This is a genomic window from Flavobacterium sp. AK-301 (assembly GCF_058310215.1).
Genome location: NZ_JBZEES010000002.1, coordinates 57,672 through 288,357 on the forward strand (window position 1 = coordinate 57,672; position 230,686 = coordinate 288,357).

Consider the following 230,686-nt stretch of genomic DNA (forward strand, 5'->3'; position numbering starts at 1 on the left):
TCGAGATAACCTACGGTTCGGTCGCCGATCGGTTCATGATCGGTATCGGTCCAGTAGACCCGTTGTATTTTCGGACTTCCTGTTAATGGTTTGATCGTAAGACTTGCGATTTCTTTTGTTCCTGAAGCCGTGGTGTATTGTGCTTCGAGCAGATAGGTTTTTCCCATGGCAGGCTGGTTAAACCTAAAAGAACCTTCGTCTTTGTATAATTTGAAGCCTTCATTATTACTCAGTTTCCAGCGTACGGCTTCTTTTGGCGGGATAACAATTGTATTTTGTGTATTGGGTACAGCATATTTATCGGTAAAGGAATCCTGCAGCGAATAATAATAGCGTGTTCCTATTAAGGGGGTTTGATTTCCAACGATTATTTTCATAGGTAGATAGTATTTTAATTAATCGACTTCTTGTATTTCGGGATTAAAATTTTTCAGATCTCCAAAAGGATAAATATGTGCCAAAATGGTATCGTCTGCATTATTCAGATTGTTTTGTGTGATCTCTGATACTTGTCCGTGATCCTGTATGATAATGCAGTTCGGTCCTCCAACGGTACAACCGGCTGTACTGGTTTCTATAAGGGGTTTACCACCATGTATAAGTGTAATTTTTTCATAGAAATCACTCCATTTTGTAACGTTTATTATACAGGACTTATAACCGGAACCCACAGGCTGTAGTTTACAATTGCCAAAGGTATTTTTTTCAAAGGTTGGTCCAATGTCTTTTGTGCTTGCGCAGCGTTTGTATTCTGCTTTAGAATCATTGATATACACTTTATCTTGTGTTTTTACTTTTAGAATATCGGTTTGTGGTGTTTCGCTGAATTTACAACGGCAAACGGCACCCTGAACGACATAGTGTTTCTCCGGCATAGTTTTATTTTTAAATAGTTGACTTAAATATTGTTTAGGAATGACCAGAAACCTTTTATTCTGACGGTACTGTTGTAATACTGCTGTATTTTTTGAGCTGTTTGGGTACAGATTTTTTTATTTTTATTCATTGCTATTTAGTATTTAAAGGAATGTGTATCTAAAGTTTTTATATAAAAATGTTATTTATTCTGGCAATTTAACTATAAACAAACAAACAGTTGTATTTTTTTACCGTTTATTTGTTTTTTACTAAAAAAGCTTTAATTATTAATAAATAATCATTCTTAATAAAGGGTATTGTGAGTTAAATCATTGAATGCCAGTTGTTAAAAAGTGTTTTTGTGTCTAACCTATATTTATATAAAGATTAAAATACCTTTTTATCTTTATATATTTGTTATATTTGACTCTGAATAAATAAATATTTTTTTTTAAATCATATGATATTCTATCATATTGTTAATTTTTTATATTATTTTATGTATTATAAGATAATATGAGTTATATTAATGTTATTTTAGTTTTTTTTTGTTTAATAAAAAAATATCTTATTTATTTGTGGTCTGAAAATAAATTAGAATCTATTATTTAGGAATAAATGAATTCAGAATTAAAACAATCTCACAAAATATTATTTTTAAACACGCTCGCTTTTACCATTTGTTTTGCCTGTTGGACACTGAATGGAGTGCTTATAACCTATCTGACAGATAAGGGTATTTTTGATTTTTCGGTTGTTGAAACAGGTTGGTTACTGGGTATTCCGATCCTGACCGGATCAATCATGAGATTACCGGTTGGTATCATGACTGATAAATATGGCGGAAAAATAATATTTTCCGGTTTACTGTTACTTTGTTCTGTTCCTCTGTTTTTATTCTATTTTGCTGAATCCTTTTGGATGTTTGCTGTACTGAGTTTTCTGTTTGGTATGGTTGGAACCGGTTTTGCAGTAGGAATTGGGTATACTTCCGTATGGTATCCAAAAGAATGGCAGGGAAGAGCCCTGGGGATTTTTGGAATGGGTAATGCAGGAGCTGCTATCACTACTTTTTTGGGACCTAGTATTTTAAATTATTTTTCAGAAAGTAATCCCGAGAACGGATGGAAAATGTTACCGATAATTTACGGAATAACATTAGTAATTATAGGATTATTATTTCTGCTCTTTGCTGAGAACAAAAAACCGGAAAGTAATAATAAATCACTAATGAGTTTATTAAGTCCGTTAAAAAGTGGACGTGTCTGGCGCTTTGGATTGTACTATCTGCTGGTATTCGGATTTTTTGTCGCTTTTTCACAATGGCTGGTACCGTATTTTATGAATGTATATCAGACTTCTCTTGTTGTAGCAGGTGTATTTGCTTCTTTATTCAGTTTACCGTCAGGAGTAATCAGAGCTTTTGGGGGTTATTTATCCGATAAGTTCGGAGCTAGAAAAGTAATGTACTGGGTATTGGGCACCTCTACTGTATTTAGTTTTTTGCTGATGTTTCCAAAAATGGAGATTTATACAACGGGTCTGGGTGTTGCAGCAACCAAAGACGGAGTAGTTTCTAAAGTTACTCCTAATACTATTCTGATTGATAATAAAGAATATACGGTAAATGAGAAACCGGATATAGATGAAGATAAAGCTCATTTTTTACCCACGAAGGCTTCCTGGCAGGAAATCATAGTAAAAGAGAATCAGAATATTTCTAAAAAAGAAGTACTGGCAAAGGGGATTACCCAAATTAAATTTGAAGCTAATGTGTGGGTTTATCTTGTATTAGTAGTATTGATCGGAATCTCATGGGGGATTGGTAAAGCCGCTATTTATAAACATATTCCGGAATATTTCCCTAATGAGGTAGGGGTTGTGGGAGGAATGGTAGGTCTGATAGGTGGTTTGGGAGGATTTATTGGTCCTATTATTTTTGGGTATTTACTGAATTATACCGGATTATGGACCAGTTCGTGGATTTTTATTTTTATCACCTCTATTATTTGTCTGATCTGTATGCATCGTACGATTATAAAAATGTTAAGAGATAAAATGCCGGAAATTTCAAAAGATATTGAACGTAAATAAATTTAAATATATATATGTCAACTTGGCTAAAAGAATGGAATCCTGAAGACACTAATTTTTGGGAATCAAAAGGGAAAAAAATTGCATGGAGAACCCTTATTATAACAACTATTTCATTAACTATTTCATTCTCTACATGGTATGTAATGAGTGGAATAGTGACTAAAATGCCCGGTATAGGTTTTAACTTTACAGAGCATGAATTATTCTGGCTGGCTTCCTTACCCGGATTAGCTGCCGGAACGTTAAGAATTATACATACTTTTCTGATTCCGATTTACGGTACGCGACATACAATAACGGTTTCTACCTTAATTAAGCTGATTCCTATCATTGGATTAACCTTTGCTATAATGAATCCGACAACCCCTTTTTGGGTTTTTGCTGTATTGGCGTTTACGACAGGTTTTGGTGGTGGGGATTTCTCTTCATTTATGCCTTCTACGAATTTATTTTTTCCGGCTCGTTTAAAGGGTACTGCTTTAGGAATTCAGGCAGGGATAGGGAATTTTGGTGTGAGTATTGCACAGTTTATGACTCCGGTATTAATTGGTGTTGCAATATGCGGAGCACCTCAGATATTTTCTAAGGTAAATCCTGTAACCAATAAAGTAGTAGAATCAGAGGTATATCTGCAAAGTGCTTTTTTATGGTATATCCCTCTTATTGTTATCATGACTGTTGTATGCTGGTTTGGTTTAAAAAGTATTCCTGTAAAAGCTTCATTTAGAGAACAATTAGATATATTCAAAGACAAGCATACCTGGTTTTGTACCGTTACTTATTTTATGACCTTTGGAACATTTTCCGGTTTGGCTGCTGCTTTTCCAATGATGATTAGTGCTCTTTATGGTGGTTTTGAAGATGCTCCTGATCCTTTAAAATATGCTTTTTACGGACCTCTAGTTGGTTCTGCCAGTAGAATTATATTTGGGTTTGTTGCAGACAAAACAGGAGGAGCTATTTTAACTACTATAACAGGGTTCGGTTTAATAGGTTGTACAATCGCTTTAATAGCAATGGGACTGGTTGCCCCTGTTTCAATGGATCAGTTTCCTATGTTTATTGGGGTAATGATGTTGATATTCTTTTTTACAGGAATTGGAAATGCAGCTACTTTTAGACAGTATCCCATTGTTTTTCAACACAATCCAAGACAGGCAGCAGGAGTAATCGGATGGACGGCGGCTATTGCAGCATACGGTCCTTTTATTTTCTCAATGATTATTAGTGTTGTTCTTAATATCTCTAAAAGCTCCGGAGTAAAAAGTGCTAATGCTTTCTTCTGGGGATTATTAGTATTTCTGTTTATTGCAACGGCAGTAAACTGGTATTATTATCAAAGAAAAGGCTGTGAAAGACCTAGTTAATAAAAAGAATTAAAAATAATAAATTATGTTTAAATTATTTCAGACCCTTAACAGACCTGCGTTTATAAGAGCAACTTTAGTTTCTGTTTTTACTATAATTTTAGTATTTATAGGTTCCAGAGATTTGCAGAATTTTGATGCAGCTTTAATTGCGTATCTGTTCGGGTCAATATTTGCTATTTTCGGAATTGTGTATCGTTATTCTATCTGGTTACAGCGTCCACCTACAAAAATGTACTGGAAACGTTCCCGACAGTTCTTTTTTAGTAATCATTTTATTCAGTATTTTAAAAGGTCAGCACTATTATTTCTGAAAAATATTTTATTTCAGCGGTTTATTGCTCCAAGAAGTACAAAAAGATGGATAGGGCATTTCTTATTAGCTACTGGTTGTATGCTGGCATTTGCCATAACTTTTCCTTTAACTTTTGGATGGATACATTTTACATTAGAGAACGGTTCTATGACCACTTATGAAGCCCATATGTTTGGTTTTAAAATGATGAATTTTGAACTGGGATCTTTTATAAGTTTTGTAATTTTTCATGCTTTGGTTTGGTGTTCCGTTTTGGTAACAATCGGTTCTGTTATGATGATGAAACGTCGTTTTACTAATGGAGGATTAATTGCAACCCAAACTTTTGAAGGAGATTGGCTTCCTCTAATATTATTGGTTGCTATTTCGATTACAGGTGTAGGAATCAGTTTTGATTATACCTTTTTAGAAGGAAAAACACACCAGTTCATGTCTGTGACTCATGCTATTACTGTTATTTTATTTTTGGTTTGGATTCCTTTCGGAAAGTTTTTCCATATTTTTCAGAGACCCGCACAATTAGGAGCGAATATCTATAAAACAGAAGGTCTCAAAAGCGGTATGGTAACCTGTCCGAACACAAAAGAAGAGTTTGCTACAAAAATGCATATTGAAGATCTGAAAACAATTACAAAAGAATTAGGCTTTGATTTTGATTTGGAAAACGGTCAGAATCATTTAGAATTCAGTCCTGAAGGAAAGCGAATCGCATTGGCAAAAGCACATCTTAAAGCCCGTGAGGAATCAGGAAGTTTTTTTGGTTAATTATTAAAATAAAACATCAGAATAAGTCACTACTTATTTATATACAGAAATTATACTATGGCTAAGTTACCTACATCATCAGAAAAGATTGTTGAACAATTCGGACCGCATAAACAGTATGCTTCTCCAGAAGGATTTAAAGGTCGGAATGATCCGGATAAATTAGTGAAAACACATTGTTGTTATTGCGGTATGCAATGTGGTATTCAGTTAAAAGTAAAAGACAATAAAGTGGTTGGTTTTGAACCCTGGAAAGAATTTCCTTTTAATGAAGGAAGACTTTGTCCTAAAGGGGTTCAGCGTTACCTCCAGAATAATCATCCTGATCGTCTCCTTACTCCTTTACAACGAGTAGAAGGAGTAGGCTTTGAACCAATTGACTGGGATACAGCAATGGATAAAACTGTTTCTGAGATTCAACGTATTCAGAATACATATGGTAGAGATGCGATGTCAATACTTTCAGGAGTTTCTCTGACCAATGAAAAAAGTTATATGATAGGAAAGTTTGCCAGAGTAGCCCTTAAAACGGCTAATCTGGATTATAATGGGCGTTTATGCATGGTTAGTGCCGGTGCCGGAAATAAAAAAGCTTTTGGTCTGGATAGAGCGTCTAATAACTGGTCTGATCTGGAACACGCCGAAGTGATTATCGTTACAGGAGCAAACATAAGTGAAACTTTTCCAACCTTAACGCATTATATATGGCAGGCTCGTGATAACGGTGCAAAACTGATCGTGATTGATCCTCGTTTAATTCCTCTGGCACGTACTGCTGATTTACATTTACCGGTTCGCCCCGGGACAGATTCAGCTTTATATGGTGCCATGTTGAAAATTTTAGCTGATAATGACTGGTTGGATCACGATTTTATAGATAATCATACCAGTGGATTTCGGGAAACCCTTGACTCTGTAAAAGATCATACGTTAGAATGGGCAGAAGAGGTAACCGGAATTCCGGCAGATAAGATATATCAGGCGGCAGAAATGTGGGGTAAGGCAAGTACTAGTTTTTTATTACATGCCCGTGGAATTGAGCATCACTCAAAAGGAGTAGATAATGTAGTAGGTTGTATTAATCTTGTTCTGGCGACAGGAAGGATTGGTAAACCATATTGCGGATATGCTACCATTACAGGTCAGGGAAATGGTCAGGGAGGACGTGAACACGGACATAAATGTGACCAGTTGCCGGGTAATCGTGATATTGAGAATATGGAACATCGCAACTATATTTCAGAAGTCTGGGGTATAGAAGAAAAAGAGTTGCCTAAAAAAGGATTAAGTGCTTATGAGATTATTGAAGCAATACACAGAGGAGAGATTAAAGGATTAATCTCAATCTGTTTTAATCCCTTAATATCATTGCCTAATAATAATTATGTACGTGAAGCTCTGGAAAAACTGGAATATTATGTTGCAATAGATTTCTTTTTGAATGAGACAGCCCGCCATGCGGATGTTATTTTAGCAGGCTCTCTTCATGAAGAAGAAGATGGAACGGTTACTACAGCAGAAGGACGTGTTGTTAGAATCAATCAGGCAGTTTCCCCTCCGGGAGAGGCTCGAAAAGACGGGGAAATAATAATGGAGCTGGCACGTCGTCTGGGCGAAGGAGATAAATTTAATTATGAGAACAACGAGGCTATTTTTAATGAATTACGTGTAGCATCCAAAGGAGGAACAGCAGATTATTACGGAATCACATATGAAAGAGTCGTTGAAAACATGGGCATATTCTGGCCTTGTCCAAGTTTAGACCATCCCGGTACACCAAGACTTTGGGAAGACAAAAAATTCAAAACACTGGATGGTAAAGCACATTTTAATCCTGCTCCTTACAGAGATCCGGGAGAGAAAACGGATAAAGAATATCCGATAGTATTGACAACCGGTCGTGTGGTATCACAATATCTGAGTGGATCACAAACCCGAAGAATCGGAAAATTAGTAGATCAGTATCCAGAACCATTATTAGAAATTCATCCTAAACTGGCAGCTCAGTATAATATTAAAGAAAGAGATCTGATTAAAGTAGTAACCCGTCGTGGAGAAGCTCTTTTCCCTGCTAATGTAGTACAAACGATCAGAGAAGATACCGTTTTTATTCCCTATCACTGGGGAGGAAAAAAATCAGCAAATCAGTTAACCAGTGATTATCTGGATCCTGTTTCAAAAATCCCGGAATTTAAAGTATGTGCCTGTCAGTTGATCCACACAGGACAAAAAGCTCCGGATGCAAAAGATTCAGATGCTTATGAAAGTTTAGACTAAACTATTTATATAAAATTTAATACCTAAATAAAAAAATATATGACAGTTACAGGATATGATAAAAACATGGAATTTTTTGTAGATATGCAACGTTGTATTGGTTGTCATGCCTGTGAAATGGCTTGTGCTGAATGTGAAACAAATGGGCAGGAAAGTATGATTCATATTCATTATGTGGACAGAGCCGAAACAACACAAACAACCGTTCAGGTATGTATGCACTGCGAGGATCCTGTTTGTGCAAATGTCTGTCCCGCAGACGCAATATCAAAAGATAGTTTTGGTATAGTTCATACTGCTAATACAGCTCAGTGTATTGGTTGTTCTAATTGTGTAATTGCTTGCCCTTTTGGTGTTCCTTTCAAAAAAGAAGAGGCAGAACTGATGATGAAATGTAATATGTGCTATGACAGAACCAGTGCAGGTCTAAAACCAATGTGTGCTACAGTCTGTCCGAGTGGAGCATTGTTTTATGGTACACGTGAAGAAATCCAGCAGAAACGACCAAACAGTACTCCTGTCAATAAATTTATATTTGGTCAGGAAGAAGTTACGACCAAAGTAAGTATTATGATGCCTAAAGGTAGTATGGAATTAAAAGTTCATTAAAAACAATAAAATCAGGTTATTGACCTTATAAAAATAATAAACAATGTCTCATAAAGATAATAAAGAAACACCTGTCTGGAAATCAGATTTTCCAATAAGAAAAGAAGAAGCAACTCATGTTTCCCGTCGTGAGTTTGCGAAATATTTATGTTTACTTTCCGGTAGTTTAGCGATAGGAAATGGAATTATAGCAGGAAAATCGTTGTTTTTTTCAGATGATAAAACAGATGAAGAGCTTTTTATCTGTAATGTATCCGATTTACCTATTGGAGAGATGAAACCTTTTCTTATTAAAGAAAATCGTGATATTCCTTATATTTTAATTCGTTTAGAAGAAGATAAATGGAGAGCTTTTGAGCAAAAATGTACTCATTTATCTTGTGCAGTATTGTATCGCCATGATATAAAAAAAATAGAATGCCCTTGCCATAAAGGATATTTTGACCCTGAAAACGGAGAAGTATTACAAGGACCACCTCCAAGACCTTTACCACAATTAACGGTTATTGTTCGTGAAGATAAAATATATATAAGTAAAATTAAAAAGCTTAACTATGAGTAATTTTAAAGAAGTGCAGAATGCAGCGCACCCCAGCAAAACAAACACAATACTTTCTGCTATTATTCTGATTCTGATTTTGATAGTCAGTATTCAGATTTGGTTGCTATACGGAGCTTTAAATAATGCATTAATTGATAATAATGACTTTGCGTTAGCAACATTTTTTGGTTCTATGGTATTGTTTATTAGCACATTATATTTAATGAGATATCTTCCTGACGCTCGTAATAAAGAGCTGTTAAAGAGAGATAGAGTAAAAGATAAAGAAGCTACAAATTATTATGAATAATTTATTATTTGATTCCTATAATCGTATTCATAATTATCTGAGAATTTCTCTTACAGATAGTTGTAATTTTCGTTGTACCTATTGTATGCCCGATGAGAATATGCAAAGTCTGCCACAAAAAAAACTGATGCAGGTCGATGAAATACAACAGATAGCAAAGAAATTTGTTGATTATGGCGTGAAGAAGATTCGTCTTACCGGAGGAGAACCTCTGGTAAGACATGATTTTGATCAGATAGTTCAGAATCTGGCAACCTTACCTGTCGAACTGGCGGTAACGACGAATGGAGTTCTTCTGGATAAGTATTTAGACTTATTTAAAAAGGTTGGGCTGAGATATGTGAATATCAGTTTAGATACATTAGATCCGGTAAAATTCAAAGAGCTGACAAAACGGGATTCTTTTCAGAAAGTATGGGACAATATAAACGGGTTCATAAAAGAAGGTTTTCATATTAAACTGAATGTGGTGGCGATGAAAGGAATAAATGAAGAAGAACTGATTCGGTTTGTACAGTTAACAGAACATTTGCCGATTCATATTCGTTTTATAGAATTTATGCCTTTTGACGGTAATGGCTGGGGAAAAGAAAAGGTTCTGCCTACATTAGAAATGTTACATCGGATCAAAGAGCACTTTTTTATTATAAAACTGGAAGACAAACTACATGATACTTCAAAAAAATATTATGTAAAAGATTATCAGGGTACTTTTGCTTTCATTACAACCATGAGTGATCCATTTTGCGGGGATTGTAATCGTATGCGTCTTACTGCTGACGGTAAAATGAAAAATTGTCTTTTTGGAAAAGATGAACTGGATGTTTTAGGAAATTTCAGAGACGGAAAAGATATTGTACCGATAATACGCAAATGTTTACTGCTGAAAAAAGAAAAAATGGGAGGACAATTTGAAAATTATAAACAGCTCGATCCTTTTATTCTGGAAAACAGGAGTATGATTAAAATTGGAGGTTGATTTTTTTTGACTTCCGTTATGACAAATTAAACCTAACGAAAAATGAATTTGATAAGCGTTAAAGAAGCAAGAGAACTGATTCTTAAAAATATTCCGCCTTTAGTAGCTCAGTCAGTTCAGTTAATTGACAGTTTAGGCTGTTATACTGCTGAGGATTGTATTGCTCCCATTGCAGTACCCCATTTTGATAATTCCGCAATGGATGGTTATTGTTTTAGATTTAAAGATTTTGAAGAATCAATTCCTTTAGAGCTTAAGTATATCATTCAGGCAGGAGAAACTGATCTACCCGTATTAAAGAGAGGAGAAGTAGCTCGTATTTTTACCGGAGCTCCTGTTCCTCACGGAGCAGATACTGTAGTGATGCAGGAAAAAACGATTGTTGAGAATGGTATTTTAAAATTTGAACCACATGAAATAGTTTCCGGTTTAAATGTTCGTCTTAAAGGTTCTCAGACAGAAAAAGAGGAACTTATTTTATCTAAAAACACTCTTATCACAGCAGGAATAATAGGTTTTCTGGCTGGTTTCGGACTGGATAGGATTAGTGTTTTTAAGAAACCTAAAATAGGTATTATTGTTACCGGTAAAGAACTTATACAACCTGGATTTCCTTTACAACCCGGACAGATATATGAGAGTAATTCCGTTGCCTTGCAGGCTATTTTAAAACAAAAAGGTTTTGATATTGAGTTTACCGAAGTAATTGATGATAATCCGGATTTGTTAGAAGAAGGAATAAAAAAAAGAACAGAACAAGCAGATGTTTTGTTAATAACAGGGGGGATATCTGTAGGAGATTATGATTTTGTACAACCCGTTCTGCAAAAGCTGAATTTTGAAAAAGTTTTTTATAAAGTAAAACAGAAGCCAGGAAAACCTTTGTTCTTTGGCAGGAAAGAACAGAAATTTGTTTTTGGATTACCCGGAAACCCCGCTGCTGTTTTTACCTGTTTTCATCAATATGTAAATCCTTTTTTACAGGGATTTGCAGGAAGCAAAGAAGATTTTTTTACTGACAGAGCAATAATATCACATGATTTTAAAAAGAACAGTGGATTGACTCATTTTGTAAAAGGGCAGATCACTGATGGGAAAGTTAGTATTTTATCAGGGCAGGAATCCTATAAAATGGATGCTTTTACAGAGGCAAACTGTTTTGTAAAACTGGAAGAAATAAATACTTTTTTTAAAAAAGGAGAACAAGTAGAGATCGTTAGAATATGATTATTACCCCGCTTCTCAAAATCTCTGATTTTGAGAAAGTGTTTTTCAGTCTCGGACTGATATTATAGAGGTGTTGTCAAAGGTCATGAGACCTTTATTCGCTCCTGCAAAGTCTCTGACTTATATTTTACCTAACAGGTTTTCAAAACCTGTTAGGTTTAAATAGGAGATAGTATCAATTTATGATTAAAAACAAGTATATGCAGATTAAAGCAAATATATGGATTGAAACAGACGAAGGATTAAAAATAGGAAAAGGAAGAGCTTTTTTGTTGGAAAAAATAGAAGAAACCGGTTCCATTGCAGAAGCAGCCCGAAGTATGAAAATATCGTATCGTAAAGCCTGGGCAATGATAAAAGATATGAATGATAATGTTACTGTTCCGTTAGTAGAAAAAATAAGCGGCGGAAAGAATGGAGGCGGAACGATTCTGACCGAAGAAGGCAAAAGAAGTATAGAACAATATAAAAAAGTAATTATTGGTTTTGAACAGTTTAAACAAGATTTTGAGGTCAAAATTTCAGATAATAGTTAAAAATTTTATTAAATGACAGATTTACATATTACCCTATTTTATATTTTATTATTTATAGTATCTTTTCTTTATTCCTCCGTTGGACATGGTGGAGCAAGCGGATATTTAGCATTAATGGCTCTTTTTAGTTTTTCACCGGATATAATACGTCCTTCCGCTTTAATACTTAATATAATCGTTTCATGCATAGCCTTTTTACAATATGCCCGAAAAGAAAAAATACAATGGAAATTATTAATCTATTTAATCTTGTTTTCTTTCCCAATGGCTTTTTTAGGAGGAATGATTACAGTAGAAACCCATGTTTATAAAGTTATTTTAGGATTGTTTTTACTTATTCCAATTATTCGGTTTATAGGGATTTTACCGGAACAAAAAGAACAGAAAAAAGAAATAAACTGGTTTTTAGTAGCCATTATAGGAAGTAGTATCGGGTTGTTGTCCGGATTAATAGGTATGGGAGGAGGAATTATTTTAACTCCGATCATATTATTACTATCATGGAGCACAATAAGAGAAGCAGCAACCATTAGCGCTTTATTTATATTGGTTAATTCAATAGCAGGTTTAATAGGAAATAGTTTATCCGGATTTACTTTTTCAGTAGAAATTATTCCGATGCTATTTATTGCTGTATCAGGAGGAATATTAGGGTCTTTTTTAGGAGTCAACTATTTTAATTCAGCAGTTTTAAAAAAAATACTGGCAGGAGTTTTAATAATTGCAGCATTTAAATTATGGTTTACATAATATGGAAGTTTATATAATAGCAGGAGGTAAAAGCTCGAGAATGGGAGAAGATAAAGGTTTAAAATTACTCAATGATAAGCCGATGATTCAATATAGTATTGAGACTCTCAGATCTTATTTTTCAAAAGCTCAGATCAAAAGTTCAGATCAAATGATTAAAATTATTTCCAATAATCCGAAATATAAAGAATTGGGACTGGAAGTAATAGAAGATATTATTAAGGACAAAGGACCCTTAGGAGGTATTTACACCGCTTTGGAAGATACTTCTGCAGACAGTATCTTTATAATAAGCTGTGACATTCCTTTCATTACAGAACAAGCGATAGAGAATATAATCCAGAACTATAATAGTGAAAAGATTATGGTAGCCGGTTGCGGTCAGAAAATACAACCTCTATTCGGGATATATTCAAAAGAAGTACTGCCCCGATTAAAAGAGAATATCAATAATAACAAGTTAAAAATGATAGATTTTTTAATAGAGAACAGAGTTAAGGTTATTGAAGTAGAAGACACTATTTTCAGAAACATCAATACACCCGAAGAATTTAATGAAGCATCAAAATTACTGAAACTATGAAAGTGATGATTTTTGGAAAACTAACAGATATATTTCAAGACACAGTTTATGAAATTTCTGAAGTTGTAACCGTTATTGAATTGAAGAAGCATTTAGAAACAGTATTTCCGGATTTAATGAACTATAATTATCTGGTTGCAGTTAATAAACAAATTGTAAATGAAGAGAGCAGTATTCCTGAAAATGCTGAAATCGCGTTGTTACCACCTTTTTCCGGAGGATAAATTATGAGCTATTTTAAAAGATATAATAAACAGATCATACTACCCGGTTTTGGCGTAGTCGCACAACAGAAATTAGCAGAAGCAAAAGTTCTGGTTATCGGAGCTGGGGGATTAGGTTGTCCGGTTTTGCAGTTTCTTACCATTGCAGGAATAGGAAATATTGGTATTGCTGATTTTGATACCATTGATTATTCTAACTTACATCGTCAGTTTTTATATGATGAAAGTTCAGTTGGAAAATACAAAGCAGTTATAGCAAAAGAGAAATTACAACAATTAAACTCAGAAGTGAATTTTGAACTATTTATAGAAAAAATAACCAATCAGAATGCACTTGAAATTATAAGAAAATATGATATTGTTGTAGACGGAACTGATAATTTTCAGACACGATATTTAGTGAATGACGCCTGCGTTTTATTAGACAAACCATTAGTTTACGGTTCCCTTTTTCAGTATGAAGGACAGATATCCGTTTTTAATGTAGCAGATAAGGATGGAGTAAAAACAAATTACAGAGACCTGTTTCCGATTCCCCCTAAACCGGATGAAGTTCCTAATTGTAATGAAGCAGGCGTTCTGGGCGTATTATCCGGAATGATTGGTACTATGCAGGCAAATGAAGTAATCAAAGTACTTACAGGAATCGGAGAGGTTTTAAGTAATAAGATACTGGTTTACAATGTTTTAAATAGTAATAATCAAATATTTTATTATAGTAGTTTAAAACAGAATAAACACGCTCAAACAGAGGAAGAATTTCTGAAAATGAATTATGAACAAGTATGTAGTATTTCTCAGGTATTCGGAATAGAGAATCGTAACGAACTTGAAGAGTTATTAAATTCAGAAAATTCTGTTTTAGTAGATGTAAGAAATAAAGATGAAGTTCCTGAGATTATTACTTTTAGGACACTGCATATTCCTTTAAATACTTTAGAAGAAAAAGCAGATTTTTTAGAACAGTTTGATACCATTATTTTTATCTGTCAGTCCGGAGTAAGGAGTCTGAAAGCAGTTCAATTAATACAAAATAAATTTCCTGAAAAGAAAGTTACTCATGTTGAAAATGGTGTTTACACAATTTTAGATCAGGTGATACCATATGACCATTAAAAAATATCCTAAATATGAAAACATATAAAAAAAGAAACTCATTTATAGAAGGAGCTATTTCAGCTAGTTTTATTGCCGAAAGTATTCAGAAACACAGTGGTAAGACCGAGATAGGAGGACATAGTATTTTTTTAGGTCAGATTCGTAATGATATAGTAGAAAACAAAGAGGTGCAGGCAATTCATTTTACAACCTATCCCGAAATGGCAGAAGAAAAAATAGCAGAAATAAGAGAAAGTATTTTTGAAAAGTATGATTTAACCTGCATGCATGTTTATCATAGTCTCGGTATCGTTAAAAAAGGAGAGATATGCCTGTTTGTTTTTACCTCTTCCAAACATAGAAAACCGGCAATGCAGGCATGTGATGAACTCGTAGAACGAATTAAAAAAGAAGTTCCCATATGGGGGGAAGAACGGTTTGAAGATGATAGCTATCAGTGGAAAGAAAACAATTGATAGTTGAAGACAGTTGATAGTTTTTAATTGATAGTTGATAGTTTTTGTAAAATGTTATCTGTAAAAAGTAAAATGTGAGAGAAGTTAACGGAATATCTTTCCTCTTGATTCTTGTTTCTTTCCTCTAAAATATTGTAAATCGTAAATTAAAAATGGTAGATATAACCTATAAAAATAATTCATTACGTATAGCAATTGCCCAAGCAGTTGTAAAAGTAAGCTCACAAGATACAATTGATGCTGTTATAAATAAAAAAGTACCTAAAGGAGACGTTTTCGAAATGGCAAAAACAGCAGGATTATTTGCAGCAAAACGGACCAGTGATATGATTCCCGATTGCCATCCGTTGCCAATAGAGTATACCTCCGTTACCTATGAAATAAAAGACCTGCAGATAATTATCAAAGTAGAAATTCATACGATCTATAAAACCGGTGTTGAGGTAGAAGCCATGCACGCCGCTTCCGTAGTTGCCCTTACCATGTATGATATGTTGAAACCGATTGATAAGAATATTGAAATACATCAGATCAGATTATTAGAAAAAAAAGGAGGAAAATCAGATTTCAAAGATAATTTCAATACTATTCTATCAGCCGCTGTAATAGTTTGTTCAGATAGTATTTCTGCCGGACAGAAAGAAGACAGAGCAGGCAAAGCCATTATTAGAAAACTAGAAGAATGTAAGGTAAACATTGCAGATTATATCATTATTCCTGACGAGATTGCAACTATTCAGACCAATATAAAAAACTATTGTGCTCAGGGAGTGGACTTAATTCTGATAACCGGAGGAACTGGTCTGTCAAAACGAGATAGCACACCGGAAGCAGTAAAGCCTTTATTAGAAAAAGAAATTCCCGGTATCACAGAAGCCATAAGAAGTTACGGTCAGGATCGTACTCCGCTGGCAATGTTATCCAGAAGCGTAGCAGGTTTAATAGGTAATACATTAGTAATAACAATGCCCGGTTCCACAAAAGGAGCCGAAGAATCAATGAATGCTGTTTTTCCTTCCGCATTGCATATTTTTAAAATTATAGACGGAGGGAAACACTAAACTAGTTAATAATTGATAGTTGATAGTTTTGTAAGAAGTAAAATGTTATTTGTGAAATGTAAAATGTGAGGGTAACTGCAAAAGACACAAAGGTCTTGTGAAAACTGAGACTAAAAACGGACTCGCTCAGCTAACTTTAAACCTTAAACTTTAAACCAAATAAACAGATTATTGATTGTTGTATATTTGTAAAAAAGATCAGGTGAAAAAGATACTCATTATAGACGACGAAGAAAAGCTCAGAATACTGATGGCAAGAATCATCAGTTTAGAAGGTTTTGCCGTTTTGCAGGCAGCAGATTGTAAAACCGGACTAAAAAAACTAGAGCAGAATGAAGTTGAGGTAGTTCTTTGCGATGTAAAATTGCCAGATGGTAATGGTGTTGACTTGTCAAAAGAAATAAAAATAAAATACCCTTTTATCGAAATTATTATGCTTACCGCTTATGGTAATATTCCGGATGGAGTACAGGCGATCAAGAACGGAGCATTTGATTATATAACAAAAGGTGATGATAACAATAAGATTATTCCTTTACTATATCGTGCTATTGAAAAAGCAGATTTATCCAAACGGGTACAGCATCTGGAAAAACAATTGGCAGATAAACATTCTTTTGACACTATTATAGGAAATTCAAAAATATTGTCTGCGAGTATTGATCTTGCTAAAAAAGTAGCCGTAACAGGCACTACAGTTCTGCTGACAGGTGAAACAGGTACAGGAAAAGAAGTTTTTGCTCATTCCATACATCTGAATAGTTTGAGAAGTACCAAGAATTTCGTTGCAATAAACTGTTCCGCTTTTACAAAAGATCTACTGGAAAGTGAAATGTTTGGTCATAAAGCCGGAGCTTTTACAGGCGCTCATACCGATAAAAAAGGTTTATTTGAAGAAGCAGACAAAGGAACTATCTTTTTAGATGAAATAGGAGAGATGGCACTGGATCTGCAGGCAAAATTGTTGCGTGTAATTGAAAATGGTGAATTTATAAAAGTAGGCGAAACAAAGGTAACCAAAGTTGATATAAGAATTATTGCCGCTACAAATAGAGAGCTACATAAAGAGATTGAAGCTGGAAATTTTAGAGAAGATTTGTTTTATCGATTATCTGTTTTTCAGATTAATCTACCTTCATTACGAGAAAGAATATCCGATATTCCTCTTTTAACAGAGTACTTTACTTCTGTTTTCTGTGCAAAAATGAATAAAAAGAAAAAATCAATATCATCTCTTTTTATAGAAGCTTTAAAACAACATTCTTTTCCGGGGAATATACGTGAATTAAAAAATATTATAGAAAGAAGCGTTATTCTTGCTGACGCAGATGAACTGACAATAGATAATCTTCCTTTTGATCTACAATTAACAGGTTCTGATGCTAAAGAATTTTCTGCTTTTTCACTGGCAAGTGCCGAAAAGATACATATTCAGAAAGTAATGAATTATACAAATGGTAATAAAACAGAAACTGCTCGTCTATTAAATATTGCCCTGACAACATTATACAGAAAATTAGATGAATATAAAATCAACTAACAGATTTTTCTTTCCGGTTTAATCAGACTTCATAGACCTTGTTTTCAGAATACTAAAGAGTAACATCTCTGTTTAGATAGTTAAATATCTTATCCTAATTAATTACATTTTTACATTATTAATAAAAACAAAATAATTTGATTTAAAGAATTGTTACTAAAAATAATTTTTTTTTAATGTATTTAATGAAAATAAGTATAAATATCATATAATATAAATATTAATGATGTTTGTTTTGCGTATTATTTATTTTTTTTATTAAATAAAATATTATTTATATTTTCAATTTGTATTACTTTGTGATTCTTTTTCTTTTTTTAATAATAAAAATACTAAGTTTGTCTTTTTATTAACGGTAGTTTGTTCGTATTCAATATTTTAATTATTTAAAGCTCAGATGTTTTATTAAGTATAACTAAATTGTTAGCTTATTTTATATTGTTAGCTTTCGAAAAATGTAAATTATCACACTTATTTAATTATAGAATATCAAAAATGAAAAATGTTTTTATTCATTCTAAATTCCTGAAACAAGGAATTCTTTTTTTTATGGTTTTATACCAATCACATATTTTTTCACAATCTAAAATTTCTGATCTGAATCAGGGACCGTCACAATCTGATGAAAATGCAATATTAGAATTTGAAACAAATAATAAAGGAGTATTAATACCAAGGATAGCTTTGAGTGGAGTTAGTTCCTTCCTTCCCTTAACAAATCATGTAGCAGGAATGTTAGTTTATAATACTGTAACAGCAGGTAGAGGAGATAATAATGTGACCCCCGGAGTTTATTTTAATAATGGAAATAAATGGGTTAAATCAGAAGCAGATGATTTAGGTAGTCATATTGCAACAGAAAATTTAGATTTAAACGCTAATAATATTAATAATATTGTAAGTACAACAACTGATTTTTTAACAATTAAGAAAGGACTGAATGGAACAGGTTCTATTTACGGAGCAATAGCAGTTGCAAGGGACAATACAGGAGCTGTATATTGGTCATCTCCACATGATATGCCTGTCACTATTCCTACATCTGTAATTGTTTTAGATATAGTAAAATCAAACTTAAATTTGATATTAAATAGAGGGGATGAAGAAATAGAAGGAGAAATAATAAACGCTCCTGTTTTGAAGGAAAATAATATTGTTAAAATTAAATATGAATTAGATGGAATAGTTCCACGATTACTATTTAATATAGGAAATTATCGTATTGATGTAGAATTAACATTTTCTATAATAACGAAACCGGATCCTTCCCCTGCTCTTAAAGTACATAGCTACTTTATGGATTTTCCAGATGGTGGAGGAATAAAAAGAATTCGTCAAAATCAGGTTTCATATGGAGCAGACGTAGGTGAAAAAGTTTATCATAGTATTTCTATGTCCAGTATTGCCAGAGTTACAACAAATAATCTTAGTTGGAATCTTAGAATAGGAAGAAGTTTTTCTGGTAATTATGAAGGTGAGGTTGTATTAGAATCCGGTAATATTATAATAACACAATTAACAGATTCAAAGTAGAAGATAAATACCTTGTCAAAACGATATACCTAACCCTATCAAAATGATAGGGTTTTTTATATTATTAAAATGAGATAAAAGAATAAAGTCATATAGAATAAGGGTTTATGACGATTTTGTGTTTTTGGGAATAACTTTTGGCATATAAAAAGAAAATAATAAATTCCAGTCTATTATGAAAGATCAAAAAAATTCTAATATCGAAACCCAAATGCAGCGATTTGCTGATATTACAAAAAAATTGCTTCAGCAAAATAGGATAGAACGTGCTAAAAAATGTATCTCCATTGCTGAAAATTTACTGAAAGATAAAAATTGTAAAGTAAAAAATGCAGTTAGTGTTGTTTATGTGTTTTCCGTTTCAATATTTATTGAGATCAACAGTAATCTGGGGATTCGGGTAAATAATATCTTTCCTGAATTACTTCTTATTGAATATAAAAATCAAATAAATACATCTGGCGTATGATCACTCTAATCCTGATTATTGTAGGTATTCTGTGCTTTGGAATTTGTTACAAAGCAATTAACTATTTTGAAAAAATATAAAATTATGAAAATCCTTTTTTTAGTAGGTATTGCGGTGTTTTGTTATATCTGTTACGTTTTAATGAAACCCGAAAAATTTTAATTTAGTAAAATGTAAAATGTTTTTAGTAAAATGTAAAATAGGAGAGGTAATTCGGTTACTGATAATTTGGTTTTTCACATTTTACTAAAAACATTTCACTTCTTACATAAAACATTTTACAAATAACCCTTTTACAGAAAATAAAAATGAATACAGAGATTTCAGGAATTCTTCTTATGTTTTTTGCTACTCTATTGTTAGCCATTCCATTAGGAAGATATATTGCAAAAGTTTATTCAGGAACAAAAACATGGCTTGATCCTGTTTTTGACCCTTTAGAAAAACTATTTTTTAAAATAAGTGGTATTGACGCTACCAAAGAGATGAATTGGAAGCAACATTTATCAGCATTATTAATCATAAATGCAGTCTGGTTCCTTTTAGGAATGTTTGTTTTAACATGTCAGAGCTGGTTACCTCTAAACCCGGATCATAATCCTAATATGTCACCCGATCTTGCCTTTAATACAACCATTTCCTTTTTAGTGAATTGTAATTTACAACATTATGCAGGAGAAACAGGAGTAAGTTATTTATCCCAGTTGTTCTTAATGTTCTTACAGTTTGTTTCCGCAGGAATCGGTTTAGCAGCAGCAGCAGTTTTGTTTAATGCTCTCAAAGAAAGGACAACAACAGAATTAGGGAATTTTTACAATTATTTTGTAAAATCCTGTCTTAGAATTTTATTACCCGTTTCCGTAGTTGTAGCTGTGATCTTATTATTCAACGGTACACCAATGACCTTTGACGGAAAAGAGACCATGACTACCGTTCAGGGAGAAGCAGTACAAGTAGCAACAGGTCCTGCCGCTGCATTTATAGCAATAAAACACGTTGGTACAAACGGAGGTGGATTCTTTGGTACGAACTCTGCCCATCCTTTTGAAAATCCGAACTATTTGACCAATATGGTTGAAATGATTGCTCAGATGATTATCCCTTTTGCAATGATCTTTGCTTTAGGGTTCTATCTGAAAAAACAGAAATTCTCATGGATGATTTTTAGTGTAATGACAATAGGATTTTTGTTACTGGCTATTCCCAATGTAATAAACGAAATGAGTGGCAATCCCACAATAGCTAAGATGGGGATTGATAATTCACTTGGTGCCATGGAAGGTAAAGAAATTCGTTTTGGTGCAGCCGCATCAGGATATTGGAGTATTGCAACTACTGTAATATCCACAGGTTCTGTAAACTCCATGCATGATAGTTCCATGCCTTTATCCGGAATGAACGAATTACTGGCAATGATGGTTAACTGTTTTTATGGCGGTTGTGGAGTAGGACTTTTAAACTTTTATATTTTTATTATACTTGCCGTTTTTATTAGTGGATTGATGGTTGGAAGAACTCCCGAGTTTATGGGTAAAAAGATTGAAGCCCGCGAAATGAAAATAGCCATGATTATTGCCTTATTGCATCCTTTCCTGATATTAGCAGGTACTGCAATTACCACATCCTTACCCCAATATGGCGCAGACACTCTGAATAATCCCGGGTTTCATGGATTTAGTGAAATGTTATATGAATTTACTTCATCATCAGCAAATAATGGTAGTGGATTTGAAGGACTGGGAGATAATACGCCATGGTGGAATATCAGTACCGGAATTGTTTTACTGTTATCTCGTTTTTTACCGATTATAGGACCTATTGCTATTGCCGGAATCCTGGCAGGTAAAAAATATATTCCGGAAAGCAACGGAACACTAAAAACAGACACAGCCACTTTTGGTTTAATGATTTTTGCAGTAATTGCAATTATCTCTGCTTTAGCCTTTTTTCCCGCACTGACCTTAGGACCCATAGCAGAACATTTTTCAATGAAATAGTTGATAGTTTATAATGGATAATTGATAGTTGTTCAGCCAACTTTAAACCTTAAACTTTAAACAAATAATTAAAAAAAAATGAAACCTCAAAATAAATCATTATTTCAAAAAGACCTGATGCAAGAAGCCTTAAAACAGTCTTTTGTGAAACTGAATCCTAAAAAAATGTTCCGAAATCCGGTAATGTTTACCGTTGAAATAGGAACACTTGTAATGTTTTTTGTATGTCTGTGGATACTCTCAGGAGAAAAGTCACAAGGAAGTATAGCCTATAATTTTATTATATTCCTGATATTATTTATTACATTACTATTTGCCAATTTTGCAGAAGCAATCGCAGAAGCCAGAGGTAAAGCTCAGGCGGATAGTTTAAGAAAAACAAGAGAAGAAACCCCAGCTAAATTAGAGAATGGAACAACGATCAGTTCCAGTCAATTAAAAAAAGGCGATATTTTTGTTTGCGAAAGCAATGATATAATTGCTACAGATGGCGAAATTATTGAAGGACTGGCTACCATTGATGAAAGTGCCATTACAGGAGAAAGTGCTCCCGTGATTCGTGAAGCAGGAGGAGACAAGAGTAGTGTGACCGGAGGAACAAAAGTTTTATCAGATAAAATAAAAGTTCAGGTAACCACAGAACCCGGAGAAAGCTTTCTTGATAAGATGATTGCTTTAGTAGAAGGAGCATCCAGGCAAAAAACACCAAATGAAATAGCACTGACCATATTACTGGCAGGATTTACATTGGTATTTATAATTGTGACTATGACCTTAAAACCATTTGCTGATTTTGCAAATGCACCTATCACCATTGCTGCTTTTATTTCCTTATTTATTTGTCTGATTCCCACAACTATTGGAGGTTTATTATCTGCCATAGGAATTGCCGGAATGGACAGAGCTTTAAGAGCCAATGTTATTACTAAATCCGGTAAAGCAGTTGAAACAGCAGGAGACATAGACGTACTTTTATTAGATAAAACAGGAACAATTACAATAGGAAACAGAAAAGCGACCCGTTTTTATCCAACAAAAGGAGTAAGCGAAGATGATTTTATAAAAGCCTGCGTACTGTCATCACTAGCGGATGAAACACCGGAAGGAAAATCAATAATTGAACTCGCAGGAAAAGAAGTTTCCGGAAGATTATCCATTCAGGGAGCAACATTGATAAAATTTACTGCCGAAACCAGAAGTAGTGGTGTTAATCTTCCCGATGGTACAAGTATCAGAAAAGGAGCTTTTGATTCTATCCGAAAACTAAGCGAAGCAGCAGGGCACACCTTTCCGGATGAAACAGGAGAAATAGTAACGCAGATTGCCGGTAATGGCGGAACCCCCTTAGTCGTTTCAGAAAACAATAAGATTGTTGGTGTTATCGAATTACAGGATATTATAAAACCCGGAATTCAGGAACGTTTCGAAAGACTTAGAAAAATGGGAGTTAAAACCGTTATGGTAACAGGCGATAACCCTTTAACAGCTAAATTTATAGCCGAAAAAGCCGGAGTAGATGATTTTATTGCAGAAGCAAAACCAGAAGATAAAATGAACTATATCAAAGCAGAGCAACAACTGGGGAAACTCGTTGCCATGATGGGAGACGGTACAAATGACGCACCCGCTCTGGCACAGGCAGATGTAGGAGTAGCTATGAATAGTGGAACACAGGCAGCCAAAGAAGCCGGTAATATGGTGGATCTGGATAATGATCCGACAAAATTGATTGAAATTGTAGAAATAGGAAAACAGTTATTAATGACAAGAGGAACATTAACTACTTTTAGTATTGCGAATGATGTAGCTAAATATTTTGCAATTATTCCTGCTTTGTTCATAACCGCTATTCCCGCTTTACAAGGTTTAAATATTATGCGATTACACAGTCCCGAAAGTGCGATTCTTTCAGCAGTAATTTTTAATGCCATTATTATTCCGTTCTTAATTCCGTTAGCGTTAAAAGGAGTTGCCTATAAACCGATCGGAGCTTCCGCTCTGTTGAGAAGGAACTTACTAATATACGGATTAGGAGGTGTAATAGTACCTTTTATCGGAATTAAAGTAATTGATATGATCGTATCTGTTTTTATGTAAATGTAGTTTGTAAAATGTAAAAAGTAAGATGTGATTGATGAAAAAAGAAGATATTAGTTATTGATAAAACGATTTCTTCCTTTTACTAAAAACATTTCACATTTTACAAAAAAAAATCATCTAAAAAGAAAAAAATGAAAAAATATATAATTCCATCTGTTAAATTAACCCTGATTTGCCTAATATTTTTTTCAGGGATTTATACCTTAGCAATATTAGGTATTGCCCAATTGGCTCCTAACAAAGGAAAAGGAAAGATCATAGAAGAAGGTACAAAAACCTATTATGAAAATATAGGTCAATCCTTTACAGAATCTAAGTATTTTAACTCCAGACCTTCAGCAGTTAATTATAATGCAGCTGCCTCAGGAGCAAGCAATAAAGGAGCCTCTAATGTAGAATATCTGGCTGCTGTACAAAAGAGAATAGATACTTTTTTAATTCAGAATCCCGAAGTAGATAAAAGCGAAATCCCAATGGATTTAATTACTGCCAGTGCTAGCGGATTAGACCCTAATATTTCCGTACAGGCAGCAAAAGTACAAGTAAAACGGATTGCTAAAATCAGAAAAGTGTCAGAGCGCAGTTTATACGAGCTGATAGATGAACAAACCGAAAAACCTGTATTAGGATTTTTTGGACCAGAGAAAATAAACGTATTGAAATTAAATCTGGCGTTGAGTTCTGCCGAATAATTCAGATGAAAACGATAGTAATTCAGATAATGTGCCTGTTAACTATTTCAGTTTATGCACAACGTGAAGCTGGCTCTCTGCCTTTTAATTTTAGTGGTTATTTAGAGACCTATTATATTTATGATTTTAATAAACCGAAAGACAATATAAGACCCGGTTTTATATACTCACATAACAAACATAATGAAGTAAATCTAAATTTAGGATATATAAAAGCAGCCTATACAAAGGAGAATGTAAGAGCTAATTTAGCCTTTATGGCAGGAACCTATGCAAACACTAATTTAGCAGCAGAATCCGGCACATTACGAAATGTATATGAGGCAAATGTTGGAGTAAAAATTTCCGGATCAGAGAATATCTGGATAGATGCCGGAATTTTCAGTTCACATATTGGTTTTGAAAGTGCAGTAGGAAAAGATTGTTTTACAATGACAAGAAGTATTTCTGCAGAAAACACACCTTATTTTGAAACCGGAGCAAAGATATCATATACAACAAATAATAATAAATGGTTTATCAGTGTACTAGTTCTGAATGGGTGGCAGCGAATTGAGAAAGTAGAAGGGAATAATTCGCTAGCTTTCGGTCACCAGTTAACGTACAGACCAAACGAAAGAGTAACTTTGAACAGTAGTTCATTTATAGGAAACGATAAACCCGAAGAAACAAGACAAATGCGATATTTTCATAATTTTTTCGGTCAGTTTCAGATAAACAAAAGATGGGCGGCTATCATAGGCTTTGATCTTGGAGCAGAACAAAAAGAAAAAGGAAGTGCTGTTTATAATATGTGGTATTCTCCCGTTATAATTGCAAAATATACAGTTACAGATAAGATAAATATTGCAGCAAGAGTAGAATATTATTCTGATAAAGATGAAGTAATCGTTACAACAGGAACAACAAGAGGATTTCAGACTTTCGGTTATTCCGTAAATTTGGATTATGCAATTTATGATTCCGTATTATGGAGAATTGAAGCCAGAGTATTGAATAGTAAAGACAATATATTTATTAAAGAAGCGCAACTGGTCAATGATGATTACTTTGTAGGAACATCATTAGCGGTTTCTTTCTGAAAAAATTAATAACTTAGACTGCCATGGATAATGATATGACCGAAAAAGAACAAAATGTACAGCATTTCCTTGAATTGATTAAAAAATCCAGAAGAGGGAAGTTCAAGATCTATATTGGTATGAGTGCCGGTGTAGGGAAGAGCTATCGTATGCTTAAAGAAGCACAGGCGTTGTTGCGAAATGGAATTGATGTAAAGATTGGTTATATAGAAACCCATGGTAGAAAAGACACAGAAACACAATTACAAGGACTACCCGTAATACCACGTCGAAGACTATTTTATAAAGGAAAAGAGTTAGACGAAATGGATGTGCAGGCAATCATTAATCTGAGACCTGAAGTCGTTATTGTCGATGAGTTGGCACATACCAATATAGAAGGAAGTAAAAATGAGAAACGATGGCAGGATGTTATGGAGATTCTTTCTGCAGGTATCAATGTTATCAGTGCTATTAATATTCAGCACATTGAAAGTCTCAATGAAGAAGTAAAAAAGATTACCGGAATAGAAGTACAGGAGCGCATTCCGGATAGTGTTCTGGCACAGGCAGACGAAGTCGTAAATATTGATATGACAGCAGACGAATTAATAGACAGACTCAAAGAAGGAAAAATTTATAAAGTAGACAAAATTGAAAGTGCCCTAAAAAACTTCTTTAAAAGTGAACATATCCTCCAACTTAGAGAATTAGCATTAAAAGAAGTAGCCTTACAAGTAGAAAGAAAAGTAGAAATCGAAGTCGTTACCCGTGGTATTACAAATGTTCGTCAGGAAAGACTGATGGCGTGTATAAGCAGTAATGAAAAAGTAGCAAAACGAATCATAAGAAAAACAGCCCGCTTAGCCAATTACTACAATTGTAAATGGTATGTTCTGTACGTTCAGATTCCAAAAGAAAGTGCTAACAGAATAGCTTTGGATAAACAGAGACATTTGATTAATAATTTTAAACTGGCAACAGAACAGGGAGCAGAGATTATTAAAATTGAAAATAATTCCGTTTCCAGAGGAATTATAGACCAGGCAAAAGAAAAACAAATCACAACAATCTGTATGGGTAAACCCCATCTCAATTTATTAAATATAATTCTGGCAACACACGTTTTTAATGAATTATTAAACAAATTAGCAATGAACGATATTGACTTGATCATTTTAAGTTAATCAATATAGTTGATAAGGTATAGTTGATAGTTTTGATATAGATAAAGGATAAATAAGTTGATAGTTAAAGGAATAGGTATGAAAAATAGATTAGTAAGAAAATTAGTTGTATTTTTCAACTTGAATTATTAAGCCTCTCTCTAAGATATCGTTACAGGCATCAAAACTATCAACTATATAAGAATTATGAATAATAGTATTATTAAAGAAAAATCATTTGTTTTTGCTATTAGGATAGTGAGGTTATATCAACATATTTCAGTAGAAAAAAAAGAATTTACACTATCAAAACAATTACTTAGAAGCGGAACATCTGTTGGAGCGAATATTAGTGAAGCTTTACAGGGTTCCTCAAAAAAAGACTTTATTAATAAGATGAATATTTCACTTAAAGAAGCACAGGAATCAGAATATTGGTTACGTTTACTGTATCAAACAGACTATTTATCAGAAAAAGAATTTCAATCTATTTATGATGATAGTATTGAACTTATTAAAATGCTTACATCTATAATTAAAACATCAAGAGTTAATGAGCTGAAAAATAGTTGACGATATATAGTTGATAGCTGATAAACTATCCACTAACTAAACAGTATGATTATCAAAACTATCAATTGTCCACTATAAACTATCCACTAATTAAACAGTATGATTATCAAAACTATCAACTATACACTATTAACTATCAACTAACTGTGTTATGAAAATAAAGACAAAATTAACCCTTGGCGTTGGGCTTTTATTTTTTTTAATTGCTTTACTTGCTCTGATGGGGATCAGACAAATAAACTCGCTGGCTTCAGATACAGAAAATATCCTTGAGGCTAATTATATTTCATTGGATTTTTCCAGAAAAATGCTGAAATCAATTGATGATCAGAGTACAGATGATTTTGGTTATGATAAGTTTGAAGGATATTTAAAAAGTCAGCAGAATAACGTAACAGAAGTTGGAGAAGGAGAATTGACAGAAAATCTGGCAGGGCATTATAATTTGTTAAAACAAGATCCTCAAAATACCGCCGTTGTCAAACAGATTAGAAATGACCTGAATGACATTATGAAACTGAATATGGATGCTATCAAAAGAAAAAGTGAAGTAGCCTCCGAAACAGCAGATAATGCTATCCTTTGGATAGGTTTTGTTGGTACAGCCTGTTTTCTGATTGCCTTTACATTACTTTTAAACCTACCCAGTAATATTGCAGACCCTATTCAGGAGCTATCAGAGAGTATTAAGCAAATTGCGGCTAAGAATTATTCCCAACGTGTACATTTTGAAACCAATAATGAGTTTGGAGATTTAGCAAGATCCTTTAATACAATGGCAGAAAAATTACAAGAATACAGTGATACAACCCTTGCCAAAATAATGACGCAGAAAAAGCGTATTGAGACCTTAATAAACAATATGAATGATCCCGTTATCGGATTAGACGAGAATAACAATATCATATTTATTAATGAAGAACTACAGAAAATATCAGGATTAAAAGAAGCTGATCTAATTGGAAAACCCGCGCAGGAAGTATCATTATCAAACGATTTGATCCGTAGTCTGATCAGAGACCTTCTGATTGAGAATAAAAAGAAGAAGAACGAAGAACCACTTAAAATATACGCAGACGGAAAAGAAAGCTATTTCGAAAAAGAAATTGTAAACATATCTATTCTGCCTACCGGAGAAACAGAAAAGAAAAAGATCGGTTCCGTTATTATTCTGAGAAACGTAACCGCATATAAAGAGCTGGATTTTGCTAAAACCAATTTTATAGCAACCGTTTCACATGAATTTAAAACCCCGATAGCCTCCATGAAAATGAGTTTACAGTTATTAGAAAAAGAGCAGATCGGCAGTATAAACGAAGAACAGAAAAATCTGCTTTACAGTATTAACGATGATGCAGACCGTCTTTTGCGTACCACAAGTGAGTTACTGAATATAACCCAGGTCGAAACCGGAAAAGCACAATTAAACATCGTTCCCTGTCAGCCACAGACTATAGTAAAAGATGCAATAGAAGGCACATTAAACATAGCAGAGCAGAAAAACATAAAAATAAAAAGTGATTTTCCCAAAACAGTATCTCAAGTAATGGCAGATCAGGAAAAAACAACATGGATTGTATCCAATCTGATTTCTAATGCGATTCGTTATTCCTATGAAAACAGTACTGTTTTTGTTTCCATCATAGAAAACAAAGATACCATCCAGATTCAGGTTAGAGATACAGGAAAAGGAATAGCGTCCCAATACAAAGAGAAGATATTTGATAAATATTTTCGGGTACCCGGATTATTAGAAGAAGGTACCGGTCTCGGATTAGCGATTAGTAAAGAATTTGTTGAAGTACAAGGAGGAACAATCCATCTGGAAAGTGAATTCGGAACAGGAAGCACTTTTTCAATTAAATTAAAAAAAGTTGATAGTTCGATTAATTGATTTTTAGATAGTTAGAATTGCTATGCAAAATCTTTGATTTTTTGAAAGTGTCGATTAGTGTTCGAATAATCTAATAATCCAACAATCTAAAAAATAGAATTACTCAATAACAAGATCATATTTAGCCAATAATCCTTTCAGTCCCATTTTTGAAAACAGCGCCTTTTTCAGTTGGTTTTTTTCAGGATCAATGATATAATTGTAGCTGCTTTTAAAATCCGTTTTATTTGCTATTGAATTTTCAAAAACAGCCTTATGCAGATTACACGAATCAAAAAGAACCTCCGTTAAATCCGTATTCATAAAATCGACCGCAATCAAACTACAATTAGTAAACGAAGTCCCCTTTATTTTTAGATTATAGAACAAGGAGAAATCAAGGATACAATTTGTAAAATGAATTTCAAACAATAAAGGATTACACATTACAAAACTGACCTCCTTCATCGTACAATCAGTAAACAGAACCTTTCTGAAAGCCACATAGTTAATTTTGGCGTTATTAAAATTACAGTTTACAAACGTACAGTCTATAAAAGCCACACCTAAAAAATCGCACTGAGAAAAATCACAATTTGTAAAAACAGAAGCCTCAAACTCATTAAACAGAATAGCATCATCCAAGAAAATAATATCCTTTCTATCAATTCCGTAACTATAATTTTCTGTTGTCATAATTTTTTAATCTTCCGAAACTATAGATAAGATGTTTCATAGAATAGCTGTAAAATTAGATGATTTAAATTGAATGAATACTACTAATTAACAAAAGCAGTTTATCATCTAACTATCGAAAAATTCAATACTCGAATATTATTCCGTTGGACTTACAAAAGACTGAATTCTTTTTTGTCGTTGTTTCTCCAGTATTACATTCTTTATACGAACAGAAATAGGTCTTAGATCCTTTCTGGTAACAGGATGTTTTCCATGATAAGAAAAAATTTCATATTCACCTTTAGCAGACGGACCATACCATACGTTGGGCTGTTTATTTTTAAAGAAAGTAGTAGTATCAGTAGGTATTATTTTTCTAAAATTTTCCAATACAATTGGATCCAGTCCTATTGCTTTTACTCCATTCTCAGGAATAGTAGCAATCGTATCACAATGAATCTGTTCATAATGGTCTTCTTTCCAGATCATGCAGTTAACAGGAGTTGCACTGCCTGTTAATAAATATATTCCACTGCTTAGAACCATAAAAATAGCTAGTATTGTAATACCTGTTTTTAAAGGAGTTGTTTTTTTAGGGTTAGGAGTAGTAATGATCCCTGTAGGTGTAGTATTAGTATTAGATTGAATAGGAGATTCCCCTGCTACTTTAAACGGATTATAATTCTCCTTTTTCTGTTCATTATTGTTTTCACTAATAAATTTGCTATGTGGTCTGGGTTCAAAATCAACTAATAAAGCCGTTAAATTAACAGCAGGTTTTATAGTAAGATTAGTATTGTTTATTAAAAATTTCTGAATAGGTCTGAATTTATCAATATCAAATAAATCTATTTTTCGAGCCTTTGATTCAGTAGAATCATTAGGTTTAAAATCAAAAAAATCAGTAAAGATCTCCTGATCAGAGCTATCTGTTGTACTATTAAAAAGGAAATAACAGAAATCCCTTAGTCGGGCTGGGCTGGGCTGATCTAAAAATCGAGAGTATTGTCCTTTTTTTTCTATTTCATATTTTTCCCTAATAGCTTTTTTATAATCTTCCATCATTTAGTATTTATCAATTTTCGGAATTGAACCGGAATCCTGACGGAACTGACGGAATTAGCGGAATCCGTAGTGTCAGCCCTTTAAAACAGGCATAAATTTGCTTCAGAATTAGTTACAACATCAGTCAGCAATTGAGGCAAATGTACAAACTTGTTCTAATAGGATCGCTAAACAGATTTGAATAATTTATTCGGGAAGTATAACTCATTCCTTTCTGTTTTAGCATCCTATCACTTCCCAAAGCAAAAACAGAGTACCCAAAATTTCACAGCAAGGCTGTAAAAGACGATCTGAGCAAAATCTCAGACAGGGACTCTTATGTCTAATTTTTAATACTAAAGATCATGAAAAAATTATATATATTACCCGTATTATTTGTTTTAGGAACCACTTTATTCTCTTGTTCAGCAGATAATTTAGATGATTATACTACAGAAACAAAAAAAGAAAATCCGTCTGTTCGTAAAGGTGGAGGAGAAGATGGACATATAGAAGAAGAAGAAGAAGTTTAATTCTTTTTTCATTTTATCAGGAAGGAGGCTGTCTTTTTAGACAGTCTTTTTTTGATATATAATATATTTGGAGATACCTTTTATAAAATGAGTTTCTTATAAAGGTTTTCTTTTTACACATAATCTTTCACAATTAGTTCGTATCCTTGTTTTTAATTAAAAACAATAAATTAAGAAACAAATTTTTAGACTAGTAGCATTTATGGTTTTTAGGAACCGCTTTGTTCTCTTGTTCCGCAGATGATTTAGACGATTATACTACAGAAACAAAAAAAGAAAATCCGTCTGTTCGTAAAGGTGGAGGAGAAGATGGACATATAGAAGAAGAAGAAGAACCAAGATGACGATATAACTTCCCCTCTTTTGGAGGGGTGCCCAAAGGGCGGGGTGGATTTATGGAATCATACAGTTTATTTTAATTAAAATAATTAGTAAAGTATAGTATTTTTATTAATTTAGGGGGATGAGTCTACATTTTAAGTTTTGTTCCCCAATTTTAATGATATTACTTTTAATAGCATTATTTTCCTGTGAAAAGAAAAAAAATATTTCTGATACAGATACTACTATCGTTTTTGATTCTTCTGCTTTCTATCTGCAAAGAGCAATAGACACTACTCCTAATTCTGAAAAATTAAAATTAGTTAACAAAGGTTTATTGATAAAGCAAAATAAACAAGATACAGTTTTTTTAAGTCTTTTAGGCTATAAGGCTTATACACTGAATAGATTAAAAGAATATGATAGTGCATTATATTATTCCGATCAGTTAATCCGGTTTGCTCAACTTCAGAAAAACACCTTTTTTATAGCTAAAGGGTATTATCGAAAAAGCAGAACATATCGGTATCTGAATAATTATGAAGCAGAATTTAAAAATAGTTTTCTTTCAAAAAATGAATCATTGTTATTACAGGATAGTCTTCAAATAGGGAAGCGTTTACGAGAAATGGCGATAATACAGGAAAAAACAGGGGATTTTTTTGGAAGTCAGTCCAGTGCTACAGAAGCCATTCCTTATTTAGAAATATCAGAAAAAGCAAAATTATTATTACCGGGAGTTTATAATTGTATTGCTATGGGTTATAAAAAACAAAAGTTATATCACAATGCAATTGAAGAATATCAAAAAGCTCTGATTTATTCTGCTTCAAAAAAAGATAGCGTGACGATCTTAAATAATATAGCTAATGTTTATACACATATGAAAGAATATGAGAAAGCAATAACTACATGGACTCAATTGAATACAGAAAAAGATAAAACTATTCCTTTAACTATTATAGCAAGAATTATGGATAATTTAGCTTATACTCAATGGTTACAAAATCCGAAGAATGATATACTTAAAGATTTACAGGAAGCCTTACTAATACGGCTAAAGGAAAAGGATCAGGAAGGATTACAGGCAAGCTATGAGCATCTATCGGATTATTATATAAGAACAGATAAACAAAAAGCAGTAAAGTATACTATAAAATATTTAGAAGTTTCAAAACAATTAAAAAATTCAGATAATTACTTAGAAGCACTTAAAAAATTAGTTACCATTAATGATGTACCATCTGCTAAAAAGTATGCCCAACAATATATACAATTATCCGATAGTATCAATACCGCTCAGATGAGTGCTAAAAATCAGTTTGCTAAAATAAAGTATGATTATACAAAAGAGAAAGATGAAAACTTGCAGTTAAAAGCAGAGACAGCAGAAAAAGCCCTTTTAATAGAAAGGGGAGAACGACAAAATCAAATATTGATTTTTAGTGTTGTTATTTTAATTTTAACAGGAGTAGGATCTTATTTTGTCTATAAAAAGGAGAAAGAAAAGACAGCCTATAAAACGAAAATAAAATTAGCAGAAGAAATCTATAATACAGAAACCAGAATAGCCAAAGACGTTCATGATGAACTCGCAAATGATGTATATGGCGTAATGACCTTTATACAAACCCAGAATTTGACATCAGAAAATAATAAAGAAAAAGTATTAGGTTCATTAGATGCTATTTATTTACATGCCAGAGATATATCCAGAAGAAACAGTACCATTGATACCGAAAAGAATTATCTAAAACAATTGAAATCCATGTTATCAGAATACAATAGTGATCAGGTTGGTATTATTATTGATAAAAATTTAGAAACCATAGATTGGACAAGTATTCCAAAAGAAAAAAAAATCATTACCTATCGTGTCCTTCAAGAAGTAATGGTTAATATGAGAAAGCACAGTAAAGCAACATTAGCGATTATAAGTTTTGATTGTACTGACAAAAAAGTACAGATTAATTATTCCGATAATGGAGTAGGAATAGCATCCGAGCAGTTAATTCGTAAAAATGGTTTGCAAAATGTGGAAAACCGTATCAATTCCATTCAGGGAGATACTAAATTTGACTCAAATCCCAATGGAGGATTAAAAATTAGTTTAATGTATCCCATTTAAAAAGAATTGATAATGTTTAAAAAAATTTTAATAGCCGATGATATAGACACTACGAATCTGGGTCTTATCACTATTCTTAAAAAACTCCCTTTCTGCGAAGTGAACTACGTACCCTATTGTGATAAAGCTTATTTGGATATCGTAAGAGCCCATCAGGATAATATTCCCTATGATCTGCTAATTAGTGATTTGTCCTTTATAGAAGACAGTAAGCCAACAAAGTATAAATCAGGAGAAGAGCTGATAGAAGCAGTAAAGGAAGTACAGCCCGATCTTAAAGTAGTAGTCTATTCCAGTGATGACAGACCCTTTAAAATAAGAACCCTGTTTGATGATTTGAGAATTAATGCCTATGTTTTTAAAGGACGAGAAGGAACAAAAGAATTAGAACAAGCCATACAAAAGATAAGTGAAGAAGGCACAACTTATATATCGCCTCATTTACTCCCTGCGTTGAAAGGCGAAGCATATGAAATAGATGATCTGGATATTAGGTTACTAAAAAATCTGTCTCAAGGATTATCACAAGAAGAAATAAGCCTCCAGTTACAAAAAGAAAAGTATAAACCCTCAAGTATCAGCAGTATTGAAAAGCGTATTAATAAATTAAAAGTGACTTTTAAAGCAAATAATATAGCTCACCTTATTAGTACTGTAAAAGATCTTGGGCGAATTTAATATGTAAAATGTTTTTTGTGAGATGTAAAATGTAAGAAGTCACTCTTGATTTTGCTCTTCTCCTAACCCGTTTTTTTTAAACCTGTTAGGTATGATTCATTAAGAAAGGAATTGGCTTTTGACTACTACCGAAGGTAAAAAACAGAAAAACGTTTAATTATTAGATTGTTCGATTTCTCAAAATAGCCTTGCTTCAGCAAGGCTATTTTGTTTTAATTGATAGTTGTCAGCTTTATCTTGAACCACAAAATTGTTTTGAATACTGTGTACTGAATACTTTAATCCACTATTTTACGGAAACCTGTAAGGAATTCATTTTTAATTGAGATAAGTTTAGCGAATAGAAGATCTTACAGAATAAAAGAATTGATTTCAGTTATTCTGGTCTTAATTTAACTCCTGCAAGGTCTTTTTTTGACTTTGTAGGTATTCCAATCAATCTTATTTTTAAATATTTTTAAATTTATTTTATTTTTTCATTCAAAGATAAAATAAGAGAATATCGTTTTTAACAAACTGTTAGTCAGTGTCTTGTTTCTATAAAACAGACTCTTCCAAATCAAGAAAGAGCCTGTTTTATTTCGCTCTCTTTCCAAAATGAGGAAACCCGTAAATAATCCATTTCAAATCGCTATAAGTTTGGCTTATAAATAATAACCAAATAAAAATCCTCATTATGGAATACAAAGTAGTACCCTTTACCCCTTCAGTTGATCCTACTAAAAATACCTCAACTCAGGTATCAGAACATTTAGCAAATATGATAACCCATTATTCAGATCAGGGCTGGAAGTATGTCCGACTTGAAAGTGTAGTCACTTTTGTTAAGCCGGTAGCCGGATGTTTTGGACTAGGACAGCAGCAGGGTTATACAACAACAAGCCAAATGGCAGTTTTCAGTAAATAATAATGAAACATTTTCTTTTAATCATTATTCGATTGTACTGGATTACAATCCCTGAATCGAAGAGGAATCGATGTCTTTTCAGAAAATCATGTTCCCGTTACGTATTTGATATTACAGCAGAACAGGGATTTATAAAAGGGATAAGAGCATTTCATTACAGATTTAAGAATTGTAGGCACGGGTCAGTGGCATATACTGACCCCGTTACAGGAGAAAAGAAATTGATATTACCCAATCGTCAGATCATTGAAGAGAGTGAGATTGCAGAACATATTTTACGATTTTAAATAATAAAAAATTATGGAGTTACATGTACAACTTAAAAGTTTAGCAGATAAGATTAATCAGCTAAAAGACAAGATCGAAACAGAAGAATCTACAAAACATGCATTCGTATTGCCATTTATAAACCTTCTCGGTTATGATTCCTTTAATCCGATGGAAGTAGTACCGGAATTTACTGCCGATATAGGATTAAAAAAAGGAGAAAAAGTAGACTATGCTATTTTTCAGAACGGAGCACCCATTCTTATTATTGAATGTAAGAACTGGAAAGAAGATTTATCCGTTCATAATTCACAACTTTTCAGATATTTTCATGTTTCAAAAACACGATTTGCCTTATTGACAAACGGTATAGAATATCAGTTTTACAGTGATCTCGAAGAAAAAAACAAAATGGATGAAAAACCATTTTTAGAATTTGAGATTACCAATTTAAAAGACGTTACCATCAGTGAGATTAATAAATTCCACAAATCGAATTTTGACATTGATAAAATTGTAGACAATGCCAGTTCCTTAAAATATATCAAAGAGATCAAGAAGCAGATTAACGAAGAGTTGTCTGTCCCTTCACATGAGTTTACAAAGTTATTTGCCAGTAAAGTACATACGGGCAGATTAACCGAAAAAGTAATGGAAGAGTTTAAAGAGCTGGTTCAAAAAGCTTTTACACAGATTATCAGTGAAAAAGTAAACGACCGTCTCAATGCCGCATTGACTAAAGAAACCATCAAACAAAAAGAAGAAGCTGTAGTTACAGAAGAAGACAGTAGTAAAATAGTAACAACCGAAGAAGAACTCGAAGGTTACAGAATTGTACTGGCAATATTAAGACAGAAACTGCCTGTTGACAGAATAGCCTATCGGGATACCCAATCTTATTTTGGAATCCTGTTAGACGATAATAATCGTAAACCACTTTGCCGATTACATTTAAACGGAACTAAAAAATATATTGGATTATTCAATCAAGACAAGGTCGAAATAAAAGAGCCTATAGAAACCATAGATGATATCTATTTATTCCAAACAGAACTATTAGCAACCGTAAAATTATATGAAACAGAATAAAGATGAAAACAATACTATTTCTGATACTGCCGCTATATATGGTAATGACAGGTTGTAACCAGCAGGTAACAGCTCAGCCGCCTCAATCTCTTTTAACAATGCAGTCAGAAGAAAGCGGAGGACGAGGAAGATGTACAGGAGATGCGAACTGTAAAGCCTGTAAAAACTGTAGCGGCTGTAAACATTGCGCTTATGATGGAGGAAGTTGCGGTGTATGCAGCAGTCATAAACATACAGTCTATTCAAAATACAAAAAAGGAGATTTTATAGCCGTAACAAAAATTGTAAATATCTATAAAAAACCAGATACATCCAGTGAAGTTATTCAGACTGTTCTAAAAGGAGCAAACCTTATTTATATAGATGCAGTAAATGGCTGGGTAAAGATCAAAGTAGAGAAATCCGGTTTAATAGGATATATACCTGCTAAATCAGTACAATAATCAGATATAAAACAATGATATAAAAATACATTTGCTATGAGTATTAAATTTAGGTTATTAATTATAATGATTTTCTCCCTTTTTATAAGTTGCGGAGACGAAGAAGACCCTTTTAAAGTTGTAAAATTTGATGCCTTCGATACCGGTTTAAATCAAAGAATCGAACAATATCATACCACTATATTTCCAGATTCAGAAACAGTAAAAATTGGAAATCCGAAAGTATACATTGATTTTTCCAATGGATTGCATCAGGCGTATACAGACCATTCCGATAACAAATATTTGACACAATGGATCACGCAGACCCTATCCGCAGAATCAAATATCGAGTGGTTCAAATTAGCCAACAGTACCATTGAAGCAATGGATTTTAAACCAAAAGAACTGTATAATAAAATAGTAGAGCCTAAATCGTATTCAAAAGATATTATGGCTCCTATAGAAGAAGCAGTCAAAGAAATTACCACTTCCGCTAATGACGCCTTATTAATTACAGATTTTGAAGAGTTTGAATTAGACAATCAAACAAGAAGAGGAACAGAGCAGTTTCAGAATTTTGCAAAAGTATATTTTGAAAATTGGCTTTCAAAAGGAAATTCCATTACATTCCTGATTACAGATTTTACAGAAAAAGCAAAAGACGGGCGTAACGTTTCGAAGTATTTATACTATATCATATTCACTTACGGAAATCAGTCCGACAGCAGTATACTAACAAAAATAGAATATGCGTTAAAAGGTCGTTCGTTTGTTCCTGAACGCTTTGATCTGACCAATACCCCATATACAGTAACAACAAATTATGGAGTAGACAAAACAGGAGGAATATTCTATGACGTAGATGCTAAAGAAGGCAAAAAGAATGTGTTAGATTTCAAAAAAGACTCCTATCTCATCAGATCAGCACAAAACAATCCCTTTGAGTTTTATGAATTTGGAGTAAACTGGGAAACCATCCAAGAACTTAAGACCGATTATCAGAAACAAAATGCTTTTACCTATTTCTTCAAAAACCTGTTTATTAATTTAAAAAATGAAGATACCTATACAATCGATGCAATCGAAGTAAAAGTATACGATAGTACCGATGATTTTTTGTCTTTCGCCAAAAGCAAAGAAGTACTCAATCATAAACCGAAACTGGTAAAAGACAATAATGGAGAAAAGATAGTAGATCCCACAGAGACCGATGCAGTTGCTCTGACTTGCTATGATGAAAAAGGAATAGTAAAAGAAGAGTGGATGTATTCCCGTAAAGTATCTCAGCCTCTATCAGAACTATTTATGTTAAACCAAAAGCTATTTGAAAACACCAAAAAGACAGATCGATCAAAAGCAGAATTAGAAGTTCAGTTTCATGATAAGTTTAATATCCTCAGTATTCCAAATCCATCTGGTTTGATACGAGTAGATATTGTGATTACAAAAGTAACACCCAATATATCCAATCCTAAACTAGATCAGTTTAAATGGGATTCCACCACAAGAAAAGGAGAGACAAATCAAGCATTATACGAATCCATTCGCAATACCATTGGTTCAGAGAATATAAAACCAAAAGACAAAGTGATTTATTCCTATTATATCAAAACAATTTAAAAAAAACATACAATGGAAGCATATATAATTTCAGTATCAACAGCATTATTTTTAGTATTAGTTTCAGCAATCGTTGCTAACATGATACAATTCGAAGGAGGTTCAGATCCAAAAGACCCTCAGAGGCGAAAGATCTGGTTTTGGATTTTCGCCGTTTTAACCCCCGTTATAACATTCCTTTTAGGCTACTTCATATTCAAACCCGATGATAACATTATGGTTGTCAACAGATATGTAAAAGCATTAGGAATCGGAACCGGAATAGCATTAATATTCTATATAGCAGCAGGTTTCGTACTAAGTAAGTTATTTAGAAACAGCAAAATAGGAAACTGGTTTTAATTTAGTTGATAGTTTGATTCTCGTTCCGCAAAAGTCTCTGACTTTGCGGATGTGTCAACCAGTCTAAGACTGGAGTAATTAAAAGAAAAGATCAGTACAAGAACTGTCCACTAAACAAGAACTATCAACTATACATTATCAACCATTAACTAATAAAAAATGAATCAAGATAAATTATTTCTTATCGCTATTGGCGGTACAGGGATGCGATGCTTAGAAGCTTTCACACATTTGTGTGCCATAGGTATGTTTGACAGTAAAGAAATAGAAATATTAACCTTAGATACCGATGAAACTAACGGAAACAAAGCCCGTACAGAAAACCTGATACGGCTGTATAATCGTATCAAAACATCAGGAGGAACCAACGGAGGAAATCCGAATTCCAATACCTTTTTTTCAGCCAAATTAAACCTATACCGATTCTGGACCGTTTATAGTGGTAGCGGAAGAGAAAACTACCGTAATATCTCAAAATTAGACGTAGGAGATAAAAATAACATAGAAGAAAACAAACTGTTATCCGATTTGTTTTTAGATCAGTCCGTTCAGGATTTTAATCTCGCACACGGTTACAGAGCACAAACCCATTTAGGCTCCCATTTAATGTATCATGGCTTCATAGAAGCCGCCCGTAACCTATTAAAAGGAGTAGACGTAAAAAGTCAGGAAAAAGAATTACAGCTCTATATAGACAAACTTTCCGCAGCAGGACCCAACGCCAGAGTATTCGTATTCGGATCCGTTTTTGGAGGAACAGGAGCCTCATCCATTCCCGTTATACCAAAAGCATTAGACGATGCCATGCGCATTCGATCCGGTAATAAAGCATCACTTGACAAAAACGTAAAATTTGGAACCACATTATTAACAGAATATTTTTCTTTTAAAAAACCCGATGCAAATCAGATGGGAACAAAAGAAGACGGAGTTATTGCCGATTCCTCCTTTTTTTCACTGAATAGCCAGGCAGCCCTACAGTTCTATCAAAGCGATCCCACCGTTCAGACCGCCTATAAATATATGTATCATGTAGGCTGGCCTCTCGAAAGTAAAACAACAGGAGAAGAATCTGCCAAAACAATTACAGGAGGAGCAGAGCAAAAAAACCCGTGTCATATCACAGAACTGATATGCGCCTGTGCAGCCTATGATTTTTTTACCAAGAACAAAGGATTTGACAATATCAGAGCAGAAGTACTCTTTAAATCCGTTGATTTCAATAAAAACACGTTCAATTTTGATTTCAATGACTTCGTAGGAAAAGATAATAACGCAGGAAAAGTATTTGCCAATCGTTTAGGAGCTTTCCTTTCCCTCGCTCATATTGTACTTTCCCGTAACAAAGCAGCCTTTGGAGATAACGGTATGCAAGGCTTTATCAAACAGTTAAATAATCAGAAAATATATGATTATGACGCCATTACCCAAGAAGAATGCAAAGATATTGATATCTATATGAAACTATTTGCCTATGACTTTTCTGGAGAAAACCTAATAGACGGCTGGATTTATCAGATAAAAAGTACAGTAGGCTCAGGACAGTTTCTGTTTGACGACAAAGCCTTTACAAAAGTAAAAAAAGAGCTCGATGACATTGATGTTGGCGCATTGTTCAAAGACCCCCAGTATCATTGGGATAAAGGCGGATTACTTTCCAGTCGTTATGGAACCTTTGTAGACAGGTTGATTAAAGAAGGAGCACCAAAAGAAGAGCAGAAAGTAACCACCACAAAAGAAAAGTTTTTAGCACACGTATTCAATGCAATAAGTAATTCACACAAAAACTTAGTTTAAAATGGCAGAAGAATTAAAATCATTAGTTATAAAAGTAGAAGCAAGCGCACAACCACAAGGAGCAAAACACGTTTGGTCCCCAATGACAGCCATATTTCCTACTTTCACAAAAAAGATCATTACTCCCGCAACAGGAGAAGACAAACAAGGAAACAGCAAAGGAAACATAGGCGCCGTTGTATCCGGTATGCCCTCCGTTTTTGCAAGAGCAAACCTCTTTAAGAACGCATTAGACAATGTAACCGACCCCAAAGTACAAATCTCCGGATTACTTCGTTTTTATGGATCCCTAATAGACGAATGGCGTGGATTGATAGCCTCCATTGCCTTAAACTATAACGATATTCAGATAAAACGTATTCATTTATCCTATTCAGACGGAAATACAATAAATGACACAGAAAACATTTATGAACCCAAAGGAGCCTTTGGCAACGTATTATTCGAAAGAAAACCATTATGGTGCGATCAGTCAGTCCCCGTAAACTCATTAAAAACTCCCTTCATAGACATAATCCTGTACAAAGGAAAAGTAATAGGAGGAACATCACCCGACAGTTTTTTGTTTACATCCGTTTCCTATACCATTACAGAAGAAGAAGAAAAACCATTTATAAACAAACAGACTAAAAAATTTACAGACCCGTTGCATTCAGATATCAGCCCAAAAGAGCTAAAAGAACTGCATAGCTATGTAAAACATATCAATAACAATGTAGAAAAATTCAGAAAGAATTTTGATGCCCTAGAAGAAATATTAAAGCCCAATTACAGCAATATTAACGGTAATCTTCAATCATGGCTTACCGAAATAGAAAAATATGCAGTAGCAAAAGGAATCTCCATAGAAGAACAAACCCCCGAGGTAAGCTGTTTTCAGACCCCTTTCAGTTTGCTGTTTAATTTTTCCACAGAATTATATGGCTCAGAAGGCATTATTTATACAGAACCCGAAACAGGAAGAATTGTTTTTGATCCCAAAGACCTGTTATTAGAACCCCAACAATGTGAGATCGCAAATATAGACTGTGGAGAAAAGACGGATAGTTATTTAGTGAACAGATCCCTATATCTTTTAAAAGCAGAAGTAAAAGGAGAATACGGAACATACAGTTATTTTTCATTACCGTTATCCCCTTTAGGACTAAATGTTTTTGGTAAAAATCTTGGTTCCCTTTTAGGAACAGACAACAGTGACGTACGTTCCCGTATCTATGCAGAATACGATCCCAATTCAGAAATAGTAAAAGTAACCCTAAAACTATTTACACAAACCAACAGAGAAATTTCAAAAACTCAGAATTATAAAGTAGCAAAAAAAGTAATTCAGTATAAAGACATTCTGATCTGGCCCAACTTTATTTCAAAACAATGGAATAAATATGAAATGTATTCAGAGCTACCCCATAATTCACCGAACTGGCAGGCAAAACCAATGATTATGGATACAGAAGATGAATATTTCCGAATATTGACAGATGACAAAGGAGAACCTGTTTATCTAGCTTCCGATGGGAAAATTACAGACGAATCATTAGCCTCCCTAAAAATTGGTTATAACAACACTGTAGCAGACGTGCCCTATAAATATGAGATCTATGAAAGTACAAAACCTTTCAAAGGATTAAAGTTTTCCTTTCAGGGAAAAGACGGTGGTTTTACCATAATAAAATATGAAAATATGGAAGGGCAAGGAATTAGAAACAGAATGAATGATACCATATCATTAAAACAGGCAGCCTTAGGAATCGACTTTGGAAGTACAAATACAAGTGTTGCCTATTATTCCATTACCGATCAGCAGATTCAGAAATCATTTCAGTTTAAAAACAGACGTATTTCATTGTTGAGAAACGATGTAAAAAACAATGATGAAAGACATGCCGTAGAGAATGAAATATTTTTCTTTCAGAACGATGAAATAAGAGGAAATGCCATTAAATCAATAATTACCCTCCACGATTCAAAACGAATCCATAAAGAAAAAGAACAACAAACAACAGCTTCCTTACTATCCGAACCCATTATAGGCGGTTTCCCTTGTTTTGAAAAAAATCTACCTATAGAAGAAGGAACCGATAACCGATATTATTTAAATTATCTACCAGTACAAGAAGCAGAAATAGGAGTAGGAAGAGTAGAAATAGTACACAATATGAAGTGGTCTTCCCATGAAATAGAAAACAGTCATAAAAAAGCCTACTTAAGTACCCTTTTACTTCATATTTATGCCCAGTTATTTGAAGAAAACCATTTTCCAAAAACATTAAAATGGTCCTATCCGTCCTCAATGAGTCAGAGTTTAATAAGCGAATACAATCAGATATGGTCTACCCTTGACACTATTAATCCATTGATAGAGAATAACTGTAAACTAGAAGTTTTTACAAATTCAGGAATTAAATACAAGCAACTTGAAAGCGTTTTTGAATCTGGTAATTTTAATACAAATGATGGATGGGGAGCTAGTAATAACGCAGTATCAAACTGGGATGCAACATCAGAATTTGAATCAAATGAAAATTCAAAACCTACAAATGGATGGAGAACAAAAGAAGATAAAAGTTCAAAAATTCAGGAAATAAATATAAATAACGAACCCTTTAAATTTGATTTTGTTCAGTTAGACAGTAGCGCAGCATTAACAGAAGCCTGTGCAGTTGCTAATTATTTAGCCAATACAAACGCCATAGAGAATGATAAAAACAATCTGACCCTTTGCTTTGATATTGGCGGAAGTACGACCGACATCAGCGCCTTATGTCAGATGATGGGAAACAACGGACCCGGATTAGCAATGGTAAAACAAAGCTCCATTCGTTTTGCTGCTCAGTGCATTTCCCAAGCAACAAAGTATTCTAAAAATTTCCGTTCCGTATTAGTAACCATGCTCGAAAGAAAAGGAATAACAATTCAGGGAATCAACAAAGGAGAAAATAAATACAGTTCCTCCACAGCCCCTTATTATTTTGAACAACTCGTAGATCGATTAGAAGGAGAAGAATTTAAAGAGTTCTATAAATTACTCGAAGCCAACTGTAAAGAATTGATCTGTGTAAATCTCTACGTAACAGGTCTTATAATGTACTATGCCGGGCAATTATCCTATAAATTAAAAAAAGAAATAGATGCAAGTCCCGATAAAGTTCCCGGAATGGAAAACTGGGTACCAAAGATAAATATTGTATTTACAGGAAAAGGAGCCAGAATATTTGATTGGTTTGGAGCAATTAATCCACAAGCCAGCCAGCAGTATTATTTAAATCAGTTTATAAAAGGTTTTGGAGGAATACACAAAGCACAAGAGCACCTTTCAGGACCACCTAATATTAATCCCCTTTCAGAACTTGGGGATTTAAAATACGAAGTGTCCAAAGGATTGTCCTATCCGACACAACGTTTATATGTTCCCGAAAACAATACCGTTATTGAACTGATAGGAGAAGAGAATTTCCAATTGTTGCAAAAAGACGGGAAGTGGGTTGATTTAGCATTCGATACCTCCATTAACGGATTAATGTTTCAGAATATAGAAAGTTATTTTATTTCCACACCACAAGACGAGAATAAGCCCTGTCCGAAGTTTATGGAGTTTGCCAATGAATTTTATAATGTAACCACCCAGTTTTTTCAGTTACCACTTTCAAAAGCAGACTGTATGGATGGATTTAAGAAAATGAATATCTGTAGTTATATCAAGAACCTACCCGAATTCAGACAAGCCCAAGATAAAAAAACAGACGATGACAATTTTGATTTTTCAGCACCCATAATCATTTTAGAAGGGATGAAATTTTTAGAAGAAGTAGTATTGAAAAAGATGAACTAGAAATAGTTGACAGAAATAGTTTATAGTTGATAATGGATAGTTTCTGATTGTCGGATAGAAAATAGTTATCAGTCATAGTCTTCAGTAAATAGCGATTGATAACTAAAAACTATCCATTATCAACTATCAACTGAAAGAAAACTATCAACTATCAATTATAAATTATAAACTAATTTAAGATGCAATATTGTGTAATTGTACATATAAGTCGTAATCAGATTACTTTTCATTATCAGCAAAAAGGAGGTAAAGTTACCCTGTTAGAATGGAATGGAGAAGCATCCCATCCATTATATTTCTATTCAGATAATCATACTTTTTCTTTTGGGTCCTTTGCAAAACAGCAGTTTCTGAATGGAGATCCTAATGCCTACGGAAATTATTTTGAAGAAATTATCAGTTCTGTGGGTTCATTTCCATTTCACGGACATACAAAACAGATAAAATTTTTGTTATACCAAGCTGTTGAGGTTGTATTGAATCATTTTCTGAGTACAGTAGTACATAAATCAATACTAATAACCTCCTGTAAAGCAGAGTTTCCATTACGATTTGTTTTTGAAAACGATATTCAGGAAAAAGAAAAAGCAGTAATAACACAATTATTTTCAGAAGCAGGTTTTCAGAATTTTGAAACATTTAGTATTGATCCGTTTTTACTAGAAGAATTAAAAGAGAATAACAAAACAGTAACCATTCAGGACAATATTATTAAGTTACAACCCGTAAACAGTTCCCTGCTGATTCTTTATTTTCAGTCCGGTTTATCAGTACCAAAACACAATAAATTATTTCCCGGTTTAGGTGCAGATCCAAGATTAAGAATTACAGCAGAGTTAATGTATACTGCAGCAGTAGCCAGTACACATGTCGTACTGAATAAAGAAGAAGAGATTTCAAACTTGATACCCTATGCACGACAGTTTTTAGAAAAAGGCTCAGCAATACCATCAGGAACTATAGAACTATCTGATGGATCAAAAGCATTCGTTCGTTTAAAAATCAGTGAAATAAACCAAAAGCTATTTTATTTAGGATTTGAGAATAAGTTATACAATGCAATAAATAATTTTCTAACAGAATTTTCCATAGTACAGAATCAAAACCTAAAATTTATAGTAGCAGGAGACGAAATAAACTCAGATTATTTTATAGAAAAATTGTCTCATAAATATCAGAATATTATTCCGATAAAACCGATTTTATTCTCTAAAGTATTAAACAGATTAGCTTTTACAATAGAAGAACAAAACTATAAAAGTTTAAAAAGCGTTCCTGTCTTACCCGAACCTTTAGTAAAAAAAAGAAGTATAGAGCTTCTGGTTGAACCACCAGTATTAAATAAAGTAGTTATTCCACTACCAAAATTATCCATAAAAAAGAAAGAAGTAGAAAATACCAGTTCGGCGATAGTCAAACCAATTGTTCCTGAAGTAAAGAAAAGTAAAAACACACCCGATTTGCCTCAGATCCCGAAGAAAAAAGAAGAGAAAATTATAAAACCAAAAATGGTAGAAACACCACCATTACCCGATTCAAAGAAAATAAATTAACCTAATAAATTAAATAATATGTCAATTAAATTAGAAAAAAAGAAACCGATCTCATTAGTAAAAGAAAAACCGGGTTTACAGAATATTATAGCAGGTCTCGGCTGGGATGAAGCAACAATAAACGGGCATAAAGTAGACTGTGACGTATCCGTTTTTATGCTTGGAGCCAATGGTAAATTACCACAAGATGAGTTTTTTATATTTTATAATAATCTGAAAAGTCCCGAAGGAGCAGTACAACATTTAGGAGACAGCAGAGGAGGAGAAGGAGATGGAGACGACGAATCCGTTACAATCGACCTGTCAAAAATAGACAGTAGCGTAGAGTTTCTATACTTTGCCGTTACCATCCATGAATCAGAAGAACACGGACACCATTTTGGAAACGTTCGAAATGCCTATATCAAGATTCGAAACGGAAACGATAATACAGTATTATGTGAATTTAGCCTTACCGATGTTTTTGAAGGACAAGATTCCATAATAATTGCTTCCATTTCCAGAAACGGAGGAAACTGGAATGTAGAAGCCTTAGGACAAGCATTCGGAGGAGGATTAAATACTCTGATAGAATTATATCAATAAAAAATAAAACCTTTTACAAGGTTAAAAAATAGCCTATCTATATCCTAACAGGTTTCTAAAACCTGTTAGGTATAATTCAGTAATATGTTTATTAAATCTGCTCTGCAAAGTTCCTGCAAGGTATTTTTTGACCTTGTAGGGATTGAACAAAATATATTAAATTCTAAAAATATAATAATATGGCTTTCAATCTAAGTAAAAATGACGGAAATAAATCTAAGATTAATCTTTCCAAACCATCTCAAAAGACAAATACATTTAATTTATCAAAAAGCAAAATAGATTCATCAGTAGCAACAGATGACGAACCTGTAAAATCAAAAAAAGGAATATTCATAACATTGGGATTTGCATTAATTGTTGTTTCTTTATGGTTTTTATTTTCACAAAAAGCGAATGATACATTTCCGACTGAGAACACAGATAATGGATTCTCAGAAACCACAGAGGAACCAGATGATGCAGTAAAACAAGCTATTTCAGATGTTGAGGTATCAAAATCAGTTGTTTCAGAATCAGAAATAGACAAAGTAGATTCAGATGTAAAAGTAACAGAATTCGTTTCGCTAGTAAACAGTTCCGATTTGAATAATAAAATCCCTGCAACATTCAATAAAGGCTCAGTATCAGTAATCACGATAGACGATTATATTGTAATTCAGATTATTTCCTATCTGAAGAACAATCCCGAAGCAAAAGTAAACGTAAATGGTTTTGCAAGTAGCGAAGGAAACAGTACTATAAATCAGAGATTATCACAGCAAAGAGCAGATAGTTTCAAAGCAATATTAGTTACAAAAGGAATTCATTCTAATCGTATTATTGCAAAAGGCAGAGGAATCGATAACCCCGTTGCATCAAACGATACAGAAGAAGGCAGAATAAAAAACAGAAGAGTAGAAATCACTTTTTAGTTAGAATCTGACTATATACGTTATCCTAACAGGTTAAAAAACCTGTTAGGTATATTCTAAATATACAATTTACGATAGCTTAGAAAAAGAATCAAGAGACAAGAAGAAAGATACAAGAGTAAACCGTTTCTCAGTATTCAAAAACTATCAATTATCAACTGTAAACTATCAATTAAAAACTATCCAGTTATCAAACGAAAGAATGAAATATTATCATAGTCTGTTTATCTATTTTATTTTTCTAGGTTCACTTTTCGGACAAGTAAAAGTATGTTCCTGGAATCTTAAAAATTTCGGAAAAACAAAAGCAGATTCAACCATTAATTTTATTGCTAATACCATTAGAGATTGTGATATTATTGCCATCCAAGAAGTCGTTGCAGGAGTAGGAGGAATACAAGCAGTAGCCAGATTAAACGAAGCATTAAATAAAAAAGGAGCAAAATGGAATTATTCAGTTAGTGTACCCACTATAAGCAGTGCCTATAAAACAGAGCGGTATGCCTTTATATGGAAAACACATAGAGTAAAGAAAAAAGGAAAAGCATGGTTAGAACAAACCTATAAAACGGTAATAGACAGAGAACCTTATTATTGCACCTTTGAATATGAAAAAAAGAATTTCACAGTAGTTAATTTCCATGCCATTACAAAAAAGAAGCAACCCGAAACAGAGATTAAATATTTCAAATTTTTACCCGCTCAGTATCCCGATAAAAATTTAATTTTTGTAGGAGATTTTAATTGTCCACAATCACATACCGTTTTTAATCCGTTAAAAAAGATGGGGTATAATCCCATTTTAAATAACCAGAAAACATCATTAAAACAAGAATGCAGACAAGAACAATGTCTCGCTTCAGAGTTTGATAATATATTTTATAATTCAATGAAAATCAATAAAATCAATTCAGGAATTATTCCCTTTTATAAAAAATTTGAATCATTGAAAGAGGCAAAAAAAATATCAGACCATGTACCTGTATGGTTTTCATTTACTGTTTTATAAAAAACGTTCAAAAGTAATATATAAGAATGTTACCTGGAAATTGATTGCTTATGCTTAAAACAATTTAGTTTTATTTAGAGAGAGTTAAACTCTCTCTAAATTTTCCTTTTGCTTCTTAATTAGATTTTTTTCTTTTCCGTTTTCTATTAAATTACTTTATATATTTGCCGCCTGAAATAAAACAGCTTTTTATATACAATTATATGAAAAGCTTGTTTTGTTTTAAAAGAATTTTTACTTTAGAATATCATTAATTAAAAAAGAGAATAATGCAGATTCAATATGTTTTTGAGTTGTTGGGAACCGTTTTTTTTGCCGTTTCAGGAACTTTGGCAGGTACAGAAAAGTCAGAACAGGATTGGTTTGGAGTAACCTTTATTGCCTTTATTACCTCAATAGGAGGAGGTAGTTTACGAGATGTATTATTAGGAAGTTATCCTTTATTCTGGATAGGAGACACCAATTTTATTTTTGCAATTCTTCTGGGGATTGTTTTATCCGGTATCTTTTTCCCGTTTTTCGCAAGATTAAGAAGAACATTCTTTTTATTTGATACTTTAGGAATCGCCTTGTTTACCATTGTAGGAACAGAAAAAGCATTACATTTTGGAGATGGTGTAAGTCCCGTTATTGCAGCTATTATGGGAATGTTTACCGCAGTAATGGGCGGAGTAACCAGAGATGTATTAACAAATGAAACCCCAATTATCTTTCATAAAGAAGTTTATGCAACCGCTTGTTTAGTAGGAGCTATTTTATATCTCGTTCTTAATTCTTTCGGAGTAGAAAGAAATACTAATTTTTTACTTTCAGGAGCAATAATTGTATTTTTGCGTATTGTAGCAGTGAAGTATAACCTATCTTTACCCAAGTTTGGAAGATAACTCAGTATTTTCTAAAATTAAGAATATTTTAAAATTCATCATTCAAAATAAGTAGTAAATGATTCGTACAGCGCCTTTTTATACCAAGTTAGCACAAGTTTTAATCAGTTTGATTTGTTTAAGTTATATTGCTATTATTGGTAAAACAGTTGTTGCTCCATTATTATTTGCTTTTTTATTTTCATTACTTCTTTTACCTTTTGCCGGATTTCTGGAACGCCGTTTTCGTATGCCACGTGTTATTTCCTCATTAGTAGTAATAATAGCTTTGACTGTTTTCATTTTAGGAGTATTGTTTTTATTAGGAACACAGTTAACAGATTTGTTACAGGATCTACCGGTTTTTAAGCAACAAGTTTTAGAAGCCACAACAAAATTACAGGACTGGATATCAGAAACATTTCATATTGATAACAAAGATCAGATAAGCTATATAAATAGTACAGCATCAGAAGTTATAAGCAAAGGAACTTCAATAGTAGGACAGGCTTTACTATCTATTTCCTCTTTATTATTATTTCTGATGTTTATTTTTCTGTATACTTTTTTTATATTGTTACACCGCAGACTATTATTGCGATTTATAGTTTCTTTATTTCACGATAAACATAGCATAGTAGTATATGCAGTAATTAATAAAATACAGTATATAGTAAAGAAATATATACTTGGGCTCTTTATTCAGATGATTATTGTTACAACATTAGCCTGTATTGCATTTGAAATAATAGGAGTTAAATATGGTTTTTTATTAGGATTGATTACAGGAATTTTTAATATTATTCCTTATATCGGAATTTCTGTTTCGATGCTTTTAACAGTATTGATTACTTTCACTACAATGACACCAAGCCATGTTTTATTTGTAATTATTGCAGTAGTTATTATTCACATTATTGACGGTAATTATATTATGCCGAAAATAGTCGGCTCCAAAGTAAAAATAAATACTCTGATTGCCTTACTAGGATTAGTAATAGGAGAAATGATGTGGGGAATAACCGGTATGTTCCTTTCAATACCCGTTATTGCTATTTTTAAAGTAATCTTTGATCATGTAGACAGTTTAAAGCCTTGGGGAATACTTTTAGGTGAAGATGACAGTGTCCCCGAATCAAAAAGAGTCATTAATGAAATAATAGAAGACGAGCAGGAGTTTCAGAGCGAAAAGGAGTAGTAAATGAGTTTACAGTTTCAGTATACAGTTTTCAGAACATCTTTGCGGTAAATAAGTTTACAGTTTTTATAAAGACTTTGCGAACTTTGCGTAAACCTTTGGTCCTCTGCGGTTAGCCCTACTTTTTACATCTCACAGATAACATCTCACAAAACTATCAATTATTAACTATTAAAAAACCCTGGAACTTCCAGAACTTCTCCAGCTTTCAGATCATTAAGATGAATATCTCCAACACGTACACGTATTAGTCTTAATGTAGGAAAACCAACAGCAGCAGTCATTTTCCGTACCTGTCTAAATTTACCCTCATTTAATGTTATAGAAACCCAAGAAGTAGGTCCGTGTCTTTCATCACGTATTTTTTTAGTACGAGCAGGAAAGTCAGGAGCTGTTTTTAGTAAATGAGCTTTACAGGGTAATGTCTGGTATTTGATCCCCTTAAATCCTATTTCTACACCTTGTTTTAAAAGAGTAATAGCTGTTTCATCTATAATACCATCCACTTGAGCATAATATTCTTTTGGTACTTTCTTACTACGTACTATTTCACTCATTTTACCATCTGTAGTAAGTAATAACAATCCTTCAGAATCTTCGTCTAAACGACCGATAGCCATAGTTCCTTCAGGAAAATCATATAATTCGCCCAGTAATTTTTTCTTTTTTAAAGTATATATAAATTGACTTAAATAACCATGAGGTTTATGAATAAGAAAGTGTTTATGTTCTGACATAGGTAAACTGGAATAATAATATGACAAAGATTACTCTTTAAATAATATAGAACAAATTTATTCTTCTGTTTAATTAGGGTGAGTTATTTAAATATCTATATGTTTTGTTTATGTGTAAAAAAAATGTTAAATTGGTAAAAATTATTTATTTTTTAGAGTAGAATAAAGATTTGAGTTATTAAATATATATTAAACGTGTTATTAAAATCCCCTATTATGAAACAAAAACTAGAACAAACAAAAATTTTTCAGGGATTAGAGAAATTTCAGCAAGACTTGTTACTAAGAAAGAAGTCTCTTAAAAAGTATAATGATTCTTTTATCCAGGCAAAAAATTTAGGATTGGAAAAATGGATTACAATTACGCATCCTTCCTATAATGAAATAAACATTATTAAAGAACTTTTAAAAATCAAATAATTTGAAGAGTGTTTTTTAATATTGAAAAGCATTTTAATTAAAAGGTCTGTGTTTTAAAACACAGACCTTTTTAATTGAGATATTTACTGTATTTATTGTGGCTTATAATTAGCCTCATGTAATACTAAAATAGGAGTTTCAGTATGATATGCTAATTTTCTGGAAACGCTTTTTTCAAACATTTCTCCAAAAAAACCTCTTTTATAAGTAAGCATAACCAATAAATCTGATTTTGATTCTTTCAGGTATTCAAAAATACCTTTCTGTACATTATTATTTTCTTTTATTTCAAAATTAAGATTTGTATTTTTAAATTCTTCTTTCCATTCTTTAATAGCAGTATCATTTATTTCTGTATTTGGAGATTTAATATGAAGACATGTTATTTTAGCATCAGGAGATTTTAGATTTGGAAAATTAAGGATTTCAGTTAGAGCCTCTTTGTCTTTTTCCTTAAATCGTGTTGTAAAAGTGATATTTTTGATACCATTATAATGACTTGTTTCCGGTACTCCAAGAACCCAGCATTTACAGTTCATTATAATGTTTCCCGTTGTAGATCCCAGTAATGTTTCCTGAAGACCTTCCGATCCTTTTGTTCCCATTACTATCAATTCGACATTTTCCTCTCTGGCCACATTTTCAATTGCAATAAGTGGTTGACCGCTCCTTAAAATATGTGTTAGTTTAATATTGGACAGATCATTATCAGAAGCAATCTTTCTTAATTGAATAACAATATCTCTAAACTCTTCCAGTTTTTCAAGTTCATAAGTAGTGTAGGCTCTTTCGATGTTTTCAGGGATGGTTCCCAGCTTTACAGAAGGGAAAGGATAAACGTGTAGTATAATAATTTCTGCTTTCGTAGCTTTTGCAAAATTTAAGGCATATAAGAAAGCATTCTCGGAAGTTTCTGTAAAGTCAGTAGGATATAATATTTTCTTCATAATAAAGGGTATTTAAAAGTTATACCAACTTTTAGTTTGATTAAAATTTGATAATAACAAGTTACGATTCTTTTTAAAGAATTAAAAATAAAAAAGCATGATATTTAATTTTAGATAAATATAATTTAATAATTATCACTATTTGCTTAGAATATTTCTAAATATATCGTTAGGTTATATAATGAATAAGATTCAGAAATTTGTTAGGTTGCCGAATGAATAATAACATTATTTTTAAGGATTTTTGAGATTGGACATTTTTCAGCTATTATTAATAAACGTTCCTTTTGTTCCAGAGTAACTTCTCCTGAAAACTGAATGTTTTTAGTAATATGAGTAGTTAGTTCTGGTGCGTTTTCCTGACTTAAATTCAGGGAAACTTTAATTTCAGGGATATTCCAGTTTTTTCTGTCAATATACATTCGAAGAGTAATAAGTGTACATCCGGCTAACGAAGATAAAAGAGTAGAGTAGGGATCAGGACCAATATCCTGTCCATTCATATCTAATGGTTCATCCATTATTAATGTTCCGTTTCGCCACTGTATTTCACATAAATAGTTTTTTGTTCCTATTGTTCCCTGAATATCTTCTTTTAAAATATTTTCCATTGTTTTTAAGCTTTAATAAAGTAGGACTACTAAAGTAAGTATTTAAGATCAGAAACGTATAAAGTTTGTTGTTATTCAAAATAAAAATAAAATGAATTTAAGTTTTGAAGTAGTGTAATTTCCTAATTTTATAAATATATTAGTATAGTTAAATAAAATGAAATAGTTATGAGTAAAAAAGTTTTAATGCTAGCAGGAGACTTCGTAGAAGACTATGAAGTTATGGTTCCTTATCAGGCGCTTTTATCAGTAGGAGTCGCTGTAGACGTTGTTTGTCCCGGTAAAAAGAAAGGAGATATGATAGCGACTGCTATCCATGATTTTACAGAATTTCAGACTTATATCGAATTGAGAGGACATAATTTTCAGTTAAATAAAAGTTTTGATGAAGTAAATCTGAATGATTATGACGGATTGTATATTACAGGAGGCAGAGCCCCGGAATATATAAGAAGAGAAGAAAAAGTACTGGAATATACAAGACACTTTTTTGATAAACAGAAACCCGTAGCCGCTATTTGTCACGGGATTCAGGTTTTAACAGCCGCTAATGTAGTAAAAGGCAGAACACTAACCTGTTATGACGCCGTAGCCCCCGAAGTTACTTTAGCAGGAGGGACCTATAAAAAAGTAGCACCAACACAAACACTAATAGACGGACATCTGGTTACCTCACCAGCCTGGCCCGGACATCCTACAATCCTTAAGGAATTTTATAAATTATTAGAAGTAAAATTATAGTAGTACTGAGCTGTTAGAATTGAGTATTGAGATATATAGAGGTGCGTTTTAACGCACCTCTATATATATTCAATATCGTAAATCTCTTGCTTCTTGATTCTTGCCTCTTTCTTCTAAAAATATCATAAATCTCTTTCTTCTTGGCTCTTGACTCTTTCTTCTGAATATCGTACATTAGGATTACACCAGATATTCAAACAAGGTCTGATCATTATTTAATTCGATAACATCAAATTTATACTCTTTCATTCTTTCCGTAAGAGAATTATAATCAGAAGCTTTTGTAAGTTCGATACCCACTAATGCAGGTCCGTTTTCCCGATTTGTTTTTTTGATGAATTCAAAACGGGTAATATCATCCTGAGGTCCCAGTACTTTATTAACAAATAGTTTCAGAGCGCCCGGTCTTTGAGGGAAACGAACAATAAAATAATGTTTTAACCCTTCAAATAAAAGTGATTTTTCCTTTATTTCCTGCATACGTTCAATATCATTATTTCCTCCACTAACAATACAGACAACCGTTTTATTTTCTATTACATCTTTTAACTGATCTAAAGAAGAAACAGCCAGAGCACCTGCCGGTTCCGCAACAATAGCATCTTCATTATACAATTTTAAAATAGTAGTACAGATTTTGCCCTCAGGGACTATAACTATTTTATTCAGCAGGTCGCTACAATATTTATAATTGAGGTCGCCAACCCTTTTAACAGCCGTACCATCTACAAAACTATCTATATGCGTCAAAGTTACCGGACCACCATTTTCTATTGCTTTCTTCATAGAAGGAGCCCCTGTCGGTTCAACCCCGATTAGTTGTACAGTAGGTTTCACTGTTTTTATATATCGGCTGATACCCGAAGCTAATCCACCTCCGCCGATAGGCATAATAACAACATCAACATCAGGCCGATCCTCATATATTTCAACGCCCACAGTTCCCTGACCTTCAATAATTTTTTCATTATCAAAAGGAGGGATGAAAGTCATCCGATGTGCTTCTGTATATTTTAAAGCCTCTTTCATACAATCATCAAATGTATCTCCGATAAGTACAATTTCGATAGTGTCACCCCCAAACATTTCCGTTTGTTTTATTTTTTGTTTAGGGGTAATCTCCGGCATGAAGATTACTCCCTTAACATTTAATTTTTTACATGAGTAGGCAACACCCTGAGCATGATTACCCGCACTGGCACATACAACACCATTTTTTAGCTGATCTGCTGAAAGTGTACTAATCATATTATACGCTCCCCGTAGTTTATAAGAGCGAACAACCTGCTGGTCTTCTCGTTTCAGATAAATATTCGCATTGTACTTTTCTGACAGACTGATATTATATTCTAAAGGCGTTCTTTTGACTGTATTACTGATTTTTTTTGCTGCTGCAATAAAATCTAGTTCTGTTTCTTTCTCTATATTCATATCTTATAAAAATTTATTGATGGCATCCAGATAAGCATTAGCAGAAGCTTTTACAATATCAGTACTGAAACCATAACCCAGATAAGCTCTGCCGTCATAAGATACCTTCATGTTTACTTTACTTACATCATCACTGCCGCCGTGCATAGCCTGTATATTAAATTCTTTTACCTGTATATCCTTTCCAATAATATTCTCTATTGCCTTTATAGTAGCATTTACAGGACCATTACCCTTTGCCATTCCTTCATGTTCCTTTCCGTTATATTCCAATTTAATATTGGCTGTAGGACTTAAAGAATCACCACAAACGACCTGCAGTAAGTTTAATTTATATCCGTTTTTATACGGATCTTCCTCACCATCGCTCATTAAATAAAGAAGATCATCATCCGTTATATCTTTCTTCTCATCTGCCATGATTACAAAACGTTCGTATATGTTTTCTAAATTGACACGCTCTATATCATAACCCAAACGTTCTAAATGGTGTTTTAAAGCATGGCGACCACTTCGGGCAGTTAAAATAATATCAGCTTTATTAATACCTACATCCTCAGGATTCATGATCTCATAGTTTTCTCTGTGTTTCAGAAATCCGTCCTGATGAATACCCGAACTGTGAGCAAAAGCATTTTGTCCTATAATGGCTTTGTTAGGCTGTACCGGCATATGCATCATACGACTTACCATTGAGCTGATTTCATAGAAATGTTTCGTATCAAGATTAGTATGTAAGTTTAGCGCATGATGTGTTTTAAGGATCATTGCTATTTCCTCTAATGCTGTATTACCCGCACGTTCTCCGATTCCGTTGATCGTACATTCGATTTGACGCGCACCATTTGCAATACCCGAAAGTGTATTAGCAGTAGCTAATCCCAAATCATTATGACAATGTACAGAAATGATAGCCTGATCTATGTTTTTTACATTTTCCTTTAAATAAAGGATTTTAGCTCCATACTGTTCCGGTAAGCAATACCCATTAGTATCCGGAATATTAACTACAGTTGCTCCCGCAGCAATTACTGCTTCGATCATTTGAGCTAAGAAAATGTTATCAGCACGTCCCGCATCTTCTGCATAGAATTCAACATCTTCAACGAATTTTTTAGCATATTTAACCGCATCAACCGCACGTTGCAGAATTTCTTCACGAGTACTGTTGAATTTATATTGAATATGAGTATCAGAAGCCCCTATACCAGTATGAATACGAGGTCTTTTTGCGTATTTTAAAGCCTCAGCAGCAATTTCAATATCTTTTTTATTAGCCCTGGTCAGAGCACATATAATAGGTTCTTTAACCGCTTTAGAAAGTTCGATAACACTTTGAAAATCACCCGGACTTGAAACCGGAAAACCAGCTTCAATAACATCTACACCTAATGTTTCCAATGCTTTAGCTATTACTATTTTTTCAGGGGTTGCCAATTGACAACCCGGTACCTGCTCACCATCCCTAAGGGTGGTATCAAATACATAAACTCTGTTAGGATCATGTAACATAAAATATTGGATTTAGTAGTTAATGTTTTCTTTTTCTGTAATAAATTTTAAAATAAGTTTACCCATTTCTTTCGTTCCTAATATAGAATTAGGTTGGGTAGATTCATCCGCAATATCGTTTGTTCTGAAGCCTTTTTTCAAAACCCGATTAACAGCATCGACAATCATTTTAGCTTCTTCTTTCAGTCCAAAGCTGATTTCCAGCATTAGTGCTACAGATAAAATAGAAGCCAGTGGATTTGCCAGATTTTTCCCTGCGATATCATGTGCTGAACCATGAATAGGTTCAAAAAACCCTGTACCGTCACCAATAGAAGCAGAGGCGAGCATACCCATAGAACCTGCGATTTGTGAAGCTTCGTCCGTTAATATATCACCAAATAAATTTGCCGTTAAAACCACATCAAATCGTTTTGGGTCTTTAATAAGCTGCATAGCAGCATTATCAATAAACATATGTTCCGTTTCAACTTCTGGATATTGTTTTGCAATTTCCTGAACCGTTTCTCTCCATAATCTGGAGCTTTCCAGTACATTTGCTTTATCTACAGAACAAAGTTTTTTATTACGTTGCATAGCTGCCTGATAAGCCTTATGAGCTATTCTTTCAACTTCATATTTATGATAGATCATTAAATCCGATGCCGTATTTCTGTCCTCAGAGCGTTTTTTTTCTCCAAAATAAACATCACCTGTCAGCTCCCTGAAAAACAAAATATCTGTACCTTTTAATATGCTTGATTTAATACTTGAAGCATTTAATAATTCATCAAATAGCAAGATAGGACGTAGGTTCGCATACAAACCCAGTTCCTTTCTTATTTTAAGTAAACCCTGTTCCGGTCTTATTTTTAAAGAAGGATCATTATCATATTTAGCATGACCTACCGCTCCAAAAAGTATAGCATCACTATTTTTAGCTTTTTCTAATGTTTCATCAGGTAGGGGATTACCAGTAGCTTCAATAGCTACGTGTCCCATTAAGGCTTCATCAAAAGTGAATTCATGATCAAATGCTACAGCAATTTGTTCCAGTACTGCTTTCCCCCAGATAGTTACTTCCGGACCTATACCATCTCCCGGTATTATTAGTATGTTTTTTTTCATTTTATAGTTTCCTTTTCTAATATACGTTTTGTGTTTTGTGCAATCCCGTTATTCAGGATTAGTCGATATTCAATACAGTTTGGTAACTGATTTTCAAAATGACCTACATAAATGAGAGAACGATCTTCTGCACATATACTATTTACTAAATTATTAAATAAAGCAGTCTGTTGTTGATCTAATCCCTGACATGGCTCATCAAGAATGAGTAATGGCGGGTTCTTAATAACCGCTCTAGCTAATAATGCCAGTCTTTGTTTTCCTAAAGGGAGCTGTTTTAATAAAGTATGTTCTTCCTCTTCTAATCCAAATAATACCAGTAATTGCTTTACTTTCTCACTTTGAGTAGCAGAAATAGTTCTGAATAACCCGTTGGTATCAAAGAAACCCGAAGCAATAGCTTGAAATACTGTTGATGACGGTTCAAAATACCATTGCAGTTCAGGAGATATAAAACCGATATTTTTTTTAATATCCCAGATACTTTCTCCCGTACCTCTTTTTCTCCCGAATAAATAAATATCATTTGCATAAGCCTGAGGATTATCACCATTTAAAAGACTTAATAAAGTAGATTTTCCAGAACCGTTAGGTCCTTGTAATAGCCATTTTTCTCCTCTATAAATCGTCCAGTTTATATCTTTAAGAATCTGTTTTTTTCCATATTCAATATTTATCTCTTTTAGTTTTATAACCTCATCAAAATTATAGTCCGTTCTTTTTAAGAATTCAGGTATAACCAGTAGATCTCTTTCATAAAAAGTGGCAGGATCAGTTTCTTTTGTCAGAGAAACTTTTATTTTACCCTTTTCTAATCGGGCAAATCGGTTGATACAAGCAGGCTCATCATTATCATTACTGATTAGAATAAGTTGCATTCCCAGACTACAGCACTCATTTATTAAAGTATTCAAATTCCTGCGTGTTGCAATATCAAGCCCTGTATAAGGATTATCCAAGATTAGCAATTGCGGTTTCAGAAGAAATGCTTTACATAACTGTAATTTCTTATGTTCCCCACTGGACAATTGAAGCAACGGAGCCTCTTTTCGATCAAAAAGCCCAAATGTTTTTAAAATATTCAGTCCATCCTGATACCCTTTATTTAGTTTTGCACAATAAGAAGATATTTCGTCCCATACTGTGTTACAATTTTCGGCTTCTGAACTGTTATAACGTTGTTGATAATAGAAACTAGTTGTTCCCTGTTTGTCTTTGAACGGAAACCATTGTGCCACATACAAAGTTCCCGGAGCTGACGTATCACAATAATTTATTGTGATATCATTACCAGTATGAAGTATTCCAGCAATGATTTTTGCAAGTGTTGTTTTACCACTGCCGCTGGCTCCTGTAAGTAACCATTGTTCCCCTTTATTTATTTGCCAGCACAAACTATCCAGTATCGTTTTATTACGAAATTTAAGTGTAAGATTTTCTATATGGACAAATGGTTCTGACATAATTATCTAATGTTATTTTTATTTTATTCCCCCAAAAGCTCCAAAACACATATTCTTATGTAGTATTTCAGTACTTTTAAATCCAACCTTTTTCATAAGATCCAGTTGATAGCTCATTGATCTTGGTGAATCTTCTTTAGCGATATAATCCAGTACTTTTGAACGGTATTCTTTACCCTCCAGATTTTCCAAATAATCACCATATCTTTCCCAGGTGTAATCATTCAGCATTTCGTTATCCTGTGTGATCAGATCTGAGATCATTAAGCAACCTCCCGGTTTGAGCAGTTTATAAAGTTTACCGAATGTTGTTTCCCAGTCCTTATCATCTCGCAGATGATGCAAAACCGCACCTGCCAGAATAATGTCAAAGTGATTTTCCGGTAGTTTAACCTCTCTGATGTCACCTTGTTTGATTTCTGTCTTCCCGTTGGTTTTATCTAATATTCTTTCAAAAGCTTTATTTAACATAGGTTTACTTAAATCAACCAGTGTACAGTTCAGATCAGGGAGTTTAGAAAGCATCATTATAGTATAATTTCCGGCTCCACAGCCAATGTCCAGTAAATTTTCGGCATTAGGCACAATTCTTTTAGAAGCTTCTGTGATAAGCTCTAATGATATTTTTGCATCAATAGTTGAGATTTGTCCTGTATCAAGATTTGAAAATCGTTCTACATCATTGTCAAATCGTTCTTTTATTTCTGCTACTGTTGATTTGTTCATTTTGTATTTATATTGAATTGTGATCTATCTCCTGTTTAATATTAAGCCCTTCTTTGTTCAAAAGATTCTATTGCTTCTTTTTGGTTTAATATAAAATCAATATCATCATAACCATTTAATAAGCAGGATTTTTTATATGGATTTATTTCAAACGTTTCTTCATCATTCGTAGATTCGATCTTTACAATTTGTTGTTGTAAATCTACCAATAACTGTGTTTCAGGATTCTGAGCTACAGCACTGAATATTTTCTGAAGGAATACATCAGATACCTGAATAGGTAATAATCCGTTGTTGAGTGCATTACCTTTAAATATATCCGCAAAAAAACTACTTATTACAACCTGAAAACCATAATCCTGAATTGCCCACGCAGCATGCTCTCTGCTACTTCCGCAACCAAAGTTTTTTCCTGCAACCAGTATTTCCCCTTTATATAGAGAATTATTTAATACAAAATCTGCTCTTTTATTTCCATTGCTTTCATAGCGCCAGTCACAAAATAGATTTTCGCCAAAACCTTCACGTGTTGTTGCTTTTAAAAATCTTGCCGGAATGATCTGATCCGTATCAATATTTTCAATAGGTAGCGGTACTATAGATGACGTTATTTTTGAAAATTTTCTCATAAGTATAGGTTAGTTGTTTTAATATTTGTTTTTAAAAGTTTAAGGTCTTTAACCGTAATGAACGCAAAGATTTACGCAAGGTTCGCAAAGCTGTTTTGAATACTGAGTACTGTAAACTGAATACTCTACTAATTAAATCAGCGTTCTCACATCCGTGATTTTACCTGTGATTGCTGCGGCTGCGGCTGTCAAAGGGCTGGCTAGAAAAGTTCTTGAATTAGGACCCTGTCTGCCTTCAAAATTTCTGTTAGAAGTAGACACACAATATTTTCCTGCAGGAATTTTATCTTCATTCATTCCCAGACAAGCGCTACATCCCGGTTCACGTAATTGGAAACCCGCGGTTTCGAATATTTTGTCTAATCCTTCCGCAATTGCCTGTTGTTCTACCTGTTTTGATCCCGGTACGATCCATACCGTTACATTTTCTGCTTTCTGTTTACCTTTTACAAAATCGGCAACCTCACGTAAATCTTCCATTCTGGAATTAGTACAACTACCGATAAAAACATAATCAATTGGTTTTCCCAATAATAAAGAATCCCCTTTAATTCCCATATAATCAAGAGCTTTCTGGAAAGAAGGTTGTTCCGAAGAAATCTGATCTTTAGTAGCAGGAATAGGCTGACTGATACCGATTCCCATTCCCGGGTTTGTACCATAAGTAATCATTGGTTCAATATCCTCCGCTTTAAAACGTAATATTTTATCAAAAGAAGCATCCTTATCACTATATAATGTTTTCCATTTTGCAACCGCCTTATCCCAGTCGTTTCCTTTAGGTGCAAATTCTTTTCCTTTAATATAATCAAAAGTGGTCTGGTCAGGAGCAATTAAACCACCTCGAGCACCCATTTCAATACTCATATTACAAATAGTCATACGAGCTTCCATACTTAATTTCTCAATTGTAGTTCCCGCATATTCAATAAAATAACCTGTACCTCCTGCGGCAGAAATCTGAGAAATAATATATAGAATAATGTCTTTAGCACTTACACCTTCTTTCAAATCCCCATTTACTTCAATTTTCATTGTTTTTGGTTTCTGCTGTAATAAGCACTGTGTAGCAAAAACCTGCTCCACTTGAGAAGTTCCTATACCAAAAGCAATACATCCAAAAGCACCATGAGTAGAAGTATGACTGTCTCCGCACACTATAGTAGCACCAGGTAAAGTTATTCCCAGTTCCGGACCGATAACATGAACAATTCCCTGAAAAGGATGACCTAAGCCGTACAATTCCACACCAAATTCAGTACAGTTTTTTGTAAGCATGTCCACCTGATAACGGGATAATTCTTCTTTAATAGGTAAGTGTTGATTTAAAGTAGGGATATTATGATCTGCAGTAGCAATAGTTTGTGCAGGTCTGAATACAGGAAGTCCCCTTTTACGTAGTCCGTCAAATGCTTGAGGACTGGTTACTTCGTGAATAAAATGTGTGTCAATATATAAAATGTCCGGAAAACCTTCATCACTTTTGACGACATGATCATCCCATATTTTTTCAACTAATGTTTTTCCCATTTTGTTTCGTGTTGTAAATAACCGCCACACAAGATTTTAAGAAATATCATATTAATTTTGATTTAGGGAAGACTATAAAAGTCTATTGATATGATATTATGTATCTTTTATTCCGTGTGACGGATGTTTATATTAAACTCTAATGTATTAAGCTTTTGATTCTTCTTCTACCAGTTGATTTTCAGGACGTAAACTACGTACCGCTTTACCAGCTTGCCATAATTCGCTATCATGAAGTTCCTTTAATTCCGCATTTAGTTTCTCACGATAATCAGGCTGACTGTTTAGGTCAATAGAACGTTGAGATTCTTTACCCGTAGCAACACTATGATACAATTCTTCAAATACCGGTTTAGTAGCATCTCTAAATTTTGTCCACCAGTCTAAAGCCCCACGTTGTGCAGTAGTAGAACAGTTAGCATACATCCAGTCCATACCGTTTTCAGCAACTAAAGGCATTAAACTCTGAGTTAATTCCTCAACCGTTTCATTAAAAGCCTCAGAAGGAGAGTGTCCATTAGCACGTAATACATCATACTGAGCAGCAAAAATACCCTGAATACAACCCATTAAACTTCCACGTTCACCAGTAAGATCACTGTATACCTCTTTTTTAAAGTCTGTTTCAAATAAATAACCACTTCCTACAGCAATTCCCAAAGCAACAACTCTATCTTTTGCTTTTCCTGTAGCATCCTGGAAAATAGCATAACTGGAGTTCAGTCCACGTCCCTGTAAGAACATACGTCTTAATGAAGTTCCTGAACCTTTTGGTGCAACTAAAAATACATCTACATCAGCAGGAGGGATGATACCCGTTTGTTCATTAAAAGTAATTCCGAATCCATGAGAAAAATAAAGAGCTTTCCCTGGAGTAAGGTGTTTTTTTACAGTAGGCCATAACTCAATCTGTGCAGCATCACTTAATAAATAACAGATGATAGTTCCACGTTGTAAAGCCTCTTCAATTTCAAAAAGAGTTTCACCTGGTACAAATCCGTCAGCAACCGCTTTATCCCATGATTTAGAATTTTTACGTTGCCCTACAATAACATTTATCCCATTATCTTTTTGGTTTAATGCCTGTCCCGGTCCCTGAACACCATAACCGATAACAGCTACCGTTTCATCCTTTAATACTTCCTGTGCCTTTGATAGCGGAAATTCTTCACGCGTTACTACATTTTCTACTGTTCCGCCGAAATTTAATTTTGCCATAATTTTGGTTTTTATAATTTAGATTTACGATTTAATTTATTTTAATTTTATAAAGTGAATACTTCATTTTTCTTGTCCAGAAATTCATTTTCGACAACATCCTGTCCCGGGTCTCTTCTTTCAAATTCCCGCAGTTTAGAGTTAAAACCTTCACTACCTTTGATAATTGCAACCCGAGCACTTCTTACAAATTCAATTAATCCGTAAGGCTGTAATACTTCAATTAGTTTATCCGTTTCCTCTCTGTGTCCTGTTGTTTCAAAGACAGTATAATCTTTTCGGATAACAACCGCTCGCGCGCCATTTTCTCTTAATAAGCGTTCTACCAGTACTTTCTCAGCAATAGTTTCAGTTGGCACCTTATAAAGCGCCATTTCCTGCCAGATAATATCCTCATTAGTATTAAAATATACTTTCAGAACCTCAACCTGTTTTTCTATTTGGCGGGCAAGTTTGCGAACAACATCCTCCGTTTCATGAATCACGATATTAAAGCGATGAATATGTTCGATCTCAGAAGGAGAAGTATTTAAACTTTCAATATTAATTTTTCTTCTCGAGAATATAATTGCAATTCGGTTCAGTAAACCGATTTGGTTTTCCGTGTAAACAGTAATTGTAAATTCCTGTTTATGGTTCTCTGATTCTATATTATTTTTATCACCCATGGTCTTTTATTATTTAAGTCTTATTTCACTAACACTACAGCCCTGAGGAACCATAGGGAATACATTATGTTCTTTTACTACCATGATCTCTAACAAATAAGAGCCTTTATTTTGAAGCATTTTTTCCAAAGAAGGGATCAGATCATTTCTTTCCGTAACTTTTTTCCCCGGAATATTATAAGAATCAGCAAGCTTTACAAAATCAGGACTAGTAATATCAACAGACGAATAGCGTTTATCGCTAAATAATTGTTGCCACTGACGTACCATACCCAGAAACTGATTATTCAGAATGATAATTTTTACATCAATTCCGCTTTGCATAATAGTACCTAATTCCTGTGGATTCATCTGGAAACCTCCATCACCAATGATGGTTACAACCGTTCTGTCTTTTGCTCCGAATTTTGCTCCGATCGCTGCCGGAAGTCCAAAGCCCATTGTGCCTAATCCTCCGCTAGTAATATTACTTCTGGTACTATTGAATTTTGTATATCGGCAGGCTACCATCTGGTGTTGTCCCACATCAGTCACAATAACAGCATCCCCTTTAGTTAGTCTATTTAATTGGTTCACGACCTCTCCCATAGTTAATTCACCCGTTTGAGGATTGATTTCTTTTTCGATCAGCTCTTCTCTTTCGATTTTATCAAAAGCTCTGAATTCCTTTAACCATTCCTCATGTTTTTTAGCTTCAATAAGCACCGTCAGAGCTGGAAGAGTTTCTTTACAGTCTCCCCATACAGGAACATCCGATTTAACATTCTTATCTATCTCTGCCGGATCAATATCTAAATGAATAATTTTTGCCTGTTTAGCATATTTATCAAGACGTCCGGTTACACGATCATCAAAACGCATCCCGATAGCAATCAGAACATCACAAGCATTCGTCTGAACATTAGGACCATAATTACCGTGCATTCCAAGCATTCCTACATTCAGAGGATGATCCGTAGGTATTGCACCTGCACCAAGAAGAGTCCATGCAGCAGGAATACCGCTTTTTTCAACAAATGCCTGAAATTCTTTTTCCGCTTTGCCTAATAAAACGCCCTGTCCAAATAAAACGAAAGGTTTTTTTGCTTTATTAATCAGTGCCGCAGCCTGTTCAATATATTCAGGACGGATAGTAGGTTTAGGTCTATAGCTACGGATATGGTCACAAAGAGTATAGCCTTTATAATCAAATAACTGTAGTTGAGCATTTTTTGTAATATCAATTAATACAGGTCCTGGTCTGCCACTTTTTGCGATATAGAAAGCTTTAGCAAGAACAGACGGAATCTCATTAGCATCTGTGATCTGATAATTCCATTTTGTAACCGGAGTAGTAATATTGATTACATCCGTTTCCTGAAAAGCATCCGTTCCAAGTAAATTAGCATATACCTGTCCTGTAATACATACTAACGGAGTACTGTCTATTTGAGCGTCCGCTAATCCCGTAATTAGATTAGTAGCACCAGGACCGCTGGTTGCAAATACTACACCTACTTTGCCGGACGTACGGGCATATCCCTGTCCTGCATGAATACCTCCCTGTTCATGTCTTACCAGAATATGAGTCAACTTTTCTTTATAATCATACAACGCATCATAAATGGGCATGATAGCACCTCCGGGATAACCAAAGATAATCTCTGTACCTTCAGCAATTAGCCCCTCTAATAACGCAACAGAACCTGTAACCTGAGTTATATTTTCAGATTCGGTTAATATGGCCGCTTCTTCTTGATTTAAATTCATTTAATATTATTTTAAGGTTGGTTTTGGTCGTTTTTTAATCCGTATAAGCATCCGTTACACAGCCTTCGCTTGCATCACTTACTTGTTTAAGATATTTATATAAAACTCCGTTTTTAACAGGAGGAGGTAACTGTTTCCATTCTGCTTTACGTTTAGCAAGCTCTTCATCAGAGATATTTAACCGAAGAATATTATTTACCGCATCAATAGTTATACTGTCATTATCTTTTACAAGACCAATGTTTCCACCATCCCAGGCTTCCGGAGTGATATGACCTACTACAAATCCGTGAGTCCCTCCGGAAAAACGTCCATCCGTAATAAGAGCAACTGATTTTCCCAATCCGGCTCCGATAATAGCAGAAGTAGGTTTCAGCATTTCAGGCATTCCCGGAGCTCCTTTTGGACCAACGTGTCTGATTACTACAACATCACCGGAATGTACCTTTCCGCTCTGGATTCCGGCAATAAGTTCCTGTTCCCCGTCAAATACACGAGCAGGACCTTCAAATTTTTCCCCTTCTTTACCGCTTATTTTAGCAACAGAACCTTTCTCAGCAAGATTTCCGTAAAGCATTTGTAAGTGCCCCGTTGTTTTTAAAGGATCTTTTAAAGAACGAATTATTTTTTGTTTTTCGAAGTCAAGATCCGCAGCATTCTCAACATTTTCAGCAAGTGTTTTTCCGGTTACAGTCAAACAATCTCCATAGATAAGACCTTCCTTTAATAAATATTTCAAAACAGCAGGAATACCACCTATTTCATGAACATCTTCCATTAAATACTGACCACTTGGTTTTAAATCCGCCAATACCGGAGTTGTATCACTTATTTTTTGGAAATCTTCTAATGTTAAATTGATATTTACCGATTTTGCCATAGCAATTAAATGCAATACAGCGTTTGTAGAACCACCGATGACCATTAAAGTAACTAATGCATTATGAAATGCTTTCTCTGTCATGATTTGAGAAGGAAGGATATTTTTTTCTAACAGAATACGAATCGCTTTACCGGCATCCTCACATTCCTGTTTTTTCTCTTTGCTTAAAGCAGGGTTGGAGGAGCTGTAAGGTAAACTCATTCCTAATGCTTCTATTACAGACGCCATAGTATTGGCAGTATACATTCCCCCACAGGCACCAGCACCCGGGCAGGCATTTTTTATAACACCTTTAAAATCCTCAGCAGAAATTGTATTATTGATCTTTTTACCTAAAGCTTCAAAAGCAGAAACGATATTTAAAGATTCTCCTTTCCATTTTCCCGAATGGATCGTTCCGCCATAAATCATAATTGCAGGACGATCTAATCTGCCCATTGCGATAAGAGAACCCGGCATATTTTTATCACATCCCACTACTGCAAGCACCGCATCATACCATTGTGCATTTACTACCGTTTCTATAGAATCCGCAATAACATCTCTGGATACTAAAGAATAGCGCATTCCGTCCGTACCATTAGAAATACCATCGCTTACACCAATAGTATTAAATATTAAACCAACTAAATCCGCATCCTGCACGCCTGATTTAACATCTTTGGCAAGATCATTTAAATGCATGTTACAGGTATTTCCTTCATATCCCGTACTTACAATTCCAACCTGAGCCTTCTTTAAATCTTCTTCTGTTAAACCTATTCCATATAACATTGCCTGTGCAGCAGGTTGCGTTTCATCCTGAGTAATAACCTTACTATATTTATTTAATGTATTCATTTATTATTGTTTTGATATTAAAGTTTCTGCCGGTTCTCTTACTAACTGAGAATAGCTTTCCTGTAATTTTTTACCCAGTGAACGACTCCATTCAAGTGGAAATTTTTTATCGTCAACAGATTCGATACCTATTATTTCTGCTGCTGTTCCACAATAAAAAGCACTATCAGCGTTTTTTAAATCTTCCGGAGTGTATAATCCTTCTTTTAATTCTATTCCTGATTTTTCACACAGTTCAATAACAGTTTCACGAGTAATACCCGGTAAAATGTTGCCTTTTTGAGGAGTAAATAAAACACCATCTTTCTCAAAAAATAAATTTGCTCCCGGACCTTCTGCTAAAAAACCTTCTCCGTCCAATAATAAAGCCTCATCATAACCTTTATCTTTTGCCTCAGTTGTTGCTAAAATGGAATTAATATAATGTCCTGATACTTTTGCCTCTATTTTTGTAGAGCGTGGATGCGGTCTGCAGTAAGATGAGATTGTTATACGTAACTGCTTATCTCCTAAATAAGCGCCCCATTCCCAGGCACAGATCATTACAGATACTTTATTAGGTCTTGTAAGCCCCATATTAGGATCACAAAATACAAGAGGACGGATGTAAGCATCTGTCATATTGTTTTCTTTTAATAATTGATAAGTAGCATCTATAAGTTCTTGAGGAGTATAAGGTAAAGGGATATTGATAAGGTCACAAGATCTTTTTAATCGATCATAATGTTCTTTTTCTTTAAAAATTTGTATACCGTTTTCCGTATTGTAGGAACGGATTCCTTCAAATACGCCATATCCATAATGTAAGGTCTGACCGTATAAATCAGTTGATGATTCTGCTGCTTTTACAAATTCCCCATCAAGGAATATAACAGAGTTGTTATTGTAATACGTATTCATATAAATTGATTTTTAATTAGTTTTATTTAATAAAAAAAGCCTTTCTCAATGGTATGAGAAAGGCTTACTATAAAGACAATAATCTACCTTACTCATTCCGGAGGGCGAATAATAATGAGGATAATGACGATTATGTTTTTTACTGTTTGCATATATATTTTATAAAAAAAACCTCTGATTTTATATCGAGAGGTTTAAAAAATAATTTTTAAATATGGTTATACCATTCCCTCTCCGGATGTGATTACCACATTCAGAATAATGACAGAGAGAATAATGTATGAATTTTTCATTTTCGTTGTTTTAACTTTTGTAAATGTAGGCAAAATATTTACAAACCAACTATGTTTTCCATAAAATCATAGAAAAAAGTTTTTAAACAAGTTTTCAGACCCGTTTTTAAGTTTATTGTTAAAGTATTAAAAATTAATGAAATTGTTTGTTTTATAGCGTTTTACAAAGAGAATTATTGTATGATAATTGTTAAAATATTTTATGTGTGTGTTTAGGAAGTATTTTTGTGTTTTTATAGGAAAAGGATGTTTTTAATTCATACAATAATATAAGAAATGGAAGATAGAATAATTGATATTACAGATAAAAAGCAGATTTCAGTATACGAGAATAAACTTTTAAAAGCAATGAAGAATTCCGACGTTGTAACTTTAAACGAACTTCTGCATGAAGATTTATTGTTTAATATTTCCCTCTAAAAAGAAATAGCCATTATAAACAATGAGATGTAAGTTTTATATAACTAGAACCAGCCTTAAATATTTATATATTTGCTGATAATAACTACTATTACCGTGTTTTTAAACTATTAAGATTAGTTTGTGTTTTTTAATTGAAATTAAGAATTATAACAGGTAAGGTAATAAAAAAATTGAATGATACATTTTTTAGATCTAAATTGGAGTACACTTTTATTAGTTTTTTATTATCTTATTGTTGTATCAGTATGCTGTGTTATTATTTACAATACAAAATCTTCTTCTAAAGCAGCAGCTTATATATTATTAGCAGCGTTTGTTCCCGTTGTCGGGATCTTTATTTATTTTTCATTTGGGTTAAATCACAGAAGAAATGAAATCTATTCAAAAAAAATAACCAGTGATGAAAATCTGCATAGTCGCATTGTGAATGCTATTAATGATAACTCACAAAAGATACTTGAAGATAATAAGGAAGTATTTGGAAACTTTGGTAGTGTAGCAAAAGCAGTTCTTCAAAATGAAAATAGTCTTATTTCTAATTATAATCAGATAGACTTATTAATTAACGGTGAGCAGAAGTTTCCCCGATTTAAAGAAGATCTGAGAAAAGCACAAAAGCATATTCATCTGGAATATTATATTTATGAAAATGATATAACCGGAAATGAAATAGCCGATATTTTAATAGAAAAAGTAAAAGAAGGTGTATCTGTTCGCTTCGTATACGATGCTTTTGGAAGTTCAGGAATAAAAAAACTAGCTAAAAGATTAAAAGAAAATGGAGTAGAAGTATATCCTTTCTACGAGATTATTTTTTCTCTTTTTGCTAACAGAATAAACAATCGAAATCACAGAAAAATTTTGGTGATTGATGGGAGAGTAGGTTACGTTGGCGGAATAAATATAAGCGACAGATATATTAATAATTTAGAATTTAAAAATGAGTATTACTGGCGTGATACCAGTATTCGTATAGAAGGAGCAGGAGTATATAATCTGCAGTTCACTTTTTTAAGCGACTGGAATTTTGCTTCCGAACAATTATTAGGTCCCACAGAAGAATTTTTCCCTTCAGAATTAAGAACAGTAGATATTGGTACTAAAATTACGCAGACAGTTGCCAGTGGAGCAGATTCAAAGATAGCCTCTATTATGCTTTCCATGTCACAGACAATTATGTTAGCAAAGGAAGAAGTCTTTATAACATCTCCTTATTTTATTCCTGATGAGACTATACTCAATGCCATAAAAGTAGCCGGTTTAAGCGGAGTAGATGTAAAAATACTAGTTCCCGGAGTTTCTGATTCCAGAGTTGTAAATGCAACTTCCAGTTCTTATTACGGAGAATTAATGGAGTATGGTGTAGAAGTTTATCTTTATCAAAAAGGATTTGTACACGCAAAAACAATGGTTTGTGATGGTCAGTTAGCCATGGTAGGTACTGCAAATATGGATTATCGAAGTTTTGATCTGAATTTTGAGATCAATGCGATTGTTTATGATACTGAATTTTCAGAGCAATTAAGACAACAGTTTCTCGAAGATATAAAAAATGCAGAAAAGATAGATTTTGCTCAATGGAAGAAGAGATCTTTTATCCAAAGATTTACCGGAAGATTACTCCGTTTAGCAGCACCGCTGATGTAATTCAGTTATTCAGTTTACAGTATTCGGTCACAGTACTCATAACATCTTTGCGACTTTTCGAGCAACTAAAAACCTTTGCGAACCTTGCGGTTACTCCCACATTTTACATCTTACAAATAACCTCTCACAAAAAACTATCAATTATCAATTATTAACTATCAACTATTATAAACATAAACAGCATCCAGAATCAGTTTTATCGTAAATAGAATAGTAAGTACATATACCGTTATAGTTACCTCTTTATAGCGACCTGAAAATACTTTTATCAGGCAGTAACTCAATATTCCAAAAACAATTCCCTGTGCTATACTATACGTAAAAGGCATAAATATTATGGTTATGAAGGCAGGGAGCGCTTCGGTCATTTTATCAAAATTAATCTTTGTTACAGCAGAGAACATAAATAATCCTACAACGATCAGAGCCGGAGCAGTTGCCGAGCCGGGGATTATAGAGAATAAAGGTGCCAGAAATAAAGCTAATAAGAACATCATAGCCGTACTTACAGAAGTAAGACCCGTCCTTCCGCCCGCAGCTACTCCCGAGGCGCTTTCAACATAAGATGTGATTGTACTAGTTCCCAGAACAGCCCCTACAGTTGTTCCAAGAGCATCTGCAAATAAAGCTTTTTTTAGTTGAGGAAAATTCCCTTCCTTATCTGCTAATCCCGCTTTTGAAACAACGCCAATTAAAGTTCCTACGGTATCGAATAAATTAACGAATAAGAATGTAAAAACAACAATAACCATATCTAATGACAGAATCCCTTCCCATTCAAATTTAGCAAATATAGGAGTAATAGAAGGAGGTAAACTCACCCAGTCAGAAATACTGCCCGGCATATGTATATCTCCCAGAAAAACCCCAAAAACAGTAGCAGTAATGATTCCTATCAGTATCGCTCCGTTTATATCCAACGCCAGTAAAACCCCTGTGACTAATAAACCTAATAATGCGATCCATACATGATGATTAGATAGATGTCCCAAGGTTATAAGTGTATCCGGATTAGAATCGATTATTCCGCCACTTTTAAGTCCGATTAAGGCAATAAATAAGCCTATTCCCACCGGTATAGCTTCTTTAAGTACTAACGGCAGACTTTTTACTATTAGTTCCCGTACATTAAAAAAGGTAAGAAGAATAAAAATAATTCCTTCTATAAAAACGGCAGTTAGTGCAAATTCCCATTTATACCCCATCGACATGACTACCGTAAAAGCAAAAAAGTTATTTAAGCCCATACCCGGAGCCTGTGCAATAGGCAGGTTAGTAAAGAAAGCCATAAATAAAGTAGCGATTACTGTAGCTAATACTGTGGCTGTAAACAAAGCACCTTTATCCATTCCTGTTGTACTCAAAATATTAGGATTAACACTCAGGATATAAGACATTGTCAAAAAGGTAATAATACCCGCAATAATTTCTTTACGGACAGTTGTATTATGTTCCTTTAGTTTAAATACTTTCTCTAACATGATATGGTTTAATTATGGATTGAAAAAAATCTTTTCCTGCGTTATTATTTAAGGTGATACTTTGTTTCCTGCAATAATGAAAGAAGCCAAAATTAAGGATAATCTTTATTTTAATCTTCCATTAAGAGAATAAATATTTTTTGAAATATACTATCCTAATTTTCAAAATATAAAGAGGTATTTCAGATACTGTATATTTATTTTGATGCTATTAGGATTATTGGAATATGATTATTGTTGTGTCATTATCATATTGATTTAAGTTTACTATTTTTTTAACGAAAAGAGTATTTTAAATATAATATTTTTATAAATAAGTAGTGTTTCTGTTTGCTTTAGCCGTAATAAATAGAAATAATTCTAATAACGACTCTTAATACCCCTCTTTTTTCAATAGTATACCATTTATATTCTATCTATTTGCACCCGACTTTAGGTGTTAAAAATATAGATTTCATATAAATTATAAATATAACAAAGCAAGCAAACAGTATTAAAAAGCTTAATTAGTTAAGTTATAAGTATTATGTATATCGAATTAGTTAATAGAAAAAAGGTTGTTTATAATGTTAATTTAAAAAGTAAAAGAATGCAAAAAAGAGTACTATTATTGTTTTTTATTTTTATTGGTTATACTAACTGTTTTGCTCAGGCAAAAATAGGAGGAAATAGTCGTTTTCCTCCAAGTGAATATGCACAATTAGAAATTGTCTCCGGATCTAAAGGAGTAATCTTTCCACGTATTGGGTTATTTGATATTAAAAGACCAAAACCTATAAGTGACTATCCCAGTCTGGTACCCAGAGGTTTATTCCTTTATAATACCAGTACAGCTAGTGGTCTTCGTCCGGGTTATTATTATTGGGAGAATACTAAATGGAATAGATTACTGGATAGTGATGATCTTTTGTTTACAAATATAATTGAAAGAGGAGGAGTTGGGAATAATCATTTTACCTCAATAGTTAACGGAGTAAAAGCCTATACAAATATAATACAAAGTTCTTCCTCTTCCCTTACAAGTAAAGGTGTTTTACGGACGGTGATAAATGGAATTACTACACAGGTGGATATCGCTGTTATAGAGCCCTGGAATGTATCAGGGTTTAAGAATAATAAAGCGACCTCTAATACTGAAAATATTTATCAAATGGGAAATGTAGGTATTGGAACAGATAATCCGGCTGCAAAACTTCATGTAAAAGGAGCGGTTAAGTTAGAGGAGCTTAGGAGTTTTGTTTCTATTAATGATCCTACTACTACGGTACCGGTTCATATAGATAGGTCAACAGGAATGCTTTATTCTGGAGCCAGTGGCGTTTTTAGTCGCTCGGTTTCGGTTGGGCCGAATAGTGGTATTACTGCATCTCATAATAGTACTTTGGTGCTTTTTGCGTCAAGAGAATCGGATAGGTTTGATCTTCCAATATCTTCTAATTATAAAGATAGAGTTCTTTATTTAGTTTGTGCTACTAAATACACAGCCTGTAAATTTTCCAGAAATGTAAATATACGATTAGATGATAATGGTAATAATATTAAAGAGATTCCTGTAGGTAAAAGAGCGACTATAATAAGTGCTCTTACTTATGGTGCGTCGTCAACAAGTTATAATTGGTATGTTATAGCAAAAGATTTCTAGTTTCAAAATCTATGTTCTTCTTTAATTTAATGACATTGCGCTCACGTCAGTCGGGTAAGTAGAGATGTTTACCCGACATTATAAATAGGTATTTGAAAAGAATGTTAGAAAAGTATTAGGAAAGAATCAGTATAATAAGTACAGTTATTTTTTAAAAATGAAAATTGTTGTATTATTAGATAATTCACAAATATTGAGTTATTTTTCAATGATATGTATTTAAAAAAGAATATTATTTAAAAATCATACTTTGATTGTATAAAATTTGTATTTTAGCCCACGCTGTTTTATTTGTATTTTTAAATTTTTTAGCTTACAGTTGAGTTATATTAAGGTTGATTTAATGTAGTGTTTTAGTTATAGTTAGTCATTTATTTATTTTGTTTTAGTATTGAGTTTTTTTTATGCGTATATATGATATTTTTTTTGTTATTTTGCGCAAATAGTAGTTTTAGGTTAATTATTGTCTGTTTAAAATGATACGTTTTACTTCTTTTTAATTATAATTAAAACACACGATGTTTAAATAAAGACAAAGTGAGTTATTAATGACAATATCTTTACTAAAAAAGATAAAAAGGCATCTCCTTATTATGACGATTTTTTATATCAGGAAAGAGACTTAGTTTATTAATTGATTTAAAATAAGTAGACATTGGTTAAAAATAAGTAGACATTGGTTAAAAATAAGTAGACAAGGAGCGATTAGTATTTTATCAGATTGTTTTAGACAATATATCAAAAAGGATTTTTAGGTGAAATTTAGGATGGTAAGTCCTTAATTATATTAAAGAAAAAGTAATAACCCCAATTTATTTAAATTATATGAAGCATATATTACAATTTTATTTTTATGTTACAATAATAGCTTTTTTCATAAGTCCCAAAGCGAGCGCACAGAGTATGAAGGAGGCAGATGCACTTTATGATTCTTATGCTTATGCAGAAGCAGCGAATATGTATGAAAAACTTTTAAAGAAAGATAAGAATAGATCTAAGGCAGCCCTTATGAAGCTTGCCGACTCTTATTATTTTAATGGAAAGTATATTAAGGCATTACAACCTTATAATCAAATCATGAAAATGCCCGGAACGGTAACGGCAATTTATCATTTCAGATATTCTCAGTGTCTGAGAGCTAATGCTGAATATGCAAACTCAGATGAGCAACTTCTGAAATATTATAATATGATTGGGAAAGGAGATCAGATTATAGAAAAGCTGAAAACGAATTACCTTGATGAAATTAAACAAAATGAAGCTGTTTATACTGTAAAAAGACTTAAAATAAATAGTGAAAGTTCTGATTTTGGAGCTTCGTTTTATGAAAAAGATAAATTAATTTTTGCTTCTTCACGAGAAAATAAAATGTTATTTAACAAAACACAAGGGTGGAACGGGGAGCCATATACAAAGTTATATGTGTCCACAATAAAAACAGACGGAACCTTAGAAAAACCTGTTTTATTACCGGGAGATGTTAATACAAAATATAATCAGTCTTCCGTTGCTATTACAAAAGACGGGAACACGATGTATTTTACAAGAAACAATTATTTTAAAAAGAAATTAGGAATTTCAGATGCTAAAGTCAATTATTTAAAAATTTACAGAGCAACAAAAGTAAATGGAGAATGGACTAATATTGAGGATTTACCTATTAATGGAGACAACCATGCTAATGCGCATCCTACATTGAGTCTCGATGATAAAACATTGTATTATGTTTCAGATAAAATGGGAGGCTATGGCGATACTGATATTTATGCAGTGGAGATTTTAGAAAATGGTGGTTTTAAAACACCCGTTAATCTGGGAGATAAGGTTAATACCATGCACAAAGAGACTTTTCCTTTTATAAGTGAATCCGGTATTTTATACTTTTCCTCTAACGGTCATTTGGGACGAGGAGGATTAGATGTTTTTGCGGCTTATAAAGATATTAATACAGGTGAATATCATGTTTATAATATTGGAGGTGAAATTAATTCGACAGCAGATGATTTTGGTTTTATTATTAATGAACAAAATAAAAGAGGTTTTTTTACCTCAAACAGAGGTAGAGGAGCACAAGATAATATTTATGCTTTTGAACAGGGATCACCGCTTCTAAATCCATTTGAGATTAAAGTGAAATTTAATGTTACAGATTCTTTAAGTGCTGTAAAATTAGATGATGTCAAAGTAATTATATACGATCATAAAGATAATATAGTAAATACTATACATGTAAATTCAGGTAGTGAAACAGAAGTAGGGCTTTCAGAATTAGATAAATATAGATTTAGGTTTGATAAAAAAGGTTATATCAGATATGAAATGATTACCAATATAAAAGCAGAAGGATTACATTCTTTTGATATAAGGTTACTTCCGGAAGCACCAGGTGAGCTTACTATTGTGTATGATAAAGATAAAGTTATTCAGATTTCCTCAGGGGATGATTTAATGAAAAAGATAGATCTGAATCCTATTTATTTTGATTATGGAGGATATAATCTTAGAACATCATCAAAACGAAATTTAAACAGATTGATTCATCTTCTAGCGGAATATCCTGATATTGTTGTAGATATTCGCTCTCATTCCGATAGTCGTTCTAGTCCTGATTTTAATCTTGATTTATCAAAAAGAAGATCTAAAACAGTAGTAGATTATATTGTTGCCTCAGGAATTTCACCTGACAGAGTAACTGGGCGCGGTTATGGAGATACACAAATATTAAATCATTGTAAGAAGGGAGTAGAATGTTCTTCAAAAGAGCATCAGGTGAACAGACGTTCTGAAATTATAGTATCTATTAAAAAATAATAGTTTTATAAAAAGGTGTAAGAGGGGTGTTCAATTTCCTCTTTCTCCGTCAGTTTAAACCAAAGAAAACAAAGAGAGGCTGTCTATAATAGACAGCCTCTCTTTTATGTCTGTCTTGTCCTAAAAAGCGTTTGGATCCATCCGTTAATCCTAATATCAGATTTAGATAAAGAGATTAAAGATATGAGCACATGAAAATATTCTAAAAATAAAACAAGAGTAAATTTTATTTTTAAACACATAAGGAGAATAATTTTTGTTATCTATACTTGATTTCGGATTGAATTAATGTTTGTTTAATCATTAATCAGAGATTTTTTTAGATATAAAGAAAAAAATATTTTTTTATAAAGTCTGATAATGAAATGATTAAAAAAAGGATATAAAAAAAACAGTAAAAATGTTTCCATAATCAAAAAAGCTTGCTATATTTGCACCGCAATCAAGGACATTGATTGCCTTACTGGAGAAATGGCAGAGCGGTCGAATGCGGCAGTCTTGAAAACTGTTGACTGTAACAGGTCCGGGGGTTCGAATCCCTCTTTCTCCGCAGATTCTAAAAGAAAACCCTTGTAAATTTTAATTTACAAGGGTTTTTCATTTTTTGGATACTTCTCCTTGATGAGATTATTTTTTAAGACAGGTTGAGCTTCTTAAAAATCTTTATGAAACAATTACAAAAAGTATAAGTATTTAAAATAGCTTTATGAAAATCCAATTAAAATAATAGACGATCATCCTATGGTCAGCTATTTCACAAGCTAAAAGATGCCTTTATGGTCATTTTCGAAATAATAAACCGCTCTATTTTTTTTACAATCTTTTTTACATTTTGTCACAAAAAAATGTACGATTTACCAATCTTTTTTGTCTTTAAAAATATTTCTTTGCCGCACTATAATATAATGTTGTTTTATGATACCGGATGTAACATTAGATTTGAGGTTGCTTAAAAATATTTACCCGGATACCTATTTAATTCATTAATAATGGTTAAATAAAATATAAAAATAACAAAAAATAAGGCTTATTCTTATAAGAATTATTTTTTTTATATTGTAATGTTATAAATTTGTGTACTATAATGAACTGATCTTTTGACGGTTTAGTAATGACAGAATGGATTATTTAAAAATTCTTTTTACTTCTATCTACATCTTTTCATCTATAATAGGTGGAATTATTTGTATTGTTTCTTATCAGGGTAAGTTTACTTTTGAAGAAAAGCAGATTAAAAAACTACTTGTATTTTATTATCTGTTATGCATGCCAATGTGGTGTATTATAAAGTTTTATATTTCTACTGAAGGGAAATGGCAATATTTTTTTCTTCTATATAGCCTGTTCTATCATATTATTCAGGTTGTTTCTTACAACTTTGTTTATTGTTTAACTCCTCTGAATAATAATAAAAGCATTTCATCGGTACATTATGTTATTCCTTTTATACTTTTTTGTACGACATTAATATTTTTAATTGGTTCCTTAGATATTATAGCATATCCACATACAATTTATTCTTTTCTGTTTCCATATATTATTATTTCATGTGTTGCTTATCAGGTGTATTATATTTACTTATCTGTATATAGATTATACATTTATAGGGAAAGTGTAATTAAGAGGCTTGGTAAAGAAAAATGGAATATGGAATGGGTTTCTGTGATTCTTTTTATAAAAGTAGTACTCTTTTTAGTGTATTCAGCATCTGTTTTGTTAGATCAGACCTTATATTTTTTGGAGATATTCCTTTCTGTTGTTTTTGCTTTAAAAAATATTATTATTGTGTATAATATAACACAACATAATTATTTGTTGACTGTTCCCAGAAAAATAAATAATGTTTTAGTTTCATCCGGGGATATAATTCCTTTAGAAAAAGAAAAAACTGCTGAGAAAGAAAGTGATACAGCAATGGAATCTCCTTTTTTTAAAACAAAAAAGATATTAACTCAAACTGAATTCCAACAATATTTTGAAGAGCATAAACCTTATCTGAATCCGGAATTTAAGATTACTGATTTAGTGGATGTTTTTGAAATGAATCGTACTTATTTGTCCAAATTTATTAATACAGCATTTAATCTGAATTTTAGCCAGTATGTCAATCAATTACGTTTTGAGGAGGTAGAAAGACTTTCTCAAATGAAAGTTCATAAAGGAAAGACTATAACAAATTTAGTTCTGATGGCTGGTTTTGGTAGTTATCGAAGTTATTTAAGAGTAAAAAAGACAAATGACACAAGAAGAGGTTACTTATAAATAAAAAGATAATACTATAAAAATGGAAATACGGGATTTAATATTAGCGATGTCCTTTTCGGCTACAATTTTTTCAACAATTTTTTGTATGATGTTGTTGTTGTTAAAATTTGTTTATGTTTATTCTGAGCAAGTAACAAAGAGATTTATTGTTTTATTGATCTCATCTCATTTGATCTTATTAGTTTATCTTATTACTTCTTTTCTTTTCTACTTTGAAAAAGAAGTATATATTTATATTACTTCAATCAATTTAATTAGTATGCTTCTTGTTCCTGTTTTTTCCTATTATATTGTTTTTCAGATAACTAGGATACAAAAAGGGGAGGTTTTTTCATATAAAAATTATCTGTTACCTTTTATAATATTTTTTATTTATTTGATCTGGTCATTTAATATTCCTTTGGATCAAAGGATTATGTTAATTAAAAAACAGGTTTTTCTATTAGATAATTATAAATGGTTCTCTATTTTTGAGCGTTCACGTATAGTAATCCGTATTATTATTAATGTTTTTTATCTTGTACTGTGTATAAAGAGAATTATGGTTTATCGTAAGAATATTATGTATTATTCGGCTGATATAAAACGATCTTCTCTCAGTTGGCTTTATAAAATAATTTTATGTGATTTATTTTTATTTCCTCTTCCTTTAATTTTTTTCTTCATAAAAGAAGGGAGTATATTATTTCAAATTTTAATTATATTCTCAAATTTATTTTTTGTGGTGTTTACTATAATAATATGTTATAATTTATTCAGAGGTAATTTTATTATGGTTGAAGGGATTATTAAAGATTCGCTGCAACAGGAATCGGTTAAAAAATATTCCATAAATAAAAATAAATTTGAAAAATATATAACAGAGCAAAAACCATATCTTAACTCTGAACTGAAAATAACGGATCTGGTTACAGCACTTGGGACAAACAGAACCTATCTGTCAGCATTCATTAATCAGAATTATGATATGAATTTCAGTACTTATGTCAATAAAAAAAGACTGGATGAACTGGAATCAATGAAAGCGAATAAATTATATTCTAACCTTTCTGAAATTGAGATGATTTATCTTGTTGGTTTTAGTAGTTATAATAGCTTTAGAAAAACAAAAGAGTATGCAGATAAATAACTTTTGAATCTCATATTTGTTCAAAATCCTTATGACAAAAAAATAAATCATTTAGTATTAAAGAGTATTCTTTGTGTTAAGTAATTGAGAAATAAGGCACTAAGCGTTACTTATTATTTTTTTTACAATTTGTCATAATAAATTGTACACTTTTTAAGCATTTTCTTTTATGTAATGTGTCCTTTTGCTACCTGAATAGTATTTAAAAATTATTTATTTGAAAAAATGAAAAAAAGAATGATTATATTTTTATTAACTTTAATATTTGCTAAGATGGATTGTTTTGCTCAATCCACCGTATTTCCGCATCCGGATGCAATTGTAGATTTTAATACGAATAATAAAGGGTTGCGTTTACCAAGAGTAAAACTTTCAGCTACGGTATTACCGGTTCCTCTTTCTGAACATGCTAAAGGGATGGTGGTATACAATACAGATTCAGATGATGTTTCCGAAGGGGTATATTATAATAATGGAGAGAGATGGGTTGGAATGTCATCCGGCAGTAATTCGTGTTCCTGCGGAGACAACGTTAAGTCTGTGACTATGAATGGAGGAACATATACATTAAAACCGGATGATTGTTTTGTATATATAACATATAAACAAGATTCTAAAAATAATACGATATTATTACCGCCACCTAATGACTTAAAGGGTAAGATGTATATTTTAGCAGCACCCTATTGTTTGTATAATAATTGTCCAACTGTTCAGGGTGTTAGTATTACCCGATCACCTGGTTATGATGGTAATCCATGGTGGTCGTATGTTAGAGTAATTAGTTTAGGAGATCAATGGGCTGTTTTTAGAGCAATTTAAATTACCCGGAATTAAAAAGAGATCTTCGTTTCGTCAGTGTTCTTTTACCACAGAACATTATTTGAATTATACTTAAGGTGTATAATTTCTTATAAAAAATTATTTATTTAAAAAATGAAAAAAAGAATTATTGTGTTTTTATTAGCTTTAATACTTGCTAAGATGGATTGTTTTGCTCAATCTGCCGTATTTCCGCATCCGGATGCAATTGTAGATTTTAATACGAATAATAAAGGATTGCGTTTACCAAGAGTAAAACTTTCAGCTACGGCATTACCGGTTCCTCTTTCTGAACATGCTAAAGGGATGGTGGTATACAATACAGATTCAGATGATGTTTCCGAAGGGGTATATTATAATAATGGAGAGAGATGGGTTGGAATGTCATCCGGCAGTAATTCGTGTTCCTGTGGAGACAATATTAAGTATGTGGCTAAGCCACCTTATACAGTAAAACCAGATGATTGTTTTTTGTATATAGGCGGTACTTCTAGTAGTAGTGGCAGTATATCACTTCCACCACCTGATGGTTTAAAAGGTAAAATGTATATTATAGCAGGAAATATAAATTCTGGTCTTAGCGCTCCAAGTGTTGTTGTTAGTACTCCGAGTTATGAGGTTGTACCAATTTATAATAATAATGGTAATGGCTTCAGTTGGTCCTATATTAAAGTAATTAGTGCAGGTGATAGATGGCTTTTTATTAAAGGTGGTTAAAGGGAACTAAATTACCGGAAGCTAAAAAGCCTTTATTCAGTATAATTCTGAATAAAGGCTTTTTCATTTTTTAATGAAGTACAGTTTAATCGAGGATCGAAACCGGATTTTTATGTTCATCTACAGCAACAAAAGCAAATGTACCTGAAACCACATTTTCTCTCAGATCAGTATACATTTGTTCCATATAAATATCTACCTGAATTTGACAACTGGTATTACCTACTTTAATTACATGCGCAACAAGCTCGATTAAAGTACCTGCAGGAATCGGTTTTTTGAAATCGATCTGACCGGTAGATATGGTAACTACTTTTTTTCTGCTGAAGCGGGTGGCACAAATAAAGGATACCTCATCCATTAACTGTAATGCTGTTCCTCCGAATAACGTATCATAATGATTCGTTGTATTTGGAAAGACAGCTTTAAATATATGTGTTTCTGAATTTTTTATTCTTTCTTCGATAGACCCCATTTATATCTTTTTATGATTAATAATTGACGTATTCTGTTATTTCAAGACCGTATCCGATCATTCCAACGCGTTTGCTCTGTTCGGAATTAGATACTAATTTTATTTTAGAAATATCAATATCATGTAAAATCTGAGCTCCTATACCAAAATCTTTATTATCCATTTGGATCTGAGGCGCTTTTTGTACTCCTCCGGCTTGTAACGTTTTTAGTTCAGATAAACGATTCAGTAAGTTATTGGTCTGTAATTCCTGATTAATAAAAAGAATAGCACCCTTACCTTCATCATTGATCAGTTTAAACATATTGTCCAGTTTCTGATCGATGTTGTTAGTCAGCGTACTTAGAAGATCATTGTTTACAGTAGTTGAATTGATACGGGTAAGTATCGAATCACCTAAGTTCCAGGTTCCTTTTGTTAAAGCAATATGAACCTGTTTATTCGTGGTTTGTTCGTAAGCTCTTAATCTGAAAGATCCAAAGCGGGTGGAGATCTCAAAATCTTCTTTTTTAACGATCAGGCTGTCATGTTGCATTCTGTAGGCTACCAGATTTTCTATAGAAACGATTTTCAGATCGAATTTTTTAGCTACTTCGATTAATTGAGGAAGACGCGCCATGGAACCATCTTCATTTAATATTTCTACTAATATTCCTGCGGGTTTTAATCCTGCCAGTCTTGCAAAATCGATTGTAGCCTCTGTATGTCCCGTTCTTCTTAGAACACCACCTTGTTTAGCCCGTAAAGGGAATATATGTCCCGGGCGTCCCAGATCTTCCGGTTTAGTATCATCGTTAACTAAAGCCTGAATGGTTTTAGCTCTGTCATGAACAGAAATACCGGTAGTACATCCGTGACCTTTTAAATCTACCGATACAGTGAATTGTGTTTCGTGTAAAACAGTATTATTAGTAACCATTAGATTTAACTCCAGTTCCTTACAGCGGCTTTCCGTTAAAGGAGCGCAAATAAGCCCTCTTCCGTTTGTAGCCATAAAGTTGATCATTTCCGGGGTTACTTTCTCAGCAGCAGCGATAAAATCACCTTCATTTTCTCTATCTTCATCATCGACAACAATAATAATTTTACCTTGTCTGATATCTTCTATTGCTTCTTCAATAGTATTTAGCTGTATATTGTGGTTATTAGACATAAATCTTGTAGTTATTTTTTTCGTTTAAAGAATTCTTTAATTTTTTCAATTATTTTCTGAACAGGCATCGTTATCACATCTATATTAAATAATCCCCGGTCATTCGTTGCTCTGTGAATTAATAATACTGCAAAAGGAGTTAGGATAAAAGAAGACATCCAGGAACCTAGAAAAGGAGTCATTCCGTCTTCTTGCGCTACTTTCCTGCCGAAGGTATTTATAAAGTGAAAGGTAATAAAGATTAATACTGCAAATACAATAGGTAATCCAAGACCTCCTTTTCTTATAATTGCTCCGAGAGGGGCACCAATAAAAAACATTAATAAACAGGCATAAGCAATTACAAATTTCTCATAAAAGGCAAGCCAGTGATTATTAATATTCTTCTGTTTGAAATCCAGTTCTACTTTAGAGTTTGTGATTGTAAATTTAGAACCTAAGACAGTACTGCTTGCAATTTCCAGAATTTTTGACTGATCGTCTTTACTAAATTCTTTTAATAAATCAGAGTTTAGAACTTCTTTAGAAGGTTTTTCCTGTGTTTTGGGAACGGTAGTAATCCCAGTTCTCTGATAAGCATTATCAGTAAAAGAAACCAGTTCATTTTTATAGTTTTTAGAAAGAGAATCCAGTGTATATTTTAACTGATTTATATTCAGCATACCATTGGTATTAGAAACCTGTTCCTGATCGACATTAATATTCAGTTTACTCAGATCACTTTTAATGATATATTTTTTAAAAGCACTTTTTACAAAAGGATATTTATTCCGGTCTTCATATTTTTTAGGAATGATATTTTCATAATAGTATCCGTTATATAAGACCATTTGTAATATATTGGATTTCTCACTGCTGATTAGTTCTCCGTTTTTAGCTTTGATCACAATAGTGTTGCTACCACTTACATTTCCTTTTTTATGAATGGTGATACCTTCCAGTTTTTCACCTTTTTCACCTGATTTTTTGTCTACTTTGATATTATGTGTTCCGAGATCACTGAACTGACCTTCGGCTATTATCATGGCGGGTTTTACCTGAGCAAGGTTTTTTCTGAAATTAATAAATTTATATTCAGAATAGGGGATAACATTGTTTGCGAAAAAAAAAGCGGCAATACTCAAAAAAACTATAAAGATAATTAAGCTTTTCATTGCTCTCTGTAGTGAGATACCGGATGATTTCATTGCTGCAAATTCATAATTTTCGGCAAAATTACCAAAAGTCATGATAGAAGATAGCAGTACTGTTAGTGGTAATACTAATGGTATTAGTTTTGGTGAAGCAAACAATAAGAATTTAATGATCAGGAAAAAATCCAGATCCTTTCCCGCTAATTCAGCTATAAATAACCATACGGTTTGTAAAATAAATATAAAAAACAAAATTACAAATACAGAAGCAAATGTAGTTAAATAGGTTGTTAGAATGTACCGGTCAAGAATTTTCACTCAAATGTTAATCTAAATTATTGATATAGTAATTTGGATATTTACTTTCTGTAAAGGTAAAATGATTTTTTGACAATGGCTGGTTCGTTTTAAAAGAATTAACTGTTAATGTTGTTTTACTTCCATTTTTTCCCATTTCGATCATAGTGTAGATATGTTTGGTCTGTATATCTATTCCCAAAAGGATTTCTTTACGGCTGTCTTTAGCATTCAGAGGAACTAATTTAATATACTGAATCTTCCTTCCTTTGATATCCTGTAATATATCCCATGAATATTTATACCCGCTGTTAAAGAAAGTAAACATTTTAGAAGGAGTAATGGATTTATCATCGTTTGCATCATATTTAGAAATGCTGATTTCTTCATCTTCCGGAGTGATAGTATATGTTTTTTTTCCATCAAATATCTTACTGAATCCCATAAAGTTCAGAACATACTGATTTCCTTTTAAAGTAACATCACCACGGCTTTCCTGATTGATGTTTTCTTTGGGATTATTTAAGGTATATTTAAAAGTGATAGCGATATTATCGTAACTCTTTACTTTAGCTGAAACATCGTCTAACAGATCTTTTGCTTTTTTAGCATCCTGTGCGTGGATAGAAAAGCTAAATACTAGTAATAATGTAAGTTGAAAGACTTTTTGCATGTTATAAATTATTTTGTTCATTGTTTAGAAAATGTTCAAGAGATGTCAAATCTGGGATTAAAACACCACGCGCTTTGCTTCCTTCAAAAGGTCCTACAATTCCGGCTGCTTCTAACTGATCGATCAGTCGTCCGGCTCTGTTATAGCCAAGCTTTAATTTTCTTTGAAGCAGTGAAGCAGAACCTTGTTGAGCGGTTACAATTACTTCTGCAGCTTCTCTGAACATAACATCTCTTTCTGAGATATTTATATCAATACTTATGCCATTTTCTTCACCAACATATTCAGGAAGTAAATAGGCATTCGGATATGCTTTCTGAGATCCGATATATTCTGTTATTCTTTCAACTTCCGGAGTATCAACAAAGGCACACTGGACACGAACAACATCATTTCCGTTTGTATAGAGTAAATCTCCGCGACCAATTAACTGATCTGCTCCCTGTGTATCAAGGATCGTTCTGGAGTCAATTTTTGAAGTTACCCTGAAGGCGATACGAGCAGGAAAGTTAGCCTTAATAATACCTGTAATTACATTTACTGACGGTCTTTGTGTTGCAATAATCAGGTGGATACCGATAGCACGGGCTAATTGTGCCAGTCTGGCAATAGGTGTTTCCACTTCTTTACCGGCGGTCATGATCAGATCGGCAAACTCATCGACTACTAAAACAATATAAGGGAGAAAACGATGACCATTTTCCGGGTTTAATTTTCTGGATTTGAATTTTTCATTGTATTCTTTAATATTTCTGACCATTGCATCTTTTAAAAGATCGTAACGGTTATCCATTTCAATACAAAGAGAGTTCAGGGTATTAATTACTTTTGTGTTATCTGTAATAATAGCATCATCTGTATCCGGAAGTTTTGCTAAATAATGTCTTTCAATTTTGTTGAACAGGGTGAGCTCCACTTTTTTAGGATCGACCAGAACAAATTTTACTTCTGCCGGATGTTTTTTGTATAATAATGAAGTTAGTACAGCGTTTAATCCAACGGATTTACCCTGACCAGTTGCACCTGCCATTAATAAGTGTGGCATTTTTGCCAGATCGACTACAAAAGTTTCGTTAGAAATTGTTTTTCCCAGAGCGATAGGCAGTTCCATTTCTGCCTGTTGGAATTTTGTAGATACGATAACACTTTTCATAGAAACCATGGTAGGATTCTTATTTGGAACCTCAATACCGATAGTTCCTTTTCCGGGAATAGGGGCAATAATACGGATTCCCAGAGCTGAAAGTGATAATGCGATATCATCTTCCAGACTTTTAATTTTTGAAATTCGGATTCCGGCTTCCGGTACAATTTCATATAAGGTTACGGATGGACCTACGGTTGCTTTGATCTGGGCAATATCGATCTTGTAGTTTTTTAGCGTTTCTACAATACGGTTTTTGTTTTCTTCTAATTCTTCCTGATTAATGGTAATACCACCTGTGGTATATTCTTTAAGCAGATCGACAGAAGGAAACTTATAATTTGACAGATCCAGTGTAGGATCGAACTCTCCAAAGTCTTCAACCAGTTTTGCGGCTAAGTTTTCTTCTACTGTTGTTTCTTCTTCTACTTTTTCAATAACAAAAGCACTGTCATTAGATTCTATTCTAACGGGTTCAGTAACTTTAACCGGATTTAAGGTTATTTCAGAAGGATTACTGATAGTTGGTTTTAAAGCCTCTTTATTGATTTCGAATTGTGAAGGAACTGTTTTAAGGGTTATTTCACCAGTTTCTTCTTCTTCAGGATAGGAGTAGTAGTTTGGTTTCTCTTCAATATTTAAAACCTCCTGTTCTTCAGAAAAAGGGGCTTTTTCCTCTTTGTTTATATGAGTATCAGTAGTTTCTTTTTTTCTTTTTTCAAAAAAGGACTGAATGCTTTCCGGTGAAATCTGGATTTTGAAAATAAGAAATATGATTATCCCGAAGATTAATGTCAATAGTGTGCCTATTTTACCCAGATAATCCTGCATGAACAGATTCATTTCAAAACCGATAGTTCCTCCGAGTTCCGGTATAGTTTTACTAAAAAAGCCTAGTGTAACGGAAAGAATAACAATTGCAAACAAATCCCAGAACCATATCTTTTTAAGCTTTGTAATCGACATATCTAATACTAAATAGGTTCCTGTAAGGAAAAAGAGTCTTACAAACAGGAAAGAAGCAATACCAAAACCTTTGAAGATGAAAAAATCAGCTAAAAAAGCTCCAAATTTACCTAACCAGTTTTGAACTTCAGCATCTCTGTTCTGAAAAGCGGTTAATTCGCTCTGATCATATTTACCATATAAATAAAAAGAAATAAAGGCTAATAATAAGGCAATAGAGAACAATACAAATAAACTCCCAATAAGGATTTTTTTTTGTTTACTTATTTTCCAAGATGTTTTTTTATCAGCAGGATTTGCCGTTTTTTTATCAGTAGTTTCGTTTTTATTTACTTTGGCCATTTTAGGGGTTATGATTTTACAAAAATAGAAAAATTATAATAGCAGTTATTATACTAAGGCGATTACTATGGGTAAATAGATAATCAATCCTATTGTTACGGCATTCAGAGCTGCAATAAATACGGCTCCGGCTGCAATATCTTTAATAATACCAATTTTTTCATGGTAATCGGGATGAATAAAGTCAGCTATTTTTTCTACTGCTGTATTTAATCCTTCTATACTTAGTACTAAACCCATTGCGAAAATTTGAAACATCCATTCTGTACTACTGATATTGCATATAAAACCTGCAATAATAGCTATTATACCAATACAACATTGTGTCATGATACTATGTTCAGTAGTGACCAGCCTAAAAGCTCCTCTATATGCATAAACAAAACCTTTTAATCTTCCTTTAATGAATGAAATGATTTTCATAAATGAATTTAGTACTAAGTCTGGGAGATTAAAGTGTAGCTAATGCTTTATCATAATTCGGTTCTTCTGTAAGTTCAGCCACCTGTTCAGTATATGATATTTCACCTTTTTCATCCAGTACAATAACAGCACGGGAAGATAATCCGGCTAGAGGACCGTCAATAATTTCAAGACCGTAATTTTTACTGAATGTTCCTGTTTTAAAATCAGACAGATTAATTACATTTTCTAAACCTTCAGCACCACAAAAACGAGCCTGAGCAAAAGGAAGATCTCTTGAAATACAGATCACTTTTGTGTTTTTTAGCTGACTTGCTTTTTCATTAAATTTTCTGACAGAAGTAGCGCAAGTACCTGTGTCAACGCTTGGGAAAATATTTAAAACAATTTTACTGCCCAGAAAATCAGATAAGGAAGCGGTAGAAAGGTCATTTTTCACTAATGTAAAATCAGGTGCTTTAGTTCCTGTTTTTGGTAATTGCCCTGAAGTATTTATCGGGTTTCCGTGTAATGTGATTGAAGCCATTTTTTATATTTTTATTGGTTTATAATTATAGTTACAAAAGTAACTATTTTTTCACGAAATAGTAGTATATAAAAAAAGCACTTTTACGTAGAAAAGTGCTTTTTTATGCTTGATAATGTATTATCTGATATTAGATGTTTTTCTGTTTATTTATCTATAGAACCCATAACGCGTTTCATAAATGTATTCAGAGCTTCTTTTTTGTCGACTCCTTCTTTTACCATTTGGTTTACTTCAAGGGCTCCATACATATTAGAAATCAATTCAGCAATAACATCTAACTCTTCATCTTTAAGAGAAGGAAGTTCTGTTAAGTTTTCCAGAACTTCGATAGTCTCTATCAGATAATCTTGATCATTTTCCTCAATAAACTGAGTTAAATGCTTAATTACTGGTAATTTCATTTATTAGATCTGTTAGAATTTCTTGTTTATTAGTTTGTGTCTGATTTACCAGTGTTCCGTTAACGAAAGTTGCAAACGTTGGCAGATTGCTCACATTAGCTAATTTTCTGGATTCAGGAAATTTTTCAGCATCTACAATAACAAATGTAAGATTCTCATTTTCTGAAGCCATTTTTTTAAATTTTGGTTTCATAATTCTGCAATTACCACACCAGGAAGCTGAATACTGAACAACTACTTTTTCGTTATTAGCAACCAGATTCTGTAATCCGTCATTATCTAATTCAATTAGCATATTTTCTGTATTTTTAATTAGTTACTTAAGTAGCTTGCAACACCTTCTCTTGTAGCCTGCATAGCTTCTTTTCCTTCTTCCCAGTTTGCCGGACATACTTCACCTTTTTCCTGAACGTGAGTATAAGCATCAACTAAACGGATATATTCGTTTACGTTTCTTCCTAATGGCATATCATTAACACTTTCGTGGAAAATTTTACCATCTTCATCTACTAAGTAAGTAGCGCGGAAAGTAACGTTAGACCCTTCAATAAGAACAGCGTCAGTATCTTCGTCATAAGAAGTAGAATCAATATCAAGAATACCTAAAATATTAGATAAGTTACGGTTTGTATCTGCAAGTATAGGATAAGTAACACCTTCAATACCTCCATTATCTTTTGCTGTGTTTAACCATGCAAAATGTACTTCGTTAGTATCGCATGATGCTCCGATCACGATTGTATTTCTTTTTTCAAATTCAGGTAAAGCGGCTTGAAAAGCATGTAATTCAGTTGGACATACAAAAGTGAAATCTTTTGGATACCAGAATAATAATACTTTTTTATTTTTCTTTGTAGCTTCTTCGAAGATGTTTATTTTTAAGTTATCACCCATTTCTGAAATAGCATCAACTTCAATATTTGGGAATTTTTTTCCTACTAATGACATAATAATATAAGTTTAAAGATTAATTTTTCAACTAGTACAAAAGTAACAAAATCAAACGCAATCTTCTATTTGTTTTAATTATAAAATTTTATCACGCTATAACTTATGTCTATAGTTGTGAGGGAAATCTGTTATAAAATATCAAATATCTTTATTTTTAGTTAGATTGGTCTACATGTTAATTTTTTGTATTTAACAAAACTTATTTTACGAATTGCTTTTATATATTTGTTTATGTGTATTTTAAAAATAGTGGAGAAACCATTATTTAGTTTTATTATAATAAATTGATTTTATGGCTTTTTCCGGTTTATTTAGAAAGAAAACAGTAGAAAATATTTTAGCAGGAACTAACAAAGAAAATAATTCGTTGGCTAAACATTTAGGAGTAAGGGATCTTACGGGATTTGGAATAGCGGCTATTGTTGGAGCCGGTATTTTCAGTACTATCGGAAGGGCTAGTTATGAAGGAGGACCAGCTGTCGTCTTTTTATTTCTTTTTACAGCGGTTGCCTGTGCTTTTACAGCTTTTGCTTATGCCGAGTTTGCTTCTTTGGTTCCTGTTTCAGGAAGTGCATATACTTATAGTTATGTCGCTTTTGGAGAATTATTTGCCTGGGTAATCGGATGGGCTCTGATTATGGAGTATGCAATAGGTAATATTGTAGTTGCTATTTCATGGAGTGATTATTTTACTGCTCTGATTAATGGGATACCCGGGATGCATATTCCCGAATGGATGACAATGGATTATTTTACAGCAAAGAATGGTTTTGAAGTAATAAATGCACAATTGCAAAACGGGAGTACATTGGAGGCTTTAGCAAGTTCAGAGTTTGCCCAGGATATACCGAAATATTTAGCATATGCAAATGCACCTCAGGTAGGGTTTAATCTGGTTCTGGATATTCCGGCTTTAATGATAACTTTTTTACTGACAGCTTTGGTTTACAGAGGTATCAATGAAAGTAGAAAAGCAAGTAACATGATGGTACTGATCAAGATTGCCGTTGTTTTGCTGGTAATTATTATAGGTGCTTTTTATGTAAATACAGATAACTGGGATCCTTTTGCTCCTAATGGAGTAGCAGGGGTTTTGGGAGGGATCAGCTCCGTTTTCTTTGCTTATATTGGTTTTGATGCCATTAGTACTACTGCTGAAGAATGTAAGAATCCACAAAGAGATCTTCCAAGAGGTATTTTTTATTCTATTATTATATGTACTGTACTATATATAGCAATTGCTTTGGTTATTACAGGTCTGGTTAATTATTCAGAATTAAATGTTGGAGATCCGTTAGCCTTTGTTTTTAGTAAAATTCAGGATTTGAAATGGTTAAGTAAACTGGTTGCTATTAGTGCGGTTGTGGCTATGGCAAGTGTATTCGTTGTATTTCAGATTGGACAGCCCCGAATCTGGCTGACTATGAGCAGAGATGGTTTACTGCCGAAATCATTTTCTAAGATACATCCAAAATTTAAAACACCTTCTTTTGCTACTATTTTTACCGGTTTTATTGTTGCTGTACCTATTTTATTTACAGATTTGAATTTAGTTGTAGATGTTTGCAGTATCGGGACTTTATTTGCTTTTGTATTGGTATGTGCGGGTGTTTTAAAATTAGAGAGTACGCCTAACGGACCTAGAGGAAAGTTCAGAACTCCCTATCTGAATTCTGCTTATGTAATGCCTTTTGTTTTTGTAATAACTGTTTTTATTTCCGGATATTTTTTTAAGACTGAAACGATTGATTTTTTTACAAATAAGGCTAAGATATTTGATGTAGAAACGTTTGTTTCTTCTCTGGATAAAGAAGAATTAAAATTGGTTTCAGTAGAAGCAGGAGTATTTAATAATGTGAAATTAGATGAAAATCCAATTCACCTTCTAAAATATTTAAAGAGCCTGGATGAATCGGTTTATCAGAATACTATAGATCAGTTGTCTTTATCTCATGCAAAGAAATATGAACAGGGACTGGCATTGTTTAAGCATAAAATACCAATGTGGATCTTTATTTTTATTTTCCTGTTTATGACTTATAAGAGTATTGTTAAGAAAATGTCGTTTATTCCGTTAGCAGGTATGTTATGCTGTTTTTATATGATGGCAGAACTAGGCTGGAAAAACTGGATCATGTTTCTGATCTGGCTGGCAATCGGATTAGCTTTGTATTTTTCTTATGGTGTAAAACACAGTAAATTGAATAAAAAAAATCTGATAAATAATATTGTAGAATAACAAGAAAACCGGTGTTTTTAAGGCTATTCTGAAATTAAAAAAGGGATTCCAAATTGTTTGGAATCCCTTTTTCTGTTCTGCAAAAAGAGAAGATTACTATAAAATGATTGCTTTACAATTTATGCAGATCAGTCTTAATAAGATTGGTTACATGAACAGAATTGCTAATTTTCCATTCTGTTAAGTGCTTCAAAAATATTCTTATTCTAGTGTGATAATTCGTGTATATAAAAAACCTGCTATTCTATATTTAATACAAAATAGCAGGCGTGTTGTTAAAACAACTAATAATCTGTTTTTAGTTTTCTGCTGTTTTTTCAGTATACACTGAATCTCCGAAGTTTAAAGTAAGAGAAAATCGAAGGGTGTTTTCCAGAGGATTCTTTATTTTTGATGTGGCGAACATATAGGCAAGATCTATTGTTGCTATATCGTATTTAAATCCTGCACCTAAGCTGAAAAATTTTCGGGCACCTTTCATATTACTTTCATTAAAGTATCCCATTCTGAGTGCAAATGCATCTTTATAAATGTATTCTGTTCCTAAAGCGTAGGTGATTTCTTTTAGTTCTTCACTGAAACCGTTAGGAGCATCGCCAAATGACTTGAATATTCCTGATACCCATCCGATTCTTCTGTATTTTTCATTATCACTTCCATCAATAACTCCGTCATTATTGAAATCTTTTGGTGTTGGAACTAGTAGTTTATTGAATTCTATGTTTACTCCTAATTTATTGTCTTCATCAAAGATAAAATCAAAACCGGCACCTAATTTAAGATTGGCAGGTAAGAAATTAGAATTAACATCTTTATTTTCATCATAGCTCATTTTCGGACCTAAATTTTGTAAGTTGAAACCTGCTCTCCATATTCCGTTAAATTTATTATAGGCAATTTCTTCAGACTGGTAAAATCCGGCTATATCAACAGCAAATGTATTAGCGGATGAAGCATCTGTACCTCTATTTGGTGTTTTCAGATTAGAGCGTATATATCGTCCTGCAACTGCCATAGAAAAGGATTCATTTAATTTTAAAGAGTAGGATAAATCCAGAGCTAATTCATTTGGTTTTACAGTGACTGCCATGTCATCAAATGATTGTCGCAATTCTATTTCACCTAATCCGAAATAACGTAAACTTGCAGCAAAAGCGCTTCTTTCATTTATTTTATTATAGTAAGTAGCCTGACTCAGTGAGATATCATTAGCTATACTGGATAAATAGGGGGTATAACTGACTGAAAAACCTTGTTTGTTTTGGGAGAAGGCATATTTAGCAGGATTCCATTGCTGAGAGAAGGCATCTGGGGAAGTAGCAACTCCCTGATCACCCAATCCGGAAGCTCTTGCATCTGCAGAAATTAATAAGAAAGGAACTGCTGTTGTAATAGCTCTATTGTCCTGAGCGTTGACAAAACAAAAGGTAAGAATTGTCAGAGATAATAAGATTATTTTTTTCATTCTTAAAGTAGGTTTTAACAGGTTTATTTTGTTTTCGTGATATTTAATATTCTGTTTATATCTAAAACTATTATGATTTAAATCGATAGTCGCTGATATGTTATTAACTTCCTCATTAACATAATATTGTATATTTTATGTTTTCTATGTTATAATTATTTATAAATACTTTTTTTTTGCTATAAATATATATTATTCCTTCTTTTTGGGATAAAATTAAATGTATTAATCTGTTTTAACATGTCATTAAGATTTTGATTTACAATACTTTAACATATATAATTATAGTATGACTTTAACTTTGTTTTTTTGATAAAAATAGTAAATTATTATTATTATCACTATAAATATTCAAAAAAATAATAATTATATTAAAAATATTGTAATTTATTTTTGATTGTATTTATATTTTTATTTAATTTGTTTTAATATCAAAAGCTATTTTTTCTAAGGAAATTAAGTAGATATTAAGAATTTTCCAGACCATATAAATTTACTAAATTATTAAAATTAACGATTAATTATTTAAACGAAGTATCCATGAAAAAAAAATTATTATTCTTTTTTATATTTTTTACACTGGTCATCGGTTCTCTTTTTGCACAACAAACAGATGATGTCGTTCCCGGTGTTATTCGTGTAAAATTGACACCGGAAGCAGTGCAAACGATTGAACTAAAAATGAAAACAACAGGAAAAATTGTAGCAAATTCAGCGCAGCCTTTTTCTACAGGTTTATCCTCTTTTGATAATTTGTGTAGGCAGTATAATGCTGTGGAAATGAAAAGAGTTTTTCCTTATAACAAGAAATATGCAAAAAGACATAAAGAAGCAGGGCTTGATTTATGGTATGAAATAAAGGTTAGTGAGCAAACTCAGACCGTAATGGCGAGTAAATCTATGCGAACCGATAAAAATATAGCATATGCAGAGCCGGCTTTAAAAGTAAAATTATATGGTGATCCGCCAAATGATCCTTTACTGAACAAGCAATGGGCTTATAATAATGTAGGTCAGACCGGAGGAACTCCAGGTGCTGATATTAATTTATTTGAAGCCTGGAAAACAACAATGGGCTCTGATAAAGTTACTGTAGCCATTATTGATGGAGGAATTGAAACAACCCATGATGATCTTAAAAATGCATTATGGGTCAATGAAGCCGAGTTAAACGGTACGCCGGGAGTTGATAATGATGGTAATGGTTATATTGGTGATATATACGGATGGAATTTTGTTAATAATTCAGGAACAATCACAGGACATCCTCATGGTACACACGTAGCCGGTACTGTGGGTGCTGAAAATAATAACGGTATTGGAGTTGCAGGGGTTGCTGGAGGGAATGGAACTCAAAAAGGAGTTCGATTAATGTCCTGTCAGGTATTTATTGAGGGAGGACATGGAAATTTTGCTCAGCCTTTTGTTTATGCAGCAGATAATGGAGCTGTTATTGCTCAGAATAGTTGGGGATATACATCTCCGGGACAATATGATCAGCTTGTTCTGGATGCAATTGATTATTTTATCAAATATGCAGGTAAAGACGAAAATGGAAATCCACTTCCCGGTACAAAAATGAGTGGGGGAATTGTGTTTTTTGCCGCGGGTAACGATAATGCGAATGCACTTTATTGGCCCGGATGTTATGATAAAGTATATGCTGTATCTGCTTTAAATCAGAATAATAAAAAAGCATGGTATTCTAATTTTGCAGACTGGGTAGATATTGCTGCTCCCGGAGGAGAAGGAGAGGGAACTGAAGCAATATTAAGTACAGGATTGAATAATAGATATGTGAGTTTTCAGGGAACTTCTATGGCATGTCCTCATGTATCAGGTATAGCTGCATTGGTTTTGAGTGTGTTAGGAAATGAACAGTATACTCCGGAGATGTTATGGAATAAATTAATTAATGCTACAAAAAGTATTGATCAACTGAATTCTAAATATGCCGGTCTTTTAGGAAAAGGTATAATTGATGCAGCATTAGCAGTACAACTCAATAGTGGAATTCCTCCGGATAAAACAGAAGATCTGAAAATAAAATCTGTGGCACAGGATTTTGTTGATATAACCTTTACTGCTCCGGCTGATGCTGATAATCAGAAAGCAAATCAATATGAATTGCGATATTCTACTAAAATGATAACAGATGATGCTTCTTTTGAAAAATTACCGATGGTTTCTGTTTCTGCAAAAGATGCCGGTCAGCAAGAAACATTCAGAATTCCGGGTTTACAGGCAAAGACATTGTATTATATCGCTTTAAAATCAATAGATATTTGGGGGAATAAATCTTCTCTGTCAAATGTTGTTTCTGTTACTACTACCAGTTATCCTAAACTGAATGTATTATTAGATTCTTTGAGTTTAACGATTCCTAATGTTGCATTAAATGCTTCTGCAGAAGCAACTTTTTCTTTTGGAAATATCGGGGAAGGGAATTTAGCTTTTTTATTAGAGAATGCACAGGTAGATGATCCTCGTATTGAGAACAGACCTTTTATAGATACATTATCTTCTTTTGTATCTAAGAAAGATTATATAGATTTTCTTTTTGGTGATGATGGGGCGTCGGATCCGTTTATGGCTGCTACAAAATTTACCGTTCGTTCTGATAGTTTTAACCTTTCTCATGTGATGGGTGTTATTCGGACGTTAACAAAAGATGGAAAACAACCTGTTGAAAATTTTCATATTAAAATTTACAGAGGAGGAAACACACCGGATAAAGGCATATTGATTTATGATAAAGCATTCAGTGAGAAATGGTCTTCAAGTACGAAAAAAACTCTTAAATTAGGAGAACGTATCACCTTTAATAAAAACGAAAGTTTTTGGATTGTTTTTGATTTTCCGAAATCATATAAACAACCAATAGGTTTAAATACCGAAGCAACAAGTGTATCCGATCCGAGTTTTTATAGTAGTGATGGTGTGAACTGGACAAACGTAAATACACTGTCATATACTCCGGGTATTGCTTTTGATATCTATGCTGTAAGCGATAAAGCGGTATTAGGTACTGATTATATAAGCTTTACTCCATCAAAAGGAGATCTTTCAAATGGAAAGTCAGTTACTGTTACTGTCAAAGCAGAAGGACAGAATTTATTTGACGGAACCTTTCATTCCTATATTAAGATCATTAATAATGATCCGGAAAAAAGGATTAGTTATAAACCATTGAAATTGATTGTAGATGGTCATAAAGCAGCGTATTCTGCACCGGATAAACAGGACTTTGGTATTGTAATTATAGGAAAATCAGTTACAAAGGATATTCTTATAAAAAATAATGGGAAGGGTGTCTTACATTTAGACTCTTTATATACCACTAATACTGCTTATGTTGTTGCTCCGGATAAACTAGATATTTTACCAAACGAATCGAAAACAATAAGAGTTATTTTTACCCCGACATCGCCTAAATTATATACAGAAGGATTAAAGATTGATATAAAAGGAAAAACAGAAATAATTGTTTTGAATGGTATTGGTACTGAAGCTCCGGTTATCAATGTTAATCCAAAGGATTTACTAGTTGAAATTGCTGCAGGCACTACAGAACAAACCGGGTTTACAATTCAGAATACCGGAAAATACCAGTTGGAATATGCTATATTATCCAACAAAAATGTAGTAAAAGCTCCTATTCAGGATAAAATCACGGGTTATTCTGCGATAACAAGTCGTGATGCTAATGGTCCTGTATTTAAATGGATGGATATGACAGGTGCTCAGGATATTACTAAAGAGTTACAAGCTACAAATTCACATATTAAATTAGATTTAGGATTTTCTATAAATTATTACGGTAAAATATATAATGATTTAAGTATTACAAAAGGAGCAATTTTTGCTTTAGGAGAATTAAAGCACCGCATAAACAGTACTCTTGATTTTCCTATGAAAAATGGTCCCGGAAATACTTTTACCCCATTGTCTTCAGGTGCTAACAGTTTATTATTAAATGAAGGTAAAGTTACTTATAAAAAAGGTGCGGGCTATTTTGTAGTACAGTTGGAAAAGTTAGGTTTTCCGGAAGCAGCTATCTTTTTGGGAATAAAAGCTCCGGCAACGGGGACTATAGATATTCAGGTAGTATTGTACAATAATGGACTTATAGAGTTTTATTATACTAATTTTGTACAAACAGATAAAAATCGTTCCCTGATGGAAGAAATAGTTGCCGGTTTTGAAAATTCAACCGGAACAGACGGAGCGAATATATCTAAAAGGGATTTAAAATATATTTTACCAAATGAAAAACTGGCGGTAAGAATCATTCCTTCGTTACCTTCTTTCGTCAGTAATCTTACTTCAACAACAGGACTGGTATTACCGGGGGATTCTGTAAAAGTGAATATGGATATTACAGCAGATGAATCATTACTAGAGGATACCTATACTAGTTTCTTATTGATTAATACAAATGATCCGGTAAATGAAACGGTAACATTGCCTATAAAAGTAGTGGTGTCTGCTGTAGCAAAACCGGCACTTTTAGTAGAAGAAATTGATTTGGGAGAAATTCCGGTTTCTTATACAAAAGAAGCAAAAGTATATGTAAAAAATGAAGGAGGAAAATCATATACTGTAAATAATGTTGCGTTTCAGACCGGAGAGGATATAACTGCAGCACTTTCAGAAGGAACAAGCTCTGAAGTAAAAGGTTTTGCTTCCTTAGCCTATACATTAAATTTTACACCAAAATCAGTTAAAACCTATAATGACACTCTGTTTATTGCAACGAATGTGGCTGAAAAACCACTTTTAAAAATTGTAGTAAAAGCAAAAGGTATAAAAGCTTCAAAATTAGTACTTGAAAAACCGGAAAATCTGGCTTATACTTTAAATGCCGGACAAACGGTAGATACAACACTAGTGATTAAAAATGAAGGTGAAGGAAATCTGGATTTTATAATCACTAAAAATAACTGGTTACAGATTGATCCGGCTACTATTACAACCAGTAACAGCGGACAGGATCGTTCCGGTTACTATTGGATTGATAACAGTACAAATTCAGGGGTAGACTTTAATTGGATAGGAGTAGAAAATGCTGTTGCACAGACTGCTTTGGTTGGTATTATTAGTGCCGTTCAATATGAACTGCCTTTTGATTTTCCATATTATGGTACAAAATATAATAAGATAGCAATCGGAGCACATGGACAGATTACTTTTAATATTGCAGAAATGGATCAAGTACGTTATGGAAATCCAATAGTATTTCCAAAAAAGGATAATCTGAATAACCTGATTTGTGCATTGCGAGTAGCATTATATCCAGGAGGTAGTTTAGCCAAAGACGCAAAGGTATATACAGAGAATTTTGAAGATAAAGTAGTGATAACATGGAATGAAATAGCATCCGGTATATTTGCATCTAATATGACAGGAACAATAGTTACTTTTCAGATGATTTTATATAAAGACGGACGTATTAAATTCCAGTATAAAGATATAAATACAGCCTTATGGGCAAGAGAAGCCATTATTGGTATTGAAAATAAAGAGGGAACAGATGGTTTTATGATTGATTTTATGAATGGATATGCTGTAGATAACAAAGCGGTAATGATTACTCCCGGTATACAATATACACTGGAAGCCGGAAAAACAGCTACTGTACCGGTAAGAATTACTGCCGAAAATTTAAATGATGGAGAATATGAAGATCATATTATTGTAGCCGCTACAGATTATACCCGTTTAACAGATTCTGTAAAAGTGAATTTAAAAGTGATAGGGAAACCGGATATTATTGTTACAGACACACTTCATTACGGATTAGTTTATGTTTATGATACTGCAGGAAAGAAAAAATCATATACTAAGGATTTAGTTATTAAAAATGTAGGAACAAAAGAGGCTATTTTTAAATCCATTACATTACCGGCAGATTATACAATTGAAAATGTAAGCTATCCTCTTGTAATTACTCCAAAGAAAGAAGTAACCTTAAAAGTAATTTACACACCGGTAACCGCTCCGGAAAATGAGTGGACAGAAGGTGTTATCCATTTAAATTACGGAGGAGATAATGATGGTGTAGTTCTAAAAGTAGTTATGAAAGCGAATGTTCTGTATCCGCCAAAAGCAGATATGATCAGCGGTTTGGAAAAAGATTTTTACCATGCAAGAGTAATGCCGAATGGAGCAGCTACCCATACATTTTCACTAGGAAATATAGGGAAGTCTTCATTAAACTACAAGTGGGAGATTGAATATCTAGATGAAAGTGAATTTAATAAAGTGAAACCAAATTCAGTATCAAATCCAAATAAGATTGATCTATTGAAAAAAACGAATGGTACTATAAATAATACTATACAACCATATCATAGTTTTGTTTTTGCAGATTCATTAGGTTATGGTCATTATCCTTATATGAATGCTGTAGTAGTAAATACGCTTAATGAGGTCAGAATGGCTACATTATTTCAATCAGGTAACGAAGGGTTTAATCTGACACATGCAGGTAACTGGTATAAAGCTTATGATGAACAGCAAAAAATTGATGTTATTATCCTTAAAGGAAAAGACTATACCACAGCAAAAGAAGTATTTAGAAAGACCGTTGATGTGAATATAGAAGACGTAGGACTAAAAGTATTTGATTTAGAAAAATCACTTTATTTTTATCCCGGAGAATATTTTTGGATAGCTTATGGATATCAGTCTCCAATCTTTGAAACAGGTGTTATGATATATGAAGACCCTTTGTTAGTTAATAATTTTGTAATTCAGATAGGAGATAAAATTCATAAATTAGGGGATTTAAATGGATTTAAAAATACAGGATTCATAGCCGAAGCTTATTCAATTAAAAAAATATCCGATCAGAAAAGCTGGTTAACACTTTCTTCTGATAATGGACAACTGGATAAAGATCAGAAAGATTCTATACAAATAAATGTAGATACAAAAAATTTGAGTGATGATTTTGGAGATCGTTATGCTGCTGTACATTTAAAATCAAACGATCCATTACAGGGTGAAAAAATCATTTTTGTACAATTAGCTATAAACAGCGGACCCGTATTTAAAATTGATACTGATAATATTGTAGTAAATGAGAATGAAGTGTTAAACCTTCCTTTTGGAGTAACAGATAATGATGGAGAAGAATTTACAGTTCAGCTTTTAGATACAACAGAAGAAGGACAGCCGTTAGGTACTGTTACTAAATTAGAAGCCGGAAAATATGAGTTTACGATTTCTCCCGATTATGATGCTGCCGGAAAATGGACATATCAGTTAGAAGCAACAGATACAAACGGTCTAAAAACCATTCAGGCTTTTATCGTTTCCGTATTAAATGTAAACAGACCTCCGGTGGTCAGTACACCGTTTAAAGATCTTACAGTATATGTAGGAGATTCTCCGGTTTCAATATCCTTAACAGAGTATTTATCAGATCCGGATAAAGAAGACAAACTGATTTATAGCGTTGCCAAAGATACTTTAGATATAGTTGGCTTAACTATAAATGATACAACCCTGAAAGTAGTAGGCTGGAAAAATGGAATAACAGATGTAACTGTAGAAGCAAAAGACCTGGAAGGAGCAACCGTAACAACAACATTCAAAGTTACTGTAATAGACGATCCGTCAGCAGTAGCCGGATTAGATAATCTGATAGCTTATCCGAATCCTGTTGTTGATATACTGACTGTTCTTCCTGCCAGAGACTGGACAGGAGCTGTGAATATTGTTATTACAGATCTTTCAGGGCGTATAAGCTTAACTAAGAAGTATGATTCCGTACCGAGAACAGGAGAGAAATTAAATTTATCTTCTTTATCTAAAGGAGTCTATATCTTTACTGCTACCGCAACTGGTAAAAAGAAAGTCTTTAAATTGATAAAAGATTAATATTTTTAGTAAATAAAAAGCTAATTATATTAAAACCCCATTTAGATTATGATCTAAATGGGGTTTTTTTTTGAAAAATGATATTAAACGGTTACTAATCGTAAAGATTTACGCTTGTATCCAGGCTAATTTTTTTTGGTATCTATACACGTATTCTATTCTAAAGCGTAAGTGGGATTTCTTTCAGTTCTTGTACGTTATTTAATTAAAATAAAATGTATTTATTTGTTTTTAATAGATTATTAATGTCTTGATTTACAATTTTTTAAATGTATGATTATCTATATTTAATTGTATTGATTTTTTAGACAATTATAACATATAATTATCGTTTTTATTATAAATATTAAAAAAAATAATAATTATATTAAAAATTTAGTAGTTTGTATTTGTTTTTTATTTAATTTGTTAATGTTAAAAACTATTAGTTTTTCTAAAAAAAAAGATAAAACTAATGACTCAATAAGCTCTATAAATTTAACAATTTATTAAACTATTAATTAAACTAAAGTATTCATGAAGAAAAAATTACTATTATTTTTTATGTTTTTTGCATTGATTACCGGCTCTCTTTTTGCACAACAAGCAGATGATGTCGTTCCTGGTATCATTCGTGTAAAATTGACACCGGAAGCAGTGCGAACCATTGAACTAAAAACAAAAATATCGGGAAAGATTGTGGCAAATTCAGCGCAGCCTTTTTCTACAGGTTTATCCTCTTTTGATAATTTGTGCAGGCAGTATAATGCTGTGGAAATGAAAAGAGTTTTTCCTTATAACAAGAAATATGCAAAAAGACATAAAGAAGCAGGGCTTGATTTATGGTATGAAATAAAGGTTAGTGAGCAAACTCAGACCGTAATGGCGAGTAAATCTATGCGAACCGATAAAAATATAGCATATGCAGAGCCGGCTTTAAAAGTAAAATTATATGGTGATCCGCCAAATGATCCTTTACTGAACAAGCAATGGGCTTATAATAATGTAGGTCAGACCGGAGGAACTCCAGGTGCTGATATTAATTTATTTGAAGCCTGGAAAACAACAATGGGCTCTGATAAAGTTACTGTAGCCATTATTGATGGTGGAATTGAAACAACCCATGATGATCTTAAAAATGCATTATGGATCAATGAAGCCGAGTTAAACGGTACGCCGGGAGTTGATAATGATGGCAATGGTTATATCGGTGATATATACGGATGGAATTTTGTTAATAATTCAGCAACGATTACAAGTGATAGTCATGGTACACACGTAGCCGGTACTGTGGGTGCCGAAAACAACAATGGTATCGGAGTTGCAGGGATTGCCGGAGGGAACGGGACTCAGAGAGGGGTTAGGCTAATGTCCTGTCAGGTATTTAATAATGGAGAATCAGGTGATATAGCCCCGTCCTATGTTTATGCAGCAGATAACGGAGCTGTTATTGCTCAAAGTAGCTGGGGACATAGTGTTCCAGGATATTATGATCAGGCGGTTCTGGATGCAATTGATTATTTTATCAAATATGCAGGTAAAGATGAAAATGGAAATCCACTTCCCGGCACAAAAATGAGTGGGGGAATTGTGTTTTTTGCCGCGGGTAATGACAATGATGATGGACTTTACTGGCCCGGATGTTATGATAAAGTATATGCTGTATCTGCTTTAAATCAGGACAATAAAAAAGCATGGTATTCTAATTTTGCAGACTGGGTAGATATTGCTGCTCCCGGAGGAGAAGGAGAGGGAACTGAAACAATATTAAGTACAGTATTATATAACCGTTATAAGGGACTTCAGGGAACTTCTATGGCATGTCCTCATGTATCAGGTGTAGCTGCATTGGTTTTGAGTGCGTTAGGAAATGAACAGTATACTCCGGAGATGTTGTGGAATAGATTAATTAATGCTACAAAAAGTGTTGACCATCTGAATCCCGGTTATGAAGGTCTTTTAGGAAAAGGTATAATTGATGCAGCATTAGCAGTACAACCAAGGACTGGAATTTCTCCGGATAAAACAGAAGATCTGAAAGTAAAATCCGTGACGCAGGATTTTGTTGATATAACCTTTACTGCTCCGGCTGATGCTGATAATCAGAAAGCAAATCAATATGAATTGCGATATTCTACTAAAATGATAACAGATGATGCTTCTTTAAAAGAGGTACCTCTGATTTCTGTTTCTGCAAAAGATGCCGGTCAGCAAGAAACATTCAGAATTCCGGGTTTACAGGCAAAGACACTGTATTATATTGCTTTAAAATCAAAAGATATCTGGGGAAATGTATCTCCCTTATCAAATGTTGTTTCTGCTACTACTACCAGTTATCCTAAACTGAATGTATTATTAGACACTTTAAGTTTAACGATTCCTAATGTTGCATTAAATGCTTCAGCAGAAGCAACTTTTTCTTTTGGAAATATAGGAGAAGGAAATTTAGCTTTTTTATTAGAGAACGCACAGGTAGATGATCCTCGTATTGAGAACAGACCTTTTATAGATACATTATCTTCTTTTGTATCTAAGAAAGATTATATAGATTTTCTTTTTGGTAATGATAGGACACCGGATCCGTTTATGGCTGCTACAAAATTTACCGTTCGTTCTGATAGTTTTAATCTTTCTCATGTGATGGGTACTATTCGGACATTAACAAAAGATTTTCAAATACCTACTGAAGATTTTCATATTAAAATTTACAGAGGAGGAAATACACCGGATAAAGGCATATTGATTTATGATAAAGCATTTAGTGAAAGAGAGTATATGCCTCAGAGAATGACTTTTAAGTTAGGAGAACGCATTGCCTTTAATAAAAACGAAAGTTTTTGGATTGTTTTTGATTTTCCGAAATCATATAAACAACCAATAGGTTTAAATACCGAAGCAACAAGTGTATCCGATCCGAGTTTTTATAGTAGTGATGGTGTGAACTGGACAAACGTAAATACACTGTCATATACTCCGATTGTTGTATTTGATATTTATGCTGTAAGCGATAAAGCGGTTTTAGGCACTGATTATATAAGCTTTACTCCATCAAAAGGAGATCTTTCAAATGGAAAGTTAGTTACTGTTACTGTCAAAGCAGAAGGACAGAATTTATTTGACGGAACCTTTCATTCCTATATTAAGATTATTAATAATGATCCGGAAAAAAGTGTTAGTTATAAACCATTGAAATTGATTGTAGATGGTCATAAAGCAGCGTATTCTGCACCGGATAAACAGGACTTTGGTATTGTAATTATGGGAAAATCAGTTACAAAAGATATTCTTATAAAAAATAACGGGAAGGGTGTCTTACATCTGGAATCTTTATATGCCACTAATACTGCTTATGTTGTGGTTCCGGATAAATTAGATATTTTACCAAACGAATCAAAAATAATAAGAGTTATTTTTACCCCGACATTGCCTAAATTATATACAGAAGGTCTAAATATTGATATAAAAGGGGAAACAGAAGTTATTATTCTAAACGGTATTGGTACTGAAGCTCCGGTTATCAATGTTAATCCAAAGGATTTACTGGTTGAAATTGCTGCGGGCACTACAGAACAAACCGGGTTTACAATTCAGAATACCGGAAAATACCAGTTGGAATATGCTATATTATCTGGTAAAGATTCAGTAAAAGCTCCTATTCAGGATAGAATTACGGGTTATTCTGCGATAACAAGTCGTGGCGCTAATGGTCCTGTATTTAAATGGATGGATATGACAGGCGCTCAGGATATTACCAGAGAGTTACAGACAACAGACGTACATGTTAAATTAGATTTAGGATTCTCTATAAATTATTATGGCAAAATATATAATGATTTAAGTATTACAAAAGAAGGGATTTTTGCTTTGGGAGAATTAAAGCACCGTATAAACAGTGCTCTTGATTTTCCTATGAAAAATGGTCCCGGAAATACTTTTACCCCATTGTCTGCAGGTACTAATAATTTATTATTAAATGGAGGTAAAGTTACTTATAAAAAAGGTTCGGGTTATTTTGTAGTACAGTTGGAAAAACTAGGTCTCCCTGAAATTGGCTTTTTAGGACGGAAAGTTCCAGCAACCGGTACTATAGATGTGCAGGTAGTATTGTATAATAACGGACTTATAGAGTTTTATTATACTAATTTTGTACAAACCGATAAAAATTTTCCTTTAATGGTTAGAGTAGTTGCCGGTTTTGAAAATTCAACCGGAACAGACGGAGTAAATATATTTAAGAAGAATCCATATTTTATTTTACCAAATGAAAATCTAGCAATACGAATTGTTCCTCCATTACCTTCTTTTATCAGTAATCTTACTTCAACAACAGGACTGGTATTATCGGGGAATTCTGTAAAAGTGAATATGGATATTACAGCAGATGAATTATTGATCGATGGTACTACCTATACTAATTTCTTCTTAATTAATACAAATGATCCGGTAAATGAAACAGTAACATTGCCTATAAAAGTAGTGGTGTCTGCCGTAGCAAAACCAGCACTTTTAGTAGAAGAAATTGATTTGGGAGAAATTCCGGTTTCTTATACAAAAGAAGCAAAAGTATATGTAAAAAATGAAGGAGGAAAATTGTATACTGTAAATAATGTTGCGTTTCAGACCGGAGAGGATATAACTGCAGCACTTTCAGAAGGAACAAGTTCTGAAGTAAAAAGTTTTGCATCTTTAGCCTATACATTAAATTTTACGCCAAAATCAGTTAAAACCTATAATGATACTCTGTTTATTGCAACGAATGTAGCTGAAAAACCACTTTTAAAAATTGTAGTAAAAGCAAAAGGTATAAAAGCTTCAAAATTAGTACTTGAAAAACCGAGAGATCTGGCTTATACTTTAAATGCAGGTCAGGTTGCAGATACTACGTTAGTGATTAAAAATGAAGGTGAAGGAAATCTGGATTTTATAATCACTAAAAATAACTGGTTACAGATTGATCCGGTTGCTATTACAACCAGTAACAGTGGACAGGATCGTTCCGGTTATTACTGGATTGATAACAGTACGAATTCAGGAGTAGACTTTGATTGGATAGGGATAGAAAAGGCTGTTGCACAGACGGATTGGGTTGGTATTAATAGTGCCGTTCAATATGAACTACCTTTTGATTTTCCATATTACGGTACAAAATATAATAAGATAGCGATTGGAGTGCATGGGCAGATTACCTTTAATATTGCAGAAATAGATCAAGTTTGTTATGGAAATCCAATAGTATTACCAAAAGCAGATGATTTGAATAATCTGATTTGTGCATTGCGGGTGCCATCGACAGTTAGTTTAGAAAAAGATACAAAAGTATATACAGAGAATTTTGAAGATAAAGTAGTGATAACATGGAATGAAATAGCATCCGGTATATTTGCATCTAATACGGCAGGAACAACAGTTACTTTTCAGATGATTTTATATAAAGACGGACGTATTAAATTCCAGTATAAAGATATAAATACAGCCTTGTGGGCAAGAGAAGCCATTATTGGTATTGAGAATAAAGAGGGAACAGATGGTTTTATGATTGATTTTATGAACGGATTTGCTGTAGATAACAAAGCGGTAATGATTACTCCCGGTATAAAATATACACTGGAAGCCGGAAAAACAGCTACTGTACCGGTAAGAATTACTGCCGAAAATTTAAACGATGGAGAATATGAAGATCATATTATTGTAGCCGCTACAGATTATACCTGTTTAACAGATTCTGTAAAAGTGAATTTAAAAGTGACAGGAAAACCGGATATTATTGTTACAGACACACTTCATTACGGATTAGTTTATGCTTATGATATTGCAGGAAAGCAAAAATCATATACTAAAGATTTAGTTATTAAAAATGTAGGAACAAAAGAGGCTATTTTTAAATCCATTACATTACCGGCAGATTATACAATTGAAAATGTAAGCTATCCGCTTGTAATTGCTTTGAAAGAAGAAGTAACCTTAAAAGTGATTTACGCACCGGTAACCGCTCTGGAAAATGAGTGGACAGAAGATGTTATCCATTTAAATTACGGAGGAGATAATGATGGTGTAGTTCTAAAAGTAGTTACAAAAGCGAATGTTCTGTATCCGCCAAAAGCAGATATGATCAGTGGTCTGGAAAAAGATTTTTATCATGTAAGAGTAGTACCGAATGAAACAGCTGTTCACATATTCTCATTAGGAAATATAGGGAAATCTTCATTAAACTACAAGTGGGAGATTGAATATCTGGATGAAAGTGAATTTAATAAAGTGAAACGGAATTCAGTACCGATTTCAAAGAAGATTGATTTATTGAGAAAAACAAATGGTAAAGGAAATCATACTATCCAACCGTATCATAATTTTGTTTTTGCAGATTCATTAGGATATTCTGAGTATGATTATGCAGGTCGTTTATTAACACATATCAAATGGAAAACGGCTACTGTTTATAGAGCCGGTAAAGAAGGGTTTAATTTAACCCATGTTGGAAACTGGTGTACAGCTTATGATGAACAGGATAAAATGGATAGTAAGGGTAAAATGGATATTATTATCCTTAAAGGAAAAGATTATACTACAGCGAAAGAAGTATTCAGAAAAACAACCATTGTAAACATAGGTGATGAAGGATTGAGGGTATATGATCTGGAAAAATCACTTTATTTTTATCCCGGAGAATATTTTTGGGTAGCTTATGAACCTAAGACTTCAGGTATTGAAACAGGTTATATGGAGCAAAGTGATCCTGCTTTAAATGATAATTTTATAGTTTATTTGGGTGCAATTTATAAATTAAGTCAATTTTTGGGAAATATCAAAAATTTTGGATTTATTACAGAAGCCTATTCCATTGAAAAATTATCCGATCAGAAAAATTGGTTAACCCTTTCTTCTTATCAAGGACAATTGGATAAAAATCAGAAAGAATCTGTACAAATTAATGTAGACACAAAAAATATAAATAATGATTTTGGACATCGTTATGCTGCCGTACATTTAAAATCGAATGACCCGGTACAAGGAGAAAAAACGATTTTTGTACAATTAACCATAAACAGTGGTCCCTTATTCACAATTGATACTACTAGTATTGTTGTTAATGAAAACGAAGTATTAAACCTTCCTTTTCAGGTAACAGATAATGATGCTGATGAATTTACTGTTCAGCTTTTAAGCACAACAGAAGCCAGACAACCGTTAGGTACCGTTACTAAATTAGAACAGGGAAAATATGAGTTTACAATTTCTCCCGATTATGATGCCGCCGGAAAATGGACGTATCAGTTAGAAGCAACAGATACAAACGGTCTGAAAACCATTCAGCTTTTTACCGTTACCGTAGTAAATGTAAACAGACCTCCGGTGGTCAGTACACCGTTTAAAGATCTTACAGTATATGTAGGAGATTCTCCGGTTTCAATATCTCTGACAGCGCATTTATCAGATCCGGATAAAGATGAACTGATCTATAATGTTGTCGAAGACAGCTTAGGTACAATTGGCTTATTAATCATAGACGGTACAACTCTGAAAATAATGGGCTGGAAAAATGGAGTTGCAGATGTAACTTTAGAAGCAGAAGACCTGGAAGGAGCAACCGTAACAACAACATTCAAAGTTACTGTAATAGACGATCCGTCAGCAGTAGCCGGATTAGATAATCTGATAGCTTATCCGAATCCTGTTGTTGATATACTGACCGTTCTTCCTGCCAGAGACTGGACAGGAGCTGTGAGTATTGTTATTACAGATATTTCAGGGCGTGTAAGTTTAAAGAAGAAGTATGATTCTGTACCGAGAACAGGAGAGAAATTAAATTTATCTTCCCTATCAAAAGGAGTCTATATCTTTACTGCTACCGCAACTGGTAAAAAGAAAGTCTTTAAATTGATAAAAGACTAATATTTTTATTGAGTCGCAAAGGTTCAAAAAACAGATTTATAGTTTCAAAGCTTGTCCGGACAAGCTTTGAAACTATAAATCTTTTAAAAAACTATTTCAGATGCAGTTTAAAATAATCTGCTATTTTCTGATTTAAATGTACCCTGTCTTTTCCAAGCACATTGTGTTCATGAGTAGGATAAAGGAAGTAATCTACCGGTTTATTCAGATCAATACATGCTTTAATAAACTCCATACTGTGTTGTTGAACCACTACCGGATCCTGAGCACCATGAATAATTAATAAATTACCTTTTAATTTATCCGCTTTATTAATCACACTTGATTTTTCATATCCTGTGGGATTCTCTTCCGGAGTATCCATATATCTTTCTCCGTACATTACCTCATAATATTTCCAGTCACATACAGGACCGCCGGCAACGCCCACTTTAAAAGTTTCATTTTGGTTCAGTAATAAAGAAATCGTCATAAATCCGCCAAAACTCCATCCATATACCCCAATTTTATCCTGATTTACGAATTTTTTGGATTTTAAGAAATCAATACCTTTTATTTGGTCCGCCATTTCATTTTGCCCTAACTGGCGGTGTACAATATGTTCAAAATCACGACCACGGGAATCGCTCCCTCTGTTATCGACCGTAAATACAATATAGCCCTGCTGTGCCATATAATAATCAAATAAAGTAGCACCGCCCAACCATTTGTTCGTTACTAGCTGAGCATGAGGACCGCCATAAACATAAACTATTACAGAATATTGTTTATTTTCATCAAAATTAGCAGGGTAGATCAGTCTGCCGTTTAAAGGTGTTTTTCCATCAGCAGAAGTAATAGAAACCAATTCCATATTTGGTAATTCCGTTTTCCCCGCATAAGGATTATCCGCTTTCAGTAACGGAAAAGATTTTTTCGTTTTCAGATCAATAACAGCTACTTCATTAGGAGTAGTAATATTAGAAAGATGATCCAGTATAAAGGCTCCGTCACTGCTTAAACTTCCTGAATGTGTACCTGATACCGCAGTTAAAAGAGTTGTTTTTCCAGATTTAAGATCTACAGCATAGAATTGTCTGTCCAGTCCATTGTTAGCCGTTCCGATATAAAAGGCTTTTTTACCTGCTTTATCAAATCCTAGGAATTCCTTTATAACAACATCCTTATATCCTAGTTTTTTAATTTGTTTCCCATCCGTATTATACAAGTAGAGTTGTTCATATCCATCTTTTTCCGTTCTGTATAAAAACTCTTTAGATTGATTAGGAAGAAAAACAAGAGTATTCAGAGGCTCCACATAAGTAGTTGCTTTTTCTTCAAATAAGGTTTTAATCAGATTACCCGAAGTAGCATCATACTGATTTATTTTCAGGTGGTTTTGTTCTCTATTCAGCACACCCGTATAAATAAAATCACCACTAGGATCCCATGTTACAGAAGTTAAGAACTGTTCCTTTGGTTCACCCGTTTTCAGTGTCACTGATTGGCTTGTTTTCAGATTATAAACAACCAGAGTAACTTCCTCACTTTTCATACCTGCCATTGGATATTTTATATCCTTTACTTTAGCAATTCTTTGTTCAAAATCAATAAGAGGGTAATCCTTTACCATACTCTGATCCTTTCTGTAATACAATAACTGATTGCTGGCAGGATTCCACCACATACCTTCCTTGATGCCAAATTCATTGCGGTGTGTATTACTACTTCCATTTACGATACCTTTATCTTCATCATTAGTAATGTTAGTATTTGTTCCGTTATTAGAAGTAATAACAATATTATTATCCTTTAGCCAGGCAACTGTTTTTCCGTCAGGAGCAATGTTTTGTTCCGTAGCTTCCTTGTTTAGAACAAAAGCATCTTGAATTTCTTTTTTGTCAACGTTATATAGAATAACATATTTAGAATCTCTTCCGTCAATCAGAAGATTTAAAGTGCTTTTATCATTCCATTGGTAGTTATAAGGAAATATTCTTAAATTAAAATCATCAGTCGGAAATTTACTTTTCAGAGCCTTTTGAATATCCTCTTTTGTAACAAGAGTAGTTTCAGCCCATTGATTTACCAGCCTTCTGGTTATTAATTTAGAATAAGTATAGTCCAGATAAGTAATAGAATGGCTATCTTTTCGCCATTGGTCAGCAACAAGATTTTTTGGAGCAAAGCTACGATACTGACCTAGAGTAGCTTCCTCAATCGTTAAATTCTTCTGAGCAAAAGCAATTACTCCGATAAACAGGAATAATACCGAAATTTTTTTCATAAAGTTATAGTTTTTAAGAAAGCGAAGTTACTGTCTAATTTGTAAAATGTAAAATGTTTTTTGTAAAAGATGAGATGTGAAAAGTAGATAAAAAAGGATAGATCCTGTTACAGGATTCCTAATTCATTCATACAGGTTTTCATCATCAGGAAAGTACGCTCAATATCATTATCCAGTCCAATAGAAAGACGTATCAGACCATCCGTTAGCCCTATTTCCTTTTGTTCCTCCGGTGGAATTTCACTTGAAGTAGAAGAACCCGGAGAACTGAATAACGTTTTATAGAATCCTAAACTTACGGCTAAATATCCTAAATTTTTATGCTGCATCAGTTCCATTAATTCATTTGCTTTATTTGCTGAGCCCACATCAATTGTTATCATCCCTCCGAAACCATATTCAGTATTAATCATTCCTTTATATAAAGTATGGCCCGGATGACTTTTTAATCCAGGATAGACTGTCTTCAGACCTTCTGTTTCAAATTTTTCTGCTAGATACATAGCATTATGACTGTGTTGTTTTATACGAATATGTAGTGTGCGTAGATTCTTTAATATACTTGCAGCTCTTAAACTGTCCATGGTAGGTCCCAGTAGCATAGCAGCTCCATCATTCACATTACGAAGATCATCTATGAATTTCTGTGTTCCACAAGTTACCCCACCTACGGTGTCACTGCTGCCATTAATAAATTTAGTAAGACTGTGTATTACCACATCAGCACCCATTTTTGCAGGAGAAACAGAAAGAGGAGAAAAGGTATTATCTACTATCAGTTTCAGATTGTGTTTTTTAGCTATTTTAGCTAAACCCTTAATATCAGCTATTTCCAGAAGAGGATTGCTGACAGATTCACAATAAATAATCTTAGTATGAGGCGTAATAGTCGCTTCAACCAAATCAAGTCTTGTAATATCAACAAATGAAGTTTTAATAGTAAGACGAGGTAAAAAATTCTTCATAAAAGCATACGTTCCGCCATAGATTGTTCTACTGGAAACAATATGATCTCCACTGCCACATAGTTGAAGCAGGGCAGAGGTAATAGCTCCCATTCCCGAAGCAGATACATTAGCCGTTTCAGTTCCTTCCATTGCCGCCAGTGCCTGACCCAGATATAAATTACTAGGAGATGAGTGGCGGGAATACAAATAACACCCTTCTGCATTACCTTCAAAAGTATCAAACATAGTTTTAGCAGAAAGAAAAGTGTAAGTAGAAGAATCCGATATTGAAGGATTTACACCTCCGAATTCTCCAAAATACTGTAAATCCTGAATGTTGTTTGCGGGATTAAATGACATAAATATAGTTTTTAGGGGTTATTTCTTATTTAAAGTTTAAGGTTTAAAGTTAGCAGAGCTACTAATTAAGCCCAATAATCAATTGTAAAAGAACAAAAGAACATAGAGCCACTAATGATATTTTACAGACAATAATTTATAGAAACTATCAACTATCAACTATCAATTATCAACTTATAAAATCCTTCCTACTTTAAACTTAATTCCTTAGTTTTGTAATTCGTTTATAAAAATACAATATAAATTTATATAAGTAAGGAAACTATGAGTTCATTTGATGTAGCCATTATAGGTTCAGGTCCCGGAGGATATGTAGCAGCGATTCGTTGTGCACAATTGGGAATGAAAACTGCAATTATAGAAAAATATTCAACTTTAGGAGGTACCTGTCTTAACGTAGGCTGTATCCCTTCAAAAGCCTTATTAGATTCTTCCCATCACTATCATGATGCCGTTGCTCATTTTGAAGAGCATGGTATTTCTATTGAAGGAGAAGTTAAAATCAATCTTGAAAAAATGATCGCTCGTAAACAGGCAGTTGTAGATCAGACTGCAGGAGGTGTTAAGTTTTTGATGGATAAGAATAAAGTAACTGTTTTTGAAGGGTTAGGATCATTTAAAGATGCAACTCATATTACTGTTAAAAAAGCAGACGGATCAGAAGAAACCATTGAAGCAAAAAATACGATTATTGCTACAGGTTCAAAACCATCTAGTTTGCCTTTTATCAAAATTGATAAAGAAAGAATTATTACTTCAACAGAAGCTTTAAAATTAAAAGAGATTCCAAAACATCTTGTAGTTATTGGCGGAGGTGTAATAGGGTTGGAGCTTGGACAGGTTTATTTACGCTTAGGATCTCAGGTTTCTGTAGTGGAGTTTATGGACAGAATTATTCCGGGAATGGATGCAGGTTTATCCAAAGAACTTACCAAAGTACTGAAAAAACAAGGAATGAAATTCTATACTTCACATAAAGTGAAATCAGTAGAAAGAAAAGGGAATACAGTACAAGTACAGGCAGAAAACGCAAAAGGAGAAACCATTACATTAGATGGTGACTACAGTTTAGTATCAGTAGGTCGTCGTCCTTATACTGACGGGTTGAATACAGATGCTGCAGGTGTAAAAGTTACTGACAGAGGACAAATCGAAGTAAATGATCATCTGCAAACAAGTGTTTCTAATATTTATGCTATCGGTGACGTTGTTCGTGGCGCCATGTTAGCACATAAAGCAGAAGAAGAAGGCGTTTTTGTAGCTGAAATATTAGCAGGACAAAAACCACATATTGATTATAATTTAATTCCCGGAGTAGTATATACCTGGCCGGAAGTATCAGCAGTAGGGAAAACAGAAGAACAGTTGAAAGAAGCGGGTATTGCTTATAAAGCAGGTTCTTTCCCTTTTAAAGCTTTAGGAAGAGCACGTGCAAGTAGCGATACAGACGGATTCGTTAAAATATTGGCAGATGCTAAAACAGACGAGATCTTAGGAGTTCATATGATTGGTGCTCGTGTAGCAGATTTAATTGCTGACGCTGTTACAGCAATGGAATTCAGAGCGTCTGCTGAAGATATTTCAAGAATGTCCCACGCACACCCAACATTTGCAGAAGCAATTAAAGAAGCAGCATTAGCTGCAACAGATAATAGAGCATTACATGTATAATTATAATACCATATAAATGTAAAATTTTTATTGTATTATAACATTTTTCAAAAGAATAAAAGCCTTGTTTTTAATTTAAAAACAAGGCTTTTTATTTCATATATACTTACTGAAATTCAATAAGCTATATACTTTATTCCATAGTTAGATATGTAATATTCAAATTTAATATATTGATTTTTGTTTTTATTTATTTCATAAAGAGTATCTGTTATTTTAGTTTATTTTTAAATAAAAAATTAGAATATAATATGTAGAAATTATAAATAATATAATTTTCCAAAAAAGAACATGTCTGACTTTGTAATACAGTTTTTATTTAATAATTTTGTTTTAATTTAAATTACTTAATATGGAAACAAGATAAAACGATAAAATAGTATAAAACAAATTATTATAAGAGTTGTCATAAGATCACAAATAATTATTTTATAATAATATTTAAAAAACTTTTTCCCCCGACTAAGGCTTATTAAGTATTTTAAAACACGACGAATTGTTGTTTATTATTGTGATAAAAAAGTATACTATATAGTATAAACTATGAATTAATATTTGCTAATTAAAAGATCCCCTCTCTGTTTAGTTAGTGTTAAAAATCCCAATCTATCAAATCTTACTGTAAAAACACCATTATATGATTTTATTATGGTGATAAAATGTAATTAAAGCTAGAAGAAATAAATGTGATTGTCTGTCCCGGAAATTACGTAATAAGAAGAGCAACTTCAAATGGCTTTGTTTTATAAATAACAATAGCTTTTATCTCCGGATATGATTTTTTCGTCTTGTCTTAAGTTAGTCTTACAGCATTTTAGTTATCGCATAATAAAAATAAAAACAAATGAGTACTATACAGGATTTTAAAAAAATATTTTTCACTTCTTTTTTCATAATATTAATCTGTTTCACAGGATATTCCCAATCTAAAATAAAAGATGAAACAAGAGGAAGTACTGAGGTAGTTCCAACAAAAGGAGCAATACTTGAATTAGAAAGTAAAAATAAAGGTTTTTTAGCCCCAAGACTTACCATAGCAGAGCGTGATGCCATTCCTATGGAATTTCTTACAGACGGATTATTAATTTTTAATACCACAACCAGTTGTTTCAATTATTATAGATTATTAGATGATAGCTGGTTGAGTCTTTGTGGAACGCCACCACCAGCCGAATTTTCATTTTCATGCGTAAATGTAACGGTTATGGGTTCCTATAAACAAGGAGAAGAATTAAACAGTAGTCATATTATTAAAATGTATGTTGATGTTAGTTCTCCGGGTGATTATACTATTAATGGTACTACTGAGAACGGTTTTTATTTTGAAAAAACAGGAACGTTTCCCAATGCAGGAAAGAGCATTCCGGTTATAGTTGATGGAAAAGGAATTCCTAATCGGGGAGAGCCTACTGAAATCTCTTTTTATTTAAATGGTATAGAATATAAAAATTGTAACAAAATAGTAAATATAGATCCTGCTGCTGTTAACTTCAGTATGGATTGTATAACAGCAAGGATTAAGGACGGTTCACAATTTTTACAAGGAGTAAAATTAAATCCGAATAAAGATATCGTTATTGTAAAAGTTATGGTAATCAGTCCCGGACGTTGGTCTATTGATTCCAATAAAATGGCAGATAACGGTAATTATTACCTTAGTGGAAGTGGTGCTTTTACTGAAGAGGATGTGTTGAATTCTCCTATAGAAGTTGAACTGGGAGGATCAGGAACTCCTTTAAAAGAAAAAACAGACGTGTTTACATTAACATCAAACGCATCCGATGTAGCTAATAAGACCTGTTCACCGATTACCATTGTAATTCCAGAAACAACCTATACTCTTGATTGTACACCCATTACAGGTATAGTTGTGAATGACAGCTATATGCAGGATACAGAATTAGACAAAAATAAAAATACAATAACTTTAAAAAATATAAAGGTAGAAGCAACAGGAGCTTATACAATAAGAGCAACTTCATCCGGTAAAAGTTATTCTTTTTCAACTATTCCAGGAGAAAGTTTTGTTACAACAGGACTTCACGATGTTGTGTTATATGGAACAGGAAAGCCCGGATTAGCCGGAACAGATACCTTTACAATAACCACTAATGGAGTAGTATCCGGTTGTACCGTAGATATAACAGTAGATCCGGCTCCGGTACAATATACAGTAGATTGTTCCTCTGTGAAATTAAACGGTATTTATCGCCCTAAAGCTGTTTTAGATGAAACTCATTTTATTACTTTAACCGTAAACGCAGTATATGGAGGTGTTTACAGCATTAGTACAGACGTTGTTAATGGTCTTTCCTTTAGCGCAACAGGTATACTTACAAGAGGACCTAACATAATACGATTACACCCTAAAGGGTCTCCTTTTAAAGAAGGTAAATATAAATATAGTATAACAAATACATCAAACGCACAAAGCTGTCCGTTAGAGTTAATAGTAGTATTCAAGACATTGAAAATAGCTTCAGTTGCATCAACAACATATTCTATGAACTCTACTAACATGAAAAATATACTTAATAATAAATCTGATTTCGGGCCATCCGCCACAGCCAAAGTAAATGTAGAAGGTTTTATTCATTCCGGTACAACTTCTACTAATACAGGAACTATTTTAGCACATTTAAATGACAACCTGCCAGATATTATTTATTTTGGATATAACACCAACGGAAGCTTGCTTCCTGCCGTATATGATTGGGCAAAAGCAAGAAAAATTCCGGTAATAATATCTGCCGAGTCCGGTGAATCAGCAATTATGAATCACATATATGGTACAGGAGTTTTTACCTATGGTTCTACTATATCAGGGAATTTTGTACTAAATACCACAGTAGCTGCTAATGATATTTTAAAATACGGCCCTTTTAGCCCTGTAGGAGGGATTATAGGACTTACTAAAAATGGCGGCGGTGATCACTGGTTGAATTATACTGTCTTACCATCTACTGTGATTCCTTACATGTCAAATGGAAATACAAATACAGTAGGAATATTCAGAGATGATTCATTAGGAATTATATGGTGTCCTGACGGAGGAATACTTGGTGGTAGCCCCCCCGGCAATGTGCAGCAGTTTTATAAAAATGCAATTGCATGGGCTATACAATATATTATAGATCATGAATAAATCCTTAATCTTAAATTTAAACCGGAAGTTACACTTTTGAAGAGATAAGTTTCCAGTTAAAAGTTTTCATGAAATATTTTCTAAATTAGATGTTCTTTATTTTATATTGCTGTTATATAATGACTTATAAAATATTTTTTAATTTGGTTTTGACAGGATAATAATTATTCTATTTAGTTTTTTGTAAATTTGTAACACCGAAAATACATAATATTTCATTTTATTATATTCCTGATAATAATACATGTTACTATAATAGCTTAAAATTTTATAAAATCAGATTATTTTGTGATTTAATTTTAATGTATTAAAAAAAAAGACAAATCTAATTTAGAATTGCTATTATTTTTTCGGATTTTATTATTTTCAATTTATATGAAAAATTATACTCTTGTTTTTATATTACTTGTCTTTATTAAGACTACAGTAACTTTAGCTCAATCTTATAATGAGAGACAGGTGGATAGTTTATTACTTATTGCAAATGAGTATTTTTATAGTGATCCGGAAAAATCTATTTCATTAAGTTTAAATATTATAGATTATTCTAAAAACATAAAATATACTAAAGGAGTTATTTCAGCTCATATATTGGGAAGCTTAGGATTTTATCATTTGGGAAAGTTTAGAGAAGCGCTGATTTGTATTGATGCAGCAGAAAAAAGATTAGGTACAGCGAAGGACAATGATCTTTTAGCACAAATAAATAATATTAAAGCTTTGAATTTTTCAGCTCTTGGATTTTATACTATTGCCGATCAAAAATTAAAAAAAGCATTAACAGCAGCTAATAAAATAGAAGATACTGATATTCGATATGTTAGAATTGGTCGTGTCTATCTGCACAAAGCAATTAATCTAAAGAATAGCGATCAGTCTATAGATTCAATAAAGTATTATTACAGAAAATGCTATAATGAGTTTCTGAAAATAAAAAAAGATACTATTTTGAAAAACAGGTATTTATCCTTGGCAGGTATGAATATTGGCGCAGGTTATCTTACGATGAAAGAAATAGATTCTGCTAAATACTATTTACATCAGTCTTTAAAATTAAGTTGTGAATTAAATTATAAACTGATGAATGTCTATAATTACAGATTTTTAGGCAATTTATATTACAATGAAAAAGAATATTATAAGGCAATCGATTATTATAATAAAGGAGTTAAGGAAGTAGCAGAGATTAAAAATATTTATAATTTAAAAGAATTGTATGCAGGACTAGCAAGAACATATGACTCTTTAGGTAATTATGAAAAAGAAAAAAAATTTCGTCTTAAGTATATACATCTTAGTGATAGCTTAATTAAAGTAGAAAAAAAAATAGTTGAATTACCTATACAAAAAATAGTAGATGAAGAACAAAAAGAATCAAAAACAACTGAAATGAGATTAATTCTGATAATAGTGATCATTATTATCGGCACAGTGATATTTTATTTTAATTTTCGAAAATTGAAAAAAGAAAAATTACAAAAGGAGAATCTGCTTCAGGAAAAACAAGAAGCCTTAGAGTCTTTAACAGATATAAAATCCGTTACCCTTGAAGAAGTGTTACGATTAGCTGTCAACAGAGATTCTTCTTTTTTTATTAAATTTCAGGAATTAGAACCGGATTTCTGCGAAAAGATAACTCAAAAAACAATTGGATCTCCCCTTGGTGCAGGTGAGCTTATGTTCTGTGCTATGATACGGCTTGGATTTGTTACAAAAGAGATTGCCCAGAATCTTAATTTAACCGTGGCAGGAGTAGAGAGTAGGAAATATCGATTAAGAAAAAAATTTAATATGGTATCTTCTCATCAGGATCTTACAGTATGGATTATGAATATTTAATTTTGAGATTTCTTACTGTATATTTTCTTTTTTTCTTTTAATTTTTTGGCTTTAAAAAAACTATATTTTTATTAAGAAAACAAACTCCATATTCTATTAGAGAGATATCAAAATAGGATTTAAATTAAGATAGCTTTTAGAATTAACTAATCTCCAGTTTATTTTTAGAATGAGTTGGAGATTTTTTATTTATTGTAGTTTTAATCTGAGTTTTTAAGAAGAAGTATTTTTTTATTTTTTACTTTTCTAAGTAATTATGGTTTTTTTGTTTAAATTAATTAAAAATAATAGACTTTATTCTTGTTTTTAAAACCGCTATCTTCTCTCATTATTACTTGATTACACTCAAAACTACTTTTATTTTTATAACCTTTTTGGTTTTAATACATTGATTTTCAGTAATTTAAATTATTTTTTTATAAACGTCATAATACGATAATTTTTTTTTAAAGCTATTTTTTTCTTTTTTTCTTTATTTGTAGGAGAAATGAATACAGATTAATTAAAAATGTATTAAGTTATATTGTTAAGTGAAATTTATATAAAGAAATTATGGATTTAGTGAAAAAAAAAATGAAATACAACGCATATATTATTGATGCAATAAGAGATCGTTATAGTGTTACAGATGATTTTATAAGAAAATCGCTAAGAGGAGACCGTACAAGTAACACTTCATTAGAAATAGTTAAAGAATATTATGAACTTTTATCTGAATTTGAAAGTCTTATTCAATACTATAAAAATGCTTAATAAATGCCCCTTGCAGAGCAAAGAGCTGTATAAAGGATTAGGAAGTTATACTAATAGGAACTGGGAAACCGACTACCCCCAGAATCGATATTTTTACCGTAACTATCAATGAAAAATTTGCAGATTGTGTATTTAATGTACTAGTAAAACGTAAGTCGTTGGGATAAAGTAAATTATGGTAATACCACTAGCGGTAGAGCAACGGTTTATGACAGTGCATTTTATATCAATGTAAGGTCTCTGATGAATTAGAGGCCTTTTTTATTTTGAGATAAAATCAGATCAATCAGATGCAATACAAAATACTTACTTAATTTTATATTTTAACATAATTATAATAGATTATTTGATATAATATTTTATGATATATTTATATAAATATGTTAATAATACTTTTTTTATATTTTATATTTATTAAAAATAAGATTATTCATAATTTATAACATTTAAATATTTTTATATTTTTATATTATAAATTAATGATATTCAATGATTTAATGTGTTTTTTATTTTTTTAAATTATATTAAATTAACATTTATGTGAATAAATTTTATATATAATTTTTATAATAGAAATAAAGTTTATATGTTTGCTTTATTATTTAGAGACTATAAAGTATGTTGAGTAGACTAAAGGCTAGATAAGGTATCATTAAACAATACAAGTAAGGAAAATAAAACAGTATATAGTATTCAATAGGAGTCATAAAACTAATGTTTAATTAAATTTGTAATTTTCTGAGATAATTGAAAATATTTATTTTACCGAATGAATAGATTCTAAAATAAAATAACTTATTAAAATAAATAAGATATCTGCTATTCGGTATGTATTCTTATAGGATACAAATTATTGTTTTTATAATTGAGAATTTGAATAAGAAATGAATCATCCTTATGAAAAGAATCAACAGAATAAAAGTTTTTATGCGTAAAGACTCAGAGCTATAATTAATTTAAATTGTATTTTTTTCGATACATAGTAGTGAAAATAAAATAATTATTAAAGATTTGTAGATACAATTAGATTTAGTTTAGAAAAAGATTAACTCGTTAATATTTTAATATATCAGATTTCAAATCTGTATTCTTTAACGATACTTTAGAGTAATATTAAATAAATAAAGAAGCTCTAAAGAGAAAAAAAGCTATTAATATAATTTAGAAACTAAGAATGAAAAAATCATTAAAAGAAAAAAACAGAATTCGATCCGAATTTCTTTTGTTTTAAAAACAGTAATACCAAAAAGTTATTTATACAAGAGATCGAAATAGCGGAATTCTTGAAGTTGAAAGCTTAAATAGATGAAGTAATACATAGAATTAGAAGTAATATATAGAATTACAAAAAATATAATCATATATATTTAAATTTTTGAAAAGAAGAAGATAACTTATTAGTTAAAATTAAAGAAAGAATGAAAAAAAAATCTCTAGAAATAAAAAATCAATACAATTCTCTTGCTGTAAAAGCCTTGATGCAACGATATGGAATTACAGGTGATTTCGTAAGAAAGTCATTGCGTGGGGACAGAACCAGTAAAATGTCTCAAAGAATTAAAAATGAGTATGAAACATTATTATCTGAAATTAATTTAGTTATTGAAAGATATGAAAATGAGTAAAAAGAAGCTTAGGTATAAAATAAGCAGAGTTTAGTAACTATTGTATAATGTAGTAATATGAGGTTTAAAATATTGTTTTTAAATATATTGAAATTTTATAAATTGGCAGTTGTTACTATTTTTTAAATAATTTTAAGTCTATTATCTATTAATTAATTTGCAGTCATTATTATTATTAAGAAATAAAATGGCTCAATAAATAATACAATTTTACCATCTACATAAGTTTAATTCTCAATAATAGATTTTTTCCTAATCCGAGCGCAGAAACATAATTATTTTTTTAATAAATTTTTGCTTTCAGAATACTATTTACTGCGTGAATGCAAGAGCTATACCAATGCAATTAGTCCGAGCAATGGATTATGTATAGAAAAATCGTCCTTAGTCTTTAAATTAATTTAGTTGTTTTAGTATTGAAGAGGTCTCTGATTCATTATGAATCAGAGACCTCTTTTTATTTTAAGATAAAATACACACAATAGGTAGTATTGTTAAAATATACTAAAAATTTTAACATTTTAATATTCAGTAGTTTAATAAATTAGAGACAGATAATTCCTAGTAATTAGTTAATTTTTTTTAAATCTATAATTAGCTTGCGTCCATTATTTAATTTAATAAATAAAGCAAGAGCATATGTTAAACATCCTTTTCAGGGGTGTTTTGCTACGTTTTTTCTATAACTTAGCATATTTTGTAAGAAAAATACATTAATAATTAAGAAGATAATAAACAAAAAAAGGAAGTTACTCTCAATATTTATACCAATTTTAATACTACATAAATAAATTTAAATTAAAAACGAAAGATGAATACAAATCAAATACCCAAATTAAAAACACTTTTTTTAATCTTTTATGTAGGATGTATTGGAATTTCCGCCTTTGCACAATCTAAAATTAAAGACGCAACAAGATCGGGAACTGCAATACATCCAAAATCAGGTGCTGTATTAGAACTGGAGAGTAAAAATAAAGGTTTCTTAGCCCCAAGACTAACGGAAGCAGAGCGTAATGCTATTCCTATTACTTCCCGTACTGACGGACTACTTATTTTTAACACTACCACAGGCTGTTTTAATTATTATAAAGCTTTAGAAACCAGATGGTTGAATATTTGTGGAACTCCCCCTCCTGCAATATTTGTTATTTCCTGTACCGATATTGCAGTCGAAGGATATTATAAAGAAGGAGACGCTTTAACAAGCAGTAATTTTCTAAAAGTAGATATTATAGTTACCCGTCCCGGAAATTATGTAATAAGAGGAGCATCCTCAAACGGATTCTATTTCGAAACAACTGGTAATTTTCCAACAGCCGGTAACTATAACGGAGTTCCCGTTCAGGGTTTTGGAACACCAAGTTCAGAAGGAATAACAGCCATTACGATTTCTCTCAATGGAGTAGAGGATAATAATTGCCATATTGATATTAACGTTGCCCCTTCAGCAGTAGATTATGATATATTGTGTACTGATCCGGAAACTAAAACTGTTGGAAATTATCTTATTGGAGTTGATTTAGATCGTACTAACGTTATGTATGTAAGAGTGAATGCTAAATCCACAGGATATTGGAGTATAACAGCTAAAACAGGACCAGGTATAGAAAACGGTTATTCATTTGTTGGTAGCGGAGTTTTTACAACTACAGGTATTCAAACCGTTAAATTACAAGGAACCGGAACACCTGTTAAGTCCGGAACAGATTATTTTGAACTATTCTCGAATATATTTGAGAATAATATAAATAAATCCTGTAAGTATATATCTGTAATCGTTTCAGAAACAGCTTATACAGTAGATTGCAGTACAGTAGATGTGAGAAGCGGAGTTTATCAGCAAGATCAGGTACTGAATGCTGATAATATGATAAAAATAAAAGTAAACGTAGTCGCCACAGGAGATTATACAATAACAGCAACTTCAGCAGGTAAAGGATATTCTTTTTTAGCTGTTGGTACCTTTTATCAGACAGGAATTCAGGAAGTTGTACTGATGGGAACCGGAAAACCGATTATTTCTGGAGTAGATACTTTTAGAATAACAATTAATGGAAAATCTACAAGCTGTATGTTCAATATAATTGTAGATAAAGTTCCTGTAAAGTATACCGTTAACTGTTTTTCTGCTAGATTAAATGGTATTTACAAAGTTAATCAGAATCTGACATCAGAAAACACCATTACTCTGACAGTTCATGCAGAATATCCCGGACCTTATGCCATTAATACTAATGAAATGAATGGTATTTCGTTTAGAAGCATAAGCCCTCGAGAACTTGTAAAAGGGACTAATACAGTTACGCTTCAAGGTACAGGCTCACCCCTTGCATACAAAGACTACGAATTTACAATTAGTAACACTGCTAATATGCAAACCTGTAGCATAAAAGTACCGATTGTATACAGAAAGCTGAAAATAGGTTCAATTGCATCCGCTAACTTTTCTATGAATAACGCTAAAATGAAGAACATACTTAACAATAGCTCTAATTTTGGACCATCAGCCAGTGCTACGGTAAGAGTTGAAGGGTTTATTCATTCCGGCACCACTTCCAATACAGCAGCAGGTATTATGTCTTATCTGAATGCGAATAATCCGGACATTATTTATTTTGGATATAATACCGGCGGGGCTCGTTTTGAAGCGATATATAATTGGGCACATTCAAACGGAAGAAATGTTCCTATAATGGTATCCGCAGAAAATGGAGAACAAACTATAATGGATGTATTATATCCGGGAATATTTAACCATAGTTCCGGTATAGCAGACAGACCTTTTATACTGAATGCAGCAGTAGCTGCTAATGATATTTTAAAATACGGTCCTTTCAGTCCTCCCGGAGGAATAGCAACTATGGCTAAAGATCAATGTTGCGATGATTGGCTGATGTATTCTTCTTTACCCTCCACCGTAATCCCCTATATGTCAAATGGAAATAAAATAGGTATTTTTAGAGATGATTCAAAAGGTATTATATGGTGTCCTGACGGAGGAATACTTAACACAATAGGCTCATCAAATCCCGGCTCAATAGGTACAGAACAATTTTATAAAAACGCAATAGTATGGGCAATACAATACAATAACAGCTAAAAAAGAATTCCTTAGCTGTTGTAAAACAGCGAGTTAAACCTTATATTTAGTTAATCCCCAATTCATTACTATAATGAATTGGGGATTTATTTTTAATGAGTAGACAATTACAAACGGTTAACCATCAGTCAAAACCCAAGAAACAAAGATATTTTGTTGTATTTTTGATCCCGTTAAATACCCAGATATCCGTTGAGAACTACCACTACCATTACCATAGAAGATGCAATACAATATAAAACCCGGTTATTAAGCTGGGCGCAGCAGTTTAGAGAGATTATTTTTCTGGACAGTAATAATTATTCCCCACAAGAACACCATTACGATGCCGTTCTTGCCGTAGATGCCTTTACCGCAATTCAGACTGATTATCATAATGCCTTTAGTGATCTGAAAGAATATCAGCAGATTACCCAAGACTGGCTTTTTGGTTATTTATCTTACGACCTTAAAAACGCAGTAGAAGAGCTAAGATCAGAGAATTTTGACGGTTTACATTTTCCGGATTTGTATTTCTTTCAGCCTAAAAAACTGTTTCTGTTAAAAGGAGATCAGTTACAAGTGCTTTATCTTCCTGCATGTGACGATGAAATAGAGCAGGACTTAGAAGATATTTTACACTTTGAACATCAGCTCCCGCTTCAAAGGCATTCCGTTGAAATACAGAAGCGCATTCCCAAGGATATTTATATTAATAAAATAAACAGAATGTTAGAACATATTCAGAGAGGCGATATTTATGAAGCAAATTTCTGTATGGAATTTTTCGCAGAAAATTCCGTTATCAGTCCATTAGAAGTCTATCAGAAATTAAATGCCCTTTCAGAACCACCCTTTGCCGTTTATTTCAAGAACCATAAGCACTTTCTGCTATCCGCTTCTCCTGAAAGATATCTGAAAAAAGAAGGAGATACCATTATTTCCCAACCTATAAAAGGAACCGCCCGAAGAAACGCAGATACAACAACAGACCTGCAACTCAGACAAGAATTAGAATCCAATATCAAAGAACGCTCCGAGAATATTATGATAACCGACCTTGTACGTAACGATTTGTCTCGTACCGCACAAAAAGGATCCGTTATCGTAAAAGAGCTGTGTCGTCCCTATACTTTTAAACAAGTACATCATTTAATATCGACCATTACCTCCAGATTAGCCCCGCAGCATTCCGTAATAGAACTTATCAGAACAACCTTTCCAATGGGAAGCATGACAGGAGCCCCAAAAATAGCCGCAATGAAACATATCGAAGATCTCGAAGAAACCCGACGCGGATTATACAGTGGATCAGTAGGGTATTTCACACCCAATAATGATTTTGATTTTAACGTTGTTATTCGGAGTATTCTATATAACCATGAAAATCAGTATATTTCATTTTCCGTAGGTAGCGCCATTACAGCCGCTTCCACTCCCGAAAAAGAATACGAAGAATGTATGATTAAAGCAGAAGCAATGTTAAGAGTGCTGGGGTCTTAGTTTATAGTTTTTGTAAAACGTGAAATGATACGACTAAGTACTGTACTTTAAGACTTTTAAATATTAGATTTACCCGCAAGCTAACTTTAAACCTTAAACTTTAAACCAAGTAAGAATCAATCTAAAAATCTTTCATTATTTTTGTATATGATTTTGAAACTACAGTCCCATCTTTCGCAATATTTTCCTTTTCTGAAAGAAAAAAAACTGTTACTTGCCGTCAGTGGTGGGTTGGACAGTATCGTTATGTTGCAGTTGTTCCAGGAATTACAGTACGATATAACCATTGCCCACTGTAATTTTAATCTAAGAAGAGAAGAAAGCGACCGCGACCAGCAGTTTGTAGAACAATACGCCTCAGACAATAATATTCCGATATTTATAACCCGGTTTAATACAGAAACCTTTGCAGCAGAACATCACATGTCCATTCAGACAGCAGCAAGAGAACTACGTTATACCTGGTTTCATCAGTTACTTGAAGAGCATCTTTTAGATTATATTCTAACCGCTCATCATGCCGATGATGTTATAGAGACCTTTCTGATTAACCTGACCAGAGGAACCGGTTTAGAAGGACTTATCGGAATTCCAAAACAAAACGGCAAAATAATACGTCCCCTTTTACCCTTTAGCAGAGAAGAACTCCATCAATATATCTTACAGACCCGTACACAATGGAGAGAGGACAGTAGTAATGCATCCGATAAATATATGAGAAACAAACTGAGACATCATGTTGTTCCTGTACTGAAATCACTCAACCCTAACTTTTTAGAATCCTTTCAGCAGACCCTTTCCAATTTAGAGGAATCTCAGACTATGACAGAAGATGCAGCTATTCAGGTTTACCAACAAGTAGCAGAAGAAAAAGGAAATCAGATTCATTTCAATTTAGAAAAAATCCGACAGTTATCCAGTTCCCCCGCTTATCTCTACAGAATACTCAGAGAGTACGGTTTTACCTCATGGAAAGATATAAATCATATTATTGACGCACAGTCCGGAAAACAAATCTTTTCCCATACACACAGATTAGTAAAAGATAGATACTTTTTAATTTTAGAAAAAAGAAAAGAAACAGACAGGAATCAATATACGATCAGTGAAAATAAAGAATTTCATTACCCCCTAAGTATAAAAATTACCACAGTAACAAATGTTACAAAAAAAGAAAACCACCTTAGTATCTTTGTAGATAGAGAAAAGTTAAAGTTTCCTTTAATACTTAGAAAATGGAAAGAAGGTGATTATTTTTACCCATTCGGAATGAAAGGGCAGAAGAAAAAACTGAGTAAATATTTTAAAGACGAGAAATTATCTTTGATTGAAAAAGAAGAAAGTTGGTTGCTCTGTTCCGAAGATAAGATCATCTGGATCGTGGGAAAAAGAATGGATGACCGATTTAAAGTTACCGAATCAACTAAATTAATATACCAAATAAAGTTAGCCCAATGAAGCGAATTATTTATCTACTGTTTTTTATATTTACTTTTGTGACCGTACAAGCACAAATCGTACACCCCGTAAAATGGCAGTCTAAAATTGAAAAGAAATCAGATACAGAATACACATTAATCTTTGAAGGTGTTATTGAGCCAGAATGGCACGTTTATTCCCAATTCACTTCAGAAGGAGGTTCTCTCCCTACAGAATTGTTGTTTCAAAACAGTAAAGGTAATTACGAACTGATAGGAAAAGCAACAGAAAGTAAGACAGAAAAAGCTTTTAATCCTGTTTTTGGTGTAGATGAGATCTTTTTTGTAAACACAGTAACCCTTAAACAAGATATAAAACTGATTAGCGATAAAGTTGATAACATTCAGATGGAATTATTCTATCAAGTATGCAAAGAAGTTTGTATCAGTGAGTTCAATTATTTTATTTTCGATATAAAAACAGAACAGAGTAGGGAAGTAGCCTCTTTTGACGAAGTAAATACTATCGTTGCAGCTAATAATATAAAAGTAACAGATCCCGTCGTAAGCGTAGCTAAAAAAGGAGAAAAAGCAAAAGAAAGTGATAAAAGTTTATTTTCAATTTTCATTATCGCCTTCTTTTCAGGATTCGCAGCATTATTAACACCATGCGTATTTCCGATGATACCCATGACAGTAAGTTTCTTTACAAAACAGAGTAAAACCAGAGCAAAAGGAATCAAAAATGCTATTATTTACGGTATTTCCATTATACTGATCTATGTCTTTTTAGGAACTGTGATTACCATTATTTTTGGAGCAGACGCACTGAATGCACTATCTACAAATGTATGGTTCAATGTAATATTTTTCCTTTTATTAGTAGTTTTTGCTTTCTCTTTTCTCGGTGCCTTTGAGATTATGCTCCCTAATTCATGGGCAAACAAAGTAGACAGTCAGGCAGACAGAGGAGGAATGATAGGAATATTATTTATGGCACTTGCACTGGCAATTGTATCCTTTTCCTGCACAGGACCCATTGTAGGAACCTTATTAGTACAGGCAGCTTCCAAAGGTGGTCTGGCACCAATTATAGGGATGCTTGGTTTTTCACTTGCCTTAGCCTTACCCTTCATGTTATTTGCTATGTTTCCCGGATGGCTAAACTCTTTACCCAAATCCGGAGGATGGTTAAATACCGTAAAAGTATTTTTAGGATTTCTCGAACTAGCCTTAGCCTTTAAATTTCTTTCCAATGCCGATCTGGTATTACAGTTACATTTACTAGAAAGAGAAGTGTTTCTAGCAATTTGGATTGCTATTTTTGGTACACTCGCACTTTATATGTTTGGAAAGATTACCCTACCACACGATTCACCCCTAACCCATATTTCAGTAGGAAGACTATCAATAGGTTTAGTAGTATTATCCTTTACCATTTATATGATTCCCGGTTTGTGGGGTGCACCATTAAAACTGATAAGTGGATTTCCGCCACCAATGACCTATAGTGAATCCCCTTACGGAGTAGGAAATTCAAAAGCAGGATCAGCAAGCATTGCAAATGCAGCCGTATTACCCGATGGCGCCTATAAAGGACCACATGATATCATAGCATTCCATGATTATGAAAAAGGACTCACATATGCCAGATCAGTAAATAAACCCATATTATTAGATTTTACAGGTTATGCCTGCGTAAATTGTAGAAAAATGGAAGACTATGTATGGTCTGACGAACGCATTCTTTCCATTCTGAACAATGAAGTAGTGTTAATCTCATTATATGTAGACGATAAAAGAGACCTGCCGGAAAACGAACAATATGTATCCCAAGAGACCGGTAAAAAGATCAGGACAACAGGAAATAAGTGGAGTGATTTTCAGATTACAAGATATAAAGCCAATGCACAACCATATTATGTATTACTTGATGCAGAAGAAAAAAATCTGTCTGACGCCATAGGATATACCCCCAATATAGAAACCTATCAGGAATGGTTAAAAACAGGAATTGCAAAATTTAAAAAATAGGATATATTTGATTAGACAAAAGAGGCTTATTTATACTTTTGCACTGCCCAAAATAGTGTCTAACTTTTGAGGGTAGTGCACTTTTAGACAGCCTCTTTTTTTGTTTAATAATTATGTTCAGAGATGAAAAGTGTCAGGTGTTGAGATAACAGCTTCTTAAACTATGTATATGTTAATATAAAAGACAATGTGGTAATTTAAATTCTAAATTAAAAATTATTTAACTGTTCTTTTTTGGTTATTGTATTTGTTTTAAAAATTAATTTTTTGTTTCAGATACTTTATTATATCTCTAATTAAGCTTATATACTCCCGATAAAATCGCATTAATTCGTTTTCAATTGAGATAGATTTCTCGTGTTTTATTGTTTTATATTTTAACACAAATAGTATATATTGTATAATTTATCTATAAATATGGTTGGAATAATATTTTTTAAATAGAATATTTTTGTAGCCTGTATTAATATATATTAAGTGTATGTAAATCAAATACTTGTTTTTTTTAACTTTTTAAAATTGCGTTGTATTGGTAACTATATGAATAAAGTTTATATATAATTTTTAAAATAGAAATAAAGTTTATATGTTTGCTTCGATATTAGAAACGATGGTATAGCATAATAAAATAACTAGAAATAGTTATAATATAAGTATGCCAGACAAGTTTAGGGTTGAATTTTGTCTTGTTAAACAATACATTAAATATGTTTAAAAAAGAGATTGAATATAATGGAATAGCAAATCTTTTTTATTAAAAAGACTATAAACTAATGCTTAAAGAAATTATTGATTTCATGAAAGAATTGTAGATAATAGTTAATATTTACAAAGTAAGATTATAAAATGAAACTTCTTTTAAAATAAAAATAATAGTAAGTTACTACATAAGTTGTATTTTTTATAGATACAAACTGTTATTTGTAATAAAAATTATTATTGAATAGAATTAACAGCCAGAAAGTAAAAGAATAATAATCTTAAACAATACAATCAGTTTAACATTGTATTTTTATTGCATAGTATAGAATAATAAAAATAAATTCATTAAATAGTAAATAAAAAGAATAGAATTGTAGATGATATAGTATGTAATTAGCTAAATAGTAGGATTGAGAGTGAATACAATACTGAAGTTTTATTATATTTAATGTTAATTTCGTATCGTTAAACGAGACAGAAATATTGAATAAAACTAACTCAAACAGAAGAAAGAAAAAGTTAGCTATTGATATAATTTAGAAAAAGAATGAAAAAATAATTAAAAGAAAAAAATAGAATTCGATCAGAATTTCTTTTGTTTTCAAAATAGTAATACTGAAATAAAAAGTTTGAGTAAAAAATAAAAATAGCTGAATTCTTGAATTGGAAAGAAATATGATGACCGATTAGCTATTAATAAAATAATAAAGAATCAATACAATTCCTTTGCTGTAAAAGCACTGATGCAACAATATGGAATTACAGGTGATTTTATTAGAAAATCATTACGAGGAGACAAAACCAGTAAAATGTCTCAAAGGATTAAAGATGAGTATGAAAAATTATTATCTGAAATTAATTTAGTTATAGAAATATTTGAGAATGAGTAGGAAGAAGCTTGTTTATAAAATGAAAAAGTAGAAAAAATAAATTAAAATTGGTGTTATATGAAGTTACGATTAAAACAATTTTGTTGTTTACTCAGTTTGATTATACTAACAGGATTTTTTCCTGATTTGAATGCTCAGGTGCGGATAGGAGAAAATACTCCTTCCGAAGGATATTCTATACTGGAAATTTCAACCAAAGAAAGAGTGGGAGGATTTCGTCTTCCGCAACTTACTACAGCGCAGCGAAACGGTCTTAATCTGAATTTAGCAGCCATAGGACTTACTATTTATAATAAAGACACGAAGTGTTTTGAATATTGGAATGCCTCAAAATGGGTTAGTTTGTGTATTGGTAATGCCGATATTAGTTTTACCGATGAAGGAGGAACTGAGGTAGACCCCACTCTTCCTTCGTTTCCGGATACCGGAGGTGAAAAAGGACCTTTTATTCCAGTAGATAAACCCAATTGTACCGGTATTGCTCCCCCTTACAACTTTGTTATTATTACCGGAGCAGATTTTACTACTATAGAAGTGACAAACAACAGTACAGGTGCTTTTAAGGTTAATATGACTCCTAATCCGTCCGCAAAAGAACGTACAGCTATTGTTCGTGTGATTAATTCTTGCACCGGGGAGTATAAAGAATTTTTATTCCAGCAGAAAGGTGCTGATATCTGTCAGACCGGAATAGCCAAACCTGTTGTTGACTTTACCAATGGTGGAATTCTTTGCGCAAGTGGAGCCGTTTATATGTATATTACCAATGTGGTTGTAGGAGCTAATTATGTCTGGACAATCAATGATATTTTTGTAGGATCTGGGACTTCTTATATGGCAACTGAACCGGGTAATTATCGCGTTTATGTGGGAGGAATTGGGTGTATAGACAATGCATCCAGTATTATTACTATAAAATCGAGTCCTACACTGGCATCAAAACCGGTCGTTATTTCAGCTAATAACGGAGGAGTTTTGTGTGGTCCGAATTCAGTAGTGCTGACGGCTGTTTATAGTGGTACTACAACTGATATAATGTGGTTTAAAGATGGTCATAATACCGGAAAAACAGGAAAGACATATACCATTACCGGAGGAGCCTCCGGAGTCGGAGTTTATTTTGCCGTTGTTAATAACGGAGGCTGTAATTCCAAAACCTCTAATGCAATTAGTGTAGAACATCGTAATGGGGAAACAATTTCCGGTTTTACAAAAGGTAATGTTTTGATCAACGGAAAAGCATTAAATGATAATCCGGTATTTTGTGAGGGAGGGATATTAAATTTAAAAATTAATTCAGCTCAGTCTGATGTAACCTATACCTGGAGTATTAATGGACAAATAATAGGAAAGGGAACGAATTGGAATTATGCTCTGACCACTATTACCACTAATGAAATAAATCTGATGGTTACAGCTTCTAAACCGGGTAATGCGGGTACTTGTGCTACATCTCTGGATACAGACGGAACAATAGTTGAAGCAAAACCAATGGATGCTAGCATCAAAGGAAGACCTTATTTTTGTAGTGCAGACAGTGGAGTGGATTTAAATACAACTCCCGGAGGAACAAAATATATATGGAAAAATCTTACTACTAAAAAGAAGGATGAAACCAAATCAGAAAAGTACGAAGCCACAGAAGCAGGGGAGTATAAAGTAGAGATTACTTCCAAGGAAGGTTGTGTCAGTGAAACCGAAGTTCCTTTTAAAGTAGTTGTTCGTGGTGTTCCTCCATTAGAATGGGATATTGTTAATTATGAAGTAGCAGAGAATGTAGAAACATTATTTAAGATACGTAGTACAGAAGAAGGTATCCCTGATGTGAATTATAAATGGACGGTAAGCGGAGCCGGAGTAGGTTACACAATAATAGGTGAAGGTTCTCAAATAAAAATCAAGTTTGATGTAGCATCCCCCCCCCCAGGTGATATTAAAGCAACAGTTAAAGTAGAAGTACAAGGTACTTGTGGTATTAATATCAAACAAACCGAGATTAAGATTAATATAAATAAACCAGATGCACCCGTATTAGATGATCCGGAAACGACAAAATATTGTGGTGGTTATCAGTTTACAATAACAAATCTGGCAACTTATCCTTCTAATGCGGTATTCAAATGGACGATTACCGGAACAGCAGGAGGAGCATATACGCTGACCGGTGACCAGAATGAGTTTTGTTATGTACCTTTTATAAAAGCAGGTAGTGTGATTGCTGAAGCTACTGTTATGATAAGTGGAAGAGTAAGTGAAGCTTCTCGAGCAGTAACTGCTATATCTAATGGGCTTTCTGAGAATAAATCGTATTCTATAGAAGGTGATTTCTGTTACGATGTAAAACAAACCAATTATGCTGGTGAAGATTGTGGATTGTGGAGTCTCAGAGAAGCTGCTGATTTTTCAAAAACGTATACCTATACCCTTAAAGGAGCACCATTGCCGACAGATGCTATTATCTGGTCCTATGATGATCCTGACAATGTGATAGAAGGAATAGTAGCCTCAACCGCTACCTCTGCAACTATAAAATTTAAAGGAGATCTTCCTATACGATTAAAAGGAAATAAAACAGGTTATGGTGTGATTTTATATGCAACATTTCAAGTTGCTGACGGTGGATGTATCACGATTCAATCTATTCCTAGTAAACCGATTAACATAAGAGATTGTGAATGTTGCACCTCTGTACGAGATAGAGAAAACAACCTTTATATTGCAAGATCTTTTGGACCGGCAGGTTGTTGGATGATAGAAAATCTTCGTGTTAAAACAAAACCAGATGGTACTGTCATTAAAAATGAGACTTCTGTTTCAGCACCCAATAGATACACAGGTTACACCAATAATACAGGTACTGCAGATGCAAAAGCAGGTTTAAACTATATGTGGGTAGCAGCTACAGACAGGCCTACTCAGCCTACAGTAGATGAAACCGGTACCCGACCGGAATATCAAGGTATTTGTCCGGATGGATGGTATTTACCAAACGATTATGACTGGAATCAGCTGGAAAAAGAACTTGTAACGAATGCTTCAAAATACAGTAGCGCTGCTAACGGTACATGGAATTCGACATGGGAGACTACAATTGGTTCTAGAGGTACTCATGCTCCTATTATGTTTAAAAAAGGTATTGGAGGAATAACAGGAATAAGTAATTCAGTTACAGGTTTTGATGCTTCCGGATATGGCAATACTGTAGGTTCTGCTATATTTATGACAGGTACCTTTATATCAGTTCAACGCAATAGACCAAGCGGATATTTTAGATATTTCTCAGGAAACGGTGTGTTTCGTGCTGCTATTGACCATAATGTTCATTTATCAGGTGGTTATCTGGTTCGTTGTAAAAAGAAGTAATAGTCCGGAAATTACTATCTCTGAATAAAACATACTTTTTTTTATTAATGTATTGAAGCCTGTTTTGAAATTTATTTTCAAAACAGGCTTTTTATTTAAGGTTGTTTTGCTATCTGTATAAGAATAAATACACAAAGTTGTTTTGAATACTGAATACTGAATACTGAATACTGAATACTGAGTACTGAATACTGAATACTGAGTACTGAGTACTGTGAATGAATATTTTATATTTTTTTTGGCTACTAAACAAATTTACCTACTCGTAGTAATGTAGGAAAAACGATTGTTTTCTTTTCCTGATTACCCCAGTTTTCCTCAAGTTGTTTTTCAATAAAAGTAACCGGGCTCTGTCCTTTATCCTTTATATAGTGCTGTACCGCAGACCAAGTCGATAAATAGCCTTTCAACTGTTCAATATTCCAGGAATAACTTCTTTTCAGCGAAGGAGTAGGTATTTCGTTAAAAGGAAAAGGTATAGTCTGATATTTTTCTTCAACATAGCGACGTTCAGTATCCCAGTAAGGTTTCACAATAGTAGTATATAATTCAGAAATAACAGCATCAGTAGCCTCATCTATTCGCATCATTTCATAACCGATGACAGCAAGTATTCCATCCGGTTTTAAAATACGCTTTACCTCAGTATAAAAAGCATCAAAATTAAACCAGTGAATTGCCTGTGCAACTGTAATCAGATCAAAACTATGATCCAGAAAAGGTGTTTTTTCAGCAGGAGAGACCTGATAGAAAATATTCTCTTTTTTAAAAGCATTATCCAGTTGTTTCTGACTGATATCTGTCGCATCCACACGATCAAAAAACAAAGACAGCTCCTTTGCTACCTGACCGTTTCCAGTACCACAATCCCACGCTCTTCCATGATTAGTAGTATTTTTTTTCAGAAAATCATATACCTCAGCAGGATAATCCGGTCTAAATTTAGCATATTCTTTCGATTGTGTTGAGAAATTATCTTTCATATTTTTTTGTTTAAAGTTTTTTTAAGGTTAAAAGTCTTAAAGGAAGTTCAAAGGTTCAGAGATTAAAAAAGGTTCAGAGTTTCAGAACGGTTTCCACAAAGCCCTTTGAACCTCTTTTACTTTACAACTTCTTACCCTCTGCTACAAAACTATCAATTATTCACTAAAAACTCCTGAGGTCTTTTACCAACTAATTTATAAAAATTATTACTAAAAGTAGGAACACTTTCATAACCCACTTTATAAGTTACACTACTTACATTTTCACCCTTATGTCCCAGTAGTTCAATTGATTTAATAATTCGGATAGTCTTTAAGTATTTCGCCATTGACATTCCCATTTCCTTTTTAAAAAGTCTTTGTAAAGTACGAGTAGTCATATTATATTTCTCAGATATAGTAGTCAGGCTGATATCCTGATCTAGAGAATTCATCAGATAATTTGTAATAGAGATCAGTTGAGGATGCTTAGGAACAGGAATAACCAGAGGCAATGATTCATTACAAAAGCTAGGAAGACTACTTAATATTGCCTGCAAAAAGAATGTTTCTTCCATATTATACCCTTTAGATCTGGACCAGCGTTCAGAATACAAGATCATTTCCCGTAATACATCAGGAACCTTAAAAACATTGATTTCTGAAAAAAAAGAATCAACAGGAGCTTTTATGGTAAAGAAAATAGAACGAAAAAAACCTTCATCCGTAGGACAGGAAGTTTTATGTATAATATCCGACGGTATCCAGGCACAGTGATGCGCCGGTAGTAAAAAACTTTTTTTATCCGTAGAAAGATACTGCATTCCCTGTTCCACATACAGCAGTTGCCCTTTATGATGAGAATGCCAGTCCGTTGTAAAATTCCATTGACTTTCATGCAGGACATAAGTCTCTTTTTCGATCTGATCGATAATTAGATCACATTCACCTGGATTCACCTCTTTTCTCATTTGTCGTTTAAGAATATTTATTTGTCTAAATTAGACAAAATAGTAATAAGATAGTAATTGTATCTTTGTAAAATATTTTAAAATAATTTTTGATAAATATTTAGATAATGATAAAGACCATTCAATTAACCGTTTTAATTCTGTTAACTATGTCCGTACAGACGAAAAGTTTAGCTAATACAGCTACCGATAAAGCAAAAGTGTTAGTACTGTTCCACTCAGAAACCGGAGGGACCTATAAACTGGCCCTTGCCGTAGCAGAAGGAATCAATCAGTATCCCAATACAGAAGCAGTTTTGAAAAGAATTCCAACATTAGGAACTACTAAAACCACAACAAAAGCATTTGATAAATATCCTGTTGCAACAATAAGTGAATTAGCTGATTATGATGGAATTGCTTTTGGAAGTCCCGTAAATTTTGCCAATATCAGTGCAGATATGCATGTGTTTTTTAATCAGACCATTGACATCTGGACCAGCAGAAAATTACAAGGAAAACCCACAACCATATTTATGTCCGCAGGATCAGGAGCAGGCAAAGAAGCCGCTATATTAAGTTTCTGGAACCGATTGGCATTACATGGAATGATAATCGTTCCCACAGGTCTGTTGGCAACAGAAACAATAGACAATACAATACCACAAGGAAACACCCCTTTCGGAGCATCCTCATTAGCAGGAGCAGGAGGAGAGCGACCTTCCGTTTCAGAACTGAATGTGGCACGTGCACAAGGAGAGGCCTTAGCAAGAGTTGCAAACGCTTTACGTTCCACAACTTTTGCAAACAAACCTTTAAATGATACCGTAAAAACAAAAACAATGGCAAATGTAAATACACAGCTAAAAAAAAATAATATTATTCTGCCCGAGGCTCCAAAACCCGTAGGGAACTACGTACCTTATGTTGTTTCAGAAGGTAAAGTATACATCAGCCAAGTTGCTCTGCTGAATGGAAAAGTGTTACATGCAGGTAAAATAGGTGTTGACATAACCGAAGAGCAGGCAAAAGAAGCTACCTGTCAGACGATGTTGAATGTACTTGCCGTTTTAAAAGAAGCAACTAACGGAGATCTGAATAAAGTAAAACGCGTAGTACAATTAACCGGGTTTTTCTATACAGGAGAAGGATATACAAACCATGCCGGTTTAATGAACAGCGCCTCCGACCTGGCAGTAAAAGTATTTGGAGAAAAAGGAAAACATGCCCGTGCCACAATAGGTGCAGTATCTTTACCCTTAAATTCCCCAGTAGAAATTCAGGCTGTTTTTGAAATAGAATAAACAAGAGTTTCAGGACGGCAAAGAAAGTTCAGAAACACAGAAGCATATTATTATTATATAAAACCACAATTCCATGGAATTGTGGTTTTATTTTTTTATCTTTAAACATATTTTTATGTTAAATCACTTATAGATTTAACAGCATTTCATTTATAAAACAGATATTCTTCTAATCGGTAGTTTTATGTGAACCGATTCGAATATAAGTGACAATGCTGTTTTTATAATAACTTTTATAGAATGAGTAAGTACCAAATAAAAAAAGCAGACGAATTAAATAATTTTGAGATTCAGGAAATATTGATTGCCTGGGATGTAGGAGAGTGGAAAAATATGTCCGTAGAAGTTTTCAGAAATACTTTCAAAAATTCAGAATTTCATTTATTGATATCCGATACAGCAGAACTCCTTTCCATAGGTCGTCTAAATTTTAATTTTAAAGTAAAAATAGCCCTTCAAATTCATCAGTTTGCAGAATTTGTAGGTTTTGTTTCAATAAAAAAGAATAAAGGATACGGAACAAAACTTTTAAATAAGATCATAAAAAATCTAAAAGAACGAAAGATAGAAGCCATTGGCTTTTCCGAGACCGAAGTAAGAGATTTCTATGAAAAAGCAGATCTTATCGTTTTTCATAATAAAGCAAAATTTGTAAAAGAATATTACAGGAATAAATGGGTCGTTTCAGAAGATGATGATATCTTTAATCTTTCCCTTTCTCAGAAAAATATAAAATTATTTAGAGACCTGAGTAATTCCAGTTATGCAGAATTAATTCCCTGATTTTTAAGCCTGTTCAAAGCCCAATGTTGAAAGTGTTCAGTCACAGTACTCAGTATACAAAACAATTTTGCATAAATCTTTGCGTCCATTGCAGTTAAAGACATTTACAATATAGTTGCAAAGGTTCAGAGTACCCTGTTTTCAGAGTAGTTCCGAACCTTTGTTTTCTCTGATTCTTTCAGTTTTTGTATCTGTATTGAACCATAGTATTAAAAACAACTTTGCATCCATTGCGGTTAAAGATATTTTAAGACAAAACATCATGTATTTCCGTTACTTTATCAAATACACTCTTAGCAAAAGGACATAGCGGAATAATCTTAAGGTTATTTTTCCTTGCATATTCCACAGCCCCCATAACCAATTTTTTACCAACACCCCTTCCTGAAAAATCAGGATTTACCTCCGTATGGTCAATAATGAATTTATCCGAACCAGCCCAGGTATAAGTCATTAATCCAGCCTCATTACCTTCCTCAGTAGCTTTAAAAAACCCTTTTTTAATATCATTAAATTGTTCTATTTTCATAGTTATTATTAGTTGATAGTTATTTAATTGATAGTTTTGGTAAAATGTTATTAGTAGCTCAGCTACCCCTAAATTCTTCTATAGTTTTTGTGAATAAGCCTCTGAACCTTTACAACTTTAAGACATTAGACTTTCGACTATATTATTTCAGTTTAAAATTACTACTTTGTTCCGGAAGCGGTATAAATCCCGTTTCCCCCGGAACCTTAGGGAATTTTTGTTCCGTCCAGTTGATTTTAGCCTCCTCAATAGTCTCCCTGTCTGAGGCAACAAAATTCCAGTAAATGATACGTTCCTCAGGAAAAGGCTCTCCTCCAAAGATATATAAAGTTGTATTTTCAGCTATTTCAAACTCACAGAGTTTAGCATTCTTTGCGATCAGAATATGTTTCGGCTCATACGTATTACCATCACTCGTGATATTGCCTTCCAGGATATACAGAGCACTTTCCCCATACAGGTCCTTTCCCAGATTGATAATTTGACGTTCCTTACTTTTTATTTCAATAAAATACAGCGGACTATATACAGGAACCGGAGATTTTTTGCCAAAAGCCTCGCCCGCAATCAGTTTAAAAGAAATAGTATTATCCGTCCAGGTTGGTATATCCTCTTCCGAAGCATGATAAAAAGAAGGCTCCATTTTTTCCAGTTCCTTCGGTAGAGCTACCCAGATTTGAAGACCATGCAATACCTTATCCGAAGTTCTCAGATACTGAGGCGTTCTTTCAGAATGCACAATTCCTTTCCCTGCCGTCATCCAGTTGACTTGTCCCGGTTTTATTTCAATTTCCGTCCCCAGACTATCCTTATGCATGATACTTCCCTCAAAAAGAAAAGTAAGCGTAGAAAGCCCGATATGTGGATGCGGTCCCACATCCAGATTCTGATAATCCTTTAAGTGCGTAGGTCCCATATGATCAATAAAAGCAAAAGGACCCACCGTTCTTTTTTCCCTGAAAGGAAGAAGACGTCCAACCAGAAAGTTCCCGATGTCTGCCGGACGTTCCTCAATTATTAATTTTACATTTGACATAGTATTTTATTTAGGTTTATTAATCTTCCAAATATCCGAATTTCCCCAGATTAACATCATTAAAAGCCTCAATAATTTCCTCTTTCGTATTCATTACAAAAGGACCATGCGATGCGATTGGTTCCTGAATCGGTTCCCCGCTCATAACCAGAACAATCGCGTTTTCAGTAGCTTCAATTGTAAATTCTTCCCCTTCATTTTTAAATAATATAAGATGATCGGTCAGAACCATTTCCATATTATTTACCTTAACAGTACCTTCCACGATCAGAACAGCAGTATTATAATGAGCCGGAAAACTAAAGCTGACAATAGCACCCTTATTTAATCTGGCATTCTGTAAATGAACAGGAGTAAACGTAGAAGCAGTCCCTTTTACACCATTATATTCTCCCGCAATAACCTCAATTACACCATTATGATTCGGAAGAGTATATTTACTGATTTGTTCATTTTTAATCCCCTGATATTTAGGTTTCGACATTTTGTCCTTTGCAGGAAGATTTACCCAAAGCTGAACCATCTGAAAATCACCACCTTTTTTACTAAATTCCTGTTCATGGTATTCCTTATGCAATACTCCCGAAGCCGCTGTCATCCATTGCACATCACCCTGTCCGATAACGCCGCTGTTCCCGGAGCTGTCATGATGCGCAACACTGCCGTGATAAGCAATCGTAACCGTTTCAAAACCTCTGTGCGGATGCACACCCACACCTCTCCGTTCATTCGTTGGCGGAAAGTAAAATTTAGAATTATAGTCCAATAAAATAAAAGGGTTCATTCTTTTCATATCCATATGATATCCGCCCGGGATAAAGTTATGTACTCTAAAACCATCCCCAACCATATGTGGTCTCGGCGGCGCAGCTACTAATTCTATTTTTTTAGTTTTCATATTGTATATATTTTATTTATTAACCAAAATTACTTATTATAAAAAAGTTGTGCATTGATGTAAGATAAGAAATCAATGCGGTTAAAATTTTTTCTGGTAAGTTTCTTTCTTATCCTACTTAATTATCAAATTCCAATCGTTCGTTACGGAGAGATTAATCTTAAATCAAAGGTCTATGACCTTTGTTGTTAGAAATGTTTTCGAATCTGATTCAATACATTTTAAAACCATTAAAAATAGAGTATTTACTAAATATATATTTTATTTTAATGATTTAAGTTTTTACTCGTTAAAAAATACATTAAAAAAGTATTTTATTTCTACATTTAGAAACTAATATGTTAATTATGTTGATAAAAGTTTTTGGAAGTGCAGTTTTTGGAGTAGAAGCCACAACGATCACTGTAGAAGTGAATATAGATAAAGGAATAGGATATCATTTAGTAGGTTTGCCCGATAATGCCATTAAAGAAAGCAGTTTCAGAATTGCCGCCGCTTTAACCAATAATAGTTATAAAATGCCCGGTAAAAAGATTACTATTAATATGGCACCTGCCGATTTACGAAAAGAAGGTTCCGCTTACGATCTGACGCTAGCAATAGGTATTCTTACAGCTTCAGGGCAAATAAAAGCGGAAGCAGTAGCACAATATATCATTATGGGAGAATTGTCCCTTGATGGAAGTTTGCAGCCCATTCGTGGTGCCTTACCAATCGCCGTTAAAGCAAAAGAAGAAGGTTTTAAAGGTTTCTTCCTTCCGATACAGAATGTAAAAGAAGCCGCAATAGTAGATGGGCTCGAAGTATATGGAATAGAGAATTTACAACAAATCATAGACTTTTTTAGGGGTAAAAATTCCATAGAACCAACTGTAATTGATACCAGAGAAGAGTTTTATAAAACACTCGATTTCCCTGAATTTGATTTTTCAGATGTTAAAGGACAAGAATCCATTAAACGTTGTATGGAAATTGCAGCAGCAGGAGGACATAATATTATACTGATAGGACCACCCGGATCAGGTAAAACGATGCTCGCAAAACGTTTGCCCAGTATTTTACCACCCATGACCTTACACGAAGCCTTAGAAACCACAAAAATTCATAGTGTAGTAGGCAAGATCAAAGAATCCGGATTAATGAATCAGAGACCTTTTCGGAATCCACATCATACCATATCAGACGTAGCATTAGTAGGAGGAGGGACCTATCCGCAGCCAGGAGAAATTTCTATGGCACACAACGGAGTTTTATTTCTGGATGAGTTACCGGAATTTAAGCGAAGCGTTCTTGAAGTGATGCGTCAGCCACTTGAAGACAGAGAAGTAACCATTTCAAGAGCAAAATTTACAGTTACTTATCCTTCCTCGTTCATGTTAGTAGCTAGTATGAATCCAAGTCCCGGAGGATATTTTAATGACCCGGATGCCCCTGTTACCTCGTCACCTCATGAAATGCAACGATATTTAAGTAAAATTTCAGGTCCCTTATTAGATCGTATTGATATTCATATTGAAGTAACCCCCGTACCATTTGAAAAATTATCCAATACAGAAAAAGCAGAGAGTAGTATAAAGATTAGAGAACGGGTTACTAAAGCAAGAGAAATTCAGACTAGGCGTTTTGAAGACAATCAGAATATCCATTATAATGCACAGATGAATACCAAGCAGATTAGAGAATACTGCGATCTGGATTTAGTTTCAAAAGAACTACTAAAAACAGCAATGGAGCGTTTAAATCTTTCTGCCCGTGCCTATGATCGGATTTTAAAAGTTGCCCGAACCATAGCCGATCTCGAAGTCTCAGAAGAAGTAGTTTCGTCACATATATCCGAAGCAATACAATATCGCAGTCTCGATAGAGAAGGGTGGCTGGGATAAATAGAGGAAGGAAGTTACAAAGGGTCAGAGTATTTTACAGAAAATACTCTGACCCTTTGCATTTAAGATTTTAAAACCTTCGCCTTTATGACTGAATTCACTCTAAACAATCAATGTCTTTTAAAATGATAGTACTATTATCAAAATTTAAGGTTTTGATATCTTTAAATAGTAGTTTTCCATTTTTTTCTTCCATTTCACCATGTCCTTCGATCAGATTATTCCCTTGCTGTTTAAAAGCGACTTGTCGGATAGAAGTTGTTCCCTCTGACTTAAAAGTATAATTTGCAATTAATATATCTCCTTCAAAAGCACCTTCAAATGTTCCATGATTACTGTCTTTCTCGTATAATTTATAAGAAAGTTGTCCGCTGATATCATTATTATTATTGTTTAGATGCATTGCTATAGTATCTTTATTTACAGTATATTGATAGCATTCCGAAACACTGATTTCAGTTAAAGGAATTTCAACAGGAGTATTAAGTAAAATAGGTTCTTTAGTTGTTGTATCTTTACAAGAAGTTAATAATCCGGTAATAAGAACAAAAAACAAAATATTATTTTTCATAAATATTATTTTTGGTTTATGAAACTAAAGATATAAAATAATTTCTACAGAAAATATTTTTTAGTTTTTTTTGTTAAAAAAATATCTTATGATATTTATAAATTGAAATAATATTATATAAATGTATTTTTTTTTATATCTGAATATGATTAAACTTGAATTATTATGTCTATTGTCCAAAGACAATAAATGAAAAAGATCTATCAGCGCCATCACCCACATCATTTCCTGTTTTTATATGTATTTCGTTGTTACTCATAAAAGCGATTTGAGTATTATCAATAGTACTTACTTGTAGGCCGGGAGTATCAAAACTTGGTTTTTCTCCATTTTTTATATATCCGGAATAAGGGTCACCATACGTATCAACCATAGTAACAGAAGCTCCATAAATCATAGTAAAAGGAGTATCAAATATAATTTTATAATAGCCGGTTTTAGTTTGTGAAATTTTATAACCGATTCCCCTTGTAATCATTATTCCCCCTCTAGGGCTAATAGCTAGTTTATTCTCATCTGTTTTAGGAACGTTTGTAGTAATAGTTCCAAACCTTAAACCTATTGTTCCTCCTAAAAAATGAGTAGTATTTTCTATTGTTGTTTTTTCTGTTTTTTGTATTTCTCCATTTTGATCTATAGTTAATAACATATTAGTTTGCTCATTCTCTTCTTCAACACTTCGAATAATAACATTGCCATTAATATCCAGTGTAGCATTTGGAGACTGTGTGTTGATACCCACCGTTGATGTTTGTGCAGAAATGGTGTTGCCAATTAATATAAATAATATTAAATAGAATTTTCTATAGGTTTCTTTTAGAGTCATGTTTTATCTTGTTATATTTAAAATTTTAATTAATAATTTTTTTATAGTTTCCTGTTTTATATAGAGAAAACTTTAATTTTAATTTATTAACAAAAATAGCAAAGTGATTTTTTTCTTCTGTAACAGTTGTTACAGTTATGAGTTCTATAGTTAATTGTATAAAAAATGCGATTATTAAGATTTTTTAAAATAGATAATTAAAAAATATAAAAAATAAAACATTTAATCTGAATTCGGTTTAAGTAGTTTGTAAAACGAATTGGTTAGTTTTGAACTATTTGAAAATAAAGAGCCTGCTTTAAATTTAAAGCAGGCTTTGAGAGATGATTTTTTAAAAAGAAAAAGTAGCAGATAATTAATATTCTTAAATTATATCTTCTACAGAATCATATAATTTGTAAAAATATTTTTATAGAATAAGAAATAATTATTAAAAAGTATCTCCCAAACTAATATCTCCCGATTCAAATCCTTTTTTGAACCAGTACATACGTTTTTCAGAAGTACCATGTGTAAAAGAATCCGGAACCACCTGTCCTTGTATTTTTTTCTGAATAGCATCATCACCTACAGCATTTGCGGCGCTTAGAGCCTCTTCAATATCTCCATCTTCCAGAACACCATTCATTTTTTGGTTATAATGAGCCCAGATTCCCGCATAAAAGTCTGCCTGTAACTCTAACGACACAGAAAGCTTATTGCCTTGAATCGTATTTGTTTTTTGCTGTAATTGATGTACTTTACCCGATGTTCCCAGAAGATTTTGTACATGATGTCCTATTTCATGCGCAATAACATAAGCAATAGCAAAATCACCTCCTTTCGCTCCGAACTGGTTTTGTAATTCCTCAAAAAAACTAAGATCCATATATACTTTCTGATCTGCAGGGCAGTAAAAAGGACCCGACGCAGAACTGGCTCCACCACAGGCAGACTGTACCGTTCCACGGAACAGTACCAGAGTTGGTTCCTTATATTTTAATCCGTTATCAGCAAATATTTTGGTCCAGACATCCTCCGTATCCGCAAGAACAACACCAACATATTCCCCCATTTTCTGTTCTTTCACAGTTAATGGCGTATCAGAATTTTCAGTTTGATTATTGTTGTTAAGCATCTGTTGTTGCACCTGTTCCAGTAACTGAGAAGAATCTCCTCCCATAAACAGATTAATAAGCAAAATAATGATACCGATGGCACCACCGCCTATAGCTACTTTTCCACCCGAAGATACCCTTCTGCGATCCTCTACATTACCACTTTGTCTGCGACCTTCCCATTTCATAATTATATGATTTTAGTATTATTTTAAAATAGAATTTATTCGAAACCTTCCGGTGAAGCACCTATTTCGTCAATACTGTCTTTTTCATCAAATCCAACAGCCTCACTATAGATCATATACTGAGCAGAATATACAATTGGCATTGTAAAAAAGATTCCGATACAAAAAGCGATCAGACCAACCATTGCCAGAAGCCCGCTCAGCATCATTAACAGCAGTATAACCCAGAGTTGTTTCATAACAACAGTATAACTGCTCTGGATTGCCTGTACCGCAGTAAGATTTCCAAATATAATAAGAGGGATCATCATCAGAGTACACAATTGTATAAAATAGCTGATAAGAGTTCCCAGAATCGGGATATGAGCAATTTCCAGTATTGAGGTCAGACAGAGATTAAAACTGGTAATAAGAATAGTAGCCAGTATAATGTGTTTCAGATACTTGCTTTTATAATGACTGAATAACAGAGGAAAAGTAAAACTTTTACCCGTTGCCGCATGATGTGCCATTTCAAAAATACCCGCTGTAAAAGGCGCTGTAAAAGCTGAAATAAGAATCATAAATACTAAATAAATAATAAGAGCATTACTTGATAAATTTGTAATACTTTCAAAACCAACCAGGCTTTGACCTAAAGATTCGATTCCTATCGTCATCTGAATGATGCCTATAATAATACCCGCTAAAGTAAAAGAGATCAGTAAAAATCCTAATCCCGCAAGCAGAGTTATTTTTTTAAAATTTTCAAAAGTTTTTGAAATAAGGTTGTCCAGATTTAAAGAATAACCATTTTGCTTTATTTCTTCAATTTTATCTTCAGTTGTTTTCATACGTAAGAATAATTCTTTTTTGCGAAAGTAAGAAATGTTAAGATAGTTTTAAAATAAAACAATATTTTTAAAAGATTTATACTTTTAGAGTATTCCAGATCACATCAGATGGAGTAGGAGCCGTAATTTCTAAAATCTCTTTACTTACAGGATGAGTAAATATCAGTTTTCGGGCATGAAGATGTATCCCTCCATCCGGATTACTGCGGTCAAAGCCATATTTAAGATCCCCCTTTATAGGAGAGCCAATTACAGATAGTTGCGCTCTAATTTGATGATGCCTTCCAGTATGCAGATCGATTTCCAGAGCAAAATAATTATTCAGTTCCTTTATTATTCTGTAATCCAGACTTGCCGGTTTACTGCCCGGAACCTCTTTGACATGTGCTTTTGAAGTATTGTTTTTTTCATTTCTTTTTAAAAAATGAATAAGAGTATCCTGAATTTTCGGAGGTCTGTTCTTTACGATTGCCCAATATGTTTTTTTGGTCTCCCTGTTTTTGAACAGTTCATTCAGTCGGCTCAGCGCCTTAGAAGTTTTGGCAAAAACAACAATACCGGAAGTAGGTCGGTCTAAACGGTGTACAACACCCAAAAATACCTCTCCCGGTTTATTATATTTTTCTTTAATGAATTCTTTAACTACTTCGCTAAGCGGTTTGTCTCCGGTTTTGTCTCCCTGAACTATATCACCAACACGTTTGTTAATTACAATAATATGATTATCCTCATGAAGGATCTGAAGATTATTTTTTGTAGAAAGTATTTTCATTAATGTATAATCAAAAGTGATGAACCTGTATTAATACTGTTCATTTTCATTAGGAAAATTAACAGCCTTGACGTCAGCTGCATACTTAGAAATAGCAGCCGTCATTTCTTCAAATAAGTTCATATATCTTCTTAAGAATCTCGGGCTGAACTCGTTATTCATTCCCAGCATATCATGAATAACCAAAACCTGACCATCAACACCGTTTCCTGCACCAATTCCGATCGTAGGAATAGAAATACTTTCTGCCACTTTTTTAGCAAGATCAGCCGGTATTTTTTCAAGAACTATAGCAAAACAACCTAATTTCTCAAGTAGTTTAGCATCATCAATTAATTTTTCCGCTTCAGCTTCCTCTTTAGCTCTTACCGTATACGTTCCAAATTTATAGATAGATTGCGGAGTTAATCCCAAGTGACCCATTACCGGTATTCCCGCATTCAAGATACGTTTGATGGATTCTTTGATTTCCCTTCCTCCTTCTAATTTAACAGCATGCCCACCGCTTTCCTTCATAATTCTGATAGAAGAACGCAACGCCTCTTTCGGATCAGACTGATAGCTCCCAAAAGGCAGATCGACTACTACCAGAGCTCTCAGAGTTGCCCTTACCACACTTGAAGCATGATAGATCATTTGGTCAAGAGTGATTGGAAGTGTTGTTTCATGTCCTGCCATTACATTAGAAGCTGAATCTCCTACCAATATAGCATCAATACCTGCACCATCTACAATCTTTGCCATAGTAAAATCATAAGCAGTAAGCATGGAGATTTTCTCTCCTCGGGCTTTCATATCAATTAGTGATTTTGTAGTGATTCTTTTGTAATCTTTTGTTGCTGTTGACATAATTTATACTGTTATTTTTTAATAAATCGAGTTTGTAAAGGTAATAAAATTGTTTAGGTACTTTAAAATTATAATAAAAGTACTTTTTTAGAATTAGGTTGACAAATATAGTATTAATAATATATAATTTTAACAATCAGACAGATTAACAGCCACAGCAAGCCCTCCCTCGGAGGTTTCCTTATATTTATTATTCATGTCTTTTGCTGTTTCCCACATTGTATTAACGACTTTATCCAGAGGGACTTTAGCATTTTTAGGATCTGTTTCCAGTGCCAGTTCAGCAGCGTTGATTGCCTTTATTGCACCCATAGTATTCCGTTCAATACAGGGAATCTGAACCAGACCACCAATAGGATCACATGTAAGTCCTAAATGATGTTCCATTGCGATTTCCGCTGCTATTAAGACCTGTTCCGGAGTTCCCCCCATTAATTCGGTCAGTGCACCTGCAGCCATAGCAGAAGAGACGCCTATTTCTGCCTGACAACCGCCCATGGCAGCAGATATAGTAGCTCCTTTTTTAAAGATGCTGCCAATTTCTCCGGCAACTAATAGGAATTGTTTAATTTGTTTTTCATTCGCTTCATGATTCTCAATCACTAAATAATACATCAGAACAGCCGGAATAACTCCCGCGCTGCCATTCGTAGGTGCTGTCACAACACGTCCTAAAGCAGCATTTACTTCATTGACTGCCAGAGCAAAACAGCTTACCCATTTTAATATTTGTCTGAATTTTACTTCTGTTAATCGGATGTTCTGTAACCAGGACTGTGGATTTTCATAAGGTAGGACACCAATTAGATTTTTATGAATGTCATAAGCTCTGCGTCTCACATTGAGTCCTCCCGGTAAGATCCCTTCTGAGTGACAGCCTATATACATACATTCCAGCATCGTATTCCAGATACGCATTAATTCAGTATGAATTTCTTCCTCAGAGCGCATTGATTTTTCATTCTCATACACAATTTCAGAGATTGTTTTATTTTCTTTTCGGGTATATTCCAGTAGTTGTGTTGCTTTATCAATTGGAAAAGGAAAAGTATATTTAATCTCTTCATTATCTGTAGAATGTGCTAGCTCCTCTTTTATAACAAATCCACCCCCTATAGAATAAAAGGTAGAAGTGATCTCCCTGTCAGAAGTATAGGCTGTAAAACGAAATCCATTAGAGTGGAACGGAAGGAAATTTTTATTAAAAATAATATCCTGTTCAGGATCAAAAGAAATAATGATCTCATTTCCCAGAAAGATTTCTTTTTTATTATTGATTGCTGTAATAATGACATCAATACTTTCTACCGGAATATATTCGGGATCTGCACCACTTAATCCCAGCATTACCGCCAGATCAGTAGCATGTCCTTTACCCGTTAATGATAAAGAGCCGTACAGGTCAATCTGAATCCTGTTAATATGATCAATCAGCCCTTCAGAACGAAGTTCTTTCAGGAACTTTTCAGCACCGCGCCAAGGTCCCAGTGTGTGGGAGCTTGAGGGACCGATACCTATTTTTAACATATCAAAAACAGAAATACATTCCATAGTAATGAGATAAATTTATAAAACAAAGATATACAAATAATGGTTTTTCTTGTTTAAGGTTTAAAAAGTTTAAGATTTAAAGCTAGCAGAACAATGAATATCGTGAATTGTTTTTTTTAGATGTCATGTTGTCATATTTTTTTCCGTCAAAAGTATTGCAAACTGACATTTTACTCCCTGTCTTCCTCTATGGCATAATGATTGTCTAAGTGTTTCCAGAGTCGTTAAATGATAATTAAAAGTAAAACTAAAATATAAATAAAATGGGTAAAATAATTGGAATTGATTTAGGTACTACAAACTCTTGTGTTTCCGTAATGGAAGGAAATGAGCCGGTAGTTATTCCTAATGCTGAAGGACAGAGAACAACACCTTCAATCATTGCTTTCGTAGAAGGCGGAGAAATAAAAATTGGAGATCCTGCAAAAAGACAGGCTGTAACCAATCCAACTAAAACAATCGCTTCTATTAAACGTTTCATGGGAAATAAATTCTCTGAATCAGCTAATGAAATTAAACACGTACCTTATAAAGTAATAAAAGGAGATAACGATACGCCACGCGTTGACATCGACGGTCGTTTATATACTGCTCAGGAATTATCAGCTATGATCCTTCAGAAAATGAAGAAAACAGCAGAAGATTACTTAGGACAGGAAGTAACAGAAGCAGTTATTACTGTTCCGGCTTATTTTAATGACGCACAACGTCAGGCTACCAAAGAAGCCGGTGAAATTGCAGGTCTTAAAGTAAGAAGAATTATTAACGAACCTACAGCTGCTGCATTAGCTTACGGACTTGATAAAGGAGGAAGAGATCACAAAATTGCAGTATACGATTTAGGTGGTGGTACTTTTGATATTTCTATCCTTGAATTAGGAGACGGTGTATTTGAAGTATTATCTACAAACGGAGATACACATTTAGGTGGTGATGATTTCGATCAGGTAATCATTAACTGGTTAGCAGATGAATTTAAAGCAGAAGAGTCTATTGATTTACGTTTAGACCCAATGGCTTTACAACGTTTAAAAGAAGCTGCTGAAAAAGCAAAAATAGAATTATCCGCTGCTACACAAACAGAAATCAACTTACCGTATGTAACTGCTACAGCATCAGGACCAAAACACTTGGTAAAAACATTAACAAGAGCAAAATTCGAGCAGTTAGCAGCTGATTTGGTAAGACGTTCTATGTTACCATGTGAAAAAGCGTTAAAAGACGCAGGTGTTTCTAAATCTGATATTGACGAAGTAATCTTAGTAGGTGGTTCAACACGTATTCCGAGAATTCAGGAAGAAGTAGAAAAATTCTTTGGTAAAAAACCGTCAAAAGGAGTAAATCCCGATGAAGTTGTTGCCGTAGGAGCTGCAATTCAAGGTGGAGTATTATCAGGAGATGTAAAAGACGTATTATTGTTAGACGTTACACCTTTATCTTTAGGTATCGAAACTATGGGTGGTGTATTCACTAAATTAATTGAGTCTAATACAACTATTCCAACGAAGAAATCGCAAGTATTCTCTACAGCAGCAGATAACCAGCCATCCGTTGAGATCCATGTATTACAAGGAGAAAGACCAATGGCAACAGACAATAATACAATAGGACGTTTCCACTTAGACGGACTTCCGCCGGCGCAAAGAGGAGTACCTCAGATTGAAGTAACTTTTGATATTGATGCGAATGGTATTATCAAAGTATCTGCTACAGACAAAGGTACAGGGAAATCTCATGATATCCGCATCGAAGCTTCTTCAGGACTAACACCGGAAGAAATAGAGAAAATGAAAAAAGAAGCAGAATTAAATGCTGATGCAGATAAAATTGCAAAAGAAAAAGTAGACAAACTGAATGAAGCAGACAGTATGATCTTCCAGACGGAAAGTCAGTTGAAAGAATTCGGAGATAAACTATCCGATGCAAACAAACAACCGATAGAAGCAGCTCTTGTTGAGTTGAAAACAGCATATGAAACAAAAGATGTTGCTACCATTCAGCCTGCTTTAGACAAAATCAATGAAGCGTGGAAAGTAGCTTCAGAAGAGATGTACAAACAAGGAGAAGCCCAGGGCGGTGCACAACAAGCACAACCGGAAGGTGGAGAACAGGCTCAGGGAGATAATGTTCAGGATGTAGATTACGAAGAAGTAAAATAATACTTCAAAGTTTATAGATGTAAAAATGCCCCTTTTTGGGGCGTTTTTCTTTTTATATAATATAAGGGTCTCGGAGTATAATATCTGAATGAAATTTGGGTAGAAAGCGACAGGTTCAAACTATTTAACCATAAAACAATCAAATAATCTAAAACTGACTCTTAATGACCCCTCTTTTTTTTTACTTTGTCTATTTGATTTTGATTCCTTTGCATTTTTTATCTTAAATAATTTTTAAATTTTAGGTTAACTGAAAATACATGATAAATAATATTTTAAAAAACGGCTTATTTATAGCAATCTGTCTCTTAGTAAATAGTCTGTTTGTGCAAGGGCAGACGATACAACTTGATTTCCCTCATTTTGCTGGAAAGAAGTATGATTTCTGGCTGATACAGGGAGATAAAAAAGATACTATTGCAACAGGTGTTTTAGATAAGAAAGGAAAAACCACACTTCATATACCCGCTAAATATAAAGGTTATATCGGAATGTCTCAATGGATGCTTGCCGAAGGTGGCGGTCTGGATATGGTTATTACAAATGAGAGTTTTAGTGTAGGGTCAAAAGAAGCAGAGCCAAATGAAACTAACATTATTTATACCCGATCAGCAGAAAATCAGTTCTTAACAGAACAACACCGGAAACAGCAAATGATTTTTCAGAAAATCAATATTCTGAGCGGTGCAGTTCAGGTATATGATACTAAAGATTCTCTTTTTTCTGTTTTTGAAAAAGAACTGAAAAAGCAAGAGAAAAACTTTGTAATCTTACAGGAAGAAACAAGTCAAAAACCTCTTTATGCAGCCCGTTTTCGGGAGATTAGTGATTTTTTAATGGGAATTGGAGATCAGATGTATGATTCAGAGGAAAAAAGAGCAAAAGCGCTGAATCGGTTTGTTGTTGATAGAATGGATGTTAATGCAGTATATACTAGTAATAACTGGAATGATGTATGGAGCAGTTGGATAGATTTACAGCTAAACGTAATCAAGAATGATTCCTTACTACTGGCAGATACTCAAAAGATATTATCCCGTGTTTATTCCAATAAAGTTTATACTGCGTTTGCAGAGAAAATAGTTAGTTTATATATTAAATATGGTAAAGATTTGCTTTTGGATAATCTTGGAATCATTTTAAAACAATCTGAAAGACTGGAAAATCCCGGTAATAATCTGCAACGTTTAACTCGTGCAAAAATTGGAGATTCAGCCCCTGTATTAGCCGGATTAAAACAAAATTTTATCGGTGACACTACTCTTCTAATTTTTTATCAGACTGGTTGTGGTAATTGTGAAATCGAAATGCAGCAGTTAAAAGGAAATTATTCTGTTTTACAGAAAAAAGGAATTCGTCTGATCAGTATTGCTGCCGATTATGATAACCTAACCTATGAAGATAATGCAGCAGCTTTCCCATGGAAGGATAAGCTATGTGATTATAAGGGTTTTGAAGGAGAGAATTTTAAAAATTATGGAATAATAGGAACACCTACTTTTATTTTAATTGATAAAGAAGGTAGAATAACAGGTCGTTATGCTCAATTAGTAGATACAGGATTAATAAGTTCTTAATATATAAAATTAAAATACGGTTTCCTATACTTGCTTTTTAGTCTCTTATACTGACGTAATAGATGCTATGTTTGATATAACCGGTATTAAAATAAATATAAAACAACCATATTAAAAATAAATTAAACTATGAAACAAATTTTGTTATTTATTTTTTTTTTTATAGGGTGTGCCTCTTTTTCTCAGGCAGTTATTGGAAGAGATGCTATGCTAAACCCTTATGCACAATTAGAAATTGCTTCAAAGGATAAAGGAACATTAATCACTCGTGTTTCTTTAGTTAGTGATAATAGTCCGCTTCCTATTAGTGTAAGTCCAGGAGATTTGCCAGTTAGTTTATTAGTTTTTAATATTAATGATAATGCTACTAATCTGAAAAAAGGTTATCATTATTGGGATGGTAATAAATGGATTCAGCTATTAGTGACAGAAGATATTTCTTCTTCTCCATGGAATAAAGCAGGAACTACTACTAGTGCAACTCTTAATACAGATAATCTTTATCAAATGGGTAAATTAGGTATTGGGGTAAATAACCCTGTATCCAGTTTAGATATATCAGGAACAATTGCAACAAGAGAGACCATTGTAAATATAGGTAACAATAATAAAATACAATTACCAAGTAATTTTGGACAAATAGCCCTTGATAATGCTGTACAGGATTTTTCAATTCTTCCTCCTACAGAAATATCTGTTTATGGACAGCGCATAATGGTTTATAATAATACTGAGTATAAAGGAGTTTTTGAGGATGGTTATATAATCCTTCCAAAACAGGCTACAGAATTTATTCAGACTTCTTTTGGTTGGAAAAGTACTTCACCTATGATTGCTGTATCTAAAGTATATATTGGACAGGCAAATATTCCTCCTCATAATAGACATATAAAGGACTGGGATAATTCTAGTAATTCATCTTATAATACTAAAGATTGGAAAATAATCAAAAAAAACTCTGTGTCAGGAGCAAATAGCACAGCAGAAGGTCAGATAGCGACACGAATGCAATTGATATATGAATATATAGGAAAACCATTTGATCTGGAAGGGCTTCATGTGGTTCTCACGGCAGGTAATTCTTCTGATTTTTCGGATACATTTGTTCCTATATTTATGAAGGTTGAAAATGTAGCCAATAAAACAAGAATAAGTGTTACAGTATCCAGAGCTGATAAAATAGGTCAAGCTAATAATGATTGGCAAGGAAACTTTTTATTAAATATACTATTAATTAATAATTAAAAGGAAATCAGTATATTTTTTTTTAAAATGAGTTATGCATATGAAAGCTTTTAAAGCCCTTTTTTGAAGGGCTTTAATTTTTTAATTTAATAGAAGTAATTTGAAAGGCAGATATTACGTATTCAAATAATTTTATTTATTTACTGATCTTTATTTCAAATCCCCAACCGCTCAGCTAATCTGGAAGAAAAATACCGTATCTACTTCAAACCTATTGAGATATTTTACCATTCAGAGCAGTGACTCATAATGACTCTTTTTTTAAATTTTTAAATTATGTGTATTTATTATAATTTACTTTACTTGCAGTCGTTTATGGAATATTTTTTTTATTATATTAATAAGATATTATATTTTAATATAAAAAACACACTTTATTTCGATTAATTGATTTTGTACATATATAAATAATAAATAATAAATAATAATTAATAATGAAATTAAATTACAATTTAGTAGGTGTATTATTTAGTATTATTTTGTTGATAGCAGGAGATTTGTCTGTGACTGCACAATCAACGATTGGAGAAGCAGCAGAAGCCCAAATGTTTTCCGTACTGGAAGTCTCTACTAAAGACAGGGTAGGAGGATTACGTCTTCCACAGTTAACCACTGTTCAGAGAAATACACTTGAACTTACAGATGAACTGGGGGAGTTGACCAATAAAGCAACCGGTCTTACTATTTATAATACCGATACAAAGTGTGTAGAGTACTGGAACAGTAGTAAATGGGTTAGCATATGTCTGGGTAATGCCGATATTTATTTTACAGACGAAAATGACCTTCCGGTTGATTCTGTTCAGTCTTCTTTTCCTTCAGAAGGTGGGAATAAAGGATTTTTTACACCAGAAGAGTCGGTTAAATGTACCGGAATAGCTCCTCCTTATCAGTATATTGTTCTTACCGGATCGGATTTTACTACAGTTACGGTAAAGGATGCTAATACAGGTACTTTTAGTATTAGTATGACTTTAAATCCCACAGCTAAAATACGTACAGCAATTATGAGGGTGACTAATGTCTGTACCGGAGAATATAAAGAGTTTCTTTTTACTCAGGATGCGGCTGATATTTGTAAAAATACAGTAATTGTTCCTCAGATTAAGGTTTTTAATAAGAGTACCCTTTGTGCGGAAGGCGCCGTCTATATGCAGATACTTAACCCGGATGATACTGCTACTTATATTTGGACACTAAATGATATCTATAAAGGCGAAGGAACAACTTTTACAGCTGTAGAACCGGGAAATTATAGAGTATATGTAGGTGGAATAGGTTGTATTGCTAATGCTTCCGAATTACTTAAGATTAGTTTGGATAAAATTACAGCTCCGTCTAATACTGTGATTTTATCTGCCGGTAATGAAGGAGTAATTTGTAGTTCCTCTTCTGTTGAACTTACCGCTTTTAATGTTCCGGCAAACGGAAAACTAATCTGGTTTAAGAATGGTATAGTAACCTCTAAAACCGGAAATCCAATCCATCTTGCTGCTGGTGATATCGGTAGTTGGTTTGCCGTTATTGAGAGTGGAGACTGTTATTCTTTACCAAGTAAGAGTGTAAATATTACTAGTGATATTAAGAGTACTCCTCTTGAAAAACCTGTTATTGAAGTTAATGGAAAAGCATTAGCTTTGGTGTCTAATTTTTGTATCAACGGACGTCTTGAATTCGTATTAAAAAATTATGCAGCTTATACTAAAGGAGTTACGGTAAAGTGGTATAACGGATTAAAACTATTGGGGGAAGGAGAGCGACTCTCCGTGATATCTCTTTCTAGTAATGATTTTGCTCTTCGTTGTGTAGTTTCTGATAATACGAGTGTGTCCTGCTCGGCAGAATTGATTGAATTCAAACCCTTTTCTGGTACAGCCCCCGGTAAACCTACAATTGTTTCAGCTCCTGCTATGATTTGCGGAGGTACTGCTGCTCAGTTGACGGCTTCTGTTTTTGGTGGTGGAGTACTCACGTTTCAGTGGTATAAGGATGGTGTACTTTTGCCGGGGCAAACCGGGCAGACACTTTCCGTAGCTCAAACCGGATCCTATCAGGTCGAAGTAGTTGATGATTCCGGTTGTATCAGTCCTTTATCGTTTCCTTTATCGGTCGGTTTATCAGATTTTCCGACAGTAACATGGCAGTCTGTTTATAATAATGCCGAACTGGATCAGATTAAAATTTTTCAGGTACAGGGTACCTTTATGCCTACAGAGTATACCTGGATTGTGGATAATGGAGCTGTTATCCAAAACGGACAGGGAACTAATACAGCCAGTATTGTATTTCCGAGTACAAATGCAACTGTAAAAGTAAAGGTAATCGCAGTTAATTCCTGTGGAAAAAGTGATGTTCTGGAGCAGGAGGTAATTGTTGCTCCTGCCTGTACAGCTATAACCATTCGTGACACTAATATGAGACCTAAAGGAAATATAATGAAAGGAGGAACAATAACGATGTCGGTAACTGTCAAAGGATCAGCTCCTGTATACCAATGGAAACATAACGGAGTAGCAATAGCAGGAGCAACCGATGTTTCTTATACTATTAACGGTGCAGAGATAGTTCACAGCGGAGAATATACTTGTGAGGTAACCAATACTTGTACTCCGCAGGCAGTATCCGATACAGCTGGAACGGTTACTGTTTATGATGTTGATGCCATTTCTAATAATGGATCCGGTAGTTTAAGAGGAAATACTTGTTTTGATATTGCCTTTTCAGAGGGGGGAACAGAATGTGGGCCGTTAGATTCCCGTATTGTGAATAAAGCTGATTTTAATAAGACTTATACCTATACTTTTACCAATAAAGGAAAGAATACTACTGATTTGGTTTTTGTAATAGATGATCCGAACGGAGCAGTAAAAAGTTATACAGTTCAGGATAATATTCCTGCAACTTTAGTAGACGGAGGAAAGTATACAGTTGCCTTGCAATATAATCCGGAATTAATGGCAGCGGGAATACCGGTTCCCATATCGGTAAAGGTTTATGCGCTTTATAAAACCGGTAGTGTACAAAATAAAACCGGGTTGCAAATCATGATTAAAGATTGTAATTGTTGTGGAGCTTTTGTAGCTCCGGGAAAATGGAAAGATTTTATGTGTTATAATATGGGTGCGGATAAAAGTCTGGATTCTTTTACACCTTCAGAGGGGCTTGAAGGAGGTTTTTTTCAGTGGGGAAAAATAAAGCAATATTCGAAAAAAAACGATGATTATTGGTGGTCTTATACACCGAATAATAAAGACTTGAGTGATATGGCTAAAACGGCTAATGATCCCTGTCCGGAAGGCTATCGTATTCCTACTAAGACTCAATGGAAAGGAGTTGTGGAAAATAATTCCAAGGAGGTAATTGGTACCTGGCAAATAAATAAAGGAGGTATAAAATATGGGTCAGCTCTTTTTTTACCATATACAGGTTTTCTTTTAAGCGGTGGATTCTATAGTTCGAGCAGGAGCTACAGTGCTTATTGGTCTTCTTCTTCACATACTTTTCTTAACGGATTGGATTATTCTACCAGCTGTTTCTACCTTTATATTTCTGATGATTCTAAGGGATTGATAAGTGCTCTTACCGGGCCCTCCTATGCGATGCAGGGTTATTCTATTCGTTGCATTTCAGAAAATTAGTATTTTTGTATCAGTGTCGAGCTCCAAAAGCTTGATACTTTCGTACTAAAATATGGTTTGTCCTATAAAATAAGTTGTCACTTAAAACAACTTATTTTAGGACTAGTCATTATTAATTTTTGATTTTCAGAAAATAGGTAATTTTAATTATTTTATAGAATTACAAAAAAATAATCTGTATGTTAAATTGTGAAAATATATTTGTGTCTATTTATTAATTTAATATTTTTGTCGGTGATTTTATTGTATCATTATGTGATACAAATTAGATGTCCTTAATTTTTAAGGGGAAAATATAATTTCTGGTAAATACAGAATGACCGGAAAGTTGCCTAGAAATTTATATGAATAATATCAGTTTTATTATAATTTAGACCAATTTAAATTGGTCTAAATTAATAATTAATTTATGTAGAAATTCTGTTAATTATAGATAAAAGTAGGTAAATTTTTTAGGAGTAGCATTTTTTAACTATCTGCATGTATTGTTATACGATACAATTTTTATAACTGAGCTTTCCTTGTTTTTTAGGGAAAATATAATTTCTGATAGATACAGAGTAGTTAGAAAAATAGTCTGAATTTACAGATAAATAAGATAGTTCTATTACAATCGGAATACACACACATTATATAAATTGAATTATGAAACAAATTTTATTAATTATATCTCTTTTTATGGGGTATATATCTTATTCTCAGTCAGTTATTGGGTATACTGAACCAAATCCTTATGCACAATTAGAAATTACTTCAACTAATAAAGGTACATTAATTCCTCGTGTTTCTTTAGTTAGTGATAACAGTTCACTTCCTATTAGTGGAAGTTTGGGGGATTTACCAATTAGTTTATTGGTTTTTAATATTAATGATAATGCAACTAATCTGAGAGTTGGTTATCATTATTGGGATGGTAGTAAATGGAATCAACTATTAACAGAAGAAAACATACCTTCTTCTCCGTGGAATAAAGCAAGAACTTCTACCAGTGCAACTCTTAATACAGATGATCTTTATCAAATGGGCAAAATTGGAGTTGGTGTAGATAATCCTGTATCCCAGTTAGATATATCAGGAACAATTGCAACAAGAGAGGTTATTTTAGCAGTAGGCAATAATACTGTAGTATTGTTGCCTAGTAATTCTGGACAAATAGTTCTTGATGAAGCCCAGCAGGATTTCTTGATGCTTGCTCCTACAGATGTCTCTGTTCACGGACAACGTATAATGATCTATAATAACACTGATTATAAAGCAGCTTTTGAGGATGGTTATAATATATTACCAAAACAAGCTACAGAATTTATTCAGACTTCATTTGGCTGGAAAAGTACTTCTCCAATGATTGCTGTATCTAAGATATATGTTGGACAAGCAAAAATTCCTCCTCATGCTGCAAGAATACCTAGCTTAACATATAATACTAAAGACTGGAAAATAATTAAAAAAGAATCTACAGGGGGAGGAACTAGTTCTTTAGACGGTCAGATAGCGGCACAAATGACGCTGAAATATGAATATACCGGAGAACCATTTGATTTAGAAGGGCTTCATGCAATTCTTACAGTAGGTAACTCCTCCAGTTACTCGGATACTTTTGTTCCTGTATTCATAAAGATTGAAAATATAAATAATAAAACAATATTAAATGTTACAGTATCCAGAGCTGATAGAATTGGTACAATAAAAAATAACTGGGCGGGAGAATTTTTATTAAATATATTCTTAGTTAATAATTAAAATAAAATAGTATATTCATTTTCAAAATGAGTTATATATTCGAGTTTTCAAAGCCCTTTTTTTAAAGGGCTTTGATTTAATAAAAATAATCAAATAATTCTATATTATTCATTAATCTTTATTTCAAACATTTTATCCCAGTTTTTACCGGTAATAAAAACAGTTTTTGTTTTAGGATTATAGGCAATTCCGTTCAATACATTATCGGTATCTCCGGTAGGGTTGGAGACTTTGGTTTTCAGATCAGCAAGATTAATAACCGCTTCAACGGCTCCGTTTTCAGGGTTAATAACCGCTACAGCATCTTTGCCCCATATATTTCCCCAGATTTTACCGTTGATATATTCCAGTTCATTGATGCTTTTGATCTTGTTACTTGCTGTATAGACATTGATATAATCCAGTTCTTTCAGCGTAAGGGGATCAATGATCCATATTTTTTCTGTTCCGTCAGATTGGTACAATACTTTTCCGTCATTGCATAATCCCCAGCCTTCAATAGGTTTGAAATAGGTAAATTCTTTTTCTTTTTTAAAAGTATCTGCATTATAAACAAAGCCGGTATTTTCCTTCCAGGTTAATTGATACACTTTATTATTTAGAATAGTAATTCCTTCTCCAAAATATTTATTGTCTAAAGTAACTTGTTTATATACTTTTCCGGTTTTATAATCGGTTTTACGCAGGCTGGAAATACCATAACGTCCGGTTCCTTCATATAAGGTATCTTTGTGAAATTCTAATCCCTGAGTAAAAGCTTCGTTATCGTGAGGGTAGGTGTTTACAATCGTATAAGAAAGTAAAACCGGTTTTACATCAGATACCAGTTCTATTCTGGAAGAGATTTCCTGATTCTTTTTGTCAAAATAAACAACTGCTTTCAGATTTTGATAGCCCAGTTTCTGGTTTTTCAGATTAAAACTGAGAGGTTCTGTTCCTTTTACAATACCCACTTTTTTATCATTGACAAAATAGGTAACAGAGTCGACTGTTTTATTATTAGCATTCATAATTTCTAACAAAACAGCATCCTGGGGTTGATACTGGACTTTTAAAACAGAATTATCAAACTTAAAATAATTTTCTTCTGTTTTATTTTTCTCATTACAGCTTAATACTATTGCGCTTAATAAAATGACTGATAGTAAGTTATATTTTTTCATATCTATTTTTAATAATGTACAATATACAAACAAGAATTTATATTATGACAGAGACTTGCAGAAATATAAAAAGATTGTATATTTGCATCGGCAAGTCCTACACGACCAGCTCCTGCAGACTCCCCCAGGGTGGGAACACAGCAAGGGTACGTGGTTGAGCGGTGCGATGTAGGTCGCTTGCCACTTTTTTCTAGTCCGTTATTTTATAGTCTTCCCATCGGAAGATTTTTTTGTTTTACAGAGAATCAGTTATTTTTTAAGTTTAAGGTTTAAAGTTGCTTATTTTACGCAGTTATTTAATCTAACTATCAAAAAATAGAAAAATCTAATATTTCATAAATGAGTAAAGTAGTTTTAATTACCGGTGGTTCTTCAGGAATAGGAAAATCAATAGGAATATTTTTACATCATAAAGGTTTTACAGTATACGGAACAAGCCGAAATCCAGAAAAGATAACAGATTCTGTGTTTCCTCTGATCGTTTTAGATGTTAGAGATACGGAAAGCGTTCAGAATGCAATAACAGAAGTGATAGAACGATCTGGTACCATTGATATACTGATCAATAATGCAGGTGTGGGAATTACAGGCGCATTTGAAGAAATCCCTTTACAAGAAATAAAAAAGAACTTTGATACTAATTTCTTCGGTCCAGTGGATGTAATGAAATCCGTTTTGCCTCAGATGCGTAAGCAGAGATCCGGTCTGATTATTAATATAACCTCTATTGCCGGTTATATGGGATTACCGTACAGAAGTATCTATTCCGCATCAAAAGGAGCTCTGGAACTCATTACAGAGGCTTTGCGTATGGAAGTAAAAAGTTTTGGAATTGTGATTACGAATGTTGCACCCGGTGATTTTGCCACAAATATTGCTTCCGGGCGATATCATGCTCCCTTACTGAAAGGTTCGCCTTATGAAAAAAGATATGGAGATACGCTTAAAATGATGGATGAACATGTGAATTCAGGGAGTAATCCCGATGAAATGGCAAAAGTAGTTTATAAGATCATAAAATGTGCTTCTCCAAAAATACATTATAAAGTAGGAGCACCGATGCAGAAATTTTCTATTGTTTTAAAACGTATTCTACCAGACAAAATATATGAAAAATTATTAATGAATCATTATAAATTGTAGTTTTGCGTAAAACACACCATTAAATTTATACAGATGAAATTTTTTATTGACACAGCTAATTTAGATCAGATCAGAGAAGCACAATCTTTAGGAGTGCTTGACGGTGTAACGACAAATCCGTCTTTGATGGCTAAAGAAGGTATTACCGGAAAGAATAATATTTTAAAACATTATGTAGATATCTGCAATATCGTAGAAGGAGATGTAAGTGCCGAAGTGAATGCAATCGATTATGCAGGGATGATCAGAGAAGGAGAAGAATTAGCAGAACTACATGAGCAGATTGTAGTTAAAATTCCGATGATCAAAGATGGTATTAAGGCAATTAAATATTTCTCTGATAAAGGAATCAGTACAAACTGTACATTAGTATTCTCTGCAGGGCAGGCTTTATTAGCAGCAAAAGCAGGAGCAACCTATGTTTCCCCGTTTATCGGAAGACTCGATGATATTTCTACAGACGGTTTAGTATTAATTGAAGAAATCAGAGAAATTTATGATAACTACGGTTATGAAACCGAAATTTTGGCAGCCTCCGTACGTCACACTATGCATATTATTAATTGTGCAAAAATTGGTGCAGATGTAATGACAGGACCACTTTCTGCTATTTTAGGATTATTAAAACATCCTTTAACCGATATTGGATTAGCGCAGTTTATTGCTGATTTTGAAAAAGGAAATAAATAGAGAGAGAAAAAAGAATCAAGAGACAAGAGCACAAGAGCAAAGAAGCATATCACTTTCCCGTTGGAGGTATTTTCAAAGGGTAGCAATATGGATTTTTTATAGATAATATTTTTATTTAGAATATTTTTGAATTAAAAATAAATGAATTATTTCCCAGAAAAATATCTACATATTGTAGCTCTTCTTTCTTCTTGATTCTTGTCTCTTTCTTCTAAAATATCATAAATATTATTTTAGATTATCTTCAAATTTTACATCAAATAGGTTTGTAAAAGATCTTTTGATAGTTGTGTCAGGATTAGTGATTATAACCCTCTGAATCTTTGTGATAACCCATTTATCCTTTATTTCATTAAAATTCGTAGCTCTTAATTCCGTAATACCATCAAAATTATACTGGTTTATAAGTCTTTTCCAGTCTTCTGGACTATCTTCAATATTAATAGCTAAGAACTGAATATCAGGATATTTAGATTGTAATATTTTTGCTTTTCTATGTGCTGCTTCCAGATGAGATCCAGCTTTAGAGGTCCAGAAGAAAATAACGGTTTTCTTATTGGTTAATAAAGCTTTAAGGTCAACCATTTCATCCTTTTCATTAGCTAATTTTACTATAGGTAACGAGTTGTTCTGGTTTAATAAATGAACGGCATCGCCTATTTTTTTGATCTCATTCTGCTGATTATCATCTGTTGCCAGTTGATAGTATCGTTCCAAAAAGTCATTATTATTGATAATATTCCGGTCTTCCAGTAAAAACATAAAAGCAATATTATTCAGAATATTATTTTTTATTTTTTCATTTTTAATAAGACTATCAGTAATATTTAATTTCGCAATATTAAAACTTAAGACATCATCTGTCAGCGTTTTTCTTTTCGTATGTTGTTCCAGTGCTATATTATTAACCATAGCATTCAAATAAACAAGGAAAGGAGAGAAGCTGTTGAGCTGGATATTATTAAAATCAATAGAGTTTCTGTAATTATAAAATCCTTTCGGTATATTACGGGTTTTATTACCCGTTCTGACCGCGTGAGCCTGTGTATAGATTTCTTTTTTAAGATAATGAGGAAAGTCTAAAGAAGCTTTAGCATAAAGATCAAATTCTTTATTCCATTTTATATCCTGTTTCTTCTTATCATAGAACTTTTCTTTAGATTTATAAGAAGAATCAATAATCTCATTGAATTTTTCCGGATTATAATCAAACGTACTGTACATATTTGCCTGATCATTATGGTTCTTTAAATACAATTCCATTAAGAAATTATTTTTTTCTTCACCACGACCACAGTAAACAATAGATTCATCCAGTTCATTCGCATTCATTCTTACCATTAAACTATCATTTTTATCAAAATAAACATATTGATATTCAGGATCATGCTTAAAGGTATAAAGACCAGGAGTAAGAGAATCGAATTTCACAAAGAACCGATTATTCTGGTCTAAATTTATTGTATCAATCAGTTCCTCTCCTTTGTAAAATGTTATGTATGAGTTTTTTGGGTTTGAAATCTCTCCTCCAAAATAGGCTACATAATTATTGTCTTCAAATTTTTTATTACAAGAGATTAAAAGAGGAAAAGCAATTGATGTAAGTAATACAATTTTATTCAATGTGAATTTATTCATTATCAGATGTTATGAGACAAAAATATCCATTGATAGCTTAAAAAAATGTTAAGGCAGCGTTAAATAAAGTTATTTAGAATTATCGTAAATTAAGACTGAAATTAGCTCTTATTTTCGTACTTTTGCCACAATTTCTTAAAAAAATATATAATGTTATCAGTTTCAAATTTATCAGTACAATTTGGTAAGAGAATTTTGTTTGATGAAGTTAATATTTCCTTTACTCAGGGAAATTGCTATGGAATCATTGGAGCCAATGGCGCTGGGAAATCCACATTTTTAAAAATTATAGCAGGAGATATTGATCCGACCTCAGGACATATACATCTTGAACCGGGAAAACGTATGTCCGTTCTGAACCAGAACCACAACATCTTTGATGAACACACAGTTCTTGAAACGGTATTGATGGGAAATAAGACACTGTTTGCCGTTAAAAAGGAAATGGATGCCCTTTATTTGGATTATACAGATGAGAATGCAGACAAAATAGGAGAGCTACAGGTACAGTTTGAAGAAATGAACGGATGGAATGCCGATTCTGACGCTGCTGCCATGTTGTCGAATTTAGGGATTTCTGCCGATCATCATTATACCCTAATGGGAGATCTGGATGCAAAATTAAAAGTACGCGTGCTTTTAGCACAAGCTTTATTTGGTAATCCTGATGTACTGATAATGGATGAGCCTACCAATGATCTGGATTTTGAAACGATCGGTTGGTTAGAGAACTTTTTGGCAAACTATGAAAATACTGTATTAGTCGTATCACATGATCGTCATTTTCTGGATGCAGTATGTACACATATATCCGATATTGATTACAGTAAGATTAATCATTATTCAGGAAACTATACTTTCTGGTATGAATCAAGTCAGTTAGCTGCAAAACAACGTGCTCAGCAGAATAAAAAAGCAGAAGAGAAAAAAGCAGAATTAGAAGAATTTATTCGTCGTTTCAGTGCTAACGTAGCAAAGTCAAAACAAGCCACTTCTCGTAAAAAAATGATTGAAAAATTAAAAGTAGATGAAATCAAGCCCTCAAGCCGTCGTTATCCTGCCATTATTTTCGATCAGGAACGTGAAGCAGGAGATCAGATACTCAATGTTCAGGGACTAAGTGCTTCCGTTGAAGGAGAAGTATTGTTTAAAAATGTAGATCTGAATATGGCAAAAGGAGATAAAGTAGTGATTTTTTCCAAAGATTCCCGTGCTACAACAGCGTTCTATGAGATTTTAAATGGTAATATGACTGCGGATGCAGGAACTTTTGACTGGGGAATTACAACGAATCAGTCCTATTTACCTGCCGATAATCATGAATTTTTTGAAAATGATCTGACTTTAGTAGACTGGTTACGTCAGTGGGCTAAAACAGAAGAAGAACGTGATGAAGTTTATGTTCGCGGATTTCTGGGAAAAATGATATTTTCAGGAGAAGAAGCATTAAAAACAGGTCGTGTTTTATCAGGAGGAGAAAAAGTACGTTGTATGTTATCCCGTATGATGATGTTGCGTGCAAACGTTCTGATGTTGGATGAACCAACCAATCACTTGGATCTGGAATCGATTACCGCTTTTAATAATTCATTAAAGAACTTTAAAGGTTCCGTACTGTTCACAACGCACGATCATGAGTTCGCTCAGACCGTTGGAAATCGTGTACTTGAAATTACACCAAACGGAGTAATTGACCGTTATATGACATTTGATGATTATCTGGATGATGAGAAAGTAAAAGAACTCAGAGCAAAGATGTATAATTAATATACGATTTTCAATTTTCCTACAAGGTCTTTTTCTGACCTTGTAGGTATATTTTAAATTTACGATATACGATATTTGATATATTTTATATGTTCTAATATCGTATTTTATAAATCTCTTTCTTCTTAATTATCTAAAAATTGAACTTCACCGGTATCAATATCGTAGATAGCACCTACAATATTGATTTTTCCTTTTTTATACATTTCAGAAAGAATTGGGTCTGATGTTTTTAGAGATTGTACACCATGAACGACATTTGCTTTTACTGCTTTTGCTTTTAGATTATCTGTTGACCGTGTCATTTCTTTCTGTTCTTCTTCTTCTTTGATCTTCTTGATAATAGAAGCAATATGCCCTGCAACATCATCATCATCCATATGTTCTAAAAAAGCGCCAATTGCTCCACAGCCTTCATGTCCCATAACTACAACTAAAGAAGTTCCTAAGTGTTCTACAGCGTATTCAACACTTCCTTCTTCATAATCGCCCATTACATTTCCGGCAGTTCTTATAGAAAAAATATCTCCCAATCCCTGATCAAAAACAATTTCCGGAGGAACGCGAGAATCAGAGCAACTTACTATAGCCGCAATAGGTGATTGTCCGCCCGCAAGTTTTTTAAGAGTAGTAAAATCCTGATGGATATGTTTAGCCTTTCCGTTATAAAATCTTTTATTTCCTTCTTTTAAAATAGTTAAAGGATCTGTTACTGTATTTTTAACCGAAGATTTATTAGATAAAGAAGAGCAGGACTGATTCAGTGTAATGACTATTACAGAAAAAATCAGAAGATTAATTTTAAATTTTGTTTTCATTGAATAAAATAAAGTAATTAATGTTTAAATATATAAAATATGATGCACAACATATAATATAAGATTAATAAAAATAAATTTAATAGGTATAATTTAACATTTTTGTATTTTATTAAAATACAAAAATAAGTAAGATAATATAGATAATAAATGTGTTAAAATACATTTATACAGTATCTGAAATATTCTAAAAAAACAGATTCAGAGGTAAAACGAGTCAATTTTAAAGATAAATAGCGTTTTTTTTAAAACGATAACTCTAAATTTTGAAATTTTGCCTATTTTTACAAACCAAACACAACACCTAGTTATGAGTCAAAAAGTATTGCTTACTTCAAAAGAAGTCAATATCATTCTTCATCGTTTGGCTTGTCAGTTAATTGAAAAGCATCTTGATTTTTCTGATACCGTTTTAATTGGAATTCAGCCTCGTGGCAGTTTTCTTGCAGAAAGGTTAAAAGAACTGCTTAAAAAAGAATATGCTATTAAAGAGATTGCTTTAGGATATCTGGATATTACTTTTTTCAGAGATGATTTCAGACGCACTGATAAACCCTTAGAAGCAAACAGAACCCAGATCGATTTCCTTGTTGAAAATAAAAAAGTCATTTTTATTGATGACGTATTATATACAGGAAGAAGCATTCGATCTGCATTAACAGCTATACAATCTTTCGGAAGACCTTCAGAAATAGAATTACTGGTGCTGATCGATCGTCGTTTCAGTCGCCATTTACCTATTCAGCCCGATTATCGTGGTCGTCAGGTAGATGCCATTAATGATGAAACAGTAAAAGTAAGCTGGACAGCACAGGATGGAGAAGATAAAGTGTATTTAATTAAAAGTAAATAAGTTATCTGTATTGATGATATAATTATAACTCAGAACCTAAAAAAGAATGAAAGAATTAAGCGTAAATCATTTATTAGGAATAAAATATATTAATAAACACGATATTGATCTTATTTTTGAAACAGCAGATCATTTTAAAGAAGTAATCAATCGTCCCATCAAAAAAGTACCTTCATTAAGAGATATTACAATAGCTAATATCTTTTTTGAGAACAGTACCCGAACCAAATTATCTTTTGAATTAGCTCAGAAACGATTATCAGCAGACGTTATCAGTTTTTCAGCAGCACAATCTTCCGTTAAAAAAGGAGAAACGCTAATTGATACTGTTAATAATATTCTTTCTATGAAAGTAGATATGGTAGTGATGCGCCATTCTAATCCCGGAGCAGCTCATTTTTTATCAAAAAATGTAAAAGCAAGTATTGTAAATGCAGGTGACGGAGCACATGAACATCCCACTCAAGGGCTACTGGATTCGTATTCGATTCGTGAAAAATTAGGAGAAGTAGCTGGTAAAAAAGTAGTTATTGTTGGTGATATTCTACATTCAAGAGTTGCGTTATCCAATATTTTTGCATTACAGATGCAAGGAGCAGAAGTAAAAGTATGCGGACCAAAAACATTACTACCGAAATATATAGAATCTCTGGGAGTAACTGTAGAACCTAATTTACGTAAGGCACTGGAATGGTGCGATGTAGCAAATATGCTTCGTGTTCAGAATGAAAGAATGGATGTAAATTATTTTCCTTCCACCAGAGAATATGCACAGCAGTATGGTGTAGATAAAGTCTTACTGGATTCTTTAAATAAAGAGATCGTTATCATGCACCCCGGACCGATTAACAGGGGAGTTGAGATCACGAGTGACGTAGCAGACTCTCAGCAGTCCGTTATTTTGAATCAGGTAGAGAACGGCGTTGCTATCAGAATGGCAGTGATCTATCTTTTAGCTTCAAAAATTCAGTAAATTAGAAAAAATTATGAAAACAAATAAAAAAGGAAACACAGTTGTTATAAAAGACACCCAAGGAGATCTAGCCTTATTTAGATCAAAATTGAGTAATGAACTTGACAATTATCGACAGGAAAATGTAATTATTGACCTTACAATATATAAAGTTCTGGAAATAAGCGACATTTTGTTATTCAGTAATCTGTCAGAAGAAAAAATAGTTTCAAAGAAATCATTTGTGATTGTTGTGAATGATTTTGATTTTGATGAAGTACCCGATGAAATGATTGTTGTGCCTACTGTTTTAGAAGCACAAGATATTATCGAAATGGAAGAAATTGAACGAGATTTAGGTTTGTAATTCATAAATTTAATGTAGCTTTACTATAAATCTTTTTAAAATAAAGTATCATAAAACAATTTATAAAAGAGTAAATAATAATATTTTAAAAAAAGTAAAGCTATTAAATTTAAAATAATCTGTTTATTATCAGCAGTTGTTACGATTCTTTTTTAGATAGGATCAGACACTAAATTACAAAACCATAAAAATGAAACTTACAATACTAGGTTGTTATGCAGCCACTCCGCGCTCATTTACCAATCCTACGTCACAAGTGCTGGAAATAAAGAACAGAATGTTTTTGATTGACTGCGGTGAAGGCACACAAGTACAGCTGAGAAAAAATAAGATTAAATTTTCGAAAATCAGTCATATTTTTATATCCCACCTGCACGGAGATCATTTTTATGGCTTAGTAGGACTGGTATCTACATTCAGGCTTCTTAATCGCGCTACAGATTTACATATTTATGGACCTAAAGGAATTAAAGAAGCAATTACCTTACAGTTAAAATTATCCAGCTCCTGGACGCAGTATAACTTGTATTTTCATGAACTGACTTCTTTAGAATCGGAAATCATTTATGAAGACGAAAAGGTTCTTGTAAAAACCATTCCTTTAAAGCACCGTATCTATACCAATGGTTTTCTATTTCAGGAAAAAGCAGGCAGTCGCAAACTGAATATTGATAAAGTACTTCATTTAGAAATAGATACCTGTTATTATCAGAAGATTAAGAATGGAGGAGATATTATTTTAGATAATGGTAAAGTGATTCCGAATAGTGAAATTACATTTGATCCTGAACCTCCTAAAAGTTATGCATTTTGTTCTGATACAGTGTATAATGAAAGTATTATTCCGATAATTGAAAATGCGGATATATTGTATCATGAAACCACTTTTTTACAAAAAGATGCGGAATTTGCGGCAAAAACGATGCACAGTACCTCACAAGAAGCAGCTACAATCGCTTTAAAAGCAAATGTAAAACAATTGATTCTGGGACATTATTCAACCCGATATGAATCTATAGAAGGCTTTAAAAAAGAAGCATTGGAGATCTTTCCGAATGTGCAGTTAGCAGATGACGGAAAATCATTTGAATTTTAATCTTATTTCAGAGGAATCTGTTTTAAATAATAACAGATGCCGATTCTTTAATTTTTTAGAATAAACAGTATGCAGGAAGATTTAAGCAATTACAGAAAATCCTATGAGAAAAATGAGCTCATAGAGACTAATATACCAGAAGATCCGATTAATTTATTTAACAACTGGTTTCATGAAGTTAAAGATTTTGGCGGTATCGATGAAATCAATGCGATGACCGTTTCTACCTTAGGGTTAGATGGTTTCCCTAAAGCTCGCGTGGTTTTATTGAAGAAGTTTAATGAAGAAGGTTTTATATTTTATACCAATTATAATTCAGAAAAAGGAAGAGCAATTGCTAAAAACCCAAATATCTGCCTTTCTTTTTTTTGGCCAGGTGTAGAACGGCAGGTTATTATAAAAGGAGTTGCTGAAAAATGTACAGAAGCAGTTTCTGATAATTATTTTGCCTCAAGACCAGAAGGAAGTAAATTAGGAGCTATCGCTTCAGATCAGAGTGAAGTAGTCGCTTCTAGAGAAGTATTACAGAATCAGTTAAAACAACTGGAGACTGAACTGGAGGGAAAAGAAATTCTAAGGCCGAAACATTGGGGTGGCTTTTTAGTAAGACCTGTAGAAGTTGAATTTTGGCAAGGAAGACCCAATCGTTTACATGACAGAATACGATATCAGTTACAGGAAGACTATAGCTGGAAGATAGAACGTCTTTCCCCGTGATTTTATGATAAAAAGATAATTGTACTGATTAATATTCGGGCTTTCCATATTGGATTTTAGATTTTAGACTTATTTTTTTATTTAAATTAACCTTTTCTTTAAAGATTATATTAAAATAATTCCGATATTTAATTTAGATATAAAATAACAGTACTATGAAAAATCTGATTATAATAAGGCACGGGAAGTCGAGTTGGGATACCTCTTTTAAAGACATAGACCGACCATTAGCCACTCGTGGTGTAAAAGATGCACATCTGGTTTCTTCATATGTTTCTGAATATTTACCTAAATCATTTATTATATGGAGTAGTATTGCAAAAAGAACAACAGAAACAGCTTTGATTTTTTGTCAAAACTGGTTCTGTCCCGAAGACTCTATTATTCTGAAAGACGAACTTTATGTATTTGACGGAAAGCAGTTAGAAAAAGTAATTAAGTCCTGTGATAATCAGTTTGACAGTTTAATTCTTTTTGGACATAATGAGGCAATTACTACTTTTGCAAATAAGTTTGGAGATGTTGCAATTGAAAACGTTCCTACAACAGGGTTTGTATCAATAACTTTTGAACAAACGGATTGGAAGGAGATTAATAACGGGAAGACAAACAAGATCGTTTTCCCCAGAGATTTAAAAGAGATTTAAAATTATGAATGAAAATATCGGAAACAGATATATTGATAGAGAAAAAAGTTGGTTAGCATTTAACGCAAGAGTACTTCAGGAAGCAGGCGATACTTCCGTACCATTATTAGACAGATTACGGTTTTTAGGAATTTTCTCAAATAATTTGGACGAGTTTTTTCGTGTACGATATGCTGCTATAAGAAGGCTGAGTATGGCAGGTATTTCCGGAGAAAAAGTATTGGGAGGTATTTCTGCTAAAAAACTGCTGAATGAAATCACACAGATTGTTATTAATCAGCAATCCGAGAGTTTACGGATTTTGAGTATCATTGAGAAAGAATTAGAGAAAAAGAATATCTTTATTATTGATGAGACCGAGATAACAAAAGAACAGGAAAATTTTATAAAAGATTTTTTCATACAAAAAGTAAGTCCCGCTTTAGTGACCATTATTCTGAATGATCTGGCAGAATTTCCGATATTAAAAGATACCTCTGGCTATCTGGCAATCAAATTAGTGATGAAAGCAAAAAAACAGCATTCATCCTCTATTCTGAACTTTACAAAACCAAAAGCAGAGGTGCATTATGCAATCGTTGAAATTCCAAAGACACTTAATCGTTTTGTTGTTCTGCCTACTAAAAATCATAAACAATATATTATTATGCTGGATGATGTTATTCGATATAATCTGCATAATATTTTTAATATTTTTGATTATGAGAGTATTTCAGCTCATATGATCAAAATTACAAGAGATGCTCAGTTAGAAATAGATAGTGATCTGAGTAAAAGTTTGGTTGAAAAAATATGGATTGGTGTAAAGGACAGAAGAATAGGAGAGCCAGTTCGATTTGTCTACGATCAGTCTATTGACAGAGATACTCTGATGTTTTTTTTAGATAAAATGGGGATTGATTCAACAGACAGTATCATTCCGGGAGGAAGATATCATAACAGAAGAGATTATATGGATTTTCCTAATCTGGGGCGGTATGATCTGATCTATCAGCAAAATGTACCATTACCAGTAGAAGGACTGAGTCTTGAAGGAAGTATACTGGAGAAGATTGCTCAGAAAGATTATTTGGTAAATGCTCCTTATCAGTCTTTTTCTTATCTGATTAAGTTTCTGCGTGAAGCAGCGCTAGATCCAAAAGTAACTAAAATAAAAATAACCCTATATCGATTAGCAAAGAATTCTCAGATTATTAGTTCACTGGTAAGTGCAGCTAAAAACGGTAAAAAAGTAACGGTTCAGATCGAACTTCAGGCACGATTTGATGAAGCAAATAATATTTATTATGCAGAGCAGATGCAGACTGAAGGAATTGAACTTATTTTTGGTATTAAAGGTTTAAAAGTACATAGTAAAATTTGTGTGATAGAAAGAATAGAACAGGGTAAAATAAAACGATATGGGTTTATTTCAACAGGAAATTTTAATGAATCCACAGCTAAAATATATACAGATGTTACCTTGCTGACCAGTCATTCCAAAATACTAAAAGATGTAGATAAAGTATTTGAGTTTTTTAATATTAATTACAGAATACACCGATACAAACACCTGATCGTTTCACCACATTATACCCGTAGTAAGTTCTATAAACTAATAGATAAAGAGATAAAAAATGCAGAAATAGGTAAAGAAGCTTACATTAAACTGAAGATGAATAGTTTGTCAGATTATAAAATGATAGATAAATTATATGAAGCAAGTAGAGCAGGAGTAAAAATTAAATTAATCATTCGCGGTATTTGCTCCTTGATTCCAGGTGTTAAAGGAATGAGTGAGAATATTGAAGCTATTAGTATTGTAGATAACTATTTAGAGCATTCAAGAGTATATATTTTCGGGAATGATAATGATCCTGAAGTTTATATTTCTTCTGCTGATTTTATGACCCGAAATTTAGATGATAGAGTAGAAGTGAGCTGTCCAATCTATGATGTGGATATTAAAAAAGAATTAATTGAGGTGTTTAATATTGCTTGGAGAGGAAACGTAAAAGCCAGATTACATTCTGAAAATCTAAACAATGAATATAAACCCCGCGAAAAAAATAAAACATTCAGAGCACAACTGGAAACCTATAATTATTATAGAAATAAGATAGAAGTAATTACTGAAAAATTATAATTGGATATGATTACGATAAAAAAATATGCTGCTATAGATATAGGTTCTAATGCTATGAGGCTTCTCATTGTCAATATAATAGAACAACAAGGAAAAGAAACCCATTTCAGTAAAAGCTCATTGGTTCGTGTTCCCATTCGTCTTGGACAAGATGCTTTTACAGTAGGAGAGATCTCTGAAGATAATATTGAAAGGATGATTGATGCGATGAAAGCCTTTAAACTGTTAATGAAAGTTCATAAGGTAGAACGTTATATGGCTTGTGCCACATCTGCAATGAGAGAAGCTTATAACGGAAAAGAAATAGCAGATCTGATTAAGAAAAAAGCAGATATTAAGATTGATATTATTGACGGTAAGAGAGAAGCAAAAATTATTGCTTCAACGGATTTACTTCATTTACTGAAAACAGATGAAACCTATCTATTTGTAGATGTTGGAGGGGGAAGTACTGAATTTACTCTATTCTCTGACGGGAAATTAATTGCTTCTAAATCCTTTAAAATAGGTACCGTTCGACTGTTAAACAATATGGTAAACGATATTGTATGGCAGGAGATTGAGAAATGGATCAGAACTAATACGGCAGGTTATCAACAAGTAATACTGATCGGTTCTGGCGGAAATATCAATAAATTATTCAAGATGTCTGGTAAGCCACAGGAAAAACCACTATCTTTTACCTATCTGAATTCACAGTATAATTTTCTGAATACCCTTACTTACGAAGAACGTATTTCAGAATTGGGATTAAATCCTGATCGTGCCGATGTTATTATTCCCGCAACCAGAATATATGTTAAAGCAATGAAATGGAGTAATGCTAAAAATATTTTTGTCCCTAAGATCGGATTATCCGATGGAATTGTCAAAGCGATGTATTACGGACGGATTTAATTAGACTAGATGAAAGAATTATTCAGAACATTACAAATCATTTCTGAAGAGGAGCTGGATAGGCTGGATACTGTGATTACAACCAGAATACTTAAAAAAGGAGATTTTCTGATTCAGGAAGGAAAAGTATGTAATGAGATCGTTTTTATACGATCAGGTGCTTTACGTTCTTTTTATAGTAACAGTGATGGAGATGAGATAACAAACTGTATTACTTTTGAGCAGGAATTAATGGCTGCATTTTCCAGTTTTATTACGCAGGAACCCACTAACGAAAATATCCAGGCTGTTTTTGATACCGAATTAGAAATAATACGTCATGATGATTTTGAAAAATTATATGAAAGCAGTATTCAATGGCAAAAACTAGGCAGGATCTTATCTGAACAACAATATGTTGCATTGGAAAAAAGAATAGCTTCCTTTCAGAAACTTACTGGAAAAGAACGTTATGAAGAGCTTTTCAAAATTCATCCTAAATATATTCAGCTGATTCCGTTGCAGTATCTTGCTTCATTTCTGGGAATCACATCACGACATTTAAGCCGTATACGAAAAACAGTTTAGTTTTATTGGACATATGTCCGGTATAGATATCTCCCTGCAGATCTATTTTTGTGTAAAATTAATTTAAAATGATACAACAAAATATTTTGGTTATCGGAGGAACCGGTTTAGTAGGAAAAACCATTTTACAGATTTTAAATAAAAGAAATCCTTCTCTTATTTTATTCAGAGGGAGTAGAAGCAGGAGAGAAACCGAAACCGATCTGATCATTGATGTAGATACTCCATCCACTTTTCAGACTATTTCGAATCATAAAGTCAACTGTATTGTACTTTGTACCAATGATAAGAATAATAATATACTTCGTTTTTCCATTGAGAATGGGATTGATTATATTGATATTACAAAGCCTACTCCTGCATTAACAACAGCTTATACTTTCGCAAAAGAGCAGTCTATAAGCAGTCGGGTTGTTTTTTGCTCAGGATGGATGAGTGGTATTGTGAGCAGTTTGGTTTTTGTAGCCGAACCAGATAAAAAAAAGATACAAGAGATTGATCTTTTTGTTTATTATTCTATAAAAGATCGGGCAGGAGAGAGCTCTGCTCATTTTATGGCTGAAAATGTTTTTAAACCGTTTATTCAGTATAAAAATAATATTCCGGTTACAGTAAAACATTTTCTGGATTCAGAATATCATACTTTTTCCTTTGGAATAGGGACACGTCAAACGTATAATTTTGATGTACCGGATCTGTTTATTTTGAATCAGGTAGAAAAAATTCCAACTGTAGTTGTAAAAATGACGTATAATTCAAAACTGGTTACAAGATTATTAGGACTTTTTCAGCGTTTAAAACTGTTTAATATACTCTCTCTGAAAGCCAGAAGAGTAGTATTCAGCGCAAATGGTAAGGGAGATCAGACTAGTTTTGATATTGTGATCAGAGCTGATCATAAAAGAAAAATAATTAGTTTGAAAAGCAGTAAAGGACAAGCTGAACTAACCGCTTTTTCTACTGTTTTACATGTTGAAGAATTAATACAGTCAAAACTTCCCAATGCAGTTTATTTTAGTCATCAACTACATCAATCAGCAGATATAGTAAATCGTTTAAATACATACGAAGGTATAACCATTCGTATTTCTTAAATTAAATTAACATGAAAAAAACAGTAATTATTAACGGACATCCCAATAAAGAAAGTTTTAATTTCGCTCTGGCAGATGCGTATAAAAGAGGAGCAGAACAGTCTGGCGCAGTATTGACGACGATTACTATTGCAGAACTGGATTTTAATCCAAATCTGCAATATGGTTATCAGAAACGAACAGAACTGGAACCAGACCTGAGAACAGCGTGGGAAAAGATTAAAGAAGCCGATCATTTGGTATGGATTCATCCGGTGTGGTGGGGAGGACTTCCGGCTATAATGAAAGGGTTTATCGATCGGCTTTTTTTACCCGGTTTTGCTTTCAGATACAGGGAAAACTCTGTATGGTGGGATAAACTGCTGAAAGGAAAAACAGCACATATTATTACCACAATAGATCAGCCCGGTTGGTATTACAGATTGTTTTATGGTAATCCAAGCATAAATCAACTAAAAAAATCAGTGCTGAATTTTTGTGGTATTCAACCGGTAAAAGTAAGTTATATTGGAGTAATTAAGAGTTCTGGTCTTAAACAGAGGGAAAAATGGATCAAAAAAGTATATGATTTCGGACTGAAACAGGTCTAACCAAAAAAATAGTTTCAGTTTAAAAAAACAGATTATATTTATCAAAATATAGTTTATATTGCACTTTTATAAACTGACTTTATATATACATCAGAATGATTTTGAAATATAACCTTTTTTTTAGCTTTTTTATAGTACCTTTTCTTTGCTTTTCGCAACAAAATGATTCATTAGTCGGGGGTGAAAATGTTCAGCAGTTACTTCATAAAACACAGCAGGAACAACTTTTAGATTCCTTAAAAAAGGTGGAATTACTAGAAAAGATCAGTTTGGTAAAAACAAATGAAAAACGTAAAAAAGAAAAACTCTTAACAGAATTAAAAGAAGTAGAAGAAGCTGAAACGGAATCAAAGAAAGCATCTAGAGAAAAAATAGAAGCATTAAAACGAACCGAAAAAGGATATCCTGTTTTTCTTCTTCAGGACACTTTGTTTTCTGTTTATACTAAAGTAGGCGCTTTAACACCAGGAGAAAGAGCAAAGAATATTTCCGATAAATTAAAGAATCTGTATAATGATGATTTTTTTCAGGCAGACTCTATTATAACAACCATTTGGGAAAACGCAATAGATATTACCTATAAAGATATGGTAATCATGAGTATTTCCGATTTGGATGGTTTATGGTTTGATAAAACAAAGCAGGAACTGGCTTCCGGTTATGCCGAAACAATAAAGAACTCTATAGTTAAACAACAGGAAGAGAACAGCGTAGAAAAATTATTGATCCGAATTGGTCTCGTTGTTCTGGTATTACTGCTGTTTTGTTTTGTGATCTGGATCATAAACAAGATATATTTAAAAACAATAAAGAGTATTATCAGTAAAAGAAAGAAGATCTTAAAAAATATGACTTATAAAGGTTATACTTTTCTTTCAGCAGAACAGGAGTTAAAAGTACTTGTTCTGGTTATAAAAGGATTAAAATGGTTTTTGATTCTACTTTTATTATATCTGGTATTACCTTTAATATTCAGTATTTTTCCATTTACACAAACCTGGGCAGGACAATTGTTCGGACTGGTATGGTTGCCGTTTAAATCAATATTTATAGCAGTTTGGGATTATTTACCAAATCTGTTCAGTATTCTGGTGATCTTCTTCATTATGAAATATTGTATACGTTTTGTAAAATATGTTTTTGAAGAAATAGGAGCAGGAAAACTAGAGATTTCCGGTTTTCATACCGATTGGGCTATGCCTACCTTTAGCTTGGTAAAAATTTTATTATATGCTTTTATGTTTGTCTTAATGTTTCCGTACTTTCCCGGTTCGGATTCTAATATATTTAAAGGCGTTTCCGTTTTTATAGGAATCTTATTTTCTCTCGGATCTTCATCCGCTATTTCAAATATGGTTGCCGGTCTCGTTATTACCTATATGCGTCCGTTCAAAATAGGAGATCAGATAAAAATAGGTGATATGATGGGTGTTGTTCTCGAAAAGAATATGCTGGTAACCCGATTGAAAACAACTAAAAATGAGGAAATTACAATCCCTAATTCTACCGTTTTATCCGGTAATACCGTTAATTATTCCGTATATGCCCGAGAAGAAGAAGAAGGATTGATTATTTACACAACAGCTACCGTTGGTTATGAAATAAGCTGGAAAGAAGCTCAGGAAGCTTTTATCGAAGCTGCTCTGAGAACAGATTTTGTTTTAAAAGAGCCGAAACCTTTTATTTTTCAGACCTCACACGATGATTTTTATATTTCCTATGAGATCAATGTATATATTAAAGAAGTAACTAAAAAAGTAGGAATACTGTCCTCTTTACGTAAAAATATACAGGATGTATTTAATGAAAAAGGAATAGAAATTTTGTCACCACACTACAGAGCGAATAGAGACGGCAGTAAAATAGCTATTCCTGAAAGTTAGAAAATAGTTGATAGTTTACAGTTGATAATTTTGTCCGTTTCCACTATATCTTCGGTGAGGAAACTGAATTTAACTCTCTGCAAAGTTAAAAACTTAATAGTATTGTCCTCTGATTTTTTGTAAACAAAAAACCATATTATTTTGTGATTTAATAGAATATATTCTATATTCATGTTTTTAATTTTTATAAAAAAAATTGAAATAATATAACTATTTTATCATAATAATACTACTTTACAATATGGAATTATCAAAAATAGTTTCTCTGCTTTTAAAACCTGAAAAAGAGAAAAAACAGTATGGAATCCGTATTCAGCAGACTTATACGGACAGGTCAACGAAGTCAACGAACAGAGTATAGAAAATGCCCGTTTCGGGGTAACAGAGCAACTATATTCCGGAATTGATTTTAAAACAACAGAAAGTAGGAACTCTTACGTTGTTAAAAGGTTTAACCCAAAAATTCAGTGATAGCGGACAGCTGATTAATGCCGGTGATGGACAAAGAGGACTTAAAACAGTAGAGGATGCTATGGCAGAAATCAAAGCCGGACTCAATGTAACGTTCAATTGGGCTCCGATTTATAAATATACTCCTGAATTTTTAGAAAAATACATCCCTTCCGAAGCAATAGTTATAGATACAGAAATAAAAGCAAAAATGTTTGGAACACTATATTTTGAACGAATCTATAAACGAATAGGAACTGGTAATTACAAAGATCAGGCGGTCTATATCGATAACCAGATTTTTACCGGAATTACCGGTAGTGTAATCATTAAAATAAAAACGTCAAAAGGAGATAAAGATATTTTTGATGAATATAAAAAAATTGAATTTGTATTAATGGATCCTTTTATTATAAAAGGCAATGAAATTCCCTTATTTGAACAACCTAAAGAACATTAAAAAATGAATAAAATACTAACTTACATTATAAACTATCAAGATTGAGTTCTCCTATAGAAATTAATCGTGTAATCCTTAAAAGTGGTACTCAAAAAGTAACCTATCGTCTATATCCACTGGGTGATTTAATACAGGAAAACTATGGTGAAGAAGAAACAATAACTAAACTGGAAGAATTGACCGATATTACGATTCGGGTTATTAATATTGATCATAACAGTCGAAAAAGTTTTGCCAACGAACAACCGGTTGTAACTCATAAAAGCGCAGTAAAAGCGGATGGAGAAAGCTTTATTAACAACCAGTAACTAAAACAGCATAAACCCTAAAAATCCAGATCGAATGTTTTTCTTAAAAGTTCCAGATTTGGATTTTTTTCTTTCAGGCGGTCGTATTTTTCCTGAGCAGTAAAAGCATATTTCGTTTCAACAATTTCATTTACAGTTACTTCGATAGTAATATCATGATTATGAAGCTTTCCGCGAAGGTAGCCCAGCAGATCATGCTTTTCATTATCAAAGTCTACTTTAGACCCTTCATTGGGTAATTCCAGTTTAATAACAGTTCCGGTAAGAGTAGGGTCATTGATCTGCATATAAGTAGACATGATCTTTTGACCTTTGTCACTTAATTTCTGAGCAAATTTATTCCATTGTAGTAGCATATCCGTTTCCGTAAAAGGTTCGCGGGGCAAATCCTTTTCATCCTTAATATACGTTTTTTGTGTTTCTGCTAATTCTCGTTTTGCTCTGATGCTGGAAAGAGATAAAGCAGATACTTTTCTTTCTGTTTCCTGACCCAAAACAGGGGTAATAACAGGAGCAGAAAGAACCGGTTTTTGTTCTATGACCGGCTCCGGTGTATTGATAACCATTTGTTTTTCAGGAATAACAGGAACTGTCGCTACCGCAATAGTTGGTTTATCAGTTCTGAAATGAGCAGGAGGAATTATATATTGTTCAGCTTTTTTTTTTCTCCATCAAAAGTGATAGAGGCAAGCTGCATTAAGCATAATTCAACTAAAAGACGCTGATTCTGACTTACTTTAAATTTAAGATCACAATCATTAGCTAAATCGATACCTTTTAAAAGAAAATCCTGACTTGTTTTCTGAGATTGTGTAGCGTATAATTGCTGTGCCTGTTCACCAGCTTCCAGTAAAGAAAGAGTGGCAGGAGTTTTACTTACCAGTAAATCTCTGAAATGAGAAGCTAATCCGGCAATAAAATGATGTCCGTCAAATCCTTTGGCTAGAATAGTATTATAGGTCATTAATAATTCCGGAATTTTATTTTCCAAAATCAAGTCTGTTACCTTAATATAATATTCATAATCCAGTACGTTCAGATTTTCGGTTACTGCCTGACGGGTCAGGTTAGCACCACAATAGCTGACTACTCTGTCAAAAATAGACAAAGCATCACGCATAGCGCCATCTGCTTTCTGAGCAATAATATGCAATGCATCATCCTCATAAGTAATTCCTTGACTTTGTGCAACTTCTGCTAAATGTTCTTTAGCATCTTTTACAGTAATTCTTTTAAAGTCAAAGATCTGACAACGAGAAAGAATTGTAGGTATTATCTTATGTTTTTCAGTAGTTGCAAGAATAAAAATAGCATGTCTTGGCGGTTCTTCTAATGTTTTAAGGAATGCATTGAAAGCAGCCTGAGAAAGCATATGTACCTCGTCAATAATATAAACTTTATATTTTCCGGTTTGAGGCGGTATTCTGACCTGATCGATTAGGCTTCTGATATCATCAACTGAGTTATTTGAAGCGGCATCCAGTTCAAATACATTAAAAGCAAAATCTTCTTCCGGATCATCGTAATCTGGCTGGTTTATTTTTCTGGCAAGGATTCTGGCGCAAGTAGTTTTTCCTACCCCACGAGGTCCTGTGAATAGTAAAGCTTGTGCTAAATGATTGCTTTCTATGGCATTAAGTAAAGTATTCGTAATAGCCTGTTGTCCCACAACATCTTTAAAGGTCTGCGGACGATACTTTCTGGCTGATACGATAAATTCTTCCATAGTTTTTTATTGAATTACAAAGGTAATTAAAAGATTTGATGATTGAAAAAGATACTTTATCGATTTGCTTGTTTAAATTTCTTTCTTCTTGGCTCTTTCTTCTAATTTTTAATCTTTTCAATCTTTTAATCTTTCACAAATTATTGTAAGTTTGCACCGCAGACCGCCTTATCGCTGTTCGTTTTATAATGAAGAGAGGAAAGTCCGGGCACCAGAGAGTAGCATAGCGGGTAACGCCCGCCATTTCAATTTATTGGAAGAGGACAAGTGCAGCAGAAAGTATGTACAGGTAATGCTGTAGTGAAACCAGGTAAACTCTATGCGGTGAAATGTCACGTATATCAGCAATTAAGAGCTACTCGTTCGATGCTGAGGGGTAGGCAGATGGAGAGTATTGGCAACAATACTTCTAGATAAATGATAAGGATTCGCTTTTGCGGATACAGAACCCGGCTTACAGGTCTGCTTTTTTTTATTTTGGTTTAAGATATAATCTATTACACTATTAATAGTGAAATCTTTGCTCTTTTGTGCTTTCTCAATACTAAAATTTCAATACTCGCTACTAATTTATCCTTCCTCTGTGCTGTCTAATAGCTGATTTTCATCTATGTCCTCGATTTCATCACTACTGATTTCAAAGAAAGAAAAGATAGAACCCCCATAATTTTTCTGAAAAGAAAAATTAATCATGTGATCTAGTTTAGTATATTTAGAATGTTCGATAACCATCATACCTTCTTCATTGAGAGTGCCGTGTTCAAATACCAGTTCTACAATCTTTTCAAAAGCTTTTTGATCAAAATTGTAGGGAGGATCGGCAAAAATAATATCGTAAGAAGTTTTATTTTTTTCTAAAAATTTAAAAACATCACTTTTTATCGCAGCAATATTAAAATCAAATTCCTCTGCCATTTGTTTAATAAACTTGACACAGCCAAAATTTTCATCTACAGAAGTAATATTCTTACTGCCACGGGAACCAAATTCAAAACTGATATTTCCGGTACCTGAAAACAAATCCAGAATTTTAAGCCCATCAAAGTTAAAGTAGTTGTTCAGAATATTGAATAAGGCTTCTTTAGACATATCCGTTGTAGGACGAACAGGAAGATTTTTAGGAGCTGAGATTCTTCTGCCTTTGTATTTGCCTGATATTATTCTCATGAATGTAATAAGATAAAATGTTTTAATATATTTTGCTCCGATAAATTGTGGTCTATCGGGATAGAAGTAAGATCAAATAAAGCAATGTTCCTTACATATTTATAAGCTAAACGATACAGTTCACTTTCTTCATTGCAGTCTCCTAATAATTTTAGTTTAAAATGTTCCGGATTAAGATACAGTTGTTCCGCAGTGAAAAGTAGATAATACAGAAAATCTTCCGCTGTTTTATATTCAAAAGAGTTAAACAGAAGTAGTTTCTGATTCTTGACAACAATCAGTTCAAAATGTTTTTTTCTGAAATGAGCAAATACCTGTATATTATCAATATTTTTTGATATATCCAGTATTTTTGAAATCAGAATGCTGTTACTGTGTTTATAATCAAAAACACCTATTTTGTCAATCAGAAAGTTATTGATATTTATATAAGGAATATAGACATTATTAATGTCATAATTTGGAATTTCATCAAACGTAAAAAAATCGGTTTCAAATACTTTAGTATTATATTGAAGATAGCTTCCCAGAGCATTTTCATCAAATAAAGCTTTAGGTACTAAGGTTGACAGATTATTATCATGTAATACAATAATCTCATCAAAAGAATTCTGAAGGATCTCATTTTCCTCAAATACTTTATTCAAATAATCTTCAAGAGTCGAATTTGGAAAATCAGAAAAGTTAATTTCTTTTAAATGTAGTACTGTATTATTTAAAGTATCAAAACAACAAAATGAAAGACTATCCAATGCTATCTGGATAGATAGTTTCTGGTATTTTTTTTCAGTGATATTGCTATTTTGTAAAACCATACTATGTTCTGTGAGTAACTTGTTTTTATTGAAGTTTAAAAAACAAAACTACAATTTTTTTTTCTCCTAAAAGCATTTCACACGAAATACAATCAGTATCTTTGATATTTAATATTCCAATCAAAAAAACAGAATGAGTTCAGGTCATTTTTATTCCATTTTAAAAAATAAATTTCCCTTTCAGCCTACTTATAAACAAGATATTTTTTTTCAGAAAATAGCTGAGTTTGTTACTAATTCTAATAATGATGAAATTTTTGTACTGAAAGGATATGCAGGAACAGGAAAAACGACCGTAATTTCTACAATTGTAAACCATTTAAAAGATATAGATAAGAAATATGTTTTGTTAGCACCCACAGGTCGCGCTGCTAAAGTGATTTCTAACTATTCTCAAAAACCGGCATTTACGATTCATAAAAAAATATATTTTCCAAAAAGTAATAAAGGTGGAGGTATTAGTTTTACTATGCAACCCAATAAACATAAAAATACTTTTTTTATTGTAGACGAATCTTCAATGATTTCAGATACAGCTTCTGACAATAGTTCTCTCTTAGACGATCTGATTTCGTATGTATATTCAGGGAAAAACTGTAAAATAATTTTACTGGGAGATACTGCTCAGCTACCGCCCGTAAATATGGATATAAGTCCAGCTCTGAATACTGATAATCTGGCTGTTAATTATAACAAAGAGGTTCAGTTTATAGAACTGGATGAAGTAATGCGTCAGGAAGAAAATTCTGGAATTTTATATAATGCAACAGAATTAAGGGAATTATTAAAAACTAATTTTATAGATACGTTTCAGTTTTCTCTAAAAGGATTTAAAGATATAGTCAGATTATCAGATGGTTATGATATTCAGGATGCGATTAATACTGCTTACAGTAATTATGGACTGGAAGAAACCGCGTTTATTGTTCGTTCTAATAAAAGAGCAAATCAGTACAATCAGCAAATCAGAACCAGAATATTAGATAAAGAAAGCGATTTGTCTACAGGTGATTTTCTGATGGTAGTGAAAAATAATTATTTCTGGTTAAAAGAAGATTCCGAAGCCGGTTTTATTGCAAACGGGGATATTATTGAAATTCTGGAAATGTTTGGTATTCAGGAATTATACGGATTTAAATTTGCCAAAGTAAAGATTCGAATGGTAGATTATCCGAATCAGAGATCTTTTGAAACCGTTCTGTTACTGGATACAATAACCAGTGAATCGCCATCGCTTACTTATGAACAGTCTAATGGGCTCTATCAAGAAGTAATGCTGGATTATGAAGAAGAAACCTCAAAATATAAAAAATTCCAGAAAGTAAAAGAAAATGTATATTTCAATGCTTTACAGGTGAAATTTTCATATGCAATTACCTGTCATAAATCTCAGGGAGGGCAGTGGAATACGGTTTTTATAGAACAGCCTTATTTACCGGACGGAATAACCAGAGATTATATTCGATGGTTATATACAGCAGTTACAAGAGCAAAAGAAAAATTATATCTGATTGGTTTTAAAGATGATAATTTTTTGTGAAAAGGTAAAAGTTTTCAGTCTCGGTATTCAGTTCTTAGAAAACCTTTTCACCTTAAACTTTAAACAAATTAAAAAACTTTTGTAGTTCTCAGAAAACCTTTGCAACTTTGAACCTTTAAAACGAATTAAAAACCTTTGTTCCTTTAAAAAATATATGAAAATAATAGCAATGATTCCTGCGCGATATGCTTCTACACGATTTCCAGCAAAATTAATGCAGGATTTAGAAGGTAAAACGGTTATTCGTCACACCTATGAAGCAACTGTGGCAACCGGTTTATTTCAGGATGTTTTTGTCGTTACAGATTCAGACATTATTTTTAATGAAATTATTTCTAATGGTGGAAAAGCCATTATGAGTATAAAAGAACATGAATCGGGGAGTGATCGAATTGCCGAAGCAGTAGCAAATATGGATGTTGACATTGTAGTAAATGTACAGGGAGATGAGCCTTTTACTCAGAAAGAACCCTTAGAACAGGTATTATCTGTTTTTAAAAATGATATAGAAAAGCGAGTTGACCTTGCTTCATTAATGCGTGAAATTACAGATCAGGAGGCTATTAATAATCCGAATAATGTAAAAGTAATAGTAGATCAGAATAATTATGCTTTATATTTTTCTCGTTCTGTGATTCCTTTTCCAAGAGACACAAATGTTGGAGTTCGTTATTTTCAGCACATAGGTGTTTATGCATTCAGAAAACAGGCAATTATGGATTTTTATAGTTTACCGATGCGTTCATTAGAAGCTTCCGAAAAGTTAGAACAGTTACGTTATTTAGAATATGGTAAAAAAATAAAATTAGTTGAGACACAACATGTTGGAATAGGAATTGATACTGTTGAAGATTTAGAAAAAGCCAGAGAAATATTACGTAGAAATATTTAGTAACAGTTATTCAGTATTCAAAAACACAAAGAATCTTTCAATCTTTTAATTTCCTAATAATAATCAATTCATTATGCTGTTCTACCCGTGGAATTTTTTTAACTAAAAAAAGGGCAGGATCAAATTCGCTTATATAATTTTCATTACGTTGATTTTGTTTTTCATTTAAAAGCATAGTGTTAAACAAAATATAACCACCTGGATTCAGAAGACTTTCAATTTTATTAATAAAGAATTTTTCAAATAGAAAATTAGGCATTACCGTATCCTGAAAAATATCTATAATAATAAGGTCATATTTTATTTTTGTTTTCAGCACAAACTCAAAAGCATCCATTATCTGAATAGTAAGATTTGAATAAGTACCCAGCTGAAAATACTGATTGGCAAGATCTATTATTTCTTTATCAATATCAACACCTGTAACATGTCCTTTAAACTGAATCTCATCCATTATTGTTTTAATAACACTTCCTCCGGCAACACCCAGAACCAGAATATTTTTCATTTGTATTATATTTTGATATCCAATATTCTGTAAACCTTTTCTCAGGATACGTTGTAAACTTCCATAAGAATAATTAGTATTCAGAGAGTCAAGTACTAATTCTCCATTTGCCCAGGTAACTTCAAGGCTTTTGCTTATGTCAGATTTCTTTTTATAGATATTTAGAGGGATGATATAACTAAATAGTTTCTTGAACATACAAATGTTTTTCTCAAAAATAGAGTTTAAATATTACATTTGTAAAAAATAATGAATAATTATGAGCAAAATTTATCAGTACATTTTTTTTAAATTAATGAAATGGAAAATCGTAGGAACTTTAGAAGAGAGCACAAAGAAATGTGTTATGATTGTTGTACCGCATACCAGCTGGCATGATTTTTATATTGGTGTTTTGATCAGAGGCTCTCTGAAATTGGAAATGAATTTTGTTGGTAAAAAAGAATTATTCCGATTTCCGTTTGGATATTATTTCCGATGGATGGGTGGAGCTTCTTTAGACAGAAAAAAATCCGAAAATAAAGTAGATGCAATAGCCAATATATTTAATAGTAGAGAAGTATTTAGATTAGCAATAGCTCCGGAAGGAACCCGAAAAAAAGTAACTGAATGGAAAACAGGATTTTATTATATTGCTATGAAAGCAAATGTACCTATAATATGTGTTGGTTTTAACTTTGCTAAAAAACAGGTTGAATTTTCAGAACCTTTTTATCCGACAGGAAATATTGAAGAAGATATGAAAATATTGAAGCAATATTATGTTGGTGTAATAGGAAAAGTTCCTGAAAACAGTTTTACTCCGAAAATAAATTAATTTTTTATTTCAGAATATCCGAATAACAAAGAAAAACCGGTTTAAAAAAACGAGCTGTATTTTTGTTATTCGGATATCTCTATATCTTTTTTTCGTTTAAGCGATTCTCAGAGGGGTTTTTTACATTAAAAAAAAATATCCCCATATCGTGAGAATGATAACACAAAGGATATTTAAAAAAGATCCTGTACGAATCATATCTTTTTGTTGTATCAAACCGGTTCCAAATACTATAGCATTAGGAGGAGTAGCGATCGGGAGCATAAAAGCACATGAAGCACCGATACCGAGTATCATTACCAGAACCTGTTCAGGAAGTCCGAGTTGTACGGCAATACCGGCAGCAACGGGAACTAACAAAGCTGCTGAGGCTGTGTTACTTGTAAATTCTGTCCAGATATTTATAAATGCAGCCAGTATAAGAATGATTATTATAGGATGAGCATTCATAAAACTATTTGCTACCTGTTCTCCTAAAGCTAATGAAGCTCCGGAATCTTTTAGTAAAGCACTTAGTGTAATTCCACCACCAAATAAAAATAAAATTCCCCAGTCTGTATTATCAGAAATTTGTTTCCAGCTGGCGAGTCCTAAAAATACAATTAGTATTGCAGCGGCAACAGCTACAAATGTATCCGGATTTTTAATACCAAATTTATCTTCCAGTACATTCCCGAATATCCATGCTAAAGCAGTTAGTGCGAATACTACCATGGTTAGAATGCGAGAAACGGTCCAAGGAATTTCTTCTTTCTGAATTTCTATTTTTTGATTTAGTTTAGGTCGCAAAATAATATACATAGCCAGTATTGTAACAGGCATTAATACTAACATTATGGGAAGTCCATATTTCATCCAGCCCATAAAATCTAAATTTAAAGCTTTGGCAGCAATTGCATTAGGAGGAGAGCCAACTAATGTTCCTAAGCCTCCGATACTTGCAGAATAGGCAATTCCTAATAATACAAACACATAAGTACCCTTATTTTTTTTTGCATCTATATGACTTAACATTCCTAAAGCTAAAGGAAGCATCATAGCAGCAGTTGCTGTATTACTGATCCACATAGATAAAAATGCAGTTACAGAAAAAATAGATAGTGTTGCCACTTTTAAATTAGAGCCGGATAATGAAATAATCCAGGTTGCTATTTTTTTGTCTAATTTTTGGATATGTAGGGCTGTAGCCAGAGCGAAGCCTCCAAAAAAGAGAAAAATAATAGGGTCTGCAAAATTACTAAGTGCTTTTTTTGTTGTTAATTCGGGCAGACCTAAGGAGATTCCTAATATAGGGATCATTAAAGCTGTAATAGTTATATTAACAGCTTCCGTAAACCATAAAACAGCAATAAAAAAAAGTAAACTTAATCCTTTATTTGCAGTATCTTCATAAGGAAGAATTTTCCATAATATAAAAGCAATGAGAGCAGCTACTGCCGTAATAATCAGACCTCTTATAATTTTAAGTGATTGTTTTTTTTTGTTAATTTTCGGTACTTTCTTTGAGTTTTTAAGTTCTAATTCTAATACATTTTCCATAAATTTATAATCTAAAATTTAGAACAAAATATAAAAAAAATATAATAAAGTAAAAAATAATATAAAAAAAAGAGAAATAGTTTTGTTATATTAATAATAAACCCATGTATTTATTTATCTGTTAAAGAATTAGCTTCTATTGAAGAGCTGTAGAACTCCATCATCTCTTCACATTCTATCTAGACTATTTAAAGAAGATTAAATTATTAATGAATAAGAGGTTACTTTTCTTATAATAGACCTAATTTTCATTAGAATCAACATTTATACTATTGTTTACAAATGTAAACTATTTGATTCTTATTGTTTTAAACTATACTCTGGGTTTAAAATCTTCAAAAGTTCCATCTTTATAAAAAATCACTATTTTACTTATAATACTATTATTCTGAATAGGAAACTCATTTTTTTGAGTAAGAGGAGATTCTTTTTTTAATTCTTCATTTTCTGTAGTTACAGAATTAAACAAATCAGTTACCGGATTTATATTTTGAACAATTTCTCTAGGAGGGATGCTTTCTTTAGTATTAATTTCTGGTTTGGAAATAGAAGGATTGATTATTTCACTACTTTTTGGAAAAGTTCCTTTACCTTTTAAAATCCAATAGAGGTCTACATCCTGAAATTCATCAATTATTTTCATTATAAAATCAAGACTGGGTTTATTTCTTCCAGATAGTAGGTGAGACAAGCTGGAACGTTGTACGCCGATCTTATCTGCAAAAGAAGAGGCATTCAAATTATAATAATCCAGTAATATTTCGAGTCTTTTTACAAATCCTTCCATGTTTACAAATGTAACTTTAACCGGTTAGGTGATTTGATTACAAATGTAACTAATTTGTGTTACAAAAGCTAATTTATATTAAAAATATACACAGAAACAGTGAACTTACACTTCATATACTAACACATAACTAGTTCATTAGTAGATATATAACATTTAATAGTTAAATACGTATTCAATCGTGTAAACAAAGGCTTTCTTTGAGTATATTATCTTATAAAAACTGTTTACATCATTAAACTAAAACAAGAATTCCTTTGTTTACAGATGTAAATTATAAGATGTTTACTTTTGTAAACTAAAAATAAGCCTATGAATTTTGATAAACTACATAATGATTATAAGGAGTATTCTTTAAGCGGAAGATATATTACATTAGATTCTATTACTCCTTTATTAGACCGATTAAATACCAAAAGTAAAATTGATTGTATTGGAAAATCAGTTCAGGAGAAACCGATTTATAGTTATATAATAGGTACAGGAAAAATAAAAATTCTGATGTGGTCTCAAATGCATGGTAATGAAAGCACAACAACAAAAGCTGTTTTTGATTTTTTAAATTTATTAAATGATAATACAGAATTGTCTTTAAAATTACTTGAGACCTTTACGTTTTGTATTTTACCAATGCTAAATCCTGATGGAGCAGCCCTTTACACAAGAGTCAATGCTAATGATGTAGATCTTAATAGAGATTCTCTGGTATTAACTCAGCCTGAAAGTAGGCTATTGAGAAGAACATTTGAAAAATTCAGGCCTGATTATTGTTATAATCTGCACGATCAGCGTACAATTTTTGGGACAGGAGTAAATAATAAACCTGCAACTATTTCATTTTTATCTCCGTCATATAATGAAGAACGAACTATAAATGATGTGAGATTAAAAGCTATAGAAATTATTGTTGCAATGAATGATGTTTTACAGAGCTATATCCCGAATCAGATAGGAAGATTTGATGATTCTTTTAATATAAACTGTATAGGAGATATGTTTCAGTCTTTAAATGTACCAACTATATTATTTGAGGCAGGACATTATCCGATGGATTATGAAAGAGAGATAAGCCGTAAATATATTTTTATTGCTTTAGTTTCGGGTTTAATATATATAAGCGATAACGATGTAGTTAACAATAAAAAGGATATATATTTAAATATTCCTCAAAATAGCATCATTTTTTATGATATCATTTATAGAAATATCAGGATATATTATGATAATACAAATATAATGACGAATTTTGCAATACAATATAAAGAGGAGCTCATACAAGGTAAAATTTATTTTAATGCTTATTTTAAAGAAATAGGTAGTTTAGATGGTTTTCAAGGGCACTTTGAATATGATGCAAAAGGGGCAAGTTATACAGATGATTTGAACAATTTCCCAATAATAGATCAGAAAGCAGACTTTTGTCTTAATGGGAATGTTAAAATTATCAATGGATTATTAAATATTTAGCAAAAAATGTTACAGAATCAATTTATTTTGTTTTTCTTTGCATAGATATTTAATTTGAATAGAATTTTAAATTATTAAAAAAAACTTTATGAGTAAGTTTCGTTTAGATGAAGTTGATCACCAGATTTTAGATATGTTGATTGACAATACAAGAGTTCCGTTTACCGATATAGCAAAAAAATTGCTAATCTCAGCAGGAACCGTACACGTGAGAGTTAAAAAGATGGAAGATGCAGGAATTATCATGGGATCTTCACTTACATTAGATTATGAAAAATTAGGATATTCTTTCATAGCGTATGTTGGTGTTTTCCTTCATAATACTTCTCAAACAAAGTTTGTTTTAGAACGTATTAATGATATTCCATTTGTTACGGTTGCACACGTAACTACAGGTAAATTTAATATTTTCTGTAAAATAAGAGCCAGAGATACTAAACATGCTAAAGAGGTAATCTTTATGATTGATGATATTGACGGTGTTTATAGAACAGAAACAATGATTTCTCTTGAAGAAAGTATTAATGACAAAAAACGTCTTATGCACACGATTTTCAAAGAAATGTAAGATTTCTAAAATAAATGCACTTAAAAAACCTCAAGTAAATATTTACTTGAGGTTTTTTTATTAATTTAAGGCAAAATTTAAATTATGTATACACCTACCAAAATAGAACGTTTTGATCAGAATGTTAAATTAAAATATCAACTCTACAACAGTATTTTTATAACACTTCCTTTTGATTCAATTGATAATACAGGTGTGTTATTGCCTTTGTTTTCAGAAGTATGTGAAACAGGATTTAAAAATCAGTGGAATCCGAAGAAGATAGTGGATTTCTTTTTTGGAAAATACATGGATAAGGCCACAGAGGAAGATAAAATTGATCTGATGTTTCGTTTTATTCAGTATATAGAACGTCAGGTTGTTTTGTTTGATGCAGTAGAAGACGCTTCCTTTTCTATAGTCAACAATATGGATGGGAGTGGTTCTCTAAGAAGTGTCAGGGAAAAAGCAGATATTCAGGACAAAACAGATGAACTAAAAGAATTTCTAAAATATTTCCAGGTCAGAACAGTACTTACAGCACATCCAACTCAGTTTTATCCCGGATCTGTATTAGGGATTATAACGGATCTGATACAGGCTATAAAGGATAATGATCTGAACGGAATCAAACAACTTTTAGCTCAGTTAGGGAAAACTCCGTTTATTCAGGATGAAAAACCAACGCCTTATGATGAAGCAGTAAGTATAATATGGTATCTTGAAAATGTATTTTACCATTCAATAGGTACTATAGCACAATATTTACAGAAAAATGTATTTAATGATGAGATCGTTTTGAACAGAATTGTTAATCTCGGATTTTGGCCTGGAGGAGACAGAGACGGAAATCCGTTTGTAACTACTGCAATAACTCTGAAAGTAGCAGATCGTCTACGAACTTCAATACTAAAGTGTTATTATGTTGATATTCGAAAATTAAAAAGAAAACTAACTTTCTCAGGTATAGATATTTTGATAGCTAATATTGAACTAAAACTATACCATTCTGTATTTTATTCTAAAGGAGACATTTTCATTACACTGGAGGAATTAAAACAACAGTTGCTAGAAATAAGACAATTAATTATAGAAGAACAACAGTCTTTATATTTAGATGAATTAGATAATTTCATTAATAAAGTAAATATTTTCGGATTCTATTTTGCAACATTGGATATTCGTCAGAACAGCAAGATTCATAATCAGGTCTTTGAAAATATAGTAAAAGAAACTTTTAAAAGAAAATTATCCTATTTTCCGGATAATTATTTTGAATTGCCGGAACAGGAGAAAATTGCTATTTTATCTACTGTAAAAGGAAAAATTGAACCAGAATGGTTTAATGATGGGATCACAAGGGCTACCATAGAGTCAATTGAAGCGATTAGAGAGATTCAGAGACAAAATGGAGAGCAGGGTGCTAATCGTTATATTATCAGTAATAATGAGAGTGTATTAAACGTTTTGGAAACATTTGCAATGATACGTTTATCAGACTGGGAAATGCCTAATGTGGATATTATACCGCTTTTTGAAACAGTTGATGATCTGGAGTATGCTGAAACGATTATGCAACAGTTATACAGTAACCCCTCTTATGCAAAACATCTAAAAAACAGAGAAAGCAGACAAACCATTATGTTAGGTTTTTCCGATGGAACGAAAGATGGGGGATATTTAATGGCAAACTGGAGTATTTATAAGGCTAAAGAAGCATTAACCAGAATTTCCAGAGAATATAATATTAAAGTGATCTTTTTTGACGGTAGAGGTGGTCCACCGGCAAGAGGCGGTGGAAAAACTCATAAATTCTATGCCTCTTTGGGTCCTGATATTGAAAATCAGGAAATTCAGATTACTATCCAGGGGCAAACAATTAGCTCCAATTTTGGTACTTTGGATTCTAATCAGTACAATCTGGAAAATCTGTTAAGTGCAGGGATCACTAATTATATTTTTAGTAAAGGAGATAATGAATTGTCTGAAAAAGAAGTAGATACAATGGAACAATTATCTCAGATAAGCTTTAAAAAATATACTGATTTTAAGAATCATCCTGAATTTATTCCTTATTTAGAAAAAATGAGTACACTTAAATATTATGCTAAAACAAATATCGGAAGTCGTCCTTCTAAAAGGAGTAAATCGAATCAGTTGGACTTTAATGATTTGAGAGCTATTCCTTTTGTAGGTTCCTGGAGTCAGTTAAAGCAAAATGTTCCCGGTTTTTTTGGAGTGGGAAGTGCTTTAAAGTTTTTTGAAGATAATGGAAAATGGGATGAAGTTCAGACTTTATATGATAATTCTTTATTCTTTAAAACACTGTTGGAAAACAGCATGATGTCCCTTGCTAAATCTTTTTTTCCTTTAACAGCTTATATGAAAGAGGATCCTGAATTTGGTGATTTCTGGCAGATCATTTATAGCGAATATTTAGAAACTCATAGATTATTATTGAAAATAACAGGGTATAAAGTACTGATGGAAAATTATCCAGATAGCAAAGCTTCTATTGAGATGAGAGAGCGTATTGTGTTGCCATTGTTAACAATACAACAATACTCCTTGCTTAAAATAAATGAACTTAATAATGAAGATATACCAGATGAGGAGCTTATAAAGGTTTTTGAAAAAATTGTAATGCGTTCTCTTTTTGGAAATATTAATGCCAGCAGAAACTCAGCATAAACTATAAAATATAAATAAGATGAAAACAGACCAACTACAAAGCGGAGAATATGCTTCTTATTATTCTCCCTATATTAAGGAAGTAAAAGAAGGACTGATAGAAGGCCTAGATAGCAGTTTAGTTGATTTTATTCAGTTTATCAAATCTATTCCTTTAGAAAAGCAAAATTATAGATACGCAGAAGGAAAATGGACTTTAAAAGATATCATTCAGCATTTGATTGATTCTGAACGTATATTTTCTTATAGAGCTTTGCGTTTTGCAAGAAAAGATACTACAAAATTAAGCAGTTTTGAAGAAAATTTATATGCTGAAACAGCATCAGCCAATAATAGAATACTGGAAGAACTGTTAGACGAATTTAAGTTAGTAAGACAATCCACAATAGCTTTATTTAAATCATTTTCTGATGAAACCCTTCTAAGAATAGGTATTGCATCTGATCATCCTGGTTCAGTAAGAGCTTTGGGTTTTATTATTATTGGACATCAAAAACATCACGTTAATGTATATAAAGACCGATATTTAATGATTGTTTAGGAAAGAGAAGGGTCAAAGAATCATTTTTAATCAATAGTTTTGATGTAATTATTAAAATATATAGTATGACTATAGAATTTCTTATAGGTTTTATATTTTCTTTTCTTAAATGAGACTATATATAACAAGTTTAAGATTTGGTTTGAAGAAGCGTATATGAAGATCTTTTCCTGCAAGGTCTTTTTTGACCTTGTAGGAATTCTAAATAATGATAGGAAATTCTTGTTTTTTTATAAAACTATTACTTATTATAAAACATCATAACTATATTATAATCATATTTTTAAATAAAAATACTACTTTATGAGTTTGTGAATTTGTAGAGGTTGGTTTAATAATAAACTAAATCTGTTTTGTATATTCTGCTATTTTGTTTTCGCTTATTTGCTTTGTTACTTCAAGTAAACGTTTTACTTTGGGCAGTAAAGCGTCAATATCTTCTTTTGTTACTGTGAATTGCGGATTATAACGTGCCTCGATATAAGCACTTTTTAAGAGTTCAAATAATCGTTTTTCTTCGTCAGTATCATTGGGGAAAATAGGAGGTAAGTCTGCTGAATATTTCCTTACAAAGGAAAATAATTTGGATAAATTATGCAGTTTTGGATTCGTTAATGTGTGTACTAATCGAATGGTTTGAAAACTGTTTTCGCAGGTTTGATGAAGATGAAAAGAAGCCCTTTGATAGCGTTCTTTTTTGTAGTTTGATACGGCATCATCAAAAAAGAAATTTGCATTTTCAAATTTATCTTTAAAATATTCTTCTGCTTGTTGTTTTATTTCGTCAAAACGAAGCGGGCGTTGTTCTGCAAGGGTATGTTTTTTGGTGTCATAGAGTATAATTCCTTCTTCTTTGATTTGGGTATAAAAATATCTGCCTGCATCGATGTTTTCATTTAATCGATTAATGTTTTCATGTATAAACTCAACGGGAGTTTGGAAGTCCGGATCTTGATAATACATGTTATCAATTGCATCAAGGATTTTTGTTGCTCTTTGCTCGGTTACTTTTTCTGTTACTACGAGTATATCATAATCGCTTCTGTAGGAGGTGGGAATACCAAATTCTAGTTTTTCATCACGGTCTATGTATTCGTTCCGGGCATAACTTCCGTAGAGGATAATCATTTGAGTTTTTGGGAGTCTAGTAGTTATTTGTTCTACAAAACGGAGGAGGTCTCTTTGTTTTTTTTGTGGCAGATAAGCAATGGAGTTTTTCATGGAATGATTTAGGAGTTACAAAACAAAAATACTTCTATTTTTTAGATTTATTTTTTACTAAAGTAGTTAAAAAAAGAAAACAGATGAAAGGTCTCCTGACCTTTATTTGTTATTTAAAATGTCTAGAATAGAAATGAGTAGTTGAATTATCTACAAGGCCAAAAAACGGTATCCTTTTTTTATTTGAGTTCAAGTTTAGTTTTTAATTTCAGAAAAAGAAGAGCAATAATATAAGCATCTCCGGTTGCGGTATGTCTTTCACTTTTAGGGATTTTGAAAATATCACATAAAGTATCCAGACTGTAACCTTCATTAAATATAATATTTTGCCATTTGTGATACATTGAGTCTATATCAAAAGTTTCATTCTTTAATTTTCCGGCTCCCAGTCGTTCTAAAGCTTTATTGAGCATGGCTATTTCCGAATGAATATGATGACCTACTAATACAGCATCTTTAATATAGTCTATAAAAAGTTCTACAGCTTCTTGTTCGGGAATTTTTAATTCTTCCTTTGTGTTAGGATTTAAAACAGTGTTTTTTATTTTAAATTTTCCCTGTATTATATTGGCTTCAAAATAATCTTTTATTATAATATTACTACCAGAAACACCAATGGCACCGATGGAAAGAATCACATCATTTTCAATATCCAGACCGCTTGTTTCCAGATCAAAAACGATATAGCGCTTTTCTGATAAATCTATTTCATCTTTTTCAAAGGTGCTTAAATACTCATTCCAGAAAGGGGGATATTTTTTATTTTTTAACCAGTTCAGCATAATTAACTAAAATAAGTAAGTTGAAATCTGTGTTTAATTAATTCTTGAACCTTTGCAATGGGCTCAAAGCAACCTTTAAGTTTTACTTTATCTGTTTTAGATAATGCTTCAAGATTAATATATCTTCCGGAATCATTATTTTTAAAACCTTCTATAGTTCTAAATTTTGATAACATAATGAAAGCGTCAGCACATTCTTGAAACAAATCTGTATTTTGAGGCTCTAAAAGAATCAATTGCTGAAATCGTAATAAAGTATTATTGATTCCTTTAATATTATGACTTATAATTAATAAACGAGCAGCATCAATAAGGGGTGTTAAGGCACGTAATTTAATATCAAAAGAATCTTTGTGTTCTCCATTATTTTCAATAAGGAACTGTCTGAAAAAACCTAATGGAGGAGGATTTTTTAAAGCCTGATTACCCAGATAGGCAAAGAATTTTTTATTATCCTTCATATAAGTAAATATATTTTCGGATAACTCTTCAAATAAGGTAATATCTCCGGCTGTAAATTCGAAATCAAAGAAAGTACTTGGATACAAAGCGACTTTTTCTCCAGGTGTGTTGATCCATACATTAAACTGTTTTTTCCAGTCTGTCAATGACTTACACCACATTGGATTACTTGCGTTCATTGCATCAGGAGAAGCTTCATATCCCACTTTTGTCAATGTTTTAATAGTATGGTCTGCTAATTTCAAAAAGTATTCTTTTACTTCAGAATAATGTTCTTCATCAATATCTTCAAAAACCAAAGCATTATCCTGATCGGTCAATAAGATCTGTTCTTCTCGTGCCTGGCTTCCAAAGGTAAGCCACATAAAACGAACAGGAGGGGGACCTACTTTATCTATTGCTAGCTGAATTGCCTGGCGTGAGATGGCAGAATTAATTTCTCCGGTTATATTACTTATATGAAAAACAGGAACATTCTTTTTAATACAACTCTGATTGAATTCGCTTAATTTCTCTCGTATATTTTTTAAATCTGTTGACCATGTAGCTCGTTTAATTTCCTTAATTAATACTCCCGGATTATTTGCCTGTGCAACAATAACATCATTTTCGGATATAATTCCCTTAATAATCGATTTATTAGATCCGTCTTCAGTAACACATAAATGAGCAACATTATTTTTCAGCATCTGTAATTGTGCCTCTGCGACAGATATATTTTCAGGTACAGTAATAATAGGTACAGACATTATTTTTTGTGCTTCTGCTGTAATCGGTACTAATCCTGTAGCTATTTTAGAACGAAAATCTTTATCCGTAATAATGCCGATAGGGAAATTATTACTTTGAATAATTACACTGTTTATTTTTCGCTCTGTCATTATTTGAGCAATGTCTTCAACAATCTGAGTAGGTAAAGCGGTTATTGGCTCTTTACTATATTTAATAGGTTTAAAATTCTGAATATCTGCCTGATTATCATCACGAATAGCATTTTCAGAAATTAGTTTACCTCTGTTTCCTTTATTGTAAGGATTACGGGTATTAGAAGCAAAGCTTTCTAGTAGGAAACTAGATACTTCTTTGTTTTTCATTATGTAAGGTAGAAATGCATTGATAGGAATTGCATAAACAAGAGATTCTTCCCTTGCTTTAGCAGTCATTAAATAATCATCTTTTGCAAAAAAAGGTCTTAATCCTATAATTGCACCTTCTTCACATTTATCTACTAAAGTCTCTTCGGCATCAGAAGTTACTGTTAATCCGATAACTCCTTCTTTTACCACATAAAATGCATCATGACAGATATCATTAACCTGAAACAAAGCTTTGTTTTTTTCTATATAAACAGCCTGAGTTTCGGTAGCAAGATGTAACAGATCATTGTATTTCAATGAAAGGAAAGGAGGGTAATGTTTTAGAAATTCAGCAATTCCTTCTGCTATAGTGTTTTTCATAGTCAAATGTAGAGATAAAGTTTTAAAATTAAGAAATAAAAATCAGAGAATAAAATGATATTAAGTTTTATAAGCAGAATTTTCTATTTTAAATATTAAAACAGGAATAAAAGGCAAAGCTACCTTTTTAATTTAGAAAGTCTTAGACTGAAATAAACGCATTTTAAAATCCTTTTTCATTTTTTAAATTTAAAATACTATTTTTGTATTTTATCAAAGATTCTTTTTATGTATTGAAGATTTTATAATTGTTTTGTTATTTTTTTTACTAAAAAAAAATAGTAACACATTATTTTTTTACTTCATGGTAAAATACTATTAGTTTATCATTATTTTTTTAATGTATAGAATTAATAATAGTTGTAAAAAACAAGAAACGGTTTATCTTATAACAAATAAAATGCTTCCAAATAATATAATTATCTTATTGACCTTACTGTTTGTATTTCTGTTATATAATTATATATCAAAAATAAAAAAGCAGATAAAAGTTATATTGCTTATAATTCTATTGCCTTTTGTAATAATATTACCAGGACTTATTTTAAAAGAATATTTTGAGATAGAAAGTTCTATACAGGTTCTATTTTCTTTGTTCTGGATTCAGGTTATTTATTTTGCTTATTGTTTTCCTTTATCTAAAAAGACCCTACAATTTCATTTTTGTATTTTCATTTTTGTGGAAATAATTTATTATATCGGGTATTACAATGTTTCAGATAGTTTGTTTCAGATAGTCAGTATGATTTTGATTGCTGTTCTGTCTAATATTTATCTTTTGTTAATTTTGTTTAAAAAAAGGAAAAATATTATAGATGAATCTAAATCAAAGGTAAAGTGGCTTATAAGACAGTCTTTTATCTTGGTTGTTTTTTTCGATATTTTTATAATATTTTTTAATTTTTATGATTTAAGAGGATCCAGAGAGATTCTACTGGCATTGTTTATTTCTGGTTATCTTATTCTGATAAATGTTTATTTTATTTTAAAAAGAGATGAACAGCAGTATTTATCTGTTTCAGAAGGGGTGTCTTCAGTTAAAGAAGATTCTTTTAGAGAGAACACAGACGAAAATAATTTTAAAGATATTATCAGGGTTATTGATGAATATCTGAAGTCAACACAATCCTATTTAAATTCCAATTTTACATTAAATGAACTATCAGAAGAAACCGGTATTTCCAGAATTGAGATATCTAAAGCTCTGAACAATTATTTAAAAATCAATTTTTATTATTTATTGGCGGATTATCGTATTCATTATGCGAAAAAAATAATTCTGGAAAAAAGTAACTTAACAATAGAAGCATTGGCATATACAAGTGGGTTTAATTCTAAAACTAATTTTAATTTTCATTTCAAAAGGATTACAGGATATACACCATCTGAATATCGAATATTCTATTTAGATTTATAAAATAAAATGATACAATTAACAGAACATATTCTTTCAAGTGCTTTAATAATGGCATTAATTAGCTTATATCTGAGTTTAAAAAAGAAAAACAGGTTTTCTAAATTTGCAATCAGTACATCTCTTGGAATTATAGTGCATTCCTTTATTATGTTATGTTGTAGTTTTATTGATGGAAAATACAGAATTGTATTAAGTTATGCTCCTACCTGTGTGTGGTATGGTCCTTTGCTCTATTTTCATATAAAGGTTTTACTTAATAAACCAATTGCTAATAAAGAACTATGGATGCATTTTTCTCTTACTATAGTTGTAGTATTGGTTTATATAATAGCTTCCGTATTTTATATACCAAAAACAATATTTATATATCTTATACTATTTTTAGTTGTTTTTATTTCAATGCTGGGATATGGTATCTATGCTGTATTTATTAAGATTCCTGATATAAGTAAAAAAATAAATGATATAATTGCTTTTGTTGGGATTACATTTTGTTTAGCTTCATCAACCTTTATAATTACCACAATTTATTTTATAACCGAAAATAAGAATTATGAAAATATTGACAGATATTATCAGAATAGTCTTCTTTATATTACATTTATAATTATCTGCTGGCAATATCTTCATTTTTGTATCGATATTTATGCAGGAAATATTACTCCTATTAATAGTAGGAATAAAGTAATTTCTACATTTGTTATTAAAGAAAAGGGGAGGAAAGTAACACAGTTATATAAAAAAAATAGTTTAGAAATTGATGTGTTAAAAGATTATGATACACGGTTAATCAAGTTTATGAAAACAAAACATCCTTATTTAAACTCAAGTTTTTCACTTGATGATATAGAAAGATCTCTTAAAATCCCTAAACATCATCTTTCTCAGTTTTTTAATATTTATTTAGGCAAAAATTTTTATCATTATATTAATACTTATAGAATTAGTTATGCCTGTAAACTGATTCATGAAGAGGAGTTGATTTCGATAGGTGATCTGGTTCATCGAAGCGGATTTAATAATAAAGTCTCTTTTATAAAATATTTTAAAATTGAAAAACAAATGACTCCTTCTGAATATAAAAAAGCTTTTTATTTAAAAAAGAATCTAAATAATTGATCTTACCAGCCGTCATATTGTTTAAAAACGGTTAAAAGCAGATAAAAAGATAATTACATAATAGATCAGAAAATCTTACCGATCTAAAATCCTCCGTTTATTTTATTATGAATTTAAAATTTCTTTTTAAAATTAATATAAAATAGAATATCACACCAAATTTTGATTACTCATTTTTTTATAACACAGATAAATTCTATAAATATAAAAAGTGTTTTCAGGTTTACTTGAAATAATTCCTGAAATAGTGTTATTTTCTCATACCATTTATAGTTTGCTTATAATCAATGCTTTTTAGTTTAATATTAGGTTAACTAAAATTAGATTGTTGTTCTAGCCCATTTGAATTAACTTTTAGAAGCTAATATTACTTTATTTTTGCTATAATATAATATGTTGATAAAAATGTTTTTAAAATTTATTAATAATCAGAATTTAACTAATAAAAAAGGACAAAAAGTAAAAAACATATAGCAAATATATTCTTATAGAAATGAAAGGGGAATTATAAAAAATTATGAATCACATAATTTTTTTTCTTTTTCAGAAATATTCAAAAAAATAAAATTAATTGATAAACTAAATTAAAAAATGAAAATAGATTATTTATACAAAATATTCTCATGGTGTTTTATTGTATTATTAGGTTTTTCCGGTTTTAGTCAGTCTAAGATTAAAGACGCTACTGTAGTAAGTAGTACGATTACTCCTAGAAAAGGAGCTATATTAGAATTAGAGAGTAAAAATAAAGGATTGTTAACTCCTAGACTTACGATAGCAGAGCGCGATATTATTCCTGGAGAAAATTTATCTGACGGCTTACTAATTTTTAATATTTATTCCGGCTACTGTAAATTACACAATGGATTGTGTAACAGCAAGAGTAAAAGAAGGTTCACGGTTTTTACAAGGTTATAAATTAAATCCAGATAGAGATGTTGTTATTTTAAAAGTTACAGTAATCAGTCCGGGACGCTGGTCGATAGAATCTAATAAAAGCCCTAATGGAGGATACTATCTGAGTGGAAGTGGTATTTTTACACAAGCTGATGTAGCTAATTCACCTATTGAAATTAAATTAGGCGGTTCAGGAACGCCCACAAATTCAGGAACGGATATCTTTAGTTTAAAATCAAACAGTGAACTAAATGATATCTGTTTACCTATTAACATAGATATTCCGGAAACCACTTATACTGTTGATTGTAGTCCAGAAAATATAGTTATTGGAGGTGCTTACGTCCAGGATCGTCTTTTAGACAACAGCAATACTATTACTTTAAAAAATATAAATGTAACTGCTACAGGGGCTTACATAATAAACGTAACTTCAGTAGATAAAGGGTTCTCCTTTACCAGAACAGATACTTTTCTGACAACAGGGTTACAGGATGTTATATTAGTAGGTTCAGGGACTCCCATTATACCTGGAGATAATAGTTTTATAATAACCATTAATGGAAAACCATCCGGTTGCACATTAAATATTCCGGTAGATCCGGCTCCGATACAATTTACTATGGATTGTTCTAATACTTCTGTTAAAGTAAATGGTTCTTATAAACCAAATCAAATGCTGACAGCAACTCATTTTATTACTTTAAAAGTAGATGTGAAATATATTGGTAATTACAATATAATGACAGATGAAATTAATGGTATATCTTTTAAAGGAACAGGTACTTTTACTAAGACAGGAATTCAGGAGATTAAATTAAGCGGTATAGGTACGCCGCTTAGTGGAGGAAAAAAGACGTTTACAATTAGTAATACGACTAATACACAAACTTGTACCGTAACAGTTATAGTTGTATTCAGAACAATAAAAATATTTATAAATGCAGGTACAGATTATTCGTATGATGTAGCTACTATGAGAGCAATACTTAACAATAAAGAAAATTTTGGACCAAATGAAACTTCTATAATAAATATAGAGGGCTTTTCGATTAGTAGAAATAACAGTAATACTACATCAACTATTATCAATGCTTTAAATGCTTTCAAACCGGATATTATTCAAGTAGGTTATGGTAGAGGCGGATCAATTGCTGCAACAATGTATGAATATGCAAAAACACATAATATCCCTATGATAGTTGCAATAGAATCGTCCGAAACAGATTTTGTTAATAAGGTATATGGAGGAAATACTTTTACAGCAGGATCATCAATATCAGGTAATTTTGTATTAAACGCACCGGTACAAGCTAATGATCCTATTGTTCATGGTCCGTTCAGTCCATCGTCAGCAGGAATAAAAACAGTAACAAAAGATCGAAGAGGAGATAGCTGGCTTAATTATACTACTTTACCATCTACTATAACTCCATATATGACAAATGGAAATTCTATAGGAATTTTTAGAGATCAGACGAATAGGATTTTTTACTGTCCGGATGGAGGAGTATTATATAGGGCAACGCAAATCAGAAATACCCCTAATAACGATACAGCATATATTTTTACAAATGCACTTGCATGGGCAATAGGTTATTATATAAATTAAAAAAGGTAAATTATTAAAAATATAAATTCTAATTCACACTCAATTTGTCCCTAACTCACTTTAAAATGAGTTAGGGATTTTTTATTTACTGTATTATATTATTTGTTCTAAAACCAAATCAAAGAAAGAAGTAAAATGCTGTAAGAACAATACCCATAGAATAACCACAATCAACCCAATAACTGCTCCAAAGAACCCACCCAAATAAAAATCAGACTGTTTTAGCATTCCCGTACTATATACAATAGCATTTGGTGGAGTAGAAACCGGTAAAAACAGGCCACACGAAGCACATAGACCAATTACCAGACCTACAGGCAGTATTTGTTCCGGAGGTAACACTACAGCAGCTATATTAATTACAATTGTAGCTGTAGCCGTACTACTCATAATGTTTGAAAACAATATCGTGATTACAGCAAAGATCAACATCATTAAATAATCACTTAAATATACATCTCCCAATAGCTGTGAATAATAAGGAGCCAATAGTTCCTTTATAGCAATACCCAGAGCAAGACCACCGGAAACAAGCATTAAAGTATCCCAGGGAAGTTTTCTAACATCTTCTGCAGTTATAATTCCCAACATGGGCAGAAACATAATAGGTATTCCGGAAGTTACTGCAGTAGGTATATTAAGACTGCTTCCCATCATCCAGAAAACTACTGTTGTAACTAAAATAATAATAACCAAAAGACGCTGTAATCGGATTTTTGAATCCAAAGGAGGGGTTTCTTGAAGAAATGAAAGATCAACAGTAGTTACTTTTGATGTATATTTATATTTCAAAACTGTCCAGAACAGTAGCAATAATACAATAGCTACCGGAACACCCAGAATCATCCAGTCAAAGAAAGAAACAATAATACCCTTTGATCTCAGAACATCCACAACAATAAGGTTAGGAGGTGAGGATATTAAACTCGCCATACCCGCAAAAGTTGCCGCTACAGGAATACTGATCAGAATAGCTTTAGACATAGGCGATTTTTCACCTTCTTTTTCTATAAAGGGCATTACAGCAGCCAGAATCATCGCACAAGTTGCCGTATTTGATATAATAAGAGACAGAAAAGAAGTAACTAAAATTACACCCAGTAACATATAATCCGGTTTAGAGCCAAAAACAGAAATAGTAGCTCTGAATAGAGAAATATCCAGATTCGTTTTTCGCATTCCTTCACTAAGGAAAAAACCGCCTAAAAAGATCCAGATAACGCTGTCAGACCAGGTATTTGAAATAGTTTGAGGATCTATAGTAGCACCCTCAATACTACGCATTGTATACACTAAAAAGCCTATAATTAAGATTCCTACAGCAAAAGGAGGAATAGCCTCTGTCATCCAGAGCAAAATGGCGAAAATAAGGATAAACATCGTATATTTTTGAGCCTGAGTGAATTCGTCAGGACAAATGAAATAAACAGCTATTGTAGAAATAAATAATGAAAAAAAGAAAAGACCAACTTTGGTTTTAATGTTCCAGACATCTAAGGATTTTTCTATTAAAAGAGTACTGTAAAGCCTAAGATCAGAGTTAAATTTTTGTATTTTATCAATCATTTTTTTTAGATTAATCAGCAAAAGTATTGATATTTCCCCAAAAAAACATATAGATTTAAAGTTTCTGTTTTTTAATTTCGAATCCCGATTCGGTTTTTTAATTATTATAATAAGAATGAATAGCAGAATAGAATTGTTATATTTAATTAAAATGATCTAAAAACAACTTTCCGGAAGAGAAGGTATTATTTCACATTTTCTATTTTACATAATATAAATTATAGAGCAAATTGTATACAGTTTGAATTTAGCTTGTAATCTGTTATTAGAGCCTTTCTAAGGGTTTATTGAAAATAGTAAATTAGCTTTTTCTGCTTATTTTCAGATGGTTTCAATCCATCCTTTTGCAGATGGTAACGGGCGAATTTCAAGACTTTTAATGAATTATATTCAAGCTTATAATAAAGAACCTCTAACCGTTGTTTTTGAAGATAATAAAACACAATATATTCAGGCACTTGAAAAAACAAGAACGTCCGAAGATATTAATGTTTTTATAGATTTTATGTTTGAACAAACCGTAAAATATTTTAAAAGAGAAATTGAAATTATAACAAAAGAACAATCAACAAACACGGGTAAAGGATTTAGTTTTTTATTTTAAAACAGTCTATTTTACATAATATTTGCCAGAATATAGATACAGTTCTATAATTTGCAAAAATCAAATGTTTAAAATTCCCTCTCAAGGCAGATTAACTCTCTAAACAGAGATTTAAGGTGTACCAAATAGCCTTATCAGTTTCTTTTTCAGTTTTTCCTGATCCTGTCTCCTCTCCTCTTTTATTTTTTGCAACTCTTCTTTATCTTTTTTGACCTTTTTAATAATTATCTGATCTTTTTGAACAATGACAATAATGCTGTCCCCTGCCTCAAAACCGCAATCTTCAACCCATTTACCTGCAAGTTTGATCTCAGAATAAACAGCGTAGTTAAAACAAGGTCTTTTAAAAGCTTTACGATAAACCGTAAGTTTACGTTGCGGAAGTTGTTTATATTTGTTATGATTCTGTTTTGCTGTTCTCATTTTGATAATTTTATACTGCAAAACAACAGCTAATAAACAGGATATTTAAGTATTCAAAAAGGTATTTTATACAAAAAACAATATAATTAAGAAACATATTTTACTTACATTTACGAACAAACATCAATCATTTTAACTGAAACTATTCTATTTATGATGCATACCGATATACCAAATAAAAAAGTACACCAGGGTCGAAATATAAAACGCTTCCGCGAAATGCTGGGCATTAAACAAGAAGCCTTAGCCTATGAACTAGGTGATGACTGGAATCAAAAAAAAGTATCACTTCTGGAACAAAAAGAAACCATAGAGCCTACGATTCTGGAACAGGTATCTGTTATTCTAAAAGTACCTACCGAAGCTTTTAAAAACTTTGATGAAGAACAGGCAGTTAATATTATATCTAATACTTTTAATGATGGTTCTTTTTTGAATACAGGTCACACTCCTACTTTCAATGTTAATCCTATTGAAAAACTTATCCAACTTCACGAAGAGAAAATCATACTTTATGAACGTATGCTTAAAGAAAAAGACGAAATGATGGAAAAATTAGCGAAATTGATAGTAGGAAAATAAAACCTTAGACCAATTATTAAATAATTATAACGAATTGAATAATAGTTGAATATGAATGATTCTTGGATTAACAGATGGGATGAAAGATATAGTCAGGATGAATTTGCTTATGGCAAACAACCCAATAACTATTTAAAAGAACAATTAGAGAAACTAAAACCCGGAACCATTCTTTTTCCTGCTGAAGGAGAAGGACGTAATGCTGTTTTTGCATCCGGACTGGGCTGGAACGTTTCCGCTTTTGATATAAGCATTGAAGGCAAAAATAAAGCTTTCAAATTAGCAGAAGCCAATAATGTTACTATTGATTATCAGGTTGGTGAACTGCAAACATTAAACTACAACCAAGAACAATTTGATGTAATTGCGTTAATCTACGCACATTTTCCCGCAGAAATTAAATCATTGTATCACAAAACATTAGATAAATACCTGTGTAAGAATGGATTAATTATTTTTGAAGCATTTAGCAAAAATCATATTAACTATGTTTCAAAAGACCCAAACGTTGGCGGTCCAAAAGACATCGGTTCCCTTTTCTCCATTGATGAACTAAAATCCAACTTTCCAAATTATGAAATCATTGAACTTGTCGAAAAAGAAATTCAATTAAACGAAGGACTTTTTCATAATGGTAAAGGTTCAGTAATACGATTTGTAGGGAGGAAAAAATAAACTGTTGCTTATTTATAAATTACACTACAAAACGAATGAAGTATTTGCCTAACATTTTTCTATATAAAATTTCTACTATATTCACTTTCAAATTGTGCTGATAATATCAGCACAATTTGTTTTCCGTATTTACTATTTTATACTGCATCAGTATATGAAATGAAACGATATAAATAGGTATTAATTTGTAATATCCTGTAAAGCTCTAAATATATTTAAAGGATATTCGTCAGCTGCTTTTTTTAGCGTTTGAAAGAGTGTTGCATTGCCTAATATAAATGTTTTAGCTTCTTCATTTAAAGCTGCTTTTCTTAAAGCAATAGCTCCATTTTTTATTAATTGTTTTTCCATAAAAAGAAATTATTATATTTTTTCATCTGTTAAAAATAATAAATTAATAAAAAAAAGAGTATCCCTGAAATAAAAATATATCTATATTTTTATTTCAGGGATACTCTTTTTATGAATAAAATTAAAACTAAATAATTTAAACCGTTTCCTTTGGTTTTTCTGTTACTTTTCCAATATCAGGACGAATAATCATTCGCAAAGGCTGATCCTTAGAAAAATAAGCAACTGTCCAGTTATAAAGCGTTTGTAATCGGTTTCTATACGTTACTAATGACATTAAGTGAATAAATAACCATACTAACCAGGCAAATAAACCTTTAAAATGCACTTTTGGTTTTTCCAGATCCACTACAGCTTTATTTTTACCTATAATTGCCATAGAACCCATATCATTATAGCTAAATGATTTCAGAGGTTTATTGGCAACCATTGCTTTAAAATTTTTAGCAAGGTTTTTTGCTTGTTGGATAGCTACCTGAGCTAATTGTGGGTGACCGTTCGGGAAGTTAGGATCAGTTGCCTGTATACAGGTATCACCAATCGCATAAATATTTGAGAATCCCTGTAGTTGATTATACTCATTTACTGTCATTCTTTTTCCTCGTCCGTATACTTCTGTCGGAATTCCTTCAAAAACTTTAGCGCTTACACCGGCAGCCCAAATCAGCACTTCCGTTTTAATTGTTTTTCCGTCTGCAAAATAAACCGTTCCGTCTTTATAATCTTTAACCTGAGCATTCAGTCGGATTTTTACACCTAAATCTGTTAAAGCTTTATAAGTATCTTTTTGTGATTTTTCACTCATCGGTGCCAGTACAGCAGAACCTCCGTCAACCAGATAAATATCACTAATTGTAGAAGCCAGTTCCGGATATTCTTTACGCATAATACCGTTTTTCATTTCGGCAAAAATACCTGAAACTTCTACTCCCGTTGGTCCGCCTCCAGCTACTACTATGGTTAACAGTTGTCTTCTTTTTCTTGGATCTTCACAAATAGCAGCCTTTTCCATTTGCTGTAGTAGTCGGTTACGCATTTCGACAGCGTCATTCAGTGTTTTCATAGGAATAGCGTTTCTCTTTACGTTCTCCATTCCAAAATAATTACTCTCTGCTCCTGTCGAAAATATTAACTGATCGTATTCCAGTTCTCCGTTAGAAAGAACAATCTTATTTGCTTCAGTATTAACACTTAACAGCTCTCCTAATCGAAAAGTAATATTCTTTTTGCCTCTGAATAATTTTCTGAAAGGATAACTGATACTTGAAGGTTCCAGAAAAGCAGATGCAACCTGATAAATTAACGGTGGAAAAAAATTATAATTATTTTTATCGACTAATGTGACCTGGAAATCTTTATTGTTTGCCAAATCTTTTGCAAGATTAATTCCTGCAAACCCACCTCCTATTATTACTATTTTCATATGCTATATTATTTAATAAAAACCGTGATAGTATTCTATGTTTTTTGTAGGATAAAACACAAGTTTTGGTTTTGATGTAAAATTATCCAATTTTAAGGTCGCACACAATTGAAAAGCAGTATTTCAGCTAAACATTATGAAAGATTTAGCGTTTGAAATGCAAATTAGTTTGATAGTGGATAATTTATCTGCCCTTAAGAACTACCAACTAAATTAAGCGGTATTAAAAACTACCAACTATAAATTATCCACTATCAACTAATATAAAACTATCAACTAATTTTAGTTTCTTTTTCAAAAATTTCCTGAATGATTTTGATTTCTTTGGCATAGATTGTTTTTTTGCGATAAGCAAAATGAAGAGTATTTTCTATTGGGTCTATTCCCTCCCATAGAGTTTTTATTTTGCCTTCCTTTAATTCATCTTTACATAAAATATCAGGAATAATGGCTACTCCATTCCTATTACTGATACAGCGCACTATAGAGCACATATTCGGTACAATATAGTTAGGTTTAAAATCAGGGCGTTTATTGAAATTAGTAAACCAGAAACGCCTCAAATGCTCCATATCTGCCGTAGTTCCGTACCAGGTCTGATGTTTCAGCCATTTCTGTGCCTCTTCCAGCCTGTTTTCTTTCAACATTATCTCAAAAGGCTCCGAAAGTGTTTCCTTTCCGCCTATAAGAATAATTTTTTCTTTAGAAAAAGCCTTATATTCTATGTTTCTGCTCTCCCCTTTTTGCGGTGTAATAATCAGATCCAGAATACCATTATCGAGATCCGTAAGCATTTCTTTATAATCGCCAAATTTTACAATGATATTAAAAGGCAGTATTGGTAAATACTGCTCAAGTGTAATTTGGAAAGTTTCAAAACACATTCCTATACTGATTGTTGGCGTATCTTTTTCCGTTGTTCTGTGAAAGTGCTGTTCAGCCATTTCAAGTTTGTTTAAAGCCTCCAATACAAAATTATACAATATTTTACCCCTCTCCGTTGAAACCATCTTACGGGAAGTTCTGTCAAACAATTTATAACCCACATACGCTTCCAGTGAACTCAAATGAAGACTTACTCCGGGCTGAGAGATAAACAGCGCCTGTGCTGCTCCTGTTAAGGTTCCTGTTTCATAAATCGCTTTAAAAGTCCGATACCATTCCAGATTTACCATAAATAGAATTATTATAATTATAATACAAAGGTATGATTTAAATTATTTTTATAATACTAATTCTGGGTTTAACTTTGTACCATAAAATTTAAAGAATAAAAAATGAAAAAAGTATTTGTAATAAATGGCGGTCAGAAGTTTGGACATTCAGGAGGAGAATTCAATAAAACAATAACAGAAGAAACACTTCATTTCTTTGAAAAAAACGCTAATTTTGAAGTGAAAGTAACCAATATACAAGATGATTATAATCCGGCAGAAGAAGTTAAAAAATATATTTGGGCTGATATTGTGATTTATCATACTCCTGTTTGGTGGTTTCAGTTGCCTCATGAATTTAAAAAATATTTTGATGTTGTTCTTCAGGGAGAAACGATTTATAAAAGTGACGGACGTTCTTCAAAAAACCCAAAGATTAATTATGGTACAGGCGGGCTGTTAAAAGGGAAAAAATATATGGTAACTTCATCATGGAACGCACCCAAAGAAGCCTTTACACTACCCGGTGAATTTTTTATGCAGACCAGTGTAGATGATGGAGTATTATTTGGTTTTCACCGTATGAATGCTTTTATAGGAATGACCCCAATAAAAGGGATTCATTTTCATGATGTGGAAAAAAATGCAGATGTTCCCACAGCAATACAGGAGTACAAAGAACATTTAAAAAATGAATTCAATTAAGTACTAAACTAATTAATAATTTTTGTAAAATGTAAAATGTTTTTTGTGAAACGTGAGACTGAAAACTCATTTATTACTCTGACGACTTTAAACTTTTAGGCTTTTGACAAATTTATATTATAAGCGAAGATTTGAGAGTGAACTAATTATTCATTTTCAAATCTTCAAATTATTTAATTTTCAAATTACTTTATGGATAATTACTTCTTTTCTATTTTTACATCCTCATCCCAATACTCTTTACAGACCATTTTAGTAAGATGTAATTTTTTATCATAATATTTAAAATACCAAGTAAGTGGCGGTCCGTCGAGTACTTCTTTTGGAGTTAAAATATCTACGATCTCCCCTTCCTGTTGTTTATACATCCATTTTCTTTTTTTTCTGGTAACGAAAAACAAATTATCAGGGTTTTTTCCTCTTACAATAAATAGAGAATTTCCTCTTCTGAAATATCCTACATCTGTTACTGAATCCCTCACATTAATAACCAATACTGCTTTTATAGAAAATACAGAATCATTCTTTTCAGAAATACTCATAGAATAATTATTGAATTTCTTTTTATTAAGTTTAGGGCAGTCTGAATTTAAGATCAGAGAATCTATTTCTTTCATAAAATGACTTTCCTTATTGATTATACTTAATTCAGGTAGTCCAAACTCTACTATTTTAACTTTATTGTTTTGTGCTTTTAAGTTAATGGACAAAAGTAAAAAAGGAAGAACAAAAAATAGTTTTAAGAAGGGCGTTTTTATCATTATTATCTATATTTTATAAATTATAAAATTGATTGAAAGTTATTATTAAAATTATAAAATTTGTTTTATTTTTTAGGATTCTATAGAGATACAAAAGTAGACATTTTTTGGTCTTTGTATCATTTTGATTTTTTATTATAAATAACAAATAAAATTTAAACTTTAATATACCTTAAGTTTTGAAATATAGTTAAAAAGTATTGGTTAATATTAATAAAACTTTGGTTAATTGAAATAATAATTATAACTATTTATGCTAAAAATAATAATTAAAGCTGATTTTATTTGTTTTTGTCTCTTTATTGTACTGAAGAGATATAAAATAGAGCATTGTTTTTTAAAAAGTATATTTTAACATTATCATAATATCTTTTAAATATATTAGGCTTAAATTGTACTAATCTAAATGAATCTTATACTATGTCTGATAAAGTAAAATTGATTAAAACAGAAACATTATCTGAAAACTGGGCTATTCTTAAAAAAATAACTTTTGATTATCTCAGAAAAGAAGGAAACTGGCAGACTCAGGTACGCGAAGTTTATAATAGAGGAAACGGTACTGTTATTCTGCTTTATAATAAAAAGAACAGGACAATTATACTTACAAGACAATTTCGTCTGCCTACTTTTTTAAATGGAAACCCTACAGGAATGATGATTGAAGCCTGCGCAGGAACTCTCGAAGACAATAGTCCTGAAGAATGTGTAAGAAGAGAAACACAGGAAGAAACAGGTTACAAAATTGATAACCTCGAAAGAATAATGGAATTATATATGTCTCCCGGTTCTGTGACAGAAATTATATATTTCTATGTAGCCGAATATTCTGAAGAGATGAAAGTCAGTGAAGGTGGTGGTCTAGCAAGTGAACAGGAAGAAATAGAAGTCATGGAACTCAGTCTGGATCAGGCTTTAACAATGGTTGACAAAGGCGAGATTAAAGATGCAAAAACAATTATATTATTGCAGTATGCTAAATTGAAAAATTTAGTATAAAGAAATTAAAAAGAGGCTGAATATTTATTCAGCCTCTTTTTTTGTTATATCCTTTACTTTTAACATTTTAAATTATTGTGTAAGTTTTATTTAACATATTTATAATGAATCTTTTATTTATTATATTTTACAATCCGTATCTTTATAGAACTAAAAAATAAAAACTTTTCAATCATGATTCAGGATCCTTATAACATTAAAAAATCCTTAAGTACTAAAAAAGGAACTTTTACCTATTATAGTATAGCAGAACTTGAAAAACAAGGTTATAATATCAGTAAACTACCTTTTTCTATTCGAATTTTACTCGAAAACGCCTTACGAAACTTTGATGACTTTGCTATTACAAAAGAAAATATAGAAACAATTTTACAATGGAAGCCTATTCCTTCCGATAAGGACATCCCTTTTAAACCCGCTCGTGTATTGATGCAGGATTTTACCGGAGTTCCCGCAGTTGTTGATATTGCTTCTTTACGTGCAGAACTAGCCCGTAAAGGTAAAAATCCAAATGATATCAATCCGTTAATACCTGTAGATCTGGTTATTGACCATTCTGTACAAGTAGATTATTTTGGTACCGAATATGCTTATGACAGCAATATGGACGAAGAATACAAACGAAATATAGAGCGTTACGAGTTTCTGAAATGGGCACAAAAGTCATTCAATAATTTTAGTGTAGTTCCTCCGGGAATGGGAATCTGTCATCAGGTAAACTTAGAATATCTTTCTAAAGGAGTAATTGAACGTAATGGTGAAGTCTTCCCAGATACTCTGGTAGGTACAGACAGTCATACACCTATGGTCAATGGAATTGGTGTTGTAGCATGGGGTGTTGGCGGAATCGAAGCAGAAGCCGCCATTCTAGGACAGCCCATTTATTTTATTATGCCCGAAGTGATCGGTTTGCGATTAAAAGGAAAATTACCTTTAGGATCTACCGCTACCGATTTAGTACTGACGATTGCAGAACTTTTAAGGAAATACGGTGTTGTAGGGAAATTTGTAGAAGTATTCGGTTCCGGTTTGGATAATCTTTCCGTTCCCGACAGAGCCACTATCGGTAATATGTCTCCCGAATTTGGCTGTACAATTACCTACTTCCCTATTGATGATAAAACGCTGGAATATATGCGTAAAAGTAATCGTTCCGAAGATCAGATTCAGTTGGTCGAAGAATATTGCAAAGCTAATATGTTGTGGAGAACCCGTGAGGAAGAAATCACCTATACCCATGTTCTGGAATTAGATATTTCTACTGTTGAACCAACCGTTGCCGGACCGAAACGTCCGCAGGATAAGATACTTTTAAGAGATTTTAAATCAAAAGTTCCCGGGTTATTAGAACAGACCGGACATCCTATAGCTAATGGAGTAAAAAAAGCAGAAGTAACCATAGGTCAGGAAAATTTCACTCTTTCTGACGGTACAGTTGCGATTGCGGCAATTACTTCCTGTACTAATACTTCAAACCCATATGTGATGATTGGTGCCGGCTTAGTTGCCAGAAAAGCCCGTGAACACGGAATAAATGTAAAACCATGGGTTAAAACTTCCCTCGCTCCGGGATCTAAAGTAGTAACAGATTATTTGATAAAAGGAGATTTGCTAAATGATTTAGAAGCGCTCCGTTTTCATATTGTAGGTTATGGTTGTACTTCCTGTATTGGTAATTCAGGTCCTTTACCACCTTATATGGCTGATGCTGTAGAAAAAAATGATCTTATTGTTTCTTCTGTATTATCCGGAAACAGAAATTTTGAAGCCCGAATCCACCCTCAGGTCAGAATGAACTTTTTAATGTCTCCTATGCTGGTTGTTGCTTATGCAATTGCAGGAAGAGTGGACATTGATCTTATCAATGAACCGATCAGTCTGGATCCGAATGGAAAACCCGTATATCTAAAAGATATTTGGCCCGCTAATGACGAAATTACCGAATTGATGAATAAAGTACTTTCTCCTAAAGATTTTGCTAAAAATTATGATGAAATTTTTGAAGGAAATGCTATCTGGAAAAATTTAAAAGTTCCTACAGATAAATTGTATGTTTGGAATGCTGCTTCAACGTATATAAAAGAAGCTCCTTTTTTCTATAATATATCAGATAAAGCAGCAGAGCTGAAAGATATTAATAACGCTAGAGTATTACTGATGCTGGGAGACAGTATAACAACAGATCACATCTCCCCTGCCGGTTCCTTTAATGAATCATCCTCAGCCGGTAAATATCTGATTAGTAAAGGAGTCAAAAAGGAAGATTTCAATTCCTATGGTTCCCGAAGAGGAAATGATGAAGTAATGATTCGTGGTACATTTGCAAATGTGCGTATTAAAAATAAACTAGCAGATAAAGAAGGCGGATATACTAAATATCTTCCCACAGGCGAAGAAATGGCGGTCTATGAAGCTTCAGTAAAATATAGAGAATCGAATACCTCTTTGGTCGTACTGGCAGGTAAAGAATACGGAAGTGGTTCTTCCAGAGACTGGGCGGCAAAAGGGACTTTTTTGTTAGGTGTTAAAGCAGTACTGGCAGAAAGCTACGAACGTATTCACAGAAGTAATCTGGTTGGAATGGGTGTTCTGCCTCTTCAGTATAAAGAAGGCGATACCGCACAAAGTCTTGGGCTTACCGGAACAGAAATATTTACCATTACCGGAATTTCAAAAGACATTAAACCGTTGAAAGAAGTTCAGGTAATCGCTAAAAAAGAGAATGGACAAGAAATAAAATTTAATACCATTGCTCGACTCGATTCAAAAATAGAAATCGAATATTATCGTCATGGCGGTATTTTACAATATGTTCTGAGACAATTTTTGGATAAAGTAAATTAAATTATATTTTTGAAAACGTATTGTTTACCGGGCTAACAATATTTTTTTATCTGGAATCCAGAAAACAGATCTTATAAATTAATTTTAATAATAAAACAGATGAAAAAAGTAATTTTTACTTTATTATTCCTGTCTTTTACTATTGTAAATCAAGCACAGGGTTTTAAAACACTGGCAACAAAACCTTTAGAGATAAAAGTGTTTTATGCTTCCGAAGCTAATTTTGGTGTAGCATCAGTAATAGTAAGCGGGAAAAATGAAATGATACTGTTTGATGCTCAGTTTGCAGCTTCAGAGGCGCAGAAAGTAGTTGATGAAATAAAATCTAGCGGTAAAAAGCTGACAAAAATTGTGATTACTTATGGAGATCCCGATTTTTATTTTGGACTGGAAGTAATTAAAAAAGCTTTTCCGGAGGCAATTGTATATGCTACAAAAAATACAGTAAAACATATTACAGCTACAGCACAGGAAAAAATTGATTTTTGGGGACCAAAATTAGGTGTGAATGGACCTACAAATATTATTCTTCCTCAGATTCTGAAATCAGACACAATTGAACTGGAAGGACAAAAACTAGAGATTATCAATTTTGATATTACAGATTCAGAAAGAACTTTTGTCTGGATCCCTTCCCTTAAAGCTGTTGTAGGCGGAATTAGCGTTGCGGGCAGTAATTCACATTTATGGATGGCAGATGCAGCAACTTCTGCTTTACGAACAGAATGGATTAAGACTTTAGATAAAATAATAGCTCTAAAACCTGCTATTGTTGTACCTGCTCACGCCCATATTAATACAGAATTTGATCTTATAAATGTAAAATTTGATAAAGAATATTTACAGACCTATGAAAAGGAACTGGCTAAGGCAAAAAATTCAACAGAACTAATTAAAGCAATGAAAGCAAAATACCCTAAAGCTGGATTAGAATCCAATCTGGAACTAGGAGCCAAAGTAAATAAAGGAGAAATGAAATGGTAAATAAGTTTTTAATTGATAGTTCCAGAGCAGTAAAGAAATCATATTTCATAACTATAATTAGTTTCTGAGATTCAAAACTATGCACTATCAATTATAAACTATTAACTAAAAAAAACCCCCTTTATTCTTTATGAATAAAGGGGGTTTTAATCTTATCCGGTTTTTATATTCCTAGATTGATTATTAACCAAGATAAGCTCTTAACATCCAGGCCATTGTTTCATGTTGTTTTAAAACACCAGTTAAGAAATCAGAAGTTCCGAGATCTTTATATTTATCTGCAACAGGAACAATTTCATTTCTGACTAATCGAATAATCGTTTCATGATCCTCTACTAATGCCTGAATAACTTGTTTCTGATTACTGAAATCCATATCGTTTTCCAGTAAGTGGGTTACACCCAAATAATTTTTTAATGAACCTAATGCAAAATGTCCTAATTTACGGACGCGTTCTGCTACTTCATCAATAGTTTCATGTAGTTCTTCATATTGACTTTCAAAGAATTTATGTAATTCCATAAAATTTGGTCCTTGAATATTCCAATGTGCATTTCTTGTTTTAGTAAAAAGAATGTACTCATCTGCTAAAAGTATATTTAAGAGTGTCGTTACTTCTTGTAAATTTTTTTCTGAAATTTCTATATTTGGCTTCATAATTTAATATTGTTTAAATGTTTTTAATAGTATTCTATTTATAGTAATAATAATTTTATCCTCCTTTTTAGGTTTAGAGTACGCTATGGAAAGCTATTGTAATGTAGAAATTGTTTTCCAATAATAAAACATACTGAAAACTTATATCTCAAATTTACGCCTTATTTCATAATAAAAATATTAAATATATTATAAAATAATTATATTTATCTTTTTCAAATTTTGATTTTTATATATGCCTGCTATGAAATTAGATTTATATCATATTGATGCTTTTACAGATAAAGTTTTTGGAGGAAACCCTGCTTGTGTTGTACCGTTAGAAAGATGGTTATCAGACGAAATACTTTTAAAAATAGCAAAAGAAAATGCTGTTGCTGAAACAGCATTTTTTATCTATAATAATGACAGAGTCCATCTGCGCTGGTTTACTCCGGAAATAGAAATGGATTTATGCGGGCATGCTACATTAGCGGCAGCTTATGTAATTAAAAATTTTCAGAACAATTTAAAAGAGAAAATTATATTTGATACATTAAGTGGAGAGTTAATTGTAACTATTAAAGCGGATTTTTATATTCTAGATTTTCCTTCAAGAAATCCAGAACCATCAGAATTACCTGATATAATTAGAGATGCACTAAATATATTGCCTAAAACAATACTAAAAGCAAGGGATTATATTTTAGTTTATGAAACAGAACAAGACATAAGGGATATAGAAATTGATCAGCAGATATTCAATAAAATAAACCTTGATCCCGGCGGAGTTGTTGTAACAGCAAAAGGGAGTACCTATGATTTTGTATCAAGATATTTTACTCCCCAAGCTTCTATTTTAGAAGATCCTGTTACAGGATCTTCACATTGTTCACTAATTCCATATTGGAGCAGGCAACTCAATAAAACAGAAATGACTGCAATACAACTTTCAGAGAGGCAAGGTATATTATTTTGCGTTGATAAAGGAGAAAGAGTATTAATAAAAGGAACTGCAAAAATATATTTAGCAGGTACAATATGGATAGAATAATTATATTCGTTTCAGTCTGCAGAAAATAAAGTTTTGTATTGTTTCAAAAGGAGTGATATGATCCTCAGTAACAGTACTATCTCTTTTAAAGTTTTCTGAGAATACTTGTTCCAGTTCCGTCTCATTATATTGTTTTATAGTAAGCCCACTGCATTTTTCAGGTCCATTTTTAGAAAAAGTTCCGATGATCATATAATCAGTTACTGCTTTTTTCACTATTTCTGAATAGATTCTAATCTGTTCAGGTGTAGTAAGAAAATGAAAAGTCGCACGATCATGCCAGATATCAAAAGTAGTTTCAGGGATATAGTCTGTTATATTAGATACGATCCAATTTATTTTTTCAGCTTTATTTCCTAATCTTTTTTTTGCTTTTTCCAGTGCCTGAGCAGAAATATCCAGAACAGATATATTTTGATAACCGTCTTCTAGTAAGAAATCAACTAGTCTGCTATCCCCTCCTCCTATGTCAATTATTTTTGCATTTTTCGGTAAATTACAACTCCGAATTAAATCCAGAGAAGTTTGAGGTATTTCCTGCGTCCAACTTACCTGATTTGGTTCTTTTGTTTTATATACTGTTTCCCAGTGTTCTTTATTATTCATTCTTTTTAAGTAAAATTAAATAAATTTAGAATTGTACTATTCTTTTTCTTCAAACAAATAGAGTTTTTTTCTAAGATAATTATTTTCCTGCTGTAATCTGTTTACTTTTTCCAGTAAATGTTGAATAGCATCAATACCTTCTATATTGATCTGTAAATCATAATGTAGATGTATATAACGTTCCAATTCAACAAATTGTTCAATATGTATTAATTTTTCACCGTTAACAATAGCCAGCTCCAGTAATCCGGCTTCCTCTAACAGTTTTATAAAGTGAGGTTCCACGTTATAGTGACCACAATATTCTGTAATGGTTATGAATGTTATTTCCATGACGTTCTGTTTTTAAATCAGAATTCTGATAATTGATGAAACAATTCTTTTTGTTTCTCTGTTAATCCAACAGGAATCTTAACAGTATAGGTAATAAAGAGATCACCAAAGGTGTCTTCTTTTTTATAAACTGGAAGCCCTTTGTTTTTAAGTCTCACTTTAGTGCCATTTTGCGTTTCTGCAGGTACTTTCAGCTTTACTTTGCTATCCAGAGTATCAATCGTTATTTCTCCTCCCAAAACAGCTGTATACAAATCTATATCCACATTAATATACAAATCATTGTTTAATCTTTTATAAACAGGATCTTCAAGAATAAGAAAAGTAATATATAAATCTCCAGAAGGACCATTATTGGTACCCGGACCACCATGTCCTTTTAACTTGATTACCTGTCCGTCGGCAACTCCTGCAGGGACTGTAATACGTAAGTTCTTACCATTTACAGAAAGAGTGTGTTTATGTGTTTTTGCGACCTCACGAAGAGGAATCTGTAATTCTGCTTGATAATCAGCCCCTTTAAATCTAATCTGTTGATTGCTTCTTCCTCCATGTTGCGCTCCGCCAAACATAGATTCAAAAAAATCTGAAAAATCTCCATCACCAAACGCATCTCCTCCGCTATTACCTGAAAAAGGGTTAGAACCGGAATAATGTTGTTGTCTGGACTGAGAGTGTTTTGCCTGCTCATATTGATCTGCATGCTGCCAGTTCTCACCATAAGCATCATATTTTTTACGTTTTTCAGGATCACTCAATACTTCATTAGCCTCATTTATCTGCTGAAATTTTTTATGAGCTTCATTATCATTCGGATTCAAATCCGGATGGAATTTTCGTGCCTGCTTTCTGTAGGCTTTTTTAATATCATCTAATGAAGCTTTCTTGTCCAGTCCGAGTATTTGGTAATAATCAATAAATGCCATAATTATAAATAATAATTTTGTGTATATAAATTTAAAGATTTAATTTCTAAAAGAATAGTTTTTAAACCTTTAATTAAGAGAGTATCCTGTTTATAAACAAAAAAGCGCTGTTTCATAATTGTGAAGCAGTGCTTTTTGTTGTTATATTCTTTTATATAGATGCTTTAAAATGTATCTATATTATATACTGGTTACTGAAAACTATTTTTTTCTGTTCTTTTTCTCTACTTTAACTATTGCTTTAGATTCATTCTGTAAGATGTAGCTAGCTAGTAGTTTATCAATTAATTCATCTTTAGTAAGATGATGAAATACTGTTTTTATTCTCTCTTTGAATTTTGGTTCCAGATTATGGTTCGGTTTAGTTTTAAAGATTTGTTTAGCCCATAAATAAGCATTGTTTTCTTCAATACTTTCAGTAGTAGGTTTTTTAAATTCAGTAAACTTAATTCCCAGTTCTCTTTCAAAATCGGCAATCTCAGCTACTTCCTCTTTTTGAAGTATGGTCAGAGACATTCCCTTTGCTCCTGCTCTTGCAGTACGACCACTTCTGTGAACATAAACCTCATATACATCCGGAAGATGATAATTGACAACATAAGAAATCTCTTTTACATCAATTCCTCTTGCTGCCAGATCAGTAGCAACCAGGATATTGATATGTCCTTCTCTAAATTGTTCCATTATACGGTCTCTGATAGGCTGAGACAGACTTCCATGCAATGCTCCTGAAGAAAAACGGTTTATTGCCAGATTTTTTGCTAATTTATTAACTGCTGCTTTTGTTTTACAAAATATAATACCACGTTGTCCTTCTTTATGAGAAAGAAAATGCATAATAACTTCTAATTTTTCTATAGGATCAACTACAATATATTCATGATCAATTCCTTTATTTCCAACTGTTTCCATGTTTGCACTAATTTGTGTAACATGTTTAGACATATAATTCTGTATCAGTTGTTTAATAGTTCCGGGAAGAGTTGCAGAAAACAACCAGGTACGTCTGTTTTTAGGCAGTTCATTTACGATTTCATCTAGTCCGTCTTTCAGAGCACTTAGCATTTCATCTACTTCATCCAGAATAAGATAATCCGTTTCTTTAATATTAATTGCATTTCGTTTTATCAGATCAATTAAACGTCCGGGAGTAGCAATTACAATATGTGCTCCTTCTTCTAAACGCTGTATTTGAGGTTTTATCGGAACTCCGCCACAGGTAGTAGCAATAGAAATTTCCGGTAGATATTTAGCAAAACTTTCCAGATTGGTACCAATCTGATGTCCCAGTTCCCTTGTCGGAACCAGAATAACAGCCTGTATGTTTTTCTTTGAAGTATTAATCAGTTGTAATAAAGGCAGTCCGAAAGCAGCTGTTTTCCCGGTTCCTGTTTTTGCCAGACCTACAAAATCATCTTTTTTAGTAAGCAGTACAGCTAATGTTTTTTCCTGAATTTCAGTAGGAACAGTAATATTAAGATCTGTCAGACCTTTTACAAGAGCTTCAGATATCCCTAAAGATAAGAATTGATTTGCCATATATTTTAATTTTGATAAAGATAAGATTCCTTTGTCCCATATTCTGAAAAACAAAGGAATCTTTAGTTATTTTAGTTTAGGACAGAGCTTAAACCTTTTCCAGGAATTTTTTAGTAATCAGTAAATTTAGTTTTACTTTATAATCATCAATCAGCCATTCTCTGTAGTTCTTACTGCTTTTGCTTAAACAAGCAGTATAATCGCGCATTCTGGACTCTATATCACCCAGTAATTCTCTTGCAAGTAAGCGAGCATCAAAAGCATCTTCACTATTTTCAACACACATGGTAGCATGTTGTTCCAGAGACTGTTCTAATACTACTTTAGAACGTAGATTTTTTGCAATGGCAATTTTATGAGCTTCCTCAATATTAAAAGTAATTATTTCTGTTTTACTGAATAAAGCACGAATTTCTGCAGGCATCAGGTATTTAAAATTCGCTTCGATCTCAGCATCATCTCTTAGATTTTCCAGATAAAACTCTGGTGATTTAAAGATGTGCTGCCAGTCTACAGATTCATTCCATAACCCAAATCGAGCAGCATTATTTCCCAGATCAATCACTGTAAAATCTGATTTATGAGGTAATTTACGAGAACCGCGACCAATCATTTGAAAATATAATGTAAGCGATTTAGTTGCGCGATTCAAGATAATGGTCTCTACAGTAGGCTCATCAAATCCAGTAGTTAAAATTCCGACAGAAGTTAGAATCGCATCCGGTGTTTTTTTAAACCACTGTAAGATTGCTTTACGTTCCTCATTACTGTTAGTATTGTCTAAATGACGAACATCATATCCCGCTTCTCTAAAGGTCTCATATACATATAGTGAAGTATTGATACCATTATTGAAAATAAGTGTTTTTTTACCTTTAGAACGTTCTTCATAAGAATGCAGTAATTTCTCCTGCATCATCATATTGGAATATAAATCATCTGATGATTTTACAGTATAATCACCATTAATACCTATTTTAAGTGAACTTAATCCCACATCATAGCTATAAGTTACTGCTTTAGCCAGAAATCCTTTCTGAATAAGAGAGCTGATTGTATCCCCTACTATCAGTTCATCATAGACCTCATTCATGGGAAGTTTAATATTAGAACTCAGAGGAGTTGCCGTAACGCCCAGAATAAAGGAATTCTTAAACAATACAAGTAGTTTTCTGAAAGAATTATAGTGTGCTTCATCCACAATAACCAGACCCACATTATCTATGATCAGTTTTTCATCATTTAGTCGATTTTTTAAAGTTTCGACCATCGCAACAAAGCAGGAATATTCGTTCTGATCAGGCAACTCTTTTATTTTACTGTTTATGATTTTATTTTTTACATTAAAACCATTCAGCATTTTTGAAGTTTGCTTGCAGAGTTCGATACGGTGTGTTAACACCACTACTTTTTTATCGTTGGAAGAAAGATAACGTCTGACAATTTCGGAAAAAATAACCGTTTTACCCCCACCCGTAGGCAGTTGGTATAAAAGTCTGTAATTAGCCCGTTTACTGTCTAAACGTTTAAAGATAGAATCAATATCGCCTTGCTGATAACCATAAAGTTCTTTTTTTTCTTCTTCTTCTATGACTGAATCTAAGTTTTTATAAGACATTATAAATTTTAAGGAATGCAAAAATACGGACTTTAAATCCATATCCGAAATATTCAGCTGTTTTTATTATGATTTTTTAATTTTATTATAAAAAAAATTTACTGAACCCTTAAAATAAGTTAAAATAAAAAAATGATAGTTCTTTAAATTTATTATTTTTAGAAGCTAATCCATTAGTTCTATTATAGTTTCAAAATCATAGCTATTACTCCATTTCTGATCTGTTACCGTTATACATACTTCCTTTATCCTTGTTCTAAACTCCGATAACATTCCATTTGAAATGGTATAAGTAACAACCTGTTCAAACGAATTATGTATACTTTTATAGAAAGTAGCAGATCGTATCTCTTTTTTTGAAGAAAATCGCTGTGCGGTTTCTATATTATACAGCATCAGATCAGCTATACTATAAGGATCTACTCCTAATGTAATAAAATGCTTAATATATTTTTGTGCAACAGAACGACGAAGTTTTGCTCTTTTATTTTTTACAGGAAAATATTCATTTGCTATTTTGCTTTTAGCTTCCTGAATTAATTTTTCTTCTTTTGGATTAAAAACAAAATCATAATACACTTTCACATCACTGAATTTTTCATACAATTCGATCATTTGCTCTTCTAACTGCTCTTTATTTAGTGAATTAAGATATTTTTTCAGATCCCGTTTACTCATTTTGAACTAATTTTTAAGGTTTGTTTTCTATTGACATAAGTAACAAAAAACCATATTTTTTTGTTAAAAATACTTCAAAAAAAACAAATTGAGAGTAATTATTAGCTGTTTAACTCAATCAGAATCCTTATTTTTGTTTTTCGTACATAAAAAATCAAATATGGAAAACAAAATTAAAGCTACCCCTGTAGAAAAATGGATCGTTAATCCTGTAAATCATTTTATCAGTAAATCCACCACCGGAGGTATTGTTTTATTCGTTTCAGCTATAGTTGCTATTTTTATGGCAAATTCACCTTGGGCGGAATGGTACCACGGAATTTGGGAGCATAAAATAGGTTTTGGAATTAATGGCGTTCTATATCTGAATCAGAATTTACACCATTGGATCAATGACGGTCTGATGGCTATATTTTTCTTTGTAGTAGGTCTGGAATTAAAAAGAGAAATTGTAGGAGGAGAACTTTCTAATCCAAGAAAAGCGATGCTTCCTCTTTTTGCCGCTTTCGGTGGAATGGTCTTTCCTGCTCTTATTTATATTATTCTGAATAATTCTAGCGATGCACATGCAGGTTGGGGAATTCCAATGGCAACTGATATTGCTTTTGCATTAGGAGTTTTATATCTTTTAGGTGATAGAATACCCACTTCTTTAAAAATATTTCTTACCGCTCTGGCAATTGCTGATGATCTGGGAGCTGTATTAGTAATTGCTTTTTTCTATACATCAGATATTTCGTTTATCAGCCTTGGAATCGGAGCTATACTACTTTTTATCCTTCTTCTTGCTAATAAAATGGGAGTAAGAAACACTCTTTTTTACGCTATTATTGGTATTGGAGGTGTCTGGTTAGCTTTTTTAATGTCTGGAGTCCATGCTACAATTGCTGCAGTTTTGGTTGCTTTTACCATTCCTTCAAATACTCGAATTAATGAGACATTATTTATTGATAAAATGAAAAAATATCTAGATAAGTTTAAAAAAGCAGATCCGAATGATAAAATACCTACACTTACTGCAGAGCAGTTACATATACTGGATGACATGCGTATTTTTAACGATTTAGCAATTACACCCTTACAAAAACTAGAACATGCTTTACATCCCTTTGTAACCTTTGTTGTTATGCCTGTTTTTGCTCTGGCAAATGCAGGTGTGGCAATGAATATTAATTTTGATACTCTAACAACCAGTAATGTGGCTCTCGGGGTAGTTCTTGGTTTAATTGTTGGAAAATTTATAGGAGTTGTGGGACTGACCGGTTTACTGGTTAAACTGAAAGTAGCAGCTCTTCCCGAAGGAATGACGATGAAACATCTTATTGGCGTAGGACTATTGGCAGGAATTGGTTTTACAATGTCTTTATTTGTTACTACACTCGCCTTTAAGCACCCTGAATATGAACTACAGGCAAAAATAGGAATTCTGGCAGGTTCCTTTATAAGCGGTATCCTGGGATATCTTGTATTAAGATCCATAAAAGGAAAACCCGAATAAATCCCAGTAAAAACATAAAATAATGATAATGATTTTCTTTTCCGTTTTAGATCCCTTAGTTTTGTGAAACTTAGTATTAACCTTTCTTTATAATTATCATAATGATTCGATTTTTTAAGATTATAGCCTTTTTAGAAGGAGTTTCTTTATTAGTACTCTTATTTATTGCAATGCCTTTAAAGTATATGTATGAACTTCCTGAATATGTTCGGACAGTTGGTATGGCACATGGTCTGTTGTTTATAGTATACATTTTGCTGGCAACAATGCTTAAGTTTGAAACTGAATGGTCTCTGAAAAAATATTTTTATATCTGTATTGCCTCAGTTATTCCTTTTGGAACTTTTTATGTTGAAAAGAAAATGCTTTAATCTTTTAAATGGATAAGAAATTATTTAATTGGGTATACAAACTTCTTAAAGATATAGATGTAAATGAGCATATAGCCATATATGCCAATTTGCTTGTAAATATCATCATCATAAGCATTTTAGGATACTTGCTGGATCAGTTATTTAAAAAATTACTGATAAATATAGTAACCAGAGTAGGAAAAAAAGTAAAAATACAATTTGATGAATATCTGGTAGATAATAAAACAATTGCTTATATAGCACATATTATTCCGTTATTCTTTATTTATGAAACCATCCCTTTAGTACTTTCCGGTTTTGTAAACTGGGAAAATTTTTTTGATAAAAGTATAAGTATTCTTATTGTTTTTCTTCTTTTAGGTATTGTAAATAGTATGATGAATGCCTTAAAGAATCACTTTAAAAAAACACCTGCTTTTGCAGATAAGCCACTTGACAGTTATATTCAGGTTGTAAAGATTTTTTTATGGATCATGGCTATTACAATCATAGCGTCTATTCTGTTTGATAAATCTGTTAATTATCTTCTAGGAACCTTTGGAGCTGTTTCTGCAATAATAATACTTGTCTTTAAAGATACAATTTTAGGTTTTGTAGCAAGCATTCAGGTATCTGTTAATGATATGGTACGAATTGGAGACTGGATTACAATGGATAAATTTGGTGCAGATGGTGATGTGATCGAAATTAATTTAGCAACAGTAAAAGTGCAAAATTTTGACAAAACAACTACTACTATTCCAACTTACAGTTTAATATCGGATTCATTTAAAAACTGGCGTGGGATGACTGATTCAGGTGGACGCCGAATAAAAAGGTCTATTCTGATAAAAGCTACTAGTGTTCGGTTTATTGATGCCTCTGAACTGGAAAGCTTTAAAAAGATACAGCTAATTTCTTCTTATATTGATCACAGACAAAAGGATATTGAAAAATGGAATACTGCAAATAATATTGATAAGAACTTATTCATTAATGGTCGTAATCTGACAAATTTTGGATTGTTTCGAAAATATATTAATCAGTATCTTTCTTTACATCCCGGTCTTAATAAAGATATGACTATGATGTGCAGACACTTACAACCTACTGCTCAAGGGCTTCCTCTGGAGATTTATGCTTTTGTAAGTGATAAAAGATGGCTGAATTATGAATCTATAATGGCAGATATTTTTGATCATATTATTGCTTCTGCTAAATATTTTGATCTTGAAATATATGAATTATCTTCTGACAGTACCGGAGGAGGTTTATAAATTATAAAGAATCAGGCTGAGAAACTATTTTTTCAGCCTGTCTTCTGTATATTCTACAACTGTTTTTCCATGTGGCAAAGGTCGTCCAAAACTATCCAGACTTACCATAGTAATTTTATCCACAGCAATGATTGTTTCATGTGTCATTTTATTTCGAACTTCACACTTCAGAACTATGGATGTCCTTCCAAATTTAACTACCTGAATACCTATTTCGATAATATCTCCCTGTTGTGCCGAGCTCATAAAATTGATCTCAGACATATGTTTTGTTACTACTCGGGGATTCTCTAACTGAATAATAGAATACAACGCTGCTTCCTCATCAATCCATGCTAATAGTTTTCCTCCAAATAAGGTTCCGTTAGGATTTAAATCTTCCGGCTTTACCCATCTTCTACTGTTGAATCTCATATCCTGATTTTTATGCTAAATTAAGCCTTTTTCAATAAAGTAAGTTAGTTACAAAGGAGCAAAGTTTTTTAAGGTAAAAAAAATTAATAACTAAATACTGCAACTGAAAACTTTTGCTCCATTGAAACTCTTAATCTTTAAATCTTTGACTCTATAGTTTATTAAAATAATAGTTGTTATATTTGTTTATTAAGTTCTTTACTTTATTTCTTTCAAATGAGATAGGTTCCGAATTAAGATCCGGATTTAAAAGGGAATCGTGTGTAAATCACGAACTGTCGCGCAACTGTAAGTAACATCATAGTTTTTACCCCACGTTGTCCACTGTCATTATTATGATGGGAAGGACGGTAAAAATGTTATAAGTCAGGATACCTGCCTATTTCTACTTGACAATACTTTCGCGATTTGAAGTAATTGGTTAAAAAAAATATTCAGGGAGTAAACTGTATTTCTTTCTGTTTATTTCTATTTTCCATATTCTTTTAAAGTATTGTGAAATCATGCAAAGAGCTTTTAACTAATTAATTAATTTTTTAAAAGCAAAAAACATGTTTACAAACAACCTTGGCTATCCCAGAATCGGTAGCAACAGAGAATTAAAAAAAGCCTGTGAAAAGTACTGGGCCGGCAAAATTTCGGTAAAAGAACTCTTAAGTGCCGGAAAAGAAATTCGAATTCATAACTGGAAACTTCAAAAAGAAGTAGGAATTGATTTAATCCCTTCTAATGATTTTTCATTTTACGATCAGGTTTTGGATTTATCTTTTGCACTTGGCGCTGTTCCAAAACGTTATACAAAACTTATTTCTAAAGAAATAGATCCCATTGACCTTTATTTTGCAATGGCAAGAGGTTATCAGCAGAATGGATTGGATATTACCGCAATGGAAATGACAAAATGGTTTAATACCAATTATCATTATATCGTTCCTGAGTTTTATAAAGATCAGGAATTTAAATTATTTTCTAAAAAAATAATTGATGAATTTATAGAAGCAAAACAGAATAATATACTTACTAAACCGGTAATTATAGGTCCTGTTTCTTATCTTTTATTAGGAAAGGAAAAAGAAAGTGGTTTTGAAAAAATTGATTTAATAAATAGACTGCTTCCGGTTTATTTTGATATTATAAAAGAACTTATTGCTAACGGTGCAGAATGGATACAGTTTGATGAGCCTTTTCTTTCATTAGATCTGAATGAAAAGGAAAAAAAGGCTTTTCAGTATGTTTATACCGAGATAAAGAAAGTTTTCCCTGAGCTGAAAACCCTTTTGGCAACTTATTTTGGAGGTTTAAGAGATAATACTTCATT

The 230,686-nt window shown here is 32.6% G+C and carries 186 protein-coding genes, 1 tRNA gene, 2 other RNA genes and 1 riboswitch (2 of these 190 only partly in view); of the genes, 117 read left to right on the plus strand and 72 right to left on the minus strand.

What is annotated here, in order from left to right:
- Both AC4FQX_RS03850 and AC4FQX_RS03855 read right to left on the minus strand, forming a co-directional pair.
- Nucleotides 1-377, minus strand: the beginning of a protein-coding gene (locus AC4FQX_RS03850) for a phospholipase effector Tle1 domain-containing protein (RefSeq protein WP_491166352.1). Its footprint begins 1,717 nt before the window's first position; only the first 377 of its 2,094 coding nucleotides appear in the window; the start codon lies at nucleotides 375-377; its stop codon lies off the left edge, out of view.
- Nucleotides 378-395: 18 nt separating this feature from the next.
- Nucleotides 396-875, minus strand: a complete 480-nt coding sequence (locus AC4FQX_RS03855; RefSeq protein WP_491166353.1) for a DUF4280 domain-containing protein — start codon at nucleotides 873-875, stop codon at nucleotides 396-398.
- Nucleotides 876-1,476: 601 nt separating this feature from the next.
- Between AC4FQX_RS03855 and AC4FQX_RS03860 the strand changes: the two genes are divergently transcribed.
- From AC4FQX_RS03860 to AC4FQX_RS03985, 26 genes are all read left to right on the plus strand, one after another.
- Nucleotides 1,477-2,952, plus strand: a complete 1,476-nt coding sequence (locus AC4FQX_RS03860) for an MFS transporter (RefSeq protein ID WP_491166354.1) — start codon at nucleotides 1,477-1,479, stop codon at nucleotides 2,950-2,952.
- 14 nt (nucleotides 2,953-2,966) lie between these two features.
- On the plus strand, nucleotides 2,967-4,322 hold the full coding sequence (locus AC4FQX_RS03865; protein ID WP_491166355.1) for an MFS transporter: 1,356 nt from the start codon (nucleotides 2,967-2,969) through the stop codon (nucleotides 4,320-4,322).
- A 25-nt stretch (nucleotides 4,323-4,347) separates the two neighbouring features.
- A complete protein-coding gene (locus AC4FQX_RS03870) occupies nucleotides 4,348-5,403 on the plus strand; it encodes an MFS transporter (RefSeq protein WP_491166356.1) in 1,056 nt (351 codons plus the stop codon).
- A gap of 57 nt (nucleotides 5,404-5,460) precedes the next feature.
- Nucleotides 5,461-7,680, plus strand: coding sequence for a molybdopterin oxidoreductase family protein (locus AC4FQX_RS03875; protein WP_491166357.1), 2,220 nt, complete (start codon nucleotides 5,461-5,463; stop codon nucleotides 7,678-7,680).
- A gap of 39 nt (nucleotides 7,681-7,719) precedes the next feature.
- On the plus strand, nucleotides 7,720-8,289 hold the full coding sequence (locus AC4FQX_RS03880) for a 4Fe-4S dicluster domain-containing protein (RefSeq protein ID WP_491166358.1): 570 nt from the start codon (nucleotides 7,720-7,722) through the stop codon (nucleotides 8,287-8,289).
- Nucleotides 8,290-8,332: 43 nt separating this feature from the next.
- Nucleotides 8,333-8,851, plus strand: coding sequence for a QcrA and Rieske domain-containing protein (locus tag AC4FQX_RS03885; RefSeq protein WP_491166359.1), 519 nt, complete (start codon nucleotides 8,333-8,335; stop codon nucleotides 8,849-8,851).
- Nucleotides 8,844-9,140, plus strand: a complete 297-nt coding sequence (locus AC4FQX_RS03890) for a DUF6755 family protein (protein ID WP_491166360.1) — start codon at nucleotides 8,844-8,846, stop codon at nucleotides 9,138-9,140. The genes AC4FQX_RS03885 and AC4FQX_RS03890 overlap by 8 nt, the downstream gene beginning before the upstream one ends.
- Nucleotides 9,133-10,119: a GTP 3',8-cyclase MoaA gene (moaA, locus tag AC4FQX_RS03895; protein WP_491166361.1), complete on the plus strand. Its 987-nt coding sequence runs from the start codon at nucleotides 9,133-9,135 to the stop codon at nucleotides 10,117-10,119. Before AC4FQX_RS03890 ends, moaA begins: the two co-directional genes overlap by 8 nt.
- 42 nt (nucleotides 10,120-10,161) lie before the next feature.
- Nucleotides 10,162-11,346 (plus strand): molybdopterin molybdotransferase MoeA, encoded by a 1,185-nt coding sequence (locus tag AC4FQX_RS03900; RefSeq protein ID WP_491166362.1) that lies wholly within the window; start codon nucleotides 10,162-10,164, stop codon nucleotides 11,344-11,346.
- 200 nt (nucleotides 11,347-11,546) lie between these two features.
- Nucleotides 11,547-11,882 carry a winged helix-turn-helix domain-containing protein gene (locus tag AC4FQX_RS03905; RefSeq protein WP_491166363.1) on the plus strand — a complete coding sequence of 112 codons (336 nt, stop codon included), beginning with the start codon at nucleotides 11,547-11,549 and terminating at the stop codon, nucleotides 11,880-11,882.
- A 12-nt stretch (nucleotides 11,883-11,894) separates the two neighbouring features.
- On the plus strand, nucleotides 11,895-12,632 hold the full coding sequence (locus tag AC4FQX_RS03910) for a sulfite exporter TauE/SafE family protein (protein ID WP_491166364.1): 738 nt from the start codon (nucleotides 11,895-11,897) through the stop codon (nucleotides 12,630-12,632).
- A gap of 1 nt (nucleotide 12,633) precedes the next feature.
- Complete coding sequence (gene mobA, locus AC4FQX_RS03915) at nucleotides 12,634-13,215, plus strand: molybdenum cofactor guanylyltransferase (RefSeq protein ID WP_491166365.1); 582 nt, start codon at nucleotides 12,634-12,636, stop codon at nucleotides 13,213-13,215.
- Entirely contained in the window at nucleotides 13,212-13,439 is a 228-nt protein-coding gene (locus tag AC4FQX_RS03920; RefSeq protein ID WP_491166366.1) for a MoaD/ThiS family protein, read from the plus strand. The genes mobA and AC4FQX_RS03920 overlap by 4 nt, the downstream gene beginning before the upstream one ends.
- A 3-nt stretch (nucleotides 13,440-13,442) precedes the next feature.
- Nucleotides 13,443-14,555, plus strand: a complete 1,113-nt coding sequence (locus AC4FQX_RS03925) for a ThiF family adenylyltransferase (protein WP_491166367.1) — start codon at nucleotides 13,443-13,445, stop codon at nucleotides 14,553-14,555.
- A gap of 14 nt (nucleotides 14,556-14,569) precedes the next feature.
- Nucleotides 14,570-15,013: a molybdenum cofactor biosynthesis protein MoaE gene (locus tag AC4FQX_RS03930; protein ID WP_491166368.1), complete on the plus strand. Its 444-nt coding sequence runs from the start codon at nucleotides 14,570-14,572 to the stop codon at nucleotides 15,011-15,013.
- A gap of 152 nt (nucleotides 15,014-15,165) precedes the next feature.
- A complete protein-coding gene (gene moaCB / locus AC4FQX_RS03935) occupies nucleotides 15,166-16,074 on the plus strand; it encodes a bifunctional molybdenum cofactor biosynthesis protein MoaC/MoaB (RefSeq protein ID WP_491166369.1) in 909 nt (302 codons plus the stop codon).
- Between the two features lie 202 nt (nucleotides 16,075-16,276).
- Nucleotides 16,277-17,614 carry a sigma-54-dependent transcriptional regulator gene (locus AC4FQX_RS03940; protein ID WP_491166370.1) on the plus strand — a complete coding sequence of 446 codons (1,338 nt, stop codon included), beginning with the start codon at nucleotides 16,277-16,279 and terminating at the stop codon, nucleotides 17,612-17,614.
- A gap of 495 nt (nucleotides 17,615-18,109) precedes the next feature.
- The gene (locus tag AC4FQX_RS03945) at nucleotides 18,110-19,147 is read left to right on the plus strand and encodes a phage tail-like protein (protein WP_491166371.1); all 1,038 of its coding nucleotides are present in this window, start codon (nucleotides 18,110-18,112) and stop codon (nucleotides 19,145-19,147) included.
- A gap of 175 nt (nucleotides 19,148-19,322) precedes the next feature.
- Complete coding sequence (locus AC4FQX_RS03950) at nucleotides 19,323-19,616, plus strand: DUF7674 family protein (RefSeq protein ID WP_491166372.1); 294 nt, start codon at nucleotides 19,323-19,325, stop codon at nucleotides 19,614-19,616.
- Between the two features lie 308 nt (nucleotides 19,617-19,924).
- Nucleotides 19,925-21,613 (plus strand): potassium-transporting ATPase subunit KdpA, encoded by a 1,689-nt coding sequence (kdpA, locus tag AC4FQX_RS03955; RefSeq protein WP_491166373.1) that lies wholly within the window; start codon nucleotides 19,925-19,927, stop codon nucleotides 21,611-21,613.
- Nucleotides 21,614-21,691: 78 nt separating this feature from the next.
- Nucleotides 21,692-23,710 carry a potassium-transporting ATPase subunit KdpB gene (gene kdpB / locus AC4FQX_RS03960; RefSeq protein WP_491166374.1) on the plus strand — a complete coding sequence of 673 codons (2,019 nt, stop codon included), beginning with the start codon at nucleotides 21,692-21,694 and terminating at the stop codon, nucleotides 23,708-23,710.
- Nucleotides 23,711-23,844: 134 nt separating this feature from the next.
- The gene (locus AC4FQX_RS03965; protein ID WP_491166375.1) at nucleotides 23,845-24,405 is read left to right on the plus strand and encodes a K(+)-transporting ATPase subunit C; all 561 of its coding nucleotides are present in this window, start codon (nucleotides 23,845-23,847) and stop codon (nucleotides 24,403-24,405) included.
- A 5-nt stretch (nucleotides 24,406-24,410) separates the two neighbouring features.
- Nucleotides 24,411-25,487 (plus strand): porin, encoded by a 1,077-nt coding sequence (locus tag AC4FQX_RS03970; RefSeq protein WP_491166376.1) that lies wholly within the window; start codon nucleotides 24,411-24,413, stop codon nucleotides 25,485-25,487.
- Nucleotides 25,488-25,510: 23 nt separating this feature from the next.
- Nucleotides 25,511-26,653, plus strand: a complete 1,143-nt coding sequence (locus AC4FQX_RS03975; protein WP_491166377.1) for a sensor protein KdpD — start codon at nucleotides 25,511-25,513, stop codon at nucleotides 26,651-26,653.
- Between the two features lie 186 nt (nucleotides 26,654-26,839).
- Nucleotides 26,840-27,205, plus strand: a complete 366-nt coding sequence (locus AC4FQX_RS03980) for a four helix bundle protein (RefSeq protein ID WP_491166378.1) — start codon at nucleotides 26,840-26,842, stop codon at nucleotides 27,203-27,205.
- 151 nt (nucleotides 27,206-27,356) lie between these two features.
- The gene (locus tag AC4FQX_RS03985; protein ID WP_491166379.1) at nucleotides 27,357-29,099 is read left to right on the plus strand and encodes a sensor histidine kinase; all 1,743 of its coding nucleotides are present in this window, start codon (nucleotides 27,357-27,359) and stop codon (nucleotides 29,097-29,099) included.
- A 99-nt stretch (nucleotides 29,100-29,198) separates the two neighbouring features.
- Here AC4FQX_RS03985 and AC4FQX_RS03990 read toward each other — a convergent pair whose 3' ends face one another.
- Together AC4FQX_RS03990 and AC4FQX_RS03995 are read right to left on the minus strand one after the other, a co-directional pair.
- Nucleotides 29,199-29,774 (minus strand): pentapeptide repeat-containing protein, encoded by a 576-nt coding sequence (locus AC4FQX_RS03990; RefSeq protein ID WP_491166380.1) that lies wholly within the window; start codon nucleotides 29,772-29,774, stop codon nucleotides 29,199-29,201.
- 138 nt (nucleotides 29,775-29,912) lie between these two features.
- Entirely contained in the window at nucleotides 29,913-30,818 is a 906-nt protein-coding gene (locus tag AC4FQX_RS03995; protein ID WP_491166381.1) for a hypothetical protein, read from the minus strand.
- Between the two features lie 347 nt (nucleotides 30,819-31,165).
- On the opposite strand from AC4FQX_RS03995, the gene AC4FQX_RS04000 reads away from it, so the two are divergent.
- From AC4FQX_RS04000 to AC4FQX_RS04085, 18 genes are all read left to right on the plus strand, one after another.
- Nucleotides 31,166-31,333 carry a hypothetical protein gene (locus AC4FQX_RS04000; RefSeq protein ID WP_491166382.1) on the plus strand — a complete coding sequence of 56 codons (168 nt, stop codon included), beginning with the start codon at nucleotides 31,166-31,168 and terminating at the stop codon, nucleotides 31,331-31,333.
- 221 nt (nucleotides 31,334-31,554) lie between these two features.
- Complete coding sequence (locus AC4FQX_RS04005; RefSeq protein WP_491166383.1) at nucleotides 31,555-31,677, plus strand: hypothetical protein; 123 nt, start codon at nucleotides 31,555-31,557, stop codon at nucleotides 31,675-31,677.
- Between the two features lie 119 nt (nucleotides 31,678-31,796).
- The gene (locus AC4FQX_RS04010; protein ID WP_491166384.1) at nucleotides 31,797-33,782 is read left to right on the plus strand and encodes a tetratricopeptide repeat-containing sensor histidine kinase; all 1,986 of its coding nucleotides are present in this window, start codon (nucleotides 31,797-31,799) and stop codon (nucleotides 33,780-33,782) included.
- Between the two features lie 12 nt (nucleotides 33,783-33,794).
- Entirely contained in the window at nucleotides 33,795-34,460 is a 666-nt protein-coding gene (locus tag AC4FQX_RS04015) for a response regulator (RefSeq protein WP_491166385.1), read from the plus strand.
- A 676-nt stretch (nucleotides 34,461-35,136) separates the two neighbouring features.
- Nucleotides 35,137-35,367, plus strand: a complete 231-nt coding sequence (locus AC4FQX_RS04020; RefSeq protein WP_491166386.1) for a DUF4177 domain-containing protein — start codon at nucleotides 35,137-35,139, stop codon at nucleotides 35,365-35,367.
- A 2-nt stretch (nucleotides 35,368-35,369) separates the two neighbouring features.
- The gene (yidD, locus tag AC4FQX_RS04025; RefSeq protein WP_491166387.1) at nucleotides 35,370-35,654 is read left to right on the plus strand and encodes a membrane protein insertion efficiency factor YidD; all 285 of its coding nucleotides are present in this window, start codon (nucleotides 35,370-35,372) and stop codon (nucleotides 35,652-35,654) included.
- Between the two features lie 13 nt (nucleotides 35,655-35,667).
- Entirely contained in the window at nucleotides 35,668-36,723 is a 1,056-nt protein-coding gene (locus tag AC4FQX_RS04030; RefSeq protein WP_491166388.1) for a type I restriction endonuclease, read from the plus strand.
- Nucleotides 36,724-36,725: 2 nt separating this feature from the next.
- Nucleotides 36,726-37,166: an SH3 domain-containing protein gene (locus AC4FQX_RS04035; protein WP_491166389.1), complete on the plus strand. Its 441-nt coding sequence runs from the start codon at nucleotides 36,726-36,728 to the stop codon at nucleotides 37,164-37,166.
- Between the two features lie 36 nt (nucleotides 37,167-37,202).
- Nucleotides 37,203-38,768 (plus strand): hypothetical protein, encoded by a 1,566-nt coding sequence (locus AC4FQX_RS04040; protein ID WP_491166390.1) that lies wholly within the window; start codon nucleotides 37,203-37,205, stop codon nucleotides 38,766-38,768.
- Between the two features lie 12 nt (nucleotides 38,769-38,780).
- The gene (locus AC4FQX_RS04045; RefSeq protein ID WP_491166391.1) at nucleotides 38,781-39,110 is read left to right on the plus strand and encodes a hypothetical protein; all 330 of its coding nucleotides are present in this window, start codon (nucleotides 38,781-38,783) and stop codon (nucleotides 39,108-39,110) included.
- Between the two features lie 159 nt (nucleotides 39,111-39,269).
- Entirely contained in the window at nucleotides 39,270-40,907 is a 1,638-nt protein-coding gene (locus AC4FQX_RS04050; RefSeq protein ID WP_491166392.1) for a hypothetical protein, read from the plus strand.
- 1 nt (nucleotide 40,908) lies between these two features.
- A complete protein-coding gene (locus tag AC4FQX_RS04055; RefSeq protein WP_491166393.1) occupies nucleotides 40,909-44,736 on the plus strand; it encodes a hypothetical protein in 3,828 nt (1,275 codons plus the stop codon).
- A gap of 179 nt (nucleotides 44,737-44,915) precedes the next feature.
- Nucleotides 44,916-46,289 (plus strand): hypothetical protein, encoded by a 1,374-nt coding sequence (locus tag AC4FQX_RS04060; protein WP_491166394.1) that lies wholly within the window; start codon nucleotides 44,916-44,918, stop codon nucleotides 46,287-46,289.
- An 18-nt stretch (nucleotides 46,290-46,307) separates the two neighbouring features.
- Entirely contained in the window at nucleotides 46,308-46,874 is a 567-nt protein-coding gene (locus AC4FQX_RS04065; protein WP_491166395.1) for a TerD family protein, read from the plus strand.
- Nucleotides 46,875-47,053: 179 nt separating this feature from the next.
- A complete protein-coding gene (locus AC4FQX_RS04070) occupies nucleotides 47,054-47,788 on the plus strand; it encodes an OmpA family protein (protein ID WP_491166396.1) in 735 nt (244 codons plus the stop codon).
- Nucleotides 47,789-47,990: 202 nt separating this feature from the next.
- Nucleotides 47,991-48,797, plus strand: a complete 807-nt coding sequence (locus tag AC4FQX_RS04075; protein WP_491166397.1) for an endonuclease/exonuclease/phosphatase family protein — start codon at nucleotides 47,991-47,993, stop codon at nucleotides 48,795-48,797.
- Between the two features lie 269 nt (nucleotides 48,798-49,066).
- The gene (locus AC4FQX_RS04080; protein WP_491166398.1) at nucleotides 49,067-49,681 is read left to right on the plus strand and encodes a trimeric intracellular cation channel family protein; all 615 of its coding nucleotides are present in this window, start codon (nucleotides 49,067-49,069) and stop codon (nucleotides 49,679-49,681) included.
- 58 nt (nucleotides 49,682-49,739) lie between these two features.
- Nucleotides 49,740-50,858, plus strand: coding sequence for an AI-2E family transporter (locus AC4FQX_RS04085; protein ID WP_491166399.1), 1,119 nt, complete (start codon nucleotides 49,740-49,742; stop codon nucleotides 50,856-50,858).
- A 164-nt stretch (nucleotides 50,859-51,022) separates the two neighbouring features.
- On the opposite strand, the gene AC4FQX_RS04090 is transcribed toward AC4FQX_RS04085, so the two are convergent.
- Nucleotides 51,023-51,595: a pseudouridine synthase gene (locus AC4FQX_RS04090; RefSeq protein WP_491166400.1), complete on the minus strand. Its 573-nt coding sequence runs from the start codon at nucleotides 51,593-51,595 to the stop codon at nucleotides 51,023-51,025.
- A 216-nt stretch (nucleotides 51,596-51,811) separates the two neighbouring features.
- Here AC4FQX_RS04090 and AC4FQX_RS04095 point away from each other — a divergent pair, with 216 nt between their 5' ends.
- Complete coding sequence (locus AC4FQX_RS04095) at nucleotides 51,812-52,015, plus strand: hypothetical protein (protein WP_491166401.1); 204 nt, start codon at nucleotides 51,812-51,814, stop codon at nucleotides 52,013-52,015.
- Between the two features lie 92 nt (nucleotides 52,016-52,107).
- Here AC4FQX_RS04095 and AC4FQX_RS04100 read toward each other — a convergent pair whose 3' ends face one another.
- Nucleotides 52,108-52,962 carry a universal stress protein gene (locus tag AC4FQX_RS04100; RefSeq protein WP_491166402.1) on the minus strand — a complete coding sequence of 285 codons (855 nt, stop codon included), beginning with the start codon at nucleotides 52,960-52,962 and terminating at the stop codon, nucleotides 52,108-52,110.
- A 203-nt stretch (nucleotides 52,963-53,165) separates the two neighbouring features.
- Nucleotides 53,166-53,573, minus strand: a complete 408-nt coding sequence (locus tag AC4FQX_RS04105) for an OsmC family protein (RefSeq protein ID WP_491166403.1) — start codon at nucleotides 53,571-53,573, stop codon at nucleotides 53,166-53,168.
- Between the two features lie 168 nt (nucleotides 53,574-53,741).
- Between AC4FQX_RS04105 and AC4FQX_RS04110 the strand changes: the two genes are divergently transcribed.
- Nucleotides 53,742-54,314 carry a DJ-1/PfpI family protein gene (locus AC4FQX_RS04110; RefSeq protein WP_491166404.1) on the plus strand — a complete coding sequence of 191 codons (573 nt, stop codon included), beginning with the start codon at nucleotides 53,742-53,744 and terminating at the stop codon, nucleotides 54,312-54,314.
- 180 nt (nucleotides 54,315-54,494) lie between these two features.
- Here AC4FQX_RS04110 and ilvA read toward each other — a convergent pair whose 3' ends face one another.
- The 12 genes from ilvA to AC4FQX_RS04170 all read right to left on the minus strand — a co-directional run bounded on the left by ilvA (nucleotide 54,495) and on the right by AC4FQX_RS04170 (nucleotide 68,970).
- Nucleotides 54,495-55,745 (minus strand): threonine ammonia-lyase IlvA, encoded by a 1,251-nt coding sequence (gene ilvA, locus AC4FQX_RS04115; protein WP_491166405.1) that lies wholly within the window; start codon nucleotides 55,743-55,745, stop codon nucleotides 54,495-54,497.
- Nucleotides 55,746-55,748: 3 nt separating this feature from the next.
- Nucleotides 55,749-57,257, minus strand: coding sequence for a 2-isopropylmalate synthase (locus AC4FQX_RS04120; RefSeq protein WP_491166406.1), 1,509 nt, complete (start codon nucleotides 57,255-57,257; stop codon nucleotides 55,749-55,751).
- Between the two features lie 12 nt (nucleotides 57,258-57,269).
- Complete coding sequence (leuB, locus tag AC4FQX_RS04125) at nucleotides 57,270-58,364, minus strand: 3-isopropylmalate dehydrogenase (RefSeq protein ID WP_491166407.1); 1,095 nt, start codon at nucleotides 58,362-58,364, stop codon at nucleotides 57,270-57,272.
- Nucleotides 58,361-59,827 carry an ATP-binding cassette domain-containing protein gene (locus AC4FQX_RS04130; RefSeq protein WP_491166408.1) on the minus strand — a complete coding sequence of 489 codons (1,467 nt, stop codon included), beginning with the start codon at nucleotides 59,825-59,827 and terminating at the stop codon, nucleotides 58,361-58,363. The genes leuB and AC4FQX_RS04130 overlap by 4 nt, the downstream gene beginning before the upstream one ends.
- A gap of 18 nt (nucleotides 59,828-59,845) precedes the next feature.
- Nucleotides 59,846-60,553, minus strand: a complete 708-nt coding sequence (locus tag AC4FQX_RS04135) for a class I SAM-dependent methyltransferase (RefSeq protein WP_491166409.1) — start codon at nucleotides 60,551-60,553, stop codon at nucleotides 59,846-59,848.
- 41 nt (nucleotides 60,554-60,594) lie between these two features.
- On the minus strand, nucleotides 60,595-61,182 hold the full coding sequence (gene leuD, locus AC4FQX_RS04140; RefSeq protein WP_491166410.1) for a 3-isopropylmalate dehydratase small subunit: 588 nt from the start codon (nucleotides 61,180-61,182) through the stop codon (nucleotides 60,595-60,597).
- A 132-nt stretch (nucleotides 61,183-61,314) separates the two neighbouring features.
- Nucleotides 61,315-62,712 carry a 3-isopropylmalate dehydratase large subunit gene (gene leuC / locus AC4FQX_RS04145; protein ID WP_491166411.1) on the minus strand — a complete coding sequence of 466 codons (1,398 nt, stop codon included), beginning with the start codon at nucleotides 62,710-62,712 and terminating at the stop codon, nucleotides 61,315-61,317.
- Nucleotides 62,713-62,859: 147 nt separating this feature from the next.
- Nucleotides 62,860-63,930, minus strand: coding sequence for a ketol-acid reductoisomerase (ilvC, locus tag AC4FQX_RS04150; RefSeq protein ID WP_491166412.1), 1,071 nt, complete (start codon nucleotides 63,928-63,930; stop codon nucleotides 62,860-62,862).
- A 47-nt stretch (nucleotides 63,931-63,977) separates the two neighbouring features.
- Nucleotides 63,978-64,598 carry an acetolactate synthase small subunit gene (ilvN, locus tag AC4FQX_RS04155; protein ID WP_491166413.1) on the minus strand — a complete coding sequence of 207 codons (621 nt, stop codon included), beginning with the start codon at nucleotides 64,596-64,598 and terminating at the stop codon, nucleotides 63,978-63,980.
- A 9-nt stretch (nucleotides 64,599-64,607) separates the two neighbouring features.
- The gene (gene ilvB / locus AC4FQX_RS04160) at nucleotides 64,608-66,347 is read right to left on the minus strand and encodes a biosynthetic-type acetolactate synthase large subunit (RefSeq protein ID WP_491166414.1); all 1,740 of its coding nucleotides are present in this window, start codon (nucleotides 66,345-66,347) and stop codon (nucleotides 64,608-64,610) included.
- Between the two features lie 34 nt (nucleotides 66,348-66,381).
- Complete coding sequence (gene ilvD, locus AC4FQX_RS04165; protein WP_491166415.1) at nucleotides 66,382-68,070, minus strand: dihydroxy-acid dehydratase; 1,689 nt, start codon at nucleotides 68,068-68,070, stop codon at nucleotides 66,382-66,384.
- 3 nt (nucleotides 68,071-68,073) lie between these two features.
- Complete coding sequence (locus tag AC4FQX_RS04170) at nucleotides 68,074-68,970, minus strand: branched-chain amino acid transaminase (protein WP_491166416.1); 897 nt, start codon at nucleotides 68,968-68,970, stop codon at nucleotides 68,074-68,076.
- Nucleotides 68,971-69,860: 890 nt separating this feature from the next.
- Here AC4FQX_RS04170 and cls point away from each other — a divergent pair.
- Complete coding sequence (cls, locus tag AC4FQX_RS04175) at nucleotides 69,861-71,333, plus strand: cardiolipin synthase (RefSeq protein ID WP_491166417.1); 1,473 nt, start codon at nucleotides 69,861-69,863, stop codon at nucleotides 71,331-71,333.
- A gap of 158 nt (nucleotides 71,334-71,491) precedes the next feature.
- Here the strand turns inward: cls and AC4FQX_RS04180 are convergent, their stop codons facing one another.
- Entirely contained in the window at nucleotides 71,492-72,814 is a 1,323-nt protein-coding gene (locus AC4FQX_RS04180; protein WP_491166418.1) for an NCS2 family permease, read from the minus strand.
- 589 nt (nucleotides 72,815-73,403) lie between these two features.
- On the opposite strand from AC4FQX_RS04180, the gene AC4FQX_RS04185 reads away from it, so the two are divergent.
- From AC4FQX_RS04185 to AC4FQX_RS04215, 7 genes are all read left to right on the plus strand, one after another.
- Nucleotides 73,404-74,456 (plus strand): phage tail-like protein, encoded by a 1,053-nt coding sequence (locus tag AC4FQX_RS04185; RefSeq protein WP_491166419.1) that lies wholly within the window; start codon nucleotides 73,404-73,406, stop codon nucleotides 74,454-74,456.
- Between the two features lie 825 nt (nucleotides 74,457-75,281).
- Entirely contained in the window at nucleotides 75,282-77,267 is a 1,986-nt protein-coding gene (locus AC4FQX_RS04190) for an OmpA family protein (RefSeq protein ID WP_491166420.1), read from the plus strand.
- A 465-nt stretch (nucleotides 77,268-77,732) separates the two neighbouring features.
- A tRNA-Ser gene (locus AC4FQX_RS04195) sits at nucleotides 77,733-77,817 on the plus strand.
- Nucleotides 77,818-78,386: 569 nt separating this feature from the next.
- Nucleotides 78,387-79,529 (plus strand): helix-turn-helix domain-containing protein, encoded by a 1,143-nt coding sequence (locus AC4FQX_RS04200; protein WP_491166421.1) that lies wholly within the window; start codon nucleotides 78,387-78,389, stop codon nucleotides 79,527-79,529.
- Between the two features lie 775 nt (nucleotides 79,530-80,304).
- Nucleotides 80,305-80,661 carry a hypothetical protein gene (locus tag AC4FQX_RS04205; protein ID WP_491166422.1) on the plus strand — a complete coding sequence of 119 codons (357 nt, stop codon included), beginning with the start codon at nucleotides 80,305-80,307 and terminating at the stop codon, nucleotides 80,659-80,661.
- Between the two features lie 237 nt (nucleotides 80,662-80,898).
- Nucleotides 80,899-81,483, plus strand: a complete 585-nt coding sequence (locus tag AC4FQX_RS04210) for a phage tail-like protein (RefSeq protein WP_491166423.1) — start codon at nucleotides 80,899-80,901, stop codon at nucleotides 81,481-81,483.
- Between the two features lie 114 nt (nucleotides 81,484-81,597).
- Entirely contained in the window at nucleotides 81,598-82,200 is a 603-nt protein-coding gene (locus AC4FQX_RS04215) for a phage tail-like protein (protein ID WP_491166424.1), read from the plus strand.
- A gap of 85 nt (nucleotides 82,201-82,285) precedes the next feature.
- Here AC4FQX_RS04215 and AC4FQX_RS04220 read toward each other — a convergent pair whose 3' ends face one another.
- The 10 genes from AC4FQX_RS04220 to AC4FQX_RS04265 all read right to left on the minus strand — a co-directional run bounded on the left by AC4FQX_RS04220 (nucleotide 82,286) and on the right by AC4FQX_RS04265 (nucleotide 90,684).
- Complete coding sequence (locus tag AC4FQX_RS04220) at nucleotides 82,286-82,675, minus strand: acyl-CoA thioesterase (RefSeq protein WP_491166425.1); 390 nt, start codon at nucleotides 82,673-82,675, stop codon at nucleotides 82,286-82,288.
- A gap of 16 nt (nucleotides 82,676-82,691) precedes the next feature.
- Nucleotides 82,692-83,828, minus strand: a complete 1,137-nt coding sequence (gene ribB, locus AC4FQX_RS04225; RefSeq protein WP_491166426.1) for a 3,4-dihydroxy-2-butanone-4-phosphate synthase — start codon at nucleotides 83,826-83,828, stop codon at nucleotides 82,692-82,694.
- Nucleotides 83,829-83,839: 11 nt separating this feature from the next.
- Nucleotides 83,840-85,279 carry an LptF/LptG family permease gene (locus AC4FQX_RS04230; protein ID WP_491166427.1) on the minus strand — a complete coding sequence of 480 codons (1,440 nt, stop codon included), beginning with the start codon at nucleotides 85,277-85,279 and terminating at the stop codon, nucleotides 83,840-83,842.
- Between the two features lie 7 nt (nucleotides 85,280-85,286).
- Nucleotides 85,287-85,952: an outer membrane lipoprotein periplasmic chaperone LolA1 gene (gene lolA1, locus AC4FQX_RS04235; RefSeq protein ID WP_491166428.1), complete on the minus strand. Its 666-nt coding sequence runs from the start codon at nucleotides 85,950-85,952 to the stop codon at nucleotides 85,287-85,289.
- Nucleotides 85,933-88,383 (minus strand): DNA translocase FtsK, encoded by a 2,451-nt coding sequence (locus tag AC4FQX_RS04240; RefSeq protein WP_491166429.1) that lies wholly within the window; start codon nucleotides 88,381-88,383, stop codon nucleotides 85,933-85,935. Before AC4FQX_RS04240 ends, lolA1 begins: the two co-directional genes overlap by 20 nt.
- A 48-nt stretch (nucleotides 88,384-88,431) precedes the next feature.
- Nucleotides 88,432-88,806 carry a diacylglycerol kinase family protein gene (locus AC4FQX_RS04245; RefSeq protein ID WP_491166430.1) on the minus strand — a complete coding sequence of 125 codons (375 nt, stop codon included), beginning with the start codon at nucleotides 88,804-88,806 and terminating at the stop codon, nucleotides 88,432-88,434.
- A gap of 28 nt (nucleotides 88,807-88,834) precedes the next feature.
- Nucleotides 88,835-89,332: a thiol peroxidase gene (gene tpx, locus AC4FQX_RS04250; protein ID WP_491166431.1), complete on the minus strand. Its 498-nt coding sequence runs from the start codon at nucleotides 89,330-89,332 to the stop codon at nucleotides 88,835-88,837.
- A gap of 146 nt (nucleotides 89,333-89,478) precedes the next feature.
- Nucleotides 89,479-89,736: a DUF6952 family protein gene (locus AC4FQX_RS04255; RefSeq protein WP_491166432.1), complete on the minus strand. Its 258-nt coding sequence runs from the start codon at nucleotides 89,734-89,736 to the stop codon at nucleotides 89,479-89,481.
- A complete protein-coding gene (locus AC4FQX_RS04260) occupies nucleotides 89,717-90,031 on the minus strand; it encodes a thioredoxin family protein (RefSeq protein WP_491166433.1) in 315 nt (104 codons plus the stop codon). Before AC4FQX_RS04260 ends, AC4FQX_RS04255 begins: the two co-directional genes overlap by 20 nt.
- Before the next feature lie 17 nt (nucleotides 90,032-90,048).
- Nucleotides 90,049-90,684, minus strand: coding sequence for a peroxiredoxin (locus tag AC4FQX_RS04265; RefSeq protein ID WP_491166434.1), 636 nt, complete (start codon nucleotides 90,682-90,684; stop codon nucleotides 90,049-90,051).
- A 295-nt stretch (nucleotides 90,685-90,979) separates the two neighbouring features.
- On the opposite strand from AC4FQX_RS04265, the gene AC4FQX_RS04270 reads away from it, so the two are divergent.
- Nucleotides 90,980-92,926, plus strand: coding sequence for an amino acid permease (locus AC4FQX_RS04270; RefSeq protein ID WP_491166435.1), 1,947 nt, complete (start codon nucleotides 90,980-90,982; stop codon nucleotides 92,924-92,926).
- Nucleotides 92,927-93,224: 298 nt separating this feature from the next.
- Here the strand turns inward: AC4FQX_RS04270 and porV are convergent, their stop codons facing one another.
- Nucleotides 93,225-94,391: a type IX secretion system outer membrane channel protein PorV gene (gene porV / locus AC4FQX_RS04275; RefSeq protein WP_491166436.1), complete on the minus strand. Its 1,167-nt coding sequence runs from the start codon at nucleotides 94,389-94,391 to the stop codon at nucleotides 93,225-93,227.
- A 540-nt stretch (nucleotides 94,392-94,931) separates the two neighbouring features.
- On the opposite strand from porV, the gene AC4FQX_RS04280 reads away from it, so the two are divergent.
- Together AC4FQX_RS04280 and AC4FQX_RS04285 are read left to right on the plus strand one after the other, a co-directional pair.
- The gene (locus tag AC4FQX_RS04280) at nucleotides 94,932-102,278 is read left to right on the plus strand and encodes a S8 family serine peptidase (protein WP_491166437.1); all 7,347 of its coding nucleotides are present in this window, start codon (nucleotides 94,932-94,934) and stop codon (nucleotides 102,276-102,278) included.
- A 516-nt stretch (nucleotides 102,279-102,794) separates the two neighbouring features.
- Complete coding sequence (locus AC4FQX_RS04285) at nucleotides 102,795-110,147, plus strand: S8 family serine peptidase (protein ID WP_491166438.1); 7,353 nt, start codon at nucleotides 102,795-102,797, stop codon at nucleotides 110,145-110,147.
- A 91-nt stretch (nucleotides 110,148-110,238) separates the two neighbouring features.
- On the opposite strand, the gene AC4FQX_RS04290 is transcribed toward AC4FQX_RS04285, so the two are convergent.
- Both AC4FQX_RS04290 and AC4FQX_RS04295 read right to left on the minus strand, forming a co-directional pair.
- Nucleotides 110,239-112,413, minus strand: a complete 2,175-nt coding sequence (locus AC4FQX_RS04290; protein WP_491166439.1) for a S9 family peptidase — start codon at nucleotides 112,411-112,413, stop codon at nucleotides 110,239-110,241.
- 107 nt (nucleotides 112,414-112,520) lie between these two features.
- Complete coding sequence (locus AC4FQX_RS04295) at nucleotides 112,521-113,720, minus strand: aminotransferase class I/II-fold pyridoxal phosphate-dependent enzyme (protein ID WP_491166440.1); 1,200 nt, start codon at nucleotides 113,718-113,720, stop codon at nucleotides 112,521-112,523.
- A 264-nt stretch (nucleotides 113,721-113,984) separates the two neighbouring features.
- On the opposite strand from AC4FQX_RS04295, the gene lpdA reads away from it, so the two are divergent.
- The 10 genes from lpdA to AC4FQX_RS04345 all read left to right on the plus strand — a co-directional run bounded on the left by lpdA (nucleotide 113,985) and on the right by AC4FQX_RS04345 (nucleotide 135,745).
- Nucleotides 113,985-115,391, plus strand: a complete 1,407-nt coding sequence (gene lpdA, locus AC4FQX_RS04300; RefSeq protein WP_491166441.1) for a dihydrolipoyl dehydrogenase — start codon at nucleotides 113,985-113,987, stop codon at nucleotides 115,389-115,391.
- An 844-nt stretch (nucleotides 115,392-116,235) separates the two neighbouring features.
- The gene (locus AC4FQX_RS04305) at nucleotides 116,236-118,536 is read left to right on the plus strand and encodes a phage tail-like protein (RefSeq protein ID WP_491166442.1); all 2,301 of its coding nucleotides are present in this window, start codon (nucleotides 116,236-116,238) and stop codon (nucleotides 118,534-118,536) included.
- 375 nt (nucleotides 118,537-118,911) lie between these two features.
- On the plus strand, nucleotides 118,912-120,375 hold the full coding sequence (locus tag AC4FQX_RS04310; protein ID WP_491166443.1) for a hypothetical protein: 1,464 nt from the start codon (nucleotides 118,912-118,914) through the stop codon (nucleotides 120,373-120,375).
- A gap of 573 nt (nucleotides 120,376-120,948) precedes the next feature.
- Entirely contained in the window at nucleotides 120,949-121,128 is a 180-nt protein-coding gene (locus AC4FQX_RS04315) for a hypothetical protein (RefSeq protein WP_491166444.1), read from the plus strand.
- Nucleotides 121,129-122,546: 1,418 nt separating this feature from the next.
- A complete protein-coding gene (locus tag AC4FQX_RS04320; protein ID WP_491166445.1) occupies nucleotides 122,547-122,753 on the plus strand; it encodes a hypothetical protein in 207 nt (68 codons plus the stop codon).
- Between the two features lie 811 nt (nucleotides 122,754-123,564).
- Complete coding sequence (locus AC4FQX_RS04325) at nucleotides 123,565-125,856, plus strand: phage tail-like protein (RefSeq protein ID WP_491166446.1); 2,292 nt, start codon at nucleotides 123,565-123,567, stop codon at nucleotides 125,854-125,856.
- A gap of 192 nt (nucleotides 125,857-126,048) precedes the next feature.
- The gene (locus AC4FQX_RS04330) at nucleotides 126,049-127,338 is read left to right on the plus strand and encodes an anthranilate synthase component I family protein (protein WP_491166447.1); all 1,290 of its coding nucleotides are present in this window, start codon (nucleotides 126,049-126,051) and stop codon (nucleotides 127,336-127,338) included.
- A gap of 147 nt (nucleotides 127,339-127,485) precedes the next feature.
- Nucleotides 127,486-128,796 (plus strand): tRNA lysidine(34) synthetase TilS, encoded by a 1,311-nt coding sequence (tilS, locus tag AC4FQX_RS04335; protein ID WP_491166448.1) that lies wholly within the window; start codon nucleotides 127,486-127,488, stop codon nucleotides 128,794-128,796.
- Nucleotides 128,793-130,790: a protein-disulfide reductase DsbD family protein gene (locus AC4FQX_RS04340; RefSeq protein WP_491166449.1), complete on the plus strand. Its 1,998-nt coding sequence runs from the start codon at nucleotides 128,793-128,795 to the stop codon at nucleotides 130,788-130,790. The genes tilS and AC4FQX_RS04340 overlap by 4 nt, the downstream gene beginning before the upstream one ends.
- A gap of 1,649 nt (nucleotides 130,791-132,439) precedes the next feature.
- Nucleotides 132,440-135,745: an FISUMP domain-containing protein gene (locus AC4FQX_RS04345; RefSeq protein WP_491166450.1), complete on the plus strand. Its 3,306-nt coding sequence runs from the start codon at nucleotides 132,440-132,442 to the stop codon at nucleotides 135,743-135,745.
- 245 nt (nucleotides 135,746-135,990) lie between these two features.
- On the opposite strand, the gene AC4FQX_RS04350 is transcribed toward AC4FQX_RS04345, so the two are convergent.
- Together AC4FQX_RS04350 and AC4FQX_RS04355 are read right to left on the minus strand one after the other, a co-directional pair.
- Nucleotides 135,991-136,728, minus strand: coding sequence for a class I SAM-dependent methyltransferase (locus AC4FQX_RS04350; protein WP_491166451.1), 738 nt, complete (start codon nucleotides 136,726-136,728; stop codon nucleotides 135,991-135,993).
- A 152-nt stretch (nucleotides 136,729-136,880) separates the two neighbouring features.
- Nucleotides 136,881-137,678 (minus strand): AraC family transcriptional regulator, encoded by a 798-nt coding sequence (locus tag AC4FQX_RS04355; protein ID WP_491166452.1) that lies wholly within the window; start codon nucleotides 137,676-137,678, stop codon nucleotides 136,881-136,883.
- Nucleotides 137,679-137,785: 107 nt separating this feature from the next.
- On the opposite strand from AC4FQX_RS04355, the gene wrbA reads away from it, so the two are divergent.
- The gene (gene wrbA / locus AC4FQX_RS04360; RefSeq protein WP_491166453.1) at nucleotides 137,786-138,961 is read left to right on the plus strand and encodes an NAD(P)H:quinone oxidoreductase; all 1,176 of its coding nucleotides are present in this window, start codon (nucleotides 137,786-137,788) and stop codon (nucleotides 138,959-138,961) included.
- 240 nt (nucleotides 138,962-139,201) lie between these two features.
- A complete protein-coding gene (locus AC4FQX_RS04365; RefSeq protein ID WP_491166454.1) occupies nucleotides 139,202-139,744 on the plus strand; it encodes a hypothetical protein in 543 nt (180 codons plus the stop codon).
- Between the two features lie 247 nt (nucleotides 139,745-139,991).
- Here the strand turns inward: AC4FQX_RS04365 and AC4FQX_RS04370 are convergent, their stop codons facing one another.
- The 3 genes from AC4FQX_RS04370 to AC4FQX_RS04380 all read right to left on the minus strand — a co-directional run bounded on the left by AC4FQX_RS04370 (nucleotide 139,992) and on the right by AC4FQX_RS04380 (nucleotide 142,207).
- Nucleotides 139,992-140,273, minus strand: coding sequence for a GNAT family N-acetyltransferase (locus AC4FQX_RS04370; RefSeq protein ID WP_491166455.1), 282 nt, complete (start codon nucleotides 140,271-140,273; stop codon nucleotides 139,992-139,994).
- A gap of 142 nt (nucleotides 140,274-140,415) precedes the next feature.
- Complete coding sequence (locus AC4FQX_RS04375) at nucleotides 140,416-141,267, minus strand: pirin family protein (protein ID WP_491166750.1); 852 nt, start codon at nucleotides 141,265-141,267, stop codon at nucleotides 140,416-140,418.
- Between the two features lie 61 nt (nucleotides 141,268-141,328).
- Nucleotides 141,329-142,207 (minus strand): pirin family protein, encoded by an 879-nt coding sequence (locus AC4FQX_RS04380; RefSeq protein WP_491166456.1) that lies wholly within the window; start codon nucleotides 142,205-142,207, stop codon nucleotides 141,329-141,331.
- 347 nt (nucleotides 142,208-142,554) lie between these two features.
- Between AC4FQX_RS04380 and AC4FQX_RS04385 the strand changes: the two genes are divergently transcribed.
- Entirely contained in the window at nucleotides 142,555-144,090 is a 1,536-nt protein-coding gene (locus tag AC4FQX_RS04385) for a YifB family Mg chelatase-like AAA ATPase (RefSeq protein ID WP_491166457.1), read from the plus strand.
- Between the two features lie 97 nt (nucleotides 144,091-144,187).
- Here AC4FQX_RS04385 and AC4FQX_RS04390 read toward each other — a convergent pair whose 3' ends face one another.
- From AC4FQX_RS04390 to AC4FQX_RS04420, 7 genes are all read right to left on the minus strand, one after another.
- Nucleotides 144,188-144,661, minus strand: a complete 474-nt coding sequence (locus tag AC4FQX_RS04390; protein WP_491166458.1) for a hypothetical protein — start codon at nucleotides 144,659-144,661, stop codon at nucleotides 144,188-144,190.
- Between the two features lie 169 nt (nucleotides 144,662-144,830).
- On the minus strand, nucleotides 144,831-145,487 hold the full coding sequence (locus tag AC4FQX_RS04395) for a hypothetical protein (protein ID WP_491166459.1): 657 nt from the start codon (nucleotides 145,485-145,487) through the stop codon (nucleotides 144,831-144,833).
- Between the two features lie 430 nt (nucleotides 145,488-145,917).
- Entirely contained in the window at nucleotides 145,918-146,772 is an 855-nt protein-coding gene (gene ypfJ / locus AC4FQX_RS04400) for a KPN_02809 family neutral zinc metallopeptidase (RefSeq protein WP_491166460.1), read from the minus strand.
- Nucleotides 146,773-146,807: 35 nt separating this feature from the next.
- Nucleotides 146,808-147,605, minus strand: coding sequence for a hypothetical protein (locus AC4FQX_RS04405; RefSeq protein WP_491166461.1), 798 nt, complete (start codon nucleotides 147,603-147,605; stop codon nucleotides 146,808-146,810).
- Between the two features lie 76 nt (nucleotides 147,606-147,681).
- Entirely contained in the window at nucleotides 147,682-148,377 is a 696-nt protein-coding gene (locus tag AC4FQX_RS04410; protein WP_491166462.1) for an RluA family pseudouridine synthase, read from the minus strand.
- A 30-nt stretch (nucleotides 148,378-148,407) separates the two neighbouring features.
- Nucleotides 148,408-149,226, minus strand: a complete 819-nt coding sequence (gene panB, locus AC4FQX_RS04415; protein ID WP_491166463.1) for a 3-methyl-2-oxobutanoate hydroxymethyltransferase — start codon at nucleotides 149,224-149,226, stop codon at nucleotides 148,408-148,410.
- 129 nt (nucleotides 149,227-149,355) lie between these two features.
- On the minus strand, nucleotides 149,356-150,777 hold the full coding sequence (locus AC4FQX_RS04420) for an L-serine ammonia-lyase (RefSeq protein ID WP_491166464.1): 1,422 nt from the start codon (nucleotides 150,775-150,777) through the stop codon (nucleotides 149,356-149,358).
- 263 nt (nucleotides 150,778-151,040) lie between these two features.
- On the opposite strand from AC4FQX_RS04420, the gene dnaK reads away from it, so the two are divergent.
- From dnaK to AC4FQX_RS04445, 5 genes are all read left to right on the plus strand, one after another.
- Nucleotides 151,041-152,936, plus strand: coding sequence for a molecular chaperone DnaK (gene dnaK, locus AC4FQX_RS04425; RefSeq protein WP_491166465.1), 1,896 nt, complete (start codon nucleotides 151,041-151,043; stop codon nucleotides 152,934-152,936).
- 260 nt (nucleotides 152,937-153,196) lie between these two features.
- Nucleotides 153,197-154,513 carry a peroxiredoxin family protein gene (locus tag AC4FQX_RS04430; protein WP_491166466.1) on the plus strand — a complete coding sequence of 439 codons (1,317 nt, stop codon included), beginning with the start codon at nucleotides 153,197-153,199 and terminating at the stop codon, nucleotides 154,511-154,513.
- Nucleotides 154,514-154,642: 129 nt separating this feature from the next.
- Nucleotides 154,643-155,758 (plus strand): phage tail-like protein, encoded by a 1,116-nt coding sequence (locus AC4FQX_RS04435; protein WP_491166467.1) that lies wholly within the window; start codon nucleotides 154,643-154,645, stop codon nucleotides 155,756-155,758.
- A gap of 434 nt (nucleotides 155,759-156,192) precedes the next feature.
- Nucleotides 156,193-159,396 (plus strand): phage tail-like protein, encoded by a 3,204-nt coding sequence (locus tag AC4FQX_RS04440; RefSeq protein ID WP_491166468.1) that lies wholly within the window; start codon nucleotides 156,193-156,195, stop codon nucleotides 159,394-159,396.
- Between the two features lie 645 nt (nucleotides 159,397-160,041).
- A complete protein-coding gene (locus tag AC4FQX_RS04445; protein WP_491166469.1) occupies nucleotides 160,042-161,136 on the plus strand; it encodes a phage tail-like protein in 1,095 nt (364 codons plus the stop codon).
- Nucleotides 161,137-161,240: 104 nt separating this feature from the next.
- Here the strand turns inward: AC4FQX_RS04445 and AC4FQX_RS04450 are convergent, their stop codons facing one another.
- Entirely contained in the window at nucleotides 161,241-162,299 is a 1,059-nt protein-coding gene (locus AC4FQX_RS04450; protein WP_491166470.1) for a glutaminyl-peptide cyclotransferase, read from the minus strand.
- A gap of 88 nt (nucleotides 162,300-162,387) precedes the next feature.
- On the opposite strand from AC4FQX_RS04450, the gene ffs reads away from it, so the two are divergent.
- The 3 genes from ffs (at nucleotide 162,388) to fsa (ending at nucleotide 164,132) form a co-directional block, all read left to right on the plus strand.
- Nucleotides 162,388-162,485, plus strand: an RNA gene (ffs, locus tag AC4FQX_RS04455) — signal recognition particle sRNA small type.
- A 153-nt stretch (nucleotides 162,486-162,638) separates the two neighbouring features.
- Nucleotides 162,639-163,442: an SDR family oxidoreductase gene (locus AC4FQX_RS04460; protein WP_491166471.1), complete on the plus strand. Its 804-nt coding sequence runs from the start codon at nucleotides 162,639-162,641 to the stop codon at nucleotides 163,440-163,442.
- Between the two features lie 33 nt (nucleotides 163,443-163,475).
- Nucleotides 163,476-164,132 (plus strand): fructose-6-phosphate aldolase, encoded by a 657-nt coding sequence (gene fsa, locus AC4FQX_RS04465; protein ID WP_491166472.1) that lies wholly within the window; start codon nucleotides 163,476-163,478, stop codon nucleotides 164,130-164,132.
- A gap of 228 nt (nucleotides 164,133-164,360) precedes the next feature.
- Here fsa and AC4FQX_RS04470 read toward each other — a convergent pair whose 3' ends face one another.
- Nucleotides 164,361-165,770, minus strand: a complete 1,410-nt coding sequence (locus AC4FQX_RS04470; RefSeq protein ID WP_491166473.1) for a TlpA family protein disulfide reductase — start codon at nucleotides 165,768-165,770, stop codon at nucleotides 164,361-164,363.
- Between the two features lie 150 nt (nucleotides 165,771-165,920).
- Here AC4FQX_RS04470 and AC4FQX_RS04475 point away from each other — a divergent pair, with 150 nt between their 5' ends.
- A complete protein-coding gene (locus AC4FQX_RS04475; protein WP_491166474.1) occupies nucleotides 165,921-167,537 on the plus strand; it encodes an ABC-F family ATP-binding cassette domain-containing protein in 1,617 nt (538 codons plus the stop codon).
- 125 nt (nucleotides 167,538-167,662) lie between these two features.
- Here AC4FQX_RS04475 and AC4FQX_RS04480 read toward each other — a convergent pair whose 3' ends face one another.
- Nucleotides 167,663-168,355 carry a carbonic anhydrase gene (locus AC4FQX_RS04480; RefSeq protein ID WP_491166475.1) on the minus strand — a complete coding sequence of 231 codons (693 nt, stop codon included), beginning with the start codon at nucleotides 168,353-168,355 and terminating at the stop codon, nucleotides 167,663-167,665.
- 310 nt (nucleotides 168,356-168,665) lie between these two features.
- On the opposite strand from AC4FQX_RS04480, the gene pyrR reads away from it, so the two are divergent.
- The 14 genes from pyrR to AC4FQX_RS04550 all read left to right on the plus strand — a co-directional run bounded on the left by pyrR (nucleotide 168,666) and on the right by AC4FQX_RS04550 (nucleotide 181,361).
- On the plus strand, nucleotides 168,666-169,208 hold the full coding sequence (pyrR, locus tag AC4FQX_RS04485) for a bifunctional pyr operon transcriptional regulator/uracil phosphoribosyltransferase PyrR (RefSeq protein ID WP_491166476.1): 543 nt from the start codon (nucleotides 168,666-168,668) through the stop codon (nucleotides 169,206-169,208).
- A 46-nt stretch (nucleotides 169,209-169,254) separates the two neighbouring features.
- A complete protein-coding gene (locus tag AC4FQX_RS04490; protein WP_491166477.1) occupies nucleotides 169,255-170,181 on the plus strand; it encodes an aspartate carbamoyltransferase catalytic subunit in 927 nt (308 codons plus the stop codon).
- 13 nt (nucleotides 170,182-170,194) lie between these two features.
- A complete protein-coding gene (locus AC4FQX_RS04495; protein WP_491166478.1) occupies nucleotides 170,195-170,527 on the plus strand; it encodes a ribonuclease Z in 333 nt (110 codons plus the stop codon).
- 190 nt (nucleotides 170,528-170,717) lie between these two features.
- Entirely contained in the window at nucleotides 170,718-171,623 is a 906-nt protein-coding gene (locus AC4FQX_RS04500; RefSeq protein ID WP_491166479.1) for a ribonuclease Z, read from the plus strand.
- Between the two features lie 69 nt (nucleotides 171,624-171,692).
- Nucleotides 171,693-172,340 carry a pyridoxamine 5'-phosphate oxidase gene (pdxH, locus tag AC4FQX_RS04505; RefSeq protein ID WP_491166480.1) on the plus strand — a complete coding sequence of 216 codons (648 nt, stop codon included), beginning with the start codon at nucleotides 171,693-171,695 and terminating at the stop codon, nucleotides 172,338-172,340.
- Between the two features lie 155 nt (nucleotides 172,341-172,495).
- Entirely contained in the window at nucleotides 172,496-172,987 is a 492-nt protein-coding gene (locus AC4FQX_RS04510) for a SixA phosphatase family protein (RefSeq protein ID WP_491166481.1), read from the plus strand.
- Between the two features lie 4 nt (nucleotides 172,988-172,991).
- The gene (gene ppk1, locus AC4FQX_RS04515) at nucleotides 172,992-175,112 is read left to right on the plus strand and encodes a polyphosphate kinase 1 (RefSeq protein WP_491166482.1); all 2,121 of its coding nucleotides are present in this window, start codon (nucleotides 172,992-172,994) and stop codon (nucleotides 175,110-175,112) included.
- A 6-nt stretch (nucleotides 175,113-175,118) separates the two neighbouring features.
- Entirely contained in the window at nucleotides 175,119-176,009 is an 891-nt protein-coding gene (locus AC4FQX_RS04520; protein ID WP_491166483.1) for a Ppx/GppA phosphatase family protein, read from the plus strand.
- Nucleotides 176,010-176,018: 9 nt separating this feature from the next.
- Nucleotides 176,019-176,576, plus strand: coding sequence for a Crp/Fnr family transcriptional regulator (locus tag AC4FQX_RS04525; protein ID WP_491166484.1), 558 nt, complete (start codon nucleotides 176,019-176,021; stop codon nucleotides 176,574-176,576).
- A gap of 68 nt (nucleotides 176,577-176,644) precedes the next feature.
- Nucleotides 176,645-177,670: a saccharopine dehydrogenase family protein gene (locus AC4FQX_RS04530; protein ID WP_491166485.1), complete on the plus strand. Its 1,026-nt coding sequence runs from the start codon at nucleotides 176,645-176,647 to the stop codon at nucleotides 177,668-177,670.
- Between the two features lie 11 nt (nucleotides 177,671-177,681).
- A complete protein-coding gene (locus AC4FQX_RS04535) occupies nucleotides 177,682-178,260 on the plus strand; it encodes an NAD(P)H-dependent oxidoreductase (protein ID WP_491166486.1) in 579 nt (192 codons plus the stop codon).
- 95 nt (nucleotides 178,261-178,355) lie between these two features.
- The gene (locus AC4FQX_RS04540) at nucleotides 178,356-180,143 is read left to right on the plus strand and encodes a mechanosensitive ion channel family protein (RefSeq protein WP_491166487.1); all 1,788 of its coding nucleotides are present in this window, start codon (nucleotides 178,356-178,358) and stop codon (nucleotides 180,141-180,143) included.
- 403 nt (nucleotides 180,144-180,546) lie between these two features.
- Nucleotides 180,547-181,053 (plus strand): hypothetical protein, encoded by a 507-nt coding sequence (locus AC4FQX_RS04545; protein WP_491166488.1) that lies wholly within the window; start codon nucleotides 180,547-180,549, stop codon nucleotides 181,051-181,053.
- A 41-nt stretch (nucleotides 181,054-181,094) separates the two neighbouring features.
- Nucleotides 181,095-181,361, plus strand: a complete 267-nt coding sequence (locus tag AC4FQX_RS04550; protein ID WP_491166489.1) for a hypothetical protein — start codon at nucleotides 181,095-181,097, stop codon at nucleotides 181,359-181,361.
- A gap of 17 nt (nucleotides 181,362-181,378) precedes the next feature.
- Here the strand turns inward: AC4FQX_RS04550 and AC4FQX_RS04555 are convergent, their stop codons facing one another.
- A complete protein-coding gene (locus AC4FQX_RS04555; RefSeq protein ID WP_491166490.1) occupies nucleotides 181,379-181,927 on the minus strand; it encodes a DUF8439 domain-containing protein in 549 nt (182 codons plus the stop codon).
- A 74-nt stretch (nucleotides 181,928-182,001) separates the two neighbouring features.
- Nucleotides 182,002-183,087 carry a DNA polymerase III subunit gamma/tau gene (dnaX, locus tag AC4FQX_RS04560; protein WP_491166491.1) on the minus strand — a complete coding sequence of 362 codons (1,086 nt, stop codon included), beginning with the start codon at nucleotides 183,085-183,087 and terminating at the stop codon, nucleotides 182,002-182,004.
- A 155-nt stretch (nucleotides 183,088-183,242) separates the two neighbouring features.
- On the opposite strand from dnaX, the gene rnpB reads away from it, so the two are divergent.
- Nucleotides 183,243-183,560: RNase P RNA component class A (gene rnpB, locus AC4FQX_RS04565), an RNA gene on the plus strand.
- Nucleotides 183,561-183,657: 97 nt separating this feature from the next.
- Here the strand turns inward: rnpB and rsmD are convergent.
- Entirely contained in the window at nucleotides 183,658-184,254 is a 597-nt protein-coding gene (gene rsmD / locus AC4FQX_RS04570; RefSeq protein WP_491166492.1) for a 16S rRNA (guanine(966)-N(2))-methyltransferase RsmD, read from the minus strand.
- Nucleotides 184,251-185,069, minus strand: a complete 819-nt coding sequence (locus AC4FQX_RS04575) for a DUF3822 family protein (protein ID WP_491166493.1) — start codon at nucleotides 185,067-185,069, stop codon at nucleotides 184,251-184,253. The genes rsmD and AC4FQX_RS04575 overlap by 4 nt, the downstream gene beginning before the upstream one ends.
- A gap of 133 nt (nucleotides 185,070-185,202) precedes the next feature.
- Here AC4FQX_RS04575 and AC4FQX_RS04580 point away from each other — a divergent pair, with 133 nt between their 5' ends.
- Together AC4FQX_RS04580 and kdsB are read left to right on the plus strand one after the other, a co-directional pair.
- Nucleotides 185,203-186,609: an ATP-dependent DNA helicase gene (locus tag AC4FQX_RS04580; protein ID WP_491166494.1), complete on the plus strand. Its 1,407-nt coding sequence runs from the start codon at nucleotides 185,203-185,205 to the stop codon at nucleotides 186,607-186,609.
- A gap of 154 nt (nucleotides 186,610-186,763) precedes the next feature.
- Nucleotides 186,764-187,501, plus strand: a complete 738-nt coding sequence (gene kdsB / locus AC4FQX_RS04585; RefSeq protein WP_491166495.1) for a 3-deoxy-manno-octulosonate cytidylyltransferase — start codon at nucleotides 186,764-186,766, stop codon at nucleotides 187,499-187,501.
- 37 nt (nucleotides 187,502-187,538) lie between these two features.
- On the opposite strand, the gene AC4FQX_RS04590 is transcribed toward kdsB, so the two are convergent.
- Nucleotides 187,539-188,207 (minus strand): spermidine synthase, encoded by a 669-nt coding sequence (locus AC4FQX_RS04590; protein ID WP_491166496.1) that lies wholly within the window; start codon nucleotides 188,205-188,207, stop codon nucleotides 187,539-187,541.
- Between the two features lie 97 nt (nucleotides 188,208-188,304).
- Between AC4FQX_RS04590 and AC4FQX_RS04595 the strand changes: the two genes are divergently transcribed.
- Nucleotides 188,305-188,826 carry a 1-acyl-sn-glycerol-3-phosphate acyltransferase gene (locus tag AC4FQX_RS04595; RefSeq protein ID WP_491166497.1) on the plus strand — a complete coding sequence of 174 codons (522 nt, stop codon included), beginning with the start codon at nucleotides 188,305-188,307 and terminating at the stop codon, nucleotides 188,824-188,826.
- Nucleotides 188,827-188,946: 120 nt separating this feature from the next.
- Here AC4FQX_RS04595 and AC4FQX_RS04600 read toward each other — a convergent pair whose 3' ends face one another.
- Both AC4FQX_RS04600 and AC4FQX_RS04605 read right to left on the minus strand, forming a co-directional pair.
- Complete coding sequence (locus AC4FQX_RS04600; protein ID WP_491166498.1) at nucleotides 188,947-190,365, minus strand: SLC13 family permease; 1,419 nt, start codon at nucleotides 190,363-190,365, stop codon at nucleotides 188,947-188,949.
- Nucleotides 190,366-190,678: 313 nt separating this feature from the next.
- Nucleotides 190,679-191,152: a helix-turn-helix domain-containing protein gene (locus tag AC4FQX_RS04605; protein ID WP_491166499.1), complete on the minus strand. Its 474-nt coding sequence runs from the start codon at nucleotides 191,150-191,152 to the stop codon at nucleotides 190,679-190,681.
- A 312-nt stretch (nucleotides 191,153-191,464) separates the two neighbouring features.
- Here AC4FQX_RS04605 and AC4FQX_RS04610 point away from each other — a divergent pair, with 312 nt between their 5' ends.
- The 4 genes from AC4FQX_RS04610 to AC4FQX_RS04625 all read left to right on the plus strand — a co-directional run bounded on the left by AC4FQX_RS04610 (nucleotide 191,465) and on the right by AC4FQX_RS04625 (nucleotide 196,398).
- The gene (locus AC4FQX_RS04610; RefSeq protein ID WP_491166500.1) at nucleotides 191,465-192,619 is read left to right on the plus strand and encodes a M14 family metallopeptidase; all 1,155 of its coding nucleotides are present in this window, start codon (nucleotides 191,465-191,467) and stop codon (nucleotides 192,617-192,619) included.
- Nucleotides 192,620-192,707: 88 nt separating this feature from the next.
- Nucleotides 192,708-193,187 (plus strand): Lrp/AsnC family transcriptional regulator, encoded by a 480-nt coding sequence (locus tag AC4FQX_RS04615; RefSeq protein WP_491166501.1) that lies wholly within the window; start codon nucleotides 192,708-192,710, stop codon nucleotides 193,185-193,187.
- A gap of 84 nt (nucleotides 193,188-193,271) precedes the next feature.
- Nucleotides 193,272-195,857, plus strand: coding sequence for a phosphoenolpyruvate carboxylase (locus tag AC4FQX_RS04620; protein ID WP_491166502.1), 2,586 nt, complete (start codon nucleotides 193,272-193,274; stop codon nucleotides 195,855-195,857).
- 19 nt (nucleotides 195,858-195,876) lie between these two features.
- Entirely contained in the window at nucleotides 195,877-196,398 is a 522-nt protein-coding gene (locus AC4FQX_RS04625) for a DinB family protein (protein ID WP_491166503.1), read from the plus strand.
- Between the two features lie 342 nt (nucleotides 196,399-196,740).
- On the opposite strand, the gene AC4FQX_RS04630 is transcribed toward AC4FQX_RS04625, so the two are convergent.
- The 3 genes from AC4FQX_RS04630 to AC4FQX_RS04640 all read right to left on the minus strand — a co-directional run bounded on the left by AC4FQX_RS04630 (nucleotide 196,741) and on the right by AC4FQX_RS04640 (nucleotide 200,320).
- Nucleotides 196,741-197,619 (minus strand): HEPN domain-containing protein, encoded by an 879-nt coding sequence (locus AC4FQX_RS04630; protein ID WP_491166504.1) that lies wholly within the window; start codon nucleotides 197,617-197,619, stop codon nucleotides 196,741-196,743.
- Nucleotides 197,620-197,798: 179 nt separating this feature from the next.
- Complete coding sequence (locus AC4FQX_RS04635; RefSeq protein WP_491166505.1) at nucleotides 197,799-198,401, minus strand: 3'-5' exonuclease; 603 nt, start codon at nucleotides 198,399-198,401, stop codon at nucleotides 197,799-197,801.
- A gap of 2 nt (nucleotides 198,402-198,403) precedes the next feature.
- The gene (locus AC4FQX_RS04640; protein ID WP_491166506.1) at nucleotides 198,404-200,320 is read right to left on the minus strand and encodes a DUF294 nucleotidyltransferase-like domain-containing protein; all 1,917 of its coding nucleotides are present in this window, start codon (nucleotides 200,318-200,320) and stop codon (nucleotides 198,404-198,406) included.
- 862 nt (nucleotides 200,321-201,182) lie between these two features.
- On the opposite strand from AC4FQX_RS04640, the gene AC4FQX_RS04645 reads away from it, so the two are divergent.
- The 4 genes from AC4FQX_RS04645 (at nucleotide 201,183) to AC4FQX_RS04660 (ending at nucleotide 205,365) form a co-directional block, all read left to right on the plus strand.
- Nucleotides 201,183-201,737, plus strand: a complete 555-nt coding sequence (locus tag AC4FQX_RS04645) for a helix-turn-helix domain-containing protein (RefSeq protein WP_491166507.1) — start codon at nucleotides 201,183-201,185, stop codon at nucleotides 201,735-201,737.
- Between the two features lie 6 nt (nucleotides 201,738-201,743).
- Entirely contained in the window at nucleotides 201,744-202,856 is a 1,113-nt protein-coding gene (locus AC4FQX_RS04650; RefSeq protein WP_491166508.1) for a helix-turn-helix domain-containing protein, read from the plus strand.
- Nucleotides 202,857-203,447: 591 nt separating this feature from the next.
- A complete protein-coding gene (locus AC4FQX_RS04655) occupies nucleotides 203,448-203,774 on the plus strand; it encodes a phage tail-like protein (protein ID WP_491166509.1) in 327 nt (108 codons plus the stop codon).
- A complete protein-coding gene (locus tag AC4FQX_RS04660; RefSeq protein WP_491166510.1) occupies nucleotides 203,719-205,365 on the plus strand; it encodes a hypothetical protein in 1,647 nt (548 codons plus the stop codon). Before AC4FQX_RS04655 ends, AC4FQX_RS04660 begins: the two co-directional genes overlap by 56 nt.
- A gap of 93 nt (nucleotides 205,366-205,458) precedes the next feature.
- Here AC4FQX_RS04660 and AC4FQX_RS04665 read toward each other — a convergent pair whose 3' ends face one another.
- Nucleotides 205,459-206,931, minus strand: coding sequence for an SLC13 family permease (locus tag AC4FQX_RS04665; RefSeq protein ID WP_491166511.1), 1,473 nt, complete (start codon nucleotides 206,929-206,931; stop codon nucleotides 205,459-205,461).
- Between the two features lie 286 nt (nucleotides 206,932-207,217).
- On the opposite strand from AC4FQX_RS04665, the gene AC4FQX_RS04670 reads away from it, so the two are divergent.
- Nucleotides 207,218-207,535 (plus strand): Fic family protein, encoded by a 318-nt coding sequence (locus tag AC4FQX_RS04670; protein WP_491166751.1) that lies wholly within the window; start codon nucleotides 207,218-207,220, stop codon nucleotides 207,533-207,535.
- 111 nt (nucleotides 207,536-207,646) lie between these two features.
- Here the strand turns inward: AC4FQX_RS04670 and AC4FQX_RS04675 are convergent, their stop codons facing one another.
- Nucleotides 207,647-207,958 (minus strand): SymE family type I addiction module toxin, encoded by a 312-nt coding sequence (locus AC4FQX_RS04675; protein WP_491166512.1) that lies wholly within the window; start codon nucleotides 207,956-207,958, stop codon nucleotides 207,647-207,649.
- 153 nt (nucleotides 207,959-208,111) lie between these two features.
- On the opposite strand from AC4FQX_RS04675, the gene AC4FQX_RS04680 reads away from it, so the two are divergent.
- Complete coding sequence (locus tag AC4FQX_RS04680) at nucleotides 208,112-208,540, plus strand: XRE family transcriptional regulator (RefSeq protein ID WP_491166513.1); 429 nt, start codon at nucleotides 208,112-208,114, stop codon at nucleotides 208,538-208,540.
- A gap of 51 nt (nucleotides 208,541-208,591) precedes the next feature.
- Nucleotides 208,592-209,215, plus strand: a complete 624-nt coding sequence (locus tag AC4FQX_RS04685) for a class I SAM-dependent methyltransferase (RefSeq protein WP_491166514.1) — start codon at nucleotides 208,592-208,594, stop codon at nucleotides 209,213-209,215.
- A gap of 180 nt (nucleotides 209,216-209,395) precedes the next feature.
- Here the strand turns inward: AC4FQX_RS04685 and AC4FQX_RS04690 are convergent, their stop codons facing one another.
- From AC4FQX_RS04690 to AC4FQX_RS04700, 3 genes are all read right to left on the minus strand, one after another.
- Nucleotides 209,396-209,566 carry a hypothetical protein gene (locus AC4FQX_RS04690; RefSeq protein WP_491166515.1) on the minus strand — a complete coding sequence of 57 codons (171 nt, stop codon included), beginning with the start codon at nucleotides 209,564-209,566 and terminating at the stop codon, nucleotides 209,396-209,398.
- 136 nt (nucleotides 209,567-209,702) lie between these two features.
- Nucleotides 209,703-210,989 carry an NAD(P)/FAD-dependent oxidoreductase gene (locus AC4FQX_RS04695; protein WP_491166516.1) on the minus strand — a complete coding sequence of 429 codons (1,287 nt, stop codon included), beginning with the start codon at nucleotides 210,987-210,989 and terminating at the stop codon, nucleotides 209,703-209,705.
- A gap of 272 nt (nucleotides 210,990-211,261) precedes the next feature.
- Nucleotides 211,262-212,164 (minus strand): LysR family transcriptional regulator, encoded by a 903-nt coding sequence (locus AC4FQX_RS04700; RefSeq protein ID WP_491166517.1) that lies wholly within the window; start codon nucleotides 212,162-212,164, stop codon nucleotides 211,262-211,264.
- A gap of 102 nt (nucleotides 212,165-212,266) precedes the next feature.
- On the opposite strand from AC4FQX_RS04700, the gene AC4FQX_RS04705 reads away from it, so the two are divergent.
- Nucleotides 212,267-212,848, plus strand: coding sequence for an NAD(P)H-dependent oxidoreductase (locus tag AC4FQX_RS04705; protein WP_491166518.1), 582 nt, complete (start codon nucleotides 212,267-212,269; stop codon nucleotides 212,846-212,848).
- 200 nt (nucleotides 212,849-213,048) lie between these two features.
- On the opposite strand, the gene AC4FQX_RS04710 is transcribed toward AC4FQX_RS04705, so the two are convergent.
- Nucleotides 213,049-213,609: a hypothetical protein gene (locus AC4FQX_RS04710; protein WP_491166519.1), complete on the minus strand. Its 561-nt coding sequence runs from the start codon at nucleotides 213,607-213,609 to the stop codon at nucleotides 213,049-213,051.
- Nucleotides 213,610-214,029: 420 nt separating this feature from the next.
- On the opposite strand from AC4FQX_RS04710, the gene nudK reads away from it, so the two are divergent.
- The 3 genes from nudK (at nucleotide 214,030) to AC4FQX_RS04725 (ending at nucleotide 218,436) form a co-directional block, all read left to right on the plus strand.
- Complete coding sequence (gene nudK, locus AC4FQX_RS04715) at nucleotides 214,030-214,608, plus strand: GDP-mannose pyrophosphatase NudK (protein WP_491166520.1); 579 nt, start codon at nucleotides 214,030-214,032, stop codon at nucleotides 214,606-214,608.
- A 174-nt stretch (nucleotides 214,609-214,782) separates the two neighbouring features.
- On the plus strand, nucleotides 214,783-217,452 hold the full coding sequence (gene acnA / locus AC4FQX_RS04720; protein WP_491166521.1) for an aconitate hydratase AcnA: 2,670 nt from the start codon (nucleotides 214,783-214,785) through the stop codon (nucleotides 217,450-217,452).
- 99 nt (nucleotides 217,453-217,551) lie between these two features.
- Nucleotides 217,552-218,436, plus strand: coding sequence for an MBL fold metallo-hydrolase (locus AC4FQX_RS04725; RefSeq protein ID WP_491166522.1), 885 nt, complete (start codon nucleotides 217,552-217,554; stop codon nucleotides 218,434-218,436).
- 183 nt (nucleotides 218,437-218,619) lie between these two features.
- Here the strand turns inward: AC4FQX_RS04725 and AC4FQX_RS04730 are convergent, their stop codons facing one another.
- Nucleotides 218,620-219,093 (minus strand): Dps family protein, encoded by a 474-nt coding sequence (locus AC4FQX_RS04730; RefSeq protein ID WP_491166523.1) that lies wholly within the window; start codon nucleotides 219,091-219,093, stop codon nucleotides 218,620-218,622.
- Nucleotides 219,094-219,337: 244 nt separating this feature from the next.
- Here AC4FQX_RS04730 and AC4FQX_RS04735 point away from each other — a divergent pair, with 244 nt between their 5' ends.
- Nucleotides 219,338-220,126: a PhzF family phenazine biosynthesis protein gene (locus AC4FQX_RS04735; RefSeq protein ID WP_491166524.1), complete on the plus strand. Its 789-nt coding sequence runs from the start codon at nucleotides 219,338-219,340 to the stop codon at nucleotides 220,124-220,126.
- On the opposite strand, the gene AC4FQX_RS04740 is transcribed toward AC4FQX_RS04735, so the two are convergent.
- The 6 genes from AC4FQX_RS04740 to AC4FQX_RS04765 all read right to left on the minus strand — a co-directional run bounded on the left by AC4FQX_RS04740 (nucleotide 220,127) and on the right by AC4FQX_RS04765 (nucleotide 225,826).
- Nucleotides 220,127-220,732, minus strand: coding sequence for a class I SAM-dependent methyltransferase (locus AC4FQX_RS04740; RefSeq protein WP_491166525.1), 606 nt, complete (start codon nucleotides 220,730-220,732; stop codon nucleotides 220,127-220,129). It abuts the gene before it with no gap.
- Nucleotides 220,733-220,768: 36 nt separating this feature from the next.
- Complete coding sequence (locus tag AC4FQX_RS04745; RefSeq protein WP_491166526.1) at nucleotides 220,769-221,065, minus strand: chaperone modulator CbpM; 297 nt, start codon at nucleotides 221,063-221,065, stop codon at nucleotides 220,769-220,771.
- A gap of 17 nt (nucleotides 221,066-221,082) precedes the next feature.
- Nucleotides 221,083-221,991 (minus strand): DnaJ C-terminal domain-containing protein, encoded by a 909-nt coding sequence (locus AC4FQX_RS04750; protein WP_491166527.1) that lies wholly within the window; start codon nucleotides 221,989-221,991, stop codon nucleotides 221,083-221,085.
- A gap of 201 nt (nucleotides 221,992-222,192) precedes the next feature.
- On the minus strand, nucleotides 222,193-223,530 hold the full coding sequence (locus AC4FQX_RS04755; RefSeq protein WP_491166528.1) for a DEAD/DEAH box helicase: 1,338 nt from the start codon (nucleotides 223,528-223,530) through the stop codon (nucleotides 222,193-222,195).
- An 88-nt stretch (nucleotides 223,531-223,618) separates the two neighbouring features.
- Nucleotides 223,619-225,148, minus strand: a complete 1,530-nt coding sequence (locus tag AC4FQX_RS04760) for a DEAD/DEAH box helicase (protein WP_491166529.1) — start codon at nucleotides 225,146-225,148, stop codon at nucleotides 223,619-223,621.
- 165 nt (nucleotides 225,149-225,313) lie between these two features.
- Complete coding sequence (locus AC4FQX_RS04765) at nucleotides 225,314-225,826, minus strand: DUF6155 family protein (RefSeq protein WP_491166530.1); 513 nt, start codon at nucleotides 225,824-225,826, stop codon at nucleotides 225,314-225,316.
- A 160-nt stretch (nucleotides 225,827-225,986) separates the two neighbouring features.
- On the opposite strand from AC4FQX_RS04765, the gene nhaA reads away from it, so the two are divergent.
- The 3 genes from nhaA (at nucleotide 225,987) to AC4FQX_RS04780 (ending at nucleotide 228,954) form a co-directional block, all read left to right on the plus strand.
- Nucleotides 225,987-227,324, plus strand: a complete 1,338-nt coding sequence (gene nhaA, locus AC4FQX_RS04770; RefSeq protein ID WP_491166531.1) for a Na+/H+ antiporter NhaA — start codon at nucleotides 225,987-225,989, stop codon at nucleotides 227,322-227,324.
- 101 nt (nucleotides 227,325-227,425) lie between these two features.
- A complete protein-coding gene (locus AC4FQX_RS04775) occupies nucleotides 227,426-227,695 on the plus strand; it encodes a DUF3817 domain-containing protein (RefSeq protein WP_491166532.1) in 270 nt (89 codons plus the stop codon).
- A gap of 8 nt (nucleotides 227,696-227,703) precedes the next feature.
- Entirely contained in the window at nucleotides 227,704-228,954 is a 1,251-nt protein-coding gene (locus AC4FQX_RS04780) for a mechanosensitive ion channel family protein (RefSeq protein ID WP_491166533.1), read from the plus strand.
- A 24-nt stretch (nucleotides 228,955-228,978) separates the two neighbouring features.
- Here the strand turns inward: AC4FQX_RS04780 and AC4FQX_RS04785 are convergent, their stop codons facing one another.
- Nucleotides 228,979-229,368, minus strand: coding sequence for an acyl-CoA thioesterase (locus AC4FQX_RS04785; protein ID WP_491166534.1), 390 nt, complete (start codon nucleotides 229,366-229,368; stop codon nucleotides 228,979-228,981).
- A 206-nt stretch (nucleotides 229,369-229,574) separates the two neighbouring features.
- A riboswitch (cobalamin riboswitch) is annotated at nucleotides 229,575-229,765 on the plus strand.
- A 154-nt stretch (nucleotides 229,766-229,919) separates the two neighbouring features.
- Here AC4FQX_RS04785 and metE point away from each other — a divergent pair.
- A protein-coding gene (gene metE, locus AC4FQX_RS04790; protein WP_491166535.1) for a 5-methyltetrahydropteroyltriglutamate--homocysteine S-methyltransferase crosses the window boundary here: on the plus strand, nucleotides 229,920-230,686 show its 5' portion. 1,549 nt of this gene lie beyond the right edge of the window; the window shows 767 of its 2,316 coding nt (coding positions 1-767); its start codon is at nucleotides 229,920-229,922; its stop codon lies off the right edge, out of view.

Bases quoted from the DNA above. Each gene is read 5' to 3' on its own strand.
- AC4FQX_RS04595 (WP_491166497.1), top strand. From the start codon at position 188,305: ATGAAATGGAAAATCGTAGGAACTTTAGAAGAGAGCACAAAGAAATGT.
- AC4FQX_RS04090 (WP_491166400.1), bottom strand. From the start codon at position 51,595: ATGTCAGAACATAAACACTTTCTTATTCATAAACCTCATGGTTATTTA.
- AC4FQX_RS04035 (WP_491166389.1), top strand. From the start codon at position 36,726: ATGAAAACAATACTATTTCTGATACTGCCGCTATATATGGTAATGACA.
- AC4FQX_RS04085 (WP_491166399.1), top strand. From the start codon at position 49,740: ATGATTCGTACAGCGCCTTTTTATACCAAGTTAGCACAAGTTTTAATC.
- AC4FQX_RS04185 (WP_491166419.1), top strand. From the start codon at position 73,404: ATGCAAAAAAGAGTACTATTATTGTTTTTTATTTTTATTGGTTATACT.
- AC4FQX_RS04650 (WP_491166508.1), top strand. From the start codon at position 201,744: ATGATACAATTAACAGAACATATTCTTTCAAGTGCTTTAATAATGGCA.
- AC4FQX_RS04405 (WP_491166461.1), bottom strand. From the start codon at position 147,605: ATGAAAACAACTGAAGATAAAATTGAAGAAATAAAGCAAAATGGTTAT.
- AC4FQX_RS04285 (WP_491166438.1), top strand. From the start codon at position 102,795: ATGAAGAAAAAATTACTATTATTTTTTATGTTTTTTGCATTGATTACC.
- ilvD (WP_491166415.1), bottom strand. From the start codon at position 68,070: ATGAATACATTAAATAAATATAGTAAGGTTATTACTCAGGATGAAACG.
- moaCB (WP_491166369.1), top strand. From the start codon at position 15,166: ATGGTAGATATAACCTATAAAAATAATTCATTACGTATAGCAATTGCC.
- pdxH (WP_491166480.1), top strand. From the start codon at position 171,693: ATGCAGGAAGATTTAAGCAATTACAGAAAATCCTATGAGAAAAATGAG.
- AC4FQX_RS04510 (WP_491166481.1), top strand. From the start codon at position 172,496: ATGAAAAATCTGATTATAATAAGGCACGGGAAGTCGAGTTGGGATACC.
- AC4FQX_RS04450 (WP_491166470.1), bottom strand. From the start codon at position 162,299: ATGAAAAAATATAACTTACTATCAGTCATTTTATTAAGCGCAATAGTA.
- rsmD (WP_491166492.1), bottom strand. From the start codon at position 184,254: ATGAGAATAATATCAGGCAAATACAAAGGCAGAAGAATCTCAGCTCCT.
- AC4FQX_RS04535 (WP_491166486.1), top strand. From the start codon at position 177,682: ATGAAAAAAACAGTAATTATTAACGGACATCCCAATAAAGAAAGTTTT.
- AC4FQX_RS03905 (WP_491166363.1), top strand. From the start codon at position 11,547: ATGCAGATTAAAGCAAATATATGGATTGAAACAGACGAAGGATTAAAA.
- AC4FQX_RS04495 (WP_491166478.1), top strand. From the start codon at position 170,195: ATGAAAACAAATAAAAAAGGAAACACAGTTGTTATAAAAGACACCCAA.
- AC4FQX_RS03990 (WP_491166380.1), bottom strand. From the start codon at position 29,774: ATGACAACAGAAAATTATAGTTACGGAATTGATAGAAAGGATATTATT.
- AC4FQX_RS04785 (WP_491166534.1), bottom strand. From the start codon at position 229,368: ATGAGATTCAACAGTAGAAGATGGGTAAAGCCGGAAGATTTAAATCCT.
- AC4FQX_RS04210 (WP_491166423.1), top strand. From the start codon at position 80,899: ATGATTATATTTTTATTAACTTTAATATTTGCTAAGATGGATTGTTTT.
- kdpA (WP_491166373.1), top strand. From the start codon at position 19,925: ATGAATACAGAGATTTCAGGAATTCTTCTTATGTTTTTTGCTACTCTA.
- AC4FQX_RS03910 (WP_491166364.1), top strand. From the start codon at position 11,895: ATGACAGATTTACATATTACCCTATTTTATATTTTATTATTTATAGTA.
- AC4FQX_RS04105 (WP_491166403.1), bottom strand. From the start codon at position 53,573: ATGGAAAATATTTTAAAAGAAGATATTCAGGGAACAATAGGAACAAAA.
- AC4FQX_RS04345 (WP_491166450.1), top strand. From the start codon at position 132,440: ATGAAGTTACGATTAAAACAATTTTGTTGTTTACTCAGTTTGATTATA.
- AC4FQX_RS04680 (WP_491166513.1), top strand. From the start codon at position 208,112: ATGATGCATACCGATATACCAAATAAAAAAGTACACCAGGGTCGAAAT.
- AC4FQX_RS04040 (WP_491166390.1), top strand. From the start codon at position 37,203: ATGAGTATTAAATTTAGGTTATTAATTATAATGATTTTCTCCCTTTTT.
- AC4FQX_RS03975 (WP_491166377.1), top strand. From the start codon at position 25,511: ATGGATAATGATATGACCGAAAAAGAACAAAATGTACAGCATTTCCTT.
- AC4FQX_RS04500 (WP_491166479.1), top strand. From the start codon at position 170,718: ATGAAACTTACAATACTAGGTTGTTATGCAGCCACTCCGCGCTCATTT.
- AC4FQX_RS04490 (WP_491166477.1), top strand. From the start codon at position 169,255: ATGAAAGAATTAAGCGTAAATCATTTATTAGGAATAAAATATATTAAT.
- AC4FQX_RS04010 (WP_491166384.1), top strand. From the start codon at position 31,797: ATGAGTCTACATTTTAAGTTTTGTTCCCCAATTTTAATGATATTACTT.
- AC4FQX_RS04265 (WP_491166434.1), bottom strand. From the start codon at position 90,684: ATGTCATTAGTAGGAAAAAAATTCCCAAATATTGAAGTTGATGCTATT.
- AC4FQX_RS04555 (WP_491166490.1), bottom strand. From the start codon at position 181,927: ATGGTTATCAATACACCGGAGCCGGTCATAGAACAAAAACCGGTTCTT.
- AC4FQX_RS03875 (WP_491166357.1), top strand. From the start codon at position 5,461: ATGGCTAAGTTACCTACATCATCAGAAAAGATTGTTGAACAATTCGGA.
- AC4FQX_RS04685 (WP_491166514.1), top strand. From the start codon at position 208,592: ATGAATGATTCTTGGATTAACAGATGGGATGAAAGATATAGTCAGGAT.
- leuC (WP_491166411.1), bottom strand. From the start codon at position 62,712: ATGGGAAAAACATTAGTTGAAAAAATATGGGATGATCATGTCGTCAAA.
- AC4FQX_RS04365 (WP_491166454.1), top strand. From the start codon at position 139,202: ATGAGTAAGTACCAAATAAAAAAAGCAGACGAATTAAATAATTTTGAG.
- tilS (WP_491166448.1), top strand. From the start codon at position 127,486: ATGATTTTGAAACTACAGTCCCATCTTTCGCAATATTTTCCTTTTCTG.
- AC4FQX_RS04120 (WP_491166406.1), bottom strand. From the start codon at position 57,257: ATGTTACATGATCCTAACAGAGTTTATGTATTTGATACCACCCTTAGG.
- AC4FQX_RS04000 (WP_491166382.1), top strand. From the start codon at position 31,166: ATGAAAAAATTATATATATTACCCGTATTATTTGTTTTAGGAACCACT.
- AC4FQX_RS04135 (WP_491166409.1), bottom strand. From the start codon at position 60,553: ATGAACAAATCAACAGTAGCAGAAATAAAAGAACGATTTGACAATGAT.
- ilvB (WP_491166414.1), bottom strand. From the start codon at position 66,347: ATGAATTTAAATCAAGAAGAAGCGGCCATATTAACCGAATCTGAAAAT.
- AC4FQX_RS04775 (WP_491166532.1), top strand. From the start codon at position 227,426: ATGATTCGATTTTTTAAGATTATAGCCTTTTTAGAAGGAGTTTCTTTA.
- yidD (WP_491166387.1), top strand. From the start codon at position 35,370: ATGAAACATTTTCTTTTAATCATTATTCGATTGTACTGGATTACAATC.
- AC4FQX_RS04640 (WP_491166506.1), bottom strand. From the start codon at position 200,320: ATGAAAAACACTATAGCAGAAGGAATTGCTGAATTTCTAAAACATTAC.
- AC4FQX_RS04220 (WP_491166425.1), bottom strand. From the start codon at position 82,675: ATGGGGTCTATCGAAGAAAGAATAAAAAATTCAGAAACACATATATTT.
- AC4FQX_RS04110 (WP_491166404.1), top strand. From the start codon at position 53,742: ATGAGTAAAAAAGTTTTAATGCTAGCAGGAGACTTCGTAGAAGACTAT.
- ypfJ (WP_491166460.1), bottom strand. From the start codon at position 146,772: ATGAAATGGGAAGGTCGCAGACAAAGTGGTAATGTAGAGGATCGCAGA.
- AC4FQX_RS04310 (WP_491166443.1), top strand. From the start codon at position 118,912: ATGAAAAATTATACTCTTGTTTTTATATTACTTGTCTTTATTAAGACT.
- AC4FQX_RS04710 (WP_491166519.1), bottom strand. From the start codon at position 213,609: ATGATAAAAACGCCCTTCTTAAAACTATTTTTTGTTCTTCCTTTTTTA.
- AC4FQX_RS04325 (WP_491166446.1), top strand. From the start codon at position 123,565: ATGAATACAAATCAAATACCCAAATTAAAAACACTTTTTTTAATCTTT.
- nudK (WP_491166520.1), top strand. From the start codon at position 214,030: ATGTCTGATAAAGTAAAATTGATTAAAACAGAAACATTATCTGAAAAC.
- AC4FQX_RS04200 (WP_491166421.1), top strand. From the start codon at position 78,387: ATGGATTATTTAAAAATTCTTTTTACTTCTATCTACATCTTTTCATCT.
- AC4FQX_RS04190 (WP_491166420.1), top strand. From the start codon at position 75,282: ATGAAGCATATATTACAATTTTATTTTTATGTTACAATAATAGCTTTT.
- AC4FQX_RS03925 (WP_491166367.1), top strand. From the start codon at position 13,443: ATGAGCTATTTTAAAAGATATAATAAACAGATCATACTACCCGGTTTT.
- AC4FQX_RS03945 (WP_491166371.1), top strand. From the start codon at position 18,110: ATGAAAAATGTTTTTATTCATTCTAAATTCCTGAAACAAGGAATTCTT.
- AC4FQX_RS04410 (WP_491166462.1), bottom strand. From the start codon at position 148,377: ATGAAAATACTTTCTACAAAAAATAATCTTCAGATCCTTCATGAGGAT.
- AC4FQX_RS04475 (WP_491166474.1), top strand. From the start codon at position 165,921: ATGTTATCAGTTTCAAATTTATCAGTACAATTTGGTAAGAGAATTTTG.
- AC4FQX_RS04745 (WP_491166526.1), bottom strand. From the start codon at position 221,065: ATGGAAATAACATTCATAACCATTACAGAATATTGTGGTCACTATAAC.
- AC4FQX_RS04735 (WP_491166524.1), top strand. From the start codon at position 219,338: ATGAAATTAGATTTATATCATATTGATGCTTTTACAGATAAAGTTTTT.
- AC4FQX_RS04100 (WP_491166402.1), bottom strand. From the start codon at position 52,962: ATGAAGAAAATATTATATCCTACTGACTTTACAGAAACTTCCGAGAAT.
- AC4FQX_RS04320 (WP_491166445.1), top strand. From the start codon at position 122,547: ATGAAAAAAAAATCTCTAGAAATAAAAAATCAATACAATTCTCTTGCT.
- AC4FQX_RS04620 (WP_491166502.1), top strand. From the start codon at position 193,272: ATGTATACACCTACCAAAATAGAACGTTTTGATCAGAATGTTAAATTA.
- AC4FQX_RS04760 (WP_491166529.1), bottom strand. From the start codon at position 225,148: ATGTCTTATAAAAACTTAGATTCAGTCATAGAAGAAGAAGAAAAAAAA.
- AC4FQX_RS04390 (WP_491166458.1), bottom strand. From the start codon at position 144,661: ATGAAAAATAATATTTTGTTTTTTGTTCTTATTACCGGATTATTAACT.
- AC4FQX_RS04065 (WP_491166395.1), top strand. From the start codon at position 46,308: ATGTCAATTAAATTAGAAAAAAAGAAACCGATCTCATTAGTAAAAGAA.
- AC4FQX_RS04480 (WP_491166475.1), bottom strand. From the start codon at position 168,355: ATGAAAACAAAATTTAAAATTAATCTTCTGATTTTTTCTGTAATAGTC.
- AC4FQX_RS04445 (WP_491166469.1), top strand. From the start codon at position 160,042: ATGAAACAAATTTTATTAATTATATCTCTTTTTATGGGGTATATATCT.
- AC4FQX_RS04460 (WP_491166471.1), top strand. From the start codon at position 162,639: ATGAGTAAAGTAGTTTTAATTACCGGTGGTTCTTCAGGAATAGGAAAA.
- tpx (WP_491166431.1), bottom strand. From the start codon at position 89,332: ATGGCTTCAATCACATTACACGGAAACCCGATAAATACTTCAGGGCAA.
- AC4FQX_RS04525 (WP_491166484.1), top strand. From the start codon at position 176,019: ATGAAAGAATTATTCAGAACATTACAAATCATTTCTGAAGAGGAGCTG.
- AC4FQX_RS03900 (WP_491166362.1), top strand. From the start codon at position 10,162: ATGAATTTGATAAGCGTTAAAGAAGCAAGAGAACTGATTCTTAAAAAT.
- AC4FQX_RS04540 (WP_491166487.1), top strand. From the start codon at position 178,356: ATGATTTTGAAATATAACCTTTTTTTTAGCTTTTTTATAGTACCTTTT.
- AC4FQX_RS04575 (WP_491166493.1), bottom strand. From the start codon at position 185,069: ATGGTTTTACAAAATAGCAATATCACTGAAAAAAAATACCAGAAACTA.
- AC4FQX_RS04705 (WP_491166518.1), top strand. From the start codon at position 212,267: ATGAAAAAAGTATTTGTAATAAATGGCGGTCAGAAGTTTGGACATTCA.
- leuD (WP_491166410.1), bottom strand. From the start codon at position 61,182: ATGAGAAAATTTTCAAAAATAACGTCATCTATAGTACCGCTACCTATT.
- AC4FQX_RS04755 (WP_491166528.1), bottom strand. From the start codon at position 223,530: ATGGCAAATCAATTCTTATCTTTAGGGATATCTGAAGCTCTTGTAAAA.
- cls (WP_491166417.1), top strand. From the start codon at position 69,861: ATGATACATTTTTTAGATCTAAATTGGAGTACACTTTTATTAGTTTTT.
- moaA (WP_491166361.1), top strand. From the start codon at position 9,133: ATGAATAATTTATTATTTGATTCCTATAATCGTATTCATAATTATCTG.
- acnA (WP_491166521.1), top strand. From the start codon at position 214,783: ATGATTCAGGATCCTTATAACATTAAAAAATCCTTAAGTACTAAAAAA.
- AC4FQX_RS04385 (WP_491166457.1), top strand. From the start codon at position 142,555: ATGTTGATAAAAGTTTTTGGAAGTGCAGTTTTTGGAGTAGAAGCCACA.
- lolA1 (WP_491166428.1), bottom strand. From the start codon at position 85,952: ATGAACAAAATAATTTATAACATGCAAAAAGTCTTTCAACTTACATTA.
- AC4FQX_RS03890 (WP_491166360.1), top strand. From the start codon at position 8,844: ATGAGTAATTTTAAAGAAGTGCAGAATGCAGCGCACCCCAGCAAAACA.
- dnaK (WP_491166465.1), top strand. From the start codon at position 151,041: ATGGGTAAAATAATTGGAATTGATTTAGGTACTACAAACTCTTGTGTT.
- AC4FQX_RS04080 (WP_491166398.1), top strand. From the start codon at position 49,067: ATGCAGATTCAATATGTTTTTGAGTTGTTGGGAACCGTTTTTTTTGCC.
- AC4FQX_RS03870 (WP_491166356.1), top strand. From the start codon at position 4,348: ATGTTTAAATTATTTCAGACCCTTAACAGACCTGCGTTTATAAGAGCA.
- porV (WP_491166436.1), bottom strand. From the start codon at position 94,391: ATGAAAAAAATAATCTTATTATCTCTGACAATTCTTACCTTTTGTTTT.
- lpdA (WP_491166441.1), top strand. From the start codon at position 113,985: ATGAGTTCATTTGATGTAGCCATTATAGGTTCAGGTCCCGGAGGATAT.
- AC4FQX_RS03920 (WP_491166366.1), top strand. From the start codon at position 13,212: ATGAAAGTGATGATTTTTGGAAAACTAACAGATATATTTCAAGACACA.
- AC4FQX_RS04690 (WP_491166515.1), bottom strand. From the start codon at position 209,566: ATGGAAAAACAATTAATAAAAAATGGAGCTATTGCTTTAAGAAAAGCA.
- AC4FQX_RS04260 (WP_491166433.1), bottom strand. From the start codon at position 90,031: ATGCTAATTGAATTAGATAATGACGGATTACAGAATCTGGTTGCTAAT.
- AC4FQX_RS04215 (WP_491166424.1), top strand. From the start codon at position 81,598: ATGAAAAAAAGAATTATTGTGTTTTTATTAGCTTTAATACTTGCTAAG.
- AC4FQX_RS04350 (WP_491166451.1), bottom strand. From the start codon at position 136,728: ATGAAAGATAATTTCTCAACACAATCGAAAGAATATGCTAAATTTAGA.
- leuB (WP_491166407.1), bottom strand. From the start codon at position 58,364: ATGAAAAAAAACATACTAATAATACCGGGAGATGGTATAGGTCCGGAA.
- AC4FQX_RS04630 (WP_491166504.1), bottom strand. From the start codon at position 197,619: ATGAAAAACTCCATTGCTTATCTGCCACAAAAAAAACAAAGAGACCTC.
- AC4FQX_RS04635 (WP_491166505.1), bottom strand. From the start codon at position 198,401: ATGCTGAACTGGTTAAAAAATAAAAAATATCCCCCTTTCTGGAATGAG.
- AC4FQX_RS04530 (WP_491166485.1), top strand. From the start codon at position 176,645: ATGATACAACAAAATATTTTGGTTATCGGAGGAACCGGTTTAGTAGGA.
- AC4FQX_RS04015 (WP_491166385.1), top strand. From the start codon at position 33,795: ATGTTTAAAAAAATTTTAATAGCCGATGATATAGACACTACGAATCTG.
- ribB (WP_491166426.1), bottom strand. From the start codon at position 83,828: ATGTCTAATAACCACAATATACAGCTAAATACTATTGAAGAAGCAATA.
- ppk1 (WP_491166482.1), top strand. From the start codon at position 172,992: ATGAATGAAAATATCGGAAACAGATATATTGATAGAGAAAAAAGTTGG.
- AC4FQX_RS04600 (WP_491166498.1), bottom strand. From the start codon at position 190,365: ATGGAAAATGTATTAGAATTAGAACTTAAAAACTCAAAGAAAGTACCG.
- AC4FQX_RS03985 (WP_491166379.1), top strand. From the start codon at position 27,357: ATGAAAATAAAGACAAAATTAACCCTTGGCGTTGGGCTTTTATTTTTT.
- AC4FQX_RS03970 (WP_491166376.1), top strand. From the start codon at position 24,411: ATGAAAACGATAGTAATTCAGATAATGTGCCTGTTAACTATTTCAGTT.
- AC4FQX_RS04625 (WP_491166503.1), top strand. From the start codon at position 195,877: ATGAAAACAGACCAACTACAAAGCGGAGAATATGCTTCTTATTATTCT.
- AC4FQX_RS04280 (WP_491166437.1), top strand. From the start codon at position 94,932: ATGAAAAAAAAATTATTATTCTTTTTTATATTTTTTACACTGGTCATC.
- AC4FQX_RS04245 (WP_491166430.1), bottom strand. From the start codon at position 88,806: ATGAAAATCATTTCATTCATTAAAGGAAGATTAAAAGGTTTTGTTTAT.
- AC4FQX_RS04440 (WP_491166468.1), top strand. From the start codon at position 156,193: ATGAAATTAAATTACAATTTAGTAGGTGTATTATTTAGTATTATTTTG.
- AC4FQX_RS04655 (WP_491166509.1), top strand. From the start codon at position 203,448: ATGAAAATAGATTATTTATACAAAATATTCTCATGGTGTTTTATTGTA.
- wrbA (WP_491166453.1), top strand. From the start codon at position 137,786: ATGATAAAGACCATTCAATTAACCGTTTTAATTCTGTTAACTATGTCC.
- AC4FQX_RS03995 (WP_491166381.1), bottom strand. From the start codon at position 30,818: ATGGAAGATTATAAAAAAGCTATTAGGGAAAAATATGAAATAGAAAAA.
- pyrR (WP_491166476.1), top strand. From the start codon at position 168,666: ATGAGTCAAAAAGTATTGCTTACTTCAAAAGAAGTCAATATCATTCTT.
- AC4FQX_RS03880 (WP_491166358.1), top strand. From the start codon at position 7,720: ATGACAGTTACAGGATATGATAAAAACATGGAATTTTTTGTAGATATG.
- AC4FQX_RS03865 (WP_491166355.1), top strand. From the start codon at position 2,967: ATGTCAACTTGGCTAAAAGAATGGAATCCTGAAGACACTAATTTTTGG.
- AC4FQX_RS04130 (WP_491166408.1), bottom strand. From the start codon at position 59,827: ATGTCAGAACCATTTGTCCATATAGAAAATCTTACACTTAAATTTCGT.
- AC4FQX_RS04380 (WP_491166456.1), bottom strand. From the start codon at position 142,207: ATGAAAACTAAAAAAATAGAATTAGTAGCTGCGCCGCCGAGACCACAT.
- AC4FQX_RS03965 (WP_491166375.1), top strand. From the start codon at position 23,845: ATGAAAAAATATATAATTCCATCTGTTAAATTAACCCTGATTTGCCTA.
- ilvC (WP_491166412.1), bottom strand. From the start codon at position 63,930: ATGGCAAAATTAAATTTCGGCGGAACAGTAGAAAATGTAGTAACGCGT.
- dnaX (WP_491166491.1), bottom strand. From the start codon at position 183,087: ATGGAAGAATTTATCGTATCAGCCAGAAAGTATCGTCCGCAGACCTTT.
- AC4FQX_RS04045 (WP_491166391.1), top strand. From the start codon at position 38,781: ATGGAAGCATATATAATTTCAGTATCAACAGCATTATTTTTAGTATTA.
- AC4FQX_RS04315 (WP_491166444.1), top strand. From the start codon at position 120,949: ATGAAATACAACGCATATATTATTGATGCAATAAGAGATCGTTATAGT.
- panB (WP_491166463.1), bottom strand. From the start codon at position 149,226: ATGTCAACAGCAACAAAAGATTACAAAAGAATCACTACAAAATCACTA.
- mobA (WP_491166365.1), top strand. From the start codon at position 12,634: ATGGAAGTTTATATAATAGCAGGAGGTAAAAGCTCGAGAATGGGAGAA.
- nhaA (WP_491166531.1), top strand. From the start codon at position 225,987: ATGGAAAACAAAATTAAAGCTACCCCTGTAGAAAAATGGATCGTTAAT.
- AC4FQX_RS03855 (WP_491166353.1), bottom strand. From the start codon at position 875: ATGCCGGAGAAACACTATGTCGTTCAGGGTGCCGTTTGCCGTTGTAAA.
- AC4FQX_RS04665 (WP_491166511.1), bottom strand. From the start codon at position 206,931: ATGATTGATAAAATACAAAAATTTAACTCTGATCTTAGGCTTTACAGT.
- AC4FQX_RS04075 (WP_491166397.1), top strand. From the start codon at position 47,991: ATGAAATATTATCATAGTCTGTTTATCTATTTTATTTTTCTAGGTTCA.
- AC4FQX_RS04095 (WP_491166401.1), top strand. From the start codon at position 51,812: ATGAAACAAAAACTAGAACAAACAAAAATTTTTCAGGGATTAGAGAAA.
- AC4FQX_RS04395 (WP_491166459.1), bottom strand. From the start codon at position 145,487: ATGACTCTAAAAGAAACCTATAGAAAATTCTATTTAATATTATTTATA.
- AC4FQX_RS04030 (WP_491166388.1), top strand. From the start codon at position 35,668: ATGGAGTTACATGTACAACTTAAAAGTTTAGCAGATAAGATTAATCAG.
- AC4FQX_RS04740 (WP_491166525.1), bottom strand. From the start codon at position 220,732: ATGAATAATAAAGAACACTGGGAAACAGTATATAAAACAAAAGAACCA.
- AC4FQX_RS04240 (WP_491166429.1), bottom strand. From the start codon at position 88,383: ATGGCCAAAGTAAATAAAAACGAAACTACTGATAAAAAAACGGCAAAT.
- kdpB (WP_491166374.1), top strand. From the start codon at position 21,692: ATGAAACCTCAAAATAAATCATTATTTCAAAAAGACCTGATGCAAGAA.
- AC4FQX_RS04675 (WP_491166512.1), bottom strand. From the start codon at position 207,958: ATGAGAACAGCAAAACAGAATCATAACAAATATAAACAACTTCCGCAA.
- ilvA (WP_491166405.1), bottom strand. From the start codon at position 55,745: ATGAATATAGAGAAAGAAACAGAACTAGATTTTATTGCAGCAGCAAAA.
- AC4FQX_RS04750 (WP_491166527.1), bottom strand. From the start codon at position 221,991: ATGGCATTTATTGATTATTACCAAATACTCGGACTGGACAAGAAAGCT.
- AC4FQX_RS04780 (WP_491166533.1), top strand. From the start codon at position 227,704: ATGGATAAGAAATTATTTAATTGGGTATACAAACTTCTTAAAGATATA.
- AC4FQX_RS04370 (WP_491166455.1), bottom strand. From the start codon at position 140,273: ATGAAAATAGAACAATTTAATGATATTAAAAAAGGGTTTTTTAAAGCT.
- AC4FQX_RS03885 (WP_491166359.1), top strand. From the start codon at position 8,333: ATGTCTCATAAAGATAATAAAGAAACACCTGTCTGGAAATCAGATTTT.
- AC4FQX_RS04660 (WP_491166510.1), top strand. From the start codon at position 203,719: ATGGATTGTGTAACAGCAAGAGTAAAAGAAGGTTCACGGTTTTTACAA.
- AC4FQX_RS04435 (WP_491166467.1), top strand. From the start codon at position 154,643: ATGAAACAAATTTTGTTATTTATTTTTTTTTTTATAGGGTGTGCCTCT.
- AC4FQX_RS04255 (WP_491166432.1), bottom strand. From the start codon at position 89,736: ATGAAATTACCAGTAATTAAGCATTTAACTCAGTTTATTGAGGAAAAT.
- AC4FQX_RS03930 (WP_491166368.1), top strand. From the start codon at position 14,570: ATGAAAACATATAAAAAAAGAAACTCATTTATAGAAGGAGCTATTTCA.
- AC4FQX_RS04050 (WP_491166392.1), top strand. From the start codon at position 39,270: ATGAATCAAGATAAATTATTTCTTATCGCTATTGGCGGTACAGGGATG.
- AC4FQX_RS04290 (WP_491166439.1), bottom strand. From the start codon at position 112,413: ATGAAAAAAATTTCGGTATTATTCCTGTTTATCGGAGTAATTGCTTTT.
- AC4FQX_RS04725 (WP_491166522.1), top strand. From the start codon at position 217,552: ATGAAAAAAGTAATTTTTACTTTATTATTCCTGTCTTTTACTATTGTA.
- AC4FQX_RS04420 (WP_491166464.1), bottom strand. From the start codon at position 150,777: ATGGAATGTATTTCTGTTTTTGATATGTTAAAAATAGGTATCGGTCCC.
- AC4FQX_RS04695 (WP_491166516.1), bottom strand. From the start codon at position 210,989: ATGAAAATAGTAATAATAGGAGGTGGGTTTGCAGGAATTAATCTTGCA.
- AC4FQX_RS03950 (WP_491166372.1), top strand. From the start codon at position 19,323: ATGAAAGATCAAAAAAATTCTAATATCGAAACCCAAATGCAGCGATTT.
- AC4FQX_RS04180 (WP_491166418.1), bottom strand. From the start codon at position 72,814: ATGTTAGAGAAAGTATTTAAACTAAAGGAACATAATACAACTGTCCGT.
- AC4FQX_RS04590 (WP_491166496.1), bottom strand. From the start codon at position 188,207: ATGTTCAAGAAACTATTTAGTTATATCATCCCTCTAAATATCTATAAA.
- ilvN (WP_491166413.1), bottom strand. From the start codon at position 64,598: ATGGGTGATAAAAATAATATAGAATCAGAGAACCATAAACAGGAATTT.
- AC4FQX_RS04605 (WP_491166499.1), bottom strand. From the start codon at position 191,152: ATGGAAGGATTTGTAAAAAGACTCGAAATATTACTGGATTATTATAAT.
- AC4FQX_RS04615 (WP_491166501.1), top strand. From the start codon at position 192,708: ATGAGTAAGTTTCGTTTAGATGAAGTTGATCACCAGATTTTAGATATG.
- fsa (WP_491166472.1), top strand. From the start codon at position 163,476: ATGAAATTTTTTATTGACACAGCTAATTTAGATCAGATCAGAGAAGCA.
- AC4FQX_RS04765 (WP_491166530.1), bottom strand. From the start codon at position 225,826: ATGAGTAAACGGGATCTGAAAAAATATCTTAATTCACTAAATAAAGAG.
- AC4FQX_RS04470 (WP_491166473.1), bottom strand. From the start codon at position 165,770: ATGAATAAATTCACATTGAATAAAATTGTATTACTTACATCAATTGCT.
- AC4FQX_RS04340 (WP_491166449.1), top strand. From the start codon at position 128,793: ATGAAGCGAATTATTTATCTACTGTTTTTTATATTTACTTTTGTGACC.
- AC4FQX_RS04610 (WP_491166500.1), top strand. From the start codon at position 191,465: ATGAATTTTGATAAACTACATAATGATTATAAGGAGTATTCTTTAAGC.
- AC4FQX_RS04355 (WP_491166452.1), bottom strand. From the start codon at position 137,678: ATGAGAAAAGAGGTGAATCCAGGTGAATGTGATCTAATTATCGATCAG.
- AC4FQX_RS04305 (WP_491166442.1), top strand. From the start codon at position 116,236: ATGAGTACTATACAGGATTTTAAAAAAATATTTTTCACTTCTTTTTTC.
- AC4FQX_RS04730 (WP_491166523.1), bottom strand. From the start codon at position 219,093: ATGAAGCCAAATATAGAAATTTCAGAAAAAAATTTACAAGAAGTAACG.
- AC4FQX_RS04205 (WP_491166422.1), top strand. From the start codon at position 80,305: ATGGTTGAAGGGATTATTAAAGATTCGCTGCAACAGGAATCGGTTAAA.
- AC4FQX_RS04295 (WP_491166440.1), bottom strand. From the start codon at position 113,720: ATGTCATTTAATCCCGCAAACAACATTCAGGATTTACAGTATTTTGGA.
- AC4FQX_RS04070 (WP_491166396.1), top strand. From the start codon at position 47,054: ATGGCTTTCAATCTAAGTAAAAATGACGGAAATAAATCTAAGATTAAT.
- AC4FQX_RS04170 (WP_491166416.1), bottom strand. From the start codon at position 68,970: ATGAATACGTATTACAATAACAACTCTGTTATATTCCTTGATGGGGAA.
- AC4FQX_RS04055 (WP_491166393.1), top strand. From the start codon at position 40,909: ATGGCAGAAGAATTAAAATCATTAGTTATAAAAGTAGAAGCAAGCGCA.
- AC4FQX_RS04580 (WP_491166494.1), top strand. From the start codon at position 185,203: ATGAGTTCAGGTCATTTTTATTCCATTTTAAAAAATAAATTTCCCTTT.
- AC4FQX_RS03980 (WP_491166378.1), top strand. From the start codon at position 26,840: ATGAATAATAGTATTATTAAAGAAAAATCATTTGTTTTTGCTATTAGG.
- AC4FQX_RS03860 (WP_491166354.1), top strand. From the start codon at position 1,477: ATGAATTCAGAATTAAAACAATCTCACAAAATATTATTTTTAAACACG.
- AC4FQX_RS04430 (WP_491166466.1), top strand. From the start codon at position 153,197: ATGATAAATAATATTTTAAAAAACGGCTTATTTATAGCAATCTGTCTC.
- AC4FQX_RS04270 (WP_491166435.1), top strand. From the start codon at position 90,980: ATGGCTTTTTCCGGTTTATTTAGAAAGAAAACAGTAGAAAATATTTTA.
- AC4FQX_RS04020 (WP_491166386.1), top strand. From the start codon at position 35,137: ATGGAATACAAAGTAGTACCCTTTACCCCTTCAGTTGATCCTACTAAA.
- AC4FQX_RS04520 (WP_491166483.1), top strand. From the start codon at position 175,119: ATGATTACGATAAAAAAATATGCTGCTATAGATATAGGTTCTAATGCT.
- AC4FQX_RS04700 (WP_491166517.1), bottom strand. From the start codon at position 212,164: ATGGTAAATCTGGAATGGTATCGGACTTTTAAAGCGATTTATGAAACA.
- kdsB (WP_491166495.1), top strand. From the start codon at position 186,764: ATGAAAATAATAGCAATGATTCCTGCGCGATATGCTTCTACACGATTT.
- AC4FQX_RS04060 (WP_491166394.1), top strand. From the start codon at position 44,916: ATGCAATATTGTGTAATTGTACATATAAGTCGTAATCAGATTACTTTT.